This is a genomic window from Bradyrhizobium sp. USDA 4486 (assembly GCF_054057995.1).
In genome coordinates this window covers 3888749-4112488 of the sequence record NZ_JBSRZV010000001.1, presented here as the reverse complement: position 1 = coordinate 4112488, position 223740 = coordinate 3888749, and the positions used below count along the sequence as shown (strand labels likewise).

General features: G+C 64.6%; 205 protein-coding genes, 1 tRNA gene, 15 pseudogenes and 1 riboswitch (1 of these 222 running past the window's edge). Of the genes and pseudogenes, 121 read left to right on the top strand and 100 right to left on the bottom strand.

Annotated elements, in window-relative coordinates; genetic code table 11:
- From fba to ACVWY3_RS20030, 9 genes are all read left to right on the top strand, one after another.
- Window positions 1-199: the 3' portion of a class II fructose-bisphosphate aldolase gene (gene fba / locus ACVWY3_RS20070; protein ID WP_456840023.1), read on the top strand. It extends 887 nt beyond the left edge of the window; the window shows 199 of its 1086 coding nt (coding positions 888-1086); the start codon falls outside the window, past its left edge; it ends in the stop codon at window positions 197-199.
- A 31-nt stretch (window positions 200-230) separates the two neighbouring features.
- Complete coding sequence (locus tag ACVWY3_RS20065; RefSeq protein WP_456840022.1) at window positions 231-1691, top strand: form I ribulose bisphosphate carboxylase large subunit; 1461 nt, start codon at window positions 231-233, stop codon at window positions 1689-1691.
- Between the two features lie 11 nt (window positions 1692-1702).
- Complete coding sequence (locus ACVWY3_RS20060; RefSeq protein ID WP_456840021.1) at window positions 1703-2110, top strand: ribulose bisphosphate carboxylase small subunit; 408 nt, start codon at window positions 1703-1705, stop codon at window positions 2108-2110.
- A 98-nt stretch (window positions 2111-2208) separates the two neighbouring features.
- The gene (cbbX, locus tag ACVWY3_RS20055) at window positions 2209-3147 is read left to right on the top strand and encodes a CbbX protein (protein ID WP_456840020.1); all 939 of its coding nucleotides are present in this window, start codon (window positions 2209-2211) and stop codon (window positions 3145-3147) included.
- A complete protein-coding gene (gene rpe, locus ACVWY3_RS20050) occupies window positions 3137-3874 on the top strand; it encodes a ribulose-phosphate 3-epimerase (protein ID WP_456840019.1) in 738 nt (245 codons plus the stop codon). The genes cbbX and rpe overlap by 11 nt, the downstream gene beginning before the upstream one ends.
- Window positions 3875-4439: 565 nt before the next feature.
- A complete protein-coding gene (locus ACVWY3_RS20045; protein WP_456840018.1) occupies window positions 4440-5984 on the top strand; it encodes a putative bifunctional diguanylate cyclase/phosphodiesterase in 1545 nt (514 codons plus the stop codon).
- A gap of 171 nt (window positions 5985-6155) precedes the next feature.
- Window positions 6156-6368, top strand: coding sequence for a hypothetical protein (locus ACVWY3_RS20040; RefSeq protein WP_456840017.1), 213 nt, complete (start codon window positions 6156-6158; stop codon window positions 6366-6368).
- A gap of 178 nt (window positions 6369-6546) precedes the next feature.
- The gene (locus tag ACVWY3_RS20035; RefSeq protein ID WP_456840016.1) at window positions 6547-8076 is read left to right on the top strand and encodes a Do family serine endopeptidase; all 1530 of its coding nucleotides are present in this window, start codon (window positions 6547-6549) and stop codon (window positions 8074-8076) included.
- Between the two features lie 275 nt (window positions 8077-8351).
- The gene (locus ACVWY3_RS20030; RefSeq protein ID WP_456840015.1) at window positions 8352-8714 is read left to right on the top strand and encodes a hypothetical protein; all 363 of its coding nucleotides are present in this window, start codon (window positions 8352-8354) and stop codon (window positions 8712-8714) included.
- 156 nt (window positions 8715-8870) lie between these two features.
- Here ACVWY3_RS20030 and ACVWY3_RS20025 read toward each other — a convergent pair whose 3' ends face one another.
- A complete protein-coding gene (locus tag ACVWY3_RS20025) occupies window positions 8871-9155 on the bottom strand; it encodes a DUF6496 domain-containing protein (RefSeq protein WP_456840014.1) in 285 nt (94 codons plus the stop codon).
- Window positions 9156-9240: 85 nt separating this feature from the next.
- Complete coding sequence (locus ACVWY3_RS20020) at window positions 9241-9435, bottom strand: DUF3072 domain-containing protein (RefSeq protein ID WP_456840013.1); 195 nt, start codon at window positions 9433-9435, stop codon at window positions 9241-9243.
- A gap of 115 nt (window positions 9436-9550) precedes the next feature.
- Here ACVWY3_RS20020 and ACVWY3_RS20015 point away from each other — a divergent pair.
- The 4 genes and pseudogenes from ACVWY3_RS20015 to ACVWY3_RS20000 all read left to right on the top strand — a co-directional run bounded on the left by ACVWY3_RS20015 (window position 9551) and on the right by ACVWY3_RS20000 (window position 10932).
- A pseudogene (locus tag ACVWY3_RS20015) lies at window positions 9551-9770 on the top strand (hypothetical protein).
- A 19-nt stretch (window positions 9771-9789) separates the two neighbouring features.
- Window positions 9790-9972: a hypothetical protein gene (locus ACVWY3_RS20010; RefSeq protein WP_456840012.1), complete on the top strand. Its 183-nt coding sequence runs from the start codon at window positions 9790-9792 to the stop codon at window positions 9970-9972.
- Window positions 9973-10032: 60 nt separating this feature from the next.
- Window positions 10033-10233: a hypothetical protein gene (locus ACVWY3_RS20005; protein WP_456840011.1), complete on the top strand. Its 201-nt coding sequence runs from the start codon at window positions 10033-10035 to the stop codon at window positions 10231-10233.
- 136 nt (window positions 10234-10369) lie between these two features.
- Window positions 10370-10932 (top strand): annotated as a pseudogene (locus tag ACVWY3_RS20000) (type 1 glutamine amidotransferase domain-containing protein).
- 81 nt (window positions 10933-11013) lie between these two features.
- Here ACVWY3_RS20000 and ACVWY3_RS19995 read toward each other — a convergent pair.
- Both ACVWY3_RS19995 and ACVWY3_RS19990 read right to left on the bottom strand, forming a co-directional pair.
- Entirely contained in the window at window positions 11014-11247 is a 234-nt protein-coding gene (locus ACVWY3_RS19995) for a hypothetical protein (RefSeq protein WP_456840010.1), read from the bottom strand.
- 94 nt (window positions 11248-11341) lie between these two features.
- On the bottom strand, window positions 11342-11599 hold the full coding sequence (locus ACVWY3_RS19990; protein WP_456840009.1) for a hypothetical protein: 258 nt from the start codon (window positions 11597-11599) through the stop codon (window positions 11342-11344).
- On the opposite strand from ACVWY3_RS19990, the gene ACVWY3_RS19985 reads away from it, so the two are divergent.
- A complete protein-coding gene (locus tag ACVWY3_RS19985) occupies window positions 11598-11963 on the top strand; it encodes a hypothetical protein (RefSeq protein ID WP_456843406.1) in 366 nt (121 codons plus the stop codon). The two genes, ACVWY3_RS19990 and ACVWY3_RS19985, sit on opposite strands and share 2 nt — an antisense overlap.
- On the opposite strand, the gene ACVWY3_RS19980 is transcribed toward ACVWY3_RS19985, so the two are convergent.
- Window positions 11960-13450: an HWE histidine kinase domain-containing protein gene (locus tag ACVWY3_RS19980; RefSeq protein WP_456840008.1), complete on the bottom strand. Its 1491-nt coding sequence runs from the start codon at window positions 13448-13450 to the stop codon at window positions 11960-11962. The genes ACVWY3_RS19985 and ACVWY3_RS19980 overlap by 4 nt on opposite strands.
- Before the next feature lie 13 nt (window positions 13451-13463).
- Entirely contained in the window at window positions 13464-19757 is a 6294-nt protein-coding gene (locus ACVWY3_RS19975) for a HAMP domain-containing protein (RefSeq protein ID WP_456840007.1), read from the bottom strand.
- A 267-nt stretch (window positions 19758-20024) separates the two neighbouring features.
- Here ACVWY3_RS19975 and ACVWY3_RS19970 point away from each other — a divergent pair, with 267 nt between their 5' ends.
- Window positions 20025-20318, top strand: a complete 294-nt coding sequence (locus tag ACVWY3_RS19970) for a hypothetical protein (protein ID WP_456840006.1) — start codon at window positions 20025-20027, stop codon at window positions 20316-20318.
- Window positions 20319-20323: 5 nt separating this feature from the next.
- Here ACVWY3_RS19970 and ACVWY3_RS19965 read toward each other — a convergent pair whose 3' ends face one another.
- Window positions 20324-20836, bottom strand: a complete 513-nt coding sequence (locus ACVWY3_RS19965) for a DUF4142 domain-containing protein (RefSeq protein ID WP_456840005.1) — start codon at window positions 20834-20836, stop codon at window positions 20324-20326.
- A gap of 97 nt (window positions 20837-20933) precedes the next feature.
- Between ACVWY3_RS19965 and ACVWY3_RS19960 the strand changes: the two genes are divergently transcribed.
- From ACVWY3_RS19960 to ACVWY3_RS19950, 3 genes are all read left to right on the top strand, one after another.
- A complete protein-coding gene (locus tag ACVWY3_RS19960; RefSeq protein ID WP_456843405.1) occupies window positions 20934-21128 on the top strand; it encodes a hypothetical protein in 195 nt (64 codons plus the stop codon).
- 121 nt (window positions 21129-21249) lie between these two features.
- Window positions 21250-21381 (top strand): hypothetical protein, encoded by a 132-nt coding sequence (locus ACVWY3_RS19955; protein ID WP_456840004.1) that lies wholly within the window; start codon window positions 21250-21252, stop codon window positions 21379-21381.
- 69 nt (window positions 21382-21450) lie between these two features.
- On the top strand, window positions 21451-21672 hold the full coding sequence (locus tag ACVWY3_RS19950; RefSeq protein ID WP_456840003.1) for a hypothetical protein: 222 nt from the start codon (window positions 21451-21453) through the stop codon (window positions 21670-21672).
- Between the two features lie 219 nt (window positions 21673-21891).
- On the opposite strand, the gene ACVWY3_RS19945 is transcribed toward ACVWY3_RS19950, so the two are convergent.
- Window positions 21892-22140: a hypothetical protein gene (locus ACVWY3_RS19945; RefSeq protein ID WP_456840002.1), complete on the bottom strand. Its 249-nt coding sequence runs from the start codon at window positions 22138-22140 to the stop codon at window positions 21892-21894.
- 192 nt (window positions 22141-22332) lie between these two features.
- Between ACVWY3_RS19945 and ACVWY3_RS19940 the strand changes: the two genes are divergently transcribed.
- Complete coding sequence (locus ACVWY3_RS19940) at window positions 22333-22494, top strand: hypothetical protein (protein ID WP_456840001.1); 162 nt, start codon at window positions 22333-22335, stop codon at window positions 22492-22494.
- Between the two features lie 4 nt (window positions 22495-22498).
- Here ACVWY3_RS19940 and ACVWY3_RS19935 read toward each other — a convergent pair whose 3' ends face one another.
- The 7 genes from ACVWY3_RS19935 to ACVWY3_RS19905 form a co-directional block, all read right to left on the bottom strand.
- Entirely contained in the window at window positions 22499-22978 is a 480-nt protein-coding gene (locus tag ACVWY3_RS19935) for a DUF3147 family protein (protein WP_456843404.1), read from the bottom strand.
- Window positions 22978-23325 carry a DUF3147 family protein gene (locus tag ACVWY3_RS19930; protein ID WP_456840000.1) on the bottom strand — a complete coding sequence of 116 codons (348 nt, stop codon included), beginning with the start codon at window positions 23323-23325 and terminating at the stop codon, window positions 22978-22980. Before ACVWY3_RS19930 ends, ACVWY3_RS19935 begins: the two co-directional genes overlap by 1 nt.
- The gene (locus ACVWY3_RS19925; RefSeq protein ID WP_456839999.1) at window positions 23322-23909 is read right to left on the bottom strand and encodes a phosphatase PAP2 family protein; all 588 of its coding nucleotides are present in this window, start codon (window positions 23907-23909) and stop codon (window positions 23322-23324) included. The genes ACVWY3_RS19930 and ACVWY3_RS19925 overlap by 4 nt, the downstream gene beginning before the upstream one ends.
- A 101-nt stretch (window positions 23910-24010) precedes the next feature.
- Window positions 24011-24901 carry an SDR family oxidoreductase gene (locus ACVWY3_RS19920; RefSeq protein WP_456843403.1) on the bottom strand — a complete coding sequence of 297 codons (891 nt, stop codon included), beginning with the start codon at window positions 24899-24901 and terminating at the stop codon, window positions 24011-24013.
- 204 nt (window positions 24902-25105) lie between these two features.
- Window positions 25106-25657, bottom strand: a complete 552-nt coding sequence (locus ACVWY3_RS19915; protein WP_456839998.1) for a DUF4142 domain-containing protein — start codon at window positions 25655-25657, stop codon at window positions 25106-25108.
- Window positions 25658-25743: 86 nt separating this feature from the next.
- The gene (locus ACVWY3_RS19910; RefSeq protein WP_456839997.1) at window positions 25744-25971 is read right to left on the bottom strand and encodes a hypothetical protein; all 228 of its coding nucleotides are present in this window, start codon (window positions 25969-25971) and stop codon (window positions 25744-25746) included.
- Window positions 25972-25974: 3 nt separating this feature from the next.
- Window positions 25975-27762 carry a thiamine pyrophosphate-requiring protein gene (locus ACVWY3_RS19905; protein ID WP_456839996.1) on the bottom strand — a complete coding sequence of 596 codons (1788 nt, stop codon included), beginning with the start codon at window positions 27760-27762 and terminating at the stop codon, window positions 25975-25977.
- Between the two features lie 139 nt (window positions 27763-27901).
- Between ACVWY3_RS19905 and ACVWY3_RS19900 the strand changes: the two genes are divergently transcribed.
- The 4 genes from ACVWY3_RS19900 to ACVWY3_RS19885 all read left to right on the top strand — a co-directional run bounded on the left by ACVWY3_RS19900 (window position 27902) and on the right by ACVWY3_RS19885 (window position 31407).
- Window positions 27902-28276, top strand: coding sequence for a PRC-barrel domain-containing protein (locus ACVWY3_RS19900; protein ID WP_456839995.1), 375 nt, complete (start codon window positions 27902-27904; stop codon window positions 28274-28276).
- 21 nt (window positions 28277-28297) lie between these two features.
- Complete coding sequence (locus ACVWY3_RS19895; RefSeq protein ID WP_456839994.1) at window positions 28298-28456, top strand: hypothetical protein; 159 nt, start codon at window positions 28298-28300, stop codon at window positions 28454-28456.
- A 195-nt stretch (window positions 28457-28651) separates the two neighbouring features.
- Window positions 28652-29797, top strand: a complete 1146-nt coding sequence (locus ACVWY3_RS19890; RefSeq protein WP_456839993.1) for an HlyD family secretion protein — start codon at window positions 28652-28654, stop codon at window positions 29795-29797.
- Window positions 29794-31407: a DHA2 family efflux MFS transporter permease subunit gene (locus tag ACVWY3_RS19885; protein ID WP_456839992.1), complete on the top strand. Its 1614-nt coding sequence runs from the start codon at window positions 29794-29796 to the stop codon at window positions 31405-31407. The genes ACVWY3_RS19890 and ACVWY3_RS19885 overlap by 4 nt, the downstream gene beginning before the upstream one ends.
- A gap of 68 nt (window positions 31408-31475) precedes the next feature.
- Here the strand turns inward: ACVWY3_RS19885 and ACVWY3_RS19880 are convergent, their stop codons facing one another.
- Window positions 31476-31940: a winged helix-turn-helix transcriptional regulator gene (locus ACVWY3_RS19880; RefSeq protein ID WP_456839991.1), complete on the bottom strand. Its 465-nt coding sequence runs from the start codon at window positions 31938-31940 to the stop codon at window positions 31476-31478.
- Window positions 31941-32103: 163 nt separating this feature from the next.
- Here ACVWY3_RS19880 and ACVWY3_RS19875 point away from each other — a divergent pair, with 163 nt between their 5' ends.
- The 5 genes and pseudogenes from ACVWY3_RS19875 to ACVWY3_RS19855 all read left to right on the top strand — a co-directional run bounded on the left by ACVWY3_RS19875 (window position 32104) and on the right by ACVWY3_RS19855 (window position 37183).
- Complete coding sequence (locus tag ACVWY3_RS19875; RefSeq protein WP_456843402.1) at window positions 32104-32841, top strand: SDR family oxidoreductase; 738 nt, start codon at window positions 32104-32106, stop codon at window positions 32839-32841.
- A gap of 63 nt (window positions 32842-32904) precedes the next feature.
- On the top strand, window positions 32905-33906 hold the full coding sequence (locus tag ACVWY3_RS19870) for an NAD(P)H-dependent flavin oxidoreductase (RefSeq protein WP_456839990.1): 1002 nt from the start codon (window positions 32905-32907) through the stop codon (window positions 33904-33906).
- A gap of 110 nt (window positions 33907-34016) precedes the next feature.
- Window positions 34017-34436: a hypothetical protein gene (locus ACVWY3_RS19865; protein WP_456839989.1), complete on the top strand. Its 420-nt coding sequence runs from the start codon at window positions 34017-34019 to the stop codon at window positions 34434-34436.
- A 118-nt stretch (window positions 34437-34554) separates the two neighbouring features.
- The gene (locus ACVWY3_RS19860; protein ID WP_456839988.1) at window positions 34555-36114 is read left to right on the top strand and encodes an alkaline phosphatase D family protein; all 1560 of its coding nucleotides are present in this window, start codon (window positions 34555-34557) and stop codon (window positions 36112-36114) included.
- A gap of 249 nt (window positions 36115-36363) precedes the next feature.
- Window positions 36364-37183: pseudogene (locus ACVWY3_RS19855) on the top strand (aldo/keto reductase).
- A gap of 69 nt (window positions 37184-37252) precedes the next feature.
- On the opposite strand, the gene ACVWY3_RS19850 reads toward ACVWY3_RS19855, so the two are convergent.
- A complete protein-coding gene (locus tag ACVWY3_RS19850) occupies window positions 37253-37477 on the bottom strand; it encodes a hypothetical protein (protein WP_456839987.1) in 225 nt (74 codons plus the stop codon).
- Window positions 37478-37609: 132 nt separating this feature from the next.
- Window positions 37610-38062 carry a hypothetical protein gene (locus ACVWY3_RS19845; RefSeq protein ID WP_456839986.1) on the bottom strand — a complete coding sequence of 151 codons (453 nt, stop codon included), beginning with the start codon at window positions 38060-38062 and terminating at the stop codon, window positions 37610-37612.
- A 258-nt stretch (window positions 38063-38320) separates the two neighbouring features.
- Here ACVWY3_RS19845 and ACVWY3_RS19840 point away from each other — a divergent pair, with 258 nt between their 5' ends.
- A complete protein-coding gene (locus ACVWY3_RS19840; RefSeq protein ID WP_456839985.1) occupies window positions 38321-38593 on the top strand; it encodes a helix-turn-helix domain-containing protein in 273 nt (90 codons plus the stop codon).
- 7 nt (window positions 38594-38600) lie between these two features.
- On the opposite strand, the gene ACVWY3_RS19835 is transcribed toward ACVWY3_RS19840, so the two are convergent.
- Both ACVWY3_RS19835 and ACVWY3_RS19830 read right to left on the bottom strand, forming a co-directional pair.
- A complete protein-coding gene (locus tag ACVWY3_RS19835) occupies window positions 38601-39833 on the bottom strand; it encodes an aminotransferase-like domain-containing protein (protein ID WP_456839984.1) in 1233 nt (410 codons plus the stop codon).
- Window positions 39834-39887: 54 nt separating this feature from the next.
- Window positions 39888-40406 carry a DUF3124 domain-containing protein gene (locus ACVWY3_RS19830; RefSeq protein ID WP_456839983.1) on the bottom strand — a complete coding sequence of 173 codons (519 nt, stop codon included), beginning with the start codon at window positions 40404-40406 and terminating at the stop codon, window positions 39888-39890.
- Between the two features lie 67 nt (window positions 40407-40473).
- Here ACVWY3_RS19830 and ACVWY3_RS19825 point away from each other — a divergent pair, with 67 nt between their 5' ends.
- The 4 genes and pseudogenes from ACVWY3_RS19825 to ACVWY3_RS19810 all read left to right on the top strand — a co-directional run bounded on the left by ACVWY3_RS19825 (window position 40474) and on the right by ACVWY3_RS19810 (window position 45871).
- On the top strand, window positions 40474-42204 hold the full coding sequence (locus ACVWY3_RS19825; protein WP_456839982.1) for a cation:proton antiporter domain-containing protein: 1731 nt from the start codon (window positions 40474-40476) through the stop codon (window positions 42202-42204).
- A 169-nt stretch (window positions 42205-42373) separates the two neighbouring features.
- Window positions 42374-43450 (top strand): 3,4-dihydroxy-2-butanone-4-phosphate synthase, encoded by a 1077-nt coding sequence (gene ribB / locus ACVWY3_RS19820; RefSeq protein ID WP_456839981.1) that lies wholly within the window; start codon window positions 42374-42376, stop codon window positions 43448-43450.
- A gap of 149 nt (window positions 43451-43599) precedes the next feature.
- Window positions 43600-44814, top strand: coding sequence for an acyl-CoA dehydrogenase (locus tag ACVWY3_RS19815; protein WP_456839980.1), 1215 nt, complete (start codon window positions 43600-43602; stop codon window positions 44812-44814).
- A gap of 132 nt (window positions 44815-44946) precedes the next feature.
- Window positions 44947-45871 (top strand): annotated as a pseudogene (locus ACVWY3_RS19810) (MBL fold metallo-hydrolase).
- A 76-nt stretch (window positions 45872-45947) separates the two neighbouring features.
- On the opposite strand, the gene ACVWY3_RS19805 reads toward ACVWY3_RS19810, so the two are convergent.
- Window positions 45948-46805 (bottom strand): DUF1499 domain-containing protein, encoded by an 858-nt coding sequence (locus tag ACVWY3_RS19805; RefSeq protein WP_456839979.1) that lies wholly within the window; start codon window positions 46803-46805, stop codon window positions 45948-45950.
- Between the two features lie 208 nt (window positions 46806-47013).
- The gene (locus ACVWY3_RS19800) at window positions 47014-48642 is read right to left on the bottom strand and encodes a fatty-acid--CoA ligase (RefSeq protein WP_456839978.1); all 1629 of its coding nucleotides are present in this window, start codon (window positions 48640-48642) and stop codon (window positions 47014-47016) included.
- Window positions 48643-48707: 65 nt separating this feature from the next.
- Here ACVWY3_RS19800 and ACVWY3_RS19795 point away from each other — a divergent pair, with 65 nt between their 5' ends.
- Window positions 48708-49784, top strand: a complete 1077-nt coding sequence (locus ACVWY3_RS19795) for an extensin family protein (protein ID WP_456839977.1) — start codon at window positions 48708-48710, stop codon at window positions 49782-49784.
- Between the two features lie 36 nt (window positions 49785-49820).
- Here ACVWY3_RS19795 and ACVWY3_RS19790 read toward each other — a convergent pair whose 3' ends face one another.
- Window positions 49821-50507: a L,D-transpeptidase gene (locus tag ACVWY3_RS19790; protein WP_456839976.1), complete on the bottom strand. Its 687-nt coding sequence runs from the start codon at window positions 50505-50507 to the stop codon at window positions 49821-49823.
- A gap of 338 nt (window positions 50508-50845) precedes the next feature.
- Here ACVWY3_RS19790 and ACVWY3_RS19785 point away from each other — a divergent pair, with 338 nt between their 5' ends.
- Window positions 50846-51823, top strand: coding sequence for a magnesium transporter CorA family protein (locus ACVWY3_RS19785; RefSeq protein ID WP_456839975.1), 978 nt, complete (start codon window positions 50846-50848; stop codon window positions 51821-51823).
- Between the two features lie 271 nt (window positions 51824-52094).
- A complete protein-coding gene (locus ACVWY3_RS19780; protein ID WP_283081168.1) occupies window positions 52095-52313 on the top strand; it encodes a hypothetical protein in 219 nt (72 codons plus the stop codon).
- A 306-nt stretch (window positions 52314-52619) separates the two neighbouring features.
- Here ACVWY3_RS19780 and ACVWY3_RS19775 read toward each other — a convergent pair whose 3' ends face one another.
- The 3 genes from ACVWY3_RS19775 to pdxH are packed head-to-tail and all read right to left on the bottom strand — an operon-like array spanning window position 52620 to window position 54234.
- The gene (locus ACVWY3_RS19775; protein ID WP_456839974.1) at window positions 52620-52757 is read right to left on the bottom strand and encodes a hypothetical protein; all 138 of its coding nucleotides are present in this window, start codon (window positions 52755-52757) and stop codon (window positions 52620-52622) included.
- Between the two features lie 57 nt (window positions 52758-52814).
- Entirely contained in the window at window positions 52815-53567 is a 753-nt protein-coding gene (locus ACVWY3_RS19770) for an SDR family NAD(P)-dependent oxidoreductase (RefSeq protein ID WP_456843401.1), read from the bottom strand.
- 25 nt (window positions 53568-53592) lie between these two features.
- Window positions 53593-54234 carry a pyridoxamine 5'-phosphate oxidase gene (pdxH, locus tag ACVWY3_RS19765; RefSeq protein ID WP_235539765.1) on the bottom strand — a complete coding sequence of 214 codons (642 nt, stop codon included), beginning with the start codon at window positions 54232-54234 and terminating at the stop codon, window positions 53593-53595.
- Here pdxH and ACVWY3_RS19760 point away from each other — a divergent pair.
- Both ACVWY3_RS19760 and ACVWY3_RS19755 read left to right on the top strand, forming a co-directional pair.
- Entirely contained in the window at window positions 54192-54749 is a 558-nt protein-coding gene (locus ACVWY3_RS19760) for an RT0821/Lpp0805 family surface protein (RefSeq protein ID WP_456839973.1), read from the top strand. The two genes, pdxH and ACVWY3_RS19760, sit on opposite strands and share 43 nt — an antisense overlap.
- A gap of 186 nt (window positions 54750-54935) precedes the next feature.
- Entirely contained in the window at window positions 54936-55898 is a 963-nt protein-coding gene (locus tag ACVWY3_RS19755; RefSeq protein ID WP_456839972.1) for a DnaJ C-terminal domain-containing protein, read from the top strand.
- 380 nt (window positions 55899-56278) lie between these two features.
- On the opposite strand, the gene ACVWY3_RS19750 is transcribed toward ACVWY3_RS19755, so the two are convergent.
- Window positions 56279-57049, bottom strand: a complete 771-nt coding sequence (locus tag ACVWY3_RS19750) for an anti-sigma factor family protein (protein ID WP_456839971.1) — start codon at window positions 57047-57049, stop codon at window positions 56279-56281.
- A 100-nt stretch (window positions 57050-57149) separates the two neighbouring features.
- Window positions 57150-57638, bottom strand: a complete 489-nt coding sequence (locus ACVWY3_RS19745) for a sigma-70 family RNA polymerase sigma factor (protein ID WP_456839970.1) — start codon at window positions 57636-57638, stop codon at window positions 57150-57152.
- A 171-nt stretch (window positions 57639-57809) separates the two neighbouring features.
- On the opposite strand from ACVWY3_RS19745, the gene fabI reads away from it, so the two are divergent.
- From fabI to aroC, 3 genes are all read left to right on the top strand, one after another.
- Complete coding sequence (gene fabI, locus ACVWY3_RS19740; RefSeq protein ID WP_456839969.1) at window positions 57810-58619, top strand: enoyl-ACP reductase FabI; 810 nt, start codon at window positions 57810-57812, stop codon at window positions 58617-58619.
- Window positions 58620-58727: 108 nt separating this feature from the next.
- Entirely contained in the window at window positions 58728-59327 is a 600-nt protein-coding gene (locus ACVWY3_RS19735) for a histidine phosphatase family protein (protein WP_456839968.1), read from the top strand.
- Between the two features lie 165 nt (window positions 59328-59492).
- Window positions 59493-60581, top strand: coding sequence for a chorismate synthase (gene aroC / locus ACVWY3_RS19730; RefSeq protein WP_456839967.1), 1089 nt, complete (start codon window positions 59493-59495; stop codon window positions 60579-60581).
- Here the strand turns inward: aroC and ACVWY3_RS19725 are convergent.
- The gene (locus ACVWY3_RS19725; RefSeq protein ID WP_456838572.1) at window positions 60578-61696 is read right to left on the bottom strand and encodes an IS630 family transposase; all 1119 of its coding nucleotides are present in this window, start codon (window positions 61694-61696) and stop codon (window positions 60578-60580) included. The genes aroC and ACVWY3_RS19725 overlap by 4 nt on opposite strands.
- 206 nt (window positions 61697-61902) lie before the next feature.
- Between ACVWY3_RS19725 and ACVWY3_RS19720 the strand changes: the two genes are divergently transcribed.
- From ACVWY3_RS19720 to ACVWY3_RS19710, 3 genes are all read left to right on the top strand, one after another.
- Window positions 61903-63093 carry an adenylate/guanylate cyclase domain-containing protein gene (locus ACVWY3_RS19720; protein WP_456839966.1) on the top strand — a complete coding sequence of 397 codons (1191 nt, stop codon included), beginning with the start codon at window positions 61903-61905 and terminating at the stop codon, window positions 63091-63093.
- Window positions 63094-63276: 183 nt separating this feature from the next.
- Window positions 63277-63555 (top strand): hypothetical protein, encoded by a 279-nt coding sequence (locus tag ACVWY3_RS19715; RefSeq protein ID WP_456839965.1) that lies wholly within the window; start codon window positions 63277-63279, stop codon window positions 63553-63555.
- A 31-nt stretch (window positions 63556-63586) separates the two neighbouring features.
- A complete protein-coding gene (locus ACVWY3_RS19710) occupies window positions 63587-64777 on the top strand; it encodes a radical SAM protein (protein ID WP_456839964.1) in 1191 nt (396 codons plus the stop codon).
- A 25-nt stretch (window positions 64778-64802) separates the two neighbouring features.
- On the opposite strand, the gene ACVWY3_RS19705 is transcribed toward ACVWY3_RS19710, so the two are convergent.
- From ACVWY3_RS19705 to leuC, 4 genes are read right to left on the bottom strand one after another with little or no spacing between them, the layout of a single operon-like run.
- Window positions 64803-65390 (bottom strand): 2-hydroxycarboxylate transporter family protein, encoded by a 588-nt coding sequence (locus ACVWY3_RS19705; protein ID WP_456839963.1) that lies wholly within the window; start codon window positions 65388-65390, stop codon window positions 64803-64805.
- Window positions 65365-66126, bottom strand: a complete 762-nt coding sequence (locus ACVWY3_RS19700) for a 2-hydroxycarboxylate transporter family protein (RefSeq protein ID WP_456839962.1) — start codon at window positions 66124-66126, stop codon at window positions 65365-65367. The genes ACVWY3_RS19705 and ACVWY3_RS19700 overlap by 26 nt, the downstream gene beginning before the upstream one ends.
- Window positions 66127-66171: 45 nt before the next feature.
- Window positions 66172-66774: a 3-isopropylmalate dehydratase small subunit gene (gene leuD / locus ACVWY3_RS19695; RefSeq protein ID WP_456839961.1), complete on the bottom strand. Its 603-nt coding sequence runs from the start codon at window positions 66772-66774 to the stop codon at window positions 66172-66174.
- Complete coding sequence (gene leuC / locus ACVWY3_RS19690) at window positions 66771-68195, bottom strand: 3-isopropylmalate dehydratase large subunit (protein ID WP_456839960.1); 1425 nt, start codon at window positions 68193-68195, stop codon at window positions 66771-66773. The genes leuD and leuC overlap by 4 nt, the downstream gene beginning before the upstream one ends.
- A gap of 113 nt (window positions 68196-68308) precedes the next feature.
- Between leuC and ACVWY3_RS19685 the strand changes: the two genes are divergently transcribed.
- The gene (locus tag ACVWY3_RS19685; RefSeq protein ID WP_456839959.1) at window positions 68309-69268 is read left to right on the top strand and encodes a LysR family transcriptional regulator; all 960 of its coding nucleotides are present in this window, start codon (window positions 68309-68311) and stop codon (window positions 69266-69268) included.
- Between the two features lie 108 nt (window positions 69269-69376).
- Here the strand turns inward: ACVWY3_RS19685 and clpS are convergent, their stop codons facing one another.
- The 5 genes and pseudogenes from clpS to ACVWY3_RS19660 all read right to left on the bottom strand — a co-directional run bounded on the left by clpS (window position 69377) and on the right by ACVWY3_RS19660 (window position 72154).
- On the bottom strand, window positions 69377-69694 hold the full coding sequence (gene clpS / locus ACVWY3_RS19680) for an ATP-dependent Clp protease adapter ClpS (RefSeq protein WP_456839958.1): 318 nt from the start codon (window positions 69692-69694) through the stop codon (window positions 69377-69379).
- Window positions 69695-69737: 43 nt separating this feature from the next.
- Window positions 69738-70079 carry a DUF190 domain-containing protein gene (locus ACVWY3_RS19675; protein WP_456839957.1) on the bottom strand — a complete coding sequence of 114 codons (342 nt, stop codon included), beginning with the start codon at window positions 70077-70079 and terminating at the stop codon, window positions 69738-69740.
- 2 nt (window positions 70080-70081) lie between these two features.
- Window positions 70082-70510: a fluoride efflux transporter CrcB gene (crcB, locus tag ACVWY3_RS19670; RefSeq protein WP_456839956.1), complete on the bottom strand. Its 429-nt coding sequence runs from the start codon at window positions 70508-70510 to the stop codon at window positions 70082-70084.
- 6 nt (window positions 70511-70516) lie between these two features.
- Window positions 70517-70906: a fluoride efflux transporter CrcB gene (gene crcB, locus ACVWY3_RS19665; RefSeq protein ID WP_456839955.1), complete on the bottom strand. Its 390-nt coding sequence runs from the start codon at window positions 70904-70906 to the stop codon at window positions 70517-70519.
- Window positions 70906-72154, bottom strand: a pseudogene (locus ACVWY3_RS19660) (MFS transporter). Before ACVWY3_RS19660 ends, crcB (ACVWY3_RS19665) begins: the two are co-directional and overlap by 1 nt.
- Before the next feature lie 52 nt (window positions 72155-72206).
- Window positions 72207-72293, bottom strand: a riboswitch (Fluoride riboswitch).
- 321 nt (window positions 72294-72614) lie between these two features.
- Here ACVWY3_RS19660 and ACVWY3_RS19655 point away from each other — a divergent pair.
- Together ACVWY3_RS19655 and ACVWY3_RS19650 are read left to right on the top strand one after the other, a co-directional pair.
- Window positions 72615-73487, top strand: a complete 873-nt coding sequence (locus tag ACVWY3_RS19655) for a DUF1194 domain-containing protein (RefSeq protein WP_456839954.1) — start codon at window positions 72615-72617, stop codon at window positions 73485-73487.
- Between the two features lie 184 nt (window positions 73488-73671).
- On the top strand, window positions 73672-74304 hold the full coding sequence (locus ACVWY3_RS19650) for a hypothetical protein (RefSeq protein ID WP_456839953.1): 633 nt from the start codon (window positions 73672-73674) through the stop codon (window positions 74302-74304).
- Window positions 74305-74610: 306 nt separating this feature from the next.
- On the opposite strand, the gene ACVWY3_RS19645 is transcribed toward ACVWY3_RS19650, so the two are convergent.
- Window positions 74611-75669, bottom strand: coding sequence for a class I SAM-dependent methyltransferase (locus ACVWY3_RS19645; RefSeq protein ID WP_456839952.1), 1059 nt, complete (start codon window positions 75667-75669; stop codon window positions 74611-74613).
- A 216-nt stretch (window positions 75670-75885) separates the two neighbouring features.
- On the opposite strand from ACVWY3_RS19645, the gene ACVWY3_RS19640 reads away from it, so the two are divergent.
- Window positions 75886-76488, top strand: a complete 603-nt coding sequence (locus ACVWY3_RS19640; protein WP_456839951.1) for an outer membrane protein — start codon at window positions 75886-75888, stop codon at window positions 76486-76488.
- A gap of 58 nt (window positions 76489-76546) precedes the next feature.
- Here the strand turns inward: ACVWY3_RS19640 and ACVWY3_RS19635 are convergent, their stop codons facing one another.
- The 8 genes from ACVWY3_RS19635 to ACVWY3_RS19600 all read right to left on the bottom strand — a co-directional run bounded on the left by ACVWY3_RS19635 (window position 76547) and on the right by ACVWY3_RS19600 (window position 85737).
- Window positions 76547-77794 (bottom strand): class I SAM-dependent RNA methyltransferase, encoded by a 1248-nt coding sequence (locus ACVWY3_RS19635; protein ID WP_456839950.1) that lies wholly within the window; start codon window positions 77792-77794, stop codon window positions 76547-76549.
- A complete protein-coding gene (locus ACVWY3_RS19630; RefSeq protein ID WP_456839949.1) occupies window positions 77787-78521 on the bottom strand; it encodes a TlyA family RNA methyltransferase in 735 nt (244 codons plus the stop codon). Before ACVWY3_RS19630 ends, ACVWY3_RS19635 begins: the two co-directional genes overlap by 8 nt.
- Before the next feature lie 27 nt (window positions 78522-78548).
- Window positions 78549-79103, bottom strand: a complete 555-nt coding sequence (locus ACVWY3_RS19625) for a nucleoside 2-deoxyribosyltransferase (RefSeq protein ID WP_456839948.1) — start codon at window positions 79101-79103, stop codon at window positions 78549-78551.
- An 87-nt stretch (window positions 79104-79190) separates the two neighbouring features.
- Window positions 79191-81119 carry a 1-deoxy-D-xylulose-5-phosphate synthase gene (gene dxs / locus ACVWY3_RS19620; protein WP_456839947.1) on the bottom strand — a complete coding sequence of 643 codons (1929 nt, stop codon included), beginning with the start codon at window positions 81117-81119 and terminating at the stop codon, window positions 79191-79193.
- Between the two features lie 545 nt (window positions 81120-81664).
- Window positions 81665-81916 carry an exodeoxyribonuclease VII small subunit gene (locus tag ACVWY3_RS19615; protein WP_008551229.1) on the bottom strand — a complete coding sequence of 84 codons (252 nt, stop codon included), beginning with the start codon at window positions 81914-81916 and terminating at the stop codon, window positions 81665-81667.
- A 73-nt stretch (window positions 81917-81989) separates the two neighbouring features.
- Window positions 81990-82919, bottom strand: coding sequence for a histone deacetylase family protein (locus ACVWY3_RS19610; RefSeq protein WP_456839946.1), 930 nt, complete (start codon window positions 82917-82919; stop codon window positions 81990-81992).
- A 127-nt stretch (window positions 82920-83046) separates the two neighbouring features.
- Window positions 83047-84702, bottom strand: a complete 1656-nt coding sequence (locus ACVWY3_RS19605) for a bifunctional metallophosphatase/5'-nucleotidase (RefSeq protein ID WP_456839945.1) — start codon at window positions 84700-84702, stop codon at window positions 83047-83049.
- Window positions 84703-84978: 276 nt separating this feature from the next.
- Window positions 84979-85737 (bottom strand): enoyl-CoA hydratase-related protein, encoded by a 759-nt coding sequence (locus tag ACVWY3_RS19600; protein ID WP_456839944.1) that lies wholly within the window; start codon window positions 85735-85737, stop codon window positions 84979-84981.
- Window positions 85738-85991: 254 nt separating this feature from the next.
- Between ACVWY3_RS19600 and ACVWY3_RS19595 the strand changes: the two genes are divergently transcribed.
- Window positions 85992-87230 carry an MFS transporter gene (locus ACVWY3_RS19595; protein WP_456839943.1) on the top strand — a complete coding sequence of 413 codons (1239 nt, stop codon included), beginning with the start codon at window positions 85992-85994 and terminating at the stop codon, window positions 87228-87230.
- 215 nt (window positions 87231-87445) lie between these two features.
- Here the strand turns inward: ACVWY3_RS19595 and ACVWY3_RS19590 are convergent, their stop codons facing one another.
- Complete coding sequence (locus ACVWY3_RS19590; RefSeq protein ID WP_456839942.1) at window positions 87446-89221, bottom strand: acyl-CoA dehydrogenase; 1776 nt, start codon at window positions 89219-89221, stop codon at window positions 87446-87448.
- A 258-nt stretch (window positions 89222-89479) separates the two neighbouring features.
- Between ACVWY3_RS19590 and ACVWY3_RS19585 the strand changes: the two genes are divergently transcribed.
- A tRNA-Gln gene (locus ACVWY3_RS19585) sits at window positions 89480-89554 on the top strand.
- 453 nt (window positions 89555-90007) lie between these two features.
- On the opposite strand, the gene ACVWY3_RS19580 is transcribed toward ACVWY3_RS19585, so the two are convergent.
- A complete protein-coding gene (locus tag ACVWY3_RS19580; RefSeq protein WP_456839941.1) occupies window positions 90008-90385 on the bottom strand; it encodes a hypothetical protein in 378 nt (125 codons plus the stop codon).
- A 152-nt stretch (window positions 90386-90537) separates the two neighbouring features.
- Window positions 90538-91425 (bottom strand): hypothetical protein, encoded by an 888-nt coding sequence (locus ACVWY3_RS19575; protein WP_456839940.1) that lies wholly within the window; start codon window positions 91423-91425, stop codon window positions 90538-90540.
- Window positions 91426-91595: 170 nt separating this feature from the next.
- On the opposite strand from ACVWY3_RS19575, the gene ACVWY3_RS19570 reads away from it, so the two are divergent.
- The 3 genes from ACVWY3_RS19570 (at window position 91596) to ACVWY3_RS19560 (ending at window position 93406) form a co-directional block, all read left to right on the top strand.
- Window positions 91596-92783, top strand: coding sequence for a CaiB/BaiF CoA transferase family protein (locus tag ACVWY3_RS19570; protein ID WP_456839939.1), 1188 nt, complete (start codon window positions 91596-91598; stop codon window positions 92781-92783).
- Between the two features lie 219 nt (window positions 92784-93002).
- Window positions 93003-93230, top strand: coding sequence for a hypothetical protein (locus ACVWY3_RS19565; RefSeq protein WP_456839938.1), 228 nt, complete (start codon window positions 93003-93005; stop codon window positions 93228-93230).
- Entirely contained in the window at window positions 93227-93406 is a 180-nt protein-coding gene (locus ACVWY3_RS19560; protein ID WP_456839937.1) for a hypothetical protein, read from the top strand. The genes ACVWY3_RS19565 and ACVWY3_RS19560 overlap by 4 nt, the downstream gene beginning before the upstream one ends.
- A gap of 15 nt (window positions 93407-93421) precedes the next feature.
- Here the strand turns inward: ACVWY3_RS19560 and ACVWY3_RS19555 are convergent, their stop codons facing one another.
- Window positions 93422-94144, bottom strand: a complete 723-nt coding sequence (locus ACVWY3_RS19555; protein ID WP_456839936.1) for a DUF72 domain-containing protein — start codon at window positions 94142-94144, stop codon at window positions 93422-93424.
- A gap of 120 nt (window positions 94145-94264) precedes the next feature.
- On the opposite strand from ACVWY3_RS19555, the gene ACVWY3_RS19550 reads away from it, so the two are divergent.
- A complete protein-coding gene (locus tag ACVWY3_RS19550) occupies window positions 94265-94486 on the top strand; it encodes a hypothetical protein (protein WP_456839935.1) in 222 nt (73 codons plus the stop codon).
- Between the two features lie 96 nt (window positions 94487-94582).
- Here ACVWY3_RS19550 and ACVWY3_RS19545 read toward each other — a convergent pair whose 3' ends face one another.
- From ACVWY3_RS19545 to ACVWY3_RS19530, 4 genes are all read right to left on the bottom strand, one after another.
- Window positions 94583-95731, bottom strand: coding sequence for an amidohydrolase (locus tag ACVWY3_RS19545; RefSeq protein ID WP_456839934.1), 1149 nt, complete (start codon window positions 95729-95731; stop codon window positions 94583-94585).
- Window positions 95732-95919: 188 nt separating this feature from the next.
- Window positions 95920-97008 (bottom strand): mandelate racemase/muconate lactonizing enzyme family protein, encoded by a 1089-nt coding sequence (locus ACVWY3_RS19540; RefSeq protein ID WP_456839933.1) that lies wholly within the window; start codon window positions 97006-97008, stop codon window positions 95920-95922.
- Between the two features lie 122 nt (window positions 97009-97130).
- Window positions 97131-98324 (bottom strand): M20/M25/M40 family metallo-hydrolase, encoded by a 1194-nt coding sequence (locus ACVWY3_RS19535; RefSeq protein ID WP_456839932.1) that lies wholly within the window; start codon window positions 98322-98324, stop codon window positions 97131-97133.
- A gap of 33 nt (window positions 98325-98357) precedes the next feature.
- The gene (locus ACVWY3_RS19530) at window positions 98358-99602 is read right to left on the bottom strand and encodes an MFS transporter (RefSeq protein ID WP_456839931.1); all 1245 of its coding nucleotides are present in this window, start codon (window positions 99600-99602) and stop codon (window positions 98358-98360) included.
- Between the two features lie 191 nt (window positions 99603-99793).
- On the opposite strand from ACVWY3_RS19530, the gene ACVWY3_RS19525 reads away from it, so the two are divergent.
- Window positions 99794-100051, top strand: a complete 258-nt coding sequence (locus ACVWY3_RS19525; protein WP_456839930.1) for a hypothetical protein — start codon at window positions 99794-99796, stop codon at window positions 100049-100051.
- Between the two features lie 192 nt (window positions 100052-100243).
- Window positions 100244-101675 (top strand): annotated as a pseudogene (locus tag ACVWY3_RS19520) (TAXI family TRAP transporter solute-binding subunit).
- Between the two features lie 212 nt (window positions 101676-101887).
- Here the strand turns inward: ACVWY3_RS19520 and ACVWY3_RS19515 are convergent.
- The 4 genes from ACVWY3_RS19515 to ACVWY3_RS19500 form a co-directional block, all read right to left on the bottom strand.
- Window positions 101888-102271, bottom strand: a complete 384-nt coding sequence (locus ACVWY3_RS19515) for an avidin/streptavidin family protein (RefSeq protein ID WP_456839929.1) — start codon at window positions 102269-102271, stop codon at window positions 101888-101890.
- A gap of 13 nt (window positions 102272-102284) precedes the next feature.
- Window positions 102285-103799, bottom strand: a complete 1515-nt coding sequence (locus ACVWY3_RS19510) for a CYTH and CHAD domain-containing protein (protein WP_456839928.1) — start codon at window positions 103797-103799, stop codon at window positions 102285-102287.
- 385 nt (window positions 103800-104184) lie between these two features.
- Window positions 104185-104508: an HGGxSTG domain-containing protein gene (locus ACVWY3_RS19505; protein WP_456839927.1), complete on the bottom strand. Its 324-nt coding sequence runs from the start codon at window positions 104506-104508 to the stop codon at window positions 104185-104187.
- Between the two features lie 23 nt (window positions 104509-104531).
- Window positions 104532-105134 (bottom strand): hypothetical protein, encoded by a 603-nt coding sequence (locus ACVWY3_RS19500; protein WP_456839926.1) that lies wholly within the window; start codon window positions 105132-105134, stop codon window positions 104532-104534.
- A 430-nt stretch (window positions 105135-105564) separates the two neighbouring features.
- On the opposite strand from ACVWY3_RS19500, the gene ACVWY3_RS19495 reads away from it, so the two are divergent.
- Window positions 105565-106548: a Bug family tripartite tricarboxylate transporter substrate binding protein gene (locus ACVWY3_RS19495; RefSeq protein WP_456839925.1), complete on the top strand. Its 984-nt coding sequence runs from the start codon at window positions 105565-105567 to the stop codon at window positions 106546-106548.
- Here ACVWY3_RS19495 and ACVWY3_RS19490 read toward each other — a convergent pair.
- Window positions 106535-107008 (bottom strand): NUDIX domain-containing protein, encoded by a 474-nt coding sequence (locus ACVWY3_RS19490; protein ID WP_456839924.1) that lies wholly within the window; start codon window positions 107006-107008, stop codon window positions 106535-106537. The genes ACVWY3_RS19495 and ACVWY3_RS19490 overlap by 14 nt on opposite strands.
- A 98-nt stretch (window positions 107009-107106) precedes the next feature.
- On the opposite strand from ACVWY3_RS19490, the gene ACVWY3_RS19485 reads away from it, so the two are divergent.
- The gene (locus ACVWY3_RS19485) at window positions 107107-108222 is read left to right on the top strand and encodes a DUF1236 domain-containing protein (protein WP_456839923.1); all 1116 of its coding nucleotides are present in this window, start codon (window positions 107107-107109) and stop codon (window positions 108220-108222) included.
- A 49-nt stretch (window positions 108223-108271) separates the two neighbouring features.
- Here the strand turns inward: ACVWY3_RS19485 and ACVWY3_RS19480 are convergent, their stop codons facing one another.
- From ACVWY3_RS19480 to ACVWY3_RS19470, 3 genes are all read right to left on the bottom strand, one after another.
- Window positions 108272-109222, bottom strand: coding sequence for a lytic transglycosylase domain-containing protein (locus tag ACVWY3_RS19480; protein WP_456839922.1), 951 nt, complete (start codon window positions 109220-109222; stop codon window positions 108272-108274).
- Window positions 109223-109424: 202 nt separating this feature from the next.
- Window positions 109425-110285 carry a VOC family protein gene (locus ACVWY3_RS19475; RefSeq protein ID WP_456839921.1) on the bottom strand — a complete coding sequence of 287 codons (861 nt, stop codon included), beginning with the start codon at window positions 110283-110285 and terminating at the stop codon, window positions 109425-109427.
- A gap of 134 nt (window positions 110286-110419) precedes the next feature.
- Entirely contained in the window at window positions 110420-111610 is a 1191-nt protein-coding gene (locus ACVWY3_RS19470) for a urate hydroxylase PuuD (RefSeq protein WP_456839920.1), read from the bottom strand.
- Window positions 111611-111844: 234 nt separating this feature from the next.
- Between ACVWY3_RS19470 and ACVWY3_RS19465 the strand changes: the two genes are divergently transcribed.
- Window positions 111845-113173, top strand: a complete 1329-nt coding sequence (locus ACVWY3_RS19465; protein WP_456839919.1) for a PQQ-dependent sugar dehydrogenase — start codon at window positions 111845-111847, stop codon at window positions 113171-113173.
- A gap of 178 nt (window positions 113174-113351) precedes the next feature.
- Here the strand turns inward: ACVWY3_RS19465 and ACVWY3_RS19460 are convergent, their stop codons facing one another.
- Window positions 113352-114152, bottom strand: a complete 801-nt coding sequence (locus tag ACVWY3_RS19460; RefSeq protein WP_456839918.1) for an SDR family NAD(P)-dependent oxidoreductase — start codon at window positions 114150-114152, stop codon at window positions 113352-113354.
- A gap of 250 nt (window positions 114153-114402) precedes the next feature.
- Between ACVWY3_RS19460 and ACVWY3_RS19455 the strand changes: the two genes are divergently transcribed.
- The 4 genes from ACVWY3_RS19455 to cyoD are packed head-to-tail and all read left to right on the top strand — an operon-like array spanning window position 114403 to window position 118250.
- Window positions 114403-115236, top strand: a complete 834-nt coding sequence (locus ACVWY3_RS19455) for a cytochrome ubiquinol oxidase subunit II (RefSeq protein WP_456839917.1) — start codon at window positions 114403-114405, stop codon at window positions 115234-115236.
- The gene (cyoB, locus tag ACVWY3_RS19450; protein WP_456839916.1) at window positions 115226-117226 is read left to right on the top strand and encodes a cytochrome o ubiquinol oxidase subunit I; all 2001 of its coding nucleotides are present in this window, start codon (window positions 115226-115228) and stop codon (window positions 117224-117226) included. The genes ACVWY3_RS19455 and cyoB overlap by 11 nt, the downstream gene beginning before the upstream one ends.
- Window positions 117226-117867, top strand: coding sequence for a cytochrome (ubi)quinol oxidase subunit III (locus tag ACVWY3_RS19445; protein WP_456839915.1), 642 nt, complete (start codon window positions 117226-117228; stop codon window positions 117865-117867). The genes cyoB and ACVWY3_RS19445 overlap by 1 nt, the downstream gene beginning before the upstream one ends.
- Complete coding sequence (gene cyoD, locus ACVWY3_RS19440; protein WP_456839914.1) at window positions 117864-118250, top strand: cytochrome o ubiquinol oxidase subunit IV; 387 nt, start codon at window positions 117864-117866, stop codon at window positions 118248-118250. The genes ACVWY3_RS19445 and cyoD overlap by 4 nt, the downstream gene beginning before the upstream one ends.
- A 298-nt stretch (window positions 118251-118548) precedes the next feature.
- Here cyoD and ACVWY3_RS19435 read toward each other — a convergent pair whose 3' ends face one another.
- Window positions 118549-119337, bottom strand: coding sequence for a thermonuclease family protein (locus ACVWY3_RS19435; RefSeq protein ID WP_456839913.1), 789 nt, complete (start codon window positions 119335-119337; stop codon window positions 118549-118551).
- Window positions 119338-119537: 200 nt separating this feature from the next.
- On the opposite strand from ACVWY3_RS19435, the gene ACVWY3_RS19430 reads away from it, so the two are divergent.
- From ACVWY3_RS19430 to ACVWY3_RS19415, 4 genes and pseudogenes are all read left to right on the top strand, one after another.
- Window positions 119538-121136, top strand: a complete 1599-nt coding sequence (locus tag ACVWY3_RS19430; RefSeq protein WP_456839912.1) for a GMC family oxidoreductase — start codon at window positions 119538-119540, stop codon at window positions 121134-121136.
- Window positions 121137-121211: 75 nt separating this feature from the next.
- Window positions 121212-121661, top strand: coding sequence for a hypothetical protein (locus ACVWY3_RS19425; protein WP_456839911.1), 450 nt, complete (start codon window positions 121212-121214; stop codon window positions 121659-121661).
- 91 nt (window positions 121662-121752) lie between these two features.
- Entirely contained in the window at window positions 121753-122772 is a 1020-nt protein-coding gene (locus tag ACVWY3_RS19420; protein ID WP_456839910.1) for a S1C family serine protease, read from the top strand.
- A gap of 56 nt (window positions 122773-122828) precedes the next feature.
- A pseudogene (locus ACVWY3_RS19415) lies at window positions 122829-124561 on the top strand (FAD-dependent oxidoreductase).
- Between the two features lie 146 nt (window positions 124562-124707).
- Here the strand turns inward: ACVWY3_RS19415 and ACVWY3_RS19410 are convergent.
- Complete coding sequence (locus ACVWY3_RS19410; RefSeq protein ID WP_456839909.1) at window positions 124708-128184, bottom strand: indolepyruvate ferredoxin oxidoreductase family protein; 3477 nt, start codon at window positions 128182-128184, stop codon at window positions 124708-124710.
- Window positions 128185-128344: 160 nt separating this feature from the next.
- On the opposite strand from ACVWY3_RS19410, the gene ACVWY3_RS19405 reads away from it, so the two are divergent.
- From ACVWY3_RS19405 to ACVWY3_RS19395, 3 genes are all read left to right on the top strand, one after another.
- Entirely contained in the window at window positions 128345-129298 is a 954-nt protein-coding gene (locus ACVWY3_RS19405; RefSeq protein ID WP_456839908.1) for a hypothetical protein, read from the top strand.
- 387 nt (window positions 129299-129685) lie between these two features.
- On the top strand, window positions 129686-130384 hold the full coding sequence (locus ACVWY3_RS19400) for a cysteine hydrolase family protein (RefSeq protein ID WP_456839907.1): 699 nt from the start codon (window positions 129686-129688) through the stop codon (window positions 130382-130384).
- Between the two features lie 10 nt (window positions 130385-130394).
- Window positions 130395-132047 carry a regulator gene (locus ACVWY3_RS19395; protein ID WP_456839906.1) on the top strand — a complete coding sequence of 551 codons (1653 nt, stop codon included), beginning with the start codon at window positions 130395-130397 and terminating at the stop codon, window positions 132045-132047.
- Window positions 132048-132096: 49 nt separating this feature from the next.
- Here the strand turns inward: ACVWY3_RS19395 and soxA are convergent.
- The 7 genes and pseudogenes from soxA to ACVWY3_RS19360 all read right to left on the bottom strand — a co-directional run bounded on the left by soxA (window position 132097) and on the right by ACVWY3_RS19360 (window position 138275).
- Window positions 132097-132878: pseudogene (gene soxA / locus ACVWY3_RS19390) on the bottom strand (sulfur oxidation c-type cytochrome SoxA).
- The gene (gene soxZ / locus ACVWY3_RS19385) at window positions 132875-133192 is read right to left on the bottom strand and encodes a thiosulfate oxidation carrier complex protein SoxZ (RefSeq protein ID WP_456839905.1); all 318 of its coding nucleotides are present in this window, start codon (window positions 133190-133192) and stop codon (window positions 132875-132877) included. The pseudogene soxA and the gene soxZ overlap by 4 nt, the downstream one beginning before the upstream one ends.
- Complete coding sequence (locus tag ACVWY3_RS19380; RefSeq protein ID WP_456839904.1) at window positions 133192-133659, bottom strand: SoxY-related AACIE arm protein; 468 nt, start codon at window positions 133657-133659, stop codon at window positions 133192-133194. Before ACVWY3_RS19380 ends, soxZ begins: the two co-directional genes overlap by 1 nt.
- Before the next feature lie 4 nt (window positions 133660-133663).
- Window positions 133664-134080: a sulfur oxidation c-type cytochrome SoxX gene (gene soxX, locus ACVWY3_RS19375; protein WP_456839903.1), complete on the bottom strand. Its 417-nt coding sequence runs from the start codon at window positions 134078-134080 to the stop codon at window positions 133664-133666.
- Window positions 134081-134294: 214 nt separating this feature from the next.
- Window positions 134295-135578 (bottom strand): FCSD flavin-binding domain-containing protein, encoded by a 1284-nt coding sequence (locus ACVWY3_RS19370; RefSeq protein WP_456839902.1) that lies wholly within the window; start codon window positions 135576-135578, stop codon window positions 134295-134297.
- A 48-nt stretch (window positions 135579-135626) separates the two neighbouring features.
- Window positions 135627-137813: a molybdopterin cofactor-binding domain-containing protein gene (locus ACVWY3_RS19365; protein WP_456839901.1), complete on the bottom strand. Its 2187-nt coding sequence runs from the start codon at window positions 137811-137813 to the stop codon at window positions 135627-135629.
- Window positions 137814-137825: 12 nt separating this feature from the next.
- Window positions 137826-138275 carry a (2Fe-2S)-binding protein gene (locus ACVWY3_RS19360; RefSeq protein ID WP_456839900.1) on the bottom strand — a complete coding sequence of 150 codons (450 nt, stop codon included), beginning with the start codon at window positions 138273-138275 and terminating at the stop codon, window positions 137826-137828.
- Between the two features lie 315 nt (window positions 138276-138590).
- Between ACVWY3_RS19360 and ACVWY3_RS19355 the strand changes: the two genes are divergently transcribed.
- Window positions 138591-140195, top strand: a complete 1605-nt coding sequence (locus ACVWY3_RS19355; RefSeq protein WP_456839899.1) for a B12-binding domain-containing radical SAM protein — start codon at window positions 138591-138593, stop codon at window positions 140193-140195.
- Window positions 140196-140199: 4 nt separating this feature from the next.
- On the opposite strand, the gene ACVWY3_RS19350 is transcribed toward ACVWY3_RS19355, so the two are convergent.
- Window positions 140200-141588, bottom strand: coding sequence for an MFS transporter (locus ACVWY3_RS19350; protein WP_456839898.1), 1389 nt, complete (start codon window positions 141586-141588; stop codon window positions 140200-140202).
- A gap of 171 nt (window positions 141589-141759) precedes the next feature.
- Here ACVWY3_RS19350 and ACVWY3_RS19345 point away from each other — a divergent pair, with 171 nt between their 5' ends.
- Together ACVWY3_RS19345 and ACVWY3_RS19340 are read left to right on the top strand one after the other, a co-directional pair.
- On the top strand, window positions 141760-142821 hold the full coding sequence (locus ACVWY3_RS19345; RefSeq protein ID WP_456839897.1) for an isocitrate/isopropylmalate dehydrogenase family protein: 1062 nt from the start codon (window positions 141760-141762) through the stop codon (window positions 142819-142821).
- Window positions 142822-143216: 395 nt separating this feature from the next.
- The gene (locus tag ACVWY3_RS19340; protein WP_456839896.1) at window positions 143217-143375 is read left to right on the top strand and encodes a hypothetical protein; all 159 of its coding nucleotides are present in this window, start codon (window positions 143217-143219) and stop codon (window positions 143373-143375) included.
- A gap of 45 nt (window positions 143376-143420) precedes the next feature.
- Here the strand turns inward: ACVWY3_RS19340 and ACVWY3_RS19335 are convergent, their stop codons facing one another.
- Window positions 143421-144479 (bottom strand): alpha/beta fold hydrolase, encoded by a 1059-nt coding sequence (locus tag ACVWY3_RS19335; RefSeq protein ID WP_456839895.1) that lies wholly within the window; start codon window positions 144477-144479, stop codon window positions 143421-143423.
- A 340-nt stretch (window positions 144480-144819) separates the two neighbouring features.
- Between ACVWY3_RS19335 and cax the strand changes: the two genes are divergently transcribed.
- Window positions 144820-145920, top strand: coding sequence for a calcium/proton exchanger (gene cax / locus ACVWY3_RS19330; RefSeq protein WP_456839894.1), 1101 nt, complete (start codon window positions 144820-144822; stop codon window positions 145918-145920).
- 96 nt (window positions 145921-146016) lie between these two features.
- Here cax and ACVWY3_RS19325 read toward each other — a convergent pair whose 3' ends face one another.
- Together ACVWY3_RS19325 and ACVWY3_RS19320 are read right to left on the bottom strand one after the other, a co-directional pair.
- The gene (locus ACVWY3_RS19325) at window positions 146017-146475 is read right to left on the bottom strand and encodes a hypothetical protein (RefSeq protein WP_456839893.1); all 459 of its coding nucleotides are present in this window, start codon (window positions 146473-146475) and stop codon (window positions 146017-146019) included.
- 130 nt (window positions 146476-146605) lie between these two features.
- On the bottom strand, window positions 146606-146794 hold the full coding sequence (locus ACVWY3_RS19320; protein ID WP_456839892.1) for a hypothetical protein: 189 nt from the start codon (window positions 146792-146794) through the stop codon (window positions 146606-146608).
- Between the two features lie 36 nt (window positions 146795-146830).
- Here ACVWY3_RS19320 and ACVWY3_RS19315 point away from each other — a divergent pair, with 36 nt between their 5' ends.
- The 3 genes from ACVWY3_RS19315 (at window position 146831) to ACVWY3_RS19305 (ending at window position 147583) form a co-directional block, all read left to right on the top strand.
- Entirely contained in the window at window positions 146831-147001 is a 171-nt protein-coding gene (locus ACVWY3_RS19315) for a hypothetical protein (protein WP_456839891.1), read from the top strand.
- A gap of 18 nt (window positions 147002-147019) precedes the next feature.
- Window positions 147020-147277 (top strand): hypothetical protein, encoded by a 258-nt coding sequence (locus ACVWY3_RS19310; protein WP_456839890.1) that lies wholly within the window; start codon window positions 147020-147022, stop codon window positions 147275-147277.
- 108 nt (window positions 147278-147385) lie between these two features.
- On the top strand, window positions 147386-147583 hold the full coding sequence (locus tag ACVWY3_RS19305; RefSeq protein ID WP_456839889.1) for a hypothetical protein: 198 nt from the start codon (window positions 147386-147388) through the stop codon (window positions 147581-147583).
- A 583-nt stretch (window positions 147584-148166) separates the two neighbouring features.
- On the opposite strand, the gene ACVWY3_RS19300 is transcribed toward ACVWY3_RS19305, so the two are convergent.
- Window positions 148167-148910: an SDR family NAD(P)-dependent oxidoreductase gene (locus tag ACVWY3_RS19300; protein ID WP_456839888.1), complete on the bottom strand. Its 744-nt coding sequence runs from the start codon at window positions 148908-148910 to the stop codon at window positions 148167-148169.
- 138 nt (window positions 148911-149048) lie between these two features.
- On the opposite strand from ACVWY3_RS19300, the gene ACVWY3_RS19295 reads away from it, so the two are divergent.
- The 5 genes and pseudogenes from ACVWY3_RS19295 (at window position 149049) to ACVWY3_RS19275 (ending at window position 155235) form a co-directional block, all read left to right on the top strand.
- Entirely contained in the window at window positions 149049-149819 is a 771-nt protein-coding gene (locus ACVWY3_RS19295) for a methyltransferase domain-containing protein (RefSeq protein ID WP_456839887.1), read from the top strand.
- 200 nt (window positions 149820-150019) lie between these two features.
- On the top strand, window positions 150020-151030 hold the full coding sequence (locus tag ACVWY3_RS19290; protein WP_456839886.1) for a DctP family TRAP transporter solute-binding subunit: 1011 nt from the start codon (window positions 150020-150022) through the stop codon (window positions 151028-151030).
- A gap of 235 nt (window positions 151031-151265) precedes the next feature.
- Window positions 151266-151634 (top strand): annotated as a pseudogene (locus tag ACVWY3_RS19285) (TRAP transporter small permease); the annotation flags it as partial.
- A 240-nt stretch (window positions 151635-151874) separates the two neighbouring features.
- Window positions 151875-153158: a TRAP transporter large permease gene (locus ACVWY3_RS19280; protein WP_456843400.1), complete on the top strand. Its 1284-nt coding sequence runs from the start codon at window positions 151875-151877 to the stop codon at window positions 153156-153158.
- Between the two features lie 145 nt (window positions 153159-153303).
- The gene (locus ACVWY3_RS19275; protein WP_456839885.1) at window positions 153304-155235 is read left to right on the top strand and encodes an alkyl/aryl-sulfatase; all 1932 of its coding nucleotides are present in this window, start codon (window positions 153304-153306) and stop codon (window positions 155233-155235) included.
- Window positions 155236-155504: 269 nt separating this feature from the next.
- On the opposite strand, the gene ACVWY3_RS19270 is transcribed toward ACVWY3_RS19275, so the two are convergent.
- Window positions 155505-156575 (bottom strand): glycosyltransferase family 4 protein, encoded by a 1071-nt coding sequence (locus tag ACVWY3_RS19270; RefSeq protein WP_456839884.1) that lies wholly within the window; start codon window positions 156573-156575, stop codon window positions 155505-155507.
- 282 nt (window positions 156576-156857) lie between these two features.
- Here ACVWY3_RS19270 and ACVWY3_RS19265 point away from each other — a divergent pair, with 282 nt between their 5' ends.
- The 4 genes from ACVWY3_RS19265 to ACVWY3_RS19250 are packed head-to-tail and all read left to right on the top strand — an operon-like array spanning window position 156858 to window position 162763.
- On the top strand, window positions 156858-158621 hold the full coding sequence (locus ACVWY3_RS19265) for an ABC transporter ATP-binding protein (RefSeq protein ID WP_456839883.1): 1764 nt from the start codon (window positions 156858-156860) through the stop codon (window positions 158619-158621).
- Between the two features lie 57 nt (window positions 158622-158678).
- Window positions 158679-160883 (top strand): amylo-alpha-1,6-glucosidase, encoded by a 2205-nt coding sequence (locus tag ACVWY3_RS19260; RefSeq protein ID WP_456839882.1) that lies wholly within the window; start codon window positions 158679-158681, stop codon window positions 160881-160883.
- 18 nt (window positions 160884-160901) lie between these two features.
- Window positions 160902-161435: a PRC-barrel domain-containing protein gene (locus ACVWY3_RS19255; protein ID WP_456839881.1), complete on the top strand. Its 534-nt coding sequence runs from the start codon at window positions 160902-160904 to the stop codon at window positions 161433-161435.
- Window positions 161436-161458: 23 nt separating this feature from the next.
- Window positions 161459-162763: an MFS transporter gene (locus ACVWY3_RS19250; protein WP_456839880.1), complete on the top strand. Its 1305-nt coding sequence runs from the start codon at window positions 161459-161461 to the stop codon at window positions 162761-162763.
- 32 nt (window positions 162764-162795) lie between these two features.
- Here the strand turns inward: ACVWY3_RS19250 and ACVWY3_RS19245 are convergent, their stop codons facing one another.
- The 4 genes from ACVWY3_RS19245 to fixL all read right to left on the bottom strand — a co-directional run bounded on the left by ACVWY3_RS19245 (window position 162796) and on the right by fixL (window position 166263).
- Window positions 162796-163494, bottom strand: a complete 699-nt coding sequence (locus tag ACVWY3_RS19245) for a helix-turn-helix domain-containing protein (RefSeq protein WP_456839879.1) — start codon at window positions 163492-163494, stop codon at window positions 162796-162798.
- 104 nt (window positions 163495-163598) lie between these two features.
- Window positions 163599-164021 carry a response regulator gene (locus ACVWY3_RS19240; RefSeq protein WP_456839878.1) on the bottom strand — a complete coding sequence of 141 codons (423 nt, stop codon included), beginning with the start codon at window positions 164019-164021 and terminating at the stop codon, window positions 163599-163601.
- Between the two features lie 103 nt (window positions 164022-164124).
- Window positions 164125-164742 (bottom strand): response regulator FixJ, encoded by a 618-nt coding sequence (gene fixJ / locus ACVWY3_RS19235; RefSeq protein WP_456839877.1) that lies wholly within the window; start codon window positions 164740-164742, stop codon window positions 164125-164127.
- 3 nt (window positions 164743-164745) lie between these two features.
- Entirely contained in the window at window positions 164746-166263 is a 1518-nt protein-coding gene (gene fixL / locus ACVWY3_RS19230; protein ID WP_456839876.1) for a sensor protein FixL, read from the bottom strand.
- A gap of 207 nt (window positions 166264-166470) precedes the next feature.
- Between fixL and ACVWY3_RS19225 the strand changes: the two genes are divergently transcribed.
- From ACVWY3_RS19225 to ccoS, 10 genes and pseudogenes are all read left to right on the top strand, one after another.
- Window positions 166471-167304, top strand: coding sequence for a universal stress protein (locus ACVWY3_RS19225; protein WP_456839875.1), 834 nt, complete (start codon window positions 166471-166473; stop codon window positions 167302-167304).
- A 25-nt stretch (window positions 167305-167329) separates the two neighbouring features.
- Window positions 167330-167755, top strand: a complete 426-nt coding sequence (locus ACVWY3_RS19220; protein WP_456839874.1) for a CBS domain-containing protein — start codon at window positions 167330-167332, stop codon at window positions 167753-167755.
- Window positions 167756-168069: 314 nt separating this feature from the next.
- Complete coding sequence (ccoN, locus tag ACVWY3_RS19215; protein ID WP_456839873.1) at window positions 168070-169719, top strand: cytochrome-c oxidase, cbb3-type subunit I; 1650 nt, start codon at window positions 168070-168072, stop codon at window positions 169717-169719.
- Between the two features lie 10 nt (window positions 169720-169729).
- Window positions 169730-170464, top strand: a complete 735-nt coding sequence (gene ccoO, locus ACVWY3_RS19210) for a cytochrome-c oxidase, cbb3-type subunit II (protein WP_456839872.1) — start codon at window positions 169730-169732, stop codon at window positions 170462-170464.
- A gap of 13 nt (window positions 170465-170477) precedes the next feature.
- Complete coding sequence (locus ACVWY3_RS19205) at window positions 170478-170642, top strand: CcoQ/FixQ family Cbb3-type cytochrome c oxidase assembly chaperone (RefSeq protein ID WP_027558455.1); 165 nt, start codon at window positions 170478-170480, stop codon at window positions 170640-170642.
- Between the two features lie 6 nt (window positions 170643-170648).
- Window positions 170649-171524 carry a cytochrome-c oxidase, cbb3-type subunit III gene (gene ccoP, locus ACVWY3_RS19200; RefSeq protein ID WP_456839871.1) on the top strand — a complete coding sequence of 292 codons (876 nt, stop codon included), beginning with the start codon at window positions 170649-170651 and terminating at the stop codon, window positions 171522-171524.
- A gap of 108 nt (window positions 171525-171632) precedes the next feature.
- Window positions 171633-173099: a cytochrome c oxidase accessory protein CcoG gene (gene ccoG / locus ACVWY3_RS19195; RefSeq protein WP_456839870.1), complete on the top strand. Its 1467-nt coding sequence runs from the start codon at window positions 171633-171635 to the stop codon at window positions 173097-173099.
- Window positions 173100-173114: 15 nt separating this feature from the next.
- Window positions 173115-173600 (top strand): FixH family protein, encoded by a 486-nt coding sequence (locus ACVWY3_RS19190; RefSeq protein WP_456839869.1) that lies wholly within the window; start codon window positions 173115-173117, stop codon window positions 173598-173600.
- An 11-nt stretch (window positions 173601-173611) separates the two neighbouring features.
- Window positions 173612-175805 (top strand): annotated as a pseudogene (locus ACVWY3_RS19185) (cation-translocating P-type ATPase).
- On the top strand, window positions 175805-175972 hold the full coding sequence (gene ccoS, locus ACVWY3_RS19180; RefSeq protein WP_100236671.1) for a cbb3-type cytochrome oxidase assembly protein CcoS: 168 nt from the start codon (window positions 175805-175807) through the stop codon (window positions 175970-175972). The pseudogene ACVWY3_RS19185 and the gene ccoS overlap by 1 nt, the downstream one beginning before the upstream one ends.
- Here the strand turns inward: ccoS and ACVWY3_RS19175 are convergent.
- Window positions 175969-177171: an MFS transporter gene (locus ACVWY3_RS19175; RefSeq protein WP_456839868.1), complete on the bottom strand. Its 1203-nt coding sequence runs from the start codon at window positions 177169-177171 to the stop codon at window positions 175969-175971. The two genes, ccoS and ACVWY3_RS19175, sit on opposite strands and share 4 nt — an antisense overlap.
- Before the next feature lie 134 nt (window positions 177172-177305).
- Entirely contained in the window at window positions 177306-177785 is a 480-nt protein-coding gene (locus ACVWY3_RS19170; protein ID WP_456839867.1) for a cupin domain-containing protein, read from the bottom strand.
- Window positions 177786-178022: 237 nt separating this feature from the next.
- On the opposite strand from ACVWY3_RS19170, the gene ACVWY3_RS19165 reads away from it, so the two are divergent.
- Complete coding sequence (locus ACVWY3_RS19165; protein WP_456839866.1) at window positions 178023-178307, top strand: hypothetical protein; 285 nt, start codon at window positions 178023-178025, stop codon at window positions 178305-178307.
- Between the two features lie 83 nt (window positions 178308-178390).
- Window positions 178391-179107: a peroxiredoxin-like family protein gene (locus ACVWY3_RS19160; protein ID WP_456839865.1), complete on the top strand. Its 717-nt coding sequence runs from the start codon at window positions 178391-178393 to the stop codon at window positions 179105-179107.
- Between the two features lie 89 nt (window positions 179108-179196).
- On the opposite strand, the gene ACVWY3_RS19155 is transcribed toward ACVWY3_RS19160, so the two are convergent.
- Window positions 179197-180078, bottom strand: coding sequence for a LysR family transcriptional regulator (locus tag ACVWY3_RS19155; RefSeq protein ID WP_456839864.1), 882 nt, complete (start codon window positions 180076-180078; stop codon window positions 179197-179199).
- A 198-nt stretch (window positions 180079-180276) separates the two neighbouring features.
- Here ACVWY3_RS19155 and ACVWY3_RS19150 point away from each other — a divergent pair, with 198 nt between their 5' ends.
- Both ACVWY3_RS19150 and ACVWY3_RS19145 read left to right on the top strand, forming a co-directional pair.
- A complete protein-coding gene (locus ACVWY3_RS19150; protein ID WP_456839863.1) occupies window positions 180277-181425 on the top strand; it encodes a DUF3734 domain-containing protein in 1149 nt (382 codons plus the stop codon).
- Between the two features lie 83 nt (window positions 181426-181508).
- Complete coding sequence (locus ACVWY3_RS19145) at window positions 181509-182459, top strand: oxygenase MpaB family protein (RefSeq protein WP_456839862.1); 951 nt, start codon at window positions 181509-181511, stop codon at window positions 182457-182459.
- A gap of 269 nt (window positions 182460-182728) precedes the next feature.
- Here ACVWY3_RS19145 and glgA read toward each other — a convergent pair whose 3' ends face one another.
- On the bottom strand, window positions 182729-184144 hold the full coding sequence (gene glgA / locus ACVWY3_RS19140; protein WP_456839861.1) for a glycogen synthase GlgA: 1416 nt from the start codon (window positions 184142-184144) through the stop codon (window positions 182729-182731).
- Window positions 184145-184348: 204 nt separating this feature from the next.
- Here glgA and ACVWY3_RS19135 point away from each other — a divergent pair, with 204 nt between their 5' ends.
- The 3 genes from ACVWY3_RS19135 (at window position 184349) to ACVWY3_RS19125 (ending at window position 187971) form a co-directional block, all read left to right on the top strand.
- On the top strand, window positions 184349-185512 hold the full coding sequence (locus ACVWY3_RS19135; protein WP_456839860.1) for a CaiB/BaiF CoA transferase family protein: 1164 nt from the start codon (window positions 184349-184351) through the stop codon (window positions 185510-185512).
- Window positions 185513-185693: 181 nt separating this feature from the next.
- Complete coding sequence (locus tag ACVWY3_RS19130; RefSeq protein WP_456839859.1) at window positions 185694-186761, top strand: alcohol dehydrogenase; 1068 nt, start codon at window positions 185694-185696, stop codon at window positions 186759-186761.
- Between the two features lie 130 nt (window positions 186762-186891).
- The gene (locus ACVWY3_RS19125) at window positions 186892-187971 is read left to right on the top strand and encodes an isocitrate/isopropylmalate dehydrogenase family protein (RefSeq protein ID WP_456839858.1); all 1080 of its coding nucleotides are present in this window, start codon (window positions 186892-186894) and stop codon (window positions 187969-187971) included.
- A 58-nt stretch (window positions 187972-188029) separates the two neighbouring features.
- Here the strand turns inward: ACVWY3_RS19125 and ACVWY3_RS19120 are convergent, their stop codons facing one another.
- The 5 genes from ACVWY3_RS19120 to ACVWY3_RS19100 all read right to left on the bottom strand — a co-directional run bounded on the left by ACVWY3_RS19120 (window position 188030) and on the right by ACVWY3_RS19100 (window position 192533).
- Entirely contained in the window at window positions 188030-188308 is a 279-nt protein-coding gene (locus ACVWY3_RS19120) for a hypothetical protein (RefSeq protein ID WP_456839857.1), read from the bottom strand.
- Between the two features lie 103 nt (window positions 188309-188411).
- Complete coding sequence (locus tag ACVWY3_RS19115) at window positions 188412-189233, bottom strand: enoyl-CoA hydratase (protein ID WP_456839856.1); 822 nt, start codon at window positions 189231-189233, stop codon at window positions 188412-188414.
- 120 nt (window positions 189234-189353) lie between these two features.
- Window positions 189354-190706, bottom strand: a complete 1353-nt coding sequence (locus ACVWY3_RS19110; RefSeq protein WP_456839855.1) for a L,D-transpeptidase family protein — start codon at window positions 190704-190706, stop codon at window positions 189354-189356.
- Window positions 190707-191082: 376 nt separating this feature from the next.
- The gene (locus ACVWY3_RS19105; protein ID WP_027558475.1) at window positions 191083-191454 is read right to left on the bottom strand and encodes a helix-turn-helix domain-containing protein; all 372 of its coding nucleotides are present in this window, start codon (window positions 191452-191454) and stop codon (window positions 191083-191085) included.
- Window positions 191455-191483: 29 nt separating this feature from the next.
- Window positions 191484-192533, bottom strand: coding sequence for a LysR family transcriptional regulator (locus ACVWY3_RS19100; RefSeq protein ID WP_456839854.1), 1050 nt, complete (start codon window positions 192531-192533; stop codon window positions 191484-191486).
- A 494-nt stretch (window positions 192534-193027) separates the two neighbouring features.
- Here ACVWY3_RS19100 and ACVWY3_RS19095 point away from each other — a divergent pair, with 494 nt between their 5' ends.
- Both ACVWY3_RS19095 and ACVWY3_RS19090 read left to right on the top strand, forming a co-directional pair.
- A complete protein-coding gene (locus ACVWY3_RS19095; protein ID WP_456839853.1) occupies window positions 193028-193294 on the top strand; it encodes a hypothetical protein in 267 nt (88 codons plus the stop codon).
- A 206-nt stretch (window positions 193295-193500) separates the two neighbouring features.
- Complete coding sequence (locus ACVWY3_RS19090) at window positions 193501-194232, top strand: cytochrome c biogenesis CcdA family protein (RefSeq protein WP_456839852.1); 732 nt, start codon at window positions 193501-193503, stop codon at window positions 194230-194232.
- A 64-nt stretch (window positions 194233-194296) separates the two neighbouring features.
- On the opposite strand, the pseudogene ACVWY3_RS19085 reads toward ACVWY3_RS19090, so the two are convergent.
- A pseudogene (locus tag ACVWY3_RS19085) lies at window positions 194297-194650 on the bottom strand (sensor histidine kinase); the annotation flags it as partial.
- Between the two features lie 238 nt (window positions 194651-194888).
- Window positions 194889-195233 (bottom strand): DUF1236 domain-containing protein, encoded by a 345-nt coding sequence (locus ACVWY3_RS19080; RefSeq protein ID WP_456839851.1) that lies wholly within the window; start codon window positions 195231-195233, stop codon window positions 194889-194891.
- A gap of 138 nt (window positions 195234-195371) precedes the next feature.
- On the opposite strand from ACVWY3_RS19080, the gene ACVWY3_RS19075 reads away from it, so the two are divergent.
- On the top strand, window positions 195372-195605 hold the full coding sequence (locus ACVWY3_RS19075) for a hypothetical protein (protein WP_456839850.1): 234 nt from the start codon (window positions 195372-195374) through the stop codon (window positions 195603-195605).
- A 235-nt stretch (window positions 195606-195840) separates the two neighbouring features.
- On the opposite strand, the gene ACVWY3_RS19070 is transcribed toward ACVWY3_RS19075, so the two are convergent.
- Window positions 195841-197115, bottom strand: coding sequence for a serine hydrolase domain-containing protein (locus ACVWY3_RS19070; protein ID WP_456839849.1), 1275 nt, complete (start codon window positions 197113-197115; stop codon window positions 195841-195843).
- 173 nt (window positions 197116-197288) lie between these two features.
- Between ACVWY3_RS19070 and ACVWY3_RS19065 the strand changes: the two are divergent.
- Window positions 197289-198207, top strand: a pseudogene (locus tag ACVWY3_RS19065) (intradiol ring-cleavage dioxygenase).
- Between the two features lie 81 nt (window positions 198208-198288).
- Here the strand turns inward: ACVWY3_RS19065 and ACVWY3_RS19060 are convergent.
- The 3 genes and pseudogenes from ACVWY3_RS19060 to ACVWY3_RS19050 all read right to left on the bottom strand — a co-directional run bounded on the left by ACVWY3_RS19060 (window position 198289) and on the right by ACVWY3_RS19050 (window position 201375).
- On the bottom strand, window positions 198289-198600 hold the full coding sequence (locus ACVWY3_RS19060) for a hypothetical protein (protein WP_456839848.1): 312 nt from the start codon (window positions 198598-198600) through the stop codon (window positions 198289-198291).
- Window positions 198601-198736: 136 nt separating this feature from the next.
- A pseudogene (locus ACVWY3_RS19055) lies at window positions 198737-200474 on the bottom strand (protein kinase domain-containing protein).
- A 61-nt stretch (window positions 200475-200535) separates the two neighbouring features.
- Window positions 200536-201375: a formate/nitrite transporter family protein gene (locus ACVWY3_RS19050; protein ID WP_456839847.1), complete on the bottom strand. Its 840-nt coding sequence runs from the start codon at window positions 201373-201375 to the stop codon at window positions 200536-200538.
- A 674-nt stretch (window positions 201376-202049) separates the two neighbouring features.
- Between ACVWY3_RS19050 and ACVWY3_RS19045 the strand changes: the two genes are divergently transcribed.
- The 11 genes and pseudogenes from ACVWY3_RS19045 (at window position 202050) to ACVWY3_RS18995 (ending at window position 215904) form a co-directional block, all read left to right on the top strand.
- Window positions 202050-203366: a CmpA/NrtA family ABC transporter substrate-binding protein gene (locus ACVWY3_RS19045; protein WP_456839846.1), complete on the top strand. Its 1317-nt coding sequence runs from the start codon at window positions 202050-202052 to the stop codon at window positions 203364-203366.
- A gap of 62 nt (window positions 203367-203428) precedes the next feature.
- Entirely contained in the window at window positions 203429-204325 is an 897-nt protein-coding gene (gene ntrB, locus ACVWY3_RS19040; RefSeq protein WP_456839845.1) for a nitrate ABC transporter permease, read from the top strand.
- A gap of 13 nt (window positions 204326-204338) precedes the next feature.
- The gene (locus tag ACVWY3_RS19035) at window positions 204339-205133 is read left to right on the top strand and encodes an ABC transporter ATP-binding protein (RefSeq protein WP_456839844.1); all 795 of its coding nucleotides are present in this window, start codon (window positions 204339-204341) and stop codon (window positions 205131-205133) included.
- Between the two features lie 339 nt (window positions 205134-205472).
- Window positions 205473-206852, top strand: a complete 1380-nt coding sequence (locus ACVWY3_RS19030) for an MFS transporter (protein ID WP_456839843.1) — start codon at window positions 205473-205475, stop codon at window positions 206850-206852.
- Between the two features lie 122 nt (window positions 206853-206974).
- Entirely contained in the window at window positions 206975-207403 is a 429-nt protein-coding gene (locus ACVWY3_RS19025; RefSeq protein WP_456839842.1) for a globin family protein, read from the top strand.
- 10 nt (window positions 207404-207413) lie between these two features.
- On the top strand, window positions 207414-208631 hold the full coding sequence (locus ACVWY3_RS19020) for an NAD(P)/FAD-dependent oxidoreductase (RefSeq protein ID WP_456839841.1): 1218 nt from the start codon (window positions 207414-207416) through the stop codon (window positions 208629-208631).
- Between the two features lies 1 nt (window position 208632).
- A pseudogene (locus ACVWY3_RS19015) lies at window positions 208633-211337 on the top strand (nitrate reductase).
- 363 nt (window positions 211338-211700) lie between these two features.
- Window positions 211701-212597: an SMP-30/gluconolactonase/LRE family protein gene (locus tag ACVWY3_RS19010; RefSeq protein ID WP_456843399.1), complete on the top strand. Its 897-nt coding sequence runs from the start codon at window positions 211701-211703 to the stop codon at window positions 212595-212597.
- Between the two features lie 197 nt (window positions 212598-212794).
- The gene (locus ACVWY3_RS19005) at window positions 212795-213634 is read left to right on the top strand and encodes an aldo/keto reductase (RefSeq protein ID WP_456839840.1); all 840 of its coding nucleotides are present in this window, start codon (window positions 212795-212797) and stop codon (window positions 213632-213634) included.
- Window positions 213635-213822: 188 nt separating this feature from the next.
- Window positions 213823-214764 (top strand): DMT family transporter, encoded by a 942-nt coding sequence (locus ACVWY3_RS19000; protein WP_456843398.1) that lies wholly within the window; start codon window positions 213823-213825, stop codon window positions 214762-214764.
- A 60-nt stretch (window positions 214765-214824) separates the two neighbouring features.
- Complete coding sequence (locus ACVWY3_RS18995; protein ID WP_456839839.1) at window positions 214825-215904, top strand: zinc-binding dehydrogenase; 1080 nt, start codon at window positions 214825-214827, stop codon at window positions 215902-215904.
- 156 nt (window positions 215905-216060) lie between these two features.
- On the opposite strand, the pseudogene ppk2 reads toward ACVWY3_RS18995, so the two are convergent.
- Window positions 216061-216971 (bottom strand): annotated as a pseudogene (ppk2, locus tag ACVWY3_RS18990) (polyphosphate kinase 2).
- 79 nt (window positions 216972-217050) lie between these two features.
- Window positions 217051-217512, bottom strand: a complete 462-nt coding sequence (locus tag ACVWY3_RS18985; RefSeq protein ID WP_027558508.1) for an Lrp/AsnC family transcriptional regulator — start codon at window positions 217510-217512, stop codon at window positions 217051-217053.
- Between the two features lie 134 nt (window positions 217513-217646).
- On the opposite strand from ACVWY3_RS18985, the gene ACVWY3_RS18980 reads away from it, so the two are divergent.
- From ACVWY3_RS18980 to ltrA, 3 genes are all read left to right on the top strand, one after another.
- Window positions 217647-220010, top strand: a complete 2364-nt coding sequence (locus ACVWY3_RS18980; RefSeq protein ID WP_456839838.1) for a transketolase — start codon at window positions 217647-217649, stop codon at window positions 220008-220010.
- Window positions 220011-220281: 271 nt separating this feature from the next.
- A complete protein-coding gene (locus tag ACVWY3_RS18975; RefSeq protein ID WP_456839837.1) occupies window positions 220282-221712 on the top strand; it encodes an aldehyde dehydrogenase family protein in 1431 nt (476 codons plus the stop codon).
- A gap of 475 nt (window positions 221713-222187) precedes the next feature.
- Entirely contained in the window at window positions 222188-223567 is a 1380-nt protein-coding gene (gene ltrA, locus ACVWY3_RS18970; protein WP_456837647.1) for a group II intron reverse transcriptase/maturase, read from the top strand.
- The last annotated feature ends 173 nt before the right edge of the window (window positions 223568-223740 follow it).

Genomic DNA, 223740 nt, shown 5'->3' with positions numbered 1-223740 from the left:
CTCCGAGTTCGATCCGCGCAAGTTCCTCAAGCCCGCGACGGACGCGATGCGCGAGCTCTGCCGCGATCGCTTCGAGCAGTTCGGAACCGCTGGCCATGCCGGCAGGATCAAGGTCATTCCCTTGAGCGAGATGGCGCGGCGTTACCGCGCCGGCGAGCTCGATCCGCGCATCGGCGCCCGCGAGCCGGTCGCAGCTTAATCATTCAGAGAGAGAAGAGCAGGAGAGAGCCATGAATGCACACGCAGGAACTGTACGCGGCAAGGAGAGATATCGCTCGGGCGTGATGGAATACAAGCGCATGGGCTATTGGGAGCCCGACTATATGCCGCGCGAGACTGACGTCATCGCGCTGTTCCGCGTGACACCGCAAGAGGGCGTCGATCCGATCGAGGCGTCCGCCGCGGTCGCGGGCGAATCCTCAACCGCGACCTGGACGGTCGTGTGGACCGACCGCCTGACCGCCGCGGAAAAGTATCGCGCAAAATGCTACCGCGTCGATCCGGTGCCGGGCTCGCCGGGGTCGTACTTCGCCTACATCGCCTATGACCTCGACCTGTTCGAGCCCGGTTCGATCGCCAATCTCTCGGCCTCGATCATCGGCAACGTGTTCGGCTTCAAGCCGCTCAAGGCGCTGCGCCTGGAGGACATTCGCTTCCCGGTCGCCTATGTGAAGACGTTCCAGGGGCCCGCGACCGGCATCGTGGTCGAGCGCGAGCGGCTCGACAAGTTCGGCCGGCCGCTTCTGGGCGCGACGGTGAAGCCGAAGCTCGGGCTTTCGGGGCGCAACTACGGCCGCGTCGTCTACGAGGCGCTGAAAGGCGGGCTCGACTTCACCAAGGACGACGAGAACATCAACTCGCAGCCGTTCATGCACTGGCGCGACCGCTTCCTCTATTGCATGGAGGCAGTGAACCGTGCGCAGGCAGCCACGGGCGAGGTTAAGGGCACTTATCTCAACGTCACCGCGGCGACCATGGAGGACATGTACGAGCGCGCGGAATTCGCCAAGGAGCTCGGCTCGGTGATCGTCATGATCGACCTCGTGATCGGCTACACCGCGATCCAGTCCATGGCGAAATGGGCGCGCCGCAACGATATGATCCTGCACCTGCATCGCGCCGGTCACTCGACCTATACGCGGCAGAAGAGCCATGGCGTGTCGTTCCGGGTCATCGCCAAATGGATGCGGCTCGCCGGCGTTGATCACATCCATGCCGGCACCGTGGTCGGCAAGCTCGAAGGCGACCCCAACACCACGCGCGGCTATTACGACGTGTGCCGCGAGGACTTCAACCCGATGAAGCTCGAGCACGGCCTGTTCTTCGACCAGTCGTGGGCGAGCCTGAACAAGATGATGCCGGTGGCTTCAGGCGGCATCCATGCCGGCCAGATGCATCAGCTGCTCGATCTCCTCGGCGAGGACGTCGTGCTGCAGTTCGGCGGCGGCACCATCGGCCATCCCATGGGCATCGCCGCCGGCGCGATCGCCAACCGCGTGGCGCTGGAGGCGATGATCCTCGCCCGCAACGAGGGCCGCGACTACGTCCATGAAGGTCCGGAGATCCTGGCCAAGGCGGCGCAAACCTGCACGCCGCTGAAGTCCGCGCTCGAGGTCTGGAAGGACGTCACCTTCAACTATCAATCCACCGACACGCCGGACTTCGTGCCGACGGCGCTGGAAACCGTCTGAGGAGAGTTGAAATGAAACTGACCCAGGGCTGCTTCTCGTTCCTGCCCGATCTCAGCGACGACCAGATCTATAAGCAGGTGCAGTATTGCCTCACGAACGGCTGGGCGGTGAACATCGAGTTCACCGACGATCCGCATCCTCGCAGCACCTATTGGGAGATGTGGGGCCTGCCGATGTTCGATCTCCAGGACGCCGCCGGCGTGATGATGGAGCTCGCTGAATGCCGCAGAGTGTATGGCGACCGTTACATCCGCATCAGCGGCTTCGATTCCAGCCATGGCTGGGAATCGGTGCGAATCTCGTTCATCGTCAACAGGCCGCCGAAAGAGGCGGAATTCGAGCTGGTGCGGCAGGAGGTGGGCGGACGCGCCATCCGCTACACCACCGTGCGAAAGCTCGCCGCACGCGCCGCTCAATAGCCATTCTCCCTCCGCGCGGAGCACTCCCTGCTCAGTTTCCTTGGCGGACCACTGCTTCGCCGCACCCCCGCGGCGAAGCTCTTTTCTTCGAGGTGCCCATGCTGGATGTCCCCCACGCGACCACTGCTGAAAACGGCGAGACCAGTTTCGATCTGCGCAAGGAAGCCGAAGCCGCCGGAATCACCGATACGCTGCAACAGCTCGAGCGGGAGTTGATCGGGCTCAAGCCGGTGAAAAACAGCGTGCGCCAGATCGCCTCATTGCTGCTGATCGAGCGCATCCGCCAGCGCGCGGGTCTCGCGGCCGCGCCGCCGACCCTGCACATGTCGTTCACCGGCAATCCCGGCACCGGCAAGACCACCGTGGCGCTGCGCATGGCGAAGATTCTGCACGGGCTCGGCTTCGTGCGGCGCGGGCAGGTGATCTCCGTGACGCGCGACGATCTCGTCGGCCAATATATCGGCCACACCGCGCCGAAGACCAAGGAGATCCTGAAGAAGGCGATGGGCGGCGTGCTCTTCATAGATGAGGCCTATTATCTGCACCGGCCAGACAATGAGCGCGACTATGGCCAGGAGGCGATCGAGATATTGCTCCAGGTGATGGAGAACCAGCGCGAGGATCTCGTCGTGATCCTCGCAGGCTATGGCGAGCGGATGACGACCTTCTTCGCCTCCAATCCAGGGTTCCGCTCGCGCATCGCCCACCATATCGAATTTCCTGACTATGCCGAATCAGAGCTGCTCGTCATCGCCGAGGTGATGCTGAAGGAGCGCGGTTATCGGTTCTCGGCAGCGGCACGGGAAGCATTCGAGAAGTACATCGCGCTGCGCCGGACCCAGCCGTTCTTCTCCAATGCGCGCTCGATCCGCAACGCTGTGGACCGCATCCGCCTGCGGCAGGCCGATCGCCTGGTGTCCGATCTCGATCGCATGCTCGATGTCGCAGATCTCGAAACCGTCGATGCCGCCGATGTGCTGGCGAGCCGCGTCTTCAGCGGCGGGGCCGACGCACGGAGTGCAAAGCATGACCAATGAGATCATCATCGCTCCCTCGATCCTGGCGGCGGATTTCGCCCGCCTCGGCGAGGAGATCGCAGCGATCGACGCAGCCGGTGCCGACTGGATCCATTGCGATGTGATGGACGGACATTTCGTGCCGAACATCAGTTTTGGCGCGGACGTCATCAAGGCGATCCGGCCGGTGACATCGAAGATCTTCGACGTGCACCTGATGATCGCGCCTGTTGATCCGTACCTCGAGGCGTTCGCCAAGGCTGGTGCCGATATCATCACGGTTCATGCCGAAGCAGGTCCGCATCTCGACCGCTCGCTCCAGGCAATCCGCGCGCTTGGCAAGAAAGCCGGCGTCAGCCTGTGCCCGGCGACGCCGGAGAGCGCGATCGAATACGTGCTCGATCGTCTCGACCTCGTGCTGGTGATGACGGTCAATCCGGGCTTCGGCGGCCAGTCCTTCCTCGACTCCCAGATCGAGAAGATCAGGCGTGTTCGCAACATGATTGGCGACCGGCCGATCCGGCTCGAGGTCGATGGCGGCGTCACGCGCGACAATGCTGCTGCGGTTGCCGCTGCCGGCGCCGACACGCTCGTCGCGGGTTCGGCGGTGTTCCGCGGCAAAAGCTGCGCCGAATATTCCGCCAACATTTCGGCCATTCGCGCTGCAGCGGAAGCCGGCGGAGTTCCCAAGTTGCAGGAGATTTCTGCCCAGCCGATGCGGGCCGGAGAGGGCGCGCTCATCCGGTAGGATGAGACGCGCGGCGATGTTATTGCGGTTCCCCCTGTGCCCGGGCGCGTCATCATTCTCCGGAGTTCTACGGAGGATGCCGCGCAAACTGACGGTTCTTTTCAGGTCAGAGTAACCAACACGGCCGAGACGCGAGTTCGATTAACGCCCGCGCAATGTTGAGCGCCTCAATCTGCGGTTTAGGAAGCTAAGAGAGCCGGGGATGCGGAACGCAGATATTTGCAGGCATGAGGCCTGCACGCGGCTCGGAGCGATGGCGTGATGCACCGCCTGTTCGCCGAGCAGCTCCGCTGCGCCACCGATGCCACCGGAGAGGTCGATCTCGTCAAGCTGGGCGAGCTCGTTAGCGCGGCCTATGAGGTCAGCGAGCGGGACCGTCAGAGAATGACGGACGCGCGCGGGCACACGCATGACAAGGTCGAACAGGATCTTCTGCGGACCCAGGAATTCCTCGACACCATCGTCGAGAACATCCCGATCGCCGTGTTCGCGACGTGCGCGAAGGATTCGCTACATTCTGCTCAATCGCGCCGGCGAGGACTATTACGGCGTGCCACGCGAGCAGATGCTGGGCAGGACTCCCGAGGAGATTTTCCCGGCCGACGTCGCCCGCATGGTCAACGAGCAGGACCGCCGGGTCGTCGCCAGCGGCATGCCGATGTTCCTGGAGGAGCATCTGCTCGAAGTCGGCGTCAGGGGCCACGACCGGGTCGTCAATTCGCGCAAGATGCTGATCACGGACGGCGCGGGCGAGCCCCAATATCTGGTCGGTGTGATCGAGGACGTTACCGAGCGCGTCAACACGCAGCAACGCATCAGCCATCTCGCACGTCACGACGTGCTGACCGATCTGCCCAATCGCAGCGCATTCAACATCGCGCTGGCGGAGCGGCTGCAGCGGGCGCAGGAGGCCTCGACCAGCTTTGCAGTGCTGAGCCTCGATCTCGACCGCTTCAAGGAGGTCAACGACGTGTTCGGCCATCCCGTCGGCGACATGCTGATGCGGGCAGCGGCGGACCGTCTTGCAGCGGAGGCCGACGGGGCCTTCATTGCCCGCATCGGTGGCGACGAGTTCATGATTCTGATGCCGGATGATGTCTGCCGCGACGCGGTGCTGGCGCTAGGCGAACGCCTGGTCCAGGCGATCGGCACCGAGCTCGAGGTCGACGATTATCTCTCCCATGTCGGCCTCAGCGTCGGCATCGCGGTGTACCCCGATGACGGCGTGGACGCGGCGACGCTGCTCGCCAATGCCGATTCCGCGCTCTATCGCGCCAAGCGCGAGGGCCGGCGCCGGGTCCGCTTCTTCGAATCCGGGATGGACCAGGAGCTGCGCGACTGCAGGCTGTTGCAGCACGATCTGCGCCAGGCGCCGGAGCAGAACCAGCTCCTCGTCTACTTCCAGCCTCAGGCCCGGATGGACGGCGAGGTCGTCGGCTTCGAGGCTCTGCTGCGCTGGAACCACCCGACGCGCGGCTTCGTGCCGCCGGACCAGTTCATTCCGCTCGCCGAGGAGAACGGGTTGATCATCCAGATCGGTGAATGGGTCCTGCGCGAAGCCTGCCGCGAGGCGGCGTCCTGGCCGCGGCCGCTACCGGTCGCCGTCAATCTGTCGCCGGTCCAATTCCAGGCCGGCGACCTCGAACGATCGATCCACCAGATCCTGCTGGAGACAGGGCTCGCGCCAACCCGGCTCGAGGTCGAGATCACCGAGGGCGTGCTGATCGGCGATTTCACCCGCGCGCTGAATCTGCTGCGGCGGCTGAAGGCGCTCGGCATCCGCATCGCCATGGACGATTTCGGCACCGGCTACTCATCCTTGTCCTATCTCCAGTCGTTCCCGTTCGACAAGATCAAGATCGACCGCAGCTTCATCTCGAACCTTGAGGCGAGCGCGCAATCGGCCGAGATCGTTCGCGCCGTGCTCAGCCTCGCGCGCGCCCTGAACATTCCTGTCGTCGCCGAAGGGGTGGAGACGGAAGCCCAGCGTGCCTTCCTGGCGCGGGAAACCTGCGACGCGATACAGGGCTATCTGATCGGCCGGCCCGAACCGATCGAACGGTATCTTGATGCGATCGGCATCACCATCGAGCGCCGCCGCTACGCCTGATACCTTGCGAGTTCCGCGCCCGGTTCTGCGCGAGGAACCAATGTTCGCTTGCGTGTTTCTTGAAAGTTAACCTCGATCAGGCCCGCGCTGCGCGCAGCAAAACTGTTGCAGGGCTGCCATCGGCCTGACGCAAATCAGGGCAATAAGCCAGTGAATGCGAGGGAGGGTCTCATGGAGAACGTACGTCGCTACCGGGCGCTGGCGTCCCTCTGTCGTCAGCAGGCGGCCTATCGGCCGCTCCAGAACTGGGAACTCCTCGGCCAGGCCGAGCATTTCGAACATCTTGCCGAGACCGAGCTGAAGGCGCATTTCGAGGCCTGCAATGCACAACGGGACGAGGATGCCGCTGCGGCTGCAGCGTGGGAGGCTCACGTCGCCGCGTGAAGAGTTGGTTGGCTCCGCGTCGCTAGAACGGCGAGGCAGTCGGTCGAGCGGCTCGGACGTCCGTCGTCCATTCGGCTAGGCTGTTATTTTCCAAGATTTAATCGGACGGACGGGACGTCGTAAGGTGGCGATGTCCATGTTGGGTGCAAGGCGACTTACCCAACATGGACATTTCGACATGAATGATCGCGTCAATTCCACCTCCCGCACGATTTTGAAGCCGCGCCGGCTCGCGCTGCTCGGCACCGTGGCCGCGCTCGGCGTGGCCGTGCTCGCTGCCTCTCCCGTCTCCTCGCAATTCGGCATCACCTCCCTCGTTGCGCCGGCCCAGGCCGCGGAAGCCGCCGCGACGCCGCAGGGCTTCGGTGATCTCGTTGCCAAGGTCAAACCTGCCGTCATCTCGGTGCGGGTCAAGATCGACCAGGACAACGACAAGAGCGCGATGATGCAGCAGAACCGGATGGATTCGGACGAGGATTCGCCGTTCGATCAGTTCTCGCGGCAGTTCGGCTTCCGCGGACCCGGCATGAACGGCATGCCGCGCCAACGCCACCAGGTCATCACCGGCGAAGGCTCCGGCTTCTTCATCTCCGCCGACGGCTATGCCGTGACCAACAACCACGTCGTCGACCATGCCGAGTCCGTGCAGGTGACCATGGATGACGGCACGATCTACACCGCGAAGGTGGTCGGCACCGATCCGAAGACCGATCTCGCGCTGATCAAGGTCGACGGCAAGAAAGACTTCCCGTTTGTGAAGTTCTCCGACCAGAAGCCGCGCATCGGCGACTGGGTGGTCGCGGTCGGCAATCCCTTCGGCCTCGGCGGCACTGTCACGGCCGGCATCGTCTCGGCCAGCGGCCGCGACATCGGCAACGGCCCCTATGACGATTTCATCCAGATCGACGCGCCCATCAACAAGGGCAATTCTGGCGGCCCGGCCTTCGACATGAGCGGCAACGTGATCGGTGTGAACACCGCGATCTTCTCGCCCTCCGGCGGCTCGGTCGGCATCGGCTTCGACATTCCGGCCTCGACCGCGAAGCTCGTCGTCGCGCAGCTCAAGGACAAGGGTGCGGTGACGCGCGGCTGGCTCGGCGTGCAGGTGCAGCCGGTGACGTCGGAGATCGCAGACAGCCTCGGCCTCAAGGAAGCGCGCGGCGCGATCGTCGACAATCCGCAGGACGGCAGCCCGGCGGCGAAGGCGGGCATCGAGGCCGGCGACGTCATCACTGCCGTCAACGGCACCGCGATCAAGGACTCCCGCGATCTCGCCCGCACCATAGCCACCCTGGCGCCAGGCACCTCCGTCAAGCTCGACGTCTTCCACAAGGGTGCAGCCAAGACGGTGACGCTCGCGCTCGGCGAGTTGCCGAACGAGCGGCAGGCCCAAGCCAAGACCGGCGAGGGCAGGATGCAGCCGGACGCCGGCACGCCGCGCCTTGGGCTGAGCCTGGCTCCGGCCGGTGAGGTGCAGGGCGCCGGCCAGAAGGGGGTCGTCGTCACCGAGGTCGATCCGCAAGGGCCTGCGGCGCAGCGCGGCATTCAGACCGGCGACGTCATCCTCAATGTCGGCGGCAAGGCCGTCGCCAATGTCGGCGACGTCCGCTCCGAGCTGGCGCAGGCGAAGTCGTCCGGCAAGCGCAGCGTGCTGTTGCAGGTCAAGAGCGCGGAGGCGACCCGGTTCGTCGCCGTGCCGCTCGCCTGACCCGAATTTCGACCGGTGCGAATGCAAAAGGCGGCCCTTGTGGCCGCCTTTTCTGTTCGCCTTCAGAAGTACCGCGGGATATCCGATAACATTCTCGTTAACGGCAGGGACGATGACCCGGTTCGTCCGAAAAAGCCGTGTTCGCTGATCACTGTTCCGAGTCGTATATCTACCTGGCGGCAACGGAGCCGCCGAGACGGTTGCAAGCGTGGAATTCGAGCTGCCCGCCGCTCCCGTGGAACCGGCCGGTGGCTCGCATTTGATCGGTGCCGAACATGGATCGATTGAAGCTTTCGCTAAAGCGTGCGTTGCTTGTGGCGCCATTGGTGGTGTGGAGCGCAAACGCCGTTGGACGCGATGACGGCCGTTACGCCGACTCGCCCCTCAAGCCGTGGTTCGATAGCCTGCGCAGCCATCTTGGTCCGTGCTGTTCGGATGCGGATGGTTTTGCCGTTGCCGATCCCGACTGGGAGTCGCACAACGGGCATTATCGCGTGCGTCTCGACGGGCAATGGGTTGAGGTGCCCGACGAAGCCGTCATCACCGAGCCGAACCGGGCGGGCCGCACCATGGTGTGGCCGGTGAAGACCGCGTTCGGGATTTCGATCCGCTGCTTCATGCCGGGCAGCATGATCTGACACGGATCGGCGCGAGCGCGAACTGCTAACTGAAGCATGATCCGGAAAAGCGTGAAGCGGTTTTCCTTCGCGACAAACGCGGAACTCGTTTGCGCGGAGATCAGGCCCAGCAACAAGCTAAGGCGCCACGACGATTCATCCCAATCTGATCGCCCTTTAGGAGGATCTGCGCTTCGAGGATTTCTTGGACGATTTCTTGGACGACTTTTTGGACGTCTTTTTCTTGGACGTCTTGCGCTTCGATGCCTTCTTCGGGACCTTCTTGCCTTTCTTGCGCGCCTTCGACAGTCCGATCGCGATCGCCTGCTTGCGGCTCTTCACGCGTCCGCCACGACCGCCACGTCCGCTCTTCGCGGTGCCCTTCTTGTAACGCCGCATTTCGCTTTCGACATCGCTGCCGGAGCTGCGCGAGTAGCGGCGTTTCTTTGCCTTGCGTGCCATGAATGTCCTCCCTTGGCTGGGAGAAAACCTTCGGACACAAGCATGGTTCCAGAAGCGTGCGGAACGTTCCGCCTGGGATGCAGCGTTAGAACGAATTCGCCAGCTCGATCTCCGCCTCCAGCGCGCGGATGCGGCGCGCAGCTTCCGCGAACGACAGATCCCGATCGTATTGTGCCGGCTGGTAGGCCTCCTCGCTGAGCCGCTTCAGCCTCAGCCCCTGCGCGCGGGTCATCTGCTCCATAAGAATAGCCTTGGCGTCGTATTTACCTTGAACCTGCATGTCGCTGCTCCGTCCTGAAATTGCGGCTTGACTATATGTTCTTATTTTGTTCTAACAAGCCATGGACAACAGAATTAATGAAATTCGACGTAAAATCAGCGCCTTGAGGCTGGAGATGGCCGACATCGAGGCGTCCGTGCGCGACCTCGTCAATCGCGATCGCGACTGCACGGAAAAGGTCCTGGCGCAGATGGATCTGCGCGGGAAGATCAATCTGCTGATCGGCGAATGGAGGGCGGCCGGCGGTGGCGACGTCCTGCCTGACGTCCGCGACCGTGCGCCTTCGCCCGGTGAAGACAGCCGCCAGTCCGGTGCGCGCAATCGCGCGCCGCTGAGCGTTTCGGGAGGCGAGCGGTGGACGAAGACCCGGACACGTACCGGATTCTAACACTGCGCGCCGAAATCCTCGAACTCGGCTCCGCGATCCGGCAATTGCAGCGCGAGGGTCTCGATGACGCTGCAGCCCAGCTCTTGATTGCCCGCAAGCGCGCGCAACTCGAGCAGCTCGTGAAAGCCAACGCCGTGGGGCGCGTTTAACATCCCTGACATCCGACGCAGCTAAAGCGAGCGCGCTACGCGACACGCTGGAGCTCGCCGATGCTCGATGCCGAAATCGCCGCCTTGATACAGGCCGTGCTGGACGACGCCTGCGCCGGGCTTCGTCTCTCCGAACTGGCGACGCGCGAGCGTGTCGCCACGCGATTGCGTGAGGCCGCGCAAACAGATCGCCGCTCGATCGAGGATCTGAAACAGGCGGCGCGAGATGCTCTGGTCCGCGCACCGACGATGTGGCGCTAGCCCGGTGCGGCGATGATCGGACCGCCATCATGCCGCTGCGGCAAGCCGCACATCCCCGTGAGATGCCGCAAATTGGCCGGAACGGACGCCGGCTCGACCGATTGACCGAGCTCCTCTCATAGCGATGGAGCGTTCCATGGATATCAAGGGCAAGACGGTTGCCATCCTCGCTACACACGGTTTCGAGCAGTCGGAACTGGAAGTGCCGCGCGATCGCCTGAAGCAGGCCGGCGCGACGGTTCACGTCATCTCGCTCGCGGCGGGCGAGATCAAGGGCTGGGACAAGAAGGATTGGGGACGTCCAGTAAAGGTCGACAAGACGCTCGACCAGGTTTCCAGCAACGATTACGACGCGATCGTGCTGCCTGGTGGCCAGATCAATCCGGACCTCTTGCGCGTCGAGCCGAAGGCGCTGTCCTTCATCAAGGAGATCTTCAATGCCAAGAAGATCGTCGCCGCCGTCTGCCATGCGCCCTGGCTCCTGATCGAGACCGGCATCGCCAAGGGTCGCAAGATGACGTCATACAAGTCGATCAAGACCGACGTCATCAACGCCGGCGCGACATGGGAAGACTCACAAGTCGTCGTCGACCAGGGCGTCATCACCTCGCGCAACCCCGGCGACCTCGACGCCTTCACAGCGCCAAGATCATCGAAGAGGTGAAGGAAGGCCGTCACATCCAGCGTAGCGCTGCGTGACCTTTGCTGCTGCACCGTTTCGACGAAAAGCCCCGCGTTGCCGCGGGGCTCTGTTTGAGATGCGGCCGAAGCTACGTGAGCTTACTTGCTCATGCCACCCTTCGTCATCGTGCCGCCCTGATCGGAGCCCGGGCCAGAACCGCCCTGGCCGGAAGCGTCGGGGCCCCTGGAGGGCTTGGTGTTGGCGCCGGTGGTCTGCGACGATGACATCGAGGATCCATGCTTGGCCTTATGCGACTTGGCCTGCGCGGCGAACGGGGCGGCTGCAAGGCCGGTTGCCAGCATCACGGCGAGAACGAGCTTGGTTGTCTTCATGCGCGGGAACTCCCTGGGTTAAAATGACGCACTCTGCCAACCGCCATCCGTCGCAGGAGTTCCCAACAAAGATCTCCGTCGCTTCACGCAAGGTTCAAGGTTGCTTGTCCTCCGCGAGGATGAACACGACGCCGGTGAGCGTCGCACCGATCGCGAAGGTCGTCACGAGTGTGAGAGTGAAGACGAGAACGGCCTGACCTCCGCCGTCATTCAAGAGGTTGGCGACGGCTGGATTCATCAAAACGAGTGCGAGGCTGAAGGCGAGGCCGAGGGCTGCACCCATCATCGCATGCGTCATCAGCTTGATGATGCCAGTGGGAGAGATCAGATCCGACGACTTTTTCGTGCGCATGGAACTGCGTCCCGAATCCAGCAGGCAAACGCACGTGATGTTCTCCGGTTCCGTCCGGATCAGGGATTTTCATAGGCGCGCTTCATCGGACGTTCATGCCGGGCTTGCGAGGATGAGGGCCAGCAACACGGGAACATTCGATATGGGTAAGGTCGTTTTTCTCTACCGCTCGCTGGCCTATCGCAACGCGGCCGCAGACATCATCCGTAAGGCACGCAAGCTGCCGCATGGCGCCGAACGAAACGCCGCCCGCCGCTATGCGAAGGCGCTGCGCGATCTCGCCCGAACGGAAGCCTGGCTTGAGGGGCGCATCGCTCGCGAACCGCGGACGGCGCAGCGCAGGACGAGCGCGGCGTCCGGTTAACCCGATGCGCGCTGCAATTCGACGGAGCCGGCCGCCTCGAACTTGCCAGGTGCCGTCGTCGCTGCAGACTTGCGTTTCAGCGGCACGTCCAGGCGGCACAACAGGCCCTCGGTCCGCCAGTCGAATTGCGCTTGTCCGCCGAGCTGGGACTCGACGCTGGCAAGCAGGCTCCGCGTGCCGAAGCCGCGCGATTTCGGCGTCCTGACCAGCGGCCCGCCGGATTCCTCCCAGGTGAGCTTGAGAAGATCGTCATCGACCTGCCAGCCGATCACGAGCCGCCCCGACCGTGTCGAGAGCGCGCCATACTTTGCCGAATTGGTGAACAGCTCGTGCAGCGCCAGCGCCAGCGTCTGGGCGGTGGTCGGCAGCAACTGAACCTCGGGACCCGCGAGCTTGATCTGGCCGCCGAGCGAGTAGGGCGCAAGCTCTTCGTCGATCAGCCTGGAGAGCTCGGCGCCCTGCCAGCTCGACAGCGACAGGATCGTATGCACGCGTGCCAGCGCATTGATGCGGCCCTCGACGGCGTTGACATAGGCCTTGACCTCGTCGGCCCGGGTTAGGCGCACGATCGATTGCGCCAGCGCCAGCGCGTTCTTGGCACGATGATCGACCTCCCGCGCCAGCAGATTCTGCCTTTCCTCGGCTCGTTTGCGTTCGGTGATATCAACAGTGACACCGCTCACGCGCACGACGCGGCCGCTATTGTCCGCCGTCGCGGCGGCCGTGCCGACGCACCAGCGCACCTCGCCGTCGGGCCGCACGATCCGAAACTCCGTCTCGTAAGCGCGGGTGCCTTTGTTGAATTCGGCGATGGCATTGCGCAGCTGATCGACATCCTCGGGATGCAACAGGGCCTGGACGTTAGCGGGGTTGACCTCGAAACTCTCGGGGCTCACACCGAAGATGCGGTACTGGCCCTCGTCCCACATCCAATCGCCGGTGATCCAGTCCCAATCCCAGGAGCCCATCTTGCCGGCGGCAATCGCCATGCTGCGCCGTTCTTCGCTCTCGCGCAGCTTCGCAGTGGAGTTCTCCAGTTCCGCGGTACGGGCGCGGACGCGGTCCTCGAGGTCCTGGTTCAGCCGCTCGAGCTCCCGCGTCTTGCGATAGAGCTCTGCAAATACCTTGACCTTCGCGCGCAGCACCTCGGGCACGACAGGCACGGGGACGTAGTCGACCGCGCCCATCTCGTAGCCACGCAGGCGGTCGATGTCGCTGACCTGGATCGCCGAGATGAAGATCATCGCGGTCTTCTGGAAGCGCGGATGCTCGCGGATCATCGCGGCGAGCTCGAAGCCGTCGAGCTCGGGCATGCAGACGTCGACCAGGATCACCGCGACCTCGGTCTTGAGCAGCACCTCCAGCGCCTCGCGGCCGGACGAAGCGATCACGAGGTTCTCGCCGAGATCCTTCAGGATCACCTCGTAGGCGAGCAGCTTGGCCGGCTGGTCGTCGACGAGGAGGATATTGACCTTTTCGTGGTCCATTCGCGGATCCAGCTCAACGATGCAGCCACATGCGGATCGCAAGCAGCAATTGATCGGTGTTGACGGGTTTGGCGAGGTAGTCGGACGCGCCGGCTTCCAGGCATTTCTCGCGGTCGCCCTTCATCGCCTTAGCGGTCAGCGCGATGATCGGAAGCCGGGCGAACGCCGGGTTTTCGCGAATGACGCCGATGGTCTGATAGCCATCCATCTGCGGCATCATGATGTCCATCAGCACGATGGCGATTTCCGGGTTGGATTCGACCAGCGTGACCGCCTCGCTGCCGGTGGTGGCCGTCAGCACTTTCATGCCGCGCCGTTCCAGCACGCTCGACAGCGCGAAGATGTTGCGGGCGTCGTCGTCGACCAATAGGGCGGTCTTGCCGATCAGGTCCTCATCGGAACTGTTCAGCTTTTCCAGCATGCGCTGCTTCTCGACGGGCAGTTCCGTGATCACCCGGTGCAGGAACAAGGCGGTCTCGTCGAGCAGGCGCTCCGGCGATTCCACGCCCTTGACCACGATGCTGCGTGCCATGGTGTGGAGTTCCGCATCCTCCTCCGCCGAGAGCTCGCGGCCGGTGAAGACCACGACCGGAATGTTCGACAGCGCCTCGTCCTTGCGGATCTGGTCGAGCACCTCGAAGCCGCTCATGTCGGGCAGCCTGAGGTCGAGCACGACGCAGTCGCACGGCGCCTCGCGCAGCATCGAGAGCGCGCCGGCGCCGGTGTCGGTCGCCACGATCTCGATGTCGTCATGGTGCAGGAGCTCTCGGATCGAGAGCTGCTCGGCCTCGTTGTCCTCGACGATCAGCAGCCGCTTGCGCCGCGGCTGGGCATATTCCTTGATCTGCGTCAGCGCCGCCGCCACGCCTTCCGTCGTCGTAGGCTTGTTGACGAAGGAGAAGGCGCCGCGGGCAAGTGCGTGCTGGCGGTCCTCGTCGAGCGTGATGATCTGCACGGGGATGTGGCGGGTCAGCGGATTGTGCTTGAGCTGGCTCAGCACCGTCCAGCCGAGCATGTCGGGCAGGAACACGTCGAGCGAGACGGCTCGTGGCTGGTACTGCTTGGCAAGTTCCAGCGCCTCGGCGCCGCGCGCGGCGACCAGGACCTTGAAGCCCTTGTCGCGGGCGAGATCGACCAGCACGCGCGCGTAGTGCGGGTCGTCCTCGACGATGAGCAGGATGGTGTCGCCGGGTTCGAGGTTGAGACGGTCGTCGGGCAATTGCTCGATGACGCGCTGCTGCTCCGGTGCGGACGGCTGCAGTGCGGGCGGCTGGCTGTAAGACTGCGGAGCGGGCGCGCGCGGCGCCAGCGTCGGGCCGGAATATTTCAGCGGCAGATAAAGCGTGAAGGTCGAGCCCTTGCCGGGCGCGCTGCGCAGATGGATTTCGCCGCCGAGCAGGCTCGCGAGCTCGCGGCTGATGGCAAGACCAAGGCCGGTGCCGCCGTATTTGCGGCTGGTGCCGGCGTCCGCCTGCTGGAACGCCTCGAAGATCAGCTTCTGCTTCTCCAGGGGAATGCCGATGCCGGTGTCGGAGACTTCGAACGCGATCACGGCCGGCGCGGAGTTCAGCACCGGGTGATCCGTGCCCCAGCCGCCGACCGCGCCGGCGACCTTCAGGCGCACCTCGCCTTCGGCGGTGAACTTGAAGGCGTTGGAGAGCAGGTTCTTCAGAACCTGTTGCAGTCGCTTGGAGTCGGTGACGATGCTGCGCGCGAGATTCGGATCGACATCGATCTTGAACGACAGGTTGCGGTTCTCTGCCTCGTGGCGGAACGGCCGACCGACGGTCTCGAGCAGGTTCGCGGTCAAAATCTCCTCGGCATCGACCGTCACCGTGCCGGACTCGATCTTGGAGAGATCGAGAATGTCGCTGATGAGGTTCAAGAGGTCGGTGCCGGCGCCATGGATGGTGCGCGCGAATTCGACCTGCTTGGGAGTGAGGTTGCCGTCCGGGTTGTCGGTGAGCTGCTGCCCCAGAATCAGGATCGAGTTCAGCGGCGTGCGCAGCTCGTGGCTCATGTTCGCGAGGAATTCGGACTTGTACTTCGAGGTCAACGCGAGCTCCGTCGCCTTTTCCTCCAGCGCGCGGCGGGCCTGCTCGATCTCCTGGTTCTTGCGTTCGACCTCGACGTTGCGCTCGGCGAGCTGCTGCGCCTTCTGCTCGAGCTGGTCGTTGGTCTGCTGCAATTCGCGCTGCTGGGTCTGGAGCTCGCCGGCCAGCTGCTGCGACTGCTTGAGCAGGCCCTCGGTCTGCATTGTCGCTTCGATCGAGTTGAGCACGATGCCGATGGAATCGGTGAGTTGTTCCAGGAACGTCATCTGCGAGGTCGTGAACGAGACGAGCGAGGCGAGCTCGATCACCGCCTTGACCTGGCCCTCGAACAGCACCGGCAGCACGACGAGGTTCTTCGGTGCGACACGGAACAGTGCAGAGTTGATCGGCACGACATCGGACGGAATGTCGGCCACCACGCGCGGCCGCTTGTCGAGGGCGCACTGGCCGATCAGGCCTTCGCCGAACTGGAGCACGCGCTGATACGGATAGACGCCGTCGCTGGCATAGGAGGCGAGCAGCAGGAGCTGCGGATTGTCCTCGCTCTCGACCTGGTAGATCACGCCGGTATGGGCGTTCACCAGCGGGGACAGCTCGGTGAGCAGCAGCCGGCCGACGGTGGCCAGGTCGCGCTGGCCCTGGAGCATGTTGGTGAATTTCGCCAGATTGGTCTTCAGCCAATCCTGCTCGGTGTTCACGTCCGTCGTCAGACGGAGATTCGTGATCATCGTGTTGATGTTGTCTTTCAGCTCGGCCACCTCGCCGCGGGCGTCGACCTGGATCGACCGGGTCAGGTCGCCCTTGGTCACGGCGGTCGCCACCTCGGCGATCGCGCGCACCTGCGAGGTGAGGTTGGCCGCGAGCAGGTTGACGTTGCCGGTGAGGTCCTTCCAGGTGCCGGCGGCGCCCGGCACGTTGGCCTGGCCGCCGAGGCGGCCTTCGACGCCGACCTCGCGCGCCACCGAGGTGACCTGATCGGCGAAGGTCGCGAGCGTCTCGGTCATGTTGTTGATGGTGTCGGCGAGTGCCGCGACCTCGCCCTTCGATTTCACGGTGAGGTTCTGCTTGAGATCGCCGTTGGCGACCGCGGTCACGACCTTGACGATGCCGCGGACCTGCTCGGTCAGGTTCGCCGCCATGAAGTTCACGGTGTCGGTGAGATCCTTCCAGGTGCCGGCCACGCCAGGCACCTGGGCCTGACCGCCGAGCTTTCCTTCCGTGCCGACCTCGCGGGCGACGCGCGTGACTTCGCCGGCGAAGGCGTTGAGCTGGTCCACCATGGTGTTGATGGTGTTTTTCAGCTCGAGGATTTCGCCCTTCACGTCCACGGTGATCTTGCGGGACAAGTCGCCGCGCGCCACGGCAGTGGTCACTTCGGCGATGTTGCGGACTTGCGTCGTGAGGTTCGCGGCGAGCAGGTTGACGTTATCCGTGAGATCCTTCCAGGTGCCACCGACACCGGGCACGACGGCCTGACCGCCGAGCCGGCCTTCGGTGCCGACCTCGCGCGCCACGCGGGTCACTTCTGCGGCGAAGGAGCGCAGCTGCTCGACCATCGTGTTCAAGGTGTCCTTGAGCAGCAGGATCTCGCCGCGGACGTCCACGGTGATCTTCTTCGACAGGTCGCCGCCGGCGATCGCGGTCGCGACCTCGGCGATGTTGCGGACCTGGGCCGTCAGGTTCGAGGCCATGAAGTTGACGTTGTCGGTGAGGTCCTTCCAGGTGCCGGCGACGCCGGGCACCTCGGCCTGACCGCCGAGCTTGCCCTCGGTGCCGACCTCGCGGGCGACGCGCGTCACTTCGCCGGCAAAGCCGTTGAGCTGGTCCACCATGGTGTTGATGGTGTTTTTCAGCTCGAGGATTTCGCCCTTCACGTCCACGGTGATCTTGCGGGACAAGTCGCCGCGCGCCACGGCGGTGGTCACTTCGGCGATGTTGCGGACCTGGGCAGTCAGGTTGCCCGCCATGGAATTCACGGAGTCGGTCAGGTCCTTCCAGGTGCCGGCGACCCCGGGCACGTTGGCCTGGCCGCCGAGGCGGCCTTCGGTGCCGACCTCGCGCGCCACGCGCGTCACCTCGCCCGCGAAGCGGTTGAGCTGGTCGACCATCGTGTTCAGCGTGTCCTTGAGCTGAAGGATCTCGCCGCGCACGTCCACCGTGATCTTGCGCGACAGGTCGCCGCCGGCGATGGCGGTCGCGACCTCGGCGATGTTGCGGACCTGCGCGGTGAGGTTGCCCGCCATCGAGTTCACGGAGTCGGTCAGATCCTTCCAGGTGCCGGCGACGCCGGGCACGTCGGCCTGGCCGCCGAGCTTGCCGTCGGTGCCGACCTCGCGCGCCACGCGCGTCACTTCGCCGGCGAAGGCGTTGAGCTGGTCGACCATGGTGTTCAGCGTTTCCTTCAGCTGAAGGATTTCGCCCGACACGTTCACCGTGATCTTCTTCGACAAGTCGCCTTTCGCGACCGCGGTCGCGACTTCGGCGATGTTGCGGACCTGACCGGTCAGGTTCGAGGCCATCGAGTTGACCGAGTCGGTCAAATCCTTCCAAGTGCCGCCGACGCCGCGCACGACGGCCTGGCCGCCAAGCTTGCCTTCGGTGCCGACCTCGCGCGCGACGCGCGTGACTTCGCCGGCAAACGCGTTGAGCTGGTCCACCATGGTGTTGATGGTGTCTTTCAGCTCGAGGATCTCGCCGCGCACGTCCACGGTGATCTTCTTCGAGAGGTCGCCGCCGGCGACGGCGGTCGTCACCTCGGCGATGTTGCGGACCTGCGCGGTCAGGTTCGATGCCATCGAGTTGACGCTTTCCGTCAAATCCTTCCAGGTGCCGGCGACGCCGAGCACGTTCGCCTGGCCGCCGAGGCGGCCCTCGGTGCCGACCTCGCGCGCGACGCGCGTGACTTCGCCGGCGAACGCGTTGAGCTGGTCGACCATGGTGTTCAGCGTTTCCTTCAGCTGAAGGATCTCGCCCGAGACGTTCACCGTGATTTTCTTCGACAGGTCGCCGCTCGCGATCGCGGTCGCGACGTCGGCGATGTTGCGAACCTGCGCGGTCAGGTTCGACGCCATGAAGTTGACGTTGTCGGTCAGGTCCTTCCAGGTGCCGGCCACACCAGGCACCTGGGCCTGGCCGCCGAGCTTGCCTTCGGTGCCGACCTCGCGCGCCACGCGTGTCACTTCCGAGGCGAAGGAGTTGAGCTGGTCCACCATGGTGTTGATGGTGTCTTTCAGCTCGAGGATCTCGCCGCGCACGTCCACGGTGATCTTGCGGGAGAGGTCACCGCGCGCCACGGCTGTGGTGACGTTGGCGATGTTGCGGACCTGTGCGGTGAGGTTGCCGCACATTGCGTTGACGGAGTCCGTCAGGTCCTTCCAGGTCCCGGCGACGCCGGGCACGATGGCCTGGCCGCCGAGCTTGCCGTCGGTGCCGACCTCGCGCGCCACGCGCGTCACTTCGGAGGCGAAGGAGCGCAGCTGGTCCACCATCGTGTTGATGGCTTCCTTGAGCTGAAGAATCTCGCCGCGGACGTCGACGGTGATCTTCTTGGACAGGTCGCCGTTGGCCACCGCGATCGTCACCTCGGCAATGTTGCGGACCTGGTTGGTCAGGTTGTTCGCCATCGAGTTGACGCTCTCGGTGAGGTCCTTCCAGACGCCGGTCACCTCCGGCACCTGGGCCTGGCCGCCGAGCTTGCCTTCGGTGCCGACCTCACGCGCCACGCGCGTCACCTCGGAGGTGAACACGCCGAGCTGCTTGATCATGGTGTTGACGATGGTCGCCGACTGCAGGAATTCGCCGCGGAGCGGCCGGCCGTCGACGTCGAGCTTGACGGTCTGGAGCAGGTCGCCCTGGGCGACGGCGGCGACCGCGCGGGTCACCTCGCGCGTCGGCCAGAGCAAGTCGTCGATCAGCGTGTTGACCGAACCTTCCATGTCGGCCCAGGAGCCCGAGGCGAGGCCGAATTTCACGCGCTGGCGGGTCTTGCCTTCGCGGCCGACCACCTGGCCGACCAGCTCGAGCTGCTGCGCCATGCGCTGGTTGGCGGCGATGATTTCGTTAAAAGTATCGGCGATCTTGCCGTCGATGCCGAGATAGTCGCCGCTCATCCGCACCGAGAAATCGCCGCTGCGCATGGCCTGTAAGGCGAGGAGCAGTTCCGCCCGGGAATCCGGCTCTGGCATACCGTTGGTTTTTGGTTTTGGGACGCGACGACCGGAGCGTGATGCAGTTCCGGGATCGAGGTCGCTCATACTGATTCCCCCGCAGGCATCGGCCGAATCCTGACACGACGCAGTTTGTCAAAATAGAGCGTCAGCCAAATTCGAAATCAAGCGCCAAGGTTGCGACGCCAGGAATTGGAACCTGCTTTGCTCAGCCCGGCCGATACAACGGCGATCAATCGGATTGGTTCCATGTGGCTGCAGAAAATCGACGTCGGGAGGTACCCCGTCCACACTGGCGTGCCTCGGAACGGAGCGCCGGCCCTGCGGTTAGCCCGAAAGAAAGGGAGAGCGCATATGAGAGCAGGAATTGCCGCGATCATCGTCCTAATGCTTGCCGCCGGGTCGGCGTTCGCCCAGGGGACGCCCAGCGGCCGCGGGGCCACCACCGGCGATCCCGCCGCCAGCTCTGCCACCCCCCATGCCGATCCGTCGACAACGGGTGCGTCGACCAGGTCGAACCCGAGCGGCAGCGGCACCTCGACCTCGGGCGGCAAGGACGACAACGGCGATGCAGGCCGGGACAAGATGCCGGACAGCGACCGCACCGTGCGGCCGGAGAGCGATCAACATCATCCGAATGACAAGTAGAGCGGCTACTTGTCCGCCATGGTGCGCTCGGCATCCCTGGCCTGCGAGCGCAGCCTCGGAAGCTGCTCGCGAGCGAAGGCGGCCAGTGCCGCATTGTCGGGTGCCTTGAGATAGTGCTCGAGCAGGCTGATGGCGGATTCGTACTCGGGAATTTGCGCGGCATAGAAGCTTCTGACGTAGGTCGGCCCGTCCGAATTTTCGGGTTCGACGAGACCTGCGCTTACCGACGTCGTCTTGCCGGCGTGGGGCTCCGTGCCGATTGCCTCCTGGATCTGCTTTAGCGCCTTGTCGCGCTTGGCCGCCTCATCGGCGCGCAAGGCGGCGAGGTTCTTGACCTCCGCATTGCCCTTCAGATCGGTGCTCTCCAGAAGGCCCTGCTGGAAACGGCTAAAGCTGTAGAGGCCGCTGATCACATCGGTCGCGGTCGGCGTGCGGCCGCCCACGGTTCGCTCCCCTATGTTGTCGGCGAGCGCCGGGGTGCTGACAAAGGTCAGGACAATCGCGACAAGAATCCTCATGCAGGCCTCAATGAGCGGTGGCGTGCGAAGTTCCCCCCGAACCTTACGATCGGGTAAGACCGTTGCGACGCCGGAGTTCCATCCCCAAATGTTCTGCATGAAACAGTCTGACATTTTCAGGGACAACGCCGAAAACTGTCTTCAGCTCGCCGAGCGAGCGGAAGGACAACCTGCCCACAAGCGCTACTCGCGCATGGCGGACGCCTGGACGGCGCTCGCGCACGAGCAGGATTGGCTTGATGGAGAGATCCCGCCCGTTAAGATCCGGACCCCGCAAGCGCGGAATGCGTAAGCACTCTCCCGCTTCGTCAATCCACGTGTGAGACCGCTCACGGAATGCAAGCGACCAATTCAGGAACATCGAGCAACCGTCGATCGCGTTGATTTTTCCGATCCCAGAAGGAGGTTTTGCGATGGCTCCACGTCTGGCTCTGCTTTCCCTCATTCTCGCCTTCGGCGTCTCGGTCGCGTTCGCGACCGTGACGACCCTCCGGCAGGTGCATCTGGAGAAGGCATCAGTTGCGGTCCGCGCCGCGCATAGTTAGTGCCACGCCGGAACATTCGGCGCCGCGGTGCGTAAGCGCTTCGAGGCATCGGAGAAGCGAGAGTTCACCATGGCGCATTCCGACCACGGCATCGTTCGGGATAAGCGCGCTGAAGAGCAGCCCAGCGACAAGCAGCGCGCACAGACCGTGCACAAGACGGATCCTCAAAAAACAGGTCCGAAGGGCTCGCCGTCGCGGGAAGCGACGCGCGATCCTGAGCTCAACGACAACAGCAAGACACCAGGCTCGGGCATGACGCCGGATGATTCCGGCTCCGCGCCGAGCGGCTAAAGCATGATCCGGACCCGAAGGGCCGCGTTAGCGCAAAGCGTGAAGCGGTTGTCCGAAAGATCATGCCGCAAAAAATAGCGCGAGGAACCAATCTGCGCGCGGAGAGTCGACGGATTGCTTCCGGCTGTCATGCCCCCGGTGCGCCGGAAGCAATCTCCAAGGACGGCCCTGGCACTCCCGTGCCGGGGCCGTTTTGCTTGCGAGTTTCGGTAGGGCCGGTCAATCCGTGGCGTCGTGTTCATCATTGGCCTGCCTGTGCCCGTCCGGCCCGCGGCCAAACACTCCGTAGTCGCTGGACTTGATGCCGGCGCGGGCGTCGACGCCGGCCGTAGCGAGCCCAAGCTTGAGCAATTCGCGGACGGCTGCCGCGCGTGTCGGCATTCGATGCTTGAACCGGAAATCGTCGAGAGCCGCCAGCTCCTCTGGCGAGAGCATCACCTGAAGCCGCTCGGCGCGAAGATCGTTCATAGCAAGCCACACCAAATGAGCAGTTTGAGTAGCTTACTCAACAAGCCAACTGGGCAAGAGTTCCGCACGTGGCGGAACAGACGCCTAATGAGCAATAAAAAATAGTAAAATCAAGAAGATAAGCTATTGTGCGGTGACCGGAGGAGGCGCATTGTCGGCCAAAAGCGAGGAGAAGAAGACGGGAGAGATGTCATGACGGACGAAGTCCGACTGCCCCGCAAGGTTTCCGAAGAGGCCAATGCCAAGCCGGTGCGACCGAGCCACCAGAAGATCATCGAGCAAGTGGAGCGATGGGCCAATAGCGCCGGCCTTCAGCCGCCGACATCGCAGCCGTCGCGGTCGAAAGCGGGTTAGACCTTTACGAGGAAAGACCGTGGCTCTTTGCCGGATGCGCGGATCGCCGAGGATTGCGGGAGATGATGCGGACCTTGCGCCTGAGCCACCAGGCCACGACGGAGATCACGGCCCAAACCGTCAACGCCGCGATGAAAGCGACCGCAACGCTTGATTCGACCGCGAGATGGAACACGAGAGCGAACGCCGCAAGGCCGATACTGCCCAGCGCCGCGCCAGCCGCATCGAGCGCCGCCGCGTTCTGTCCGCGACGCCGCCCGCTCAGCCCGGCTTTCTCCTTGGCGTGACGTTCGTGGCTTTCGATCAGGGTCGCGCTGGCACAGAAGATGGCGGGAAGCGCGAGGAAGAGGCCGCCAACCGAGACGCCGAAGCGCGAGCCGATGAATCCCGCAAGCACCGTCGCAAGGCCGCCGAGCACGAAGCGAACGGCGTATTCGTACCAACGGGTCTGCTGCAGCGCCGAGGAGGACAGCTTGACCAGCATCACGCCGCCCCTCCGAAGCCCGCCAGCAGGCCGAAGGCGACCGCGAGCCATACCGCGAAGGCGGCAATGGTGGCCGGCAGCGCGGCGAGACGAAGCCTCATCAGCAAATGGCAGACCGCGAGGCTGTAGCAGGCGAGGGCGATCGCACCGTAGATCATGGTCCAGCTCTCGGCCGCGGCATATTGCGGGCCATGCTGGACCACGGCGATGCCAAGGGTCGCCAGCGCGACCGAGGGCGCTGCGCCGAGCAGCCCGGCAAAGCTCTTCGGCCGCAGTATGTCGCCGCAGATCGCGAACACCGAGACGATCAGACCGCCGGCGATGAAGCGCACGAGATATTCCGTCATGGCCGCACCCGCGAGGCTGAAGGCCGTACCTGGCGTGGCTTTCCGAGTGTGAACGGCCTGAGGAGCCGCTCGACGAGGACGCCGAGCGTGAAGCCAGCCACCACGTCGCTGATCCAATGCGCAAGCAGCGCCACGCGCGTCAACGACAGCACCACGGCGAGCGCGCGCGCGACCCGGCGCCGCGCCGGCGGCAGCAGGCCGGCCGCGGAGGCGAGTGCACCCATATGCACGGCGTGACCTGAGGGAAATGCATCCCGGGATCGTCCCGAGAAGGGAATGCCGCGCCAATGACCGCGCACTGTCAGCCGGTCCGGCCTTGTCTGATCGAACACCGATTTCAGCACGTGCGGCAGTACGGCTGTCGCCAGCGACACCATCAGGACGTGATCGGCAAGGCGGCGCTTCTGCGGTGACTGCAGTCTTGTGTAGAGCCATCCTGCAGCGGCGAGCGCGAGCACCACGTGCTCGTCTGCGCCCCACGTCAATGTCTCGGCAGCGTGCTCAAGTCCTGAGCTGGTATGGTCCGCGATCTCGTTCGCGATCGCTGTATCGATCCGGGTGGGTTTGACTGTTACGAGCGCCATCGGTCCCGCGGGCAGGTGGTTCCTTGTGTGACAGTTGTGTAAAGCCTGGAAGACAGCGATTGTTCCCGGACTTTACCTGTCATCGGCCCGCGCAGCCGCGACTATGGCTGCCCTGATCCGCCGGCGGATCCATACACCTGCCCGGTCGCATAGCTCGCATCCGCCGCGGCCAGTTGCACGTAAATGGACGCGAGCTCGGCGGGCTGACCGGGGCGACCGAGCGGCGTCATGCCGCCGAACTTCTCGAGCTTCTCCATCGTCGCGCCGCCGCAGACCTGGAGCGGCGTCCAGATCGGACCCGGTGCGACGCCGTTGACGCGGATGCCCTTTGAAGCGAGCTGCTTGGCCAGCGACTTCACGTAGTTCATCGTCGCCGCCTTGGTCTGCGCGTAATCATAGAGCTCCGGTGACGGGTCATAAGCCTGCTCGGAGGTCGTGCCGATGATGCAGGATCCGGGCTTCAGATGCGGCAGCGCCGCCTTGATGATCCAGAACGGGGCGTAGATGTTCGTCTTCATCGTCGCGTCGAAATCCTCGGACGAGACTTCGAGGATCGACTCCCGGCTCTGCTGGCGTGCGGCGTTGCAGACGACGATGTCGAGTCCGCCCAGTTGGCGCACGGCCTGCTCGACCAGCGTCTTGCAGAATGTCTCGTCGCGGAGATCGCCGGGGATGGCAACGCCGTTGCGGCGTTCCTGCTTGATTAGCGCGATCACGTCTTGTGCATCCGCCTCCTCAGTGGGGAAATAGTTGATGGCAATGTCGGCGCCTTCGCGCGCATAGGCGATTGCGGCGGCGCGGCCCATGCCGGAATCACCGCCGGTGATCAGCGCCTTGCGTCCGGCGAGGCGGCCGGAGCCCTTGTAGCTGGTCTCGCCATGGTCCGGGCGCGGCTCCATTTTGCCGGCGAGACCCGGCCAAGGCTGCGACTGCTTCTTGAAAGGCGGCTTCGGATAGCGGCCGACGGGGTCGATCAGTTTCTGCTCGGCCATGGACGTGTCTCCCTTCGCTGTCGAGGGCGCCAGCGAAGCCGCCGCGAGCGTCGCGCTCGCGGCGTGGACGACGTGCCGGCGGGTGAGTGAACTCTTGTCTTGCTGTGCCATGATGATCTTCGCGATTTGCGATCTCTATCCGCAGAGACGGGCATCGCTGCTAATTGGGAGGACGCCGCACTTGCCGGCGTCCTCGGAACATGGCTACTTCGACTGACCGACGCTCGGCGCCTTGCCGAGCTCCTTGGCCATGTCGAGATGGTGCTTGAGCGCCGGCAGCGTCTTGCCGGCCCAGTCCTTCAGCGCGGTATTGTCGCCGCCCTTGGCGTAACGTTCGAACAGCGACACGGCGTCCTCGTGGGCGCTGACCTGGTAGGAATTGTAGTCCGAGCTGAAATCCTTGCCCGTCGCGCCCTTGAGCTTGTCGAGCTTGCCCTGGTGCGAGCTGTCGAGCGCCGTCGGCAGGGTTGCCTGCACCTTGCCGTCGCTGACCAGCCCCTTCAGCTCGCCGCTGGTCTTGGTGTGGTCGGTCACCATCTGCTGGGCGAAGGTCTTCTCCTGCGCGTTGCCTTTCTGCTCGGCGAGCTTGCTCGATTCGATCTCGAACATGTCGCTGATCGCGACCTCCTTGACGAAGTCGGCGGTGGTGGGCGCGACGCCGAGTGCCGAATTGACGCCGGTCTTCTCGCCCAGCGACTGGGCGAGCGCGGGGCCTGCGAGCAGCACGCAGGCAATGGCGATGATGGTCCGTTTCATGGTCCGATCTCTCCGATGTGGGCGCAGCCTCTCGCCGCGCGACGTTGCGCCGACCAACACACCGCAGGGGCCGAGGTTCCTAACGGCTAGTCGGTGGGATTGCGGCCGGTGCGCGGATTGATGGGATCGGTCGGCTTGCGACGCAGCCGTTCGGGCAGAAACGGCTCGCCTGGCGAGGCCGAAGGCTCAGCACGTACGTCGGCATGGCGCTGTGCGCGTTCGTGTGGCGTCTTGTTGTCGTTGAAGTGCTGCTTCACGTCGACGCCGTCGACGGGGTCGTTGACGCCATGCTGGATATCGCGGAAATCGCTCATGGTTCACTCCTTTCCGGGCAGGATGGTTTCGAGCACCTGCCGTGCCGCGCCCTTGATGACGCTGCTCTCGTTCGGATCGCCCTTCATCAGCGCGAGCGAGAAGTTCTTGGCCTGCTGGAGCGTGATGTGCGGCGGCAGCGGCGGCACCTCGGGATCGGTCTTCACCTCCAGCACGACGGGCCTCTCGCTCGCGAGCGCCTGATCCCATGCCGAGCCGAGCAGCTGCGGACTGTTCACGAAGATGCCGGTGAGGCCGATCATCTCGGCAAAGCGGGAATAGGACACGTCGGGAATGCGCTGCGAGGCCTCGAATTTTGGATCGCCGTTGATGATGCGCTGCTCCCAGGTGACCTGGTTGAGATCCTCATTGTTGAAGACGCAGACGATAAAGCGCGGGTCGCGCCAGGACCGCCAGTATTTCGCGGCCGTGATCAGCTCGGCCATGTTGTTCATCTGCATCGCACCGTCGCCGACCAGCGCAATCACCGGTCGGTCCGGATGGGCATATTTTGCAGCAAGCGCATAAGGCACCGCGGCGCCCATCGACGCGAGGCCGCCGGAGAGCGAAGCGATCATGTCGCGGCGCATCTTCAAATCGCGCGCGAACCAGTTGGCGCAGGAGCCGGAATCGCTGGTGATGATGGCGCGGTCGGGCAGGCGAGGGGACAATTCCCAGGCGACCAGTTGCGGATTGACCGGCGCGGCCGGCTGATGCGCGCGATCGTCCAGGGTCTTCCACCATTTTGCGACGTCATCCTCGATGGCCTTGCGCCAGGCGCCATCGGCCTTGGGGGCAAGCCGCGGCAGCAGCGCGCGCAAGGTTTCGGCGGCATCGCCGACCAGGCCGACCTCCATGGGAAAGCGGATCGACATCATGCTGGCGTCGATATCGATCTGCACGCCGCGGCAGCTGCCTTCCTTGGGCAGGAATTCGGCATAGGGAAAGGCGGAGCCGACCATCAGCAGCGTGTCGCAGCCCATCATCATGTTGTAGCTGGGCTCGGTGCCGAGCAGGCCGATCGAGCCGGTCACCCAAGGCAGATCGTCCGGCAGCGCCGCCTTGCCGAGCAGCGCCTTGGCGCAGCCGGCCGACAAGCGGTCGGCGACCGCAATCACCTCGTCCGTCGCATGGAGCGTGCCGGCGCCGATCAGCATCGCGACCTTCTTGCCGGCGTTGAGCACCTCCGCAGCGCGGTCGAGATCGGCGTCGCGCGGCATGATGCTGGGCGAATTGTAACCGATGCCGGAATGCAGCGTGCCGTGTGCACGGGGTGGGCTTTCGTAGGCTTCTTCCTGCAGATCGTTGGGCAGGATGATCGCCGTGGGAGCTCGCCGGGCCAGCGCGGTTCGCACCGCGCGGTCGACCAGGTGCCGCACCTGCGCGGGCGAGGATGCCTGCACGACATAGGCGCCGGCGACATCCTTGAACATCGAGACGAGGTCGAGTTCCTGCTGGTAGTTCCCGCCCAGCGCATCGCGCGCCTGCTGGCCGACGATCGCCAGCACCGGCTGGTGATCGAGCAGGGCATCGTAGAGGCCGGTGATGAGATGTGAGGCGCCGGGGCCGGAGGTCGCGATGCAGACGCCGAGCTCGCCTGAAAACTTCGCGTAAGCGGTCGCCATGAACGCGGCCATCTCCTCGTGCCGCGCCTGCACGAAGCCGATCTTGCCGTCCGCCCGATTCAGCGCGCCGAAGACGCCGTTGATGCCGTCGCCGGGATAACCGAACATGTGCCGCACGCCCCATTGATGCAGGCGCTGGATGATGAAGTCGAAGACGGTCTGGGACATTGAGGCGGCTCCCGGTTTCCTTTCGGTGACGTTAGAACCGCGCGTTTCCGGCGATGTTCCTGATCTTGCGCAGGTTGCGTGCCGGAACGATCGCTCGCCCGCGCGGTTGATTCAAACATCGGCTGAGTGGAGAATTGACATGCTGAATCAAGGCGAACTGGACCGCAGCGAGATGGGCCGGTTGATCGGCAGTGACAAGGTCGAGGGAACATCGGTCTATGGCGCGGACCGCAACAGGATCGGTTCGATCGAGCGTGTGATGATCGACAAGGTCAGTGGCAAGGTGTCCTACGCCGTGCTCGGTTTCGGCGGCTTCCTGGGGCTCGGCAATGATCACTACCCCTTGCCCTGGCAGTCGCTCAAATACGACACGGAGCTCGGCGGCTATGTCACCGGCATCACCACCAAGGAGCTGGAAGGCGCGCCGAAATACGGCGATCGGAGCGACTGGAACTGGGGTGATGAGGCCGCAGTTCGCGGCATCAACTCCTATTACGGCGTTCCCTTCGCATAGCATCCAGCGAAGGAGCCTGCGATGAGCAAGGAACGCCCCAACGACGATCCCCGGCAGCAGAATGACTGGGGCTCGCACAGTCAGACGGACACGCCCTGGAAGGGCACTCCGGAGAAGGAGCAGGGGTCCGGCAAGGTGAAGCCCGATCTCGAGAGATGGCACGAGAGCAAGACGCACTAAGCAAGTGCTCCATACCGGCACTTCAGGCAAGCGCGGCGAGAGTGCCGCGCTTGTTTTTTGAGCGATGCAATCGCGAATGGCGGTGAGCTTCTTCAAAGCCGGAACCATGCCTCAGGGCTGCGGTTAGGCTCGCGGCGCGCGAGCTGTTCGTCTCCGCTCTCCCGCCGGTTTAGTCCGCAAGAAAGGTGTTCCACCGTGGATGCTCAGACACGGCAGCGTGATCCGTCCGCGGAGCAGCCGCAGCGGGCGAAGGAAGCTCCGAAGACCTCTCCCCGTGACGCCGACGGCCCGCAGCTGGCGAAGACACCATCGCTGCGCGACCGGATTCGTGAGCACTGGCTGCCGGCAACCGTCGGCGCCATCGTGGTGATCGCGGCACTCGTCGTTGGCCTGCTCTATTGGCTCGAGATCCGCCATTACGAGTCCACCGATGACGCTTTCGTCGCGGCGCGCAGCTTTTCCGTGGCCTCGAAGGTGGGCGGCTACGTGACCGACGTGCCGGTCACCGACAACCAGCATGTCGATGCCGGCGATCTGCTGGCGAAGATCGACGAGCGCGACTACCGGATCGCGGTCGACCAAGCCACTGCGCAAGTTGAAGTGTCCAAGGCCAACATCGCAAATGTCGAGGCGCAGATCGTCTCCCAGGAGGAGCAGATCAAGCAGGCCCAGGCCCAGCTCGAGCAGGCGCAGGCCCAGCTCCAGTTCGCGCAGGAGGAGTTCGACCGCGCGGAAAATCTGGTCGAGAAAGGGGCCGGCACCGTGCAGCGCCAGCAGCAGACCCGCTCAGACCTTCAGGCGCAGCGGGCCAACACCGAGCGTGCCAAGACCGCGGTCACGACCGCACAGGCCGGCATCAAGACGCTGCAGGCGCAGCTTCAAGGCGCCAAGGCACAGCTGGAGCAATCGCAGGCGCAGCTCGATCATGCCAAATTGAATCTGCAATACACCAGCGTCGTCGCCGCCCAGTCCGGCCGCGTGGTGCGGCTGTCCGGCGGCAAGGGCACCTTCGTCACCGCAGGCCAGAGCCTGATGATGTTCGTGCCGGACGAGGTCTGGATCGTCGCCAACTACAAGGAGACGCAGCTCAACGACATGCGTCCGGGCCAGCCGGTCGAGATCCGCATCGACGCCTATCCCGGGCGCAAGCTGACCGGCCATGTCGATTCCGTGCAGCCGGGCTCAGGCACCGCGTTCAGCCTGCTGCCGGCGGAGAACGCCACCGGCAATTACGTCAAGGTGGTGCAGCGCGTGCCGGTGAAGATCGTGGTCGACAGCTGGCCGGCCGATCTGCCCGTCGGCCCCGGCATGTCGGTCGTGCCCTGGACCAGGGTGCGATGACGGACGCCACGCAAGAGGGCGCCGGAGGCTGGTCGCCGGAGCGTTCGGCGGCCGGCGGGCACAATCCTTATCTCATCGCGTTCGTGGTCTCGATCGCGACCTTCATGGAGGTGCTCGACACCACCATCGCCAATGTCGCGCTGCGCCACATCGCCGGCGGGCTCGCGGTCGGCATCGACGAGAGCACCTATGTCATCACCAGCTATCTCGTCGCCAACGCCGTCGTGCTGTCGATCTCCGGCTGGCTCTCGACCGTGGTCGGACGCAAGCGCTTCTACATGATCTGCGTTGCGACCTTCTCGGTGGCATCGCTGCTGTGCGGCTTCGCCTGGAATCTGGAGGCGCTGGTGCTGTTCCGGATTCTCCAGGGCCTCGGCGGCGGCGGCATGGCGACCAGCGAGCAGGCGATCCTCGCCGACTCCTTCCCGCCGCATAAGCGCGGACAGGCCTTTGCGATCTACGGCGTTGCCGTGGTGGTCGCGCCGGTGATCGGCCCGACGCTCGGCGGCTGGATCACCGACACCTATTCGTGGCACTGGGTGTTCCTGATCAACGTGCCGATGGGACTGCTCTCGCTGTTTCTGGTCGGTACGCTGGTCAAGGAGCCCTCGGGTGCGGAGGAGGAGCGGCGGAAGCTGCTGAGCAAGGGGCTGCGGGTCGACTATGTCGGCTTCCTGCTGGTTGCGATCGGGCTCGGCTCGCTCGAATTCGTGCTCGACGAGGGCCAGCGCAACGACTGGTTCGGCTCGAACATGATCATCGTCTTCGCGGTGCTTGCGGCGGTGTCACTGCTCGCGCTGATCCCGTGGGAACTGACTCGAGAGGATCCCATCGTCGACCTCCGCCTGCTCGGCCGGCGCCAGTTCGGCGCCTGCTTCCTGGTCATGCTCGGCACCGGCGCGGTGCTGATCTCGACGACACAGCTTTTGCCGCAACTGCTCCAGACCGAGCTGAACTACACGGCCATGCTGGCCGGCCTCGCGCTGTCACCGGGCGGCCTCGCGACGCTGGTGCTGATGCCGGTGGTCGGACGCCTCGTCAGCATGGTGCAGCCGAAATATCTCATCATGCTCGGCGCTGCGGTCGTCGCGTTCTCGATGTGGCATCTCACCGGCCTCAACGGCGACATCACCTACGGTTATGCCGCCCTGTCACGCATCTTCCTCGCGCTGGGCCTGCCGTTCCTGTTCCTGCCGGTGACCACCGCGTCCTATGACGGCGTCCCGCCGGACAAGACCAACCAGGCGTCCGCCTTGATCAATGTCGCCCGCAACATCGGGGGATCCATGGGCGTCGCGCTGGCACAAACCATTTTGGCGCAGCGCCAGCAATTCCATCAGAGCCGCCTGATCGAGCACGCCTCGCCGTCCGACCTCGGCTATCAGCAGACCATCGACGCGATGACGCGCTATTTCCAGGCGCAGGGCTCGAATGCGAGCGATGCGGCGTCACAGGCGGTGGCCTGGGTCGGCCGCACCTTGCAGCAGCAGGTCGATTTCCTCGCCTATATCGACGTGTTCTGGACGCTTGCGATCGTCGCGGTGCTGATGATTCCCACCGCGGCCGTGCTGCGGCCGATCGATCTGCACGCGCCGGCGCGGGGGCATTGAGGCTGGACGTCGTTGTCGATCCGAGATGTTGCGCAGGAGCGCGGCTGCGCAAGTGGCGATAGCGTGTCTCACCCCACCGCCTCCTTCCGCCCAGGCCCGGCATGCACATGCACCTGCTTGGCGTGCAGCGGCTCGCCGCATTCCGAGCACACCATCACGGGATCGAACAGCTTGCCGCACGTCCTGTGCTCGTGCAGCAACGGGCGACCGCGCTCGTCGCCCATGTGGGTGTCGCCCCAATGCACCATCGCCATGATGATCGGATAGAGGTCGAGGCCCTTCTGCGTCAGGATGTATTCGTAGCGCTTCGGTGCGTCAGAGTAGGGGACGCGGCGCAGGATGCCGAAGCGGACCAGCTTCTTCAGCCGCTCCGACAGCAGATGCCGCGTGATCTGGAGCGAGGACTGGAATGCTTCGAACCGGCGCACGCGCAAGAAGCACTCGCGCAGGATCAGCAGCGTCCAGCGGTCGCCGACCACCGCGACGGTGCGGGAGAGCGAGCAGGGCTCTTCGTCCAGCGTATCCCATTTCATGATCCGGTCTCCGGCTCAGGCCTTGTCAGTCAGAAAAAGGAACTGACTTGAATGATCAACGCAATTTGGTCCGAAACCTAGCATTCGGCGCAGTCGTTTGACAGTTCTATTTTAGAACTATAGCTTTCCTCCCAATCCCGTCACCCAACCGGAGGAGGCGACCCTGCCCCAGCGACACGCGACAGCGGCCGTGATCGGCGCCGGCGATTTCATCGGCTCCGAGATCGCCAAGAAATTCGCCGCCGAAGGCTTTTCGATCTTCGCCGGCCGCCGCAACGGCGACAAGCTCGCGCCCCTGGTGAAAGATATCGAAGCTGCCGGCGGCGAGATCCACGCGCGTTCGCTCGATGCGCGCAAGGAAGAGGAGATCATCTCTTTCCTCGACGATGCCGACAAACACGCGCCGCTCGAAGTCTGCATCTTCAACGTCGGTGCCAACGTCAATTTCCCGATCCTCGACACCACCGAACGTGTCTTCCGCAAGGTCTGGGAGATGGCCTGCTATTCCGGCTTCCTCGCCGGGAGAGAAGCTGCTCGGCTGATGCTGCCGCGCGGCGGCGGCAACATCTTCTTCACAGGGGCGACCGCGAGCTTGCGCGGCGGCAGCGGCTTTGCCGCCTTCGCGAGCGCGAAATTTGGCCTTCGCGCGGTGGCGCAGGCGATGGCGCGCGAGCTCGGGCCGAAGAACATTCACGTCGCCCATCTCATCATCGATTCCGGCGTCGACACCGAATGGGTGCGGCAGCGCCGGCTCGAAGCGCTTGGCCCCAATGCGCTCGACAATCCTGACCTCTTGATGCCGCCGTCGGCTGTCGCCGACTCCTATTGGCAGATCTACCAGCAGCCGAAGAGTGCCTGGACCTTCGAGATGGAGATCCGCCCGTTCGGAGAGAAATGGTGACCGCGGCGCAAAAGTCCGGCTAGACTGAAATCAATCTGAGCAAATTCCGGGAGGAGGACTTACGTGAAGACGGCGATCACCGAACTGTTCGGCATCGAGCACCCGATCATCCAGGGCGGCATGCATTTCGTCGGCTTTGCCGAGCTGGCTGCTGCCGTGTCCAATGCCGGCGGGCTCGGCATCATCACCGGTCTCACGCAAAAGACGCCGGAATTGCTCGCGAAGGAAATCGCACGCTGTCGCGACATGACCGACAAGCCGTTCGGCGTGAACCTCACCTTCCTGCCGACCTTCTCGGCGCCGCCTTATCCGGAATACATCGCGGCCATCGTCGAAGGCGGCATCAAGGCGGTGGAGACTGCCGGGCGCAGTCCGGAGCAATACATGCCCGCGCTGAAAGCCGCCGGCATCAAGGTCATTCACAAATGCACCTCCGTGCGTCACTCGCTGAAGGCCGAGAAGATCGGCTGCGATGCCGTCAGCGTGGACGGCTTCGAGTGCGGCGGTCATCCCGGCGAGGACGACATTCCGAACATGATCCTGCTGCCGCGCGCGGCGGAGGAATTGAAGATCCCGTTCGTCGCCTCCGGCGGCATGGCGGACGGGCGCAGCCTCGTCGCGGCGCTCTCGCTGGGTGCTGCCGGCATGAACATGGGCACGCGCTTCATCGCCACCAAGGAAGCCCCAGTGCATCAGAACGTGAAGAACGCGCTGGTGGCCGCCACCGAGCTCGATACCCGCCTGATCATGCGCGCGCTGCGCAACACCGAGCGCGTCCTCAAGAACGCCAATGTCGATCGCCTGCTCGAGATCGAGCGCGAGAAGGGCGCCAAGCTCACCATCGACGACATCCACGACCAGGTCGCGGGCGTCTATCCCAGAATCATGCTGGACGGACAGATGGACGCGGGCGCCTGGAGCTGCGGCATGGTCGCAGGGCTCATCCACGACATCCCAACTTGCCAGGAGCTCGTCGATCGCATCATGAGCGAGGCGGAAACCATCATCCGCAGCCGCTTGCTGGGGTTCCTGGACGGGACGGGTGCGACGCGAAAGGTCGCCTGAGACCGCCAAACTTCTTAACCACGGCGGCAATTGGCCGCTGGAATTGCACGCGACGCCTCCTAAATAGGGGTAGCTTATGCCCTTTGATAATTCAATTTCAGGAGGAGTCCGTGGTCCTGAAAAGCGTGCCTTTTGCGGTTGCCATTGCCCTCGTGCTCGCATGGGGCGGTCTCGCACGCGCTGAGGACTACAAGCCCGACGAATATCTCGGTCTTGATCTCTCCAAGGCCGTGCTGTCGCCGAAGCGGCTCGGGCCCGAGACGCAGTTCGCGCCGGTGGCGCTCCAGGCCAAGGGCGGCAACGAGGCGCAGGCCCAGGTCGAGCCGATGGATGTGCCGAAGAAGGTCGCCGCCGAGCGCGTGCATGTGCCCGAGCCGAAAGTCGCGCATGCCAGGAGCGCCCAGCCGCGCGGTGCCGCGCGAACCAAGCTAGCACATCGCCGCGGCAATCCGCTCGACGCGCAGGCGATGGACACCCGCATCCAGACCTGGCCGTGCCGCTCCGGCGGTATCTGCAATTGGAAGCGGTAGTTAGTTCCGCGCGCGTCATCTCCGCGTCGCAAAACCGTAGGCGTGGAGTCAAGAAACCGTAAGCCCGAAGTCAAGGAGCGCAGGCACCTTCCGTCGCGATTCGACGAAGGTCTCCTGAATGGCATCGCTCCGCGCTTCGTGCGCATGGACCCGGCGGCAATTCCTGGTCCGCTCCGCCTCAAGTCTCGCCATCGCCTCGCTTGCGAAGCCTGCGATCAGCCGCGCCGCCGATCGCCCGCAGATCGCGGGCGGCATCCAGTCCGGTGATGTCTCCGATGGCTCCGCCGTGATCTGGGCGCGCGCGGACCGGCCCGCACGCATGCAGGTGGAGTGCTCCACCCTCGAGAGCTTCAAGACAATCATCGCATCCGCCTCGCGCCACGCGCTGCCTGATGCCGACTGCACCGCAAAGCTCCTGCTGAACGACTTGCCGCCCGGGCAGGACATCTTCTATCGCGTGCGCTTCGATGACATCGCGACCGGCATTGCCGGCGAAAGCCGCACCGGTCATTTCCGCACCACGCCGGCGGCCGGCCGATCGATCTCGTTCGTGTGGTCGGGCGATGTCGCGGGGCAGGGCTGGGGCATCGACGTCGCGCGTGGCGGCTATCGCAGCTATCGTACCATGCTCGACAACCGCCCGGACTTCTTCATCCATTCCGGCGATCACATCTACGCCGACTGCACGATCCCGTCCGAGCAGAAGCTGCCGAACGGGGAGATCTGGCGCAATGTGGTGACCGAGGAGAAAACCGAGGTCGCGCACACCCTGGCGCAGTTCCGCGGCAACTACAAATACAACCATCTCGACGAAAACTTCCACGCCTTCCACGCCGAAGTGCCGATGTTCGCACAGTGGGACGATCACGAAGTGACCAACGACTGGTCGCCCACCGGCAGCTACGATGACGCCGGCTTTGAAGACGACGGCACCCCGTGGCTCGTTGCGCGCGCCCGACGCGCCTTCTTCGACTTCATGCCGATCCGCGACATCGGCGCGCGCAAGGGCCGGGTCTATCGCAAGATTGCTTACGGGCCGCTGCTCGACGTGTTCATGATCGACATGCGCAGCTATCGCGATGAGACCTGGAACAAGGGCGACGATCATCGCGGCTGGATTCTAGGCGCCGAGCAGCTCGCTTGGCTGAAGCGGGAGCTCGCCGCCTCGTGCGCAACCTGGAAGGTGATTGCGGCCGACCTGCCGATCGGCCTCGTCAGCCTGGACGCCGTAGCGCTCGGCAATGGCGCGCCCGACCGGCGCGAGCACGAGATTGCCGATCTGCTCAGCGCGATCAAGCGCGCCGGCATCCGCAACATCGTCTGGCTCACCGCCGACATGCACTACACCGCCGCGCATTACTACGATCCGAACAAAGCCCAGTTCCAGGATTTCGAGCCGTTCTGGGAGTTCGTCTCGGGCCCGCTGCACGCCGGCACCTGGGGCCCGGGAGAGCTCGACAACACGTTTGGCCCGGTCGCGATGTACCAGAACGGCTGCAGCGAGACGCAGGGCGACAACCTCGCGCCGAGCTTCGGCCTCCAGTTCTTCGGCCGCGTCGACATCGACGGCCGTAGCGGCGTCATGACCGTGACCCTGAAGGACGTCGACAACCACGACCTCTGGTCGGTCGACATCGAGCCGCAGCCGCGCCCTGCCGAGGTGGCGCAGCATTCGTGAGCGGCGTGCAGTCTCTGCGTCGTCATCGCCGGGCTTGACCCGGCCATCCACGTCTTGCCTAGCACGAACAACGTGGATGCCCGGGACAGCCCCGGGCATGACGGCGGGGGCTTAACTCCATCTTGATTGGCCGCCTTGCGCCTCACGCGCTACACTGCCTCCTCCCGCCACCTCTTTTCCATCACCGAAGAGTCTGTCCCCGCGGTCCACCGCGTGTCTGGCGGCATGAATGACGTCAGGAGTTGACTTATGGATCATCTGGAGACACAGGGCATCGGCATGCCCAAGCTCGGCCTCGGCACCTTCCGCATGCAGGGCGATGCCTGCCGCGCCGCGGTCGAGAGCGCGCTTGCGATCGGCTACCGGCACATCGACACCGCCGAAATGTACGCCAACGAGGAAGCCATCGGCGCCGCGCTGGCCGCGGCCCGGCTGCCGCGTGGCGAGTTGCACGTCACGACCAAGGTCTGGCACGAGAACCTCAGCCCCGACGCCATCCGCCGCGCTTTCGACGCCAGCCTGAGCAAGCTTCGGCTCGACCATGCCGATCTCTATCTCGTGCACTGGCCGTCGAAGTCGGCCAATTGGGGTGCGGTGTTCGAGACCCTGATGAAGCTGAAGGAGGATGGGCGTACGCGGGCGATTGGCGTTGCCAATTTCACCACGGCGCTGCTCAAGATCGCCGTCGAGGACATCAGGGCGCCGATCGCCTGCAACCAGATCGAATATCACGCCATGCTCGATCAATCGAAGGTGCTGGCGTATCTCAACGCCAAATCGATCCCGCTGGTCGCCTATTGCCCCGCTCGCGCAGGGGCGCATCGCCTCCGATCCGGTGCTGGCCGAGATCGGCGCCAAGCACAATGCGACCGCAGCCCAGGTCGCGCTGAAATGGCTGCTCGACCAGAACGGCGTCGCCGCGATTCCAAAGGCTTCGCGCCGCGAGAGCCAGCAGGCCAATCTCGACGCGCTGAAGATCACGCTCGACGATGCCGACCGCAGGAAGATCGCCGCGCAGCCCAAGGACAAGCGCTGCGTCAGCCCGGTTTTTGCGCCGGCGTGGGATTAGTCCCCGCTGAAACTTCAAACACGCAAAGAAATGGCCCCGCGAGGGGCCATCTCCATGTTGCGTTGCGCATTAGTCCCAGTGGTGACGATGGCTGTGCTTGATCACGACGACCCGGTCGCGATGGTGCCAGCCGCGATGCCAGCCGTGGTCGCGATGCATGCCGTACTCGGCGTGGGCGGCGTACGGGCCGTGATGATGACCGCGCTTGATCACCACCGTCTCGGCGCTGGCCAGCGTCGGCGCCGCGATCACGAGCGCGCCCAGCGCCGCAACCACATAACCAAGCTTCTTCATGATGTCCTCCTCCAATCGAATGCAAATCTAAACCGCGCATTCGCATGAACGTTCCGGAGGAACGGGAGGAGATTTCTGAATGGATATTCAGGCAGAGCATGAGCCCGGAAAGACCGTGCTCAAACGCAATGGCTAATCGCAGCGCTGCTGCACCGGCGTCAGCTCGCCCGTGCCAACGTATTTGCCGTCCCTGATAGTGTAGATGCCGCGCTCGCTGCGATTGTAGATTGCGCGCAAGCCGCCGTCCTTCAACAGCAGCAGGCCGAATTCGCGCGTCTGCTGCATCGAAGGGAAGTAGACCATCACATTGAGCAGGCCCTCGGCGTTGACCGTCGCGGACACGACCTCGTTCTCGTCCTTGGCTTCGCCGAAATTGCGCCGGTACATCACCCGGCCGTCCTTCCGGATTTCGTAAGTGAGCCGCGCGCCCTTGTCGCGGTCGGGACTTGCTGCGCAATCGACCGCCCATGCGCCGAGCAGGCCCCATTGCTCGACCGTCACTGCCAGCGTCCCTGCGCCGGCCGTGGACGTCAACGCAATCGATAGCACCGCCGCCGTGGTCCAGCGGCTGAGACAACACGTCATATCCTGAAAAACCCCGCCTCGAACAATTCCAAATTCTAAAGCATGATCGGGGAAAGCGCGAAGCGGTTTTCCGACAAGATCATGCTCAAACACAACCTAAAGCGCGGTGACGATTCATCCCAACGTCATCGCGCGTTAGCATTCCGGGCGCGATCGTCCACGGCGGCTGCCGATCGCGCGCGAATTTGATCCGCGTCAATGAGGCCGATGGTATCAGGCGTAGGATGGCGCTCCCGAAGGCGATGCGTGGTGAGAGCGATGCTGGATCAAGTCATGGATTTCGCGGGCGAGGTGCTGCCGGGCAGCTGTGCCGTGCCGCCTTATTCCGAGGCCGCGTTTCTGGCCGAGCTCGGCGAACGCCTGAGAACCTCGCGCACGCGCTGCGAGCTGTCGCGCCGGGAGCTGGCCCGCCGCTCCGGAATCTCCGAGCGCTACATCGCCCAGATCGAGGCCGGCAAGGGCAACGTCTCCATCGTGCTGCTGCTGCGGCTGGCCGCTGCGATCCACGGCAGCCAGCCCCAGGCAGCCTAAGCGAGCCTCAGGCCCGTTTCTCCACATTGGCGCTGCGGGCCGGCAGTCCGAACTCCTTGCGGCAGACCTCAGCCAGCACGGCGACGCCTTCGCGGATCTGCTGATGCGAGGGGCTCGCAAAGCACAGCCGCAGCCGCGAGCCGGAATGGCTCTTATTGGTCGACCATTCCGGCCCCGGATTGATCGAGACGCCCGCCGCGAGCGCGGCCTGATACAGCCTTAGCGTATCGACCTGGTCGGGCAGCTTGACCCAGAGGAAGATGCCGCCCTTCGGCTCCTCGAACTCGGCTGCGGTGCCGAACTGCTCGTTCAGCGCCTCCATCAGCGTATCGAGCTTGGTGCGCAGCGCCTTCGTCAGCGCCGGCACGTGGCTCGCAAAATGCGGCTTGCAATAGGCCGCGAGCACCATCTGCTCCAGCGCGCCGGAGCCGGCGTCCGTCTTCAGCGCCAGCATCCGCGACATCACATCCCAGGGCGCGACGACGAAGCCGACGCGCAGCGCCGGCGCGATCGACTTCGAGAACGAGCCGATATGGATCACGCCACCATGCGGGCTCATCGCGTAGATTGCCGGCGGCCGCTGTCCCGACCAGACGAGGTCCGCATAGCAATCGTCCTCGAAGATCGGCACGCCGTATTGGGTCGCGAGCCGTATCAGCTCGGCGCGGCGGCTCTCCGGCATGATGGTGCCGGTCGGGTTCTGCACGGTAGGAATGGTATAGATGTATTTGGGACGGATGCCGCGGCGTTTCAGATCGGCCAATGCCGAGGCAAGTACCTCCATGCGCATGCCGTCCTTGTCGAGCGGGATGCCGACCACGTTAACGCCGAGCCGCGCGAGGCGGGTCAACGAGCCCTGGTAGCTCTCCTGCTCGAAGATCACGGTGTCGCCGCGCGTCAGCAGCGTGCTGTTGACGAGGTCGAGCGCCTGCAGCGAGCCAGACACGATCAGGAGATCGTCGACTGTGCAGTTGATGCCGGCATCGCGCTTGAGTTTCGTCACGAGGAACTCGCGCAGGGGCAAATAGCCTTGCGGACCATGCGCCAGCCCGTAGGTGGCGAGCGAGCGCCCCTCGCGTTGCAGGACCGAGTTGGTCGCCTCGATCAGGCCGTCGAGCGGCAGCTGCTCGGAGTCGTTGTTACCGCCGACAAAGCTGTATTTGGCAAGGCCCGTCCAGCGCGCAGAAGGGGCCGGCAGCCCTGCGGGAAACAGGGGCGCGAAATCGAAGCTGGACGTCATGGGAGCGTTCCTCATCTTGTTTTTGTTGAGCCGGCCGGCGTTGCGCCGACGGCCTCACTGCTTGCCGACCGTCCGCGTCGGACGGCCCACGCTGATGAAAGCGTAATGCGCATTGGCGACGCCGCCAACCATCAAGGCCTCGACCACCGGCTCGGCGATCTCGCCCGTCGCCGCCCAGTCGACCAGGAAATTGGCGCCGGTCCCGCCGCGCACGTCGTCGGTCGCGATAAAGAGCGAGACGGTGGCCAGCGGCTTCAAGGCGACAGGCGCCTTCAGATAGGTCTCGACCTGCTTGCCGGCCGTGTCGAAATAGGCGATGCGTTTGACCACCAGTGCTTGCGTCTCGGAGGCGTTGTGCACGCTTAGCGTGACCGAGAAGTCGACACGCAGCTTGCCCTGGCTCATCGCCACGCTGGAATAGGCCGGCACGTAGAACCCGCCGGAGACGGCCAGTTCCTCCTTCGGCACCGCGGTGAGCGAGTCGGCAAAGGTCTGCTCGATATTGACCTTGGGCTGAGCGATCGCAGGCGCGAACGAACCTAGCAGGGCTATCAGCCAGAGCACCATCCGCATGTGACGAATTGCTCGCTTGCCGCGCTGCACTCGGCCACTAGGGTGCGGCAAAACGGACCGATTTGGCATGCACGAACTCATTCGCGACATCACTCTTTGTATCCTGTTTGCCTGGATGCTGGGCCTTTTAGCCCATTTCTCGCGGCAACCGCTGATCCTGGCCTACCTTATCGCCGGCTTCTGCATAGGTCCATTCGGCGCCGGCTGGGTCAAGTCGCAGGAATCGATCAGCGTCATCTCCGAGCTCGGCCTGATCTTCATGCTGTTCATGATTGGCCTCGAGATCGACCTGAAGAAGATCGTACGGGCGGGCAAGGTGATCCTGTTCGCGGCGGGCGGCCAGCTGCTCGGCGGCTGCCTGCTCGGGGTGCTGTTCTTCGTCGGCATCGGCCTGTCGCTCGGCGGCGGCCATTTCGATGCGCTCTATCTCTGCGTCGCCTGCGCGCTGTCGAGCACGGTCGTCATCGTCAAGGTGCTCTACGAGAAGCGCGAGCTCGATACGCTGCCGGGCCGCATCACCCTCGGCGTCTTGGTGCTCCAGGATATCTTCGCCATCCTATTCCTGGCGGTGCAGCCGAGCCTCGCCAATCTGGAATTCACCGTCATCCTGCTCTCGATCGGCCGCGTCGCGGTGCTGGTCGCGGCTGCGCTGCTGGTCAGCCGCTATGTGCTGCCGCGCCTGTTTCACCAGATCGCCCGGCGGCCGGAGCTGATCCTGCTCGGCGCGCTGGCCTGGTGCTTTCTCGTCGCCGAGACCGCCGAGCGGCTGTCGCTGTCGCGCGAGATGGGCGCGCTGATTGCCGGCGTCTCGCTCTCGACCTTTCCCTATGCGCTCGACGTCACCGCCAAGGTCACGACGCTCCGCGACTTCTTCATCACGCTGTTCTTCGTCGCGCTCGGCATGACCATTCCCGTGCCGGGCCTTTCCGTGATCGGCTTGGCGCTTATGATCGCGGCGTTCACGGTGGTGAGCCGGCTCGTCACCACCTTCACCCCGCTCTACCTGATGAAGCAGGGCCTGCGCGCCAGCCTGCTGCCGGCGCTAAACCTAGCGCAAATCTCCGAGTTCTCGCTGGTGGTGATCCAGACCGGCATCACCGACCACCACATCGCAGCCGAGACGGCGAATGCGGCGTCCTTCGCCTTCGTGGTGCTGGCGGTGCTCTCGACCTTCGCGATGAGCCGCAGCGACGAGATCACCCGCTGGGCGATCGGCCCGTTGAAGCGCATCGGCCTGAAGGATCTCGACCACGGCCAGGCGCGCGGCGACGAGGGCCACGAGGCTGGCCACGGCGAGGCCCGCCGCATCGTCATCCTCGGCTTTTTCCGTGCGGCGAGCGCGCTGCTCGCCGAGATCGAACGGCAGGCGCCGGTGCTGCTCGAGCAGATCACCGTGGTCGACTTCAACCCCAATGTGTACCAGACGCTGCTGTCGCGCGGCCTGCACGTGATCTATGGCGACATCAGCAATGTCGACACGCTGCTCCATGCCGGCGTCGGCAAGTCCGAGATGATCATCCTCAGCGTGCCGGATTCGCTGCTCAAGGGCGCCACCAACGAGAAGCTGGTCCGCCACGTCCGCGCGCTGAACCCGACCGCCCTGATCGTGGCCACGGCCGACTTCCTGGCCGATGTCGGCGAGCTCTATGAGGCCGGCGCCAGCTACGTCACCGTGCCCCGGCTCAGCGATGCTCATGAGCTCTTTACCGTGATCGAAGCGGCCCAGGCCGGGCTTCTGGCCGACAAGCGCGCCGAGCTCGACCTGCGGCTCGGCGAGCGGCGCGAAGTGCTGCCCTGACGGCGGTCTTCCCCCTGGGGCATCCGCGCCTATATCGCTGATATCTGCGGTGCAAGCCTGAAAGCCGCGGGCAGGCCCGCGAGCCGGAATATGCGGTTGCGTCCAGGACACTAGCGCCCCGGCGAGAGTCCGGCTAAGCCTCCCGCTCGTAACCGATAGAGATTGGGACATGCCCGATAGCGTTCAGGAAGTCTTGCAGGCCTTTGCCCGGGGCGAGCTCGTGGTCGTCACCGACGACGAAGACCGTGAGGGCGAGGGCGATCTGATCGTCGCCGCTTCGCTCTGCACCGCCGAGAAGATGGCGTTCATCATCCGCCACACCTCCGGCATCGTCTGCGCGCCCGTGACCACCGAGGACGCGCGCCGCCTGCGGCTCGATCCGATGGTCGCCCACAACGATTCCGCGCACACCACCGCCTTCACGGTCTCGATCGACTACAAGCCCGACGGCGGCACCGGCATCTCGGCCGAGGAGCGCGCCTCGTGCTGCCGCGCGCTGTCCAATCCCAATGTCGGCGCCAACGACTTCGCCCGCCCGGGCCACATCTTTCCGCTGATCGCCAAGGATGGCGGCGTGCTCCTGCGCTCCGGCCATACCGAGGCCGCCGTCGATCTCTGCAAGCTCTCCGGCCTGCCGCCGGTCGGCGTCATCAGCGAGCTGATGAACGACGACGGCAGCGTGATGAAGGGCGAGCAGGTCGCGCAGTTCGCCGCCCGGCACAAGCTCAAGCACGTCACTATCGCCGACATGATCGCCTACCGTCAGGCGCGCGAGAAACTGATCGAGCGGGTCTCGACCTTCGTCACCGAAAGCCCGATCGGCCCTTTGCAGGGCTACGCCTACCGCTCGCCCTTCGACTCCATCGCCCACGTTGCCTTCGTCTATAACGGCGTCGGAGACGGCAAGAACGTGCTGACGCGCTTTCACAAGCCCAACATCGTCAAGGACACCTTCACCGGCCACAAGCGCATGGCGGCGGTGCTCGAGCATTTCAAGAAATCCGGCCGTGGCGTGCTGGTGTACTTGCGCGACGGTGCGGCCGGTGTTCCCGTGTCGCCGCTGTCGGACGAGACGGCGACCGAGGCCGATCGCAACCGCCAGTGGCGCGAGGTCGGCGTCGGCGCTCAGATTTTGCGCGATCTCGGCGTCACCTCGATCCGCCATCTCACCTCCTCGGTGCACGACTACAAGGGCCTGTCGGGCTTCGGCATCGAGATCGTTGCCAACGAGCAGCTCGAGAGCTGACACGCAGTGTCATCCCGGGATGGCGCTGAAAGCGCCATGCTTCGCATCACCCCGGAATGACCGAAACCAGGATGCATTGCACTTGTTGCCGCGGCGCTTTAATTTGTCGGGCAATTTATTTGACGGAACCAGACGCGAAAGGACGTTTCATGAGCGTGCGCCCTCAGATCAAGGACAAGCCGGCTGCGGCTTCCTTCCAGTGGGACGATCCGTTCCTGCTCGACGAGCAACTCACCGAAGACGAGCGCATGGTGCGCGACACCGCACGCGCCTATGCCCAGGACAAGCTGCTGCCGCGCGTCTCCAAGGCCTATCTCGAAGAGAAGACCGATCGCGAGATCTTCAACGAGATGGGCGAGCTCGGCCTCATCGGCATCACGCTGCCCGAGGAATATGGCTGCGCCAACGCGAGCTACGTCGCCTATGGCCTCGTCGCGCGCGAGATCGAGCGGGTCGACTCCGGCTATCGCTCGATGAACTCGGTGCAGTCCTCGCTGGTAATGTATCCGATCTACGCCTATGGCGACGAGAACCAGCGCAAGAAGTACCTGCCCAAGCTCGCCAGCGGCGAGTGGGTCGGCTGCTTCGGCCTGACCGAGCCCGATGCCGGCTCCGATCCGGCCGGCATGAAGACCCGCGCCGAGAAGGTGTCGGACGGCTATCGCCTGACCGGCAGCAAGATGTGGATCTCCAACGCGCCGATCGCCGACGTGTTCGTGGTCTGGGCTAAGTCGGCCGAGCACGACAACCAGATCCGCGGCTTCGTGCTGGAGAAGGGCATGAAGGGCCTGTCCGCGCCGAAGATCGGCGGCAAGCTGTCGCTCCGCGCCTCGATCACCGGCGAAGTCGTGATGGACGGCGTCGTGGTTCCCGAGGACGCGCTGCTGCCTAACGTATCCGGCCTCAAGGGCCCGTTCGGCTGCCTCAACCGCGCCCGCTACGGCATCTCCTGGGGCGCGATGGGCGCGGCCGAGGACTGCATGCATCGCGCCCGCCAGTACACGCTCGACCGCAAGCAGTTCGGCAAGCCGCTTGCCGCGACCCAGCTGGTGCAGAAGAAGCTCGCCGACATGGAGACCGAGATCGCGCTCGGCCTGCAAGGCTCGCTTCGCGTCGGCCGCCTGATGGACGAGGGGAAGTTCGCGCCCGAGATGATCTCGATCATGAAGCGCAACAATTGCGGCAAGGCCCTCGACATCGCCCGCGCCGCCCGCGACATGCATGGCGGCAACGGCATCTCGGCCGAATATCACGTGATGCGCCACGTCCATAACCTCGAGACGGTCAACACCTACGAGGGCACTCACGACGTCCACGCCCTGATCCTGGGCCGCGCGATTACGGGCATTCAGGCGTTTTTCTGATTACGTTCTCCGTCATTCCGAGGCGATGCCAAGCATCGAACCCGGAATGACGAGATTCTCAGGTGCGCAAGGGCGCACCGGAGTTCGCCCTTCGGGCGTCCCGGAATGACGTCAAAGAACAAAGAAGAAGCCATGTCCGACAACGAAGACGTCCCATTCAACCGCACCTTTCCGCTGAAGCCGGGAATCGTCGAGGAAGTCCGTCCCGGCGTGCGGCGCGTGCTCTGTAACAATCCGAGCCCGTTCACCTTCACCGGCACCGTCAGCTATATCGTCGGCAATGGCAACGTCGCGATCATCGATCCCGGTCCTGATGATGCGGCCCATGCGGCTGCACTGCTCGATGCCGTGCGCGGCGAGACGGTGAGCCACATCTTCGTCACCCACACCCATCGCGACCATTCGCCGAACACGACACGGATCAAGCAGGCGACCGGCGCGCCCGTCTATGCCGAAGGCCCGCACCGCGCCTCGCGCCCGCGCTTCGAGAGCGAGAAGCACAATCCGGAATCCGGTGCCGACCGCGATTTCGCGCCCGATATCAGGATCGCCCATGGCGACGTCGTCGAGGGCGACGGCTGGCGGCTCGAGGCCGTGGCGACCGCCCGGCCACACCGCCAATCATCTCGCGTTCGCCTGGCCCGAGCGGAAGTTCAATTTCGTCGGCGACCACGTGATGGGCTGGTCGACCTCGATCGTGGCGCCGCCCGACGGCTCGATGATCGATTACATGGAATCGCTCGATCGTCTCGCCGCACGCGATGAGGATCTGTATTTCTCGGGCCACGGTCCTGAAATCCCGGACGGCCAGCGCTTCGTGCGCTTTCTGATCCGTCACCGCAAGGCGCGCGAGGCCTCCATCCTGCATCGCCTCGCCAAGGGCGAGACCGACATCCCGACCATGGTGCGCGCGATCTATATCGGCATCGACCCGAGGCTGACGGCGGCCGCGGGCTATTCCGTGCTGGCGCATCTTGAGGATCTCGTCGCTCGCGGCGTGGTGGCGACTGATGGCGATCCCGTGATCACGGGATCGTACCGGATGGCGGGCGCCTAGCGTCCCGGAATCTAGAGATTGCGGCGCGAGATCCCGGGTTCGCCGCTTTGCGGCGCCCCGGGATGACGCTGTCGCGTCATTTCTTCACCGTCTTCGCCGGCGCCTTCGGCGGCGCCACCGGTGTCTTCTTCACCGGCTTCAGAGCATCGGCGTCCGCAGCGGTGTTGAGGTCCTCGATGAACTTGGTCACGCGCGCCGCGTTGCTGCCGAGGTCGCTCTCGAAATGGCGCGAGGCGGAGCGGATGTCGACGCGGGAATCGTCGCCATCGGGCACGACCCTGATGGAAATGTCCTCGCGCAGGCCCATGATCGGCGTGCGCGCCACCGCCTCGATGCGGCCGATGCGGCGCGGCGGCCTCGGCTCGCGTTCGTCGATGACAAGCCATTTGCGCTTGATGACGAGCTGGCGCGCGATCGCATAGGCGCGGTCGACGGGGATCTCGAGCTCGATCGGCTCGATATCGGGATAGAAATGGCGCTGCTGTTCGGCCGAGTAGAGACCGGCATAAACCGCAGTGTTGGCGCCTTCGACGGCGCGCAGGGGGGGGGCCAGCGCCTCGAACCGCGGCGGGTCGATCGGGTCGGTGGTGATGTCGTGGATCGCCGGCAGCTTGCGGTATTGCAGGCCGAGATAGGCGGGGTAGGCGAGGATCATCCCGTCGATCAGGAACGCGAGCAGGATGCGCGCCATGCCGCGCGAGCCGTTCTGCCAGATCGCGGCAAAGCCGGCGAGCCCGAACAGGATGGAGAGCCCGGCAATCGCGAGGCCCCCGAAGAAGGTCGCGAGCGCCGGCTTCGGTTCCAGAAAGCCGAAGCGGACGATGAGGATCGACACCAACACCGCCACCACCGCGAACACGGCCAGATTGCGCGCCCAGCTCGCGAGGCTGGACACGGGCTCCGTCTGATAGGGAGCGGAAAACCTGCGGGCCATCGGGTGAGCTCTGCCGGGGTTTTGGGCTGTGCCGGCCGGTCTGGCGCGACGATGAGCCGTTGAGACCACGGCGCGCGGGCAAATTCAAGGGTGACCGGGCTGTTACGGCCCCGTCATTCCGGGGCGCCCAAAGGGCGAGCCCGGAATCTGGAGATGCCGGGTCTGGTCCTTTCGGACCATCCCGGAATGGCGGTGTGCATCCACGGGCCTACGCCGCCGCGTTCGGGAAGCGGTAATCCTTAAACTGGTCGCGCAGCGCCGTCTTCAGGATTTTGCCCGTCGCCGTATGCGGGATTCCGTCGACGAAGACGACGTCATCGGGCATCCACCATTTGGCGATCTTGCCATCCATGTATTTCAGGATGTCCTCGCGCGTGACCTGCTGGCCCTGCTTGAGTTGAACGATGAGGAGCGGCCGTTCGTCCCATTTCGGATGGAACACACCGATCACGGCGGCCTCGGCCACGGCCGGATGGCCGACCGCGAGGTTTTCCAGGTCGATCGAGGAGATCCACTCGCCGCCGGACTTGATCACGTCCTTGGAGCGGTCGGTGATCCGCATGTAACCGTCCTCGTCGATGGTCGAGACGTCGCCAGTGTCGAAGAAGCCTTCCTCGTCGAGGATGTTGGCATCGACCCGGTAATACGCCTTGGCGACGGCAGGGCCGGAGACCTTGAGGCGGCCAAAGGTCTTGCCGTCCCAGGGCAGCTCCTTGCCGGCATCGTCGGTGATCTTCATCTGCACGCCGAAGGGCGCATAGCCCTGCATCTGGAGCACGTCGAGCTTGGCATCGCCCGTCGCGTTCTGGAACGGCGGCTTCAGCGCGGCGACGCTGCCGATCGGGCTCATCTCGGTCATGCCCCAGGCGTGGCGGACGTTCGAGCCCATGTCGAGGAAGGCCTTGATCATCGAGCGCGGCATCGCCGAGCCGCCGCAGATCACCATCTTGAGGTCCGGCAGCTTGAGGTTATTGGCGGCCATGTGCTGCAGCAGCATCAGCCATACCGTGGGCACGCCGGCGGTGTGCGTCACCTTCTCGGTCGAGAGCAGCTCGTAGACCGAGGCACCGTCGAGCTTGGCGCCGGGCATCACCAGCTTGGTGCCTTGCGAGGGCGCGGAGAAGGCGATGCCCCAGCTGTTGGCGTGGAACAGCGGCACCACCGGCAGCATCGTCTCGGAGGCGCTGGTGCCGAGCGCGTCGACATTGTTGGCCATCAGCGCGTGCAGCACGTTGGAGCGGTGCGAGTACAGCACGCCCTTCGGGTCGCCCGTGGTGCCCGAGGTGTAGCACATCGCGGCCGCCGTGTTCTCGTCAAACTCCTTCCATTTGAATTTGCCGTCGGCCTGCGCGATCCAGTCCTCGTAGGCCACCGCATTCTTCAGCGTGGTCTGCGGCATATGCTCCTTGTCGGTGAGCACGATGTAGCGCTCCACGCTTTCCAGCTTGTCGGCGATCTTCTCCAGGACCGGAACGAAGGTGATGTCGGTCATCACGATGCGGTCCTGCGCATGGTTGACGATCCAGGCGATCTGCTCGGGGAAAAGACGGGGATTGACGGTATGGCAGATGGCGCCGATCCCCATGATGCCGTACCAGACTTCGAGATGGCGCCAGGTGTTCCAGGCGATCGTTGCGACACGGTCGCCGAGCTTGATGCCGTCGCGCTCCAGCATCTGCGAGACCTTCAGCGCGCGCTTGTGGATCTCGGCATAGTTGGTGCGATGGATAGGTCCCTCGACCGATCGGGTAACCACCTCCTGCTTGCCATGAATCCTGGCGGCGTGTTCGATGATCCGGTGGCAGAGCAGGGGCCAATCTTGCATCAAACCGAGCATTCAAACGTTCCTCCGAGAATTCGCTGGGCGGGTTGTCGCTCTCAGCGCTGGGCCAAAGAATTGTCATGAGTTTTAGCGTGCCGGACTTTCGCCGCAAATGGTCTTGTCGCGGCTATATGTCTGCCCGCGTGGCAATGGTTACCGCTACGCTCGGGCTGTCGCTTGTGCTGGCGGAGCGGGCGGAGGCGCGAAAACATGCTACGCCGCTCGATATCTTTGGCCTTGGTACACCACGGCCTCGCGCGGCGGTCCATTCCGCCAGGATCCCGCTTCCGAGACCGCGGCCCGAGGAGGCCCCTAAGGCCTCCGACGAGGACCAGCCGGAGGCGGAGGGCAAGCCGTCACCGGACAAGCCGAATGCTCCCAAGCCGGCCGAGACCGCGCGGCCGTCCGAGAAGCAGCTCTCGGCCTGCCGCCTCGCGCTGACCGAGGACATCGCGATCGCGCCCTCCATCCCCGACATCCGCGGTCCCGGCGCCTGCGGCGGCGAGGATCTGGTGCGGCTCGAGGCCATCGTCCTGCCGGACAAGCGCAAGGTGATGGTCAAGCCAGCGGCGATTCTCCGCTGCACCATGGCCTCCGCCATTGCCGACTGGGTGCGCAAGGACATGGTGCCGCTGGCTGCGAGCCTCGGCACGACCATCAGCGATCTCGACAATTTCGACAGTTTTGAGTGCCGCGGTCGTAATCGCGTGGTCGGCGCAATGCTGTCCGAGCACGCCAAGGCCAACGCGCTTGACGTCCGTGCCATCAAGCTCGCCAACGGGCAGTCGATCGGCCTCACTGACCGCAGCGTGTCGCGCGAGGTGCGCGAGCGCGTGCTGCAGTCGGTCTGTTCGCGGTTCTCCACCGTGCTCGGCCCGGGCTCGGACTGGTACCACGAAGACCATATCCATCTCGACCTTGCGCAGCGGCGCAACGACTACCGGATCTGCCAGTGGAACGTCTGGGATCCCCTGCCGCAGGTCGCCCCGCTGCTGCCGGCGGAACGGCCCGAGGAAGCTCCCCCGCGCGAGGTCGCGGCCAAGCCTGAAGCAAAGGAAGGCGATGATGACCACGCGGCGGAGAAGTCCGCTCCGCACGAGGACAAGCCGGTGCCCGAGAAGAAAGCGTCCAAGGCCGCAACAAAAAAGCGCCGGTGAAACCGGCGCTTTTGAACGTCTGAGATCAGGAAGGGATCAGTAGCTGCCGGCTTGGCCGGTCTGGCTGCTGCCGAGCGCGAGGCGCGAATTGTAGGGCGAGTCGCCGTGCTTCGGCTCGAGCACCACGACGATGGTGCCGACCTTCACGCGGTTGTAGAGGTCGATCGCGTCCTCGTTGGTGAGGCGGATGCAGCCCGACGAGATCGAGGCGCCGATATATTCCGGCTGGTTGGTGCCGTGGATGCGGAACAGCGTGTCCTTGCCGCCCGAGTAGAGATACATCGCGCGGGAGCCCATCGGATTGTCCGGACCCGGCGCGACATAGGTCGGAACGCCAAGGCGCGAAATCTCACCCGGGGTCGGATGCCAGGCCGGCCATTCGGTCATGCTGCCGACCTTGGCGATGCCGGACCAGGCCATGGCCTCTTCGCCGACGGTGATGCCGTAGCGGATCGCCTTGCCGCCCTCGAGCACGTAGTAGAGGTAGTGATTGTCGGAATCGACCACGATCGAGCCCGGCGATTCCTTGCGGTGGTAGTCGACGATGGCGCGGCGGAACGGCTCAGCGACCGGGGTGTTCTCGTACCGGACCTTGGCGAGAAGTTCCTTGTCCTTCGGCTTGAAGGCCTTGGTGTCGGTCGCCTCAAAATGTGTGGCCTGCATGCAGCCCGACAGCATCAGGCCCGCAGCCAAAATACCCAGCGTAACTTTCAGCGACGACATGATTTGGTTCCAATCGACAACAGCAAGCCTTCGTGGGGCTTGAGCCAAGCTCAAGACCACGATTCCGTTGCGCCCATTATCGTAGAAATCTGCCACAATTCCAGCGTTTCGGCCGTTTTCCCGCGCTGCGAGACCCAAGCTGTGGCTTTTTTGCCGCAATTTTTGCGATCCTGGGCTCGTTTTGGGGCGGGAGACGCCGAACTGTCGATTCCGCGCCACGGGTGGGTCACGGCGCCGCCACAAATGCAAACGCTCCATTAATGTGCTTGTCATCATGAACTTGTCAGAATCGCGCTAAGGGCAGTCATTCTGTCGCAGGCCCCTGCTGGAGTTGGTGCATGTTTTCTGTTTTCGTTCCCTCCGAGGGTGCCCTGAAGAAGGCGGTCGTCGAGGATCTCTCGGCGCTGCCGGAGAGCGCGGTCTGGATCGACCTCGTCAATCCGACCGCGGCCGAGGACAAGGCGGTCGAGCGGCTCGCGGGCATCGCCATCCCGACCCGGGAAGACATGCAGGAGATCGAGATCTCCAGCCGCCTCTATATCGAGAACAGCGCGCGCTACATGACGGCGACGCTGATGTGCCACTCCGACACGGACATGCCCCGGACTACGGCCGTGACCTTCATCCTCGGCGACCACCGCCTGGTGACGGTGCGTTACGATCTGCCCAAGCCGTTCGCGCTGGTTGAGGCCAAGCTCGCCCGCTCCTGCACGCCTTCCATCACCGGCGAGATGGTGCTGATGGAGCTGCTGGACGCCGTGATCGACCGTTGCGCCGACATTTTGGAGCGCTGCGGTGCCGAGATCGACCAGGTCTCGCACGACATCTTCGAGCCCGAGAGCGAGCGCCACGGCCACGCCAAGCAATATTCCCAGATCCTGATCTCGATCGGCCGCAAGGGCGATCTGACCTCGAAGGTTCGCGAGAGCCTGGTCTCGATCGGCCGCGTCGTCACCTTCCTCTCCGCGGTGGTCGAGGGCGTGAAATGGTCCAAGGACATGCGCGAGCAGCTCAAGACCATGCAGCGCGACGTGGCGTCACTGACCGACCACGCCTCCTATCTCTCCAACAAGATCACGTTCGTGCTCGACGCCATGCTCGGCGTCGTCAATCTCGAGCAGAACAACATCATCAAGCTGTTTTCGGTCATGGCTGTTGTCCTGATGCCGCCGACGCTGATCGCCTCGATCTACGGCATGAACTTCAAGGTGATGCCGGAGCTCGAATGGGTCCACGGCTATCCGATGGCGCTCGTGATGATGCTGGTCGCCGCCATCGTCCCGTACTGGATCTTCAAGTTCAAGAAGTGGCTGTGAAGCACGATCCGGAACGCGCTTGCGCTGAGATCAGGCTCGAAACGTCAGCTTGACGTTCGTAGTGGTTCAGCGTCGTCAGGCAAAGATACCTACCGATATCTTACGCCGGTCGCTGAGACGCGGTGCATCGTGTCGCAGAATAGAGCGGGATTGCGGCCGCGCCGTGACGTGTGCGCTCCGCCCCAATTCCTCCGGTAAAATTTGAGCGGTGGGCTGAACGTTTGCGCGAAACTTGTCTGCGATAAGCAGTATATAGCCGCGAGGAACAGCCATGGTTGAAAAACACATAACGTCGCCCCGCAACGTCATCGATCTGGCGAACTATCGTCAGGCCGTGGCGAGCGGCAAGGCGTCGTCGATGTCGGCACGCATGTGCCGGCACTGTGGTGCTCCGCTGCTCGACGGCGAGAACGACGACGACTGCTCGACTGCGTTCAGCACGGCCGCTCCGCGGCCGCGCGAGAGGTCACGTCGGATTCGACTCGATTGAGGGACGGAAGGTAAGGGCGATCCAGGTCTTGCGGCGGCGTTGTCTGGATCGCCTGCTTCCGTCTTTCACCAAAAAGCGCGATGAGATCAGGATGAATCGTCATCGCGCTTTAGCTTGTTGTTTGCGCATGATCTTTTCGGAAAACCGCTGCGCACTTTTCCGGATCATGCTTTAGCGTATCACGATCTGCGCGGTCGAGACGATAGTCTCGGCGATGGCGCCGTCACGGTGGAACGAGACGAGATGGTTCTCGACATCGCGCAGCGCCGCCTCGACATGGTCGCCCAATGCTTCAGGCGAGGACGACTAGTAGGTGAGGATGCGCTTGAAGCCGAGCGCCAGCAGCCCGGGTCCGGTGCCGAGATCAATCAGGCTGCTCTCTTGGGTGAGGCCGAGCTTGTGCGCGACGCTGCGGAAGAATTCGGTCGGGTAAGGCGGCCGCAAATGTTCGTAGAGTGAACGCTCTGCTCGCGAACGGGACCATGCTTCCGCCGTCTTGGCCTAAACGTGCTGGCCGCCGTTGATGTGGATCTCGGCGCCGTTGACGTAGGACGAGGTGTCCGTGCACAGCACATAGATGATCTTGGCGACCTCGTCGGGCGTTCCGAGCCGGCGCATCGGGATCTGCTGGTCGACGATCTTTTCGGTCCCCGGCGACAGGATCGAGGTGTCGATCTCGCCCGGCGCGATGGCGTTAACGCGCACGCCGACGCGGCCGAAATCGGAGGCCATCTCGCGCGTCAGCGCGGCGAGCGCGGCCTTCGAGGTGGCGTAGGCAGCGCCCGCAAAGGGATGCACGCGCGAGCCCGCGATCGAGGTGACGTTCACCACCGAGCCCTTGGCCGCTTTCAACTCCGCGATGAGCCCGCGCGCCATCATGATCGGCGCGAAGAAGTTGACGTTGAAGACGTGGGTCCAGGTGTCGAGATCGGTGTCGACCGAGCCGAGCCGTGCGCCGCCGGCGCCCTTGGGCGAGATCGCGGCATTGTTGACCAGCGCATGCAGCGTGCCGCCCTCGAGACGATTGCGGATCTCGGTGATGGCGCGCGCGGTGTCTTCAGGATTGCCGAGGTCGACCTGGATGTGATCCTCGGGGCCCGCATCCCAGGGGCAGTCCTCGGGGAAAGGATGCCGCGAGCAGGTGATGACGCGCCAGCCCGCGGAGGAGAATCGGATCACGGTGGCATGGCCGATGCCGCGGCTCGCTCCGGTCAGGAGCAGCGTGCGGCGCGGCGCGTTGGACGAATGCGGCATGGACATCTTTCAGGTCGGCCCGAGCTCAGGGGTACATCCGCGTCTTGGACCATGGCTGGCCGGCCGCGTCACGGCGAAATTCGATGCGGTCGTGCAGGCGGAATGGGCGGTCGTGCCAGAACTCGATGCGCAGCGGCGTGATGCGCCAGCCGCTCCAGCCGGGCGGCCGCGGCACTTCGCCGATGACGTACCTGGCCGCAACTTTCGCGATCGCCTGTTCGAACGCGAAGCGGCTCTCCAGTGCCTCGGACTGCTTGCTGGCCCAGGCGCCGATCTGCGCCTGCTTCGGCCGGGTCGCGAAATAGGCGTCGGCTTCGGCGTCGGTCACCGGCGTCACGTTGCCGCGGATGCGGACCTGACGGCGCAGCGACTTCCAGTGAAAAAGTAAAGCGGCCTTAGGATTTGCGGCGAGTTCGCGGCCCTTCTGGCTTGCGATGTGGCTGTAGAAGACAAAACCCTCGGTATCGAAGCCCTTCATCAGCACCATGCGCACGTCGGGCAGTCCGTCGGGATCGACGGTCGCGAGCGCCATGGCGTTCGGATCGTTCGGCTCGCTCTTGATCGCCTCGTTGAGCCAGGCCTCGAACAGCGCAAAGGGTTCGTCTGCGGCGGTGAAATCACCGGATGTTAAGGGTGTCTGGTGTTTCATCGAGGTCGTGTCGGTCATGTCCGGAGTCCGAGTTGCGTCCCGCGGCCCAAAACGCGCTGTTGTCCGCTCCCACCCTATATAGGGCATGGGGACGCGTTGGCCTATCGGCGATCCGCCCGTCGGGCCTCGTCCTGACGATCGTCCTGATCGGGCTTGGCGCGGGCGGCTGCAGCTTCTCCCGCAATGACAAGACCGCGTATGCCAAAGCCGACGATAGCGACCTCACCGGTTCGATCGCGCGGAAGGATGTCCCGCCGACCGAGACCGATCTCGCTTTCGCGCGCAATGCCGCCTCCGATGTCCTCAGCAAGGGCGACAAGGATTCGAGCCAGCATTGGGAGAACCCGGAGACGGGGGCGCGCGGCTCGGTGACGCCGATCGCGCAGTCCTATGCCGCCGAGGACGGCCGCAAGTGCCGCGATTTCCTGGCAAGCTATGTCAACGGCAGCACCGAAAGCTGGCTCCAGGGCGCCGGCTGCCAAAGCAGCCATGGCCGTTGGGAGATTCATACGCTAAAGCCATGGCGGAGCTGAGCAGGATCCAGACCCGGAAGGGCGGTGCGCAAGGAGTGTGAACCGGTTTTCCGATAAGATCGTGCTCGAATCGAAGCGGTCCGCTTCACTCGACTAGTTGCAAAAATGCCACTCCGCCCCCACATGGATCGAGGTGGGGTGGGGAGCCCTTTGAACAAATTCGAATGCTTGAAGGAGACGTGACGGATGCGCGACCCCTATGAGGTCTTGGGGGTGCCGCGGAGCGCCAACGCTGCCGCGATCAAGAGCGCCTATCGCAAGCTTGCCAAGAAGCACCATCCCGACAACAACAAAGGCGATCCCAGGGCCGCCGAGCGCTTTGCCGAGATCAACTCGGCCAACGAGATCCTCGGCGATGAGGATAAGCGCAAACAGTTCGACCGCGGCGAGATCGACGCCGAGGGCAAGCCGCGCTTCCAGGGCTTTCCGGGCGGCGGCCCCCGCGGCCGCGCCGGCCCCGGCGGCTTCGAAAGCTATACGTTCCGAAGCGGCGGTGCGGGTGCCGGCCCGGGCGGCGGTGCGTTCGAGGACATCCTCAACAGCATGTTCGGCGGCGGGATGCGCGGCGCGCGGCCCGGAGCCGGCGGCGGCGCCCAGTTCGAGTTCGACACCGGCGGGATCGGGCTCGATCTCGACGTGAATGTCGCCATGTCCGTCTCGCTGGAAGAGGCGGTCAAGGGCGGCGAGAAGCGGGTCCGCCTGCCGAACGGCAAGGAGCTCAACGTCAAGATTCCCGCCGGCGTCACCGAGGGCCAGCAGATCCGGCTGCGCGGCCAGGGCGAGAGCGCCCAGGGCCATCCACCCGGCGACCTGCTGCTCACCATCAACATCGCGCCGCATCCGTACTTCAAGGTCGAGGGCGCGGACCTGCGGATCGACCTGCCGGTCACGCTCTATGAGGCGGTGCTTGGCGGCAAGGTCCGCGTACCCACCCTCGGCAATGCCGTGGAGCTGTCTGTCCCGAAAAACACCTCCAGCGGCCGGACCTTCCGCCTCAAGGGCAAGGGCCTGCCGAAGGCCGGCGGAACCGGGGACCTCTTTGTCACCGTCAGGATTATGCTACCGGACGGGAACGACGCCGAGCTTGAGGCATTGATGGAGAAGTGGCGGGACCAACATCGCTACAATCCGCGTAGCGGGCTCGGTTAGGGCATGATTCGGAAAAGTGCGTAGCGGTTCTCCGAAAGATCATGCCAAAAAGACACAGGGCGCTGTCCGAGACCGTGTCGACGATCGGAGCATTCTCTTCCCCACAGGATGATGCTCAACATACGCCTGAAGCGCGGGCCGCGCTTCGACGCTGACGTCTGAGACGTGTCGGCTGTCCGGCGGGGCGGCCGATAAAAAGGTGCGGCCTCGAGAGGGGGACCAGCGCGGTACCAAAAACCCCAATCGAGGCCGCCCGCGTCGATCGGCGGATCGAACGCCACTCATAATCGCGTGATCACCCGGTGCGATAATGAGACGCACACATGTCTTGATTCGAAATTTTCGATGACGGAATCTGGGCACTGCCCTCGTGCGGTTGTTCAGCCGCCGCTTTTCTCTGCCTGGTCGTAAACGGCTTGCGCCACCTTGGTCAGCCGGTCGCGGTCGGCGCCGCCGCTGACGACATAGCCAACACCGCGCTCGGCCCAGAACAGCGCCCCGTCCTTGTCCGTCTTGGCGTAGCGCATCTGCGTCGCACCATTTTCGGTCTTGGCGCTGTAGATCGTGTAGCGCTCGCCCGAGGCGCCCTCATACATCAGGAACGAGGCCGGACCGTTCGGCCCCGGCAGGAGCCGGCCACCCACGAGCTTCAGCCCGCTCGCCTCCAGGTTCGGCGCGAACACAGTCCAGCCGCAGCGCCTGGTCAGCCAGGCCTGAAGGTGGTCGCGCTCATTGCCGCCGACCTCGACCGGATGCCGGACCTCGACGACATAGAGGCGGTGGGCGCCGAGCGCATCCGCCGTGAAGCTCTGGAAGGCCGAGGGGGCGTTGGCGGCGCCGTGGGCGAGCCAGCCGGCGGAGCCGCCGGCGACGAAAGCGACCAGCACAGCCGCTGCGGCGCCATACAGCCATTGCCGCGGCCGGCGCTCCAGGCGCTCGAGCTCCAGCCGCGCCGGCACCGGCTCCAGGGCGACGGCGTCGTAGCGGGCGTGCAGCATCTCGGCCATGGCGCGCCAGGATTGCACGCGCTCGGCATCTTCAGGGTGGGCGGCGAGCCAGGCCTCGACATCGGCACGGCGCTCGGTCGGCAATTCGCCATCGACATAGGCGTGCAGTTCGTCCTCGGTCACTGGAATATTGCGGTCGTTCATATCGTTAGTCTCTGGCTCTGCGGCCCAAAATGTTCTTCGTGATTCGACGTTGCTCGCCTCATCGGCAGGCGGGACAAAACGCTATGCATCGATCCTGCCATCATTTCACCCGCCTGAGCGCCGGGCGCTCGCCGTCCAGTGAGGCTTTGACGTGGGCGCGGGCACGCGCCAGGCGCGACATCACGGTGCCGATCGGCACGCCCTGGATGTCGGCAACCTCGCGGTAGCTCATGCCCTCCAGCATCACCAGGAGCAGCACAGAGCGTTGCTCCTCGACCAGCGTCGCCAGCGCCTTCTCGATGTCGCGTCCTTCGGCTTCGGTCCCGCTGGCGTCGGGGTTGTTCTCCGTCAGTTGCATGAATTGCGGCCGCCTTGCCAGCGAGCGCCGCCGGTTCTTGTTCAGGTTGGTCAGGATCGTGTAGAGCCAGCTCCTGACATCGCCTCCGAGAAACAGGCGCTCCGAACGCAGCGCCCGCACCAAGGTGTCCTGCACCAGATCGTCGGCCGCATCCGCATCGCGCGTCAGCGCGCGAGCGTAGCGGCGCAACGCCGGGATCATGGCTTCCACACTCTGGCGAAACGCACTCATTGCCGTCTTGACGTTCCTAACGATCGGCGCGAACGCCTCGATCATCATAACACCCGAACGGAACGGCTATTCCGGCGCTCGAAACAGCGTTAACGCCGCGTATTAGGGCTGTACCGCAGGGGAGGGGTGGTGTACCTCCAGACGTCAACCCGCTCGATGGGACGTGAAGAAATGGCGCAGAATTCAGGTCTGATGCAAGGCAAGCGCGGAGTGATCCTCGGCGTCGCCAACAACCGCTCGATCGCCTGGGGCATTGCCAAGGCATGCCACGCCGCCGGCGCCGAGCTCGCCTTCACCTATCAGGGCGATGCGCTGAAGAAGCGTGTCGAGCCGCTCGCTGCCGAGATCGGCGGCCTCGTGCTCGGCCATTGCGACGTGACCGACGCTGCGACCATCGACGCGTCGTTTGCGGTGCTGAAGGAGAAGTGGGGCAAGATCGACTTCCTGGTGCACGCGATCGCCTATGGCGAGCAGCTCGACGGCCGCTATGTCGACACCACACAGGAGAATTTTTCGAAGTCGATGCTGATCTCCTGCTATTCGTTCACGGCGGTGGCGCAGCGCGCCGAGAAGCTGATGACCGACGGCGGCTCGCTGATCACGCTGTCTTATTACGGCGCCGAGAAGTGGATGCCGCATTACAACGTGATGGGCGTGGCCAAGGCCGCGCTGGAAGCCAGCGTGCGCTATCTCGCTGCCGATCTCGGCGAGAAGAACATCCGCGTCAACGCGATCTCGGCAGGTCCGATCAAGACGCTCGCCGCGTCCGGCATCGGCGACTTCCGCTATATCCTGAAGTGGAACGAGTACAACGCGCCGATGCGGCGCAACGTGTCGACCGAGGACGTCGGCGGCAGCGCGCTGTATTTCCTCTCCGATCTGTCGCGCGGCGTCACCGGCGAGGTGCATCACGTCGATTCCGGATATCACGTGCTCGGCATGAAGCGTCCGGACGCGCCGGACATTTCGCTGGGTGGCTAGAGCATGATCCGGACAAGTGGCAACCGGTTTTCCCTCGCGACAAACGCGGAACGCGTTTGCGCGGAGATCATGCTCAAACAAGAGAACTGATCTTCAGCTGCAATTGCAATGCCCGTGCCCACGATCTACTTCCTTCGCCACGGCGAGACCGAGTGGAATGCGCTCGGACGGCTCCAGGGCACCAGGGACGTCCCGCTGAACGCGCGCGGCCGCGGTCAGGCCGTGCACGCCGCCGGCGTGCTGGCGGATCTGTTCGAGCGTGACGGCCAGGACCGCGCGGCACTGCCCTACGTGTCGAGCCCGCTCGGCCGGGCTCGCCAGACCATGGAACTCGTGCGCGGCAAGCTCGAACTCCCGCCTGCCGACTATTCGCTCGACGATCGCCTGCGCGAGATCGGCTACGGCAGCTGGGAAGGGCTGACCCTCGTCGAGAGCGAAGCGGCCGACCCTGAGGTCTACGCAAGGCGCCTCGCCGACAAGTGGACGGTGGCCCCGAGCGGCGGCGAGACCTATGCGGCGGTGCAGCTGCGCATGCTCGACTGGTACGAGTCCATCCTGGTCGACACCGTCGCGGTTGCCCATGGCGGCACCTGCCGGGCCCTGATGGTGGCGTTGGGGCTGGAGACCCCAGCCAGCGCCGCCGACCTCTATATCGAACAGGGCGCCGTCTACGTGTTCCGCGAGGGGCGGCTGGAGAAGTTTAGTTAATCTCACCCAACTGTCATTCCGGGGCGGTGCGCAGCACCGAACCCTAAATCTCGAGATGGGTCTGGTCCTTCGGACCATCCCGCAATGACGGGAACAGCGTTTGACGGTTCCTGTCTTGCGCGCTACCACGCGATGTAAATTGTCAACATCAGGCGACAGCCAAGCATGTCCTTCAACACCTTCGGCCACATGTTCCGCGTCACCACCTTTGGCGAGAGCCATGGGGTGGCGATCGGCTGTGTGGTTGACGGCTGCCCGCCGATGATCCCGCTGACCGAGGCCGATATCCAAAAGGATCTCGACCGTCGCCGGCCCGGCCAGTCGCGCTTCACCACCCAGCGACAGGAGCCGGACCAGGTGAAAATCCTGTCCGGCGTGATGGCGCATCCGGAGACCGGCGTGCAGGTGACGACCGGCACCCCGATCGGGCTCCTGATCGAGAACACCGACCAGCGCTCGAAGGACTATTCCGAGATCAAGGACAAGTTTCGTCCTGGCCATGCCGACTTCACCTATGAGGCGAAATACGGCCTGCGCGACTACCGCGGCGGCGGCCGCTCCTCGGCGCGCGAGACCGCGATGCGGGTTGCCGCCGGCGCGATCGCGCGAAAGGTGCTCCCCGATGTGAAGGTGCGCGGCGCGCTGGTGCAGATCGGCCCGCACAAGATCGACCGCGACAAGTGGGACTGGGACGAGGTCGGCAGAAATCCGTTCTTCTGTCCGGACAAGGACAAGGCCGCGTTCTTCGAGACCTATCTCGACGGCATCCGCAAGAGCGGCTCCTCGATCGGCGCGGTGCTCGAGATCGTCGCCGAGGGCGTGCCGGCCGGCTTAGGTGCGCCGATCTACGCCAAGCTCGATTCCGATCTCGCCGGCGCGATGATGACCATCAACGCCGTCAAGGGTGTCGAGATCGGCGCCGGCTTTGGCGCGGCGGAGCTCACCGGTGAAGAAAACGCGGACGAGATGCGCACCGGCAATGACGGCACGCGCTTTCTCTCCAACCATGCCGGCGGCATTTTGGGCGGCATCTCGACGGGACAGCCGGTGGTGGTGCGCTTCGCCGTGAAGCCGACCTCGTCGATCCTCCAGCCGCGTCTCACCGTCGATCGTAAGGGCGCCGACACCGAGATTTTCACCAAGGGCCGTCACGACCCCTGCGTCGGCATCCGCGCGGTCCCCGTCGGCGAGGCCATGATGGCCTGCGTGCTGGCCGACCACTTTTTGCGCGACCGCGGGCAGGTCGGGCGCTAGTGTCCTGAACCAGAAGTTCGCAACATTGGTCCGTTTTGTGCCGGGGCATTGTATCGGCAGAAGCGCTCGATGGAAGCAAGGATGTCGTCAGCGGACTTGGTCCATCGGAATGGTTTCGGATCGGCATTGTGTCGTTCGATGAACGAGGTGATGTCCGCCCTGAGGGCAGCGACACTGCGATAGACGCCGCGCCTGATCTTCTTATCGGTAAGGAGCGCGAAGAAGCGCTCGACCTGATTGAGCCATGACGAACTGGTCGGAGTCAGGTGCACATGCCAACGCGGCCTTTTGGCTAGCCATTTCCGGATCAGCGGCGTCTTGTGCGTTGCATAGTTATCCATGACGAGATGGACGTCGAGTTCGCCCGGTACGGCGGCCTCGATCTCGTCGAGGAACTTGCGGAACTCGGCGGCTCGGTGGCGTCCGTAGCATTTGCCGATGACCCGTCCGGTCGCAATGTCGAGAGCGGCGAACAGCGATGTGGTGCCGTGCCTTTTGTAGTCATGGCTCCTTCGAGCCGGCTGACCGGGACGCATCGGCAGCATCGGCTGACTGCGGTCCAGCGCCTGGATTTGGGACTTTTCGTCTACACACAGAACGATGGCGTGTGCCGGCGGCGAGACGTAAAGGCCGACGACGTCGCGCACCTTGGCGACGAAGTTCGGATCGGTGGAGAGCTTGAATGTCTCTAGCCGGTGCGGCTGGAGCCCGAAGGCCCGCCAGATGCGTTGCACCGTTGACACCGACAGGCCGCTGGCCTTCGCCATGCCCCGAGAACTCCAATGAGTGGCGTTCTCGGGGCAGCTTTCCAGCGTCCGCACGATCACAGCTTCGATGCGGGCATCGTCAATGGTGCGCGGCGCCCCGGAACGCGGCTCGTCGTGCAGCCCGGCCACGCGCTGCTCTACAAAACGCTGCCGCCACTTGCCTACCGTTCCCCGCTCCAGGCCTAGCTTGGCCGCCACCTCCTTGTTCTGACCGCCTTCCGCGCAGGTCAGCACGATCCGGGCTCTCAGAGCCAGCGCCTGCGCCGTTTTCCGCCGCATCGTCAGCGACTGAAGTTCGGCAAGCTCATCATCGCTCAATATCAGGGGCGCAAGCCGCTGGGCCGACATCAGATCCTCCGTCGCTGTTACAGCCGCCATCTCTGGCACAGCGACGCGAATCTACTGCGAATCTACGATTGCGAACTTGTGACTCAGGACACTAGTTCTTCACCTTTCCCCGCTGGGAAGAGGTACGGTGCTTGAAGCTCCTCGTGTCGCGGCACCAGTTTACCGCGTAGCTTGACGTCCACACAACTTCATCCGCTAATGCGGTCATGCAAAGCTCCGAGCTCCAGCGCATCACCAACTGGCTGATCGACGGCGCGCGGTCGTCCGGGACTCCGGCCGAGATGATCACCGAGGTCTGCGAGCATCTGGTCGAGGCCGGCCTGCCGCTATGGCGCTTCGGCATCTTCATCCGCACGCTGCATCCGGAGATATTCGGCCGCAACTTCATCTGGCGGCAGGGCGAGGAGGTCGAGGTCGGCACCGTCGATTTCAAGATCCTGGAGACGCCCGAATTCGCCAGGAGCCCGCTCCGAATCGTGTTCGAGCAAGGCCTGGAGGTCCGCGGACGGATGGACGATCCGGACAGCAAGCGGTTTCCATTTCTCGACGACATTCGAGCCGAAGGGGCGACCGACTATATCGCGGTGCCGATGCCGTTTCTCGACGGCTCGGTACATGCGACGAGCTGGGTGACACGGCATCCCGGCGGCTTCAGCGAAGACCACATCGCGGCTATCCGTTCTATCGTGACGCCGCTCGCGCGCGTCGCCGAGATCATCAGCCTGCGCCGCACCGCCGAGATGCTGCTCGACACCTATGTCGGTAACCGCGCCGGCGCGCGCATCCTCGGCGGCCAAATCCGCCGCGGCCACAACGACACCATGCAGGCCGCGATCTGGCTCTCCGATCTGCGCGGCTTCACCGCGCTGTCGGACCGGCTGCCGGCCGAGACCGTAGTCGAGATCCTGAACCAGTATTTCGACTGCCAGGTCGCCGCGATTCGCGGCCATGGCGGCGAGGTGCTGAAGTTCATGGGCGACGGGCTGCTCGCGGTGTTCCCGATCGACGAATATGTCGGTGATGCCTCGCACGTCTGCTCCCGCGTGCTGGAGGCTGCGCGCGAATCCCGCGCCAGCGTCGAGGCGCTCGCCTTTCCTGTCGGCGACGTCGTTGAACGCTTCCGCTTCGGTGTCGCGCTCCACGTCGGCAACATCCTTTACGGCAATATCGGCGGCGGCAACCGCCTCGACTTCACCTGCATCGGCCCCGCCGTCAATCTCGCCGCGCGGCTGGAGAAGATCGCCGGCCGGCTCGGCCGCACCATCGTCGCCTCGGAAGGCTTTGCCAATGTCTGCCGTCACGACTGGCGCGCGCTCGGCGATTTTCCGATCGCGGGATTTTCGAAAGCCCAGCGCGTCTACGGGCTCGGCGAGGAGACGCCGGTGGTGATGGCGTAAGGCGGGCTCGGTCCAGGAGCAGTATCTGCTCTTTGAGCCGAGCAGACCGGGCGGAAGTCCGAACGGCCCCGAGACATTGCCGCTACAACAGAAAAGGTATAGTGTCTGTGATTGCTCAGCCGGCTCGACATGCCGGCCTTTCGTTCGATCCCTGCAGCGCGTCGCGAAAAGAGGAGCACAATCATGCCGATTACGACGCTGAAGGTCTTGGCGAGCCTCATTCAATTGCATGGGCCGGGCGCAACCATTCAGAGCGACCATCAGGGTATCGACGCATTGCTGAACGATCTGCGCGGACAGGGTGCGGAGCAAAGCGTTGTCGCCGACGAACCCGTGGCGACCCAGGCCGCTTTTAGACGGGGCGGTTTTGCCAAGGGAGCCAATGCAGGCGCGTTTCGCAGGGCGGCATACGCTCCTGGCGTCGGCGCGTTCCGCCGAGGAGGATTCGTTCGAGGGTACTAGATAGCTTCCTCCAGCCCGTCGCGGTATCGGCATGTCGGCTGACGGTCCAGATCGTGTCGCCTTCCAGGAACAGCCGATCACGCAGTTGCTGGTCAAGGTCGCGACCAGATGCAACATCGACTGCTCCTATTGTTACTGGTTCCGCGACGCGTCCGTTTATACCAAACCGAAGCTGATGAGCCCTGACGTGCGGCATCGATTGCTGCAGCGCATCGAGGAGCACCTCGTCAGATATTCCCTCGTCGATTTTCCCATCGTTCTGCACGGCGGCGAGCCGTTGCTGTGGGGCGTTGAGAACTTCCACCGTTTCGCCGAGGCCTGCGAGGCGATTTCATCACGGACGGGCTGCGACATACCCATCGCAGTCACGACGAACGGCATGTTGATCGATGACGAATGGCTTGCCTGCTTCGAGGCGCGCAACATTTCGGTCGCGATCAGCCTGGACGGGCCGGCCGATATTCACGACCTCCACCGCAAGACATTTCAGGGTACGGGCACCCATGCCGCCGTGGAACGTGCCGCCCGCATGCTGGTATCGCGCAACATTGGCGTCATTGCCCTGGCCGTCTGCAATCCCGCTTACGCGCCGCAGCAATACGCTGATTTTTTTGCCGCGTGTGGGATCTCCAATTACGACATCATGATCCCCGACGCGACGGTGGATGAGAAGCCGCCTTCCATTGCCGCCTTCTACAACGGACTGTTTGCCCTGTGGCTGGAGGCAAATCGCACGACGCCTGCGACCGACATCCGCATCATCTCCGACATGATCACCGCCCTGCTTGGCAACAATTCGCCGACCGAGGGCGTGGGTCACAAACCGGTCGAGCTTTGCACCGTGATGACCGATGGCACCGTGGAGGCCCACGATGTGCTGCGGATTGCGGGCGACGGGTTCACGAACACCAAGTTCAACATCTTCGATCATGCGATCGATGAGGTCCGCAATGAGCCGCGCTGGAAGGCCGCGCGCGATGCTTCAATCAATCTTTGCGAGAAGTGTCGCCAATGCAAGTTCATGAACGCCTGCGGGGGAGGCTATCTTCCGCACCGCTTCTCCAAGATAAACGGCTACGACAATCCTTCGGTCTATTGCGATGATCTCTATTCGATGTTCGAGAACATGCAATCAGTTCTGGAGAGCCATCTCTACGTCAGCAGGCCCGACGGGCGGCGCGTCAATGTGCGCGACACATTGGCAGGCAGCGGCTCGGTGTGATCACCGGCCGCCCCGCGACAGCCCGTCAATACGCGACCTTCATCGCCAGTGTCGCGATCACGATCATGACGGCGCCGCCGACGCGGGTGGCGATCTGGGCGAAGGCCATCAGGCCCATGCGGTCCGCGGCGCCGAGGATGGCGACGTCGCCGGTGCCGCCGAGCCCGGAATGACAGGCCGTCACGATCGCCGCCTCGACCGGATACATGTTCAGCCACTTGCCGACGAAGAAGCCGGAGGCGACCATCGCCAGCACCGTCGCGGTGCAGACCGCGATGTAGCCTGGATTGAAGGAGGCGACGAGCTGCTGCCACGACACCAGCAGCGTTCCCATCGCGACGAGGATCGCGAAGGTGAGGTTGGTCGACATGAATTTGTTGATCTGATATGCGCCAAGCTCCATCTCCGCCGGCAAAAGCTTCGTCAGCTTGAGTACGACCGCCGCGATGATCATCAGGATCGGACCGGGAATGCCGGTATAGGGCGCAAGCACCATGCCGAGCACGAACAGCACGCAGGACAGCACGATGCCGGCACCGAGCAGGCCGAGATCGATCGGACGATCGGATCGCGCAGGGCCCAGGATGTCATTGTCGCCGGTCTTGACCAGCATGCCCCGACCGTTGAGGTCGCGGCGTTTTTCCTCCGAGGCGAGCGAGAAGTCCGGCCGCGACGATGGCGACGACGTTGCCGAGCAGGGCTGCGGGCACCATCTGCGCCACGAGCTCGCCTTGCGGCCGGTGCAGCATCTCCGCATAGGCGATCGACAGCGGCAGCACGCCCTCAGCAAGCCCGCCGCCGATGATCGGGATGATCACGAAGAAGAATGTCTCCTTGGGGCTGTGACCGAACAGCAGCCCGACCGCCATGCCGATCGCGATCGCGCTCAGCGTGCCGACCAGCAGCGGCACGAACATCCGGATGAAGCCTTGCACCAGGACACGATGCGGCATGCCGAGGATCGAGCCTGCGACCAGGCAGGCGATGAAGAAGTACTGGAAATTGGCGGTGCGGAATGTCGTCGTGATCGCCTTGTGCGCCGCCTCGGGCATCAGGCCGTAGCTGACGAGCGCGGCCGGCACGAACAGGCACAGGATCGCCGTGCCGCCGATCCGCTTCAGTACCGGAATGGTCTGGCCGAGCTTGCCGAGCAGGAAGCCGAGCAGCATCAGCACGGAGAGGCCGCCGATCACGTCGTTGGGGAGTTTGCCGGTATAGATTGCAGCCGCACAGACCAGCGCAGCGGCAACATAGACCGTGATCGGCAGCGGGCCGATTCTGAGCGCCGCGAGTGCGGACGACGGGGCGGGCTGCGCCGCATCGTCAAGCTTCATGGTCGTGTCGGTCAAGATTGCCTCCCTGTGTTGTTTCGTTTTGATTTGCCCTGCGTTCGCTCAGAACCAGGGATGATCCGCTTTGTGCCGCCGCTCGAAGGCACGAATGTCGTCGGCAAAGACGAGCGTCGCGCTGATCGCATCGCGTCCTGAGAGGAACGCCTCCTTGCGTGCGGGCTCGATCGCGAAAGGGACGATCCCTCCGCCCTCGATCCGGATGACCTGCTGCTCGAGGTCGATCGCGAGGCGGTTGCTCGCAGGATTGGCGACGACGTCGGCGATCATGCTCACCGTGGCGGCGTCCAAGCTGATCGTCAGCAAGCCGTTATTGGTGCAATTGTCGTTGAAGATGCCGGCGAAGGTCGTGCCGATCAGGGCGCGGATGCCGAGCTGCTGGAGACCCCAGACCGCATGCTCGCGGCTGGAGCCGCAACCGAAATTCGGACCCACGACGAGAAAGCAGGCGTCGCGATAGCCGTCCTTGTTCAGCACGAAATCCGGATTGGGCTGACCGGCATTGAAGCGCAGCAGGTTGAAGGCGCCGTCGCCGAGACCGCTGCGATCGACGCCCTTCAAGAACATCTTCGGCATGATCACGTCGGTGTCGGTGTTCGGCGTCATCATCGGCGCAGCCGCGCCGGAGACACGATGGAACGGCGTCATGGCGCGTCTGCTCCGATCAGGCTGCGCACGTCGGTGATGCGGCCCGTGACCGCGGCGGCGGCGACCATCGCCGGGCTCATCAGATGCGTGCGCGCGCCGGGGCCCTGTCGCCCCTCGAAATTGCGGTTGGTCGAGGAAGCCGAACGCTGGCCAGGCGCGAGGATGTCGTCGTTCATCGCCAGGCACATCGAGCAACCGGACTGCCGCCACTCGACGCCCGCATCGATCAGGATTTGCGCGATCCCTTCCGCCTCGGCCTGCGCGCGGACCTGCGTCGATCCCGGCACGACGATGGCGCGGACGCCTGAGGCGACGTGGCGGCCTCTGAACACCCGCGCCGCATCGCGCAGATCCTCGATGCGGGAATTGGTGCAGGAGCCGATGAAGGCGAAATCGATCGGCACCGACTGGATTGGCGTTCCCGGCGTTAGGCCCATATAGGCGAGCGCGCGCATGGCAGCCGTCTTGCGATCCATGGCCACGTTGCTGTCGGGATCCGGAATACGATCGGTCACGGCGATCGCCTGGTCCGGACTGGTGCCCCAGGTCACCAGCGGCGCGACCTCGCCGGCATCGATCGTCATTTCGCGGTCGAAGCGGGCGTCCGGATCGGAGCGCAGCTGCAACCATGCCGCGGCGGCGCGGTCCCACATCTCCCCCTTCGGCGCGCGGGGCCGTCCCCTGAGATAATCAAGCACCTTCAGGTCGGGCGCGACGACGACGCCGCGCGCGCCCGCCTCGACGATCATGATCGATATCACGATCCGTCCCTCGACGCTCATCCCGGTCACGGCAGGACCGGCGAACTCGACCGCATAGCCTGTGGCGCCATCGGCGCCGATGCGCCGGATGATCTCCATGACGACGTCCTTCGGCGTCACGCCGAGCGGAGGAGATCCGGTCACATTGATCCGCATCGTCTTCAGGCGGCGGTAGCGCACCGTCGAGGTCGCCAGATAATGCTCGATGTCGGAGGTGCCGATACCGTAGCCGAGCGCGCCGAAGGCGCCGTAAGCCGTGGTGTGGCTGTCGCCGGCGGCGATCACCATGCCGGGCATCACCAGCCCCTGCTCGGGCGCGACGACGTGCTCGATGCCCTGGCGCGGATCGAGGATGTCGAAATACTCGATGCCGAAATCGCGCGCATTGTCGGCGAAGTAATCGACCTGCCGCGCCGCATCGGCGTCCGGCATCTGGCGCGTGCGGCGGGCCGCCGTCGGATTGACGTGGTCGACGACCATCAGCGCGGCGGAGGGGTTCCACACCTTGCGCCCGGCGGCGCGCAGGCCGGCAAAGGCCTGGGGGCTGGTATATTCGTTGAGGACGGTGCGATCGACATAGAGCAGCACCAGCCCGTCATCGTCGAGCTTCCGCACCACATGCGCGTCGATGAGCTTGTCGTAGAGCGTGCGCCCGGACATTCGGCCTCCCGAGGGAAATCTGCTTTCCCTGACGGTGCAGGCGGGCCTTCTGGAAATCCAATGTCACCTCATGATATGATTATGCGGAATTTGCATAAGCGGGACTAAGCGGCATGGAGATCAACTGGCTGCACGATTTCATCGCGGTGGCTTCGACGCGCAGCTTTTCGCGCGCCGCCGAACAACGTAACTCGTCGCAGCCGGCGCTCAGCCGCAGGATCAAGGCGCTGGAGCTGTGGGCTGGCGCTGCGCTGTTCGAGCGCACGACGCATGCGGTGAGTCTCACCGCCGCGGGCGAGGCGTTCCGCCTCACCGCGGAAGATATCCTCCGCCGCCTCTCGGCCGGCCGGCTCGAGGCCCAGGAGCTCGCCCGCGGCGCCTCCGACGTCTTGAAATTCGCATCGACCAACGCGCTGTCGCTGACCTTCTTTCCGGACTGGCTGCGCGGTATCGAGACCGTGCTGTCCTTCGTGCCGAACGTGCAGCTGGTCGCCAACCACATGGAGGCGTGCGAGCGCATGCTGCTTGCCGGCGAGGTGCATTTCCTGCTCTGCCACCACCATCCCGCAACCGTCACCGCGCTGACGACGTCCCAGTTTCGCTCCGTTCATGTCGGAGACGACTGCCTGATTCCGGCGTCGGTGCCCGCTTCGAGATCGGTCAAAACTCCACGCTTCAGGTTGCCGGGAACGGAGACCGCACCGGTGCAATTCCTCAGCTTCCGTCCCGAATCCGGAATGGGAAAGATCCTCGAAGCGGTCCGCTCGAGCTCGCCCTTGAAGGCGCACCTCAAGCCGGCATTCACCTCGCACCTTGCTAAACTGCTCGTCACGATGGTCCAGGCCGGCCGCGGTATGGCCTGGCTGCCACAAAGCCTGATCGCCGATCAGCTCGCATCGGGCGAGCTGGTGAGGGCGGGCGGGCGGGAATGGGAGGTCCCGATCGAGATCCACGTGTTTCGGCCGAAGTCGAGGCTGACGCCCGCGGCGGAAGCGTTCTGGAAACACGTTCAGGAGCATCCGCCCGCAAGCAGCGCGCGCAAGCCGGTGGGCGCACGCCGGAGGCGCGGCTAGAGCATGATCCGGAAAAGTGCGCAGCGGTTTTCCGAACAGATCATGCTCAAACAACAACCTAAAGCGCGATGACGATCCATCCTAATCTCATCGCGCTTTGGATTAGACCTATTCCTCGGGCTCGGTGGTGAACAGCAGCGGATAGCCCTTGGCGCGGCCGGCGTCGGTGGCGCGCGTCGCCTTGGTCTCGGCGACGTCCTTGGTGAACACGGCGACGACGCAGGCGCCCAGCTTGTGGGCAGTGATCATCACCTTGTAGGCCTGATCCTCAGTCATACGAAATTCGGCCTTCAAGATCATGGTCACGAATTCGCGCGGCGTGTAGTCGTCGTTGATCAGGATGACCTTGTGCAGCCGCGGCTGCTCGACCTTGGTCTTGGTCTCGGTCTTGGTTTTGGTTTTCGGCGTGGTGACAGTGTCGTTCATTCCGCCTCCCGGACAGGGCGGGCTCGGGTTCCAGCCGGAGCGATCAGCTCGCGGCCTTCGCACCATATTGCAGGACCTGCACCTTCTCCAAGGTGATCAGGCCGCTCGACATCATGCCATCCAGGATGGGCAGGAATGCATTGATGTTGTCCTCACTGTCGACGATCTCGATCAGCAGCGGCAGATCTTCCGACAGCCGCAGGATCTTCGAGGTGTGCAGCCGGCTCGATTTGCCGTACCCCATCGGGCCACGCAGCACGGTGGCGCCGGCAAGGTGCCGCTCGCGCGCCGTCGTCACGATCGCTTCATAAAGCGGCTTGCCGTCATAATGGTCGCTTTCGCCGATGAAGATCCGGAGCGAAACAGCCTGATTGGGAATTTGCATCGTCAGCTCCTTTTCAAGCGGTTGGTGCGGCTCGCCAGCATATGCCCGAGCCAGACCGACACCAGCCAGCAGACGACGGAGGCCGCCACATAGGCCAGCGCCGTATATTTCAGGCCGCCGTGGACCAGGCGGAAGGTCTCGAGGCTGAAGGTCGAGAAGGTGGTGTAGCCGCCGCAGAATCCGGTCATGACGAATTGCCGGTGCTCGGGCCGCGCCAGCACGCGGCCGTCCGGGCCAGTGAGCGCGGCGTAGAAGCCGATGATCAGCGAACCCGTTGCGTTGATGAACAGCGTCGCGACGGGGAAGCCGGGACCTGCGTCGAGTGCGAGCCCGACCAGGTATCGCGTCAGCCCGCCAATGATGCTGCCGGCAGCCACCCAGGCATAGAGCGTTGCAGTGCGCCAGCGCTCGGCGGAGGAGGGGGACTTCATCCGCGCCTAGCCTCCAAGATTGTCCGCAAGGAGGAAGCCGCAACTGACGGCGGCGAGGCATAGCCCGACCGAGAACACGACGTTGCCGAGCGCGTGTAGCGGCTCGCCGTTGCGCGCGAGCGTCAGCGTTTGCAGGCTGAACGAGGACACTGTGGTGTAGCAGCCGAGGAAGCCGGTCACCGCGAACAGCCAGGGATTGGGCGATGCGAACACCGATCCGGGATGGGTGGCGAGCGCGCCAAAAATGCCGATCAGGAAGGCGCCGGTGACGTTGATGGTCATTGTGCCCCACGGAAACGTCTCGCCCAGCCGCCGGGCGATCGCGCCGGAGACGAAATAGCGCGCGCAGCCGCCGAGCACGCTGCCGATCACGATCGCGGTCACTCCGCTCAGCATCACTTGTCCTCCGCGGCGAGGCCGTTGCCGACGGTGAGCAGCCCCACCAGCGCCATCAACGCGAAGCTGAGCCCGGCGAGGAATGTGCCCGCCGGACCATAGGTGTCCCACAGCGCACCGGCGATCACGCTTGCGGCCAGCAGGGCAAGCCCGGTGAACAGGTTGAAATAGCCAAAGGCGGTGCCGCGCAGGCTCGGCGGCGCAGCGTCGGCGACCTGGGCCGAGAGCAGGCCTTGCGTCAGTCCCATATGCAGCCCCCACAGCACGACGCCGAGCGCGAGGCCCCCAAGGCTCGGCAGCAGCGCGAGCGCGAGATCGGCGCCGGCGAGAAAGAGCAGGCCGAGCGCGAGCAGGGCGGTCCGGTTGATCCGGTCGGACAGCACGCCGGCCGGATAGGCCGACAGTGCGTAGGTGATGTTCATCAGCACCAGCACCGCCGGCACCCACATCGCATTGAGCCCGATGTTCTGCGCGCGCAGGATCAGGAAGGCCTCGCTGAAGCGCGCCAGCGTGAAACACCACGCCGACCGCGACGACGCGCCAGTACACCGATCCGAGTTGCCGCATTGCCGCAAGGTTCAGCGGATTCGTCGCGGGCTCTCGGCCTGGGTCCGGCTCCAGCTCGTGAACCGCGAACGCGATCAGGCCGAAGGACAGGAAGGCCGGCAGCACGGCCAGCCAGAACACGAGGGTAAAATTATCCGCCGTCCACCACATCAAGCCGATCGCCGCGAGCGGACCGACGAACGCGCCGATGGTGTCGAGCGACTGCCGCAGGCCGAAGCTAGCGCCGCGCAGGCCGAGAGGGGCGATATCGGCGATCAGCGCATCGCGCGGCGCACCGCGAATGCCCTTGCCGACCCGGTCGATGAAGCGCGCCGCGACCAGCCATCCAACGCTGGGGGCGAGCGGGAATAGCGGCTTCGTCATCGCGGCCAGCCCATAGCCGAGGGCCGCGAGCAGCTTGCGGCGGCCGAGCCAGTCCGACAATGCGCCCGAAAAGATCTTGGTGATCGAGGCGGTCGCCTCCGCGATGCCCTCGATGAAACCGACGGTGAGCGTGGAGGCGCCGAGCACGGTGACGAGATAGACCGGCAGCAGCGCGTGGATCATCTCGGAGGAGATGTCCATCAGCATCGAGACGAAGCCGAGCACCCAGATCCCCCTGGGCAACGCGCTGCGCGCAGCATTCAGTGTCGTCGTCACGCCTTCTCCTTTGCCCGGCTTAGGCAACAAAAAACCCGCCATCGGCGGGTTTGTCCATGCTTCCGCCAGAGGCGGAGGCTCAATGATTGCCCCACCTCAAGCAGGAGTCATCAGCCCAATACGGTCCAGGCAAATCTGAACCGCCGGGCGGTTGTCGGGGGACTCCATCCCCATCTGTGCGTCCAGCCTAGCATGGAAATCGCGCCGGACAAGTGGGCGGGGGAGTAGCTCCATATTCCGTCATTCCGGGGCTCGCGAAGCGAGAACTCTGGCGCGCCCTTGCGCGCCTGAGAATCTCGAGATTCCGGGTTCGGCTGTTCGAACCGCCCCGGAATGACGGAGTTCGTGGTCGCACGCGTTCCGATGACGCAAGCGCGGCAGCATCGCGGCAGCTTTGCGCAAGGCGCGAAATTCCTAACTCGAATGTGAAGCGCAAGCGATCTTCGCGCTTTGCGGCAAGGCGATTGCATGTCACCATCGCGTCATACGACGGGAGACTGCGATGCGATTGCTGTTCTCGATCGGGGCTGTGCTGATGGCCGGCATGTTTGCCGGAGGGGAGGTCGCGGGCATTGCGGCACCAGGACCCAAATTTGATTCGTCCAGACATCAGCCGCAGCGCCTGGCAGCCGCCGACAAGGATGCGCAGACGGTCGACGTCGAGCTGATCCTCGCGGTCGACGTCTCCTACTCCATGGACATGGACGAGCTCGCGGTGCAGCGCGAAGGTTACGCGCAGGCGCTCCAGTCGAAGGAATTCCTCCAGGCGCTGAAGCTCGGTCCGAACGGTCGGATCGCGGTGACCTATTTCGAATGGGCCGCCTCCAGCGACCAGAAGATCATCATCCCCTGGCGGCTGGTCGACGGACCGGAGACCGCGGATGCAGTCGCGGCCGAGATCATGAAGACGCCGATCCGGCGCGCCTCGCGCACCTCGATCTCCGGCGCGATCAATTTCGCGATGCCGCTGTTCGAGGAGGATCCCTATCGGGGCCTGCGCCGCGTGATCGACATCTCGGGCGACGGACCCAACAACAATGGCGGTCCCGTGACGGTGGCGCGCGACGCCGCACTCGAGAAAGGCATCGTCATCAACGGCCTGCCGATCATGGTCAAGGAGCCGTCCTACTCGACCATGGATATCGACAATCTCGACTATTATTACGAGGACTGCGTCATCGGCGGTCCCGGCGCCTTCGTGATCTCGATCAAGGATCGCGAGAAGTTCAAGGAAGCCATCCGCACGAAACTCCTGATGGAGGTGGCGGGCCGCACGCCGGAGCGGCCGGTGGTTGCCGTTGCCGACAAGGACAAGGAGCCGCGGGTCAATTGCATGATCGGCGAGAAGATCTGGTCGGACCGCTGGGGCCGCTGAGACGCGCGACCTTTTCGAACGGGACCGTTTGCCTCACCTCGCGCAGCGCTTGGATTTAACGGCTCGTTAACCAGCGCGTGGCCCTAATCGAATTGTTTCCAGCTGTTTCAGGATCATGTCCTGATACTGTGCGCCGACATGCGACCGAAAGCGTCTTCGTCAGGATCGTCCGCCGAGCAATCCGATGGCCGTCATCTCGCCCAGCACCAACCAGATCTCGCCCGCCAACGAGCGGATGTATCACCAGAGCAACCTGATCGGTGACTGGAAAGGCAATTGGGTGGGCAACAACCAGGAAGTCGGTTTCAAGGTCGTGAACATCCGGGGAGCCCGAGCCCAGATCGAGTATACCCATAATGGACATACCGAGCGCGGTTTCGGCGAGGTCAATGGTGCAACCATCACCTACGGCACCGTCACTGTCGGCACCAAGGATGGCAAGAATCTCGCGCTGCTGTTCTCCGCCGGCGGCGGCAAGGCGACCGCCACTCTCGCGAAGCAGGCGCCTCCCGGTTCCGACAACAATCTCATGGGAAGCTGGGGCGGCTATTCGGCCGAGAATGGCAAGAGCGCAAGCTTTCGCGTCCTCGCCATCAACGGCAAGGAAGCCACGGTCAGCGTCACCACCGACGGCATCACCCGCCAGGGCACGGGCTACCTCTACAAGAACGTCATCATGTTCGGCCAGTCGCAGATCGCGACCGACGACGGCAAGAACGGCAAGATCATCTACCAGGTCGGCAGCAAGTCCTTCGTGGTGCCGGTGACGAAATATCCGCCGGCGGACGGCTCGTCTTCGGTGGACAGGACGGCCTAAAAGCATGATCCGGAAAAGTGCGCAGCGGTTTTCCGAAAAGATCATGCGCAAACAACAAAGCTAGAGCGCGATGACAATTCATCCTGATCTCATCGCTCTTTAGCCGATTACGGCTGCCAGCCCGCGGATTGCGTTGGCTCCCTCACAACGACGACCCTGTCCAATTCGTCATCCTGAGGTGCGAGTGGCGCGATGCAAAGCATCGCGCCTGGAGCCTCGAAGGATGCACGGCCTCGCTGCTTCCGCGCGGCTAGCAGCCCGGCCGTCGCGCTTCGAGGGCCGCTGAAGAAACGGCCACTCGTTGGATCAGATCCGTGCCTCCAGGATCAGGTTGAACGGCGTCTCGGCCGCGCGGCGGAAGCGCGACAGGCCGCCTTCGCTCGCGACCTTGCGCAGCCTTGCCTCGCCGGCTTGGGCGCCGAGCGCCAGGCCCACCTCCTGATCGAGCGAGGCCGGCGTGCAGATCATGGTGGACGCCGCGTAGTAGACGCGCCCGACCGGGTTGAGATTGTCTTCGAGACGATCGCCAGCGAATGGCTCGACCAGCATGCAGGTGCCGTCCTTGGCCATGCTTTCGCGCACGTGGCGGATGGCGCCGACCGGATCGCCCATGTCGTGCAGGCAATCGAAGAAGCAAACGAGATCGTAGCCCTCGGCCGGATAGGACTTCGCCGAGTGCACCGCGAAGCTGACGCGATCGCCGAGCTTTGCTTCGGCTGCAGCCTTTCGCGCCGCCTCGATCGAGCCCTCGTGATAGTCGAAGCCATAGAAGCGCGAATTGGGGAAGGCTTCCGCCATCAGCCGCGTCGAGACGCCGTGACCGCAGCCAACATCGGCGACCTTGGCACCGCGCTTCAGCTTGTCCACGACTCCCTCGAGCGCAGGCAGCCATTCCTGCACCAGATGATGCATGTAGCCGGTGCGGAAGAAGCGGGCGGTGCCGCAGAACAGGCACTCGCTGCGCCGGTTCCAGCCGACGCCCTTGCCGGATTTGAACGCATCCGTGACCTTCGGCTCGTCGAGAAAGGCCGCGGCAATGACGTTGCCGACCGCGCCGAGGAACACGGGACTATCCGGATCGGCAAGCGCCATCGCCTGCTCCGGCAGCATCGAGAATTTTCCGGATGCGGAGTCATATTCGACGTAGCCGGACGCGGCCTGGCTCGAGAGCCATTCGCGGACATAACGCTCAGTCGTTCCGGTGGCGCTTGCGAGCTCGGCGGAGTTCATCGGTCCCTTGGCGGCCAGGGTGCGGTAAAGACCGAGCTTGTCGCCCAGCAGGAGCAGCGATGCGTTCATCGCCGCTCCGACCTCGGTGATCATCTTGCCCATAAAGGCATTCAACCTGTCGGTATCGACGTCCATGATAGCCTCCATGCGATGGCGGATATTGAGGGTCTGCGCCCCCATCGTCGGGAGCACGCTGCATGCCCTGTAAATGGGTCCGCCCGTCGGAAGCGAGGTTCAAGACGTCAGGAAAAGGTGAATGGCCAGGAACTGGATCGCGTGATCACGGGTACCATTCACTGGCATTTGCACGATCCTGGGCATATAATCTGCGAGGTTCTGACGGTTACCTGAATGTCCAGCTTCGCTCGTTCCTGCGGTCTTGCAACTCTCTTCGCGCTGCTCTGCCTCGGCGATGCGCCGGCCCATGCGCAGGCCGCCCCGCTGCAATATTGGATCCCGGGCGGGCCGTTCGGCTTCGGCGGCAGTGCTGTCCAGAGCGCCGATGCTTACGGCAATTTCCCAAGCTTCAATGCGGGCGATGCCAACGGGGGCTATGATTTTCGTCCCGGTTTCTTTGTCGGCAGCGCGCGCGGCAATCTCGGCTTGAGCGGCTTCAGCCAGTCCGTCCCGGCCGGCAATTTCAGCGCGCTGTCCTATGACAGCACGCAGTTCGGCTACAACACCAAGACCGCGGGCGGCATGCCGGTCACGTTCTTTGCCGGTTTCAATTCGCTGAAATACGGAGACGGCATCGGCAGCTCGCTGGCGCCGCTCACCTCCAGCGCCGCGCCCGGCTACAGCGCGTTCGCGGGTGTCGAGTTCAAGCCGACCTCCAACCTCAGCCTGTCCTTTGGCGCCGGCGTCGTCCAGCAGGACTCGGGCCGCATGGACAGCGATATCCGATCGAACATGCTGCCCGGCGAGTCTCCGGCGCTGAGCGGCTTGCGGCGCTAGACCATGACCCGCAAAGTGTGCAGCGGTTTCCCGAAACGGTCATGCTCAAACGAAAAGACTATCGCGTGAACTTCGCGACCAGCTCCACATGCGGCGTGTGGCGGAACTGGTCCACCGGCACCACCGAGTCGATCTTGTAGCCACCGTCGATCAGGAGCCGCGCATCGCGGGCGAAGGTCGCGGTGTTGCAGGACACCGCGATTACCACAGGCACCTTGCTCGCGGCGAGCTTTAGCGCCTGGGCCTGCGCGCCCTGGCGCGGCGGATCGAACACGACGGCGTCGAACTCGCGGAGCTCTTGCGGCACCAGCGGACGGCGGAACAGGTCGCGCGGCTCGCACCTGATGGGCTTCAGGCCCGGCGTGCGCGCGGCTTTCGCGAGGGCGGCGATCGCGCCGGCGTCGTTGTCATAGGCGGTGATCCGCGCCTTCTCGGCGAGCCTCAATGCAAACGGCCCGACGCCGCAGAAGAGGTCGAGAACCTCCTTGGCCTTGCCGGCGCGTTCGGCGACGAGCGCGGCCAGTGTCTCTTCGCCCGCAACCGTCGCTTGCAGGAACGAGCCGGGCGGCAACGTCACGTCAGCGCGACCCATTTTCACGATCGGCGGCAGACGTTGCAGCACCAGCTCGCCATGCCGCGTCAGCCGCACCAGGCGATGCTGTTCGGCGACGCGCGACAGCGCGCTGACGATCGGTGTCGGCAGCGGGCCGGAGCCGCGCACGTCGACATCGAGGCCGTTGGCGGTCGCAGTGGCCTGGATGTCGAGCGGCTTCGTCACCGGCATCTTCGACGTCAGCGGCTCGGCAAGCGCCCAGGCGGCGTCGAGTGCGCCTTCGAGGCCGGGATCGAGGATCGGGCAGCGATTGATCGGGATGACGTCGTGCGAGCTCGCCGCCGAGAAGCCGACCTTGAGCACGTCATGCGTGCCAAATCTTCCATGAAGCGTGACGCGCCGGCGGCCCGCGCCATGGGCATCGACCAGCGGCGCCACCTCGCAGGCGATGCCGGCCTGCGCCAGCGTCTCGACCACGATGCCGCGCTTCCAGGCGTGGTACGGCTCCGCGGCCCAATGCTGGATCGCACAGCCGCCGCAGACGCCGAAATGCGGACAGAACGGTTCGATGCGCTCGGGGCTGGCGACGTCCACCGCCAGCAGCTTGCGGCGATCAGGATGGTGGCCCGCGACGTGATCGACCTCGACGGTCTCGCCGCCAAGCGTGTAGGGCACGTAGATCGCATCGTCGGCGTCGAAGCAGACGCCATCGCCGCGATGCCCGACGTGATCGATCCTCACGCGCTCAACCACGGCGGGCGCCCAGGAAGAATTCGATATTGCCGTCGCCGCCCGCGATTGGGGAGGGGAACACTTCGATATCGGTGCAGCCGAGCGAAGCTGCGAACGCCACGATGTCGTCGCAGATCTCTTGATGCACGGCCGAGTCGCGGATGATGCCCTTCTTGTTGTGCTTCCGCTCGGCCTCGAATTGCGGCTTGATCAACGCCAGCAGGCTCATCGGCGCCGCCGCCAGCGACAGCGCCACGGGCAGCACGGTTTTCAGCGAGATGAAGCTGACGTCGATGACGACGACATCGGGCCGCGCCGGCAGCCGCTTGCCGTCATAGCTGCGAATATCCGTTTCCTCCATCGACACGATCTTGGGATGGCCGCGCAGCGAGGGATGCAGCTGGCTGGTGCCGACGTCGACGGCAAAGACGAGGCTCGCGCCGTTCGCCAGCAGCACTTCTGTAAACCCGCCGGTGGAGGCGCCGACGTCGAGGCAGACATGGTCCTCGATCTCGATCGGGTAGCGCTCCAGCGCGCCGGCGAGCTTGACACCGCCGCGCGAGACATAGGGATGCGCAGGCTCGGCCTGGATCACAGCATCCGCGGCGATCGTCTCCGACGGCTTCAAGACCTGCTTGTCATCGGCCGTGACGAGCCCGGCCTCGATGGCCGCGCGCGCCCGCGCCCGGCTCTCGAACAGGCCGCGCTCGACCAGCAGAACATCCGCGCGCTTGCGGGTAGGGGACAATCGACTCTCCAGGACCGGGCTTGTCGCTTATGTAGCGATCAATCGCGCGGCCGCCATCCGGACGCAAGTCTCGAACGCGGCGAGGTCATGCCAGGCGTCGATCGGCAGCTGCGCCGGCGTCACCAAGGGGCAGCCGTGCAGCTCCAGCGCATGGATCATCATGAGGTTGTCGGCGAGGCCAAAGTCCTCGACCGTCAGCCCCTCCGCGTCGACCAGACGTCCATCCGCGGAGGTGACATGGGCGAAGCGGCCGAGACGGTCGGCATAGGTGGCGGGATCGTTGGAATAGGCGAGACAGAACTTGCGCCGGCCGGCCATGTAGCCGAGCTCGTAGACCGTGCCGGGATCGGCCCCGGCGCCGCGGAACGGGGTGAGGTTGGCGATGATGGCATCGGCGCCGTCCATCATCGCTTCATTGCCGCAAAAAATCTGCCGCGAGGCGTCGGGCGCGGCGAGGTCGACGGCATTGTCGAGCGGATAGAGGCCGGTGATCCCGTGCGCCGCGCAGATCTCGACCTTGCGCCGGCCGATCTCGACCGCATCCGGCAGGAACACGTCGGGGCCTGCCAGGTAGATTTTCATGGGTGAGATCTGCCGATGCGAAGCGCGGTACAACACCTCTCCCATCGGGAGAGGTGGGGGTGGGGGTGCAGCGTCTGTCGCGATGGCTTAGGCCAGCTTGACCGTCTCGGTCTTCACGTCCTTGCCGAGCGCCTCGAACACCTTGGCGACGATGCCCTTCGCGTCGAGGCCGGCGCGGGCGTACATCGCCGCCGGCGTGTCGTGGTCCTGGAACACGTCGGGCAGCACCATCGAGCGGAACTTGACCATGCCGCTGTCGAGCACGCCCTGATCGGTCAGGAACTGTGCGACATGCGAGCCGAAGCCGCCGATCGAGCCTTCCTCGATCGTGATCAGGATCTCGTGGTCGCGAGCGAGCTTGAGCACCAGCTCGGTGTCGAGCGGCTTCATGAAGCGCGCGTCCGCAATCGAGGTGGACAAGCCAAGCGCAGCGAGCTCGTCGGCCGCCTTTTCGCATTCGGCGAGGCGCGTGCCGAAGGAGAGCAGGGCAATCTTGCTGCCCTGGCGGATCATGCGGCCCTTGCCGATCTCGAGCGGAATGCCGACCTCCGGCATCTCGACGCCGCGGCCTTCGCCGCGCGGATAACGCACCGAGCTCGGACGGTCGTCGATCGCGACCTGGGTCGCCACCATGTGCACGAGCTCGGCTTCGTCCGCCGCGGCCATAATCACCATGTTGGGCAGACAGCCGAGATAGGCGTTGTCGAACGAGCCGGCATGGGTCGCACCGTCGGCACCGACGAGGCCGGCGCGGTCGATGGCGAAGCGCACGGGCAGGTTCTGGATCGCGACGTCGTGCACGATCTGGTCGTAGCCGCGCTGCAGGAAGGTCGAGTAGATCGCGCAGAACGGCTTGTAGCCTTCGGTCGCAAGGCCGGCGGCGAAGGTCACGGCGTGCTGCTCGGCGATACCGACGTCGAAGGTGCGGTCGGGGAACGCCTTGTTGAAGATGTCGACGCCGGTGCCCGACGGCATCGCCGCGGTGATGGCGACGATCTTGTCGTCCTTCTGCGCTTCCTTGACGAGGCTCTGGCCGAACACGTTCTGGTAGGCCGGCGCGTTCGGCTTGGCCTTCGCTTGCGTGCCGGTCGCGACGTCGAACTTGACGACCGCGTGGTACTTGTCGGCGGAGGCCTCCGCCGGGCCGTAGCCCTTGCCCTTTTGCGTGACGACGTGAACCAGGATCGGGCCGGTCTCCATGTCGCGCACGTTCTTCAGCACGGGCAGGAGGTGATCGAGATTGTGACCGTCGATCGGGCCGACGTAATAGAAGCCAAGCTCCTCGAACAGCGTGCCGCCGTCCATCATGAAGCCGCGGGAATATTCTTCGACGCGGTTGGCGCGGTTGGCGAGGATTTTTGGCAGGCGCTTGTTGATCTGCTTGGCCGCATCGCGCAGCGTGCGATAGGTCTTGCCGGAGTAGAGGCGCGACAGATAGGCGCTCATGGCTCCAACCGGAGGCGCGATCGACATGTCGTTGTCGTTGAGGATCACGATCAGGCGCGAGTTCATGGCACCGGCATTATTCATGGCCTCATAGGCCATGCCCGCCGACATCGCGCCGTCACCGATCACTGCAATAACGTTGTTCTTGCCGCCGGAGAGGTCGCGCGCGACGGCCATGCCGAGACCGGCCGAGATCGAGGTCGAGGAATGTGCGGCGCCGAACGGATCGTAATCGCTCTCGCTGCGCTTGGTGAAGCCGGAGAGGCCGCCGCCGGTGCGCAGCGTGCGGATGCGGTCGCGGCGGCCGGTGAGGATCTTGTGCGGATAGGCCTGATGGCCGACGTCCCAGATCAGCCGGTCGCGCGGCGTGTCGAAGACGTAGTGGATCGCGGTGGTGAGCTCGACCACGCCGAGGCCCGCGCCGAAGTGACCGCCGGTCACAGAGACGGCATCGATGGTCTCCTGCCGCAGCTCGTCGGCGACCTGGCGAACCTGCTCGACCTTGAGCTTGCGCAGGTCGTCCGGGGTCCGGATGGTGTCGAGAAGCGGCGTCTTACTGTATGCGTTCACGGCGATTTCCAATTTGTCAGCGCCGGAAGGTCGTTCCGGTGCGCGATGGGTTTGCACAATATCGGCGCAGCGCGAATCCTAAAACCGTCGGAGCCACCTGCCTGGGGCACGGCCCCGTCTTCAAGCTTAGGTGAGCTTAGGTGCGCTCCGGTTCAGTCTCTGTGATCCCTGTCACTTAGATCGGCTTCGTCCGTCCCAGCCAATTCATCAGCAGTTTGAAGCGCTTGTCGTCGGCAATCAGTGCCCACGCAAGGCTTGCAAAAAGCCACACTCCGCGCAGCTTTACACCAAAGCTTGGGCCAAAGCCAACCCGCCCCGCCGATTGCGGCCATGCAGCAGCAACCCGCGGGCGAGATTTGGTTAACCTTGGGCAGGGACTGGCGGTTCCTCCCTGCCTGCTTCGTTGGCAGTGCTTTTCGGTGAAAATATGGGACTTTCGGCCTGTTCGGGCCCGGTTCCAGCCGTCAAGGCATTGGCCTCGGCGGGTTCCTGCTGCTGGAACGGCCGCGGAACCACCGTCAGAACTGAAATTGGGGGTGCCCGCCTTACTGCACGTCAAGGGGCGCAGTGCCGGTGGCCTGGCCGCTGGCATCAGTGGTGATCTTGTCGACGCGGGCTTCGGCCTGACGCAGCAGATCCTCGCAGCGGCGCTTCAGGGCTTCGCCGCGCTCGTAGATCGTCACGGATTCCTCGAGCGGCACCTTGCCGTCCTCGAGCCGCTTCACGATCGTTTCGAGTTCCTCGATCGCGCGCTCGAAGGTGAGCCTGGAGACGTCGATTTGGGTGTTTTCGGCCATATCCGTTTCCGATTGCCCGCTTGCCTTCCGTCAGAGAAAGCAAGGTTGTACGGGCCTAATGTGGCGATTGTCGTTAGGCGCCCATCAGGGCGCCGACATGCGCCGTAACAGATTCTTTCAATCCTTGCAGGTCATAGCCGCCCTCGAGCACGGAGACAATGCGCCCGCCGGCGGACTTGTCGGCAAGGTCCATCAGCTTGCGCGTGACCCAGGTGTAGTCCTCGGCGCGCAGGTTCAACGAAGCCAGCGGATCGCGGTAATGCGCGTCGAAGCCGGCGGAGATGATCAGCAGCTCTGGGCTGAATTTCTCCAGCCGCGGCAGGATCAGGCTCTCGAACGCGGAGCGGAATTCGGGACCGCCGTCCTCGGAAGCGAGCGGCGCGTTGACGATGGTGTCGTGATCGCCGCGCTCGCCCTTGGCGCCGGTACCCGGAAACAGCGGCATCTGGTGCGTCGAGCAGTACATCACGGTCGGGTCCGACCAGAAGATGTCCTGCGTGCCGTTGCCATGATGCACGTCGAAATCAACGATGGCCGCGCGCTTGATGCCGTATTTGCGCTGTGCATGGCGGGCGGCGATCGCGACATTGTCGAAGAAGCAGAAGCCCATCGGCTTGCCGATCTCGGCGTGGTGGCCGGGCGGCCGCACCGCGACGAAGGCGTTGCGGTGCTCGCCATTCATCACAGCTTCAGTCGCCGCCACCGCGCCGCCGACCCCGCGCATCACCGCTTCCCACGTGCCGGGCGACATCGAGGTGTCGCCGTCGATATAGACCTGGCCGCTGGTCGGCGCGACGTGGCGCAGCTCGGTGACGTAGTGCTCGTTGTGGCAGAGCGTGACGAGATCGAGATCGCCCTCCGGCGCCTGGTCGCGCACCAGGAACTGGAAGCGCTCATGCGACAGCGCTTCCTCCACCGCGCGCAGGCGATCGGGCCGTTCAGGATGTCCCGGCGGCGTGACGTGGTCGAGGCAGGCCTTATGGGAGAGGAGAAGCGTGCTCATCAGGTCGGCCTCATGGAATGCGGGCTCTCGACGTCGTTGGCGCATCCGGCGCCAAAACGCAATGCAAATCCCAATCTAGGTGTTCCCCGGGGAATGGCAAACTGTGGGCCAGTTCGTTTGATCCGGATCAATTCACCCGCAGGATGCGGGTCGGTGGCAGCGGGCCGATCGGCCCGTGCGCCCGGAAAAACGCGAACAGCGCGTCCGCATCATAGCCGCCATATTGCGGCGAGGTGCCCTGCTTGGCGACGGTAAAACCGTCGCCGCCGACCGCGAGGTAATCGTTGAGGGTGACGCGATAGCCGGTGCCGGCCTCGATCGGCCTGCCCTTGAGCGTCATCTTGTCCGCCATCACGCGCTCGCCAAACGGTTTGGCCGCATCCCACGTGTAGCTGAACCCGTTCGACACTTGCAGGATCCGCGGCCGCTTCGGATCGAGCCATTGCTGCTCCAGCATGTCCTTGAGCTGGCTGCCCGTCAGCGTCATGGTGACCAGGCGGTTGCGGAACGGCTGGCTGGAGAACACGTCGCCGAAGGTGATCGCGCCGTTCTCCTTCGGCACCAAGTCGGTGCGGATGCCGCCGGGATTGGTGAGCGCGATGACGGCGCTGCCGTCCTTGGCGTCCTTGGTTGCGGCGAGCTGCGCGTCGGCGATGACGTCGCCGAGCGCGCTCTCGCCGGCCTCGTTCGGCACGCGCGACAGCGTCTGCGTCACCGATCCCGCGGGCCGGTTGGCGATTGGAGCTGCGAGCTTGTCATAGGCCTCGATCAGCGCGGTCTGCTCGGGGTCTTTCGCCAGCGAGGCGTTGGCGACGATGACGTTCTCGGCCTTGGCGCTCACGATGTCGCGCGTTGCGGGATCTAGCTTGAGATCGATCGCGGTGACCAGCGTGCCGTATTTGTCGCCACTCGTGACGAGCCGTCCGTCGATGTCGCAGACATAGGCGCGGTGGGTGTGGCCACTGACGACGACGTCCACGGCGCGGTCGAATTTCTTGACGATGTCGACGATCGGCCCCGTGATCCCAGGGCATTCATTGTAGTCGCCCGAGGGCTCGCCGCCCTGGTGGATCAGCACCACGATGGCCTCGACGCCGCGCGCCTTGAGCTGCGGCACCAGCGCGTTCACCGTCTCGGCCTCGTCGCGGAATTCGAGCCCGGCAATGCCCGACGGCGAGACGATGCCCGCGGTCTCTTTCAACGTGAGGCCGATGAAGGCGACCGGGATGCCGTCGAACTCACGGATCTCGTAGGGCGGCAGCACGCTCTTGCCGGTCGCGGTCTCCACGGTGGAGGCGGCGAGATATTGGAATTTGGCGCCGGTGAACGGATGCGGCCCCTGGCAGCCGTCGAGCGGATGGCAGCCGCCGTTCTGCATCCGCAAGAGCTCGGTCTTGCCCTCGTCGAATTCGTGATTGCCGACCGATGTGATCGCGAGCCCCATCATCGAGAGTGCTTCGACCGTGGGCTCGTCGTGAAACATCGCCGACAGGAACGGGCTCGCTCCGATCAGATCGCCGGCGGCGACGAAGATCGTGTTCTTGTGCCCCTCGCGCAGCTGCTTGGCCAAGGTCGCCATGTACTCGGCGCCGCCGGCGGCGACCATGACCTTCTTGCCCTTGTCCTCGGGATCATTGATCCGGATGCCGCCCGGCGGCGGCCGCAGATTGCCGTGAAAATCGCTGATGGCGAGAATGCGCAGGTCGACCGGCGCTGCGGTTTGCGCAGAGGCGGGCAGGGCGAAGCTGAGCGCGAGCGCGGCAAGGATGGATCGGTTTCGCATGGGACAAGACTAGTTGGTACGCGCGAAGATTTCACGAAACCTTTTGTTGAAGCACCGCGCGCGCCGCACGCTCCCACCCGCCCCTTGAGGGGGCGGGTCGGTTCGCATGGAATGCGAGCCGGGGAGGGGTGACAGACTATCCTCCACGCGGTGCGCGGGAGAGGGTTGGGGAGAGGGTGCGCAAGCGGGAGAGGGAGCCCAGTACCGATGCCGCCGCATCGTGCAAGCCATGTGCGATTGCCCTGCCCCTCCACGGGAGGGTGACAGCGCTTGCCTCTACCGCTTCTTCCTGTTCGCGAACGCGTTGAACGCGGCGACGGCTTCGTCCGACTTCAGCCGCTCGCCGAACAGATGGGCTTCCTGGTCGATGCGGCGGGTGAGCTGTTCGGGCGCAGCGCGCAGCAATCGGCGCGAGGTCGCGACTGCCTCGGCCGGCAGCTTGCAGATCTCGCGCGCCACCTTGCGGGCTTCCACCTCGGTGTGTCCCGGCGAGACCACGGTATTGACGAAGCCGGCGGCGAGCGCTTCGGCGGCAGTGAACGTCCGCCCCATCACCAGCATCGCAAACGCGCGCTGATAACCCATCGTGTTCGGCATCAGCAGGCTGGAGGCGCCGACCGGCACGAGTCCGAGGTGGATATAGGGCGCGGAGAAGGTCGCAGCATTCGAGGCCAGCACATAGTCGCAGTGGAACAGCATCACCGTGCCCATGCCGATCGAGGCACCGTCGACCGCCGCGATGACCGGCTTGACGTTGAGGGCGAGCGAGTAGAGGAATTTGGCGCCGTCCGACAGCGTCTCGGGACGCGAGGTATCGGCGTGCATGAAATCGTCGATGTCGTCGCCGGCGGTGAACACGCCGGAGCCGCCGGTGATGATCATGCAGCGGATGTCGGGATTGTTCTGCGCGGTGTCGATCGCGCGGCTCATCTCCCGGTACATGTCCTGCGTGATCGCGTTCTTCTTGCCCGGGCGGCGCAGGGTGATCACGCGTGTTCCGCGCTCTTCGGTGACGACGATATTGCCATTCGCCATAACAACCCCCTGGACTCGCCGCGACGCTGCTGGTGAGTCTCGCAAGCCTCAGCCTACATGATCTTGCAGGCGTGCCAATGCGGCAGCTCGACCTTTTCGGGAACGACCCCGCGAGGTCGGCGCATGGCGCCCGCCGCAGCGTGTCGCATGAGCCGTTGCGCATTGCAACAATCGGGTACAATGTTTCATTTGAAAAACCGTTGGTTGTGGGGCAGGGTTGCGCATGCCGTTCATTCTGGCCGATCGCTCGACCGATGATTGCCGCAGCGCAGGCTGACGAATCCTCGCTGCGTTATCGCGGCTGGCGCGTAGTGCTGGCCTGCTTCCTGATGGCTTTCTTCATGTTCGGCTTCGGCCTCTACGGCCAGGGCGTCTATCTTGCCGAGCTGCAGCGCGCCCATGGCTGGCCGGGCACGCTGGTCTCCGCCGCCAGCACCTTCTCGTTCCTGCTGACCTCCGTCCTCGTCATCTTCACCGACGATCTGCTCGCCCGTATCGGGCTGCGCGCGCTGATCCTGTGCGGCCTGTCGGCGCTCGGCGCTTCGACCGCGCTGCTGGCGCTGATGCAGGCGCCGTGGCAGCTCTATCTCGCTTATGCGCTGATGGCGGTCGGCTGGACCGGCATGGGCACCGTGGTGATCGCGACGGTGCTGAACGCCTGGTTCGAGCGGCGCCGCGGGCTCGCGCTCAGCCTTGCCTTCAACGGCGCCACCTGCGGCGGCATCATCCTCGTGCCGCTGCTGCTGTCGCTGACGAGCAGCATCGGCTTCCGCTCGGCGATGCTGGCGGCGACGATCGTGATGGGGGGGCTGGTGCTGCCGGTGGTCTTGCTCTTCATCGGCTGGCCCGCAGGGATGTCGACGGCCTCCGGCCGGCGTGCGGCCGCTGCGGGTATGGCCGCGCCGGCGCATTCGCGCAGAACGCTGCTCGCCAACGCCGCGTTCTGGACCATGGTGCTGCCGATCGCGATCGCGCTGCTGGCGCAGATGGGATTCATCATCCACCAGGTGACGTTCCTCGAGCCGCTGATCGGCCGTCACGCCGCGGGCCTTGCGGTCACCATCATGGCCGCGATGGCGGTGGTCGGCCGCCTGTCGCTCGGTCTGTTCGTCGACCGGCTCGATCCCAGGCTCGCCTGCGCCGCGTCGATGACGAGCCAGGCGGCGGCGCTGTTCGTGTTGTTGCAGACCACCAGCCCGACGGTGCTGCTGGTGTGCTGCGCCGTCTACGGCTTCTCGATCGGCAACATGATCACCTTCCCGCCGCTGATCATCCAGCGCGAGATCGGCTCCACCGCCTTCGCCGCCGCGATGGGATTGGGCACCTCGATCAGCGGCATCGTCAGCGCCTTCGGCCCCGGCATCGTCGGTCTGGTGCACAGCTTTACGGGCAATTACACGACAGCGTTTTCGATGTGCGTGATGCTGGATCTGGTGGCCGCGGGCATCGTGCTGTGGCGGCCGGGGAAAAGAGCCGAGATCGCTGCTTCGTAGGCTGCGTGGAGCGAAGTGTAATCCGGGACCATTGCATGCTCGTGGTACACGCGTCCGCACATTCGATGTCATCGCCCGACTTTGATCGGGCGATCCAGTACTCCGAGACCTCGGTCGTTTGTCGAGAGGCCGCGGTGTACTGGATTCCCCGCCTTCGCGGGGAATGACAGCGAGGAGGAGATGCCTCCGCACATCGCGGTCGGAGCGGAACTCGCCTACAACAACACCGCATCGGCCGCGGCGACCGAGGCCGCGCTCTCCGTCACGGTGCGCTCGAGCGCGCCGGCCTGCACGGCAATGTTCTCGGCGAAGAAGCGCGCCAGCGAGACGTGGCGCGGCGCATCGCCAAGGCCCTCGGCCTCCGCGGCGAGCGCTTCTGAGGCCAGCATGCAGCCGCCGAGCGTCGAACCGAACTGTTGCAGGTAAGGCGTTGCGCCGGCGAGGGCCTCGTTCGGTGCGGAGGTCACGCGCTCCAGCAGCCATTTGCTGGTGCGCGTCAGCGCCTCCAGCGCCTCGCGCAATTTCACGCCGGTGGTGCCGAAGGCGGGATCGTTGGAGGCCTCGACCTGCTTGACGGTCGCCGCGAGCTCGTCGAGAAGCGCCCACACCGCAGCGCCGCCATTCGCCGCGAGCTTGCGCGTCACGAGATCGATCGCCTGGATGCCGTTGGTGCCCTCATAGATCGGGGTGATGCGCGCATCGCGATAGTGCTGCGCGGCGCCAGTCTCCTCGATAAAACCCATGCCGCCATGCACTTGCACGCCGAGATAGGCCACCTCGTTGCCGATGTCTGTGGAATAGCCCTTGGCCATGGGCGTCAGCAGCGCCGCGCGCGCGGCGGCGTTGGCACGGACCTTGGGGTCCTTGGCGCGGATGGAGACGTCCAGCGCGACGGCGGTGGCATAGCAGATGGTGCGCGCGGCCGCGGTCTGCGCCCGCATCCGCATCAGCATGCGCTTGACGTCGGGATGCACGATGATCGGGTCCGAGCCGTCGCCTGTCTTGCCGACGGCGCGGCCCTGCTTGCGCTCCTGGGCATAGGCGAGGGCCTGCTGATAGGCGCGGTCGGCAATGCCGACACCCTCGAGACCAACGCCGAGGCGGGCCTGGTTCATCATCGTGAACATGCAGCGCATGCCCTGGTTCTCTTCACCGATCAGGAAACCGATCGCGCCGCCATGATCGCCCATGGTCATGGTGCAGGTCGGCGAGGCATGCATGCCGAGCTTGTGCTCGACGCCGGAGGCGAAGATGTCGTTGCGCTGCCCCAGCGAGCCGTCGGAATTGACCATGAATTTCGGCACCAGGAACAGCGAGATGCCCTTGGTACCGGCGGGCGCATCGGGCAGGCGCGCCAGCACGAAATGCACGATGTTGTCGGTCATGTCGTGCTCGCCATAGGTGATGAAGATCTTCGTCCCCTTGATGCGATAGGTGCCGTCCGCCCGCTTCTCGGCGCGGGTGCGCAGCGCGCCGACGTCGGAGCCGGCCTGCGGCTCGGTGAGCTGCATCGTGCCGGTCCATTCGCCGGTGACGAGCTTCTCGAGATAGATTGTCTTCAGCTCGTCGCTGCCATGCGCTTCCAGCGCCTCGATGGCGGACGCCGTCAGCAGCGGGCAGAGGCCGAAGGCGACATTGGAGGCGCTCCAGATCTCGGTGCAGGCCGCGTTGATCGCGAGCGGCAGGCCTTGTCCGCCGAAATCCTCGGGCCCCGATACCGCGTTCCAGCCGCCGTCGGTCCAGCGCTTGTAGGCATCGGGCCAGCCCGGCGCGGTCGTGACCTTGCCGTCGCTAAGCTTGATGCCGTGCTCGTCGCCGATCTTGTTGAGCGGTGCCAGCACGTCGGTCGCGAACTTGCCGGCTTCCTCCAGCACGGCCGCGACGATGTCGGCGTCGAAATCGCCGTAATGGCCCGCTTCCACGGCGGCCTTCAGGCCGGCGCCATGGTTGAGCGACAGCAGCATGTCAGAAATCGGCGCGCGGTAGGTCATGGCTCACTCCCCGTGGACAGGTCTTCTCGATAGAACTTGGCGCCGTATTCCCATGAAACGGCTGAGGTCTCAATGGGCGGGAGTAGGGGGTCGGAACGGGGCGCCGCCCGGTCCTTTAATAGAGTGTGGCGCGGCCGCCCCGGGGGATGGTATTTTGCCCCTCCAGGCGGTTGAAATGCCGCGCCGCTCCCTATAGACCGGCTGCGACCGAACGGAATCTGCGGTAGCCCGTGCCTCCCGCCCGTCCCGGTCGCCAGTTGGGGCGTAGCCAAGCGGTAAGGCAGCGGATTTTGATTCCGCCATTCGGAGGTTCGATCCCTCCCGCCCCAGCCAGCATGATGCGCGAGAATAGCGCATTATGGCGCACAAATCGGACCTGTGCAGACCATCGGAGCGCAATTGGCGCTCAAACGATCGAGGCCTCCGTTCTGCCAGACGTTTGAGCAGGCCCAAGCCTGCCTCGGCTTTCCGAGGGTGACGCTTGTATAACAAGCCTAAGGCTGGCTTTTCGATACCGGAGATGGCGAGACAACTGGCCGACGTGCTTTCGGCAGTGGCGGAGAGTTTGCGTGGCCGGTAAGCCCCCGGGTGCCGCCAGATTTTTCGAGCGCGTTCGACAATGGCAGTTCGTTTGGCGCACGAGCCTTGCGGGTTACAAGCGGCTCACATGCGGACGCGAAGAACATCGTGCGCCTTCTCCGCGGCACGTCACGTCGCGGTAACGATTTTCCCCTTCCGGCCAAGCAGGGGGCCGGCTGCTCGGAATCCACTCGGCAGAGCCGATGATCAGTTTCGGTGAGCGGTCCAATATCCGGAGCAACGCGCGGTCCCGGAATAGCCGCTCCACCGTCCCTGGCCGGCGTTACCCGAAAGCCGGCCGCTGCCTGAGGCAAATTTGTCCTGAACCGCCACCGAGGCGCGGACCGCGCCGGATCTTGCGACGTAGCCTCTGAACCGGACCAGGTTCGGATGTGTCACGATCCCGTCGGTGATGTTGACGGAGAAACTGTAGCTCTGATCGCATGTACCGCGCTGCGTCACGAAGACGATATCCCAGGTGCCGTCGTAGGCTGAGCGCGCTTCAGCTGCGGAGCTGGAGGCGGCGAGACAGACCGCCGCAGCGGCCCAATAGACGCATTTCTTCATCGCGATCTCTCCGGCCATGGCTGTCCGGCACGGCGCGGCCACAAGCCTATGCTGCATTTGCATTGCGCAGATAGTAGCTCTTTCGATCGTTCAAAGAGGACGGCCCGCAAGCGTCGTGCATTTTTCCAAATGCGTCTCGAAATCATCGGATGCGCGAGCCGGCACGCGCTCTATCCCTCGTACTGATCCAATCCCAGCGCCCATGACGTCTGATCGTGGCCGTAGGCATAATTGCGGTTGTTCACCGCCGGGTTCCGGTTGACCATCGGGCGCATGAACATCGGATGGGTCGCCGAGCGCACCTCGTGCTCGACGGTGAAGAGGTGCTTGCCGCTGTCGAGATCGACGATGTCGCAGAACCGGTATTGGTACTGGTTGTCCTCGCGCGAGATCAGGTCGCGCGCCAGCAGCTTGCGGTAGGGGCCCGAGAAGTCCGTGATGTACATCTGCACATGATGGCCGTCATAGCCGCGCTGCGGCCGCTCGGTCTCGCGGAACAGCAGATATTGGTCGCGGCCGGTCTGCACAGCGGCGACCGTGCCGTCGCCATTCCGCATCTTCGCGGGCATGCCCATGATCTCGGGATAGAACGCGCAGATCGCCTTCGCGGTGCCCACGGGCACGTCGAACTCGACATAGGGAATGCCGAGCGCGATGCGGCCGAAGCGCGCCGCATCCGGCTCGTAGCAGCGCATCCGGTTGCCCCACGGACAGATCGCCTCGACATGGTCATTGTGCTCGGTGAACGCAAAGGCGGTGCCCTCGAGCTTCTTCGCAACCGATGCAAGGCGCGCGAGCAGCGCCTCGCGGCCCTCGATCACCAGCCCGGTGTGGCCGCGCAGCACCTGCGCCTTGCCGCTCGGCAGATGAAACTGGCTGCGTCCGGCGTTGATCCACATATTTGTGTCGGACACCATCAGATAGGGATCGCGGGTGAGCCCGAGCCCGGCGACGTAGAACAGCGTGGCCAGGCGCTGGTCGGGGACCTGGATGTTGACGTGCTCGAAATGGATCGCGTTGCCGAGATCTTCTGCGGATCGGTCGAATTGTTGCGGCATGGGGACGCTTCTCGCTGGGAGCATTGGGAGGCCCATACTAGAGCACAATTTCCGCCAGTCGAAACGGCCTGCCGATCACATCTTGAGAGCGGGCCGGCCTGTCAGCCGCCCGCCTTGCCGTCGGAGCCAGTCCCTGTAAGCTGGCGAGAACACAATAAGGGAAGGGATCGATGCAGGGAGTTCTGGAGGGCGTGCGTGTCCTCGATTTCGGGCGCTATATCGCAGGTCCCTACTGTGCGACCTTGCTGGCCGAATTCGGCGCCGAGGTCATTCGCGTGGAGAAGCGCGACGGCAGTGAGGACCGTTTCGTGGCACCGGTCGGCGCGAACGGCGAAGGCGCGTTGTTCCTCCAGGTCAACCGCAACAAGAAGTGCATCACGCTCGACCCGATGAGGGCTGAAGGCCAAGAGGTGATGCGCCGCCTGATCGCGACCGCCGACGTCGTCGTCGCCAATCTGCCGCCGCAGACGCTACGCGCGATGAAGCTCGACTACGACTCGCTCAAGGCGATCAAGCCCGACATCATCCTGACCACGGCGACGGCGTTCGGCGGGCCGGGCCCCTGGTCGGATCGCGTCGGCTTCGATGGCGTCGGCCAGGTCATGTCGGGCTCGGTCTACATGACCGGCGTAGGCGATCCGCCTTATCGCGCCGCGGTGAACTGGGTCGATTTCGGCACCGCGCTGCATTGCGCGTTCGGCACGCTCGCCGCGCTGATCGAGCGCGGCAAATCCGGGCGCGGGCAGGTCGTCGAGGGCGCGCTGCTCGCAACCGCGCTGTCCTTCACCAATGCGACGCTGATCGAGCAGGCCGTCATCAACATCAACCGCGTGCCGACGGGCAATCTCGGCCAGACTGCCGCGCCCGCCGACATTTACCGCACCAGGGACGGCTGGGTGCTGTGCCAGGTCACCGGCCAGCCGCTGTTCAGGCGCTGGGCGAGGCTGATGGGCGAGGAGGAGCTTTGGCTGAACGATCCGCGCTTTGCCGACGACATCAGCCGCGGCAAAAATGGTCCCGTCATCAGCGAGCGGATGGCGCGCTGGTGCGCGATGCGCACCACGCAGGAGGCTGTCGATGCGTTGGGCGAGGCGATGATCCCGACCGGTCCGGTGCTGAGCCCGCAACAGGCGCTCGATCATCCGCACATCCGCGCCGCCGGCTTCTTGCAGGACGTCGACTATCCGGGCCTGCCGAAACACGCTCCCGTCGCCCGCGCCGCTGTCCGCCTGTCGGAAACGCCGGGCCACATCGCGAGCCGCCCGCCGACGCTCAGCGAGCACACCGACGTCATTTTGGCCGAGCTCGGCTATGACAAGGCTGCCATCGCAGCGCTTCGGCAGGGCGGGATCATCTAGCCGAAATCGACCACGGATTTTGCTGGAGCGGAGGAAACTCGTTGCAAGAGGGTGGCGTAAAAGCTTTCTAGGCGCGGCCGGCCGATCGCTGCGCCGAGCCGGGAGCGGCAGGGGTGCATCTTGACAGCGTAAGAAGCTCGAATATTTTTTCCGCCGGAAGACTGCTCTTCCAGCACCTGAAAAAGCGAAAAGGATAGTGAAAGACCGTCAGGAGCGACGATGATGCTCGATGAAGATCTGGCCCGCATTCGCGCGCACCGAAATAACATTTTCCGCTATCGACGCCTTTTGAAGACGCGGCTGTCGGACCTCGAGCGCCAGTTCATCGAACGGCGCCTGTCGGAGGAGCGGGCGGCCCTCGCGGCGCTCGCCTCCAACACCTTCCCTGTCGAGTTCACCTGGCCGCAGGGCGCCGCCACGCCTGACAGCGCGAGGCTCGCGTCATGACCGACGTCCGAACCCTGCTGATCCGCGGTAGCGAGAAGATCATCGGGCATTATCGCCTGCTGCTGGCCGGCGCAAAAACCGAGACGGAGCGCGAGCTTTACCGGCGCCGGATCGAACGGGAGGAGAAGCTGATCAGCGAGCTCCACGGCGGCTGGCAGCAGGACGTTGCCGCCTGATCCGGCTTGCCGCGCTTAAAGCAGTTGCTTCAACGCCTTGGCATCGGCAGGCGCCGCGCTCTTCTGGTCGTTGTCGAAATAGACGTAGACGTCGCAGCCCTGCCGCTTCCATGACTTGATGCGGCGGCCCCATTGCGCCAGCGTGGCCTTGGTATAGTGCCCGTGATAGCGCCCGCCCGGCCCGTGTCCGCGCACATAGACGAAATCCGCCGTGCGCCTCCACGGCGCCGGCGCATCATGATGGTCGGACAGGCACAGCGAGATGTTCTCGTCGGCCAGCATCCGCAGGATGCGCGGCTGATACCAGCTCGGATGGCGGAATTCGAAGCTGTAGCGCCGCTTCCGCGACAGCAGCTTGAAGAAGGACGCCAGCCGGTCGGCATTCGCCTCGAATTGCGGCGGCAGCTGGAACAGGATCGGTCCGACCTTGCCGCCGAGCCGCGAGATACGGTCCTCCAGCAGCTCGAGGCTGTTCACCGAGCGATCGGACAGGCGCTTCCAGTGCGTGATGAATTTGGATGCCTTCCAGGCGAAGACGAAATCACGGCCGGTCTGCTCGCGCCAGGCCTCGACCGCTTCGGGCGTTGGCGTGCGGTAGAACACGCCGTTCAGCTCCGTGGTCTCGAATTGTCCGGCGTAGTAGCGAAGCTGATCCTTCAGCTTCACGCCTTCAGGGAAGAACCGGCCGCGCCAGGAGGCGTAATGCCAGCCGGAAGTTCCGATCAGAACGCGCGCCATTCACGTCATATCCCTTGCCGTCGCAGGCGCGCTCGAGGGCGGAAGTCGCGCCTGAAGGAGGGAACGTCCGTACGGTCGATACGTTTCTCGTGAGCTTGGTCAACGCGAGGACCGGAACCGATGTACGCGCTGTTCGAAGGCAACAAGCAGATCGGCGCTCCCTTTCCTTCCGAGAAGGAGGTGTGGGAAGCCGCCCTGATCGAGGGATTGGTAACCGACGTGCCGGTCGCGGACGAGGAAGGCGGCCGGCTTCTGCCCGGGGGATATCACGTCGCGCGGGTCGAGGAGAGCGAGGTCTGCGAGCCGCGGCCCGAGTGGAAGCTGCCGCGCGAGATCAGCTAAAGCATGATCCGGAAAAGTGCGCAGCGGTTTTCCGAAAAGATCATGCGCAAACAACAAGCTAAGCGCGATGACGATTGATCCTGATCTCATTGCGCTTTAGTTCGACGCCAGCGCCGTCTTGGCGACCTCGGCCATCCAGGTCGACGCCACCGGCAGGATCGCGTCGTTGAAATCGTAGCGCGGGCCGTGCAGCTCGGCGCCGTCGCGCAAGGGCCCGTTGCCGATCCACACGAACGCGCCCGGCCGCTTCTGCAGATAGAAGGCGAAATCCTCGCCGGCCATGCTGGGCGCGAGGTCGCGGCGCAGGGGCGCCTGTGCCGTCTCGGCGGCGATGCGGGCGAGGCCCGCTTCGGCCGGCGTGTTGATCACGACACCGACGCCCATGACGATCTCGGGCGTGACCTTGACGCCGAAGCTCGTGGCGATGCCGGCGCAGGTGCGCTCGATGCCCTCGAGGATGGTGTCCTTCACGTTATCGCGGTGATAGCGCAGGGTGCCGCGGATCGTCACCTTGCCCGCGATCTGGTTCGGCGCGGTGCCGCCTTCGATCGTGCAGAGCGAGAGCACGGCGGTGTCGAGCGGATCGACGCTGCGCGACACCACCGCCTGCAGCGCCACGATGAGATGCCCCGCCGCCATCACGGGATCGCGGGTCAGATGCGGCATGCCGGCGTGCCCGGCATGGCCCTCGATGGTGATGGTGATGCGCCCGCCGGAGGCCATGACGACGCCGTCATGCACCGCGATGGTGCCGGCCTCCAAGCCCGGCCAGTTGTGGAAGCCGAACACCCGGTCCATCGGAAAGCGCTCGAACAGCCCGGCCGCCACCATCGCGCGCGAGCCGCCAAAGCCTTCCTCCGCCGGCTGGAAGATGAAATCGACGGTGCCGCTCCAATCGGTATCGGCAGCGAGCAGCGCGGCGGCGCCGAGCAGCGAAGCGGTGTGTCCGTCATGGCCGCAGGCGTGCATCACGCCCGGCGTGGTCGAGGCGTAGGCAAGGCCGGTTTCCTCGGTGATCGGCAGCGCATCCATGTCGGCGCGCAGGCCGACTCGGCCCTGCGCAGACCCGCGCCTCAAGGTCGCGACGATGCCGTGGCCGCCGATGCCGGCTTTGAAGGGAATGCCGAGCTCGGTCAGCTTCTCCTGCACGAACGCGGCGGTCGCCTTCTCCTGGAGCGACAGCTCGGGATGCGCATGCAGATGCCGGCGCCATTCGGTCAGTTTCTTGTGGAGTTCGGGGGGCAAGGCGCGGCTCTCTCGGATGGTGACGGCTGCCACCACTCTAGCCGATTATCGGCGACGTGCACCCAGTGCCAGCGAATGCCTCGGGTGCAGCCGCATCGTCATGGCCGGGCTTGACCCGGCCATCCACGTCTTGCTTGCCTTGCGAAGAACGTGGATGCCCGGGACAAGCCCGGGCTGACGAGCAAACTCTACGCCGCCAGCTTCGCCAGCCCCGTCCAGTCGAAACTGATGCCATGGCCCGGCCGATCAGGCGCCAGCGCCAGCCCGTCCTTCAGCACCAGCGGGTGCTCGATATACTTGTCGAGGCCAAAACCGTGCGCCTCCAGATACGACCGGTTCGGGCAGGCCGCGAGCAGATGCACGGTGATGTCGTGCGCGCCGTGGCTGGTCACGGGCAGGTTGAACGCCTCGGCGAGCCGCGCGATCTTCATGAAGCTCGAGACGCCGCCGCAATTGGTGACGTCGGGTTCGGGATAGGACACCGCGCCCGCGACGATGTAGTTCTTGAATTCCCACAGCGAGCGCAGATTCTCGCCGGCCGCGATCGGCACGCCGCCGGCCTTTAGGATGCGGGCATGGCCCGCGACGTCGTCGGGAATGATCGGCTCTTCCAGCCAGGTCAGGTCGTAAGGCACGAACGCGCGGGCGGCGCGGATCGCTTCCTCCACCGTCCACTTCATGTTGGCGTCCGCCATCAGCGCAAAGCCGTCGCCGAGATGCTGTCGCATCGCGGCGACGCGCGCGACGTCGGATTTGAGATCGGGCCGGCCGACCTTCATCTTGATGGCGCGAAAGCCCTTTGCGAGGTTGCCATCGGTCTGCCTCAAGAGCGCCTCGACCGAGAGATCGAGGTCGATGCCGCCCGCATAGCACGGCACGTGCGCATCGAAACCGCCGAGCAATCGGTACAGCGGCAATTTCGCGCGCCGCGCCTTCAAGTCCCACAGGGCGATGTCGAGCGCGGACAGCGCCAGCACCGCCGGCCCGCCGCGCCCGCCATAGTGCAGGCCCCACCAGACATGATGCCAGATCGCCTCGGTATCGTCGGCTTCGCGGCCCTCGACCAGCAGCGGAATCTCGCGCTTGAGGATGTCGGCGACAGCCCCGCCATTGCGCCCCACGGTATACGTGTAGCCGACGCCCTCGGCGCCATCCGCATCGCGGATGCGGCAGGTGATCAGCTCGAACGCCGCCATCTCGCCGTGTGTGGAGTCCGAGAGCGTGACGGGCAGCGGGATCCGGTAGAGGGCGGATTCGATTGACGCGATGCTTGGCATGTGGCCTCCCATTTTTCTTTTGTTAGGGTCGGTTAGCCGAAGGCGTAACCCACCTCTTGGTGTCCGCGGGGGACAGACGTGGTGGGTCACGCTTCGCTAACCCACCCTTACAGGCTACGAACTCACCGCATGGTCGCGAGCTGCACGGCCAGCGCGCACGCCCTGTCGTATTCGTCGAGATTGATCCACTCGTCGATGGTGTGCGCCTCGTTCTGCCCTGCGCCAAACGTCACGGTCGGAACGCCGTGGCGGACCATCCAGTTGGCGTCTAAGCCGCCATTGGCGGCGCGGACGTTCGGCGTGCCGCCGACCGCGGACACCGCCTCGATCGCGCGCTTCACCACGGGCAGGCTCTCCTTCATGCGGAACGGATAATAGTCGGTCTCGGCCTTGAACTTGACCTTGCCGGACTTGCCTTGCGCGTTGGTCACCTTCTTGGCCGCCCTTTCGAACGCGGCCTTGTAGGCCTTCGTGATCTCCTTGAAGAACTTTCCATCATGGCTGCGGCTCTCGCCGCGCACATGGACGTAGTCGGTGACGACATTGGTGGCATCGCCCGCGGGGCGGCCCTCGCCGCCGGTGACTGGGCCGACATTGCTGGTGCCTTGCTTCTTGCCCTTCACCACCTTGCCGAACCAGCCGCCGGCCTTCACCTCGGCAAGCGCGAGCGCCAAGATCATGGTCGAGGAGATGCCGCGCTCGGGCGCGACGCCGGCATGCGAGGCGCGGCCGAAGATCTCCACGGTCCAGCGGTCGGCGCCGACCGCGCCGATCACGACATTGGAGGCCGCGCCGCCGTCATAGTTGAAGGCCATCGCGGGCTTGCCGAGCTCCTCCAGCTTGACGTGGCGCGCGCCATAGAGCCCGCTCTCCTCGCGCACGCAGAACAACAGCGTGATCGGCGGATGGTCGAGCTTCTGCTTGGCGAGCTCGGCGGCCAGCGTCACCAGCACGCCGCAGCCGCAGCGGTTGTCGCCGCCGAGCGCGGTCTTTGCTTCGTTGACGATCTTGCGGCCGGATTTCTTGGGCTTGGCACCGGCGCAGAGCGGCACGGTGTCCATATGAGTCATGAACATGATGCGCGGCTGGTTGTGCAGCGCGCCGCGGCCGGGCAGGTCGACGATGAGGTTGCCGGTCTCGGTCGGCACGGGAATGCGGGTGTTGGCATCGTCGAGTCGAATCGCCTTCGCAGGCACGCCAGCCTCCTTCAGCGCGGCCGTGAGCTCACGCCCGATCGCCGCCTCCTGTCCGGTCACGCCCTCGACGGCGAGGAAGCGCATGAGACGGTCGGTGGCGGCTTGGTGGTCGACGGGCATGATCGATTCCTTTGGCGAACGGTGCCGGCCATCCTATGGGCTCGGCGAGGTGTAAGCCAAGAAGATCAGCACGCCGAATGCCAGCATTGCAGCCATGAACAGCAGCACCGCCGGCAGGCCCAGTGCCGCGACGGCGCCGGTGATCGACTGCATCAGCGCTGCGCCGAGGAAGAAGGCGAGGTTCAGGGCCGCGAGCGCCTTGCCTGCGGTTTGCGCGTCGACCAGCTGCCTGGACATGCCGAACAGCAGCGGCTGCGCCGAGGTCGCAAGCCCGATCAGCACGAACAGCGCGAGGTCGTATTGCGGCGGCATCACCGGCAGGCCCAGCAGCGTGGAGACCGGATAATGCGGTGCGCCGAGCGCCATCAGTGCCAGCAGCAGCGCCCCGACCAGATGCGAGCCGGCCACCAGCGCGCGGCGGCGGCCGAGCCTGCGGTCGATCATGCCGATGCACAGCGGACCCGCGATCATCGCCAGCGTGAACGCGCCGAGCTGGTTGCCGGCCTCGACCCGCGTCAGCCCCTTGACCTCCATCAGCCACGGCCCGCCCCACAGGCCGCGCAGCACCAGCGAGGTCGCCAGCGACACCAGCGCCAGCGCGATCAGGCCGCGGAGGGGCCGCGAGAGGCCGAGCCTGAGCACCTCGATCATCTGCGACAGCGGCGAAGAATCGTCCTTGTGCTCGGCCGGCTGGCTCGGCACCAGCAGGAACACGGCGAGCGCGACCGCGACGCCGCCGAGCGCGGAGATCCAGAACCCGGCGCGCCAGCCGTAATTGTCGACCACGAAGGCGAGCGGGCTCGACGACAGCAGCATGCCGATATTGCCGATCGAGAGGATCGCGCCCGACCACAGCCCGAACCGTGCCGCCGACAATTGCTTGGCGGCGAGCGTCATCGGGCACATCAGCATGCCCGAGGTCGCAATGCCCAGCAGCACCTGCCCAAGGGCAAAGCTCGCAGGTCCCATCGCAAAGCCCGACGCGATCGCGCCGACCACGGTTCCCGCGAGCAGGCTCAGCGACACCGGCCGCACGCCGAACCGGTCCATCGCCGCGCCGACCGGGATTTGCGCAGCGGCAAAGGCGAAAGGATAGACCGAGGTGAGGCTCGCCAGCGCCTGCGGCTCGATATGAAAATCCGCCGCCATCAGATCGAGGCTGACCGCCGGGATGGTGCGCAGCAAGGTCGACAGCATGTGCCCGCAGGCGAGAGCGAGCAGCGCAAAGATCAGCGCGCGGATGCCATGTCCCGCTTCATCCGTCGCAACCGCACTCATAGCGTTCCCGTCCCGGCAAGGGTTTTGGCCGGGTTACATCATTGCGGCAGGCGTGCCAATGGCGGGAGTAGGCGGCTTATCGCATGGCCCGCCAGACGTAGCGGCACAACGCTGATGTTGGCTTCCAGCCCTTGCCGGAATGGTGGCTTGCTTGTGCCAGCCACGCGGCGATAGTTTTGCGGATGCGCCGATTGGACGCTCAGCTTGCGGGCGCTTCGAAGGGCACGAGCGTGGTGATCCTTCAACCCGGCGGAAATGACCGGAGAAAGCTGGCCGCCGACAACACGCCTGAAATCCAAAGCCGGTTAGGCGCGATGGGAATCAAGGTTGTCATGCTCCCGAACGGGATGCTGCACGGACTGCCGCATAAACCGACGGGCAGCATCTCACGGCGGAAGGCTATCACATGCTGGCAGAGCAATTGGTCGGCGACGTCGCCGCCGCTCTAGGTAAATAGCGCCATTGCCCCTTGTGGCTTCGCTAGAAGGGCCCGAGAGCATCACGACGGCCGACCGGCCGGGGATCCCGAGCTCCGCCCATTTCGAGCGTCAGGCCGATGAACCGGCGCGGCCGTCAGCACGTTGTTCCCGTGAAGAACGGGTGACACGGGAAGCTGCTCCTGATTGCGATTGGCAACGACGATGACCTTTTCGGAGAATACAGGCCAGGCGACAACTGACGCCGCCCGCCGCGAGCGGAGAAGAAGCAATGCCTTGTTGTTGGTTCTCGCGGTTGGATTTCTTGTCTTTGCCGCGGCCTCGGGCGCGCTCTACTATGCGTTGCGGCCGGCGACGCTTCGGATCGCCGTTGGACCATCGGGCAGCGACGATGACAAGGTCATTCAGGCGATGGCCGATGCCTTTGGTGCCGAGAGCCGAACCGTCAGGCTGTCGCCGATCAAGACCGAAGGGGCAGCGCAGTCGCTTGCGCTGCTTGGGGCCGGCAAGGCCGACCTGGCCGTTGGCCGCGGCGACCTGGAGATGCCTGCCGACGCGCAGGAAGTCGCGGTCGTGCGCAGGAACTTCGTCGTGCTGTGGTCGCCGTCCGGACTTGCAAGCAAGACCTCGAAACGAAAGCCGACGCCGAAAATCAAGGAGGTTGCCGATCTCGCCGGGCATCATGTCGGCATCATCGGAAAGACGCCGGCGAATGCCGCGTTGCTGCGGGTCATCCTGAGCGCCTCCGGCGTCGATGCGGACAAGGTCGCAGTGACGCACTTTGGCACGGACCAGATCGAGGCACTGGCGCGCGACCCTCGCCTCGATGCCTTCATGGCAGTCGGGCCGCTCGACAGCAAGATCACATCCGACGCCATCGCAGCCAACGGCGCGCCTGCGCGGCGAGCCGAAGTTTCTCGCCGTCGAGACCTCGGAAGCGATCGCCTTGAAGCATCCCCGCTATGAATCCGAGGAGATCCCGCCCAGCGTCTTCAATGCGGATCCGGCTTGGCCGGACGACAAGGTCGAGACAGTCAGCGTCAGCCACCTGATCGTGGCGAGAAAGGCCTTGTCCGAAACGACCGTGGCCGCATTCTTCCGCCAGCTCTTTGCCGTTCGTCAGGCGATCGCCAGGCAGGTCCCAGGTGCCGCCCACATCACCAAGCCGGACCTCGAGAAGGATACCGAGCTGCCGGTACATCGTGGAGCGTCGGCCGTGATCGACGGCAACGAGCGCAGCTTTCTCGACCGCTACGGCGATTATTTCTGGTTCGGGCTGCTGCTTCTCTCCGGCATCGGCTCGGCCGCCGCCTGGTTGCGCCGCTATTTGAATCGCGACGAAAGGGAGGAAAACACCAGCCATCGCAAGAGAATCCTGGCCATGGTGTCCAGCGCGCAGACCGCGGAGTCCAACCAGCAGCTCTTGGCGCTCCAGCGCGAAGCCGACGGCATCATACGCGAAACGCTCGCGTGCTACGACGACGGCGCAATTGAGGAAGAGGAGCTCGCGGCATTCCACCTGGTTCTCGATCTGTTGAGCAACGCCATCGCCGAGAGGCGGGCCACGTTGCAACGTGCCAATGTCGAAACGGTTCGAGGAGCGACAACAATGGCGCGAGGATCAGGCGGCACGTAGACCTGCCTTTCGGAACGCCCCGCCAAAACAAAAGGGCCTGCTCGATGCCGGGGTCTGGAGTTTCTATTTCGAAAAGTATCAATATTTCGCGGCGACAGGCCCGCCGAATTTGTAGCTCAAGCGCGTGGTGATGATGTCGATGTCCTGATGGATGTAGTCCGTCCGGTTAACAAGCGTGGAAGGAGTGCACCTCAATCGGAACTAGTCGAGCCTCATCCCATCACGCTCTGGACCCGCTCGAACGTGTCGACATTGGTTGTCACGGCGCGCCACCAGTTCAGCGGCTTGAGCTTGGCGGGATCGCCTTCGCTGGCCGCGCTCAGCGCCTGGTCGGCGACCACGAACCAGGCGGTCTCCATCTTTCCGTGGCGCAACAATCCCGTGTACGAAACGACGCGGTCGCCCGTCGCCGAGGAGCCGACGGCGACAAAGCCGATGCAATTGCCCCGATGCAACCCGGCGACCTGCACCGTCTGTCCATAGAAGCCGCTGTCTTCGAGCGCGGTCTCGAATGTGCCCTCGATGCGTCCCTCCGCGTCGCTGATGATGCGCAGGATGGAGCCGAACTGGTTTCGCCAACTGCCGACCCATGACATGCGGGTTCTCCGTTCAGTTGCCCGGCACGACGCGCAGCCGGTGCAGTCGATGCAGCTCTTTCGCGGCGTCCTTCATCAGGCCGTTTGCCACCTCGCGCTCCCGGCCGACGATGAATCCCGATGCGAAAGCCTGGGCGCGTCGGTTCGCCGGCGGCGCCGTCAACGCCGCCTCGGTCGCCAGCTCGCGATGCGCCATGAAGTCGTTGAGCGACCCGAGTGCAGATTGAATCTGCTTCAGCCGCTTGGAGAGGCTTGCGAGCTGCTTGCGGCCGCGATCGCTGTAGAGGCTGTCAAAGAACTCGACGGCATAGCGGATTTTTTTGACCTTGATCCGCAGCTTGTGGCGCTGCCGCGGATCGAGATCGTCCAGCTTCTTGCCTTGCTTGCGTACCTTCCTGATCCGGCGATCCAGCACCTCGGCGGCATAAGGGGCAATCGACCCGTCGTCGCCGGCGCGGGACTGTCCGGTCTCGATCCACTCGATCACGTCGATCAGCAGGCGGCGGTAGCGGGCCGACTCGACCGCCTCGCGGGCGCGTGCGAAGGCTTCGCTTCGTTCCGTGGAAAATCGCTTGGCGATCGCGCGAGCGCCGCGTTTCGGCACGCCTTGATCGGCGATCGGCTGAATGCTTTCCTTGAGGAAGACGTCGATCTCGCGCGCCGGCGCCAGTTCGCTCGTGAGCCATTTGAGCTCGGCCTTGATCCGCTCGGTGCTGGCGCGCGGCAGGACGTCCGAGAACAGCGAGATCGCGGCCCGCAAGCGCCGCAGGCCGACGCGCATCTGATGGACGCCTTCCGAATCCATGTCCCGCACCGGATCCGCATTCGCCGTGATCTGTCGCAGCGTCGAATGCGCGATCACGCCGAAGGCATTGCGCGGCGAGAGCTCGGCTTTCAGCGCGATCGGCTCGGCGTGCTGCGCGCCTGTGCCGTTGCCGGCGACCAGTTGAAAGCCTCGCTCGGCTTTCGAGCGCAGATCGAGCTCGGCGCCCGTCTTGCGTTCGAGATTGCGCGCCAGTCGGAACAGATCGGCGACCTGGCCGGACTTCAATTCCAGCTCGAGCTCGGCAATCGGCCGCGAGCGCCGCCCCGCGCCGACGCGGCCGCGGTCGACGGCGAGCTCGATCTGGCTCCGTCGCACCCGCCTTGCCTCGGTCGTGCGATGGACCTCGGTCTGGAACACCGGCCGCAGTTTGCGCGGAAGCTTCCTGGATGAGAGGTCGTCGAGGGGCGTGTTCTTGATTTTCTTGAAATCGGGCTTTGCGCCTGCGACCTCATGTTCCCATTCGCCGCGTGTGAGGGTTCCGGAGCCGCCCGCCTTGACGGTCTGCACATAGCGATCGCCGACCTTGCGGACGCGGAGCGTGAGACCATGTCGCCTGAGCTTCAGCTTGTTCGTGTCGTAATAGGTCGACACCAGCGCCTGCTCGGACCTGTCGCCTCGTCGTCCGTTCGAATTGGCGGCGCGCAAGACCGATGACAGCTTGCGCGGCGCAAGGCGGAATTTGAGTTCCGTTTCGGCATTCATCGGGCGTGCTTCCGTTGCCGATTCAAAGTGACGCCACCGCGAAGAAGTTCCGGCTGCAGACGGACATTTCGAATCCCGATGATCCCGCGACTGATCCCGCCGCAGGCGTCATCGAAAATTCACGGAACTCCACCTGAGAAGGCTCGATTGACGAACATCATCGGGTCTTGATCGCGTCTCTTGATCACGTCTCTTGGAGGAGGCGTCCGTGAGCACAAAGAACGTCATTGCCATCCTTATCATCGTGCTTGTCCTGCCGGCGGTGCGACCGCGCTCTATCATCTGGACAACGGCGAGGGAACGCGCACCAGCCACGATATCTCGGCGAGGACGGCGTCGGACTGACCAGGCGTTGTCCACCGAAAAGCTGCTACGCGCTCCGTCCTCATCCTGACCACGCCGAAGGCGCGTCTCGAAGATGCACCACGGGTCTGGTTTCATGTCTCAGGAGTTGCGGATGGCTTTGGTCTCCGTGCGCAGTTGGCGGAGCAGTCGCTCTGCTTCCCTCAGAACGGTGCGAAACAAGCTTTCGCTCCTCAATGGCTTCGCCGGTGAAAAAGCCGTGCTTGATGGCATTGCTGTTTGCAAAGGGCGCGCCGGATCCCGCCGCGCCGCCGTGCATGCGGCAGCGAGGCCGGCCGCGCAGCGCCGGTGCGCGGCAGGGGTCGCCATCGCGCGTTTGCGCCCCGCAACGCGGGCTCGTTCGCATTGGGGCTGTGTTGCGCGCGTGACTCATGCGCCGACGGCCGCCGCGTCCACCAGGCCCGGCTGCGCAGCGATCAAGTTCGCGTGTTGTGTGAGATTGCCGACAACAGCCCTGCCGCCATCCTGCACCGACAAATTCTGCACCGTGATCGCACACGCGCCGTTGCTGCGGTGACGGTTCAAGGCCTCCACCTGGGCTGCGAAGGTGCGCGCCAGCCGGGTCAGCGCGCGCGTGAGGCTCTCCTGCTGCGACACGTCGTCGGTGCAGGCGAGACGGCAGGCGCTACGCATCGACGCGACGTGGACGCTCACCATCTGCGCCGCCAGCATGGCTTCGAACGAGTCCTTTGCCGCAATGCTCTTGAGCATCGAGACCATGAAGGCGAGATTGCCCTGGCCCGGTTTGCGTGCAACCACGCTGGCTTTCGCCAGCTGGCTCAAGAGACCATGCAGCGCGTCGCGGTCGACGGCGCCGAGCGCCTCGGCCAGCATCCTTTCGCCGGCGCTCGGATCGGGATGGTCGATCACGATGCGCCTGCGGCGGAGTTTGACTTTCGGGCTTACAATGGTCGCGGCGCGGTCGTCCGCCGCGATGAGCATCGTCTGGGTGCTCGTCGGGGATGTCGTCATGCGAGGTATCCTTTGCCCGCCCAGGCGCGAGGGCTCGCGGAGCGCGAGGCCAGTGGCGCCTGTTGCGCGGCGGTTGAGATTTGAGATGTCGGTGAGGGGTTTACGCTAGCCAGGTCGAGCCGCCCAGGATCGGGCGTAGTGCCGGCACCGCGATTGTCGCGATGATGCCATTCTGCACCTGTTTTGCCCGACGTGTCAAACCCATTTTCGGGATACGCGAAATAGACCCGCGGGTCCTTGTTCGGACGGGCGCCGCCTACTGTGCATGGGGTTGTTTTCGCGGTTTTGTCTGGATCGGGGCTCTCGCCTGCCGCGCGGCGGAATGCCGCCGTGGAAAACGCGATTGCGGAAATCGGCGCGACGGCTATTCATGGTTGGCGACGCGCCGCATCAACAACAAGCAGAGGCGCCGAGGTTGGGGAGAGAACCAATGCAACGAACGGCCCGCCTGCTGGTGCTCGTCGCCGCGCTCTGCGCCTCTGTGCTGTCCACACACGCGTTTGCGCAGAAATATCCGGCGCGTCCGGCCAAGATCATGGTCGGCTTCAGCGCCGGCGGCCCGGTCGATGTCGTCGCGCGCATCGTCGCCGACCGCCTCGGCAACAAGCTCGGGCAGCCCTTCGTGGTCGAGAACCGCGCCGGCGCCAACGGCATGATCGCCGCCGAAGGCCTGGCGCGCGCCGATGCGGACGGCTACACCATCCTTGCCTGCAACTCCTCCACCATCACCCTCAACAAGACGCTGTTCAAGGACGCCCGCTACGATCCGATAGGCGACTTCGCGCCGCTCACCACGGTCGTCTCGGCGCCGCTGGTGCTGGTGGTCAATCCGGAGAATCCCAAGACCGCTGACATCAAGACGGTTGCCGATCTCGTCGCAGCGGCTAAGGCAAGGCCGGGCGAGCTAGCCTACGGCTCCGGCGGCAACGGCAATCTCGCTCATCTCGCCATGGAGCTGCTGAGCCAGAAGGCCGGCATCAAGCTGATCCACGTGCCCTATCGCGGTGGGGCTGCGTCCGAGGTCGGCATCCTCGCGCAGGAGGTGCTCGCCGTGTTCGATCCGCTCTCCGCGGTGCCGCTGGTGAAGGCCGGCAAGCTGCGCGCGCTCGCGGTGTCCTCCGCCGAGCGGCTGCCATCGCTGCCGGATGTGCCGACGGTCGCGGAAGCCGGCTACCCCGGCTTCGACATCTCGTTCTGGGTCGGCTTCTTCATGCCGAAGGCAACGCCCGCGCCGATCCTGGAGACGCTGCATCGTGAGATCGTCGCCGCGGCAAAGGACCCGGTGTTGCAGGAGCGGCTGCAGACGCAGGGCGTCATCAGCGTGCTGAGCCCGGCCGAGTATGCCGCCAAGATCGCGAAGGAGACCAAGGATCTCGCCGAGGTCGTCGCGGCCGCGAACATCAAGGCGGAGTAGGGCGCCGGTTAATCAGTCGCGCCAGCCGCTCGAGCAACGGGCGCTGGCCCTCGTTTATCTTCCTGGCCGCTTCGTCGACCGTAAAGAACGCGGCGCGGTCGATCTCAGGAAACGCCTGTCGCTTGCCGCTGCGCGGCGGCCATTCGATCTCGAACATGTTGCTGCGGACATTGAGCGTATCGACATCGAGCGCGATGGCGAAAGCGGTGACGATCTTGCCGCCGCGCTGCTTCACCTCGCCCAGCGCAGTGAGTGGCTCGGCCACCTCGACACCGAGCTCCTCGGCGAATTCGCGCCGCGCGGCTTCCTCGGCATCTTGCCCGTCTTCATATTCGCCCTTCGGGATCGACCAGGCGCCGAGATCCTTGTTGCGCCAGAACGGGCCGCCGGGATGGACCAGCAGAACCTCGATCTCAGATCGCATGCGATAGGCGACGATCCCGGCGCTTCTCGTTGGCATCGCTGGTTCCTCATCTGTCACCGGCCCGGGAAAAACTGGAACCGAGCCTCTTAACGCAGGTTGGTAGCCATACAGAACCGGACAAGAGGAGGAGAACCATGATCCGAATGTTAGCGACGACTGCATTAGGCCTCGTGCTGGCGAATGCCGCCCTGGCGCAATCACCGGGCACGAGCTCGAAGACTGAGCAGACCCCACCATCGCAGTCAAATACGACCTCGCAGCAGACCAGCCCGGCGCCGAGCACAACCAGCCCGCAGCAATCGACAGCGCCGTCCCAGTCATCGCCGGCAGCATCGACGCAGAACACGCAGGCCCCGCCGCCATCGTCCGGCTCCGCCAACAACAGCTCGGGCACGTCGAATACGTCCAACAGCGCAGATTCATCGCGATCGCAGAGTGGGACGACGAATTCCAACACCGCCGGCAATCCGCCCGCCTCGCAGCAGGGCGCCAACCCGCCGGCGACGAACACCAACCAGGCGCAGGACCGGACCAATCCGTCATCCAGCAATCCGTCATCCAACACCAATCAGGCGCAGCAGGCGCCCAGCGCGGGAACCAACCAGGCCCAGTCGCCAAATGCATCGGGCACGAGCCAGGCGCAAGGCGAACGATCCGGAACGAACACGGCTTCCCGCACCGACGTCAATCTCGATCGGCAGCAGGAGAGCAGGATCAGCGCGTCGATCTCGCGCCTGAACGTGCGACCGCTCACCAACGTCAATTTCTCGCTGAACGTCGGCACCGTGGTGCCGCGCGACGTGCAGCTGTCGACGCTGCCGCCCGACGTGGTCGAGATCGTGCCGCAGTACCGCGGCTACAGCTTTGCGCTGGTGAAGGATCAGATCGTCGTGGTCGATCCTGCGACCTACAAGATCGTGACGGTGCTGCCGTATTCAGGACAGTCCACCGCGACGACGACCACGCGCGAGCGCAGCGCCAGCAAATTCTCGGATCGCGATCGTGAGGTGATCCGCAAGCACGTGAAAACCCGTACGGAGGGCCGTAGCGAAGCGCGCACCACCGGCAGCACCGCGCGTACCGAGATACATGTCGGTGACCGCGTCCCCGAGACCGTCGAGGTCGAGGAATTCCCGAGCACGGTCTACCAGGATGCGCCCGACCTGCGGGAATACCGCTACATCCATCGCGACACGCGGACCTATGTCATCGAGCCGCGCGAACGTCGCGTGATCGAGGAGATCGACTAGATCGCAGCACTTCGGAAGCCGCTCCTGCGAGCGGCTTCCGGTCCGCGCGTCAGCCTGAGGACCGCTCGCGTGCGGCCAAGCGGATGGCGCGGGCCTTGGCGCTCTTGCCGGCCGCGCGCGCCGCGATCATGCTGCGCGCCTTGGTGGTCTTGCGGATCACCGAGGCAAGCCGCTTGCGGGCGCGGTTGGCGGTCAAACGCGCCGCCAGTTGCTCGGCCTTGCGCATGATGGTGGTGACCGAGGGCGTGAGGTTCACCGGAACCCAGGCGACGTCTCTGGTCTTGGAGAGACTGCCGATGCCTTCGCAAGGTGCTTCACGCGGCAGGTCGATCCGGATCGCCAGCGCGTCGGCGCGCGTGGTCCAGTCTTCGGCTCGGGTGCCGGTGATGATGCGGACATAGTCGCGCGTCTCGCGCGGCAGCTCGCTCTCTTTCGCCAGCCATCTCTGGATGCGGCCGGGGCCGGCATTGTAGGCGGCCGCGGCAAGACCGAGATTGCCGAAATCGTCGCGCAGCTTGCTCAGGAATTTCGCCGATGCCGGGAGCGCCTTCATCGGATCGAAGGGATCGTCGAGGCCGACCTCGGCGGCCGTCTCCGGCATGAATTGCGCAACGCCTTGCGCGCCGGCCTGGCTGACCTCGTTGGACCTGAAGCGGCTCTCCTGCCAGATCAGGCGCGCGAAGAACGGCACCGGAATGCCGCTGGCCTCCGCGGCCTCGCGCAGCGCGTGGCAGAATTGTTCAGTCGACGAAAGCGGGGCAGGCGCGACGGTTTCGACCGCTCGCGCCGGCTCGATCGTCTCCTCATATGCAGCGCGCGCGTTCGTCAGCTCAATGGCCTGCACGCTGGAAAGGAAGAGCTCGACGAGGGGAACCAGAGAGGGCGCGCGATCGGTTTTCAGAAGGGCGTTGTCGGTGTTTTCCGCTTGCCGGGACGTCGTCGAGCCGACGTCGCACATCACGATCAGCAACGCAGCGCAAGCCGCGACGAGAAATCGCATCTCGGTCAGAGTCCTCGAACTGTGGGGAACGACCGGCATGTGCGCCGGCAACGAGGACTTCATTAACCGTAATTGCGGCGAAGCTGCGATTCCGCGGGAGGGTCGGTGTTAGTACGGGTGTTCCCGCCGCAGAACCGGCGATGCCGGCTCCGCGGATCTACGGGAGCCGCGGACAGATGCAACGTGCAAGCGGCAAGTGCGGCTACGCTTTCGCAACGAACGCGAGCAGGGTGCCGTTGGCTTTGGCCGGTGGCACGCAGATCGCGGCCCCGCTGCGTACCGCGGCCGCGCCCAGCGCCTTTTCGGTCGCGGCGATATCGCCGCTGACGAGAACGAGCGCCGCACCGCCGCGCTCGTAGAGGCCTGCGAGCGGCACGCCGGGATAGCGTTGGCCGAGCTGCTCGCGCGTCAGATAGACGAAATCGGCACGGTCGCCGCCGGAGGGCACCGTCACGGCACCATCGACCGCGGCCTTCGGTTCGCGGTCGATCAGACGCGCAAGGTGTGCGGCCTCCTTCGCCGGCTCCGGCGTTGCGATCAGGATCTGCCTGATTCGCTTGGCCGCATTGGCGTGCTTCATCAGTTCGGGGATCCACACCGTCTCGCGGGTCTTGTGCTGGCAGGCGAAGATGCGCACGCCGCCCGGTGCTTCCGCGGTCGGCCACATGAAGGCGCGGAATTTCGCCGCCGAGACGGAGCCATCAGGCAGCGTCACCGGCCGCTCGAAATCGGTCGGTCCGATCGGCATGAGGCCGCGTGCGCGGATCTCCTCGGCGCCCGCAGCGGAATCGACCGCGGTGAAAGCGATGCGCTCGATGCCTTCGCCGTGCTTGTCCAGGAAAACGCGAGCCGGCGCGTTGTGCTCGGTCGCCACCAGCACGCCGAGCAGCTCCATGTAGTCGGGATCGAACATGATGGTGTAGTTGCCGGTCCCCATATGCGGGCTGTGGGTGCCGCGCGGCGAGACGGTGAAGCCGAGCTGCCGGTAGTTCTCGGCGGCCCTGTCGAGGTCCTTCACCATGACCACGGCGTGGTCGATACCGATGACGTTCTTGAGAGTCACTGTTCTTCCCCGCATGCAAACTGACTTCGGCCGCTGCAGCGGCCGCGGATCATGTCTACGCCGGATGTGCGGTCAAGTCATTTTCAAATCGGCGGAAGATGCGGAATTTCATTCCGCCAAAGGCTGGCCCGACGTCAGCGCGCCCGCTCGAGATAGGCGGCGAGGGTGGCGCGCTCCTCGCCGGTCATCTCGGTGATGTTGCCCGGCGGCATCGCGTTGGACCAGGCCGCGACGCGGCCGATCAGGCGGATGTTGCGATGGATGTGCTCGGGCGCGTCGAGCAAAATGCCCTTCGGCGCGGTCACGATGCCGGCCCAGACCGGCTCGGCCGCATGGCACATGCTGCAGCGGGACATCACGATCTCCTCGACATTGGCGAGCGTGGGTTGGACCTGCAGCGCGCTCGTCTTCGCCTCGCGCGGACCTGTCGCGGAGAGCAGGCAGATCGCGATCGCGCCCGCCGCCGCCACACCCCACACCCACCACGGCGATTTGCGCCCGGCATGGCGCTCGTTGAAGAAGTGGCGGATCACGGGGCCGAGCGCGAGCACGATCGCGACGATGATCCAGTTGAAGCGCGTGGCGTAGAGCAAGGGATAGTGGTTGCTAATCATCAGCACGACGACAGGAAGAGTCAGATAGTTGTTGTGGACCGAGCGCTCCTTGCTGGCCTTGCCGAGTTTCGGATCGGGCGCCTCACCTGCGATCAGTGCCGCCACGATCTTCTTCTGGTTCGGGATGATCAGCGTGAAGACATTGGCGACCATGATGGTGCCGATGATCGCGCCGATCTGGTTGAAGGCGCCGCGGCCACTCAGCACATGCGTGAAGGCGTAAGTCAACGCGACCAGAAAGAGATAGCCGCCGATGGCGAAGGGCAGCTCGCGTTGCGCGAGCCCGGTGCGGCAGGCGGCCTCATAGAGCAGCCACGCCAGGGCGAGGCTGCCGAAGCTGAACAGGCCGGCCTGGAATGGCGTGAGGTCGAGGATCGACTTGTCGACCAGGAACAAATCGGCATCGAGATAATAGACCACCACCATCAGCGCGAAACCTGAGAGCCAAGTGGTGTAGGCCTCCCATTTGAACCAGGTCAGCTCGTCCGGCATCTGGCTCGGCGCGACCAGATATTTCATGATCCGGTAGAAGCCGCCGCCATGGACCTGCCAGGCCTCGCCCTGCACGCCGCCGGGCAGGTCACCTCTCGGCCTGAGGCTGAGATCGAGGGCGATGAAATAGAAGGAGCTGCCGATCCAAGCGATCGCGGCGACCACATGCAGCCAGCGGAGCAGCAGGCTCGCCCATTCCGATATGATGGATCCCCACATGATCATCCCATCAATTGCGGCCCCGATGCCGCAGCCTTGATGGCCGCAACCGGCGGCCCAGCCCCTCCAATGTGTCGCATCGATCCGTGCTATTTTCCAGTATGATGGGCCGCAGCCGATGCACATCGTGCGGGCAGGCCGTGACGTGGGATTCGGCAGGTGTTTGACCTGCCGCAGAACGTTTGCGAGTTGAACGGCGTTGATGCCGGGACAAACTGGCCGGGAGGAAGAAAGGTGAGGAACAGGGTCTCCATCGCGATGACTGCGGTCGTGGTCGCGACCGCCGCGCAGGCCGAGCCAGTGCTGCAAGGCAAGGATGCTTACGGCGATTGGCGGGCCGATAAACCCGGCACGGTCAGGCTGATCCGGCCGGAGGATCTGGTGCGGCCCGGCGCCACACGATCGGTTGCGAGCTCCGCGCGCGTGGTGTCGCGTCGATCGGAAGCCGCGCCCCAGGTGCCGGCCGGCTTCCAGATAGAGCTGTTCGCGGAAGGCCTGCGCGCGCCGCGCATCATTAGGGTCGCGCCTAATGGCGACATTTTCGTCGCGGAGACGCGGATCGGCACCATTCGTGTGCTGCGCGCCGGAGAGGACGGCAAGCTCGCGACCAACGAGGTGTTTGTCAGCGGCCTGAGGCAGCCGTTCGGCATCGCCTTCTTTCCGAACGGCGACAATCCGCAATGGGTCTACGTCGCCAATACCGATAGTGTCATCCGCTTCCCCTATCAGGCCGGCGATCTCAAGGCGCGCGGCAAGGCCGAGACGATCGTGGCCAGCCTGCCACATGACGGCGGGCATTCCACGCGTGATGTCGTCTTCACGCCAGACAACAAGCGCATGTTCGTGTCGGTCGGCTCGCTTAGCAACGTCGCCGAAGGCATGGGCACGCCGCCCGGCGGGATGGAGGCATGGGCGAAGGCGCAGCCGCTTGGCGCAGCCTGGGCGAGCGAGCTCGAGCGCGCCGCGGTACTGGCCTTCAATCCCGATGGCAAGGATCGGAAGATCTATGCCACCGGCATCCGTAACTGCGTCGGCCTTGCGGTCCAGCCGGAGACCAGCTTGCCCTGGTGCTCGACCAACGAGCGCGACGGTCTCGGCGACGATCTCGTGCCTGATTACGTGACGAGCGTGAAGGAGGGCGCCTTCTACGGCTGGCCCTGGTTCTATATCGGCGGCAACGAGGACCCGCGCCATGTCGGAGCGCGGCCGGACCTCAACGACAAGGTGACGGTGCCTGATGTCTTGATCCAGCCGCACTCGGCCTCGCTCGGCATGACCTTCTACCAGGGCGCGCAGTTTCCGTCCGAGTATCAGGGCGACGCCTTCGCCGCCGAGCACGGTTCCTGGAACAGATCGAAGCGCACCGGCTACAAGGTGATCCGCATCAGGATGAAGGACGGCAAGCCGACGGGCGAGTACGAGGATTTCGTCACTGGGTTCGTGGTGAGTGACAGCGAGGTGTGGGGACGGCCGGTCGGAGTCGCCGTGGCGAAGGATGGATCGCTGCTGGTGTCGGAGGATGGCAACGGCACGATCTGGCGGGTGACGCGCGGGCCGCAGTGACGCTTCCCTCTCCCCTTGTGGGAGAGGGTGGCTCGCCGCATAGCGGCGAGACGGGTGAGGGGTGTCTCTCCACAAGCACCTCTCACAATCGAGTACGCGGATAGATACCCCTCATCCGGCGCTTCGCGCCACCTTCTCCCACAAGGGGAGAAGGCAAGAGCACCTCACTCGCATCGACCTACCCCCGTCTCACGCTCGCCCCGCCGTCTACCGGCAGCGTCACGCCCGTAATAAAATTGGCTTCGTCCGACGCCAAAAACAGCGCGGCGTTCGCGACGTCCCAGCCCGTGCCCATCTTCCTGCGCAGCGGCACCTTGCTGTCGCGTTCGGCTTCGACTTCGGCGCGGGTCTTGTGCCATCCGCGGGCGCGGGTGTCGACGGCCATCGGCGTGTTCATCAGGCCGGGCAGGATGACGTTGGCGCGGATGCCGTATTCGGCGTTCTGGTAGGCGAGCTGCTCGGTGAAGGCGATCATCGCCGATTTCGTCGCCTTGTAGGCGACGTAAGGGTAGGTCGTGATCGCCGCCATTGACGAGATGTTGATGATGGCGCCGCTCCTTTGCGCGCGCATGATCGGGATCACTTCCTTCGCCGCGAGAATGCAGCTCTTCAGATTGATGGCGACGACGCGGTCGAATGCCTCTTCGGTGATTTGAAGCAGCTCGGCGTCGCCGCCGGCAAGACTCACGCCAACATTGTTGTGCAGCACGTCGATGCGGCCCCAGCGCGATTGCGCGTCCGCCACCATCGCCTTGATGTCGGCAGCCTTGGTCACGTCGGCCCTGCAGGCCGCGGCGGCGCCCTGCTTCGCGGTGATCATTGCAACCGTTTCCTGCGCCGAGTCCAGATGGTGGTCGACGCATAAGACCTTCGCGCCTTCGCGCGCGAAGGTCAGCGCGGCGGCGCGACCATTGCCAATGCCTTCGCCGGGGCTCTGGCCGGCGCCGACGACGATCGCAACCTTGTCCTTCAAGCGCATGTCAGTTCACTCCCGGGATCGGTCCGTCTCATTATTTTCGTGCAGATTAGCAATCGACCCGACCTGCGAGAAGGGCGCGGCTCCTGCGTTCATGTCATTGACATCACTTGGAATTGCATGCTGCGGCCGGCTCATCGGGCATCGCTGCCGTTGCGGCTCAGGAACCGTTCCGAGGTCGCGGCGTTTGCTGCCGGAGCCTTTCCCGCGCTAGGCTCTGTCTCGGGGCTTCCCAACCGCCAGTGGCTTGCCGATGAATCTGCTTGATCCACAAGGGCCCGTAGCTGCGGCCAACAGCACCATTTTGGTCGATTCCGTCTTCATCATGCTCGTGATCGTGGTGCCGACCATTCTCGCGATCCTTGCGTTCGCGTTCTGGTTTCGCGCCTCCAATACCAAGGCGCGCTTCCGGCCGGACTTCGTCTATTCCGGTCGCGTCGAAATGGTGGTGTGGTCTATCCCGGCGCTCACCGTCATTCTGCTCGGTGGCGTCGCCTGGATCGGCTCGCATCAGCTCGATCCCGCCGCGCCTGTGCCGGGCACCGGAAGTCCGGTGCGGATCCAGGCCGTCTCGCTCGACTGGAAATGGCTCTTCATCTATCCCGACCAGCGCATCGCCATCGTCAACTCGCTGACGGTGCCGGCCGGCGCGGAGCTGAATTTCCAGCTGACCTCGTCGAGCGTCATGAACGTGTTCTTCATCCCGCAGCTCGGCAGCATGATCTACACCATGAACGGCATGGTGACGCGGCTGAACCTGCGCGCCGACAATGAGGGCAAGCTCCAGGGTCTGTCGGCGCATTTCTCCGGCGACGGCTTTCCCGACATGATGTTCGACGTCAACGTGATCTCGTCACTGGCCTTCCCTGATTGGGTGGCGACCACCGCGAAGACCGACGCCGTGCTGAACGAGGACAGCTACAAGAAGCTGATGCAGCAGGGCATCGAGAGGGGCCGGCCGGTCTATCGCCTCGATGATCCCCGCCTGTTCGACCTGATCGCGACCCAGCACATCCCGCCGGGGCCCGGGCCGGAGCTCGCATCCGAGGCTGGCCGGTCGCACATTGGAGGCCACGATGCTCGGTAAGCTCGATTGGTCAGCGATCCCGTTCGATCAACCCATTCCGCTCGTCGCAGGCGGAATCGTGCTGGTGGCGATCCTGGGCGTGCTGGTGTGGGTCGTGGTGAAGGGACATCTGCCCTATCTCTGGCACGAATGGATCACCAGCGTCGACCACAAGCGCATCGGTGTCATGTACATCCTGCTCGCCTCCGTGATGCTGCTGCGCGGCGGCAGCGACGCCATCATGATGCGGATCCAGCAGGCGATCGCCTACCAGTCGCAAGGCTATCTGCCGCCCGAGCACTACAACCAGATCTTTTCGGCTCACGGCACCATCATGATCTTCTTCGTGGCGATGCCGTTCGTGATCGGGCTGATGAACCTCGTCGTGCCGCTCCAGCTCGGCGTGCGCGACGTTGCTTTCCCGACGCTCAATTCGGTCGGCTTCTGGCTGACCGCGACCGGCGCGCTGCTGGTCAACCTCTCGCTCGTGATCGGCGAGTTCGCGCGCACCGGCTGGCTCGCCTTTCCGCCGCTGTCGGGACTGTCCTATTCGCCGGGCGTCGGCGTCGACTATTACGCCTGGTCGCTCCAGATCTCGGGCGTCGGCACGCTGGTCGCCGGCATCAATCTCGTCACGACGGTGTTGAAGCTGCGGACGAGGGGCATGAACTATCTGCGCATGCCGATGTTTTGTTGGACGACGCTCGCCTCGAACCTCCTGATCGTCGCGGCGTTCCCGATCCTCACCGCTACGCTGGCGATGCTGTTGCTCGACCGTTACCTCGGCTTCCACTTCTTCACCAATGAAGCCGGCGGCAATGTCATGATGTTCATGAATTTGATCTGGGCCTGGGGACATCCGGAGGTCTACATTCTGGTGCTGCCGGCCTTCGGCATCTTCTCCGAGGTGGTGTCCACCTTCTCCGGCAAGGCGCTGTTCGGCTATCGCTCGATGGTGCTTGCCACTATGGCGATTTGCGTCGTCTCCTTCATGGTGTGGCTGCACCATTTCTTCACGATGGGCGCCGGCCCCGACGTCAACGCCATTTTCGGCATCGCCAGTATGATCATCGCGATACCGACAGGCGTGAAGCTCTACAATTGGCTGTTCACGATGTATGGCGGCCGCATCCGTTTCGCGACACCGATGCTGTGGTCGGTCGGCTTCATGGTCACCTTCATCATCGGCGGCCTGACCGGCGTGCTGGTCGCGGTGCCGCCGGCGGATTTCATGCTCCACAACAGCATGTTCCTGGTGGCGCATTTCCACAACGTCATCATCGGCGGCGTGCTGTTCGGCGCCTTTGCCGGCTTCGAATACTGGTTCCCCAAGGCGTTCGGCTTTCGCCTCGACGAACGCTGGGGCAAGGTCGCATTCTGGTTCACCTTCATCGGATTCTACGTCACCTTCATGCCGCTTTACATCGCCGGCATGCTGGGCATGACGCGGCGCCTGCAGCATTATGATGTTGCCGTCTGGAGGCCGTGGATGATCATCGCGGCGTTCGGCATGCTGTTGCTGTCGATCGGAGTGATCAGCCAGATCATGCAGCTCGTGGTCAGCATCCGCAACCGCGAGGCGCTGCGTGACCGCACCGGCGATCCCTGGGACGGGCGCTCCCTGGAATGGGCGACCTCGTCGCCGCCGCCCGTGTTCAATTTCGCTTTCAATCCTGATGTGCGTGGCGAGGACGCCTATTGGGACATGAAGGCCCGCGCCCAGCAGCAATCGCTCGAACATGACGTGCCCGAGTATCAGGACATCGAGATGCCCCGGAACTCGCCGACCGGCTTCGTCTGCGCCTTCTTCGCCACCATCATGGGCTTTGCGCTGATCTGGCACATCTGGTGGATGGTCATTTTAGGCGGCGTCGGAGCGTTCGCGACTTTCGTCGTTTTCGCCTGGCGCGACCATGACGAATACGTCATTCCGGCCGCCGAGGTCGCCCGCATCGACCGCGTCAATCTCGAGGAGCGGCGCAGCCTCGTCAGCATGGCGGGAGCCATCTGATGTCGATGACCGCGACCGCCGGGCACGCCCACGCCGATCCGCATCACATCGGCATCGTCATCGAGCATCCCGGGCCCGCGTCGAAGCGGATCGTGACCGCGTACGGCTTCTGGGTCTTCCTGCTCTCCGATATCGTGATGTTCTCCTGCTTCTTCGCAGCCTATGCGGTGCTCGTCACCCAGACAGCGGATGGACCCAAGGGCTCCGAGATTTTCGATCAGCGGAACGTCGCGATCGAGACGGTCTGCCTGCTGCTGTCGAGCTTCACCTGCGGCATGGCCAGCATTGCCGCCGATGTGCGCAACCGGTTCTGGTTCTATCTCGGCATGGCCGTGACCTGCGTGCTCGGCCTGATCTTTCTCGTCATCGAATTCCGCGAATTCGCCGATCTCGTTGCGCGCGGCTACGGCCCGTCGCGGAGCGCCTTCCTGTCGTCGTTCTTCTCGCTGGTCGGTTGCCATGGCCTGCATGTCTCGGCCGGCGTCCTGTGGCTGCTCACCATGATGGCCCAGGTCTTCGCCAAAGGCTTTCGTGCCGACGTCCTGCGGCGGATGATGTGCTTTGCGTTGTTCTGGCACGCGCTCGACATCATCTGGGTCGGGGTCTTCTCGGTCGTCTACCTGCTTGGGAGTGGCGTATGAGCGATCAGACGCATATGCATGCCGAACATGACCTCGCACCGGGCGAGGAAGAGCATCACAGCGTCGGCGAGCGGATCCTCGGCTATGTCGTCGGCCTTGCTCTGGCGCTGGTGCTCACGGCGATGTCATTCTTCATCGCCGGAACTGACCTTGTCTGGCAGCCTTCGATTCCGGTCGCGCTGATCGTGCTCGCGATCGCGCAGATGGGTGTGCACCTCGTGTTCTTCCTCCACATCACCACGGGCCCGGACAACACCAACAACGTGCTGGCGCTGGCGTTCGGGCTGCTGGTCGTCTTCCTGGTGGTTGGCGGCACCGTCTGGATCATGTCGCATCTCAACCAGAACATGCCCCCGATGGATCAGATCATGATGCGTCAGTAGCTCGCATGGCAGCGGAGGAAGTCGTGAGCCTGATGCGTTGATCTTACCGCATCGTCATGGCCGGGCGGAGTTGGCGTCAACAGCTCCGCAAAAAGAAGAGCCGCTTGTTTGTGACAAGCGGCCCAAGTCTAGGGAGGAAACGCCCCAGCAAAGACAATCGGCCGAAGCCGGATTGCTGCCAAGGAAACGCTCGCGCAAAGCGCTCGCATACACATATAGGTGCAGCAACTCCCGCTGGAGTTCAATTCCGGATCAATACTGTCTCGGAGTACCACTCACGGCTGCGTGAACCAATTTTTCACTTTGGCCGGCGGCAGTTGTAGGCCTTGCGGAAGCCCGCCGCCTGGGCGTCGTCTTCCGAGCAGAACCAGCGATCCGGCTTGGTCGTCGCCGGGTAGCTCGGGCAGCCCCGCAAATGATAGATACCGATATTGCCGGTGACGCGGGCGCGCACCGCAAGCTTGCCCTTGATGCTGCAGCTCGGCGGCATCGTCAGATCCTCCGGAAACAGCACGGCGCGAATTTCCTTGTCGCGATCGGCGCGGCAGGCAGCGCCCAGCAGCGTCCCATCCTTCTTGCCGGTCCGGAAATCTTGCGGTGCAACAAAGCAGCCCTTCCAGATCCCGGCCGATGCGGTTTTGGCGTCGGTCGCCGCTGGCTTGACGTTCGCCTTGATCGGCTCGCGGGCGATGGCATAGCCGAGCTTGACCAGCTGCTCGTTCAAGCTCGCCTTGTCGCCTTCGGCGGTGCAGATCGCCCGGTGCCGCTTGCCAAAGCTCTTTTCTGGCCCGACATCATCGCAGCGCACCGAGCGTTTGTTGATCAATTTGTTCAGCTGCTCGCGGGCCTCGATGCCGCAGGTCCAGGGATCGGCGTGGTCGTCGATGCAGACCTGGTCCAGCTCAGGCGCATCGACGCCGTCGAGCCGATAGGTCACGTCGCCGAGCTGGATGGAATTGCCGTCCCGGACCGTCGCGGCTGCAGTCAGCGCGGCGGCCGGTTCTGGCGGCATCAGGATTCCTGACAGAGCGAAAAACGAAACGAGCGCAAAAGCGCGGGGGGCGGCAAAGAAATTTCGGAAGGACATACGGTCTCGCTATCGATTGCTCTTGCGCATCGTTCCTAGCATCCGGACGAGGCGATACCAATGGTCTGCGCCCTGCGAAGTGCGACATTCCGGCCTCGCGGCTTTACTCAGCCGTCGCTCTGCCCCTATCGTTTGCGCAGCCTTCCGGTCCGCGAAGGCCGAATCGCCCGGGAAGCGGCGAGGGGGAGGACAAGGTTGCGATGAAAGATCCCGTGGACGTCCTGATCATCGGTGCCGGCGCGTCGGGCGCAGCGGTGGCGTGGTCGTTGGCCGAGACCAAGATGCACATCCTCTGCCTGGAGCAGGGCGGCTGGATGAATCCGGCGGAATATCCCAGCACGGGGCGGGATTGGGAGGCCAAGTTCTACGGTGAGTGGTCGTCGAGCCCCAATGTCCGTGGACGGCCCGAGGATTACCCGATCAATGACGACAACTCGCCCATCAAGGTCGTCAACTACAACGCGGTCGGCGGCTCGACGGTGATGTACACCGCGCATTGGCCGCGGCTGCATCCCTCCGATTTCAAGGTGAAGACGCTCGACGGCGTCGCCGACGATTGGCCGATCGACTACGACGCGCTGACCCCGTTCTTCGAGGAGAACGACCGCATGATGGGCACATCGGGCCTGTCGGGCGATCCACTGTCGCCGTTGACGCATCCGCCGATGCCGCAGCAGCCGATGGGCTTGTCCGGCGCCATCATCGGCAAGGCCATGAACAAGCTCGGCTGGCACTGGTGGCCGTCGGACACGACGGTCGCAACCATGGACTATGAGGGCCGGGCGCGCTGCATCAATCTCGGCCATTGCACGCCTGCCTGCGCGCAAGGCGCAAAGTCCTCGACCGACATCACCTATTGGCCGCACGCCATCCGCGCCGGCGTCGAGCTGCGCACCCATTGCCGGGTGCGCGAGATCACCACCGATGAGAACGGCATGGCCTCGGGCGTGGTGTACTACGACAAGGACGGCGTCGAGCAGTTCCAGCCGGCGCATGTCGTCATCATCGCCTGCAACGGCGTCGGCACGCCGCGGCTGCTGCTGAACTCGGCATCCAGCCGCTTCCCGAACGGCCTCGCCAATTCGTCCGGCCTCGTCGGCAAGAATTTGATGTTCCATCCCTATGCGCAGATCTACGGCTACGTGACGGAGCCGACCGACTCCAACCGCGCGCCGCCGACCTGCCTGTGGAGCAAGGAGTGGTACGACACCGACCTATCGCGCGGCTTCGTGCGCGGCTATGGCGTGCAGTTCGTGCGCGGCGCAGGTCCGGTGTTCGAGGCCGTGGTCAGCGAGCAGAAGGGCATTCTGCCCTGGGGCGAAGATCATCACCGCGTCTTCCGCAAGCTCAACGGCCACCGGCTCGGCTTCTCCGCGATCTGCGAGGACCTGCCGGAGGAGCACAATCGCGTCACGCTCGATCCGGTGCTGAAGGACAGCCACGGCATTCCCGCGCCGAAGGTCGACTACACGATCAGCGAGAACAGCCGGAAGATGATGGAGCATGCGCTCGCCCGCGGCCGCGAGTTTCTGGAGACGGCAGGGGCGAGCGACATCTGCGTCAATTCGCCGATCCCCTGGGGCGGCTGGCATCTGCTCGGCACCGCGCGCATGGGCACCGACCCCGAGCGCTCCGTGGTCAACGAATGGGGCCGCACGCACGACGTGAAGAACCTCTTCATCGTCGACGGCAGCATCTTCGTCACCTCGGGCGGGGTGAATCCGACCTCCACCATCCAGGCCCTTGCGCTCTACATCGCCGACCAGATGAAGCAGCGCCTCGCCAATTTGTTCGATTGAGATGATCGCATTCAAACGCAGCCCCGCAGGGAGCACACCGTCACTGTGGCTGTAGAGTTTCGACGAAAGGACGCCATGACTGATCAGCCGACCCTCTCGCCGCGGCAGCGCGACGACCTCCGCACCATCGCCGCCATGATCATTCCACCGAGCGAGGAATATCGCGTCCCCGGCGCCGATGACGAGATCATCCAGGCCGACATCCTTGCAACACTCGGCCGCGATAGCAGACCTGTCGCGGCAGCGCTGGATCACCTGGCGCGGTTGGCCGGTATGCCGCTTGCTGATCTCGAACCCGCCGCGCGCGACGCGGCGGCGCAGGAGTTTCGCAAGCACGGCGGCGTGCCTGCCGCAACGCTCGTTCGCGTCGTGCTGCAATGCTACTACCGCGACGACCGCGTGCTGCGCTCGCTCGGGCTCGAGCTGCGCGCGCCATTCCCAAAAGGCCATGTCCTCCCGGATGGCGACTGGTCGTTGCTCGATCCGGTCAAGGCGAGGGCGGGCACGCTGCGGCGGGCGCCCTAGCCACCTGGGCAGTCCAGCCCTGCGCCCCCGGCGGGTCCCTTGCGTAGGAGGGAACAGGCCACCATCTGTGTGAGCTTCAAGGACTCTTGCCATGTTGGACTTTACCTCAGATATCGCCGATGACGCGCCGTCATCGCGGACGACGGCGGCTGCGCCAGTCGATGATCGGGCGCTGCTGGACGCCTATTCCAATGCCGTGATCGACGTCACCGACCGTGTCGGCCCAGCCGTCGTCCGCGTCGAGACCGGGCCAAAGGTCCCCAACGGCCGCGAGCGCGGCGGCCTCGGATCGGGCATCGTGATCTCGCCGGATGGACTCGTGCTCACCAACAGCCACGTGGTCGGCTCCTCCAGGGAGATCCGCCTGCGCGACGTCGAGGGTCACGTCGGCGACGCCCGGGTGCTGGGCGTCGACCCTGATACCGATCTTGCGCTGCTGCGCGCCAACGGCGTGCGCGATCTGCCCTATGCCGCGCTCGGCAATTCCAAGAGCCTCAAGCGCGGCCAGCTCGTGATCGCGATCGGCAATCCGCTCGGCTTCGAATCGACCGTGACGGCCGGCGTGGTCTCGGCGCTCGGACGCTCGATCCGGTCGGTGAGCGGGCGAACCATCGAGGACGTGATCCAGACCGATGCCGCGCTCAACCCCGGCAATTCCGGCGGGCCGCTGGTGTCGTCGAATGCCGAGGTGATCGGCATCAACACCGCCATCATCAACGGGGCGCAAGGCATCTGCTTTGCGGTCGCCAGCAACACCGCGCAATTCGTGCTGTCGGAGATCATCCGCCACGGCTATGTCCGCCGGGCCTATATCGGCGTTGCCGGACAGACCGCGCCGGTGCCGCGGCGGCACGCGGTCGTGGCCGGCGTCGAGAACAAGATGGGCGCGCTGTTGATGCAGATCGAGCCGGACGGGCCGGCGGCAAAGGCGGGCCTGCTGCCCGGCGACGTCGTGATCAGGCTCGACGGCGTCGAGATCAACGGCGTCGACGATCTGATCCGCGTGCTCGACCGCGACCGCATCGGTCGCCGGCTCGCCATGGACGTGCTGCGGCTCGGCCGCCTGCGGGCGATCGACATCGACCCGATCGAACGCAAGCCGCAACGCTAGCTGCGAGCCCGCGGGCGGGGTATGACGCTAGCATGCCTCGCGCCTCGGATCCTTGCATGATGCCGGCACAAGAGACCTACGACGTCATTGTCATCGGCGCCGGTGCCGGTGGCATGACGGCCGCGGCAGTGGCCGCCGCCGAAGGCCTGCGCGTGCTGGTGATCGAGAAAACCGCCTTCGTCGGCGGCACCACGGCCTGGTCCGACGGCATGGTCTGGATTCCCGCCAATGCCAAGATGAAGGAGGCGGGGCTGTCCGACAGCATCACGGATGCCGTCCGCTATCTGTGGAGCACTGTGCCCAGGCCAGCCAATGCCAGCTTGCGTGCTGCCTTCCTCGCGCGCGGGCCGGAGGCGATTGCATATCTCGAAGCCAACACGCAGGTTCGCCTTCAGTCGGTCAAAGCCTATCCCGATTATTATCCGGAGCGGCTCGGTGCGACGCCGGGCGGGCGCGTGCTGGAGCCGGTGGCGTTCGACGGCACAATGCTTGGCCGGGCTTTCGCGCGGCTGCGGCCGCCGCCGCCGGAGCTCACGCTGTTCGGCGGGATGATGGTCAACCCGCTCGAGATCCCGCAGCTGCGGCGTGTTGGAAAATCGCTGCGTTCGACCTTGCGTACGGCGCGGCTGGTGTCCGCATACGCATTGCAGCGGCTGCGCAGCCCGCGCGGCACGACGCTGCATCTCGGTAATGCGCTCGCCGCGCAGCTCTACGCCTCGCTGCTGGCGCGGCAGGTTGAAATCTTGTTCAGCGCGGATGTCCAGGATCTGTCGACGCAGGGTGATCGCGTCGTTGGCGTCGTCATCCGTCACGGCGCGCGTGATCGCCCGATCGTCGCGCGTCGCGGCGTAGTGCTGGCGACCGGCGGCTTCTCGCATGACGCGACTTTGCGCAAGCGCTTCTTCCCGCCTGCTGCCAGCGTCATCTCTGCGGCCAACACATCAAGCACAGGCGACGGGCTTCGGCTCTCGGCCACGGTCGCTGCCGCCCTCAATACGGATGCGACGAGCCCGGCCTGTTGGGTGCCGGCCTCGCTGTTCCGCCGCGCCGATGGCAGCCGCGGAGTCTTTCCGCACATGGTGACCGACCGCGCCAAGCCTGGCGTGATCGCCGTCAACGCCGCCGGCCGCCGCTTCGTCAACGAGGCGCTGTCCTATCACGAGTTCGTGCTAGCCATGCTGCGCGACGGCAATGGCGAGCCGGACCGGCCGTTCTATCTGATCTGCGACCGTCAGTTCCTTTGGGCTTACGGTCTCGGCCGCATCAAGCCATTCACGCGCAATGTGCGCCGTTATGTCGCCAGCGGCGAGCTGATCGAGGCTTCCGGCATCGCGCAGCTGGCAGCGAAGGTCGGCATCAGCCAACCACGCTCACGGCGACGGTTGAGAATTACAATGCGGATGCGAGAGAAGGCCGCGATCCCGAATTCGGCCGCGGCAGCACGGCCTATCAGCGCCATCTCGGGGACGCCGCCCACAAGCCCAACCCCTGCGTCGCGCCGATCCTCCGCGCGCCGTTCTTCGCGATGCGCATCTATCCGGCCGATCTCGGCACGGCGATCGGGATGAAGGTTGATGCACAGGCGCGCGCGCTGCGTGAGGACGGCACGCCGATTCCCGGCCTCTATGCCTGCGGCAACGACATGGGCTCGATCATGAACGGGAACTGTCCAGGGCCAGGCATTGCGCTCGGGCCGGCGCTGACGTTCGGCTACATCGCGGGACGGCATCTGGCGGAGGGTGGGGCGGCGGTGCGCGAGACGACTGCCGGCGTGTCAGCCTCGGTCTAGCCACCTCCAACACTGTCATGCCACGGCTTGACCGGGGCATCCAGTACGCCGCGGCTTCTCGATTCAATCACAACCGTCTCGGAGCACTGGATCGCCCGGTCGAGCCGGGCGATGACACCGAGTGAATGGCGAGCGCGTTCCACAATCTATTCCGCCGCCGCCGCAAAGCGGCTGTTCTCGAGCTCCGCCTCCAGCCGCGCTTTCTCGGCCGCCGCCAACTTGATATTGGCTTCCTTGACGTGGCCGAAGCCGCGGATCGTTTCGGGCACGCGCGCGAGCCGCGCCAGCAACGGGATCTGCTCCGCCCTCAGCCCGGGCATGCGCTGATCGATCATCGCAAAGTAATCCTCGACCAGCTTCCGCTCGGCCCGACGCTCCTCGGTGCGGCCGAACGGATCAAACGCGCCGCCGCGCAGGAATTTCAATTTTGCAAGAACGCGGAAGGCGTGGACCATCCAGCCGCCGAACTCCTGCTTCTGAAGTCGCCCAGTCACCTTGTCGCGCTTTGCGAAGATCGGCGGTGCGAGGTGGTATTTCAGCGTGAAGTCGCCATCGAACTTTTCCGACACCTTCTTCGCAAAACTGCCGTCGGTGTAGAGCCGCGCGACCTCGTACTCGTCCTTGTAGGACATCAGCTTGAACAGGTTCTTGGCGACGGCCTCGGTCAGCTCCATGGACGCGGGCGAGGCGGCGGCTTCCGCCTTGCGCACCTTGGCGATGGCCGCCAGATAGCGATCGGCATAGGCCTTGTCCTGATAGCCGGTCAAAAACTCCGCGCGTGTTGCGATGATGTCATCGAGCGATTTTGTCGGTGCGGACGCCCGGTTCTTGAACTGGAGCACGCTGCGCACCCGCGACATGTCGTGGGCGGCGAGGCGGCCCCAGGTGAAGGCGAGCTTGTTCATCTCGATCGCTGCGCCGTTGATCTCGATGGCGCGGAGCAGGGCCTCCAGCGACAGCGGGATCGCGCCCTTCTGGAAGGCGAAGCCGAGCATGAAGGGATTGGTCGCGATGCTGTCGCCCATCAGCGCCGCGGCAATGCCGGTGGCGTCGATGATGTCGAGGTTCTTGTCGCCGACGGCATCGCGCAGCACGGTCTGCATCGTGCCCATCTCGAAATCGAGATCGGGGTTTTGCACGAAGCTCGCGGTCGGCTGCAGGTCGGCGTTGATATAGGCCTTGGTCACGCCGCGCTCGGCGCGGCTCAGCGCAGTCGGGCCGGCTGAGACGATCATGTCGCAGCCGAGGATGACGTCGGCGCCGCCGGTGGTGATGCGGACGGCGGAAATATCTTCCGGCTTCGGCGCGATGCGCACATGGCTCATGACCGCGCCGTTCTTTTGCGACAGGCCGGTGAAGTCCAGCGCCGAGCAGCCGCGGCCGTCGACATGGGCGGCCATGCCGAGCAGCGCGCCGATGGTGATGACGCCGGTGCCGCCGATGCCGGTGACGAGGATGTTGTAGGGGCCGTCCAGCTCACGCGCGGGCGGCAGCGGGAGATCGGCGAACAATTGCCCGGAATCGACCGCCGAGGTCTTCATTCGCTTCAGCGTGCCGCCATGCACGGTGACAAAGCTCGGGCAAAATCCCTCGACGCAGGAAAAGTCCTTGTTGCAGTTGGACTGGTCGATCTGGCGCTTGCGGCCGAACTCGGTCTCCAGCGGTTGCACCGAGACGCAGTTGGAGGCCAGCGAGCAATCGCCGCAGCCTTCGCACACGAGCTCGTTGATGAAGGCGCGCTTGGCCGGATCGGGATAGAGCCCGCGCTTGCGGCGGCGGCGCTTCTCTGCCGCGCAGGTCTGGTCGTAGATGATGGCGGTGAGACCCTTGATGTCGCGCAGCTCGCGCTGCACGGCATCGAGCTCGCGGCGGTGATGGATGGTCGCCCCTTGCGGGAAGTAGTTGCCGTCGGGGTACTTGCTGGGATCGTCCGAGACGATCGCGAGCCGCTTGACGCCCTCGGCCCAGACCTGATGCGCGATCTGCGCGACATTGAAGGCGCCTTCGGCCGGCTGGCCGCCGGTCATCGCGACGGCGTCGTTGTAGAGGATCTTGTAGGTGATGTTGATGCCGGCGGCCGACGCGGCGCGAAGGGCAAGGAGTCCGGAATGCGTGTAGGTGCCGTCGCCGAGATTCTGGAAAATGTGCTTCTCGTTGGTGAAGGGCGACTGGCCGATCCAGTTCACGCCCTCGGCGCCCATATGCGAGATCAGGTCGGTGCGACGTGTCGGCATGCTCAGGGCCATGCCGTGGCAGCCGATGCCGGCCATGGCGCGGCTGCCCTCCGGCACGCGCGTCGAGGAATTGTGCGGGCAGCCCGAACAGAAGAATGGCGTACGCGCGAGCTTGATCTGCGAGCTTGATGTGACGGGATTGTCGAACGCCTCGAGCCGGGCGAGCCGCTGCTCCAGCACGGGGCTGTGATGGCCGAGCTTGCGCAAGCGGTTTACCAGCGCGCCCGCGACGATGGTGGGCGTCAGCTCGCCTTCGCTCGGCAGCAGCGGCGTGCCGTTTTCGTCGCGCTTTCCGGTGACGATGGGACGCTTCGATGCATCCACATTGTAGAGGATGCGCATCAGCTGGTCTTCGATGAAGCCGCGCTTCTCCTCGACCACCAGCACATCCTGAAGGCCTTCGGCGAAGCGCCTTGCCCCGCTTTCCTCCAGCGGCCAGGTCAGCGCGACCTTGTAGATGCGCAAGCCCAGATCCTGCGCGTCCTTGTCAGTAATGCCGAGGTCGGCGAGCGCCTGGCGCAGATCGAGATAGGCCTTGCCGGTTGCGACGATGCCGAGCCGGGCCGGCCTGGAATCGAGCACGATGCGGTCGAGCCGGTTGGCGCGGGCAAAGGCCTGCACCGCTGCCATCTTCGGGCCGAACAGGCGCTTCTCCGCCTCCAGCGGCGGATCGGGCCAGCGGATGTTGAGGCCGCCGGGCGGCATCTCGAAATCATCGGGAAGCACGATCTTGATGCGTTCAGGATCGCTGTAGATGGAGGCCGAGCTTTCGACCGTCTCGCTGATCGCCTTGAAGCCGACCCAGCAGCCGGAGAAGCGCGACAGTGCAAAGCCGTAGAGACCGAGATCGAGATAGTCCTGCAGCGTCGCGGGATTGATCACGGGGATCAGCGCCGCTGCGAACACCTGCTCGCTCTGATGCGCCAGCGTCGAGGACTGGCAGCCATGATCGTCGCCGGCGAGCGCGAGCACGCCGCCGTTGAGCGAGGTTCCGGCCGCGTTGGCATGCTTGAGCGCGTCGACCGAGCGGTCGACGCCGGGACCCTTGCCGTACCAGATGCCGAACACGCCATCGACCTTGGCGCCCGGAAACAGGCCGACCTGCTGGCTGCCCCAGACCGCGGTTGCAGCCAAATCCTCGTTCAGGCCGGGGACGAAGGCGATGTCGTGCTGCTGCAGGTGCGACTTCGCGCGCCACAGCGCGTGGTCGTACATGCCGAGCGGGGAACCGCGATAGCCCGAGATAAAGCCGCCCGTGTTGAGTCCCTGGAGCCGGTCGCGTTCGCGCTGCAACATGGGAAGGCGGACCAGGGCCTGCGTGCCGGACAGGAAGATCCGCTTCGATTCGAGCCGGTATTTGTCATCCAGCTCGACCTGCATCAGCGTCATTTCAGAAATCCTCGTGTCTCGTTCGGCGGGGGTTGCGCTGCGGGAGGGGTGCGGCTGCGCGACGCGAATTGTGACAGTCAAAAGCATGGGGCCGCGAAGTCAATATCGCTGGCCGCATCCGTGGCGCTCCTGCTAGTCATGGCTTGCAGTGGAGAGCACCATGGCTGCAAACGCATTCGACACCGAGATCACCGAGACGGCCGAGGCCCTGACCGGGCCGTGGCGTCAGCCGCGCCAGATGCTGCAGGCGCAAACCTACGACGCGCACGCCTCGATCCATGACGACACGACCGCGCAAAAGCTCGGCTTCAAGGGCGGCACCATCGAGGGCCCGACCCATTTCAGCCAGTTCGCTCCGCTCGGCGCGCGGCTGTGGGGACACGCCTGGTTCGAGACCGGCTGCCTCTCCGCGCATTACCGCAGCGTCTGCTACGAAGGCGAGGAGGTGCAGGCGATCCTGTCGAAGCCGTTGCCGGGGACGAGCCAGTGCCAGATCCAGATGGTGAAGCGCGATGGCACGGAGGTGCTGCGCGGCACGGCCTCGCTCGGTGAGCCGCACGCTCAGACTGCACTCGAAGCGCGTCTTACCGAGCTCAAGCCGTTGACCGATCCCGTGATCCTGCGCGACGTGAAGGTGGCGCAGACGAGCCAGCGGCAGGCGGTACGGATGGCGTTCGACCAGAATATGGGCGACCTCTATCCGTTTTCGCTGCGGCAGAAGCTCGCTGTCATCACCGAGAATTCGCCTTATTACTCGACCGCCGATAATCCGTGGCGCAGGCCCATCATTCCGATGGAGATGTTGAGCGTCCTGTTCCAGTACCGCTCCAAGGAGGATCCCCTGCCGGCGAAGGGCCCGGCGGTCGGCCTGTTCGCCGATCAGGAAATCAGGCTGGTGAAGGGCCCGCTCTTCGTCGACGAAGAGTACGAGGTCGAGCGCGAGGTGGTCGCGCTGTCCGGCAGCCGCCGAACCGAGAGCGCCTGGGTGAAGACGCGCGTGTTCGACAAGGCGGGCACGATGGTCGCGACCATGCTGCTCAACATGGCGACGCTGAAGGATTCGTATGCGCCATATGAGAATGAGTATCGGCAGCTGTATGGGGCTGGGCGGTAGTGTTCGCACTTCGCCTCTCCCTCGCGTGCCGGAGCGGCCGGCATTTGCGAGAGCAAATTCCGGGTGAGGGGAGTCTCCGCGAGTTCAACGCTCACCGATTTTGCGGAAGCAGCCCCTCACCCCAACCCTCTTCCCGTGAGAACGGGGAGAGGGAGACGAGAGAGCGTCGCCCAGGATTGACAGCGAAGGAGGGCGCCGCTTACCCGCTCATCCTTTAAGCAAATGCGCGTCGCAAAGCCGTCGCACAGGGAATAAGCAGACCTCGATCGCCGGCGTAACCTTCTGACTACGCAACGATTTCCTTTGCGACCTGCTCGTCTCCGCAATTGTACACAATGGCACGGCGCTTGCAGAACTCTCCGGAAAGAGAGTTCTCGCGGGGGCGTCATGTTGAACTCAAGCAAGTCGACAAAGGGCGTCATCATCGCCGAGCCCGAGCCGATCAAGCTCGACTGGGCGAGCACCGCGCTCCTCATCATCGACATGCAGCGCGACTTCATGGAGCCCGGCGGCTTCGGCGAGACGCTGGGGAACGACGTCAGCCAGCTCGCGCGTGCGGTAAAGCCGATCGGCGCGGTGCTGAAGGCGGCGCGCGAGAGCGGCATGCTGGTGATCCACACTCGCGAGGGCCATCTGCCTGATCTGTCCGATGCGCCGCCGGCAAAGGTCGAGCGCGGTGCACCGTCGTTACGCATCGGCGATCCCGGCCCGATGGGCCGCATCCTCATCCGCGGCGAGGCTGGCCACGACATCATCCCGCAGCTCTATCCGCTCGACAGCGAGGTCGTGATCGATAAGCCCGGCAAGGGCGCGTTCTACGCCACCGAGCTCAGCGAGGTGCTGGAGAAATACGGCATCGAGAATTTGCTGGTGTGCGGCGTCACCACCGAAGTGTGCGTCAACACCACCGTGCGCGAAGCCAATGACCGCGGCTATCGCTGCGTCGTCATCTCCGACGGCTGCGCGTCCTACTTCCCCGAGTTTCACGAGATGGGCCTGAAGATGATCAAGGCCCAGGGCGGCATCTTCGGCTGGGTCGCGGATTCAGCCGCAGTCCTGGAGGCAATGAAAATTTCGACCACATAGGGGTAGTATCATGAGCACATTGACGGGGACGGCCGGCAAGTCCAGCTTCAAGCCGGCACTATGGACATCGGGCGATTGGAACGCGTTTTTCGGCTTCGGCACCAACATCCTCGTCAACATGCTGGTGCTCACGGGCCTGCTCCGCTTCGTCTTGAAGATGCCCGATAGTCTCGTGTTCGGCCGCATCCTGCCCGCGCTCGGGCTGATGATGTGCCTGTCGACCTTCTATTACGCGTATCTCGCCTATCGCCTGGCGCAGAAGACCGGCCGCAGCGACGTCTGCGCGCTGCCCTCGGGCGTCAGCGTGCCGCACATGTTCATCGTCACCTTCGTGATCATGCTGCCGATCACGCTGAAGACCGGCGATCCGCTGAAGGGCTGGTCGGCCGGACTCGTTTGGGTGTTCTTCCAAAGTTTTATTCTTATGATCGGTGGCTTCATTGCCCCATTCATCCGAAAAATCACGCCGCGTGCGGCGCTGCTCGGCACGCTTGCCGGCGTATCGGTTACGTTCATCTCGATGCGGCCGGCGCTCGAAATGTACATGACGCCGCAGATCGGTCTGGTCTGCTTCGCCATCATCCTGGTGAGCTGGTTCGGTGGCGTGAAGTATTGGCGCGGCATTCCCGCGGGCCTCGTCGCTATCGCGGCCGGCATGATCATCGCCTGGGGCTCCAACCTGTTCGGGCTCGGCCTTGGCGGATTGAGCATCGCGGGTGTTGGAGCCGCTTTCGCGAACTTCGGCTTCTCGGTGCCGATCCCGGCCGTTGGCTACGTTTTCTCGGGCTTCGAATTCCTCGGCATCATCCTGGTCACCGCCATTCCGTTCGGCATCTACGATCTCGTCGAGGCCATGGACAATGTCGAGAGCGCGGAAGCGGCTGGCGACGAATATCCGACCACACGCGTGCTGACCGCCGACGGCGTCGTCAGCCTGATCGGCTGCCTGATGGGCAATCCTTTCATCAACGCAGTCTATATCGGCCATCCCGGCTGGAAGGCGATGGGCGGCCGCATCGGCTATTCGGCTGCGACCGGCATCATGGTCGTGGTGCTGGCCTGGTTCGGCATCATCTCGGTGCTGCTGGCGCTGGTGCCTGTCGTCGCGATCTCGCCGATCCTGCTCTATATCGGCATGCTCATCGGCGCGCAGGCGTTCCAGACCACGCCAGTCAAGCACGCGCCCGCGATCGTGCTGGCGCTGACGCCGCATCTTGCGGCCTGGGCCAAGCTCCAGATCGACACCATGCTCGGGTCAACCATGACGGCTGCGGCGACCGTCGGAGGAATGGCCGCCGACAAGGCCGACGCGGTCAAGGCTGCCGCGATCGCGGCGCTGCCGCAGCAGGGCGTGTTCTATCACGGCCTGGAGGTGATGGGCGGCGGCTCCATCCTCGGCGGCCTCATCCTGGGCGCGATCGGTGTCTTCATCATCGAGCGCGATTTCGAAAAGGCCTCCGCCTTCGCGCTGGCCGGTGCCATCATGACCTATTTCGGCTTCATGCACGGCGAAGCCGTCGGCATCGGCGGCGGGTTTGGCGTGACACCGGCGGTCGCGCTCGCCTATGCCGTGATGTCGGCCGGCCTGTTCGCGGCCAGCAAGCTCGGCACCGGCGAGCACTACGCCGCACATCCGGAGATGCACGCCGCGCCGGCGGAGTAGAGCGTCGCGATCGTTGCGGGCGGCCGGGCGATGCCCCGGCCGCTCTCGTTCAAGGCCGCACGGCCGGCGCCTCGATCGGCAGGCCGCCCGCCCGCGACATCAAATAGAGCTCGAGCGCGACCAGCTCGGGCGAGCCGTAATCATAGGCCTGGGCGCGGACGCCGGTCATGCAGCTGCGCAAGCGACGCTCCAGAGATCCGAGCGTCTGCCATTCCAGACGGTAGAGCGGATAGCCGGTCGGCTGTCCCTGTGTGATCGGTGAGCCAGCGAGACGCTTGTCGAAATTGTCGTCGTGGCAATTGGTGCAGGCGAGGTTGAGCTGACCCTCGCGCTGCATGAAGAGATCGCGGCCCTGCACAACGAAGGGCTTGAGTTGCGGATCGTCGCCCGCGGTGATCGCGATGCCGCGGGACTGGTGGGCGATGAAGGCGGACAGTGCCAGCAGGTCCCGGCTCTCGTAAGGCAGCACTGTTGCCTGCTGATGATTGGCGCGGCAGAGGTTGATGCGCTGGTCCAGCGTGACGGGACGGCCAAGCCTCTTGTCGAAGGCGGGATAGCGTGCCGCGACGCCTTTCATGCTGCTGCGCGCATTGCCATGGCAATCGGCGCAGGCCTTGTCGGCGCTGCCGGTCTTATTGCCCCCCACAGCGCCTCGCCGTCGAGCACGAACAGCATGCCGGGATTGGCGGTATCGTCATCTTGCATGGCGCGGGTATCAGGACCCATGAAGGTGTAGCCGGACCGGCGCGCATCGGGCGGGATCTCACCGGCGCGCAGGGCAGGGACCGTGACGAGCAGTATCGCCGCCGCTATCGCGCGCCAAAATCTCATTCGACGGTGATCGATGCCGATGCGGTGGACGAATAGCCGTTGTCGCCGATCCATTCGAACTCGAACTTGCCACTCTCCTTCACGACGGTGAAGAAGGACAGATACGGATTGGCGGCGATCGCCGGAAACAGGTCGGCGCGAAAGACTTCGGCGCCGTTGTAGCGGCACGTAAAACTCGTGATGATGTCGCGCGGCACCAGCGCGCCGTCGACGGTGTGGCGGAAGCCGGTTTCCATGATGTGCGAGGTCAGCGTGCGGATCTCGATGATGTCGCCGCGTTTGGCCCTTGCAGGAACGTTGATGAGCGCGGCCATCAGTTCAACTCCTCGGTGCAGGCAGCCAGCGTCACGACGACGTCCGCGGCAATCTGCCAGAACGTGTCGTCCGAGAAGCGCGCGATCGCGACCACCTTCTGGGTATCGGCGAGGCGGATCCTCGTCGAGACTTGGGCGCGGCCGGAGGAGGGGTTGAGATAGAAATTGCCGATGTTCGGCTGCGGGTTCTTCTCGTTGAAGACATGGATGCTCTTGACGTAGTCGGTCGCCGTCATCGGGCTTGCGACGCTCACCGTCATCGGCACGGTGTTGCCGTTCTCGACCAGCGGCGGAATGTCGAGCTTGACCTTGCCAGCGCGAATTGGTGCCTCGCCGACGACGTTGCGGATCGCGGCGCTGAGCATCGCTGGCGTTGCCTCGAGCGGTCGCAACGTGAGGATCGGGATCGTCCCGGCGACCGTGACGCTTCCGGCAAGGCTGAAAAATTGTCGTCGCGTGGTCGGCATGAAGCTAGTCCCGAAGCGTTGCAAGAAAGGCCACGATGTCCTCGATCTCCGCAGCCGACAAGATCGGCTTGCCGGCGAAATTGCGCCCGACTCGGACGAGGCCATCGTTGCGATAATAGGACGGCATGATGGTCTGCGGGTTGAAACGCGCGGCATCGACCAGTCGAAGCCGCAACTGGCTCGCCGTCCAGCGGTTCCCGGCGCCTGAGAGATCAGGCGCGAGGTCGCCCTGGAAGCGCGTTTCCGGGAACGGGCCGGAATGGCAGAGAATGCAGGTCGTCGTGCGCGCCAGCACCAGCGCGCGCCCGCGCGCGGCATCGCCGGGAGTGCCGGTGAGGGATTGTGGAATGCCGTCGCCGACGATCTGGTAGGAGGTGAGCTCTTCGGCTTGGGAAGGCACGGCCAGGCTCGTCACGACCATTGCTGAAATCGCAAGCGCTCGATGAAGGAACCAGGATCGTCGCGAACTCAGCTTACCTCTTCCGCTTGCGGGATAGGTCGCCGCGCAGCGGCGGGTGAGGGGTCTTTCCTCCTGGGGGTTCTCGCGGGCGGAGACACCTTCTCCCCAACTCGCCCCCGCAGGCGGGGGAGGGGGCACACTTTGTTCGTGGCGACAGGCTCGCTCTATCATTGCTCTAGCCAAAGGTGTCCGCCGTGATGGTTTGAAACCAGCGCTCGGCCTCCGCCGCTTCACGGCCGCGCAGCTCGCGCGGCGCAACGACCGGGCTCGTCGTGCCGCCTTCGACCTCGGCGAAGATGTCGCCCCTGGGCTGATAGTTGCCGGCGAGCGAGAAGCCGTAGCCAGGTGCGACGGTGTTGTAGCAGACGCCGGTCAGCCGCGGCGTCTCCGGCGCGTGACCTGCGAGCAGGGCCACGATCGCAGCGGCGCAGGCCTTGCCCTGCGCGCTCGCGGCCGATGCCGATTTGGGGATGCCGCCGCCGAGGCAGGCGTCGCCGATGACATGGATGTTCTTGACGAGCTTTGACTGGAAGGTGACAGGATCGATCGGGCACCAGCCGGTCGCATCTGTCGCGCCTGCGATCTCGGCAATGCGGCCGGCGCGCTGCGGCGGGATGACGTTGGCGACATCGGGCGTATAGTTGCCGAACTCGGTGACGATGGTTTTGGTTGCGGCATCGATCGAGGTCACCCGGCCGCCTTGCGACAGCGCGATGCGCTCGATCATGTCGCCGTAAAGCTCCTTCCACGCCTTCTCGAACAGGCGCTGCTGCGAGAAGTTGTCCTTGGCGTCGAGGACCAGCACTTTCGAGCGCGGCTTCTTCGTCTTCAGATAGTGCGCGATCAGGCTGGCGCGCTCGTAGGGCGCCGGCGGACACCGCGAGGGATTGGCGGGGACCGCGATGGCAACCGTGCCGCCGTCCTCCATCGCCTCGAGTTGGCGGCGCAGCAGCAGCGTCTGTGCGCCGGCTTTCCAGGCATGTGGCATCTTTTCCGATGTGGCCTCGTCGTAGCCGGGCAGGGCCTCGAAATGGAAGTCGATGCCGGGCGAGAGCACGAGGCGGTCGTAGGGCAGCGCGACGCCATCTGCCGTCATGACCCTGCGCTGCTGCGCTTCGATCGAGGTCACGGCCTGGCCGATCACGATGACGCCGTCGGCCGCGAGCTTATCGTAGCCGAACTGCTGCGCGTCGATCTCGCGCAGGCCCGCGATCACCTCGTTGCTGAGGGGGCAGGAGATGAAGACCGCATTGGGTTCGATCAGGATGATCTGCAAGTCTGCTTGCGCGCGCTTCAGCGCGCGGGCGCAGGCCGCACCGCCGAAACCGCCGCCGACCACGACGATGCGCGCCGTGGATTGCGCGCGCGAGATCGATGGCCGCGCCAGCGTCGCGGCCGCCATGGTGATGCCGAACACGGCATTGCGCCGTGTCACCGGGCGCGTGGTCATCAGGGGCATCTGCAAAAGGACTGCGGCGGCACTCTCGCGTCGCCGCAGCATGCTACTTTAAGCGAAGGTGATGTTCTGGTCGCGCAGCGGGAACGAGCGGACTCGCCTGCCCGTCGCGGCGAAATAGGCGTTGAGCACCGCCGGAGCCGCAACGCCGATAGTCGGCTCGCCGACGCCGCCCCAGAACCCGCCGCTCGGCACCATCACCGATTCCACCTTCGGCATCTCGTTGATACGCATCGAATTGTAGGTGTCGAAGTTGGTTTGCTCGATCTTGCCGTCCTTGACGGTGCAGCCGCCATAGAACAGGGCGGAGAGGCCGTAGACGAAGGAGCCCGCGATCTGCCGCTCGACCTGCGCCGGATTGACGATGTAGCCGGGGTCGGTGGAGGCGACGATGCGATGCACCTTGATCTTGCTGCCGTCGGTCACCGAGATCTCGGCTGCGCCGGCGACATAGCTGCCATAGCCCATCACCTGCGCGATGCCGCGATAGACGCCCTGCGGCGCTGGCGTGCTCCAGCCGATCTTCTCGGCGACCGCATTGAGCACCGCCAGATGCTTGGGGTGATTGCCCATCAGCTTGCGACGGAATTCGAGCGGGTCCTGGCCTGCGGCCTGGGCCAGCTCGTCCATGAAGCATTCCATGTAGATCGCGTTGTGATTGACGTTGACGCCGCGCCAGAAGCCGGGCGGAACGTGCGGATTGCGCATCGCATGCTCGATCAACAGGTTCGGCACCGAATAGCCGAACGCGGCCTCGCCGGATTGGGCGACCCCTTGGAACGCAACGGGGTCCATGCCGTTCTGCAGCGCCTCAGGACGCAGCGAGAACAGGATCGACTGGCCGGAGAGGCGGTAGTGCAGCGCGACCAGATTGTTGTTGGCGTCGAACGCGCCGGTCATCTTGCACTGGGTGATCGGGTGATACCGGCCGTGCGCCATGTCCTCTTCGCGCGACCAAAGCAGCTTGATCGGCGTGCCCGGCATCTGCTTGGCGACCAAGACCGCCTGACGGACATAGTCGGTCTGGCCGCGCCGGCCGAAGCCGCCGCCGGGCATCACCTTGTGCACGTCGCACTTCTCCGCCGGCAGGCCGGAGGCCTCCAGCACGGCTGCGAAGGCCGCTTCACCGTTCTGCGTGCCGCACCAGACCTCGCACTTGTCCGGCGTGTAGAGCGCGGTGGCGTTCATTGGCTCCATGGTGGCGTGGTTCTGGTAGGGATAGGAGTAGACGGCCTCGACCTTCTTGGCGGCGCCGGCGATCGCGGCCTTGGCGTCGCCGTTCTTGTTGCCGACATAGGCCGGCTGGTCGTCGTTCAGGCCTTCGGCCAGCCACTTCGCAATGGACTCGCTGGAGACCTTGGCGTTCTCGCCTTCGTCCCAGACGATCGGCAGCGCTTCCAGGGCGGTCTTGGCGTGCCACCAGGTGTCGGCCACGACCGCGACCGCGGTATCGCCGACCTTGACGACCTTCTTGACGCCTTTCATCCCGGTGATCTTGGCCTCGTCGTAGCTCTTCAGCTTGCCGCCGAACACCGGGCAGTCCTTGATGGCGGCATTGAGCATGCCCGGCAGCTTGACGTCGATGCCGTAGATCATGCTGCCGGTGGTCTTGTCGGCGGTGTCGAGCCGCTTCACGCCCTTGCCGACCAGCCTCCAGTCCTTGGGCTCCTTCAGCTTGACGTCGGCCGGCGGCGTCAGCCTGGCCGCAGCTTCGGCGACCTTGCCGTAGGTCGTGGTCCTGCCTGACGGCGTATGGGTGATCACGCCGTTGGCGACGGTGCATTCGGAGGCCGGCACTTTCCACGCATTGGCGGCGGCCTCGATCAGCATCACGCGCGCGGTGGCGCCGCCCTTGCGGACATAGTCCTGCGACGAGCGGATGCCGCGGCTGCCGCCGGTCGAGAAATCGCCCCAGACGCGCTTGCGGGCGACGCTCTGGCCCGGCGTCGGATATTCGGTGGTGACCTTGGTCCAGTCGCATTCGAGCTCCTCGGCGACGAGCTGGGCGAGGCCCGTCAGCGAGCCCTGGCCCATCTCGGAGCGGGCGATGCGAATCACGACGGTGTCGTCGGGCCGGACCACGACCCAGGCGTTGACCTCCGGCGAGCCGTCGGCCGCGCGCACCACGGCGGGGCCGCCGAACGGGAGATCGAGGCCGATTGCGAGGCCGGCGCCGACAGCGGCGGTGCCGATGACGAAGGCACGGCGGTTCATCTTGGGAGAGACGTGCTTGTTCATGGGGCGGCTCCTCTACGCGCTTGCGATCGTGTGGATCGCCTCGCGCACCTGCTGGAAGGTGCCGCAGCGGCAGATATTGGTAATGGCCTCGTCGATGTCGGCGTCGGTCGGCTTCGGCTTCTCGTTCAGCAGCGCGGCGACAGCCATGATCATGCCGCTCTGGCAATAGCCGCATTGCGGTACGTCCTGGGCGATCCAGGCTTCCTGCACCTTGTGCAGCGTGGCGCCGGAGGCGAGCCCTTCAATCGTGGTGATCTTCTTACCCTCGGCCTCGGCGACAGAGATCCCGCAGGAGCGCATCGTCACGCCGTCGAGGTGGACGGTGCAGGCGCCGCATTGCGCAATGCCGCAGCCGTATTTGGTGCCGGTCAGGCCGGCATTCTCGCGAATCGCCCAGAGCAGCGGCGTATCCGGCTCGACGTCGAGCGTGAAGGTTTTTCCGTTGATTGTTAGGTTTGCCATCGCAGTCCCCTGATTGGGTCCAATCCACCGATTGGGCTCAGGGGTTCAATTTGTCCGCCAAATTGGAACTCTTCAAATCAAGAGTCCGAGGGGCAGCTATCGAAGATTCTCGCGGCTGCGGGAAGATTGGGGCACCCGCGGTGTTTTGCCTCGCCCCGGCCGCGCGGGGCTGCGCGACCTTTCCCGGCGCGTCAGGCCCCGGCTTGAGGCGACGTCCGCGGGTTCCCGCGCATGGCGCAGGCCACACTTTGTCCCTTTTGCCGGGGTGCAAGTCGCCGGCGCTTTGGTACACTGCGCCGACGCAAAAGGAGTTCCATGAACGTGCCGAGTCCCTGCAACGTACTGATGCTCTACCCGCTGTTCTCGGCAGAGTCCTTCTGGACCTTCGGTGAATCCTGCAAAGTGATGGGCGTCAAGCGCCCGGCCGCCCCCTTGGGCCTGATCACCGTTGCCGCGATGCTGCCCGAGAGCTGGACGGTCCGGCTGATCGATTGCAACACGGCGCCCTTCGGGGAGGAGGATCTCGCCTGGGCCGACGTCGTGTTCACCGGCGGAATGTTGCCCCAGCAGGCCGACACGTTGCGCCTGATCGAGCTGTGCCGCGCGGCCGGCAAGCCGGTCGTGGTCGGCGGACCAGATCCCACCTCGAGCCCCCACATCTACGAGCGGGCCGATTTCCGGGTGCTCGGCGAGGCGGAGAGCGTCATGGACGAGTTCATCGCGGCCTGGGAGAGTGGCGCGCGGTCCGGCGTTTTCACCGCACCGAAGTTCCAGGCCGACGTCACCAAGACGCCGGTGCCGCGTTTCGACCTGCTCAAGTTCGAGGACTATCTTTATCTCGGTGTGCAATATTCGCGCGGTTGCCCCTTCACCTGCGAGTTCTGCGACATCATCGAGCTCTACGGACGCGTGCCGCGGACCAAGACGATCGAGCAGATGTTCGTCGAGCTCGAGACGCTCTACAACATGGGCTATCGGGGCCATCTGGATTTCGTCGACGACAATTTCATCGGCAACAAGAAGTCGCTGCGGCAGTTCCTGCCGAAGCTCGCCGAATGGCAGCGCACGCACGGCTATCCCTTCGAATTCTCCACGGAAGCCTCCGTCAACCTCGCCGACGATCCGGAGCTCTTGGAGCTGATGGGTGCGGCGAATTTCTTCGGCATCTTCGTCGGCATCGAAAGTCCGGACCCGGCGACGCTGGTCGCGATGCGCAAGAAGCAGAACACGCGGCGCAACATCGCCGAAAGCATCCACAAGATCTACGCCGCCGGGATGCTCGTCACCGCGGGCTTCATCGTCGGCTTCGACAACGAGAAGGTCTCGATGGCGGAGTCGATGATCGACTTCATCGAGGAGGCGGCGATTCCCGTGGCCATGGTCGGCCTGCTCTATGCCTTGCCCAACACGCAGCTCACGCGCCGGCTGGAGCGCGAAGGCCGGCTGCATTCGGGCCATGACGTGGCGCCGACAATCGGCGCCGATCAGTGTACGGCCGGCATCAACTTCGATCCGGTCCGCCCGCTGCGGGACATCCTGATGGACTACAAGCGGGTGCTGGAGCACATCTACAGCCCGGCCGCCTATGCAGCACGCGTCGACCGCCTGATGACGCTGCTCGACCGATCCAGGCAGCGTTCCGAGCTTGCCGAAGGTGATATCCGCTCCAAGCTCGGGGCCATGGAGACCGTGCACAAGGTGGTCTCCGTCCTTCCGGAGGCGCGGGGGCCGCTCTGGCAAACCTTCATGAACTGCGCCAAGCGCGACACGTCATCGGCGCGCATCGCCGTGCAGATGATCGCGGCCTATGCACATCTCGGACCGTACTCGCGCAAGGTCATCGCGGCCATCGACGAGCGCCTGGCTGCGCTGGACAACGAGACCGTCGCTCCGGTGGCCGTCGGCGTGACGGCGGCCTGACGGCTTACTTCACCGCGAGCCGCAAGAAGCTCATCACGCTGCCGAGCGCGGCAAAGCCCGCGCCGAGGGCCAGCGCCAGCGTCGCGCCGTTGTGGCCAGCAAGTGCGAAGCAGGCGGCGGCGAGCGCTGCGCCGGTCGTCTGTCCGGTCAGGCGCGCGGTCGCGACGATGCCGGAGGCGCTGCCGCTGCGGTGGGGCGGCGCGCTTCCCATCAGCGCCTTCATGTTCGGCGCCTGGAAGAAGCCAAAGCCCATGCCGCAGATCACGATGCGCCAGACGATGTCAGGGATGCTTGGGCTCGCCGGAAGCAGCGCGAGCAGCGCCATGCCGATGCCGAGCAGCACGAGGCCGATGCCGCCCAGCAGGCCCACCGGATGGCGGTCCGACAGGCGCCCCGCAATAGGCGCCATGATGCCGACCACCAGCGGCCAGGGCGTCATGAAGAAGCCGGTCTCGACCTGCGAACGTCCCAGCACGTCCTCGAAATAGAACGGCAGCGAGACGAAGGCGAGGCCCTGCACGGCGAAGGAGCAGACGGCCGTCGCCGCCGACAGCGCGAATATCGGCCGGCCGAACAGGTCGATCGGCAGCATCGGCGCCGGGTGATCGGCATGGCGGCGGGTCAGGATGAAGCCGAGCGCGAGGGCCGCGATCAGCTCGATGCCGACGACAACCGGCGACAGATTGTGTGCGGCGCTGCCGACGCCGGTGATGAACAGGCCGAGGCAGGCGGCGGCGAGGAGTGCGCCGAGGAAGTCGAAGCCGTGATCGGCCCGCGGCGTCTTCGGCAGCATCGCAAAGCCGATGCCGGTCGCAACCAGGCCGAACGGGATGTTGACGGCGAACAGCCACGGCCATGGGCCGACCGCGAGAATGGCGGAGGCGATCGACGGGCCGAAGGTGAAGGCGGTCGCGACCACCAGCGCGTTGTGGCCGAAGCCGCGGCCCTGCATCCGTGCGGGATAGACGAAGCGCACCAGCGCCGTGTTGACGCTCATGATGCCGCTGGCCCCGAGTCCCTGCAGCGCGCGCGCGACCAGAAGGCTGTCCAGCGACCACGCCACCGCGCAGAACAGCGAGGCGATGGTGAACAGGATCAGGCCGCCGAGATAGATGCGCTGGTGCCCGACGATCTCGCCGAGCGCCCCGAGCGGCAGCAGGGTTGCCACCAGCGCGATCTGGTAGACGTTAACGACCCAGACCGCCTGCTCCGGCGTGACGTGCAGATCGGCGGCAATAGCAGGCAGGGCGATGTTGGCGATCGCGGTGTCGAGCGAGGCCATCGCCAGCGCGGTGAAGATCGCGGCGATCGCCCAGCGCCGCTGCACGACTGGAAGTCCGTCGGCAATGGGATGGTCGGGCTCGCGCGCGACGGCGGGTAACGTGATTGTCATTGCGTTTCGCGCGTGGCTCCGACGGCGTGGCCATAGGGGACTTTGGCATGTACTACGCCGAAGGCCGCTTCCACAGGCATATGCTTGCATGCTGTGTATGCGCGAAGGTGAGGCGATGTCGCCTCGCGCCGGCGTATGATCGCGCCGTGACTGCAATGACAGGGAAACGTCATGCACATCGTCGTTCTGCCGGGTGACGGCATCGGACCTGAGATCACATCCGCGACTTCAGGCGTGCTGCGCGCGGCCTCCGAGCGCTTCCTTCTCGATCTGCGGCTCGAGGAGCACGCCGTCGGCCATGCCAGCCTGAAGCTGTCAGGCACGACCGTGCGCCCCGAGCTGCTCGACATCGTCCGCGCCGCCGATGGCCTGATCCTGGGGCCGACCGCGACTTTCGACTTCAAGGACGAGGCGCATGGCGAGATCAATCCGTCCCGGCATTTCCGCAAGAGCCTCGATCTCTACGCCAACGTCAGGCCGGCGCGCACCTATGCCGGGCGGCCCGGCCGCATCGGTGATTTCGACCTCGTCGTGGTGCGCGAGAACACCGAAGGGTTTTACGCCGACCGCAACATGGAGCAGGGCAATGGCGAGATGCTGGTCACGCCTGACGTCGCGATCTCACTGCGCCGGATCACGCGCCTCTGCTGCGAGCGCATCGCGCACGCCGCCTGCCGCCTCGCGATGAAGCGGCGCAAGCATCTCACCATCGTGCACAAGGCCAATGTGCTCAAGATCGGCGACGGCATGTTCCTCGACATCTGCCGCGCGGCGGCGAAGACCTATCCGGGCCTCGAAGTCGACGACATCCTGGTCGACGCCATGATGGCGCATGTGGTGCGGAGCCCCGATCGTTTCGACGTCATCGTCTCCAGCAACATGTTCGGCGACATCCTCTCCGATCTCACTGCGGAGCTCTCCGGCAGCCTCGGCCTCGGCGGCTCGCTCAACGTCGGCGACCGCTATGCCATGGCGCAGGCCGCGCACGGCTCGGCGCCCGATATCGCGGGGCAGGACGTCGCCAACCCGGTCTCGCTGATTCTGTCGACCGCGCTGCTGCTGGCCTGGCACGGCGAGAGGAGCGGTGCGGTCCGCTATGAGGAAGCGGCGCGCGCGATCGAGGCCGCGGTGGCCAAGGCGCTTCGCGAGGGCAGGGCGACGCGCGACGTCGGCGGCAGGCTCGGCACGATCGCGGCAGGCGCTGCGATCGCGGAGATCCTGCAGGCGGAGTGAGGGGCTTCTTCGCGTTTTTTATTGGGGCTCAAAAGAAAAAATCGAAAACAACCCCATGCACAGTAGACGGCGCCCTTGATCGCAAGAGATTTTTCGAGCCGCGCTGCGACGACGTGTGTGACCCCGATCACGTTGACACGTCGGGCAAAACACCGGCAGGATGTCATGCTGGCGACGGTGGTGTCAGCGGCCCAACAGGCGCGATGGATGAGCCGCGCTGCGGCCCTGCCGTAACGGGGAGAGGCCGTGCAGGCACCCGAGCGTCAGAGACGACATCGATCAGGATGTCCGGCGGAATTTGGCGGACCGCCTGTAATCTGCTTCACACGCAACCACGCCCCGACAGGTTAGACGAAGTCAGGCCTCGCCTTCGCGCGGCCTCCTCGGAGCTGGCGATGATGGCTGCACTGGCACAGGCAATATCCCGCGCCACGAGAGTGAAGGTCGACGTCGAGACTCTCAAGCTGCTCGTTATCTTCTCCGGAGCGGGCTTGCTGCTGTCAATCGTGGTCGCGATGATCTGCAGAAGGGCTCTGCTCGCGGCCTTGATCTGACCGGTGAGCATGTCGCCGTCCACCGTCTCGCCCGGCAGGCACCGCTCAGGTGAAGAAGTCGCGCAACTTGTCCACCACAAGCCCCGGCGCCTCCTCTGGCAGATAATGGCCGCAGGGGAGACTCTCACCGCGCACATCCACGGCCTTTTCACGCCATGTCTCGCGCACGTCGTAGGTTGATCCCACGACACCCTTTTCACGCCACAGCACGAGCAGGGGGCAACCGATCCGCTGCATCGAATCCGCCTCGTCGTGGACCAGATCGATGCCGGCGGCCGCCCGGTAGTCTTCACAGACGGCGTGCAGGGTCTCGCGGGTATAACACCGGCGGTATTCCTCGAAGGCGATCGGATCGATCGCTCCGGGCGTCTTGTTCTGCTTGTTAATGTGCGCCTGAAGATAGAATTCGAGATTGTTGCCGATGAGGGTTTCGGGAAGCGGTGCCGGTTGGCTCAGGAAGAACCACCACATGTAACGCATGGCGAATTCCTTGGTCACCTTTGCGTACATCGTCGCCGTCGGCGCAATATCGAGCACGGCAGCCTTGGTAGCGACCGCGGGATGATCGAGCAACAACCGATGCAGGACGCGGCCGCCGCGATCGTGGCCGGCAGCATGGAAGCGATCGAAGCCGAGCGAACGCATCACCTCGACCTGATCGCGCGCCATTTCGCGCTTGGAATAGTTGATGCTGTCCTTGCCGCCGTCGGGTTTGCTGGAATCGCCGTAGCCGCGCAGGTCGGTGAGGACGACCGTAAAGCGCTCGGCGAGCTTGGGAGCAACCTTGTGCCAGCAGACCGCCGTTTGAGGATGACCGTGGAGCAGCAAGAGTGGCGCTCCTTCGCCCTTCACCAGGGCATTGATCTCCGCGCCACTCGTCCTGATGCGGCTGCGGCGAAAGCCCGGCAGCAATTTCTCGATCTGATCGCCAGCCACTGCAGTCTTCTCCTCAGCGAGAGCAGGCGACGTCAGCATCGTCGAACCCACCGCGGTCGAAGTCGCGGCCGCAAGCGACACGAAACGGCGGCGGGTCAAGCCTGCATCGGATGCGTCGGATGGACGCCCTGCCTGATCTTTGTCGGACATCGAAATATTATCTGTCATTGAGCGCTTCCCCGGCATTTCGCCGTCCGAAACAATGCCGGCCGTGCTGCCGAAAATCCAATGTCAGGTCAAAATATGATTATGCAGGCTCTGCATAAGCGGTCGTGGACCGAGGCATGAAGCTCGACTTTCCAGACCCAGATTCCGGATCCGCAGGGGTGGTAGAGCGTAGCGAAACCCAACATGCGCCATGCCGGATGCCATCGATGAGTTTCGCTGTGCTCTACCCGTCCTATAGGCTGCACTCCGATGCTCCCCCGGCACCGTTGAGCCAGATCAACACTCCCTCCGTTCCCCCGCGGACCTTCCCTCAGCGCATCCATGGGAAAGGACGGCCGACATGCAGATTCTGCTTAGGGAGATCCGGGACACGCCTTTGCTCTGGATGCTGGCGTTCGTGCCCATCGTGCTGGTAGCCGAGGCGGTCGCCCCGCATTCCCACACGCTGCTGTTCGTGCTGGCGGTGCTTGCGATCGTGCCGCTGGCGGCGCTGCTCAGCCACGCTACGGAGGCGGTTGCCGCCAAGACCGGCGATGCCGTGGGCGGACTGCTCAATGCCACGCTCGGCAATCTGACCGAGCTGATCATCGCCATCGCGGCGCTGCGCGCAGGCCAGTACATGCTGGTGAAGGCCTCGATCGCGGGCGCGATCGTCACCAATGCGGTGTTCATGCTGGGAGCCTGCCTGCTGCTCGGCGGACTGCGCTACCGTGTGCAGGAGTACAACCGCGCCGGCGCGCGGCTCTCGTCCGGCCTGCTGCTGATGGCCACCGTCGCCCTGCTGGCGCCTTCGGCGGTCGCCGATATCGAGCATCTGCCGCAAGGCGGGGGCATCCTGAACAAGCTCAGCCTCGGCATATCGATCCTGCTCATTTTGGCTTACGGGCTCGGTCTGTTGTTCTCGCTCGGGACCCACAAAGAATTGTTCGCAAGCGCCGATCACGGCGATGACAATGAGGCGCACTGGCCGATCGGCGTAGCCGTCGGCACCTTGCTGGTCGTCACCGTGCTGGTCGCGCTGGTCAGTGAAATCTTCGTGGAATCGGTGCAGAAGGCGGCGGAAACTTTTGGGATGAGCCCGGCCTTCGTCGGCTTCATCGTCGTCTCGCTGGTCGGCGCCGCCGCGGAATTTGCGGTGGCCTTCGGCGCGGCGCGCAAGGACCGGCTCGACATGGCCGTCAGCATTGCGCTTGGCAGCGCCTCGCAGATCGCGCTGTTCGTTGGCCCCGCGCTGGTGCTGCTCAGTTACGTCGTGGGGCCGAAGCCGATGGACCTGCAGTTCTGGCCGGGCGCCGTCACCATGGTGATGATCGCAACTGTTACGTCCGCCTTCGTCACCGCGAGCGGCCGCTCGGCATGGTTCGTTGGCGCCCTGATGATGCTGATTTATGCGGTGTTCGCGCTGACGCTCTATGTCGTCCCGCCGGCGGGCCAGGGATGACGTGCGCAGGATGGGGAGAGCACTTGCGAAAACCCATCGCGTTTCAGGTTGGAAGGCGGTCGATGGGTTTCGCTGCGCGCGACCTGGTCGTACGGGTTAGTAGGCCCAGTAGCTGCCGGAGGGCGCGCAATAGTCGCCGCCATAGCCATAGTCACCGCCATAGCCGTAAAACGCTGCGGGTGGGTAGCTGTAGCCGTAGCTGTAGGCGGGATAGCCGCCATAGTAACCGCCATAGCCGCCGTAATAGGCGCTCCGCGCAATCGCGCCGCCGACAACGGCGCCGGCGACGCCGTAACCGAGGCCGCGATATCCGTAGCCGCGATAGCCCCAGCCTCCGCGATAACCCCAACCACCGCGGTAGCCCCAGCCGACCCCGCGATAGCCGTAGCCGCCGCGCCAGCCGCCGAGCCATCGCACTTCGGTCGTGGTCTGATCAACGATCGATTTCATCGCCGACAGATGTGTGGGCATCGGTCCGGCCTGGGCGGCCGTGCCGAGAAGCAGGGTGCTTGCCGCCGCGACCGTGAGGCGACACAGGGGTTTCGAGGAGGTCATGATCGATCATCTCCTTGGCTATGGGCGGCGCTTCTGCGCGGCCATCGACAGCTATTCCGGAATGGCATTGTCGTGGCAAGCTTGATCTGGATCAAGCATCCGGCGTCACGCGCCGGGTGTGCGGGCCGCCTCACGCCGGCGAGTCCAGCGCCTTCAGTTCGTCTGCCGCCGCGATGATCGCATTGCGGATCGTCAAGAAATACTCCGCATCGATCCGGGAGGCGAGCCAGTCCAACTGTCCCCTGTAGCCGTGCTCGTTCCGTCCGTCCTTAAGGTTGACTGGTGAGGTTAATATCGTCGTCCATTTGTCGATCCGCATTGGACTCGTTATCCCTGTCATCCATCAGGGACCAAAATGCTTAATCGAACCGCCACGCAAGAAGCGCCTGTCAGCGTTCAGCGCCGGCAGACCAGCGACTATCTGGTCGCGCTCGCATTCTTTGGCGCGCTCGCCAGCGCGATGATCGCCTGGATCGCCGCGATCGCCTGGATCAGCTGGCGTGTCCTCGCATGGATGTTGTCTTGACAAGAGCGTGGGATCACCATGGACGACTTTGAAGGCCTCTCCGACCATTTCATCTTGCGGATGTACGAGTTCATCCGCAACGAGCTGCAAGCCGATGCCTTGGCCGGCACCCGGCTCGTAGGCGTGCCTGCAAAGCAGCGCGCGGACCGCCTGTTTCGCGAGATCGGCCGCCGCGGCCTGTTCTGCCAGCCGATCGACTGGCCGGCCCATCTCGCCGCAGCGGACGACCTCCGCGATGCGCCCGCCGCGCAGTTGCGGAAGATCTCATCGGTCTGACCAGCGCGTTCCGCGGTGTAAGTCCCTCTTGTGGCCCTTGGCGGATTCTCGCACTCCCATCGCCAGGATCGCCGATATTGATCCTCAGTCATTCTTCGGAATTTCCAGATGAGCGCTCGCTATTTCGAGTTCACCACGAATGCCAGAGGCATGATCATCCTTGCCGGACTTTCCCCGGACGAGACCTTCGAGCTGGAGCAGCTGCTCCATCAGAATGACGATCTTCGCAGCGCCCCGGACCGGGCCAGGCTGGAGGCGCTCTACGAAAAGCACTGCCGCGCGGCTGAGGGCAGCGTTACCGGCTGATATGGCCGACGGGCACTGCGCGCCTGTGGGTAGAGCAAGACGGGATGGACGCACACTCCGCAGGTGCGTGCGCGGCGTTGCGCCTCCGTCCCGGAACCTTCTCGGCTCGGCCATTCGCTCGGTTCTTGGCTCTTACTTGTGACCAGCGCTCTGAAGCGGTGTCACGGTACGAGCCAATCTTACGGCCGGCCCCCATTCGGAGCTGACACAACTCGGATTGAACATTAGACTATGCCCCGCTTGATTGCGGATCCCAGCTCGAACCCATTGGGGAAAGTCATGAAATCAATTTTCAAAGTCGCGTTGGCGTTGGTTATTTTCGCTTCTTCGATGTCGGCATACGCACAAACACAGCCTCCTTCCAAATCATCAACTGCTCCAAAGGCCAAGCCAAAGATGCATGACGGTTGCCACAGCCGGGCAGCCCAGATGTCCGGAAAGCCGTGTCGCTAACAACATACCAGACGACTAGAGGCCGCCTCAGTTGGCGGCCTCTTCATTTTGCGAATTTCGCCTCGTCACCCCCGGCTCACACGACGGGGCGAACTGGCGCCGCCTCTCGCTCCATGTGAGCCTCGGTGCGTTAGAACTGATATCTCCGCAAGCCTCCATCCACCGGGATCACCGTGCCCGTGATGTAGCGCGCCACCGGTGAGGCCAGGAACACCGCGAGCGCGGCGAGATCTTCCGGCTCGCCCCAATAGCCGACCGGGATTTCCTCTTCGGCGAAGCGCTCGCGGTACTCCGGCGGATAGTTGCGGCGGATCTGCTCGCTCATGATGCGGCCGGGCGGGATGCAGTTGATGGTGATGCCGTGCTCGCCGATCTCGCGCGACAGGCCCTTGGCCCAGGCGTGCACGGCGGCCTTCGCGGCGAAGGCTGCGTTGAGGCCCTCCGGCTCGGACTTGCCGGTGATGTTGACGATGCGGCCCCATTTGCGCTCGATCATCTGCGGCAGCAGCGCATGGGCGATGCGGCGGTAGCTGGTGAAATTCAGTGCGATCGCCTCGTCCCATTTGCTGTCGGGCGCATCGACGGGGAGGGGACGGCTGCCGCCGGCATTGTTGACGAGGATGTCGACATGGCCGAGCTCCTTCAATGCGAAGGCCGCGATCTTCTCGGCCGCGTCCTTTTCCATCACGTCCTGCGCAAGCGGCGTGATCAGCCCGGAGCCGACTTCCTTCACCAGCTCGGCGAGCAGATCGCTGCGGCGCGCAACGCCGACGACGCGCACGCCTTCGGCAGCGAGGCCCTTGGCGATGGCGCGGCCGATGCCGATGCTCGCTCCCGTCACGACTGCGGTTTTCGATGTGAGCCCGAGGTCCATAACAACGCTCTCTTGTGTTCTGCGTGTTGCTGTTCGTTTCCTGCCCGTCCCGCCGGCCGTGCGAATTGCCTGATCAGGACGAGCAGTGGTAACCAAGAGCGGCAGCGAAGGAAACACGAAATACAAAGGGCGCAGGTCATGGTCTGGGATCCGCAGCAATATCTGAAATTCTCCGGCCACCGCTTGCGGCCCGCCGTCGACCTGTTGATGCGGATTCCGGATGTTGCTCCGCGCACGATCGCCGATCTCGGCGCCGGTGCGGGCAACGTGACCAAGCTGATCAAGGAGCGCTGGCCGGATGCGGCCGTGACCGGCGTCGAGGGCTCGGCCGAGATGGTCGCCGCGGGCCGCAAGGCAGCGCCTGACGTGGAATGGTCACATGAGGATCTCGGCCAGTGGCGTCCCGCGAAGCAGTATGACGTCGTCTATTCCAATGCCGCACTGCACTGGCTGCCCAATCATGCGGCACTCTTCCCATCGGTGATGGAGCAGGTGAAGCCCGGCGGCGTGCTTGCCGTGCAGATGCCGCGCAACTTTCTAGCGCCGTCCCATGTGCTGATCGGCGAGACCGCGCTCAACGGGTCCTGGCGGTCCAAGGTAGAGCATCTCATCACGCCGCCGCCGGTGGAGGGGCCGGCCTTCTATCACGATCTCCTTGCTCCGATGTCTGCCACTATCGACATCTGGGAGACCGAATATCTTCAGGTGCTCGATGGCGAGAACCCCGTGAAGGAATGGACCAAGGGGACCTGGCTGACGCGCTATCTCGACGTCCTGCAGGGCGAGGAGAAGGCGGCGTTCGAATCGGCCTATGGGGAGCGAGTGGCGAAGGCGTACCCGAAGAATGCCGCGGGCCAGACGCTGTTTCCGTTCCGTCGTCTGTTCATGGTCGCCCAGCGCAAGGACTGATGGCATCGCCGCAATGCGACATAAGCGCTCGCTCCATTGGCGTGGTGCGGGTGCCGGGTTGCGCATGCAGCGGTCGTCAAGATAGCTTGGCTGCGGCAAATTGGGCTTAGGTCTAGTTGGCAGGGTGGCGGATTGCTGCCACTACTGAGGACGCAAAACAAAAAAAGACCCGGTTTCTTGGGTTATTGGGGAGGTCCTTCATGCGCAAACTGCTTCCTGCGGTCGCAGCGGCGACGCTTGCTTTGGCCACGCTCCTCGTGGCCCCCGCCTTCGCCCAGAGCCCGATCATCATCAAGTTCAGCCACGTCGTCGCCAACGACACCCCGAAGGGGAAGGGCGCGCTGAAGTTCAAGGAGCTCGCCGAGAAGTACACGGACGGCAAGGTCAAGATCGAAGTCTATCCGAACTCCTCGCTCTACAAGGACAAGGAGGAGATCGAGGCGCTCCAGCTCGGCTCGGTGCAGATGCTGGCACCTTCGACCGCGAAATTCGCCCCGCTCGGCATCAAGGAGTTCGAGGCGCTCGACCTGCCCTGGCTGTTCAAGGATGACGCGACCTATTCCAACGCGATGAAGGGCACGCTCGGCAAATGGCTGTTCCAGAAGCTGGAAGCCAAGAGCATCACCGGGCTCGCTTATTGGGACAACGGCTTCCACATGGTGTCGTCGAATCGTCCGCTGATGAAGCCGGAGGATTTCAAGGGCCTGAAATTCCGCATCTCCGGCTCCAAGATCGCGGACCAGTATTTCCGCCTGCTCGGCTCGATCCCGCAGATCATGGCGTTCTCCGAAGTCTACCAGGCGCTGCAGACCGGCGTCGTCGACGGCTGCGAGAACACCGCGTCCAACTATCTGACGCAGAAATTCTACGAGGTGCAGAAGGACATCACCGTGTCCTATCACGCGCATCTGCAATATGCCGTCATCGTCAACTCGAAATTCTGGTCCGGCCTGCCGCCCGACATCCGCGCCCAGCTCGAGAAGGCGATGGTTGAGGCGTCCGACTACACCAATCTGATCGCGCATCAGGAGAACGAGGATGCGCTCGCCGAGATCAAGAAGACCGGCAAGACCACGCTGCATTATCTCAGCGACGCCGACCGCAAGGCTTGGCAGGAGGCGATGCAGCCGACTTATAAATGGGCCAAGGGCCGGGTCGGGCAGGAAGTGCTCGATCTCGTCGCCAAGGAACTCGACGTCAAGATGAACTGACGCGTTTCCTGGAGAACAATACCAACGGTCGGGAGTGCGAGCACTTCCGGCCGTTTCGTATCGATAGGGGGACCTCGATTTGCTTCGCGTGCTCAATTCGGCGCTCAACCATCTCGAAGAATGGTTGATCGCGACGCTCATTGCGGCTGCAACCGGCCTGATCTTCATTGCCGTGCTGCACCGGTACGGCGCCGGCGAATCGATCGCTCTCTCCAGATGGGCGGCCGCGCACGGGATGAGCTGGCTGGCGTCGCTGTCGATGGCGGTGTTCACCTTCCTGTCCGAGCTCGACCTGTCGTGGGCGCAGGAGCTCTGCATCTACATGTTCATCTGGATGGCGAAGTTCGGCGCGGCCTATGGCGTGCGCACCGGCATCCATGTCGGCGTCGACCTGCTCGTCAACCGCCTGCCGGAGCATTCGCGCAAGCAGGTGATCCTGTTCGCGATGCTCTGCGGCGCATTGTTCACCGGCATGATCGCCGCTTTCGGCGCCTCCTTCGTGCGCGAGATGTTCCACACCGGCCAGCAGTCCAACGATCTGGAGGCGCCGATGTGGTTCGTCTATCTCGCGATCCCGCTCGGCTCCGGCTTGATGTGCTTCCGCTTCCTCCAGGTCTCGTGGATCTACTACTGGACGGGCGAGTTGCCGCATCACGACGAGACGCATGTCGAGGGCGTCGAGACCGACATCTCGCCGGCGCTGCATCCGCAGCCCGCCGGCGCCGCGACCCGCGCTGCCGCGCGAAAAGTCTCGCCGCTCGGCATCATCCTGATCATGGCGCCGGTCCTGATCTTCATGATGTGCCTTGCCGAAAAGTTCGGCGTGGTGGTGCTGCCGCACTGGATGCGTGCCGCGACCGTGTTCGCGTTGTTGATCGCGCTGATGCTGACCGGCATCCCGGTCTCGATTGCGCTCGGCCTCACCGTGATGACGTTCCTGTTCACGCTGACCGCCGTGCCGATCGAGGCGGTCTCGATGAAGCTCTTCACGGGCATCGAGGGCTTCGAGATCATGGCGATCCCGTTCTTCATCCTCGCCGGTAATTTCCTCACCCATGGCGGCGTCGCGCGGCGCATGATCAATTTCGCGACCTCGCTGATCGGGCACTGGTATGGCGGCCTTGGCCTTGCCGGCATCGTCGCCTGCGCGATGTTCGCGCTGGTCTGCGGCTCGAGCGTCGCCACGGTGGCCGCGATCGGCGCCATCGTGCTGCCCGAGATGGTGCGCCATGGCTATCCGATGCGCTTCGGCGCCGGCATCATCACGGTCGCCGGCTCGCTCGGCATCTTGATGCTGCCGTCAATCCCGAAGATCGTGTACGCGGTCTCGACCAACACCTCGATCGGCGCGCTGTTCGTCGCAGGCCTGCTCCCCGGTATCCTGCTGACCACCATGCTCTGCATCGTCACCTGGTGGCTTGCCCGCAATCGCGACTATCCGCGGCTGCCGAAGGCGAGCTGGGGCGAGACCGTTCGCACCTTCCGCGAGAGCATCTGGGGACTGATGCTGGTCGTCATCATCATCGGCGGCATCTATAGCGGCCTGTTCACCGCGACCGAGGCCGCCGCGATGGCCGCGGTCTACTCCTTCATCATCGCGGTGTTCGTCTACAAGGCGATCAAGATGGCGGACGTGCCGCGGGTGCTGCTACGCGCCGCCAACACCAGCGCGATGCTTCTCTACATCGTCACCAACGCGGTGCTGTTCTCCTTCGTGCTCTCCAACGAGAACCTGCCGGCGACGCTCGCCGACTGGATCGCGGCGCAGAATCTCGGCTGGGTCGGCTTCCTCTTGGTGGTCAACATCCTGTTGCTGCTCGCCGGAAACTTCATGGAGCCGAACTCGATCATCCTGATCATGGCCCCGATCCTCGCGCCCGCGGCCAAGAAGCTCGGCATCGACCTCGTCCATTTCGGCATCGTCATGGACGTCAACATGGAGGTCGGCCTCTGCCATCCGCCTGTCGGCCTGAACCTCTACGTCGCATCCATGATCGCGCGAATGCGCATCACCGACCTTGCCGTGGCGGTGATGCCATGGCTGATCACCATGCTCGGCTTCCTCGTTATCGTGACGTATTGGCCGGACCTGACGCTGTGGCTGCCGCGGGTGCTGGGGATGCACTAGCCGCACAAGCGGTGCACGCCGCTTATCCTCCCTGGAGGAGGGTGAGGGCGGCCACGTCACGCAAGCTGCACGGCTCCCGTAATTGGCAATCCACTGTGAGATGCGCTTAGATGGTTCCAACCAGAGCAGCGGAGGAGCCCAGCCGATGACCGAGATCTCCAGCAACGAGCCCAAGGACGCAACGCCGTCCGTCATCGCCCAGCATGAGAGCATGCTCAACGCGCTGCCGTTTTCCGACACGCGGGATTTCGAGGATGCTGCGCGCGGCTTCCTCGGCAGGATCGACAACGCGAAGGTGACGAATCCGCAAGGGCGCACGGTCTGGAGCCTCGAGCCTTACGGCTTCCTCGCCCCCGAGGAGGCGCCGCCGACGGTCAATCCCAGCCTGTGGCGGCAGTCGCGGCTCAACATGCAGCACGGGCTGTTCGAGGTCGTGCCTGGCGTCTACCAGGTGCGCGGGCTCGACATCGCCAATATGACGCTGATCGAGGGCGACAGTGGCGTCATCGTGGTGGACACGCTGACCTCGATCGAAGGCGCGCGCGCCGCGCTGGATCTCTACTTCGCGCATCGCGGCACGAAGCCCGTTGCGGCCGTGATTTTCACCCACACCCATACCGACCATTGGGGCGGCGCGCGCGGCGTGCTGGAGGAGGATGCGCTCGCGACCGGCCGCGTGCCGATCATCGCGCCGAACCTCTTCATGGAGCACGCCGTCTCCGAGAACATCATCGCGGGTCCGGCGATGCTGCGCCGAGCGCAATATCAATTCGGGCCGTTCCTGGCCAAGGGAGCACGCGGCCAGGTCGATTGCGGCCTCGGCAAGTCGATGGCGGCAGGCTCGGTCGCGCTGCTGCGGCCGACCGATCTGATCATGGCGACCGGCGACAAGCGCGTGATCGACGGCGTCGCGTTCGAATTCCAGATGGCGCCGAACAGCGAGGCGCCGGCGGAGATGCATTTCTTCATCCCGCGCTACAAGCTGTTGAACCTCGCCGAGAACTGCACCCACAATTTCCATAATCTCTTGCCGTTCCGCGGCGCCGACGTGCGCGACGCGCTGGCCTGGTCGAAATACCTCAATGAGGCCTTGCAGCTGTGGGACGGCAAGGCGGAAGCGATGTGCGGCCAGCATCACTGGCCGGTGTGGGGAGCCGAGCGCATCGGCACAATGATCCGGCAGCAGCGCGATCTCTACAAGTTCGCGCACGACCAGACCATCCGCCTGATGAACCACGGCCTCACCGCGACAGAGATCGCCGAGACCATCCGGCTGCCGAAGAGTCTGGAGGGTGCCTGGCACGGCCGCGGCTATTACGGTCACATCAGGCACAATGTGAAGGCGATCTACCAGAAGTATCTCGGCTGGTACGACGCCAATCCGGTCAATCTCGATCCACTGCCGCCGGTCGCATCAGGCAAGAAATATGTCGAGTATATGGGCGGCGCCGATGCGATCCTGACACGGGCGCGCGTGGATTTCGACAAGGGTGAATTCCGCTTCGTCGCCCAGGCGCTCGGCCATCTCGTGTTCGCCGAGCCGGACAACCGGGCAGCGCGCGCGCTGCTGGCGGACACGCTGGAGCAGCTCGGCTATGCCGCCGAAAGCGCGACCTGGCGCAACGCCTATCTGTTCGGCGCCCAGGAATTGCGCCAGGGCATGCCGAAAACCCCGCCGCGTCCGCCGATGCCGCGCGAGACGTTGGCCGCGCTGCGCACCTCACAGCTCTGGGACGTGCTCGGCATCCGCCTCAACGGTCCGAAAGCGGAAGGAAAGCACATCGTGCTGAACTGGAGCTTTTCGGACACCGGCGAGACCTTCGCGCTCAATCTGGAGAATTGCGCGCTGACCTACACCGAGGGGCTGCAGGCCCAGGGCGCCGATGCCAGCTTCAGGCTGGCGCGATCGACTCTCGATGAGGTCATCGCGAAGCTGACGAGTTTTCCGGAGGCCGTGGCGGCCGGCAAGATCGAGCTGTCAGGCAACCCGATGAAGCTCGCCGAGCTGATGGACCTGATGGATGAGTTTCCGCGGATGTTCGAGATCGTGGAGCCGAAGCGGACAGTGGTGGTGTAGGGCGAACAGCCTCCACAAACTCGCCGTCATCGCCCGGCTCGACCGGGCGATCCAGTACTCCGCGGCCGGTGTTGTGTGAACAGCTACGGCCGAGGCGTACTGGATGTCCCGCCCCTGTGCGCAATTGCGCACCAAAGCGCGATGAGATCAGAATGAATCGTCATCGCGCTTTAGGTTGTTGTTTGCGCATGATCTTTTCGGAAAACCGCTTCGCACTTTTCCGGATCATGATTTAGGCGGGGCATGACAGCTCGTGTTGGAGCGAGCAACTACTCCGCGCTGCTCACCAGCTTGATCCGCGGCGCTTGCTCCTCGGTCAGGCTGCGATAGGCCGCGAGATAGTCGAGCGCCATCCGCCGCGCCGTGAAGCGCGTCTCGAACTGTTTGCGGATCGCGGAGCGGTCCAGGTTCGGAAGACGGTTGACCACGCCGGCTGCGCTGAGGATGTCCTCGACCACGAAGCCGGTGAGGCCCTCGTCGATGATCTCCGGCACCGAGCCACGGTTGAAGGCGACGACCGGCGTGCCGCAAGCCATGGCCTCGATCATCACGAGACCGAACGGCTCCGGCCAGTCGATCGGCAACAGCAGGCCCAGCGCGCCGCTGAGGAAGTCCGACTTCTCGTGGTCGCCGATCTCGCCGATGAAATCCACCAGCGGATTGTTCACGATCATCGGCTTGATCAGCTCGTCGTAATAGTCCTGGTCGGCGCGATCGACCTTGGCCGCGATCTTCAGCGGGATGCCGCAATGGGTCGCTATCTTGATGGCGCGGTCGACGCCCTTCTCCGGCGCGATGCGGCCGAGCACGGCGAGATATTCCTGTTTCACGGGCTTCGGCGTCAGCAGATTCTCGGGCAGGCCGTGATGGATCGTCGTCACCCAGTTCGCTTGCGGTACCGGCCGCCGCTGCGCATTGGAGATCGAGATCACCGGCATCTTGGAGAAGGTGTCGAACACCGGCTGATGCTCCGGCAGGTCGAGCCGGCCGTGCAGCGTGGTCAGGAACGGGGTCGGCTGCCGGTAGAACAGCGACCACGGATAATAGTCGAGATGGAAGTGGAGGAAGTCGAATTCCTCGTCGTCACATTTCTGCCGCACCCGCTCCAGGAGTACCATATGCAACGCGTTCGGATCGCGCACGGAACCGTCAAGGCGCAGCGCCCGCGGCCAAAGGGCATCCAGCTTCGCCGACGTCCGCGAGTCGCCGCTGGCGAAGAGTGTGACGTCGTGTCCAAGGGCAACCAGCTCTTCCGTCAACCAATGCACCACCCGCTCGGTGCCGCCATACAGCTTGGGTGGAACAGCCTCCGTCAACGGAGCTACCTGCGCGATGCGCATCTCACCTTCTCCTCTGCGATCATGAATGTTGAAAACCCCCAGCGCGTACGGCACCGGCAATGCCAGCAAAGGGAACGTTCCCGCAGTTGCGAAGTTCCTCTCAACAAACGTTACTTATTGGACACATCCGGCATCTGTCTCGATGCTGCCATCTCGTCTTCGCAGATCGTCCGTATCCGCATGTCGTGATGAGCTTGCCCGGGAACCGAGGCGAGCTGGTCGATGTTCAGTCGGTCAGTCACGAAACTAAAACTAAAGTCATCACACGGGGTCGAGTGCCATATGGATCAGCTTTCTGGATACGCACGCAGGCCATTTGCCTTTGTTCTGCGCTATCTTCGGCGTCGTCTCGCGTCGCATCTCGTGATCCTGGCCGCTGTGATCGCAGCCGTTGCCTGCTCCGTGGGCACCCAGTACGGCGTCAAATCCCTGGTCGATAGCCTCTCGGCAGGACCGTCGCATGGCGGTAGCGTATGGCTGGCATTCATTCTGCTCATGACGCTGATCGCGGCCGACAACTTCCTGTGGCGGATCGCGAGCTGGACGGCGAGCTTCACCTTCGTTCGTGTCACCGGCGATTTGCGCCGCGACATATTTCGTCACTTGACCGGGCATGCGCCGAGCTACTTCTCCGACCGCATGCCGGGCATGCTGACGAGCCGTATCACGGCAACCTCGAACGCGGTGTTCACCGTCGAGAACATGTTCGTCTGGAATGTCTTGCCGCCGTGCATTGCCACAATTGCGGCAATCCTGCTGATCGGAACCGTCAGTCCCTATATGGCACTCGGCCTGATCGTGATCGCCGGCGGCATGGTGATCGCGATGTTCCGCCTGGCCGCGGCCGGCAAGCCCCTGCATGACGATTTCGCCGACAAGGCGGCCGTGGTCGACGGCGAGATGATCGACGTCATCAGCAACATGCCGCTGGTCCGCGCCTTCTGCGGTATCAGCCATGAGCACGAGCGGTTCGACGCGACCGTCAATCGCGAGCTCACCGCGCGCGGCCGCAGCCTGCGCTATCTGGAGAAACTGCGGCTCATCCATGCCGGTGTGACAGTCGTACTGACCATTGCGCTGATGGCGTGGGCGATCACGCTCTGGCAGCAGGGCGAGGCGACCACCGGCGACGTCGTGCTGGTCTGCACCCTCGGCCTGTCCATCCTCAATGCGACGCGCGATCTTGCGGTGGCGCTGGTCGACGTCACCCAGCATGTCGCGCGGCTGACCGAGGCTATCGCGACGCTGCTCGTGCCGCACGAATTGCGCGATCACCCCGAGGCGGAGCCGCTGGTGAAGAGCGGCGCGGCGATCGCGTTCAACAACGTCACTTTCGGCTATCCCGGCGGCGAAAAGATCTTCGAACGGTTCAGCCTGCGGCTCCAGCCCGGCCAGCGCGTCGGCCTGGTCGGCCAGTCCGGCGGCGGCAAATCGACCCTGTTCACGCTGCTGCAGCGCTTCTACGACGTCGATGAGGGCAGCATCACCGTCGACGGCCAGGACATCTCGAGAGTGACGCAGCTCAGCCTCCGCGAGGCGATCTCGGTCGTGCCGCAGGATATCTCGCTGTTCCACCGCTCCATCCGCGAGAACATCCGTTACGGCCGCCCGAATGCGACCGACGACGAGGTGCTGCGCGCGGCCATTGCCGCCCGCTGCGATTTCGTGGAAAATCTGCCCGAGGGTCTCGACACCATGGTCGGCGACCGCGGTGTGAAGATGTCCGGCGGCCAGCGCCAGCGCATCGCGATCGCACGTGCCTTCCTGAAGGATGCGCCGATCCTGCTGCTGGACGAGGCGACGGCGGCGCTGGACAGCGAGTCTGAGGAAGCGATCCGCGAGGCGCTGGCGCGTCTGATGCGCGGCCGCACCGTGATCGCGATCGCGCATCGGCTCGCGACGCTGCGCAATTTCGACCGTGTGATCGTGCTCAAGAACGGCAAGATCATCGAGGACGGCGCGCCCGACCGCCTGATGCAGGGCCACGGTCCGTACCGCGAGCTGGTAACGCAGGAGATGAGCCGGCTCGCGAAGTTCGCCGCGTAAACCCAACAGTCGCGTCCGCGTTGGTTGCGTTTCGATACAGGCGCAGGGGAGCAGCTTATGTCAGCCGAAGTCGTCACCAAATTGGTCTCCGTGGCGCGGACCGTGGAGCAGGTCCCGGAGCAGCCCTTCTACATCCCGATGACGGGGCCGTCGGCGCGGCCGCGGCGCTCGCTCAAGCACGACGACACCTTCATCGTGCTCGACAGTCACGGCGACATCGGCGCTTCGGCCGGCGGGCCGGACGGCCTGTTCCACCATGACACGCGCTACCTCGCGCGGCTGGAGCTCGTGCTCAACGATCTCCAGCCGCTGCTGCTCGGCTCCAACTTACGCGACGACAATTCGGCGCTGACAGTCGATCTCACCAATCCCGACATCTACCGCGAGGGCGCCCTCGTGCTGCAGAAGGACCTGCTGCACATCGTGCGCACGATCTTCCTGTGGCGCGGCACGGCGTATCAGCGGATCGGGGTGCAGAACCATGGCGAGCAACGCGCCAGCTTCGAGCTGACGCTGCTGTTCGACAATGACTTTGCCGATCTGTTCGAGGTCCGCGGCGAGCGGCGGCCACGCCGCGGGACCGGCACGAGCAAACTGCTCGGGCCGACCGACGTGCTGTTCGATTATCGCGGCCTCGACGATGCCGAGCGCACCACCGGTCTGCATTTCGACCCGCGTCCGACACGGCTGTCGGTGAACGCCGCGACCTGGCAGATCGAGCTCGATCCCCATGAATCGACATCGCTGTTCGTCGCGGTGTCCTGCAACCGGCCGGTCACGGAGAAGCCGGCGCGTTTCTTCAGAGGCTTGCTCGCCCATCGCCGCGAGATGCGGCAGTCCACTATGGGCGCGGCCAGCATCGAAACCTCGAACAACATCTTCAACGAGGTGCTGTGCCAGGCCATGGCCGACCTCAACATGCTGATGACGGAGACGCCGCAGGGCCGTTATCCCTATGCCGGCATTCCCTGGTATTCGACGACCTTCGGCCGCGACGGCCTGATCACCGCGCTGCAGATGCTGTGGGTCGATCCGCGCGTCGCCAAGGGCGTGCTCAGGCGGCTCGCGCATTTCCAGGCCAAGGCCATCGATCCGCTCGCCGATGCGGCGCCGGGAAAGATCCTGCACGAGATGCGCGGCGGCGAGATGGCGGCGCTGCGCGAGGTGCCATTCTCGCAATATTACGGCAGCGTCGATTCGACCGCCTTGTTCATCCTGCTTGCCGGCAGCTATTTCGAGCGGACCGGCGACGCGGCGACGCTGATCGAGCTGTGGCCGGCGATCGAGGCGGGGCTGGCCTGGATTGATGGTCCGGGCGACCCTGACCAGGACGGCTTCGTCGAATACCAGCGTGCGACCGAAAAGGGGCTGGCCAATCAGGGCTGGAAGGATTCCTATGATGCGATCTTCCATGCCGACGGTCAGCTTGCGGAAGGCAATATCGCGCTCGCCGAAGTCCAGGGCTACGTCTACGCGGCCAAGCAGCTCGCCTCGCGTTGCGCGCTGCGGCTCGGCAAGCCGGACCGGGTGCGCAAGCTCGAGGCCGAAGCCAAGGCGCTGGCCGAGCGCTTCGAAAAGGCGTTCTGGTGCGAAGAGCTCGGCACTTATGCGCTCGCGCTCGACGGCGAGAAGCGGCCCTGCGAGGTGCGGACCTCGAATGCCGGACAGGTGCTGTTCAGCGGTATGATCCGCGAGGACCGCGCGCGTCTCGTCGCCGCCGATCTGATGCGGCCGCACTTCTTCTCCGGTTGGGGCATCCGTACCGTCGCGCAAGGCGAGGTGCGCTACAACCCGATGTCCTATCATGACGGCTCGGTCTGGCCGCACGACAACGCGCTGATCGCGCTCGGGCTCGCGCGCTACGGCCTCAAGCATTCGGTCGCGCATGTCTTCAAGGGCCTGTTCGACGCCGCGACCTACATGGATCTGCGCCGGCTGCCCGAGTTGTTCTGCGGCTTCCGGCGCGAGAAGCGGCGCGGCCCGACGCTCTATCCGGTCGCCTGTGCGCCGCAGGCCTGGGCCAGCGCGACGCCGTTCACGCTGCTCGAAGCGGCGCTCGGCATCGAGTTCGACGTCGCGCGCGGCGAGATCCGGCTGCGCAATCCGCATCTGCCGGCATTCCTGAACGAGGTGATCCTGCGCGATCTGTGCCTCGGCGAGTCCAGCGTCGATTTGCGCGTCAGCCGGCACGGCGACGACGTGGCGCTGGAGGTGTTGCGCACCCGCGGCCAGATCCAGGTCTCGATCGTGCTGGCGCGCTGAGGCGCGCGAGGAGGGTCCATGCGTGCTGTCCGATGGCTGGCCTTGAGCGTGGCGCTCGTCGCAGGAGTGACGGTCGCCGTGTCGCGTGACGCGGAGGAGCCGCCTGCGGCGGCCCCAAGCCCGCCAAATGAAGCGAATGCGCCGGCGGCCGCGCAGCCGCCGGCCTCGACCGTGCCCGTGACGCCGAAGGACGCGGCGCCGCCGCCCTCGGTGACCATCATCGGCGCGAGCGACGCCCATGGCGTGCTCGGCCGCGACGTACGCAGCGCCGCCGACGAGGATATGGGCCGCATCGTCGACATCATCGTCGACCGCACCGGCCACGTGCGGGCTGCCGTGATCGATTTCGGCGGCTTCCTCGGCGTCGGCAGCCGCAAGATCGTGGTGGACTGGAACGCGCTTCGCTTCGGCAAGATCACCAACAAGAAGGACAGCATCACGCTGGAGCTGACCAAGGCGCAGGTCGCCGCCGCGCCGGAGTACAAGGAAGACACGCCGATGGTCGTGCTCGGCGCGTCCGGCAGTCTTCAGCCGCTGCAAGCCATCCAGTGACGCGCGGGGAGGGCTGACCGCCTGTGCTGTTGTCGAGAAAGCCTGACCATGCGGATCGCGGCGGCCACGTTGAACAGAACAACGCCGTCGCGCTGCGGCTTGCGCCCATTCCGGCGCCGTCGCGCCAGAGCCTGCGCGGCCTCGACTGGTTCATCTTCTTCCTCGCCGACGTGCAGACCGGGTTCGGTCCCTTCATCGCGGTTTACCTCACGACACAGAAATGGACCCAGGTCGAGATCGGCCTCGTGCTGTCGATCGGCGGCATCATCGCCCTGATCGGGCAGATGCCGGGCGGCGCCATCATCGATGCCGCCAAATCCGAGCGGCTGGTCGCAGCGCTTGCGATCGTGACCATCGGCTGCTGCGCGCTCGCCTATGCCGCGATGCCGATCTTCCCCGTGGTGGTGACCGCGGCGACGCTGCATGCTGCGGCGAGCTGCGTGTTGGGACCTGCCATCGCGGCGATCAGCCTCGGCCTCGTCGGCCCGCTCGCGATCGGCGAGCGGCTCGGCCGCAATGCGCGCTTCGCCTCGCTCGGCAATGGCGTCGCGGCGGCCGTGATGGGCACGGCCGGTTATCTCCTGTCGAGTCGCTCGGTGTTCCTGGTCACCTTCCTGCTCGCGATCCCGACGCTGATCGCGCTGTCGCGGATCCGCGAGGAGGAGGTCGATATCGCGCGCTGCCACGGCGAGATGCCGCGGGAGGCGCCGGTGCCGGGCGACACCAATGTCTGGCATCTGATCCGGCAGCGGCCGCTCATCGTCTTCGCGCTGAGCGTATTGCTGCTGCAATTGGCGAACGCCGCGATGATGCCGCTGATGGCGAGCGCCGTGACGGCGCGCTCGAGCCAATGGGCGACGGTGCTCGTCGCCTTTTGTATCGTAGTGCCCCAGGCGATCGTGGCGTTGCTGTCGCCGACGGTCGGGCGCAAGGCGCAACTCTGGGGCCGCCGGCCGCTGCTGCTGATCGGCTTCGGCGCGCTGACGATCCGCGGCCTGTTGTTCGCGACGGTGCGCGATCCGTATCTGCTGGTGCTGGTGCAGGTGTTCGACGGTATCACTGCGGCCGTGTTCGCCGTGATGATCCCGCTGATCGTCGCCGACGTCGCCTTCGGCAGCGGGCACTTCAACCTGGCGCAAGGAATCGTCGGCACCGCGACCGGCCTCGGGGCGTCGCTGAGCACGGCGCTGGGCGGCTATGTCAGCGACAAGTTCGGCAATGCCAGCGCGTTCATCGGTCTGTCCGGTATCGCCGCGACCGGGCTGTTGCTGATCCTGCTGCTGATGCCGGAGACGCGGCGGCTCGCGATCAAAGAGGTGGCCGGCTGATCGCGTTCAGCCGGCCGTGTTGGGAGGAAAAGTCAGGCATCGAGATTGTGCAGGCGCGCCCGGTTGCGCAGCACGATCTGACGGGCGCCGGAGAAGCCGAGAATGCCCTGGGCGTGGAGCTGGGACAGCGCGCGCGACACGGTCTCCAGCGTCAGGCCGAGATAGTCGCCAATGTCGCGGCGGCACATCGGCAGCGCCATCATGCCGGCGACCGCGAGGCGGCGGTCCATTTCCAGCAGGAAGGTGGCCACACGCTCCATCGCGGTCTTGCGGCCGAGCAGCAGCATGTGGTCCTCGGCATGACGCAGCTCGCCGGCAGTCATGGCCCAGAGCTTGCGGGCGACCTGCACGTCGGTGCCGGCGGCCTTCTCCAGACTGGCGCGCTTCACGAGGCGCACATTGGTGTCGATGATGGCTTCGGCGGCGAGGCGGTGGGTCGGGCCGGATTCGAGGCCGAACACGTCGCCGGGAAGATGGAAGGCACCAATCTGGCGGCGGCCGTCGGAGAGAAGCTTGTAGCTGCGTACCGCGCCCGACACGACCTGATAGACATATTCGGCCGGCTCGTCCTCGCCGTAGATCTCCTCGTCCTTGCGGTAGGAGAACTCGGTGGCGACGAGGCCGACATGGCCCGTGATCGCGCCGAACTGATCGGAGACGGGATGGGCAGGGGCAATCCTGCCACGAAGTTGCGTGTTGATCGCCTGGGTATCGAGCGTCTGGGTCAGCATCTGCGCCATCTCCGTTGTGATGGAGCATTGCTAGCCGGGTTTGCGCAATCCGGAAATTTCGCGCGTTATCTTAAGGAGGTTTACCTACGTAGAATCCCGTAAGGTCAATTCCGGTGCCGTTCCTGGATTGCGCCACGGATGCTCTTGACCAGATTCTCGTCCAGAAGCGGCTTCAAGATCACGTCCTTGACCCCTGCGGCCGCGGCCCGAGCCGAGATATTCCCATCGGGATAGCCGGTGATCAGGATCACCGGCGTGCCCTCGTCGGACCGGCGCAGGCGGCCGGCGAGCTCGATTCCGTTGATGTCCGGCATCTTGTAGTCGATCACATAGCAGTCGGCACCGGGTTCGCTCGCCGCATTCAGCAGCGCCGTGGCATTCCTGAAGGTGCGCACGTTGAAGCCATCGGTCTCGAGCAGGAAGCGCAGCGATCCCAGCACGGCGGCATCGTCGTCGACAACGTAGACGACGGGCTTTGCCGAGGGCGCCATGGGAAGGCGCTGGGTGTGCGAGCCGATCTCGATCATCGCATCTGGCTAGCACAGCCGGAGCGGCCCGGATTGACTTGCCTCAAGCCGACTTGCCTCAAGCCGACTTGCCTCAAGCCAACTTGCCTCAATCCGGTTTGCCTCAGTCCTTCAGCATGCCGGCGCGCATCGCCAGGCGGACCAGTTCGGACAGGCTGCCCGCCTGCATCTTGGTCATCACATTGGCGCGGTAGACCTCGATGGTGCGCGGGCTGATGTCGTATTCCCTGGCGATCAGCTTGTTGGAGAGGCCTGCGATCAGCCCTTCCATGACCTGACGCTCGCGCGGGCTCAAGGAGGCGACCCGGGCGGCGATATCCTGCGCGATCGCCTCGTTCTTGGCGGCCGGCTCGGCCTGGCGGATCGCCGTCTCGATCATGGTGGTGAGACGATCGTCCTCGAACGGCTTCTCCAGGAAGTCGACGGCCCCGAGCTTCATCGCCTCGACCGCGAGCGGCACGTCGCCATGGCCGGTCATGATCAGGACGGGAAACGGGCTGGCTTGCGCCTTCATCCGCTTGAGCAGCTCGATGCCGTCGAGGCCCGGCATGCGTACGTCGGAGACGACACAGCCGAAGGCAAGGCCGGGCAGGGCGTCGAGGAAGCTCTGCGCGTTCTCGAACAGCGTGACGCCGAAGCCAGACGAATCCAGCAGGAAGTTCAGCGAGTCCCGCATCGCTGAATCGTCGTCGATGACGTAGACATGTCCCTTGGTCGCCATTGCTCAGCTCTCGTCGGCTGCCGGCAGAGTGAAGCGGAATGTCGCGCCGCCCGATGCATTGCTCTCGGCCCACATGCGCCCGCCGTGAGCCTCGATGATCGAGCGGCTGATGGACAGTCCGACGCCCATGCCGGTGTCTTTGGTGGTGAAGAAGGTCTGGAACAGGTTTGGAATGACGCCGTCCTGGAAGCCGGAGCCGGTGTCGGAGACCTCGACCTCGATCATGTCGTCGGCAACGCGCTTGTTGGCGACGACGAGATCGCGCCGCTCCGATTGCGCCATCGCCTCCAGCGCGTTGCGGAACAGATTGACCAGCACCTGCTGGATCTGCACGCGGTCGGCGAGGACGAGATCGGCATCGGGATCGAGGCTGAAGCGGAGCTGCACGTTCTGCTCGCGCGCGCCGGCAAGCCCGAGCGCGCCGGCTTCCTCGATCAGCTTGGACAGGCTCTCCACCCGCTTCTCGGATTCGCCGCGGGAGACGAAGTCACGCAGCCGCCGGATGATCTGGCCCGCGCGCAAGGCCTGCTCCGAGGCGCGGTCCAGCGCGCTCTCGATCTTCGGCGCGTTGGGATCAAGGCTGCCGGCGAGCAACCGCCGCGATCCCTTCATGTAATTGCTGATCGCCGCCAGCGGCTGGTTGATCTCGTGGGCGAGCGCGGAGGCCATCTCGCCCATCGCGGTCAGCCGCGAGACGTGGACGAGCTCGGACTGCAGCTCCTGGAGCCGCGCCTGGGTCTTCTGGTGCTCGGTCAGGTCGCGGACGAAGCCGGTGAAATAGGGCTCGCCGCCCGACCGCATCTCGCCGATCGACAGATGCATCGGAAAGGTGGTGCCGTCGCGGCGCTTGCCGGTGACGATGCGGCCGATGCCGATGATGTGCGGATCGCCGGTCGAGCGATAGCGCGCGATGTAGCTGTCGTGGCGGGTGCGGTCCGGCTCCGGCATCAGGATGCTGACGTTCTGGCCGATGGCCTCCCGCTCCGACCAGCCGAACAGGCGCTCCGCTGCGGTGCTGAACAACTGGATGATGCCGTGGCCGTCGATGACGATCATGGCGTCGGGAATGGTGTGAAGGATGGAGCGGAGGTGAGTCTCGCGCGTGCGCAAGGCTTCCTCGACCTGCTTCTCCTCGTCGATGTCGAGCAGGATGCCGCTGAGATGGCGCGCGAGGCCGGAACCGTCCCGGATCAGGCCGGCGCGGGCCCTGAGCCATTTGCCGCGGTCGGTATTGCCGGAAACCTTGAAGGACACGTCGAAGCCGCCGCCGTGCTCGGTGACCTGGCTGATCGCGTCCTCGACGCGGGCGCGGTCCTCCGGCGCGAGGCGCGAGAGGAAGAGGTCGTAGCTGGCCGGCTGGCCGCGCTCGATGCCGAGCAGCATCCGCGCGGTCTCCGACCAGTCCAGCTCCCGTGTCGTGAGATCGAGATCCCAGGTGCCGACGCCGAACCCCTCGATCCGGACCCGGAAATGCTCGCCGCGACCGTCATCAGGCGGATGCGTTACGCGGGTCGGCGACAATCGATGGCTCCCATTTTCCTGCTGCGGGTTTGGTGCGGCGAATGTGTCGGCAATTTCGCCCAAGGGCGGGCCGGTGGCAAGTTCGGATCGCTGATTCCATTGGCGGATTTCCCGCCCCAAGCGCGTCGGCGGTTTGATCTACCTCATCCTGCCTTGTCACGGCGAGGCTAGATTTCTCACTGGTTCATTGCCGTTCGGAGAATCGCCATGACATACGCGACCGTGATGGTCAGCCTCGCGCTCGACCAGCCCAACAATGCGCGTCTTCGGATCGCGGGCGAACTCGCCGAACGATTCGAGGCTGCCCTGGTCGGCGTCGCCGCGGCAAAGTTCGCGCCGCCGCTTTTTTTCAGCGATGGTGGCGAGGCCCAGCGCCTGATCGAACAGGAGGAGGATTCCGTCAAACGGTGTCTGGCCGATCTGGAGGCGGAATTCCGCGCCGCGACCAGGACCCGTGCTGGGAGCCTTGAATGGCGCAGCGCCATGGATTTTCCAGCACGATATGTCCTGGCGCAGGCGCGCTGCGCTGACATCGTCGTCAGCGGCGGGCAGAGTCCGGTCTTCTCCGATGCCTTTTCGCTGGTGAGCCCCAGGGATCTGGTGATGCAGGCCGGCCGGCCGCTGTTGTTCGTGCCCGACCGGGTCAACTGGCTCGATTTGCGTAGCGTGCTGGTGGCCTGGAAGGATACGCCCGAGGCCCGGCGAGCGGTAGCCGACGCCCTGCCTTTGCTGCGCAAGGCGAAGGACGTCGCCATTGTCGAGATTCCGGAAGAAGGCGAGGACCGCGCGGCGGTGGCGGCGCGCGTCAGCGACGTGGCCGCCTGGGTCGCCCGCCACGGCGTCACTGCGACGGCGCGCGTCCCTGAGGCCGTGAGGAACGAAACCGCCGCGGTGCAATTGGAGAGGGTCGCCGCTGAGTTCGGTGCCGGCCTGATCGTCGCCGGCGCCTACGGTCATTCACGTTTCCGCGAGCTGATCCTCGGCGGCGTCACGGAATCTCTGGTGACGCAAACCGCCCGCTGCGTGCTGCTGTCGCACTGATCGAGCTGTTCGGGGAGGACGCGCCGTGTACAAGTTTCTCGAAGAGACCGTCGATCGCTACATGACGCGCGAGGTCAAGTCGGTGCGGCGCGACCAGGACCTGCTCGCGCTCAGCGAGATGTTCGAGACCGACGACTTCAACTCCTATCCGGTCGAGGACGACGGGCAGGTGGTCGGCATCGTCACCAAGTTCGATATCCTGAAATGCTTCGCGTTCACGCCGACCCAGATGCTGCCGCGCTATCACGACCTGATGAGCCGCAGCATCGGCGACGTCATGACGCCGGAGTTCATCTATGTCAGCCCCGACACGCGGCTCACGCGCGTGCTCCAGATCATGGTCGAGCACCGCATCCGCAGCATCATCGTGCTCGATGGCGCGCAGAAGCTCGCCGGAATCATCGCCCGCGAGGATGTCATCGCCGCGCTCAAGGCGACGTCGCGGGAGTGATTCCCCCTCCCTCGCGGAATGTCGCAGGGGGCAAAGCGGCTTGTCCGCCGTAGCTCGAACAGCGAAGGCGGAAGCGTGCCCACCAAGTGAGTCTAGCCGCACCTTGCTTGCTGTCCTCTCCTGCATCCGCCTTCCAAGGCTTCGGCGGACATGAGGGAGACGCATTTCAAGAGCCGCGCCGTAAAAATACGGGCTATCCCCCAAAAGTCGCCTGCCACCTAAGACGAACTCAAGCGCCTCTCTTGATTTCAATCAATTCCCAGCGAGGCTGAATGTGGTTTCTGGCTCCGTGTTCTTTCGAAAGAGAATCCGCGATGAGCCAGTCCTCCATCTCCAAATCCATGACATCAGGTGAAAGCGGACTGGCTGCCGTGTTCGCAGTCACCGCGTTCCTCTGCGTGATCGCCTCGGCCAAGGCGCTCGATGCGCCGTTCGCGTTCCATGCCGGGCTGAGCGCGGCGGCGAGCCTCGCCGTGGTGTTCGTGATCATCAACCGCTACTTCGATCGCCCGGCGGAGCTGCCGCCGGCCGAGATCAACGGGCGGCCCAACTACAACATGGGGCCGATCAAGTTCACCGTCGTCATGGCGATGTTCTGGGGCATCGCGGGCTTCCTCGTCGGCCTCATCATCGCCTCGCAGCTGGCCTGGCCGGCGCTGAATTTCGACCTGCCCTGGACCAGCTTCGGCCGTCTGCGGCCGCTGCACACCTCGGCGGTGATCTTCGCCTTCGGCGGCAACGTGCTGATCGGCACGTCGTTCTATGTCGTGCAGAAGTCCTGCCGCGCGCGCCTTGCCGGCGATCTCGCGCCCTGGTTCGTCGTGCTCGGCTACAATTACTTCATCCTGGTCGCCGGCACCGGCTATCTGCTCGGCGTCACCCAGTCGAAGGAATATGCCGAGCCGGAATGGTACGCCGACCTTTGGCTGACCATCGTCTGGGTGGTCTACCTGCTGGTGTTCCTTGTCACCATCATCAAGCGCAAGGAGCCGCACATCTTCGTCGCGAACTGGTTCTATCTCGCCTTCATCGTGACGATCGCCGTGCTGCATCTCGGCAACAATCCGGCCCTTCCGGTTTCCGTGTTCGGCTCGAAATCCTACGTCGCCTGGGGCGGCATCCAGGATGCCATGTTCCAGTGGTGGTACGGCCATAACGCGGTCGGCTTCTTCCTGACCGCCGGCTTCCTCGCCATCATGTACTACTTCATTCCCAAGCGCGCCGAGCGGCCGGTCTATTCCTACCGGCTCTCGATCATCCATTTCTGGGCGCTGATCTTCCTCTACATCTGGGCCGGTCCCCACCATCTGCATTACACCGCGCTGCCGGACTGGACGCAGACGCTCGGCATGACTTTCTCGATCATGCTGTGGATGCCGTCCTGGGGCGGCATGATCAACGGGCTGATGACGCTGTCGGGCGCCTGGGACAAGCTGCGCACCGACCCCGTGCTGCGCATGCTGGTCGTCTCCGTCGCCTTCTACGGCATGTCGACCTTCGAGGGGCCGATGATGTCGATCAAGGTGGTGAACTCGCTCAGCCACTACACCGACTGGACCATCGGCCACGTGCATTCCGGCGCGCTCGGCTGGGTCGGCTTCGTCTCCTTCGGCGCGCTCTATTGCCTCGTGCCATGGGCGTGGAACCGCAAGGGCCTCTACAGCCTCAAGCTCGTCAACTGGCACTTCTGGGTCGCGACCCTCGGCATCGTGCTCTACATCTCGGCGATGTGGGTGTCCGGCATCCTCCAGGGCCTGATGTGGCGCGCCTACACCTCGCTCGGCTTCCTCGAATATTCCTTCATCGAGACCGTCGAGGCGATGCATCCCTTCTACATCATCCGCGCCGCCGGCGGCGGGCTGTTCCTGATCGGCGCGCTGATCATGGCCTACAATCTCTGGATGACCGTTCGCGCAGGCGAGCGGCAAGTCCAGATGCCCGTCGCTCTCCAGCCGGCGGAATGAGGAGTCTTCCATGTCGTTCTGGACACGCCACCAAATCTTCGAAAAGAACTCGATCGTCCTGATCGTCGGCATCCTCTTGGTGATCGCGATCGGCGGCCTGGTCGAGATCACCCCGCTGTTCTACCTCAAGAGCACGATCGAGGCGGTCGACGGCGTCCGGCCGTACACGCCGCTGGAGCTTGCGGGCCGCAACGTCTATGTCCGCGAAGGCTGCTATCTCTGCCATTCGCAGATGATCCGGCCCTTGCGCGACGAGGTCGAGCGCTACGGTCACTTCTCGCTGGCCGCCGAGAGCATGTACGACCACCCGTTCCAGTGGGGCTCGAAGCGCACCGGTCCCGATCTTGCCCGCGTCGGCGCAAAATATTCCGACGACTGGCACGTCACCCATCTGACCAATCCGCGCGCGATCGTGCCGCAGTCGGTGATGCCGGGCTATCCGTTCCTCGGTCAGACCGAGGTCGATCCGGATACGATCGCCGACCACATGAAGACGCTCAAGGCCGTCGGCACGCCCTACACCGACGAGCAGATCGCCAACGCAGGCGCCGACCTGAAGGCCCAGGCCGATCCAGACAATGCCGGCACCGACGCTTTCACCAAGCGCTACGCCAAGGCCGCCGTGCGCAATTTCGACGGCAAGGCGGGGACGCCGACCGAGATGGACGCGCTGATCGCGTATCTGCAGATGCTCGGCACGCTGGTCGACTTCAAGCTCTACAACGAGAAAGCCAATCTTCGCTGAGAAGGCATCACCGATGAAAGCCATCCTGACACTCGACAATCTCGCGTCTGGTCTCGTCACCACGATCTGGACGCCGGTGTTCGTCGCGATCTTTCTCGCGATCATCGCCTACGCATTCTGGCCCCGCAACAAGGCCGCGTTCGACGAAGCGGCGCGCCTGCCTTTGCGGGAGGAGTAAGAGATCATGACCGATCACCATGGCGACATCGATTCCGTCACCGGCAAGTCCACGACCGGACACGAGTGGGACGGCATCAAGGAGCTCAACACGCCGCTGCCGCGCTGGTGGGTGATCTCCTTCTATCTCACCATCATCTGGGCGATCGGCTACTGGATCGTCTATCCGGCCTGGCCGCTGATCTCCAGCAATACCACCGGGCTGCTCGGCTACTCGACGCGCGCCAGCCTCGCGGTGGAGCTCGCCAATCTCGAGACGCTGCGAGGCGAGAAGATGGCGGCGTTGGCGGCGGCGCCGCTCGCCGACATCGAGAAGGATCCGGCCCTGCTGGCGCTCGCCCGCGCCAAGGGCAGGACGGTGTTCGGCGACAATTGCGCGCCGTGCCACGGCTCGGGCGGCGCCGGCGCCAAGGGCTTTCCGAACCTGAACGACGACGACTGGCTGTGGGGCGGCACGCTCGAGCAGATCATGCAGACCATCCAGTTCGGCGCTCGCTCCGGCCATGCCAAGACGCATGAAGGGCAGATGCTCGCCTTCGGCAAGGATGGCGTGCTCAAGCCGGACGAGATCGTCACGGTCGCCAACTACGTCCGCTCGCTGTCGGGCCTGTCGACCCGTAAGGGTTTTGACGCCGTCAAGGGCGAGAAGATCTTTGCGGAGAATTGCGTCGCCTGCCACGGCGACGGCGGCAAGGGCAACCCCGAGATGGGCGCACCGAACCTGACCGACAAGATCTGGCTCTACGGCTCGGACGAGGCGACCCTGATCGAGACCATCAGCCAGGGGCGCGCCGGCGTCATGCCGGCCTGGGAAGGGCGACTGGATCCCGCCACCATCAAGGCGATGGCGGTCTACGTCCACTCGCTGGGAGGCGGCAAGTAGCAAAAAAAGAATAGGCGGGGGTGGACAAAATGCCCCCGCTTGAGCTGGATCAACTGACGCAGCGGCGTCGGGTCTAGGTTTGATCGCACCTCTCGAAAAGCTCAAGCGATGAACAAGACCGTGAACCCGAACGAGCTCACATCGGACGACGACTACGGGCCGCTCTATGCAGCCCGCAAGAAGGTCTATCCCCAGAGCGTCTCCGGCACCTTCCGCCGGATCAAATGGGGCCTGATGGCATTCTGCCTCGGCGTCTATTACTTCCTGCCCTTCGTGCGCTGGAATCGTGGCCTCGGCGCGCCAAGCCAGGCTGTGCTGATCGACCTGCCCAACAGCCGATTCTACTTCTTCTTCATCGAGCTGTGGCCGCAGGAGGTCTATTACTTCACCGGTCTTCTGATCGTCGCCGCGGTGGCACTGTTCCTGATGAACTCTGTCGGCGGCCGCATCTGGTGCGGCTATCTCTGCCCGCAGACGGTGTGGACCGATCTGTTCTACGCGGTCGAGCGCCTCGTCGAGGGCGACAGGCGCGAGCGAATGAGGAAGGACAAGTCGTCCGACCCGATGAAGCTCGAGCGCATCTCCGAGATCGTGCTCAAGCATTCGATCTGGCTGATGATCGCCTGGTGGACCGGCGGCGCCTGGGTGCTCTATTTCAATGACGCGCCGACACTGGTGAAGGAGCTCGTCACCTTCCAGGCGCCGATGATCGCCTATGTCTGGATCGCGATCCTGACCGCCACGACCTACGTGCTGGCCGGCTTCATGCGCGAGCAGGTCTGCACCTATATGTGCCCATGGCCGCGCATCCAGGCCGCGCTGACCGACGAATGGGCGCTCAACGTCACCTATCGCTACGACCGTGGCGAGAAGCGCACCTCGGTGAAGAAGGCGGCCGAGCTGCGCGCGCTGGGCGAGCATGTTGGCGACTGCGTCGACTGCTATCAATGCGTCGCGGTCTGCCCGACCGGCATCGACATCCGCAACGGGCCGCAGCTCGAGTGCATCCAGTGCGGGCTCTGCATCGACGCCTGCGACAATGTCATGACCAAGATCGGCCGGCCCAAGCGACTGATCGGCTACGACAACGACATCAACATCCAGCGCCGCCAGGAAGGCAAGGCGCCGGTCTATCGCATCGTTCGCCCGCGCACGATCGTCTACAGCGCGATCATCGCGGCGGTCGGCGGCATCATGATCTACACGCTCGCGACCCGTAGCCTGCTCGACATCAACGTGCTGCACGATCGAAATCCGGTCGCGGTCAAGCTCAGCGACGGCTCGATCCGCAATGCCTACACGGTGCGGCTGCTCAACAAGAGCGGGTACGACCGCGTGGTTGCGATCGACGCGGACGGCCCGGCCAATCTGGTCACACATGTCATCGGCATCGATTCCGTGACGCCTGATCGGCCGATGGTCGTGATCCCGCGCGACTCCACCAGCGAGCTGCGCCTGCTGGTCACCGCGCCGGCGGAGAGCAATCCGGATAAGTCGATGCCAGTGCGCTTCCACGTCACCGATATCGGCCTCGGTGAGGTCGCCACCACCACCGACAACTTTGTCGCGCCGTAAGACCAGGAGACTGCAATGGCAACCAAGCCGCTGACCGGAACCAAGGTGTTCCTGATGCTGGTCGCCTTCTTCGGCCTCGTGATCGGCGTCAATGTCACCATGATGAAGCTCGCGATCGCGACGCTGCCCGGCACCGACGTCGACAGCCCCTATGCTGCGGGCCTCACCTACGACCGCGAGGTCTCGGCGGCTCACGACCAGGCCGCGCGAAATTGGCAGGTCAGCGCCCACATCGAGCGCCGCGCCGATGGCGGTGCCACGCTTCAGGTCGATGCGCGTGATGCCAAGGGGCAGCCGGTGAGCGGCCTGAAGTTCGGCGGACGGCTGGAGCGGCCGATCGACAAGCGCGCCGATCTCCAGGTCGAGCTGTCGGAGGCTGGCTTCGGCATCTATCGCGGCCATGCCGCGGCCGTCGCGCCCGGCCAGTGGGATCTGGTGATCGAGGGCGAGGCGCGCGGCACGCGCGTGTTCATGTCACGCAACCGCGTGATCCTGAACTGAGGGACATGGTCATGCAGGTCACGCGGGATTTCTCGCACTATGTCCGGGCCGCCGGCGAGGGCATCAAGCATATCGATCTCGCGGTCGAGGGCGTTCACTGCGCCGGCTGCATGGCCAAGATCGAGCGCGGCCTCTCCGCCATTCCTGATGTCACGCTGGCGCGCGTGAACCTCACCGACCGGCGCGTCGCGCTGGAGTGGAAGCAGGGCACGCTCGACCCCGCGCGCTTCATCGACCGGCTCGAGGAGCTCGGCTACAAGGCCTATCCTTACGAGACCGAAAGCGCGGAAGAGGCCGAGGTCGCCGAATCCCGGTTCCTGCTGCGCTGTCTCGGCGTCGCCGCGTTCGCCACCATGAACGTGATGATGCTGTCGATCCCGGTGTGGTCGGGCAACGTCTCGGACATGCTGCCGGAGCAGCGCGACTTCTTCCACTGGCTGTCGGCGCTGATCGCGCTGCCGGCGGCAGCCTATGCCGGTCAACCCTTCTTTCGCTCGGCCTGGCGCGCGCTGTCGAACAAGGCCACCAACATGGACGTGCCGATCTCGATCGGCGTATGCCTTGCGCTGGGCATGTCCGTGGTCGAGACCATCCACCACGCCGAGCACGCCTATTTCGACGCGGCGATCATGCTGCTGACCTTCCTCTTGGTCGGCCGCTTCCTCGACCAGAACATGCGGCGTCGGACCCGTGCGGTCGCCGGCAATCTCGCCGCGCTGAAGGCCGAGACGGCGGCGAAGTTCGTCGGGCCCGATGAAATCTCGCAGGTGCCGGTCGCGGCGATTCATCCCGGCGACATCGTGCTGCTCCGGCCCGGCGAGCGCTGCGCGGTCGACGGGACCGTGATCGAGGGACGTTCGGAGATCGATCAGAGCCTGATCACCGGCGAGACGCTGTACGTCACCGCCGGGCAGGGCACACCGGTTTATGCCGGCTCGATGAACATCTCCGGCACGCTGCGGGTGCGGGTCTCGGCGGCCTCGGAAGCGACGCTGCTCGCCGAGATCACGCGGCTGCTCGACAATGCACTGGCCGCACGGTCGCGCTACATGCGGCTCGCTGACCGCGCCTCGCGGCTCTACGCGCCGGTGGTGCATGCGACCGCGCTGATCACGATCCTCGGCTGGGTCGTCGCCGGCGCGTCGTGGCACGATGCGATCGTGACTGGCGTCGCGGTTCTGATCATCACCTGCCCCTGCGCGCTGGGGCTCGCCATCCCCACCGTGCAGACCGTGGCCGCGGGCGCGATGTTCAAATCCGGCGTTCTGCTCAACGCCGGCGATGCGATCGAGCGCCTCGCCGAGGCCGACTACATCATCTTTGACAAGACCGGCACGCTGACGCTGCCTGATCTCGAAGTGACCAACGCAGCCGACATTCCCGCCGATATCTTCGAGCTTGCCGGCCGGCTCGCGCTGTCGAGCCATCATCCGGTGGCCGCCGCAGTCGCGCAGGCCGCCGTCGCAAAGTCGCCGATCGTCGGTGCCGTTGAAGAGACCGGCCAGGGCGTGCGCGCCACGCTGGACGGTATCGAGCTACGTCTCGGCCGTCCGTCGTTCTGCGGTGCCGAGGGCCTTGTCGGGTTGGCAGACGATCTCGATCCCGAGGCCTCCGTCGTCGCGTTCAGCAAGGGGAGCGAAAAATTCATCTTATCGGTGCGCCAGGGGCTGCGCCCGGACGCCCAGCCTGCGATCGCGGCGCTGAAGGCGCGCAACATCGGCATCGAGATCCTCTCCGGCGACCGTGAGCCGGCGGTGATCGCCGCGGCGCACGCGCTCGGGATTCCCCAGTGGCGCGCCGGCGTGACGCCGGCCGACAAGAATCGCGCGGATCGAGGAATTGAAGCGGCGCGGCGCAAAAGTGCTGATGGTCGGCGATGGCATGAACGACGCGCCGTCGCTCGCGGCGGCCCATGTCTCGATGTCGCCGATCTCGGCCGCACATCTGAGCCAGGCCACTGCTGATCTCGTCTTCCTCGGCCGGCCGCTCGCTCCCGTCGTCGCCGCCATCGATGCGTCGCGCAAGGCGCTGCATCTGATGCGGCAAAACCTTTGGCTCGCGATCGGCTACAATGTGCTGGCCGTGCCGGTCGCGATCAGCGGCGTGGTCACGCCCCTGATTGCGGCGGCGGCCATGAGCGGATCGTCGATTCTGGTGATGCTGAACTCGCTGCGCGCGCGCAGCGCTTCGCGGGAGACCCTGTGATGGAGATCCTGGTCATCCTGGTCCCGCTGGCGCTAATGCTCGGAGGCGCAGGTCTCGTCGCCTTCCTCTGGTCGCTGAAAAGCGGCCAGTATGACGATCTCGACGGCGCCGCCTGGCGCGCCATCGCCGACGACGAGCCGCCGCAGGAAGCGCCGGTCAAGCGTTAGCGCCTCAGGGCGAAGGTGAGCAGGGCGGCCAGCGCGAGTGCCGCGCCGACACCCGCGACGCAGGCGTGCCAGCCGAAACTGTCGAACAATCGCCCGAGCACGGCCGTACCGACCAGCCCGCCGCAGAAGTAACATGCAAGATAGGTCCCGCTGGCGATGCCGCGGTTGTCGGCTGCTGTCTGTCCGACGAAGCCGGTCGCGGCGGCCTGCGCGAAGAATGTGCCGACGCCGACCAGAACCATGCCGGCGAGCACTTCGCCGAGATGCGGCGTCAGCATCAGCGGCAGGCCGAGCCCGGCAACGGCGAGCGCGCCCCAGATCGTCGCCCGCGTTCCGAGCCGCGCGGCCACCTTGCCGGCGAGAAGCGTCGTGACGACCGACGGCAGGAAGACGAAATAGACGAGGCCGAGGTCCATCATACCCAGCGACAGCGGCGGCCGGACCAGCACGAAGTTCACGAACGTGAAGGTGCCGATGAAGGCAAACAGGATGCAGAAGCCGATGCCGAAGGCGGCGCGCAGCCGCCGATTGCGCCAATGCGCGATAGTGGCGGCGAGCGGCGAGGCCGCCGGCATCATCGCATGCATCGGCGGCACGCGTCCGATGGTGAAATAGACCAGCACGGCGCCGGCCAGATTGAGCGCTGCGAAGGCATAGAAATTACAGGCAAGGCCGAGGCCGTCGGCGATCGCCGCCGAGATCAGCCGGCCAAAGAGGTTGCTTCCGACATTGCCGGTGATGTAGGCGGCGAACGCGCCGCCGGCGTCCATGGCGCTGCATTGTTCGCCGAGATAGGCGAGGGTGAGGGCAAAGGCAGACGCCATGCACAGGCCCTGCGCGACGCGCAAGGTCGTGAAGACGGCAAGATTCGGTGCGGACGCCAGCAGGCTGGTGGGGATTGCCAGTAGCAGGAGGCTCACCAGGATTCCGGCCCGGCGGTTGATGCGCGGGCTGAAGAAGCCGACGACGAGGCTCGCAATGGCCATCCCGAAGGTGCTGGCATTGACGGCAAATCCCATCGCTGCCGGCGTAACGCCGTAGTGGCGCGTCAGCGAGGGCAGGATCGCCTGCGTCGCGAACAGGTCGACGACGGTCAGGAATGCGGTGAGGCCGATCACGAGCGAGCGCAGCGCGAGACCAGGCGAGTACGCCTCCATCGTCATGGCGGCTGGTTTGATCGACGCGGAAAGATCAGTCATGGCTGCTTCTCTTTGACTTGTCATTCCGGGCTGGTGCGGACGGGGCGTGCAAAGCGCGGCCCGGAGCACCAGACCCGTAATCTCGAGATTCCGGGTTCGCTTCGCGCCCCGGAATGACGGGACACCAAAGCTCGTTACATGTGATGGTCGTTGGGATCCTTGCGGACGTCAGCGACATAGAGAATGACCGTTTCCTTGCCGAGGTTCTTCCACCAATGCGAGGTGCCGTAGACTTCGGGACGGATGTCGCCGGCCTTGTGCACGATCGGATCGACGCAGTTGGAGGCGTGTTCGACGATTTCGCCCTGCTGCACGAAGATCAGGGCAGGGCGATCGTCATGGCTGTGCCAGGGCACGATGCCGCCGGGCTCGATGGTCAGCTTGCGAAAGCGCAGCTCGCGGCCCTCGATATGGGCCGGCTGCTTGCCGAGGTCGATTGCGCCGAGCGTGACGTCGGTGACGCCGACAGGCTTGGTATCGACCATCTGCTGCGCGTTCGGCTTGATCTTGTCGGCCGGGCATTCGCCGGCGAAGACCGGCGTCGCAAATGTGAGCGCCCCGAGAACGGCAAGGCCCGTCCAAACCGTGCGCGACAATACGTGATGCCTAGACATGGGAAGTCTCCTGTGCTGGCCGCAACCGTGATGGTCGCCGGCTATGGCAGGAGCTTGGTCGAAGCTGTCTCGATCCTGAAATGCCGGCTTGCTCTTGATCCGATAGCTGCGCGCTATCTTGATGCGCGGCGGCTATCGAACCGATTGGACATCGGCATTTCCGCTTCTGCTGTGTCTGGCGTCCGATGGCACTGCGCCCGATTGGCGGGCGTGCACGTCAATCCGGAGGAGCATTCCATGAGGAGATTGTCCAAGACCCTGATCTTCACCGCCGCCTTCGCGGTGATCGCCACGTCGGCCTTCTCGGAGGCGACCTGGGATTTCAAGGCCGGCATGGCCTATGTCTATGGCGGGCCCGGCAAGATGTCGGCGATGGCCATGGCCCCGGCCGAGAAGAACCACGAGGCCATGATGAAGAACGCGAAGAAGGTGCCGGAGAACACCGTCTTCTTCATGGATAACGGCACGCTGTACTCGACCTCGGGCCGGCTCGATCCGACCGGCAACTTCTACGTGAACTGAATCGGTCCCGGCATGGCGGCCGCCCCCTTGCGGGCGGCCGAACCAGGAAACTAATATTCACCTCACGAACGCCGGAGCGGAAGATGACGTCTCTCTCGCCAGCCGACGCCGAGCGGCTCAGATCTGCCTTCCTGCGTTGTCGTGACATGGACGGCACGCTGAACGAACAGCTCCGCGCCTATGCCGATGCCAGCCGCGAGGTTTTCCCGGCCTACGGCGAGGCGGTCGACCGCCTGGTGACCCGATTGGGCGGAAATGGCGGAGGCGAGACTGCGCCGCGCCCGGGCGATGCGATGCCGCCATTCATGCTGCCGGACGACAGCGGACGTCTCGTCACGCTGACTGCGCTGCTGGAGAGCGGCCCGGTCGCGGTGATGTTCTTCCGTGGCCATTGGTGCCCCTATTGCCGGCTCAACGTCCGCGCGGTCGTTCAGGCGCTGGACCGCATCGAGGCCATGGGCGCGCGCGTCGTCGCGATCATGCCGGAGACGCAGGAATATGCGCGGCAGCTCAAGGCCGAATCCGGCGCGCCATTTCCGGTCCTGACCGATCTCGACAACGGTTATGCGCTGTCGCTCAATCTCGCGATCTGGCTCGGCGCCGAAATCCAGAGCCTGTTGTCCTATCAGGACATGGCGAAATTCCACGGCAATGACGGCTGGATGCTGCCGATTCCGGCCGTGTTCGTCGTCGGTCGCGACGGAATTGTCAAAGCGCGTTTCGTCGATCCGGATTTCCGCAAGCGCATGGAGATCGACGATCTGCTCGCAGCGCTGGAAGATGCGAGCCGGGAGTGTTGAACCGCGCGCGCTTTCTTCCCTTCTCCCCTCATGTCCGCCGAAGCCTTGGCGAAGGCATGTGAGAGAGTGGAAGGGGCGACGACACAAGGTTACCCAGCAATCTGCCGCCAGTCCGCGCCGCGCAGCATCCGCATCACGGCGTTGGCCACCGCCGTGCGCTGACGGCCGGCCACTCCGTAGAGGCTGACGGTGCGGCGGGCGTCCAGCCCCGTGACCGCAGTGCGGGTCAGCTTCTCCGGCACGGCTGACGTGTGCGGCACCATGGCGACACCGACGTCGGCTTCGACCAGCTCGATCAGATCGCGCTCGCTCGAAATTTCGTGGCCATGCTCGATGCCGTGCTCGCGCAGGCTTGCTGAGATCCGGCTGGAATGCTCGCAGAACGTCCGGCCCAGCAACTGCTCCGCGCGCAGGTCGTCGAGTTCGATGCTGCTGCGGCCGGCAAGCCGGTGCCTGCTGCTGACCACGAGCTCGAAGCCTTCCGTGAACAGCGGCCAAACGTCGAGCCGTTCCCAGGACTCGTCGATCTCGGCGGCGATGCCAAGCTCGGCGTCGCCTTTCTTCAGGAACTCGGCGACGTCGCGGCTCGAGCCGCGCAGGAAGCGGAGTTCGAGCCGGTTGAACTGCCGCTTGATCTCGCTGAGATGTGGAATCAGAAGCGCTAGATTAATGGAATGGGTGAGCGCGATACGAAGCGCGCCGATCTCTCCGCTCTTGAACGAAGAGGCGAGCGAGCGTGCACCGGCCGCGGCGTCGTAGCACTGCTTCAGCAGCGGATGCATGCGCTGGCCGAGCTCGGTCAATTGAGCCGCGGGCCTTTCACGCCGGAACAGGTCGCCGCCGAGCTCGGCCTCGAGCTGCTTGATCGCGCGCGTCAGCGAGGGCTGCGTGACGTTGCACTCCTCGGCGGCGCGCGTGAAATTCAACAGCTGCGCGACCGCGAGGAAATAGCGGACCTGATGCATTTCCATGGATCGGCTCCCAGCTGGATCGGCCGGAAATCTAACCGATCGGGGCGGGAAATGATATGCTGGCAGCAATAGCACGCGCGTATGGTTTCGGAAGCCAGCCGGCATTTCCAAAAGACCGGACAATCGCCGACAACGGCAAGACGTAACAAAGGCCTTACGCCGGACGAATGATAACCATAGGCTCGACAGGAGCGAGACATGAACGGCATGCAGGACAACCCGCAACGAAGCAGTATGGACCTGCCGGGTCAGGTCGTTCTCGTGCTTCAAGGCGGCGGCGCGCTCGGCTCGTATCAGGCCGGGGTCTACCAGGCGCTGCACGAGGCGGGCATCGAGCCGGACTGGATCATCGGCACCTCGATCGGTGCCATCAACGCCAGCCTCATTGCGGGCAACGCGCCGCAGAACCGGCTCGCGCGATTGAAGGAGTTCTGGAAGCGGATGGAGCAGCAGCCGGTCTGGGACTGGCGCGCCGCCTTTCCCGGCTTCAACGAGAAGCTGGCCTATTGGTCGACCGTGACCCACGGCATTGCGGGTTTCTTCCGCCCCAATCCGCTGGCGCATGCGGGGGATTGCTATCCGCTGGGCGCTGACCACGCTGGCTATTATTCGACCGCGCCGCTGGAGAAGACGCTGACCGAGCTGGTCGATTTCGACCTCGCCAATCGCTGCGCGCCGCGCCTGACGGTCGGTGCGGCCCATGTCGGCACCAGCGAGATGCGCTATTTCGACAGCCGCGACGGGGAGCTGACCGTGAAGCACGTGATGGCCTCGGGCGCGCTGCCGCCGGCCTTCCCGGCGGTGCGCATCGAGGGCGAACTCTATTGGGACGGCGGCATCCTGTCGAACACGCCGACGGAAGCGGTGTTCGACGACAATCCGCGCAGGGATTCGCTGATCTTCTCCGTGCATCTGTGGAATCCCGTCGGCCCCGAGCCGACCACGATGGCGGAGGTGCTGAACCGGCACAAGGACGTGCAATATTCCAGCCGCATCGCGAGCCAGATCGTGCGCCAGCAACAGGCCCATCGGCTGCGCCACGTCATCAATCAGCTTGCCGCGCGGCTGCCCGAGAGCGAGCGCAATGATCCCGCGGTGAGGGAGCTGATGAGCTACGGTTGTCCGACCCGCATGCATGTGGTGCGGCTGCTGGCGCCGCAGCTCGAGCGCGAGACCCACACCAAGGACATCGACTTCAGCCCGTCCGGCATCACGCGGCGCTGGCACGCCGGCTATGCCCACACCAAGTCTGTGCTCGCGCGCAGGCCGTGGATCGGCGAATTCGATCCGCTCGCCGGCGTGGTGCTGCACGAGCACACGGACGAGATGCCGATGGCTGCGGAATAGGACTATGGGTGACCGCGCGCTTCATCGAATTGCCACAGGCCTTGCGGATCGTCGGCAGTCCGTCATAGCCGAAGGCCGTGTAAATGGTGTCCGGGAACGATCTTGAAGCCGCTCTTGATCAGGTCCGCGCTCATGCCGCGGGACCGGTCGCGGGCGTGTTCGGTCCCGACACGCTGACCTGGCGGATCGACCGCGAAGCCGCCGTCTTTCTCGGTGCCGGCCGCGCGCTGCTGCTTCAACTCGCGCATCCCTGGGTCGCTGCTGCCATCGCCGAGCACTCGACGACCTTTGCCGATCCGATCGGCCGCTTCCACCGCACCTTCGACGTCGTGTTCGCCATGGTGTTCGGCTCGCTCGACCGTGCCTTGCTGTCGGCCCGGCAACTGCACCGGCGCCACACCATGATCGTCGGCGAGATGCCCGAGACCGTCGGTCCGTTTGCGGCTGGCTCGCGCTACTGCGCCAACGACATTCCGTCGCTGCGCTGGGTTCATGCCACCTTGGTCGAGTCCGCGCTGATGGCGCATGATCTGGTTCTGCCGCCGCTCTCGGTCGAGGAGCGCGAGCGCTACTGGGCCGAGAGCCGGACCTTTGGCGCGCTGTTCGGACTGACGGGCGATGATCTGCCGGCGGACTGGGCTGGCTTTGCGGCGTACACCGCGGCAATGGCGCAGTCGGAGACGCTGACGGTCAGCCCGGCGGCGCGCGAGATCGCCGCGCAGATCCTTGGCGGCGCGCGTCCGTGGCTGCGCCCGCCGCGCTGGTATCGTGCGCTCACGGCCAGGATGCTGCCGGAGCGCCTGCGCGCCGGCTTCGACCTTGCGCTCGACGAACCGGACGTCAGGTCTGCCGACCGCGCGCTGCGGTGGATTCGGCGCGTCTATCCGAAACTGCCCGACAGGCTGCGCTATGCCAGCCCCTATCAGGAAGCGCAGGCACGGCTGCGGGGCGAGGCTCAGCCCGACTGGATGATCCGCTGCCTCAACCGTGCCTGGATCGGCCGGCGGCAGATGGATCAGCGCGGGAAGGGGTGAGGGCCAATCTCTCGTGTCCCGCACAAGCCGCAACGCGGAAGCGTTGCGGCGCAGAGTCGGGACCCAAGAGCCACGAACTCCGGTGCGAATGCGCTCCGGCTCAGCAGCGCACCACGTCGCGAAGGGCGACGCGCTGCGCTGCGTCCGGGCACGAGAGCAGAGTGAGGCCCAAATTCTATTGTGAGCGTAGGGAAGCGATCCAGGATCCTCTGCAGAAGCTTCGTCGCTACGCTCCTCGCAACGACGAAGGCTGTAGCCGGCCCTCGGCCTCACGCGGACGCCAGCTTCCTGTACAACGCACTGTAGCTCCCCGCCGAGATGCTCCAGGAGAACGAGCGGCCCATGGCGCTGCGGCGCATGGTGTCGAGCTGGTCATGGGCCATGAAGGCCTCGAAGGCGCGGCGGACGCCGCCGAGGAAGGATTCGTGCGAAGGTCTTGAGAACAGGAAGCCGGTCTCGCCGTCGGTGATGGTCTCGGCGAGGCCTCCGGTCTGGTGGCCGATCGGCAGCGAGCCGAAGCGCTGGGCGTACATCTGGCTGAGGCCGCAGGGCTCGAAGCGTGACGGCATCAAGGTGAAATCGCTGCCCGCAAAAATGCGGCGCGCCTGGGCGTCGTTGAAGCCGATGGTGACGCCGATGGCGTCGGGGCGGCGGCGATGCGCGTTGATCAAGGCCTGCTCGAGAGCCGGCTCGCCGGAGCCGGTGACCACGATCTGCCCGCCGGCATCGACGATCTCGTCGGCGGCCGAGAGCACGAGGTCGATGCCCTTCTGGTGCACGAGGCGCGCGACGATCGCGAACATCGGCCCGCGCGAGACTGCGAGGCCGAACTGCTTGCGCACGTAATCCGCATTGGCCTTCTTGCCGACCCAGTCGCCGGCGCCGAACTGCTGGGCGAGCTCGGCGCAATAGCGCGGGTCCCAGCTCTCGTCGATGCCGTTGAGAATGCCGGTGAGCTCGGCTGCGTCCGAGCGGACGCGGAGCAGGCCTTCGAGGCCGCAGCCGAATTCCTCCGTCGTGATCTCGCGCGCATAGGTGCCGCTGACGGTGGTGAGGTGCGAGGCGTAGACCAGGCCCGCTTTCAGGAAGGAGAGCTGGTCGTAGAACTCGACGCCATCGATGTGGAAGGAGCTCTCCGGTGCGCCGATCCGCCGCAGCGAGTCCTTCGGGAAGAGGCCCTGATAGGCGAGGTTGTGGATGGTCAGGATCGAGGGCAGCTTGGCGCCACGCCAGGCGAGATAGGCCGGCACCAGCGAAGCCTGCCAGTCATTGGCATGGATCAGGTCTGCTGCCCAATTGTTGTCCAGATTGCCCATGGCCAGCTCAGCAGCGGCCGAGGCAAAGCGCGCGAAACGGATGTCATTGTCGGGCCAGTCGCGCCCTGACTCGTCGCCATAGGGGTTCCCGGGCCGGTCGTAGAGCTGTGAGCACAACAGCACATAGACCGGCAGGCCGTCCTTGGTCGCGGCCCGGCCGAGCGAGCAGGCCGGCATCTCGGCAAAAGCCGGACAGCGGCCAACGACCTGAATATGCGTGAGTTGTTCGATGATGTCGCGGTAGCCTGGCAGCATCACCCGGATGTCGGCGACGGGTCGGAGCGCTCGGGGCAAGGCGGCAGAAACGGCTCCAAGCCCGCCGACGCGGACGAAGTCGTCCATCTCTGTCGTGACGAACAAGACCCTCAAGAACGATTGCCCTCTTCCGATCCCGTTTGCTGCTATGCAAGAACGGGTCCAGTTGCCCCTGGAATTCTCAAGCCCTCCGCGAGATGCGCCGGTTCGGTAAAGACTTTCCTACTCAGCCGCCGCCCTTTAGGGTCGACGCACCAACAACAGAGAACATTGATCGTTCCTAAGCAATTCAAGGACACAGGCGAGGACGCGGCAAGCATGCAGCTAGCAGATAAGCATGAGGCGACGACGACAAAGGCCTTCGCCGGCCTCAGGGTGCTGGATTTTTCGACCACCATCGCCGGTCCGCATTGCGCGCGGATGCTCGCCGACATGGGGGCGGAGGTCATCAAGATCGAGACCGACGGCGGCGAGACGATGCGGACCCGGCCGCCGCTGCGCAAGGGCTGCAGCACCGTGTTCGGCCAGCTCAATGTCGGCAAGAAGAGTGTCGTCCTCGACCTCAAGTCCGAGGAGGGCAGGGAGGCGGTCCGCCGGCTGGCCGCGACCGCGGACATCGTGGTCGAGAATTTCCGCCCCGGCGTGATGCGCCGGCTGCGGCTCGACTACGACAGCCTGCGTCCCGTCAACGAGCGGCTGATCTATTGCTCGATCTCCGGCTACGGCCAGACCGGGCCGTCAGCCGAGCTGCCGGCCTATGCACCGGTGATCCACGCAGCTTCCGGCTACGACATGGCGCATCTCGCCTACCAGCCCGGCCGCGTCAGGCCTGACTATTGCGGCATCTATCATGCCGACGTCGTCACCGGCACCTATGGCTTCGGCGCGATTGCCTCTGCGCTCTATCAGCGCACCGTGACGGGGCGGGGCCAGCACATCGACGTGTCGATGCTGGAGTCGATGCTGAGCCTGACCGTGATCGAATTGCAGAGCTCGCAATTTGCGGTCAAGCCGCCGCCGCGGCCGATGTTCGGGCCGACCGAGACCGCGAACGGCTATCTCATGATCACGATCGCCAGCGAGAAGACGTTCCAGTTGTTGATGGGGGTGATCGGCCGTCCCGAATGGATCATCGACGCACGCTTTGCCAGCTATGGCGCGCGCCGCGACAATTGGGCCGAGCTGATGGACGGCGTCGAAGCCTGGTCGCGGCGGCTGTCGACCGAGGCCTGTCTCGCTGCGCTTGCCGTGGCCGGCGTGCCGGCGTCGGCCTATCGCACCGTGGCCGAGGCGCTGGCCGATCCCCAGCTCGCCCATCGCCAGGCGCTCTCGCCCGTCGAGGACGAAGGCGGCTCGTTCCAGGTGCTCAATCTGCCGTTCCGGATGTCGGGCGCCGACACCGCGCCGGGCAGGACGATGGCCGTGCTCGGCGAGCACACGCGCGAATTGTGCCGCGAGGTCGGCCTTGCCGACGGCACGTGAATTCCGCCCGGCATGACCGCGGCGCGGGGCTGACGAACATCGTCCTGCGGCAAGCAATCCGGCCCTGCATGCGCTCGGCTTGCCACGGTCTACGCGCGTCAACTAGACAGATCCAGATTTGTCTCGCCCGGCCTGCCATGGCATGGTGGCACGACAACAAGAAGCATGCGGGAGGATGCCGATGAAGAGTTTCAAGGTCGCCGATTTCAAGGCGCCGCTGCAGGAGTTCGACGAAGCCACGCCGCAGCCGTCGGGCACGCAGGTGCTGATCAAGGTGAAGGCCGCGGGCGTCTGCCACAGCGACCTCCACATCTGGGAAGGCGGCTACGACCTCGGCCACGGCCGCAAGCCGCTGTCGCTGAAGGACCGCGGCATCAATCTGCCGCTGACCATGGGCCATGAGACCGTCGGCGAGGTGCTCGCCTTCGGTCCCGACGTCAAGCCGACCGACCAGGGCGACCTGAAGCTCGGCGATGTCGGCCTGGTCTATCCCTGGATCGGCTGCGGGAAATGCGCGACGTGCCTTGGCGGCGACGAGAACATGTGCCTGACGCCGCGCTCACTCGGCGTCTATTGCGACGGCGGCTATGCCGATCACATGCTGGTGCCGCATCCGCGCTATCTGCTCAACCTGAGAGGTCTCGATCCCGCGACGACTGCGCCTTACGCCTGCTCGGGCGTGACCACCTACAGCGCGCTGAAGAAGGTCGAGCAGCATTTCGACACGCCGATCGTGATGTTCGGTGCCGGCGGCCTCGGCCTGATGGCGCTGTCGCTGCTGAAAGCGATGGGCGGCAAGGGCGCGATCATGGTCGACATTGATGCCAGGAAGCGCGAGGCCGCCGAGAAAGCCGGCGCGCTCGCCACCATCGATCCCAAGGCGCCCGACGCGCTGGAGCAGCTTGCGAAGAAAGCAGGCGGCCCGATCCGCGCGGTGATCGATCTCGTCGGCAATGCCGCGACGACGCAGCTCGGCTTCGACTGCCTCACCAAAGGCGGCAAGCTCGTCATCGTCGGCCTGTTCGGCGGCGGTGCGACCTGGGCGCTGCCGCTGATCCCGATCAAGGCGGTGACGATCCAGGGCAGCTATGTCGGAAATTTGCGCGAAACGCAGGAGCTGCTCGACCTTGTGCGCACCAAGAAGGTGCCGCCGATCCCGGTGACGACGGCACCGCTCGTCAAGGCCAATGACGCGCTGCTGCAGTTGCAGCAGGGCGCCGTGGTCGGCCGCACGGTGCTGACGCCGTAGCAACTTCCGTCATTCCGGGGCGGTCCGAAGGACCGACCCCGGAATCTCGAGATCCTCAGGTGCGCAATTGCGCACCATCGTTCGGCTCTTCGAGGCGCCCCGGGATGACGCCACCTCCCCAGGAACTCCTATGTCCGCTAACAACGCCTTCCACATTGCCGTGCTCGCCGGTGACGGCATCGGTCCTGAAGTCATGGCGCCGGCCATCGAGGTGCTGCGCAAGATCGAACAGAAGTCCGGCTTGCGCTTCCGCTTCACCGAGGCGCCGGCCGGCGCCAACAATTACCTCGCGACCGGCAAGTCGATGCCTGATTCCACCATCAAGCTCTGTGAGGAGGCGGACGCGATCCTGCTGGGCGCCTGCGGCCTGCCGTCGGTGCGCTATCCTGATAACACCGAGATCGCGCCGCAAATCGAGCTGCGCTTCATCTTCGATCTCTATGCTGGCGTGCGACCGGCGCGGCTCATTCCGGGCGTGCCGAGTCCGATCGTCGGCGCTGACAACCGCGGCATCGATCTCGTCGTCATCCGCGAATCCACCGAAGGCCTGTTCGCCTCGATGGGCAAGGGCGTCGTCACCCACGACGACGCGCGCGAGACCATGGTGATCACGCGCAAGACCTCCGAGCGACTGTTCGAGTTCTCGTTCCGTCTGGCCGAACGGCGCAAGGCGCGCGGCAAGCCGGGGATGCTCACCTGCGTCGACAAGGCGAACGTGTTCAAGGCCTTTGCGTTCTTCCGCGGCATCTTCGACGAGGTCGAGAAGGGGCATCCCGATGTGAAGACCGATCGCCTCTATGTCGACGCATGTTCGGCGATGCTGGTGAAGCGTCCTTGGGATTTCGACGTGATGGTGATGGAGAACATGTTCGGCGACATCGTCTCCGACATCACCGCGAGCCTGATTGGCGGCCTCGGCATGGCGCCGTCCGCGGACATCGGCGACAAATACGCCGTGTTCCAGCCCTGCCACGGCACCGCGCCTGATATCATGGGGGAGGGCAAGGCCAATCCCACCGGCATGATCCTGTCGGCGGCGATGATGCTGGACTGGCTCGCCGACAAGCACGGCGTCGAGAGCGCAGCGGAAGCTGGCGAGACCATCGAGCGCGCGATCGACCAGGTCTATGCCGGCGGCATCAAGCCGATGGAGTTCGGCGGCAGCAACGGCACGGCGGATATCACGAAGGCGGTGCTAAGGGCGCTGTAATCAAACGCGTCAAAGAAAAGGGGCCTCTCGGCCCCTTCGTCGTTCACCGGCGTGTCGTTCACCAGCGGTGCCAGTGGCGGTAACCCCAGCCCCATGGACGCGGACCGTAGAAGCGCCGCGGGCCGTAATAGCCATAGGCGCCATAAAAGTTCGGGCGCCACCAGCAGCGGCCCCAGGGGTTACAGACCCAGCGCACCTGATCGACGTCGGCCGCCGGGCCCCTTGCGATCTGGTCCGCCTGCGGGATGCCGTTCGGCATCGCCGCGAGCGCCGAGCCCGAGGCGAGCGCGGCTCCGCCGAGAGCAGCCAGACCAAGAACAGCAAATTTGAGTTTCATCGCGATCTCCCTCGTTGGTGGCAGGAGAACTTGCGGCGGATCAAGTGGTTGCTATCGCGATGCGGGAAGTAGAGGAATTTAATCTTCGTGAATATCGGTTCAGCTACTTCCCCCGGAACTGCGGCTTGCGCTTCTCCATGAAGGCCTGACGCCCCTCGCGGAAATCGGCCGAGTCCATGCAGGCATTGCCGATCGCCTTGATCGTGTCCATGTCGCGCGCGCTCTCGTCTTTCAACACCTGCGCGATGGTGATCTTCGCGGCCCTGATCGCGAGTGGGGCGTTGTGCGCGATCGTTTCGGCCATCGCCATGGTCTCGCCCCAGAGCTGATCGTCGGGGAACACGCGCTCAACGAGGCCGATGCGCAGCGCCTCGGCGGAATCGATGCGCATGCCGGTGTACATCAAAAGCCGCGCCCAGGACGGGCCGACCAGCGACACCAGATGCTTCAAGCCGTCATAGCCATAGGCGATGCCGAGCTTTGCGGCAGGGATGCCGAACTGGCTGTCATGCGCGGCGATGCGGATGTCGGCGAGCATCGCGATCTGCATGCCGCCACCCAGGCAGAAGCCCTGGATGCAGGCGATGGTCGGCTTCGGGTAGTCGGCCAGCAGCGCGCGCTGGACGGCGCTGCGTTTGGAGTATTCCTCGGAGGCCGCCGCGTTGTGGCGCGTCTTCTCGAACTGGCTGATGTCGGCGCCCGAGACGAACGCCTTGCCGCCGGCGCCGCGCAGGATCACGACGCGGACTGCATCGTCGTTGCGCAAGGCCGTCAGCGCCTCGCCAAATCCCTCCCACATTTCTAGCGACATCGCGTTGCGCTTGTCGGGATTGTTGAAGATGATGACGCCAACGCCGTCGGTGACCTGCTTGAGGATCTTGCCGTCGGCGTAAGGTGTTTCGGTCGGGTTGGAAATGTCAGGCATCGCGCGCTCGCTGGTCATGGGCGAAGCGCAATGTGCAGCCCCGGCAGCGCTCGGGTCAACCGCGGCAAGGCATGCGGCCTTGCACCCGCCTGTGCCACGATTGCATGGCGCAAGTAGCGCCTATTGGGTCACATGCATGTGCGCAGTCAGCGGATGGCTGCCGGCGTTGCTGAAGAACGCTGCTTCTTCGGCAGTGGCCTCCAGGAGCTGCTCGTCCTGATTATAGACGTCGTTGCGGAACTGGACGGTCTGGTCCTTGGTCATCCATGCCGTCAGATAGATCCAGGCCACCGGCACCTTCTGCGCCATAGCGACCTCGAGATGCTGGCCCGTGGCGATCTCCGCATCGATCGCGGCGCGGCTCCATTTCGGCTGGTCCTTGAGCAGCCACGCCGCGAGGTCGCGCACATTGTCGACGCGCGAGCAGCCGTGGGAATCGAAGCGGTAGTCGTCGCTGAACAGATTGCGTAGGTTGGTGTCGTGCATGTAGACGGAATAGGAATTCGGCATGTCGATCTTCACCGCGCCGAGCGCGTTGAAGGTGCCGTTGTGCTGGCGCACGGTGAAGTTCGGCGTGCGCGTGCCCGACCAGTCGACCGAATGCGGATCGATCGGATTGTCGTGGGCGTCGAGCACCTCCATGTGCATGCGCGACAGATAGGTCGGGTCTTTGCGCATATGCGCGGAGATCTCGGTCTTGGCGATCGAGGCCGGCACCGTCCAGGTCGGATTGAGCACGACGCTGGTGATCTGCGCCGTCAGCGTCGGCGAGGGCTTTTCGGTCTTGCCGACGATGACGCGATAGCGCCGCACCACGACATCGTTCTCGACCGCCTCGGCGAAGGCCGCGGGGATGTTGACCACGACATAGCGCTGGCCGAAGCCGAAATTCATGTTCTCGAGCCGCTGCAGCGAAGCCTCCAATTGCCGGATCCGCTTCTGCACCGGCACGTTCATCGCCGCGATCGTGCGCGGCGTCATCATGCCGGTCGGGGCGAGGCCATGACGGGCCTGGAAACGCTTCACGGCGTCCACGAGATCCTGGTCGAAGGCTCCGGTCGCCTTCTCGGCTGAGAGATCGCCGGAGACGATCAGCCGGTTGCGCAGGAGCTCGTCATGGCCGCCCTGGACGCCGACAGCGAATTTGGCATCCGCCGGGATGCTCGGCCAGCCGCCGCGCACGGCAAGGTCCGAATAGCTCAGCGCCGCGTCCTTGATGCGCTGCGCGGAGCCCTCGTCGTAGGTTGGCTCATGCGTCATCGCGAGGGCTGCGGCCGAGCGGCTCTCCGGCGTCGAGGCGGGCGTGGACGTGGCCGCTTTCGGCGCGGCCGCATGGGCCGGGTTCGCTGCGGCTGGCACCGCGCCTGATGTCGCCGGCTTGGGACCGGCTTGTCCAATGGTCTCCGTCTGCGCCAGCGCGGAGACGCTCGTGAGCGCGCCGAGGGCAATGATCATCGCAAGGCGTTTCGACATGTGTCCCGACTTCCCCCTGAGAACGAGGCCCGCAACGGGCTCGCACCATCAATTTCCGGCCGCCGCGTCGCGTGCGCCGATTGGTCAAACCGGCGGGAAATTACGGCACCAGAGTTGAGGTCCCATTAAGCACGGCAGGCGAAGCCCCGCGCCCGATGCGGGACTTCTCGATTGGGTCGCGCCAGGGGCTGGATGGGTTCGCGATATCCGCGACGAAATGCGGCTCGATCGTCAAGAAAAAAGGGCGGCCAAGCCGCCCGAGAAAGGCTGCGCGCACGCGCGCGAGCCCACATCTGATCCCGTCGGTCTCGTTCAATCCAGCCACGCCCCCGCGACGCGGCGGATTGAACATCGGCCGTAGCAGCCAGACCCGATCTCAGCCTTCGTTCGCTGCAATCGATTCCATCAGCGAGACGAGCTGACGCTGCACCGTCTGGTCCTTGATCTTGCTGTAGGCGCGCAGCAGGCGGAGGCTGAAAGCCGAGTCCAGGAACAGGAGGCTTTCGACTTCGCGAGCCTTGTTGTCGCCGTCATAGAAGAAGGTCACGGGCACGTCGAGGGCGGAGGCGATCTGCTGAAGCCGAGCAGCGCCGACACGATTGACGCCCTTCTCGTATTTCTGGACCTGCTGGAAGCTGACGCCGAGCTTCTCGCCCAGCTCGGCCTGCGAGATCTTCATCTCGACACGCCGCAGACGGATCCGTTTGCCAAGCTCAATGTCCGGCTTGCCGGCACTGCGCTGCTTCATCCTTTTCGCCGCTGCTTTCATCTCTGTTTTCACCTTTGTTCTTCGGTAGAAAATCCCCCGAAGAGCTGGGTCAGGGGTTCGCCCATATACGAGTCCTTGAATTCGTGCGGATGCACGAACTCTTCCTTAAACCACGGGAAGCGAGCCGGATTGAAAGCCTCGATCAGCCAGTCAATCATGTGCCGCACGCGTGGAATCCGGCCGCTACCGGGATGGTAGGACAACCAGATATCCAGCGGTCGGTTCAATTCGACCTCCAGTGGAATCAACTTCCCGCCAAGCGCAATGGCGTAGCTCGGGAATACGCCGATTCCGGCACCATTCGCGACGGCCCAATAGTTGGCGCTCGAGACGTTGGTCTTCATGACCAGAAGGTCACGTTCCTGAACGCCCGGGAAGAAGCTCTCGAAAGTTTCCTTGGCAGCGAGCTGGTCGGCGAATTGCAGCACCAGGCGGTGCTTGATCAATTCCGCCGCCGAGCGCGGCGTGCCGTATTTCTCAACGTATTTTTCCGACGCCCAGAACATCAGGTGCATGCGGCCGAGCCGCACCAGCTTGATGTCGAGCGCCGAAGGACGCGACAGATGGATGGCGACGTCGGCCTCGTGGCGGGAGACGTCGGCCGAGCGCATCGCGCAATGCAGATCGACCAGGATCTTGGGATAGGCCTGCTGGAATTCGACAAGGCGCGGAGCAAGCCAAAATGTGCCGAGCCCTTCGGTGACGGCGACCCGCACCTCGCCGGTCAGGACGTTGGCCATCGAATCGCTGGCGCGCAGAACGTCGAAAGTGGCCGCCTCCATCCGCTCCACGGCGGACACTACGAGGGAGCCTTCGTCGGTCAGATGAGTGCCGTGGACGTCGCGGGTGAACAGCGTGGCGCCGGTCTGGCGTTCGAAATCATCGATCCGGCGGCGCACTGCGTTGATCGACAGAGACAAGCGTTCGGCCGCCGAACGGAAACTGCCGCAACGGACGACTTCAAGGAATATGCGGGCCGCATCCCAATCCGAGAGGCCGCTGAGATTTGCCTTCGGGCGTTCCTCCAGAGGAACGCCCCTTTCCGCCAAGGAGTGCATACAAGTCCCTTCGGTTCGTTAAACTGGCAGAATCTGGCGCGAACCACAACCACGACGGGTTGGGGAATGACGAGTTTTGAACGTCATCCTTACTACCTCTAGGGAGGTACTGGAGTGCTGCCAGGAGCTGGGACAATGGCTGGGAATCGGGCAGACCATCGCCCGGATGAGGGGTGTTGCGTGAGTTCCGTTGCGAGCCGTGACATGGCTGCGGGATTGTCGGCGCTGCCCACAATGGCGGTCCTTGCGCCGGGGGCGGCGCAGCTCTCCGGCATGGATCAATCAGGGCGTGCTGGGCGTTTGACAACGCCCCGCCTCGCCAACGTCCGGCAGCGCAGCCGGGCGATATGCGCCGCAACCGCGGTTTCAAGACGGAAACACACTGAAATCATGTTCGGGGGCGCTACGGCCTCATGCTATCTTGGGCGACCCACGGGGGCCGAAGGGGTGGTCGCAAACATGTCTCACCGGCCGAATTAACGGAAAGAACGCAAGTGTCGCATTCAGACGACCAGTTGCAGTCGGTGCTGGAAACCCTCGAGGGGTGCCGCAAGGTCCTCAACGAGATCAACAGCCGTGAGTCGGCCGAACTGCTGTCCATCGTCATCCTCGATGTGCGGATGAAGCTCAAAGGAATTGACAGTGCCGATCTCAAGGCGCTGTGCGACGAAATGCTGCGGAGCGCTGCCAGCGAACCGCCGTCCCCCTCAAAGCAGACGCAGGACCAGCCCCGGCGTCCGCTGCTCCGCGTGGTGAAGTAGCCGCGCCGCCGAATCTCGCTTTTTGGCGAGATTTGTGCGCGTCCCGGTGCCGCATCTGTGATCGCAGACGGCATCGGGAGGAGCCCTGGTTTGATCGCGCCTCTGTTGCGCATTCTCAGCCATCGGCTACACCAGAGCCGGTTTGGCTCCGGTGCGCGCGCAGTCCCCGCGCGCCGCATGGAGCCTGAAATGGCTCCGACTGCATCATGCAAAATGTTTCGATCCCGGCGGCGCTGATTGCCGGCCTCGTCAGCTTCCTCTCCCCTTGCGTCCTGCCCCTGGTTCCGCCCTACCTGATTTACCTGACGGGCGCCACGATCGAGCATGTCGAGAGCGAGGAGCCGGCCTCGGCCTCCAAGCGGGCGATCATGATGGCGGCGCTGCTGTTCGTGCTCGGCTTCTCCACCGTATTCGTGGCGCTCGGCGCCAGCGCCTCGCTGATCGGTTCCCTGATCCGCGCCTGGTCGGCCGAGCTGTCGATTCTTGCCGGCGTCGTCATCATCGTCATGGGCCTGCACTTCCTGGGGCTGACGCGCATCGGCCTGTTGATGCGCGAGGGGCGCCTGACCGTGCCCAAGCCCGTCGGTCTCTGGGGCGCCTATGTCATGGGGCTCGCCTTCGCGTTCGGCTGGACGCCCTGTATCGGCCCGATCCTCGCTGCGATCCTGTCGATTGCCGCGGCCGAAGCGACCGTGACGAAAGGCGCAGGGCTGCTCGCGGTCTATTCCGCGGGCCTCGGCATTCCCTTCCTGATCGCCGCGCTGATGATCGAGCAGTTCTCAAAACTGTTCGCGCGCATGAAGGGCCAGCTCGTCAATGTCGAGCGCGCCATGGGCGTGCTGATGGTGATCACCGGCATCGGCTTCCTCACCGGTGCGGTCTCGAATGTGAGCATCTGGCTGCTGGAGACGTTCCCGGCGCTGCAGACCATTGGGTAGGAAGTCGCAGCAAAGCGCGCCAGCGCCTCGCGGTCGACCTCGTGTGCCCAAACCTTCGTGATCTTCATCGCCGATGCTCCGGACACCGCATCTCGTCCAGCGCGCAGGCGATCGTGCAGACCACGCCGCGCGGCGGGAATTCGACGGTCGGCTCGCCGCCGAGCTGGTCGCGGGCGCTGCGCTCGATCAGGCGCGAGCCCAAGCCGCGCCGCACCGGCTCCGTCACCGGCGGCCCGCCGATCTCGGTCCAGATCAGCCGCAGCCGCGGTTTCGGTGTGTCGGCGATGACCTCCCAGTCCAGCGTCATCCGGCCGGTCTCGTTGCACAGCGCGTATTTCGCGGCGTTGGTGGCGATCTCGTGCACGATCATCGAGAGCACCACGGCGAGCCGTGGTGACAGCGGCACGGCCGGCCATGCGGATGGATTTGCGCGGCGCCACGATTTTTGCATGCCGCAAGCGGTCTTGGAGAGCGATTTTGTAGCGCGGTTGCGGGACGCCCTGCGCTTCAGGTCATGCTGATTGCGGTCAATAGTAGACACATGGCGTAGACAGCCGCCAGGCCGAGCCCGGCGATCCGCGCCTCTCGATGCGATCTCATGCAGTGAACTCCGGAAAGGGCGGCTGCCGTCAAGGCCGCCGCCCGTCCGTTACGCCTTAGTCGATTTCCTGAACGACGGTGCGCGAGCCGGGGTCGACCAGCATCACGCGATCGCCGGAATAGACGTAGCGATATTTCGTCAGCGACGGGCCCCAGTCGGCCGGAACGGCTTCGAGCTCGACGTCGCTCGGAACCTTCGCGCCGACGACGATCTTCTCCTTCGTCGTCACGGGGCGGATGCGATGCTCGGTGACGTAGGATTTGATCTTGGTGCGGTATTCCGGCTCGATCTGCACGGCGGCCGCGTGACCGGTTCCGGTGGTCGTCACCACGGTGGATTGCGCGAACGCGCCGGTCGAGATCATCATCGCCGCGGCGGATAACAGGAACAGCTTCTTCATCTTCTCCTCCTCATGGAATAAGTGCCGCAACAACATCCCACCGTGCATGGCGTTCCCACCTGCAGGAACAAACTACCGCTTTTTCCCGTTTGTGACTCGACCGGGCCCGACGGCTCGGAACTGGAGGAGGAGAGAAAGATGAAGCTGAAAATCGCAACTGCAGCGCTGATGGTTGCTGCAATGTCCTTGCCGGCATTCGCGGCCGACGAATTCTACGTCGTGCAGGACGTCAAGACCAAGAAGTGTACGGTCGTCGACAAGAAGCCGACGGACTCGTCAATGACCGTCGTCAGCCCCTCGGGCACGATCTACAAGTCGCGCACCGAGGCTGAAAGCAGCATGAAGACCGTCAAGGTCTGCACGTCGAACTGAGGAGGATGACACATGCCCGTCTTTATTCTGTGGGCCGTGCCGGCCGTGTTGGTGATCGGCGGCGGCATTTATCTGATTGGTCATTTCCACTGAGAACGACAGCGATGCGTCACGGCCGGGCTTGGCCCGGCCGTCCACGTCTTGGCCGACGGAATGAAGAACGTGGATGCCCGGGACAAGCCTGGACAAGCCCGGGCATGACGACTTCTCGCAGCGCTAACGGACCTTCGCGATCTCAGAGATTGCTCTCGGTGATCGCGGCATAGACCATGCTGCGCAGCTCGCGCCGGATCGGATAGGCGCTCGACGGCAGCACCTGAGTCATGAAGATCGTGATGAGCTCCTCGGCCGGGTCGATCCAGAACGAGGTGGTGGCCGCGCCGCCCCAATTGTATTCGCCCGGGCTGCCGGCGATCAGCGTCTCGGCCGGGCGCATGGTGACGGCAAAGCCGAGGCCGAAGCCGATGCCGTTATAGGTGGCCTCCGAGAACAGCGAGCGCGAGACCTCCGGCAGCGCGCGGCCGCCCGGAATGTGGTTGGTCGTCATCAGCGCCAGCGTCTTCGGTCCGATCAGCCTGATACCGCCGAGCTCGCCACCATTGAGCAGCGCGCGGCAGAAGGTGAGATAGTCGGCAACCGTCGAGCACAGTCCGCCGCCACCGGAGATGAAGGACGGCGGGGTGAGGAACGAGCTCGTCGCCGGGTCGTCCTGGAGCGTCAGCCCTTCGCGGCGCTGGCCGGCATGGAAGGTCATGCCGCCGCCCGGGTCGGCCGAGTAGCAGGCCGCAAAGCGATGCGCCTTCGAGGCCGGCACGTGGAAGTCGGTGTCGGTCATCCCAAGCGGATCGAGAATGCGTTGCTTCAGGAACTGCTCGAAGGGAATCCCCGAGATCTTGCCGATGAGGTAGCCGATCACGTCGGTTGCGACCGAGTAATTCCAGGACTCGCCCGGCGAGAACTCCAGCGGGATTTTTGCGAGGCCTTCGATCATGGTCTGGAGCGTGCCTGATTTCTCGACCTCGCCGATCTTCTCGGCGCGATAGGCGGCATCGACATTGGAGCGCTGCTGGAAGCCGTAGGTGAGGCCGGCGGTGTGGCGCAACAGGTCCACGATCAGCATCGGCCGGGACGGCGGCCGGGTCAGGAACGCCGGCGCCGTGCCGGCGACGAACACGCCGAGATCTTTCCATTCCGGAATGTACTTTGCGACGGGCTCGTCGATCGCGACGAGGCCTTGCTCGACCAGCATCATGAAGGCAATGCTGGTGAGCGGCTTGGTCATGGAATAAATGCGGTAGATGGTGTCGTCCTTGACCGGCACCTTGCGCTCGAGATCGGCAAAGCCTTGAACCGAGGAGTGCGCGACCTTGCCGCGGCGGTAGACCAAGAGATGCGTGCCCGGGAAGCGGCCGGCATCGATGTAGCGGCGCTTCAGATGCGCATCGACGCGGTCGAGCGCGGCCTTGGACATGCCGACGGATTCGGGCGAGGCGGGAGTAGGGGCGAGCATCAGTTCCTCCGGGCAGTTTCTCGAGGACGGTGATAGCCGAAATGGCCATGGCTTTCCAAGCCGGTTGCGCTTAACGCGAGCCTGCCGCCTGGTGTAGGCTGCACCTGGAACGCCTCCAGGGAAACCCAGGGCCCCCTGGATGGGCCAACGAGAAAACACAGGGCGGACGCACCATGACCCAGTTCAACGAGACCGAACTCACCGAAGCCGTCGTCAAGAGCTTCGACAACACACCCAATCCGCGCGCGAAATTCCTGCTCCAGGAATTGGTGAAGTCGCTGCACGATTACGTGAGCAAGACCGGTCCTCACCTTCGAGGAATGGGAATACGCCATCGATTTCCTCACCCGGACGGGGCAGAAATGCACCGACACTCGCCAGGAATTCATCCTGCTATCCGACGTGCTCGGCGTCTCCATGCTGGTCGATGCGGTCAATCACCGCGACCGCGACGGCGCCACCCAAACCACAGTGCTCGGGCCCTTCTATGTCGGCGAGCACAAGGTGACCGCGCACGGCACCGATATCTCGCCGAACAACCACACGGGCGAGCGCATGTTCGTGCAGAGCCGCGTCACGGATTTGAAAGGCAAGCCGCTCGCGGGCGTTCCCGTCGACGTTTGGCATGCCGACGATGACGGCTTCTACGATTCGCAGAAGGCGAACTACGACGAGGTCGGCGCGTCCGCCCGGGCGCGCTTCATCACCGATGACGACGGCCGCTTCTTCTTCCGCACCATTTTGCCGTGCAGCTACCCGATCCCGACCGATGGCCCGGTCGGCGAGATGATCGTGCAGACCAAGCGTCATCCGATGCGTCCCGCCCATGTGCACTTTCTAGTCAACGCCAAGGGCTACGAGCCGCTGATCACCCACGTCTTCATGGATGGCGACAAATATCTGGATTCCGACGTGGTGTTTGGGGTCAAGGACGACCTCGTCGCCAAGGTCGAGCCGCGCAACGACCCTGAGATGCCCGACGGCACCAAGGCGAACGGGCGGTGGCACCTGATGAGCTACGAATTCCACCTCAAGCCGGGCGGCGGCATGGCACCGAAGCCGCTGGGGGTGAAGGCAGCAGAGCCGGCGTGACACCCTGCGCTTAAGTCGACATCGGCCGCGTAGCGAGAGACCGCTCGAGGGCGGTCTCGCATTTGGGCGAGAAGGCGCCCGCTAAAGATCGACTTGGATGGCAACGTTCGAGCGTACCCAATCCGATTGCCCGGCCTTCAATCGCTTGGCTTGAAATTCAACGAAAGCGGGATCGGCACCCAGTGCCGACAAGGTGCGCCCATAAGCTTCTACACTATCGAAGCGAGCGACGAAGGCATAGTTTCCGATCTCGCCGCCGATCACCGACCAATAGCTGACATCGGCTCCGTGTTTCTTCCAAAGTGATGCGGCCTCCTTTGCCAACTGCAAGACAGTCGCGAGATCACTACCGGGTCTTGGATGCGAAACGAACTGCATGATGACTGCAGGCATTTTCCCCTCCAATGTGCAATGATGACGCCAAACAACCGGTTTGGTCACTTGGCCGGATGAGAATTCCAAAGAGTGCAGCCGCAAGCTTGATCTGGATCAATTCCAAGCTGAGTCTGGGCCACGGTGGACAGCGGCGTTACCGCGCGTGCAGCAGCGCCAACAGCACGACCACCGCGCAGGCAAGCACCGCCGAGGTCAGCTTCCAGAACATCAGCGGGCTGCGCTCCAGGAGCGGTGTGATCCGCGTGTCGAGATAGGCCGGATTGGGCGTGCGAAGCTCGAAGACGAATTCGGACAGGTCCTCGTGCCGCTTGTAGGGATCGGGATGCAGCGCGCGGCGCAGCGCGCCATCGATCCAGGCGGGCACGTTGCGGTCGTCCTCGGCCGGGCAATATTTGAGCCGCCGCACGTCTGCCTTGCGCCGGATCCTGGCGACCTGGGTGCCGTAGGGGAGCTTGCCCGTCAGCATCTGGTAGCAGATCACGGCCAGCGAGAACATGTCGGAACGCGGCGAGCCGCCTTGCCCGAGAAAATACTCCGGCGCGGTGTACTGGACCGTTCCCAAGATGTCGTCGGTCTCGTCCGACGGCGCGGCCTCCGCGACGCCCGCGACCCTGACCGAGCCGAAGTCGATGATCTTCGCGGTGCCGGTCTTGTCTATCAGGATATTGTCGGGCCTGAGGTCCTGATGCAGCATCTCCATGCGGTGGAAGGCGCGCAGGCCCGCGGCGATCTGCTCGACGAGGCCGCGGACGGTTTCGAGATCGGGACGCGGATTGTCGGTCATCCACTGCCGCAAGGTCTGGCCTTCGACGAATTCGGGTCGCGACATAGAGATAGCTGCGCCGCCGCGATTGTGAGAGCGGTTTGAGCACATGCGGACTGTCGATGCGCCGCGCGATCCACTCCTCCATCAGGAAGCGCTTCAAGTATGCGGCGTTGTCGCGCAGGTCGATCGACGGCAGCTTGAGCGCGACCGGCTGCTCGGTCTCGGTGTCGACGGCCAGATAAATGTGGCTGCGGCTGCTGCCATGAATCTCCCTGACAATCCTGTAACCGTCGATTATCGCACGTGGCTCCGGCAACGGCGGAAGCGGCAGCTCCGCGGTCTGATTGAAGATGCCTGAGGGCTCGCGCTGCGGCGCCGCGTCGATGCGCAGGATCTGCACGGTGATGTTGTCGTCGCTGCCGCGCCGGTAGGCTTCCTCGACGATCGCCTTCGCGGCGGTGTCGAGCTCGGCTGCATGCTCGTTGATCGCGCTCGTGACGAAGCGCGGATCGACGAATTCATAGGCGCCATCGGTCGCGAGCAGGAAGGTGTCGCCGGCCTCGATCTCGAGCGCGTGGTAGTCGATTTCGAGCTGCGGATTGATGCCGAGCGCGCGGCCGAGATAGGTCTGCTCGGAGGAGACGATGATGCGGTGATCGTCGGTCAGCTGCTCCAGCGCCTTGCCGGCCACGCGGTAGATGCGGCAGTCGCCGACATGGAAGATGTGCGCGGTGGTCGCCTTAATGACCATGGCGCTCAGGGTGCAGACATAGCCCTTGTCGCGGTCATAGGCATATTGACTCTTGCGCGTCTGCGCGTGCAGCCAGGAATTGGTGGCTTCCAGCACGCGGCGGGCGGAGGTCTTCACCGTCCAGGATTCCGACGTGCAGTAATAATCCATCAGGAAACTCTTGACCGCCGACTCGCTGGCGATCTGACTCACCGTGCTGCTGGAAATGCCGTCGGCGAGGACGGCTGAAATGCCCTTCAGGCTGAGCAGCGGCTCGTCCGGAATGAGGACGCCGTGGAAATCCTGGTTGACGGGCTTGCGACCTTTGTCGGAGTGCTGGCCGATCGAGATCAGGAGTCCGCGGGTCATCGTCATCACCAAGGCGAAGAGAGCCTCACCCTAGCCGGGCGAGGCTCCCTTGTTGAGGTGCGTGTGATCAAGCTGCGACGCGGGGCTTCGCAGTCTTGTTGGCCTGGCGCTTCGGTAGGGTCATGACATGCGTGGCGTAAAGTGTCATGCCCGTGAAAGCGAGGCCGCCGACGAGGTTGCCGAGCACAGTCGGGATCTCGTTCCAGATCAGATAGTCCATGATCGAGAACTTCGCATGCAGCATCAGGCCCGACGGGAACAGGAACATGTTCACGACCGAATGCTCGAACACCATGTAGAAGAACACCAGGATCGGCATCCACATCGCGATGACCTTGCCTGAGACCGAAGTCGAGATCATAGCGCCGACGACGCCGGTCGAGACCATCCAGTTGCAGAGCATGCCACGCATGAACAGCGTCGCCATGCCAGCCGCACCATGCGCGGCGTAGCCGAGCGTACGGCCTTCACCGATATTGCCGATCGCGGTGCCGATCTTGTCGGGGTCCTGCGTGAAGCCGAAGGTCGTGACGAACGCCATCATGAAGGCCACGGTGAAGGCGCCGCCGAAATTGCCGAGGAAGACGAGACCCCAGTTGCGCAGCACGCCGCTGAGCGTGACGCCCGGGCGCTTGTCGATCAGGGCGAGCGGCGAGAGCACGAACACGCCGGTCAAGAGATCGAAGCCCAGCAGATAGAGCATGACGAAGCCGACCGGAAACAACAGCGCGCCGACCAGCGGCTGGCCGGTGTTCACGTTGATCGTGACGGCGAACCAGGCTGCGAGCGCCAGGATCGCGCCGGCCATGTAGGCGCGGATGACGGTATCCCGGGTGGACATGAAGATCTTGGACTCGCCCGCATCCACCATCTTGGTGACGAATTCCGAAGGCGCGAGATACGACATCAATGGTTCCTTTTGCTTCGTAAGTGAGATCGACGCCCTCGCAAGAGAGCGGCTGAACGTCATTGGTCGTGCGGGTGGCTGCCGCGCACGAAGGTTGGGAGAGGTTGGAAGCCCTGGGAATCGCGTCACGACGACGAGCCGAGAAAGGCCGCGAAGCGGTTGAGCTTCCTCTTGCGGCCGCCAGAGGCCGCAGCGATGCGGCAAGCCGCAGTCTTCGTTGACATCCAGAGAGGAAGCAAGTTGCGTGCCGAGCGAACGAAAACTGAAAGCTGAGTGATATCAGTGCGATGGACCTGCGCCGAATCCGCTCGTCCGGCGCGGGGCGGCCTCTTGCATGAGCGCCTGCACAACACTTGTGCGTCGCACAAAAATTGTGCAGGACGCAAATTCGGCGAGCGCTTGGCGCCTGCGGCAGTCTGGCGCAACGTCTCTAACCCATTCAACAGGTTTGGCTTTTTGCTATCGCGGGCTTGGCATGAAGCTTGAATAGTTCCACGTCGACGCCATTGAAGCCGTCCCGCGAGACTTCTCATCCGATTTGCTGACGCCACCAGACGGAGGACTCCCCCGCCATGCGTCTGCATGCGCCAAAGCCGGCGCCATCAGGACCGGACGGGCTGCTCGCGTGCACTGACGCCAACAATTCTGCAACGATGCAAAGGACGACACTGCCTATGACCAAGCGCATTCGCCGGCCCTCGGATTCCGGTCTGACCCGCCGTCAATTGTTGAAGGCCACCGGCGCGACCGCCGCCCTTCTCGCCGCCGCCAAGCTCAATTTCCCCGCCGGCGCCTTTGCGCAGGACTCGGGCCCTGAGGTCAAAGGCGCCAAGCTCGGCTTCATCGCGCTCTCCGATGCCGGCCCGCTGTTCGTCGCCAAGGACAAGGGGCTGTTTGCCAAATACGGCGTGCCCGACGTCGATGTGCAGAAGCAGGCCTCGTGGGGCACCACGCGCGACAACCTCGTGCTCGGCTCCGAAGGCAACGGCATCGATGGCGCACATATCCTTACCCCGATGCCGTATCTGATCTCGGCCGGCAAGGTGACGCAGAACAACCAGCCGACGCCGATGTACATCCTGGCGCGGCTCAATCTCGATGCGCAGTGCATCTCGGTCGCCAAGGAATATGCCGATCTCAAGCTCGGTACCGACGCGGCGCCGTTCAAGGTGGCGCTGGAGAAGAAGAAGGCCGCCGGTAAGCCGGTGAAGGCCGCGATGACCTTCCCCGGCGGCACGCACGACCTCTGGATCCGCTATTGGCTTGCTGCTGGCGGCATCGATCCCGACAAGGATATCGAGACCATCGTGGTGCCGCCGCCGCAGATGGTGGCCAACATGAAGGTCGGCACCATGGACTGCTTCTGCGTCGGCGAGCCCTGGAATCTCCAGCTCGTGCACCAGGAGATCGGCTACACCGCGGTCAACACCGGCGAGATCTGGAACAAGCATCCGGAGAAGTCGTTCGGCATGCGCGCGGCCTTCGTCGACAAATATCCGAAGGCCACGAAGGCGATCCTGATGGCCGTGCTCGAAGCCCAGCAATGGTCCGACAAGGCCGAGAACAAGCAGGAGCTCGCCACCATCATGGCGAAGCGGCAGTGGATCAACTGCCCGGTCGAGGACGTCTACGACCGCACTGCCGGCAAGTTCGACTACGGCAACGGCAAGGTGGTGGAGAACTCGCCCCACATCATGAAGTACTGGCGCGATTTCGCCTCCTATCCGTTCCAGAGCCATGATCTCTGGTTCCTCACCGAGGACATCCGCTGGGGCAAGTACGAGGCGAATTTCGACACAAAGGCGCTGATCGCCAAGGTCAACCGCGAGGACATGTGGCGCGATGCGGCCAAGACTCTCGGCGTCTCGGGCGCGGAGATTCCGAACTCCACTTCGCGCGGCAAGGAGACCTTCTTCGACGGCAAGGTGTTCGATCCCGAAAATCCGGCTGCCTATCTGAAATCGCTCGCGATCAAGCGCGTCGAAGTCTGATGGAGCCTCGCGGCCGCCTTCGGGCGGCCGCTTCGTTGTTGAGAAGCCGGAGAGGGATTTCCATGAACATGCCTGCCACGAAGATTGAGGTTGAGACAGCGGCGCCCACGTCTGTTGCCGCCCCGGTTGTCGCGATGACGCCGAAGCGTCCGCCCCGCGCGGAGAGTTATGCGCGGATTGCGCGGGAGCTCGCCGTGCGCGTGATTCCGCCGCTGGTCGTGATCGTGCTGCTGACGCTGGTGTGGGAGCTGGTCTGCCGCCGCGCAGGCTCCGCACTGCCGCCGCCGTCAAAGGTGTTCAAGGATACCAAGGAGCTGATCTTCGATCCGTTCTTCGATCACGGCGGTATCGACAAGGGCCTGTTCTGGCACCTGTCCGCCAGCCTCCAGCGCGTCGCGCTCGGCTATTCTCTCTCGGCGATCGCCGGCATCGCGCTCGGCGTGCTGGTCGGGCAGTCGGTCTGGGCGATGCGCGGGCTCGATCCGCTGTTCCAGGTGCTGCGCACCATTCCGCCGCTGGCCTGGCTGCCGCTGTCGCTGGCGGCCTTCCGCGACGGCCAGCCCTCGGCAATCTTCGTCATCTTCATCACCTCGATCTGGCCGATTATCATCAACACCGCGGTCGGCATCCGCAACATTCCCCAGGACTATCGCAACGTCGCCGCGGTGGTGCAGCTCAATCCGCTCGAGTTCTTCGGCAAGATCATGATCCCGGCGGCGGCGCCCTACATCTTCACGGGCCTTCGCATCGGCATCGGCCTCTCCTGGCTCGCCATCATCGCGGCTGAAATGCTGATCGGCGGCGTCGGCATCGGCTTCTTCATCTGGGACGCCTGGAACTCCTCGCATATCAGCGAGATCATCCTGGCGCTGTTCTATGTCGGCATCGTCGGGTTCGTGCTCGACCGCCTGATTGCGGGCCTCGGCAAGGTCGTCACCCGCGGCACCGCGCAGAACTGAGGGAGAAGCGCCCATGACCGCCTATCTGAAGCTCGACCATATCGACAAGATCTTCACCCGCGGCGCCGCGACGACCGAGGTGCTGAAGGACATCAATTTGACGATCGAGAAGGGCGAATATGTCTCGATCATCGGCCATTCCGGCTGCGGCAAGTCGACCCTGCTCAACATCATTGCAGGACTGACCAATGCCTCCACAGGCGGCGTGCTGCTGGAGAACCGCGAGGTCAATTCGCCGGGGCCCGATCGCGCCGTGGTGTTCCAGAATCACAGCCTGCTGCCGTGGCTCACGGTCTACGAGAACGTCAAGCTCGGCGTCGACAAGGTCTTCGCCAGAACCAAGACCAAGGCCGAACGCGACGCCTGGGTGATGCACAATCTCAACCTGGTGCAGATGGCCCATGCCAGGGACAAGCGGCCTTCCGAAATCTCCGGCGGCATGAAGCAGCGCGTCGGCATCGCCCGGGCGCTCGCGATGGAGCCGAAGGTGCTGCTGCTGGACGAGCCGTTCGGCGCGCTCGACGCGCTGACGCGGGCGCATTTGCAGGACTCGGTGATGGCGCTGCATCAGAAGCTCGGCAACACCATCCTGATGATCACCCACGACGTCGACGAGGCTGTGCTGCTCTCCGACCGCATCGTGATGATGACGAATGGCCCGAGCGCGCGCATCGGCGAGGTGCTGGAGGTGTCGCTGGCGCGGCCGCGCAAGCGGCTCGAGCTTGCGACCAACGCGACGTATTTGAAGTGCCGCCAGCGCGTGCTCGAATTCCTCTACGAACGTCATCGCTTCGTAGAAGCCGCGTAAACCAGAGGTAAGTGCGCGAGACGAGTGCGCCTAAATATTTGACATCAAGCTCAATCCTTGTGCGTCGCACAAGGATTGAGCGAATCGCAAATTTAGCGTGCGAAAAGGCCCTGCGAAGATTTCGGGCAATACGAATAACGTCCTGAAATCCCTGCATTTCCGGCGTGTGCGCAATTGGCACGGAAATTGAAATACCTTTTCCGACGCCAACGACGACGTCCCTCAACATCATCAATCAGCATCGTGAACTCGCCACCGGGGGAGAAGCCCCGGAGCGTGCCTCCGTGACCGGAGGCTGAGCCTGCAACGACGCAGCGGTGAGCCTGGAAGGGATACTCAATGACGAAGAATCCTACTTGGATTTCAGACTGGCGCCCCGAAGACGAGGCGTTCTGGAATGCGACTGGCAAGACTATCGCAAGGCGCAACCTGATCTGGTCGATCGTGGCCGAGCATATCGGCTTCTCGGTCTGGCTGATCTGGAGCATCGTGACCACCAAGCTGCCGCAGGCGGGCTTCCACTACACCACCGACCAGCTGTTCCAGCTCGTCGCGGTGCCGGGCCTGATCGGCGCCTTGATGCGCTTTCCCTACACTTTCGCAGTGACGACCTTCGGCGGGCGCAACTGGACCATCTTCAGTGCGGCGATCCTGTTCATCCCGACCTTGTCGCTCGCCTATTTCGTCAGCCATCCCGACACGCCGTTCTGGCTGATGCTGCTGGTCGCCTCGACCGCTGGCCTCGGCGGCGGCAACTTCGCCTCCAGCATGACCAACATCTCCTTCTTCTTCCCTGACCGGATGAAGGGATGGGCGCTCGGCCTCAATGCTGCCGGTGGCAATATCGGCGTCTCCAGCGTGCAGCTCCTGACCCCGATCCTGATGACGCTCGCCGTCATCAACCTGTTCCAGGCATCTCCCGTCGATGGCATCTTCCTGCAGAACGCCGGCCTGATGTGGGTGCTGCCGATTGCGATCGCGGTGTTCGGCGCGGTGTTCTTCATGAACAACCTCACCTCGGCGAAATCGTCGATCAAGAACCAGCTTGCGGTGGTCAAGCGCAAGCACACCTGGATCATGGCGTATCTCTATATCGGCACGTTCGGATCCTTCATCGGCTACTCCGCGGCATTCCCGCTGCTGCTCAAGACGCAGTTTCCGACGATGACGATCTCGATCGCCTTCCTCGGTCCGCTGGTCGGCTCGCTATCGCGTCCGCTCGGCGGCTGGCTTGCCGACAGGATCGGCGGCTCCATCATCACGTTCTGGAATTTCATCGTGATGGCGGGCGCCACGGTAGGCGTGCTCTATTTCGTCGGACAGAAGGATTTCATCGGTTTCCTTTCGATGTTCCTGATCCTGTTCGTGACCACGGGCATCGGCAATGGCTCGACCTACCGCATGATTCCCTCGATCTTCCGCGAGCAGAACCTGTTCAGGGCGCGCGGCCAGGGCGAGGCGGCGCGCGCCGCTGCCTTGAAGACCGCGAGCATCGAGAGCGGCGCGGCGGTCGGCTTCATCGGCGCGGTCGGCGCGGTCGGCGGCTATCTGATCCCGAGCGGCTTCGGCAAGTCGATCGCCATGACCGGCGGGCCGCAGCTCGCGCTCGCGATCTATCTCGGCTTCTACGCCTCGTGCCTGGCTCTGACCTGGTGGTTCTACCTGCGTCGCAGCCCGCAAGCCGAAGGCGCGCCGAGCCTTGCGGAAGCGCGCGTCTGATACCTGGTATGAAAATCGCTTCTCCCCGTACGCGGGGAGAAGCCGCTCTGATGACGTTTGATCCATGAACCTTGTTCGCAACGGCGCGGACAAAGGCAGACCGAAACAGACAGGAGAGCATCATGACGCCCGAACAAGTGACCCTCATTCAGCAGAGCTTCGCCAAGGTCGCTCCGATCTCCGAGCAGGCTGCGGTGCTGTTCTACGATCGCCTGTTCGAGCTGGCGCCACCGGTGCGCGCGATGTTTCCTGAAGACATGACCGAGCAGCGCAAGAAGCTGATGGGCATGCTCGCGGCCGTCGTCAGCGGCCTGTCGAATCTCGAGACGATTCTTCCCGCGGCCTCCGCGCTCGCCAAGCGCCACGTCGCCTACGGCGCCAAGGCCGAGCACTATCCCGTGGTCGGCGCGACCTTGCTCTGGACCCTCGAGAAGGGTCTTGGCAAGGCCTGGACGCCCGAGCTCGCCGCCGCCTGGACCGACGCCTTCGGCGTCTTGTCCGGCTACATGATTTCCGAGGCCTATGGCCCCCAGGCGCAGGCCGCCGAATAGGAGATGCCTTGTGAGTGAACCGCTGGTCATCGTCGGTAACGGTATGGCTGCTGCTCGTCTGGTCGACGAGCTCGCCAAGACCGCGCTCGGCCGCTACGCGGTCGCTGTGATCGGCGAGGAGCCGCGGCTCGCTTACAACCGCGTGCTGCTCTCATCCGTGCTGGCTGGCGAGACCGGCTCGCACGAGATCGAGCTGAGGCCGGCGGACTGGTGGCGCCATCGCGGCGTCACCGTGCGCTACGGCTATCGCGTGACCGAGATCGACACCGGCCGCCGCGAGCTCAAGATCGCCGGCGAAGAGAGCATGGAATATTCCAAGCTCGTGCTCGCCACCGGATCGACGCCGCTGCGGCTGAACGTGCCGGGCGCCGATCTTGCCGGCGTGCACACCTTTCGCGACACCCGCGATGTCGACCTGCTGTTGACGCTCGCGGCGGCGAGGAAGCGCGTCGTCGTGGTCGGCGGCGGCCTGCTCGGGCTCGAAGCAGCCTACGGCCTCGCCAAGGCCGGCGCGCCGGTGACGCTGCTGCATCTGATGGACCGGCTGATGGAGCGCCAGCTCGATGGGCCGGCCGCGGATCTCCTCAAGACGCTGGTCGAGCGCAAGGGCATCCGCATCCTGCTCAACGCCTCCACGGCGCGCATCCATGGCGAGGCCCATGTCGAAGCCGTCGAGCTCGCCGACGGCAGCCGCATCGAGGCCGATGCCGTGATCTTCGCGGCGGGCATCAAGCCGAACATCGCGCTGGCCAGGGAGGCCGGCATCGCCGTCAACCGCGGCATCGTCGTCAACGACGAGATGCAGACGGCTTCGCCCGGCATCTACGCACTCGGCGAATGCGCCGAGCACCGCGGCACCTGCTATGGCCTGGTCGAGCCCGCCTACGAGCAGGCCCGGGTGCTGGCGCGGCATCTCGCCGGCAAGCCCGCCGCCTATCAGGGCAGTGTGGTCTCGACCAATCTGAAGGTGTCCGGCGTCAGCGTGTTCTCCGCCGGCGATTTCATGGGCGGGGAGGGCAGCGAAAGCCTCGTGCTGACCGACCGCAGGCGCGGCACCTACAAGAAGCTCGTCATCGCCGAGGGCCGGCTGACCGGCGCGGTGCTGATCGGCGATACCGTCGATGCGCTCTGGTATCTCGAGCTGATCCGCAATCGCGACAAGGTCGCGGCGATCCGCACCGACATGATGTTCGGCCGCACGCTTGCGCTTCCGTCCAAGGCTGCTTGACATGACGGCGATCGACCCAAATCTCCGCGCGACCCGAACGACCTGTCCCTATTGCGGCGTCGGCTGCGGCGTGCTGGCAACGCCGGACGGCAAGGGCGGAGCTGCGATTGCCGGCGATCCTGATCATCCCGCCAATTTCGGCCGGCTCTGCTCGAAGGGCTCGGCGCTCGGCGAGACCGTGGGGCTGGAAAGCCGGCTGCTCTATCCGATGATCCGCTGCAAGGGCGTGCTGGAGCGCGTCGCCTGGAGCGATGCGCTCGACCATGTTGCCCACCGCATGCAGCACATCGTGGCGCGCGATGGTGCGGACGCGGTTGCGTTCTATCTCTCCGGCCAGCTGCTGACCGAGGATTATTACGTCGCCAACAAGCTGATGAAGGGCTTCGTCGGCACCGCCAATGTCGACACCAATTCGCGGCTCTGCATGTCGTCCTCGGTCGCCGGCCATCGCCGCGCCTTCGGCGCCGACACCGTGCCTGGCTGCTACGAGGATCTCGACCAGGCCGATCTGCTCGTCTTCGTCGGCTCGAACGCAGCCTGGTGTCACCCCGTGCTGTTCCAGCGCATGTTGAAGAACAGGCAGGAGCGCGGCGCGCGGATGATCGTGATCGATCCGCGCCGCACCGACACCGCAAGCGACGTTGACCTGTTCCTCGGCCTCAAGCCCGGCACCGACACGGCGTTGTTCTCCGGCCTGTTCGTTCATCTCGCCGACAACGGCGCGCTCGACAAGGACTACATCGCGCAGAACACCAGCGGTTTCGACGATGCGCTGGCGCGCGCGCGCAACATCGCCGGCAGCGTCGCCGCGACCGCGCTGGCGACCGGTCTCAACGAGCTGGACGTCGCGACCTTCTTCAAGATGTTCCGTGACACCGAGAAGGTCGTCACGCTCTATTCGCAGGGCGTCAACCAGTCGGCGCAGGGCACCGACAAGGTCAACGCGATCCTGAATTGCCATCTCGCCACGGGCCGTATCGGCAAGCCAGGCGCCTCGCCGTTCTCGCTCACCGGCCAGCCCAACGCGATGGGCGGCCGCGAGGTCGGCGGTCTCGCCAATATGCTCGCTGCACATATGGGCTTCACGCCGCCGGACATTGATCGGGTCAGGCGGTTCTGGAACGCGCCGCGTATCGCCACCCATGAGGGGCTGAAAGCGGTGCAGCTGTTCGAGGCGATCAACCGCGGCGAGGTCAAGGCGCTGTGGGTGATGGGCACCAATCCCGCTGTCTCGCTGCCCGATGCGGATTTCGTCCGCGACGCGCTGAAGAAGCTCGAGTTGTTCGTCGTCTCCGAGAACGTGCTCTCCAACGACACGGTCGAGGCCGGTCCGCATGTGCTGCTGCCCGCGCTCGCCTGGGGCGAGAAGTCGGGCACGGTGACCAATTCAGAACGGCGTATTTCGCGTCAGCGCTCGTTCCTGCCGGCGCCGGGCGAAGCGCGGCCGGATTGGTGGATCCTGAGCGAGATCGCAAGACGTCTCGGCTTCGGCGACAGCTTCAATTACAAATCCGCCGCCGATATTTTCCGCGAGCACGCCGCGCTCTCGGCGTTCGAGAACAATGGCAGCCGCGATTTCGACATCGGCGCGCTGACGTCGCTCTCCGACGAAGGCTTCGATGCATTGAAGCCGGTGCAGTGGCCGGTGCGCGAAGGCGGGATGCCTGGCGAGCGCTTCTTCGCGCAAGGCGGCTTCTTCACCAATGACGGGAAGGGCCGCTTCGTCGCGCCGGAGGTGCCGTCGCTGCGTGGCGAGACCGGCCCGTCGCGCCCCTTACGGCTCAACACCGGGCGCATCCGTGACCAGTGGCACACCATGACGCGCACCGGCCTCAGCCAGCGGCTCGGCGCACATCTGCCGGAGCCCTTCGTCGAAATCCATCCTGACGACGCCGGCAAATACGGCATCGTCCATGACGGCTATGCTCGCATCACCACCGATTACGGCCAATGCACCCTTAAAGTGGTCGTCAGCGAGCGCCAGCAGCGCGGCACGCTGTTCGCGCCGATCCACTGGAGCGCGATGAACGCCTCGCACGGCCGCGTCGGGGCATTGGTAGCACCGTTCACCGATCCGTTCTCGGGCCAGCCGGAATCCAAGGCGACGCCCGCTGCGATCGCGCCGTATGAATACGTCTTCCGCGGCTTCGCGCTCTCGCGCAAGCAACTCGATCTGCCGCAGAACCTGTTGTGGACCCGCGTCACGGTCTCAGGCGGGTTCGGCTATCTCTTCGCCGACAATTCGGACCTCGCGCGCTGGCCGGCCTGGCTCGAGAGCATCGCCGGCGAGGAGACGTCGCCGAGTATCGCGACTTCGGCGGCGGCGTTTATCGCGCCGCCTCGTTCGCGGGCGACCGCATCGAGACCTGCCTGTTCGTCGGACCCGCGCACGACGCCGGCGACTGGGAGGTGGTGAAGAGCCTGTTCGTCGCCGATCACGTCACCGACGAGCAGCGCCGCATGCTGCTGTCGGGCAAGTCCAGCGAGGGCGCTGCCTCGACCGGCCCGATCGTCTGCGCCTGCTTCGGCGTCGGCCGCGGCACCATCTGTGATGCCATCTCATCCGGCGCACGAACGGCGGCCGAGATCGGCGCAAAGCTCAAGGCCGGCACCAATTGCGGCTCCTGCATCCCCGAGCTGAAGCGCCTGATTGCGACGACGGAGACACCGCCGAAGCAGGCCAAGCTGGCGGGGGCGGCGGGGTAACCCGGCCGTCCGCCGGCCGCCATGCTCGACGAGAACAAACGCCTCTGCAGCGAGGTCGAGCAGTTCCTGGCCACCGTCCGCGCGGCTTGAGCGGGCTGCGCTACAGCACGGTCTCGCGCCCCGGACGCTGCGCAGCACGGAGTGGTGCGCTGCAGAGCGGGGGCTCATCTAACGGCAGAGCGTTGGCCCTTATGGTCCCGGCTCCGCGCAGCAACGCTGATGCGTTGCTGCACATCGGGACACGGGAGTTGCGCGGGTCGGTATCGCTTCCCAACGCAGCCATGTCCATCGCCCCAATCGACGCGCCCGCGATTGTGCCCTATGTTGCCGCGCGCTCCCTCTCAACAATCACAAACAATCATGATGTACCTGGAAACGCCGCCGCGGCTGATCGAAGCAAAACTGTTCTCCGCCATGCCCGACACATTCCGCCGCAAGGGCGTGCGGACCGATTGGGCCGATGCCAACCGGCCGGGTGTGCCGACCGACAGCTTCATCGAAGGGCCGTCGTTCGATCAGGACGGCAATCTCTACATCGTCGATATTCCGTTCGGCCGCATCTTCCGGATCGCGCCCAGCGGCGAGTGGTCGCTCGTGATCGAGTATGAAGGCTGGCCGAACGGATTGAAGATCGCCGCCGACGGCCGCATCCTGGTCACCGATTACATGCACGGCATCATGGAGCTCGACGCCAAGGACGGCCGCATCACGCCGGTGCTGACCGCGCGCAACTCAGAGTCCTTCCGCGGCTGCAATGATCTGCATCTCGCGTCCAACGGCGATATCTTCTTCACCGATCAAGGCCAGACCGGCCTGCATGATCCGAGTGGCCGCGTCTACCGGCTGGCACCGAACGGGCGACTCGACTGCCTGATCGACACCGGCATCAGCCCGAATGGGCTCGTGCTCGATCCCAACGAGACCGTGCTGTTCGTCGCGATGACGCGCGACAATGCGGTGTGGCGGCTGCCGTTCATGAAGGACGGCAGTGTGTCCAAGGTCGGTCGCTTCTGCTCGCTGTTCGGCACCAGCGGCCCTGATGGCTTGACGATGGACGCCAAGGGCCGCCTGTTCGTCGGCCACGCCTCGCTCGGCCACGTCTTCGTGTTCGCGCCGAACGGCGAATTGATCGCGCGGATCAAATCCTGCACGGGCCCGAACTGCACCAATGTCGCCATCGGTGGCGCGAACAAGGATCGGCTCTATATCACGGAATCTGCGACCGGCAGCGTGCTGGTGGCGGATATAAGTGAACTGTAACACGCGACAAATGTTGAGCTGGGCGGTGCCTCTTCTCGCCTCTCCCGCGTGCGGGGAGAGGCCGCAGTGGCGCGATGCGCAAAATGCATGTGAGGGGCTCTCCACGAGTCCAACTGCTACCTTGATTGCGGAGGCGGCCCCTCATCCCGACCCTCTCCCCGTAGGAACGAGAGGGCGAAGAGAGATCGGAGACAGACATGAACACAAAACCCTTCGGCAAGACTGGCGCCAGCGTCTCCGTGATCGGGCAGGGCACCTGGTATCTCGACCACGGCGATCGCAAGCGCGCGATCGCGGCGCTTCAGCGCGGGCTCGATCTCGGCATGACGCATATCGACACCGCCGAGATGTATGGCGATGCCGAGCTCGTGATTGCGGACGCGATCGTGGGCCGCCGCGACGAGGTGTTCCTCGTCTCGAAGGTGCTGCCGAGCAATGCCTCGCGCCGCGGCACCATCACCGCCTGCGAGCGCTCGCTGAAGCGGCTGAAGACTGATCATCTCGATTGCTATCTCCTGCATTGGCGCGGTTCCTATCCGCTGGAAGACACCGTCGCCGCGTTCGAGGAGCTGGTGAAATCAGGCAAGATCAAATCATGGGGTGTCTCCAATTTCGATGCCGACGATCTCGACGACATTCTCGACGTCTCCGGCGCGGGTCGCATCGCCTGCAATCAGGTGCTCTATCATCTCAAGGAGCGCGCGATCGAGCATGCGGTGATCCCGTGGTGCGAGCGGCACGGCGTTGCCGTGGTCGCCTATTCGCCGTTTGGGCACGATGACTTCCCCGATGAACGCAGCAAGGGCGGAGCGGTGCTCGCGCGCATCGCGGAGGCACGTCGTGCAACACCGCGTCAGGTCGCGCTGAGTTTTCTCACCCGTGCGACTACGGTGTTCGCGATCCCGAAGGCGTCATCCGCGGAACATGCCGGCGAGAATGCGGCTGCCGGCGATCTCGTGCTGACGAAGGAGGAGTTTTCGGCGCTCGATGCGGCGTTTCCGCGCGGTCCGAAGCCGCGCAGCCTGCCCATGCTGTAGTGCACAAACCTCCATTATTAATGGAGTATTGACGCGCGCGGACGTGAGCGCATATCGGCATCCTGTTTTCGGAAGTTGTGAAAGCGGCGCTTTTGTCGTTTTTTACGATCGTTCCCGAATCGTCGTTGTCCCAGGTTCCAGCCGTGACCCCGCCGCCCGCCGCAGCCGCAAGGCTCGACAGTATTTCCGTGCCCATGCCCGAGAAGAAGCATGTTCGCCGCCGCGCTCCCGCGCGCGTCGATCATCCCTTCAAGGGCATCGCACTGATCCTGCTCTCGACGGTGTTCCTCGGCTGCTCCGACGTCACCGCGAAATATCTCTCGACCAGCCTGCCGTCGATCGAGATCACCTGGATCCGCTTCCTCACCTTCGCGCTGATCTTTACGCCCGTGATGCTGCGGTCCTCGCCGTACTATGCGATGCGCACCGAGCGTCTCGGACTGCACGTGATGCGCGGCGCGGTGCTGCTCGGTTCTTCATTGTTCTTCATCACGGGCCTCGGCTTCCTCCCGATCGCGGAGGCGTCTGCCACCGGTTTCGTGGCGCCGCTGTTCGTCACGGCGCTCTCGATCGTTTTCCTCGGCGAGAAGGTCGGCATGCGCCGCTGGTTCGCCACCGCCCTCGGCCTCGTCGGCGTGCTGATCATCCTGCGCCCGGGCACCAGCGCGTTTCATCCGGCGGCGTTCTTCCCGGTCGTCTCGGCGGCCTGCTGGGCCGGCACGCTGATCCTGACGCGCATGATGAGCGGACGGGAAGCCGTCGTCACCACCATGGCCTATTCCTCGCTGACCGGCCTTGTGATCCTCACCGCCATCGTTCCGTTCGTCTGGGTGACGCCGTCCTGGACGGCGATCGCACTCGGCATCTTCATCGGCGTCGCATCGACCGCCGGGCAGTGGATCGTCGTGCTGGCCTATCGCTACGGCGATGCTTCGGTGTTGGCGCCGTTCTCCTACTCGCAATTGTTGTGGGTCAGCATTCTTGGCTTCTTCATCTTCGGCGAGGTGCCGAGCATCTGGACGGTCATCGGTGCGGCCTTCATCGTCGCCAGCGGTCTCTATATCGCCCATCGCGAGCGCGTCCGCCGCGCCCAGCTGCTGGTGCTGGAAGAGCGTTCCCCGAACCCCTGACGCAAGTCGGCGCTCTCTGATACGTGCTATCAATGGCTCCGACGCCAGAGGAGGAGCCGGGTGCGCGCTGCGATTTTCAGGAACGGGGAGATTGTCGTTGGCCAGATGGCGGAGCCGACGCCGGGCCCCGGCCAGGTGCTGGTCAGGACGCTCGCCTGCGGCATCTGTGGTTCCGACCTGCATGCGCGTCAGCACGCGCCTCGCATGGTGGAGATGGCGAAGAAGACCGGACGCACGCCGATGGATCTGTCGCGCGATGTCGTCTTCGGCCACGAGTTCTGTTGCGAGATCGTCGACTACGGCCCCGGCACTGTGCGCAAGCTCAAGCCGGGCACGCATGTCTGCTCGCTGCCCGCGCTACTGACGCCGGAGGGCATCAAGGGGATCGGCTATTCCAACGACTTCGTCGGCGGCTATGCGGAGAGAATGATCTTGAGCGAGCCGCTCCTGCTCGAAGTGCCCAATGGTCTTGCGCCCGAACATGCCGCGCTGACCGAGCCGCTCGCGGTCGGCGTTCACGCCGTGGCGAAGGCAAATATCGGGGGCGGCGAGGTGCCGCTCGTGATCGGTTGCGGCCCGGTCGGGCTCGCGGTCATCGCGGCGCTGAGGATCAAGGGCCTGCATCCGATCATCGCCTCCGACTATTCGCCCGCGCGGCGGGCGCTCGCCGCAAAACTCGGCGCGGACGTCGTGGTCGATCCCGGCGTGTCGCAGCCCTATACGACGTGGGCCGAGCACGCGCAGATGTCGGAGGCGGAGAAAGCCGCGCGGCCGCCATTCCAGGCCATGCTGCCGGCGCTCAAGCCCGCGATCATCTTCGAATGTGTCGGCGTGCCCGGCCTGTTGCAGCAGGTGTTCGAGGGTGCGCCGCGCGATGCGAAGGTTGTCGTTGTCGGCGTCTGCATGGAGAGCGACAGAAACGAGCCCATGCTTGGCATCATGAAGGAGCTGAACGTCCAGTATGTGCTCGGCTACACGCCGGACGAATTTGCAGCGTCACTGCGCCTGATCGCGGAAGGGCAGGTGGATGCCGCGGCGATGGTAACCGCCGAGGTCGGCATCGACGGCGTCGCCAAGGCGTTTGCCGATCTCGCCAATCCCGAGGTGCACACCAAGATCCTCGTGCAGCCGTGGCGGTAGCAGTTTCGTAGGATGGGTTAGCCCTGCGGCTGCGCGAAGCGCAGTCCGCACGGCGCAACCCACCAATTCTCTTGTCGTGGCGACAGAAGAGGTGGGTTACGCCGAGACGCTGCGCTTTGCGCACCTGCTCGCCTAACCCACCCTACGAGATCTCTGTCAGTATTTCGCCGGCACGTACATCTCCGGCGGAATCGGGCCGCGGTGATAGTCGGGATTGCGCACCCGCGCCGGCAGCACCACCGGCGCGCGCGCCACTTCCTGGTATGGGATCTGGCTGAGCAGATGCGCGATGCAGTTGAGCCGGGCGCGCTTCTTGTCGACGGCATCGACGATCCACCACGGGCTATCCGGCAGGTGCGTGTGCTCCAGCATGGTCTCCTTGGGGTGTAGGCTTCCCAGCGGCTGCGAGCCTCGACGTCCATCGGGCTCAGCTTCCACTGCTTGAGCGGATCCTTGATGCGCATGGTGAATCGGAACTGCTGCTCGTCGTCGGTGATCGAGAACCAGTACTTGAGCAGGATGATGCCGGAGCGGATCAGCATCCGCTCGAACTCCGGCACGGTCTTGAAGAACTCCTGGTACTGCTCCTCGGTGCAGAAGCCCATCACGCGCTCGACGCCGGCGCGGTTGTACCAGCTGCGGTCGAACAGCACCATCTCGCCGCCGGCCGGCAAATGCGCGACGTAGCGCTGGAAGTACCATTGCGTGCGCTCGCGCTCGCTCGGAGCCGGAAGCGCCGCGACGCGGCAGATGCGCGGATTGAGACGTTGGGTGATGCGCTTGATGACGCCGCCCTTGCCGGCGGAATCGCGGCCCTCGAACAGCACCACGACCTTCTTCTTCTCGGCTTGCACCCAGTCCTGCAGCTTGACCAACTCGCCCTGGAGGCGGAGCAGCTCCCGGAAATAGAGCTTGCGGTCCAGCGTCGGGTTGAGCACGTCGGTCTCGTCCAGAAGTTCATCGAGACGGGTGTCATCCAGCTCCATCTCAAGCTCCTCGTCGAGATCGTCGGCCATCTCCTCAATGATGCGCTCGCGCTTGGCGGTCTGAGAGGTGCGGTCGGTCATGGGTCATTCTCACGGCAGAAATGTCTGTCGCTCAGGACCATCGGCGGGGTTTGTTGCGCGCATATGACAGGGTGGGTGGTCACACCGGCAGCGCGATCGAATATTTGACCTGGCTGAGCGCAAAGCTGGATTCGATCGAGGCGATGCCGTCGAGCCGTGTCAGCTTTGTCTTCAGGAATGTCTCGTAGGAGGCGAGGTCGGCCGCCACCACCCGCAGCAGGTAGTCACGGTTGCCGGTCATCAAATAGCATTCCAGCACCTCGTCCCATTTCGAGATGGCGCGGGCGAAGCGGTTGAGGTCCTCCTCCTTCTGACGCGCCAGCTTGATCGAGATGAACACGCTGACATGCAGCCCCAGCGCCTTCTGGTCGACCGTCGCGATATAGCGCGAGATGACGCCGCGCTCCTCCAAGAGCTTGACCCGGCGGTGGCAGGGCGACACCGAAAGCCCGACCTTGTCGGCGAGCTCCTGCATGGTCAGCCGGCTGTCGGTCTGGAGCAGCGCGAGGATCTTGCGGTCGATGGCATCGAGGTCGGGCATTGGGATGGAACCTGCATTTGGAGGCAATCGATTGGTAAACTATCCTAATCTCGGCGGGTCTGGCGCGAAAAATTGAGAAGTTTGGCGCTGCCCGCAGGCGTATCATCGCCAGAATTGTTTTCGGGAGCATTGCCATGCCCGTTGATTCCGCCCGTCTCGACATATTGACCGCCCTGAGCCGCAAGGCGCTGTGGCTGTCGTCGTGGACCATCCACCACGCCAACCACATCCGCCCGAATGCGGACGGCCTCAAGGTCGGCGGCCATCAGGCTTCGTCCGCCTCGCTCGCCACCATCATGTCGGCGCTTTACTTCCACGTGCTGCGCCCCGAGGATCGCGTCGCGGTGAAGCCGCATGCGAGCCCGGTGTTCCACGCCATTCAGTATCTGTTCGGCCGCCAGAGCCGTGAAAAGCTGGAGAACTTCCGCGGGTTCAAGGGCGCGCAGTCCTATCCCTCGCGCACCAAGGATGTCGACGACGTCGATTTCTCCACAGGCTCGGTCGGCCTCGGCGTCGCACAGACGCTGTTCTCTTCGCTGGTGCAGGACTACGTCAAGGCGCATGGCTGGATGAAGGACCGCCGCGAAGGGCGGATGATTGCCCTCGTCGGCGACGCCGAGATGGATGAGGGCAACATCTTCGAAGCCCTCGCCGAGGGCTGGAAGCACGGCCTGCGCAACACCTGGTGGGTGGTGGATTATAATCGCCAGTCGCTCGACGCGGTCGTGCGCGAGGGGCTCTGGGAAAAGTTCGAGACCATGTTCCGCAATTTCGGCTGGGACGTCGTCATCGTGAAATACGGCCGCCTGATGCGCGAAGCTTTTGCGGAGCCCGGCGGCGAGGCCTTGAAGCGCTGGATCGACAATTGCCCGAACGCGCTCTATGCGGCGCTGTGCTTCCAGGGCGGCGCTGCCTTCCGCAAGCATCTGCATGACGAGATCGGCGATCAGGGGCCGATCACGAAGCTGATCGACAAGCGCAGCGACGAGCAGCTGCTGGCGCTAATGTCGAATCTCGGCGGCCACGACATGCCGAGCATGCTGGAAGCGTTCGAGTCTATCGACCACGACCGGCCGGTCTGCTTCATCGCCTATACCATCAAGGGGGTCGGCCTGCCCTTCCAAGGCCACAAGGACAACCATGCCGGCCTGATGACGGTGGCGCAGATGGAGAAATATCGCGAGAGCCAGAACATCCGTCCCGGCCACGAATGGGACAAGTATGAGGGCCTCGCCCAGGATGCGGCCGAGCTGGAAGCCTTCCTCGCACGCGTGCCGTTCAACCAGGACGGACGCCGGCTGACGGCGCCTGTGGTCGAGGTGCCCGCGCAGCTGAGCTTCAAGCCATCGCCGCAGATGTCGACCCAGCAGGGCTTTGGCCTCGTGCTGAACGAGATCGCGCGCAGCGACAGCGAGTTGGCAAAGCGCATCGTCACGACCTCGCCCGACGTCACCGTCTCGACCAATCTCGGTCCGTGGGTGAACCGGCGCGGCCTGTTCGCGCGCGCCGAGAAGGCCGACTTATTCCGCAGCGAGAAAATTCCCTCCACCTACAACTGGGACGCCTCGCCCAGGGGCCAGCATCTCGAGCTCGGCATCGCCGAGATGAACCTGTTCATCATGCTCTCGGCGCTCGGCCTGTCGCACCAGATCAACGGCGCGCGGCTGTTGCCGGTCGGCACGCTCTACGATCCCTTCATCGAGCGCGGCCTCGATGCGCTGAACTATGCCTGTTACCAGGATGCGCGCTTCATGGTGGCGGCGACGCCATCGGGCATCACACTCGCGCCGGAAGGCGGCGCGCACCAGTCAATCGCAACGCCCTTGATCGGCATGGCGCAGGGCGGGCTCGCCTCGTTCGAACCTGCTTTCGTCGACGAGCTCGCGGTGATCATGGGTTGGGGCTTCCAGCACATGCAGCGCGAGGCGGGCGAGGGCGGCTCGGTCTATTTGCGGCTCTCGACGCGCAGCATCGAGCAGGCGCAACGCATCATGACGGCGGAGCTTCAACAAGGCATCACCGACGGCGCCTATTGGCTGCGCAAGCCGGGCCCCAATGCCGAGGTCGTGATCGCCTATACCGGCGCGGTGGCTCCCGAAGCGATCGAGGCGACCGGTTTCATCGGCGAGAGCCGCCGCGACATCGGATTGCTCGCGATCACCTCGGCCGACCGTCTCCATGCGGGCTGGACGGCCGCGCGAAAATTGCGGCGCGACCGGCGCGGCGTGCAGCATCTCAGCCACATCGAAAAGCTGCTGGCGCCGCTGCCGCGCGACTGCGGCATCGTGACCGTGATCGACGGCCATCCATCCGCACTCGGCTGGCTCGGCAGCGTCCGCGGCCATCGCGTCGAGGCGCTCGGCGTCGAGCAGTTCGGCCAGACCGGCAGCATCGCCGACCTCTACCGCCACTATGGCATCGATGCGAATGCGATCATCGATGCGGCCGAAAGCCTCACCACCGGCGCGCCGGTGCTGCATCGGAAGATGGCGGTGTAGTCGGGGTAACCTAGATGTCATTCCGGGGCGGCTCGAAGAGCCGAAGCCGGAATCTCGAGATTCTCAGGTGCGCAATTGCGCACCATAGTTCGATGCTTCACATCGCCCCGGAATGACGATCGAGAGAATCTTGCCAAGTTCCCGCCATCGGCTCATATAGGCTCCCTCCGCCGCAACGCTGGCCCCGCATATGGCGGGTTCAACTGCTGGCGCTTTCGTGCAAGGATGCCTGCCGAAACGCCCCCTCCAAGCTCCCAAGAAGAGGTCAAAGATGGTCAATCGCATGCAATTCTACATCGACGGCGCCTGGGTCGATCCCGCCGTCAAGAAGTCCACCGCCGTGGTCAATCCCGCGACGGAAGAGGCGATGTACGAGGTTGCGCTGGGCTCCAAGGCTGACGTGGACAAGGCGGTTGCCGCCGCCAAGCGTGCCTTTGCAACCTTCTCCCAGACCAGCCGCGAGGAGCGCGTTGCGCTGCTCAGCAAGATCATCGAGATCTACAAGGGCCGCCTCAAGGAGATCGGCGCCGCCGTCTCCGACGAGATGGGTGCGCCGCTGCCGATGGCCGAGAAGCTGCAGGCCGGCGCTGGCCTCGGCCATCTCATGACGACGCTCGACGTGCTCAAGAACTATCATTTCGAGGAACCGGTCGGCACCGCGATGGTGCTGCGCGAGCCGATCGGCGTGGTTGGCATGATCACGCCCTGGAACTGGCCGCTCAACCAGATCGCCTGCAAGGTCGCGCCCGCGCTCGCCGCCGGCTGCACCATGATCCTGAAGCCCAGCGAGTTCACCCCGACCTCGGCGCTGATCTTCGCGGAAATCCTCCATGAAGCCGGCGTGCCGAAGGGCGTGTTCAACCTCATCAACGGGCTCGGCCCCGAGGTCGGCGCCGCCATGAGCGAGCACCCTGATATCGACATGATCTCCTTCACCGGCTCGACCCGCGCCGGAATCGATGTGGCCAAGCGCGCCGCGCCGACCGTGAAGCGCGTCAGCCAGGAGCTCGGCGGCAAATCGCCGAACGTCATCCTCGAAGGCGCCGACCTCACAAAGGCGGTGACCGGCGGCGTGATGCACATGTTCAACAACTCCGGCCAGTCCTGCAACGCGCCATCGCGCATGATCGTGCCGCTGTCCAAGATGAAGGAAGTCGCGGCGATCGCAAAAGCCGTCGCTGACAAGACCAAGGCGGGCGATCCGCGCGCCGAAGGCACCACGATCGGCCCGGTCGTCAATCGCGGTCAGTGGGACAAGATCCAGGCGCTGATCAAGAAGGGCATCGACGAGGGCGCAACGCTCGTCGCCGGTGGCCCGGGCCTGCCCGAAGGCGTCAACAAGGGCTTCTATGTCCGTCCGACCATCTTCGCCGACGTGACGCCCGAGATGACGATCGCGCGCGAAGAGATTTTTGGGCCGGTGCTGACCATCCTCGGTGCCAAGGACGAAGCCGACGCCGTCAAGATCGCCAACGACACGCCCTATGGCCTCGCCGGCTATGTCTACGGTCCTTCGGTCGAGGATGCCAAGCGCGTCGGTCGCCAGATCCGCGCCGGTAACGTCAACCTCCAGGGCGTGCCCAACGACCGCACGGCGCCGTTCGGCGGCTACAAGCAGTCCGGCAACGGCCGCGAATGGGGCAAGTTCGGCCTCGAGGATTTCCTCGAGGTGAAGGCGGTCGCCGGCTTCAATGCGGCGTAAGATTGAGCGGTTGAAAAAAATGACGCCGGAGCGAGTGATCGCTCCGGCGTTTTTGTTGTGTGCCGAGTATGAACGACAGCTTGGAGGTGGAAGTCCTCTATCCAGCCTGATGGCGGCGAAGGATTAGCGAAGCGCAAGGGCGTCACCGCGAGGTGGGGTCTGAAGAAAGCGTGGAGCAAAGCCGCGGCCCGATGGACAAACACCGGATAACGAGGCCTACCCGGCCGGACGAGCGAGCAACTGATCGCGAAGTCCAGGGTCATCAAGGGTCGGGGTGGTAAATTCGGCGGGCGCGCGGTGAAGGCGGTCGGTCTTACCTCGGGAGGTCTGCGTTGTGTCCCGGCAACGGGACTGAGGTCGTCGTAAGGCGGCCCGACCGCAGCGCAGAAGTCAGCTGAGGGCATAGTAGGTGGCGTGTGCCGCCGAAGGCCCGAACGGTGGAAGTGGTTAGTAGAGCAACGATCTCGCGCGAGCCATGCGGCAGAAGAATCAGGTCGAACTGAACTTGGGCACCGGAGCAGGCGGTGAAGCCGCAAGCTCCGCCGCCGGAGAGACCGAAGCAAGCGCGGTGAGAGCCAGCCTCGAACGCCCGGCGGTCGCAGGACCGTCGATGGAAGTAGTCGTCGAGCGTGAGAATCTGCAAGCAGCATTGGCGCAAGTGAAGCGCAACAAGGGTGCGGCAGGCGTCGATGGGATGACCGTCGGCGAGCTATCGGCCTATCTGAAGGAGCACTGGCTCACGATCCGCGCCCAGTTGCTTGACGGCACCTATAAGCCACAGCCGGTGCGGCGGGTGGAGATACCGAAGGCGTCGGGCGGCCTGCGGCCGCTCGGCATCCCGACGGTGCTCGACCGCTTCATCCAGCAGGCGGTGATGCAGGTGTTGCAGGCAGATTGGGACGGAACGTTCTCCGAGGCGAGCTTCGGCTTCCGGCCGACCCGCTCGGCGCATCAGGCGGTGGAACGGGCGCAGACCTACATCGCATCCGGTTACGCCGTCGTCGTCGACATCGATCTGGAAAAGTTCTTCGACCGGGTCAACCACGACATCCTGATGGGGCTCATTGCCAAACGGGTCGCTGACAAGCGCCTCCTCAAGCTCATCCGTGGCTTCTTGACTGCGGGTGTGATGGAGGCAGGGCTGGTCAGCCCGACGGAGGAGGGTACGCCGCAAGGCGGACCGCTCTCGCCGCTGTTGTCGAACCTGATGCTGGATGTGCTGGACAAGGAACTGGAGAAACGCGGCCATCGCTTCGTGCGCTACGCCGACGACTGCAATATCTATGTACGCAGTCAGAAGGCGGGCGAGCGGGTGTTGGCCGGCCTCGAACGGTTCCTCGAAAAGCACCTCAAGCTCAAGATCAACAAGGCCAAGAGTGCGGTCGCCAAACCGAGCGTTCGCAAGTTCCTGGGCTTCAGCTTTACCGGCGGAAGTGAACCACCGCGACGGCGCATCGCGCCGCAGGCGCTCGCCCGCTTCAAGGTAAAAGTTCTGGAGCTGACGCGACGCACGTGCGGTCGAAGCCTCGTGCAGATTACCAAGGAGCTGTCAGCCTACCTGATCGGGTGGCGCGGCTACTTCGGCTTCTGCCAAACCCCGTCGGTGTTGCGCGTGCTTGACCGGTGGATCAGGCGGCGGCTGCGCGCCGTCGTCTGGAAGCAATGGAAGTATGGACCCGCTCGCTTCGCCGAGCTGCGACGCCGTGGCGTCGGCCGGGATCTGGCAGCGCAAACTGCCGGCGCCCCGCATGGCCCTTGGCGGCTCGCGAACAGCCCCGCGCTCGCCATTGCTCTGCCAAACAGCTTCTTCGCTTCGCTCGGCTTGGCTTCCGTCACGGGACAGTGGCCTGCATAATCCGCCGAACCGCCGTATACGGACCCGTATGTACGGTGGTGTGGGAGGGGAGGAGTCGCGAGACTCCCCCCTATCCCGATTCGTCATTGCGAGGAGCGCAGCGACGAAGCAATCCAGACTGTCCCCGCAGAAACAGTCTGGATTGCTTCGCTTCGCTCGCAATGACGCAGGAG

Bases quoted from the DNA above. Each gene is read 5' to 3' on its own strand.
- ACVWY3_RS19940 (WP_456840001.1), top strand. From the start codon at position 22,333: ATGACGGACGAAGTCCGACTGCCCCGCAAGGTTTCCGAAGAGGCCAAT.
- ACVWY3_RS19075 (WP_456839850.1), top strand. From the start codon at position 195,372: ATGAAGCTGAAAATCGCAACTGCAGCGCTGATGGTTGCTGCAATGTCC.
- ACVWY3_RS19725 (WP_456838572.1), bottom strand. From the start codon at position 61,696: ATGTCGGCCCAGCGGCTTGCGCCCCTGATATTGAGCGATGATGAGCTT.
- ACVWY3_RS19160 (WP_456839865.1), top strand. From the start codon at position 178,391: ATGACGTCTCTCTCGCCAGCCGACGCCGAGCGGCTCAGATCTGCCTTC.
- ACVWY3_RS19580 (WP_456839941.1), bottom strand. From the start codon at position 90,385: ATGGCCGGAGAGATCGCGATGAAGAAATGCGTCTATTGGGCCGCTGCG.
- fixJ (WP_456839877.1), bottom strand. From the start codon at position 164,742: ATGGCGACCAAGGGACATGTCTACGTCATCGACGACGATTCAGCGATG.
- ACVWY3_RS19080 (WP_456839851.1), bottom strand. From the start codon at position 195,233: ATGAAGAAGCTGTTCCTGTTATCCGCCGCGGCGATGATGATCTCGACC.
- ACVWY3_RS19310 (WP_456839890.1), top strand. From the start codon at position 147,020: ATGGACGACTTTGAAGGCCTCTCCGACCATTTCATCTTGCGGATGTAC.
- ACVWY3_RS19135 (WP_456839860.1), top strand. From the start codon at position 184,349: ATGCAGCTAGCAGATAAGCATGAGGCGACGACGACAAAGGCCTTCGCC.
- pdxH (WP_235539765.1), bottom strand. From the start codon at position 54,234: ATGACCGACACGACCTCGATGAAACACCAGACACCCTTAACATCCGGT.
- ACVWY3_RS19815 (WP_456839980.1), top strand. From the start codon at position 43,600: ATGAGCGTGCGCCCTCAGATCAAGGACAAGCCGGCTGCGGCTTCCTTC.
- ACVWY3_RS19360 (WP_456839900.1), bottom strand. From the start codon at position 138,275: ATGGCAAACCTAACAATCAACGGAAAAACCTTCACGCTCGACGTCGAG.
- ACVWY3_RS19445 (WP_456839915.1), top strand. From the start codon at position 117,226: ATGTCGATGACCGCGACCGCCGGGCACGCCCACGCCGATCCGCATCAC.
- ACVWY3_RS19880 (WP_456839991.1), bottom strand. From the start codon at position 31,940: ATGAAATGGGATACGCTGGACGAAGAGCCCTGCTCGCTCTCCCGCACC.
- ACVWY3_RS19955 (WP_456840004.1), top strand. From the start codon at position 21,250: ATGGCTCCACGTCTGGCTCTGCTTTCCCTCATTCTCGCCTTCGGCGTC.
- ACVWY3_RS19355 (WP_456839899.1), top strand. From the start codon at position 138,591: ATGAACGTGCCGAGTCCCTGCAACGTACTGATGCTCTACCCGCTGTTC.
- ACVWY3_RS19425 (WP_456839911.1), top strand. From the start codon at position 121,212: ATGACTGATCAGCCGACCCTCTCGCCGCGGCAGCGCGACGACCTCCGC.
- cyoB (WP_456839916.1), top strand. From the start codon at position 115,226: ATGCTCGGTAAGCTCGATTGGTCAGCGATCCCGTTCGATCAACCCATT.
- clpS (WP_456839958.1), bottom strand. From the start codon at position 69,694: ATGAACGACACTGTCACCACGCCGAAAACCAAAACCAAGACCGAGACC.
- ACVWY3_RS19650 (WP_456839953.1), top strand. From the start codon at position 73,672: ATGGCCGTCATCTCGCCCAGCACCAACCAGATCTCGCCCGCCAACGAG.
- ACVWY3_RS19675 (WP_456839957.1), bottom strand. From the start codon at position 70,079: ATGCAAATTCCCAATCAGGCTGTTTCGCTCCGGATCTTCATCGGCGAA.
- ACVWY3_RS19480 (WP_456839922.1), bottom strand. From the start codon at position 109,222: ATGCGATTTCTCGTCGCGGCTTGCGCTGCGTTGCTGATCGTGATGTGC.
- ACVWY3_RS19990 (WP_456840009.1), bottom strand. From the start codon at position 11,599: ATGCGCACGAAAAAGTCGTCGGATCTGATCTCTCCCACTGGCATCATC.
- aroC (WP_456839967.1), top strand. From the start codon at position 59,493: ATGTCCTTCAACACCTTCGGCCACATGTTCCGCGTCACCACCTTTGGC.
- ACVWY3_RS19295 (WP_456839887.1), top strand. From the start codon at position 149,049: ATGGTCTGGGATCCGCAGCAATATCTGAAATTCTCCGGCCACCGCTTG.
- ACVWY3_RS19615 (WP_008551229.1), bottom strand. From the start codon at position 81,916: ATGGCCGAAAACACCCAAATCGACGTCTCCAGGCTCACCTTCGAGCGC.
- ACVWY3_RS19845 (WP_456839986.1), bottom strand. From the start codon at position 38,062: ATGACGTGTTGTCTCAGCCGCTGGACCACGGCGGCGGTGCTATCGATT.
- ACVWY3_RS19600 (WP_456839944.1), bottom strand. From the start codon at position 85,737: ATGGCGAATGGCAATATCGTCGTCACCGAAGAGCGCGGAACACGCGTG.
- ACVWY3_RS19455 (WP_456839917.1), top strand. From the start codon at position 114,403: ATGAATCTGCTTGATCCACAAGGGCCCGTAGCTGCGGCCAACAGCACC.
- ACVWY3_RS19170 (WP_456839867.1), bottom strand. From the start codon at position 177,785: ATGTCTAGGCATCACGTATTGTCGCGCACGGTTTGGACGGGCCTTGCC.
- ntrB (WP_456839845.1), top strand. From the start codon at position 203,429: ATGAACATGCCTGCCACGAAGATTGAGGTTGAGACAGCGGCGCCCACG.
- leuD (WP_456839961.1), bottom strand. From the start codon at position 66,774: ATGACGCCGTTCCATCGTGTCTCCGGCGCGGCTGCGCCGATGATGACG.
- ACVWY3_RS19430 (WP_456839912.1), top strand. From the start codon at position 119,538: ATGAAAGATCCCGTGGACGTCCTGATCATCGGTGCCGGCGCGTCGGGC.
- ACVWY3_RS19150 (WP_456839863.1), top strand. From the start codon at position 180,277: ATGAACGGCATGCAGGACAACCCGCAACGAAGCAGTATGGACCTGCCG.
- ACVWY3_RS19205 (WP_027558455.1), top strand. From the start codon at position 170,478: ATGAAAGCCATCCTGACACTCGACAATCTCGCGTCTGGTCTCGTCACC.
- ACVWY3_RS19755 (WP_456839972.1), top strand. From the start codon at position 54,936: ATGCGCGACCCCTATGAGGTCTTGGGGGTGCCGCGGAGCGCCAACGCT.
- ACVWY3_RS19045 (WP_456839846.1), top strand. From the start codon at position 202,050: ATGACCAAGCGCATTCGCCGGCCCTCGGATTCCGGTCTGACCCGCCGT.
- ACVWY3_RS20025 (WP_456840014.1), bottom strand. From the start codon at position 9,155: ATGGCACGCAAGGCAAAGAAACGCCGCTACTCGCGCAGCTCCGGCAGC.
- ACVWY3_RS19090 (WP_456839852.1), top strand. From the start codon at position 193,501: ATGCAAAATGTTTCGATCCCGGCGGCGCTGATTGCCGGCCTCGTCAGC.
- ACVWY3_RS19590 (WP_456839942.1), bottom strand. From the start codon at position 89,221: ATGACCTACCGCGCGCCGATTTCTGACATGCTGCTGTCGCTCAACCAT.
- ACVWY3_RS19920 (WP_456843403.1), bottom strand. From the start codon at position 24,901: ATGGCCGAGCAGAAACTGATCGACCCCGTCGGCCGCTATCCGAAGCCG.
- ACVWY3_RS19950 (WP_456840003.1), top strand. From the start codon at position 21,451: ATGGCGCATTCCGACCACGGCATCGTTCGGGATAAGCGCGCTGAAGAG.
- ACVWY3_RS19240 (WP_456839878.1), bottom strand. From the start codon at position 164,021: ATGATCGAGATCGGCTCGCACACCCAGCGCCTTCCCATGGCGCCCTCG.
- ACVWY3_RS19320 (WP_456839892.1), bottom strand. From the start codon at position 146,794: ATGCGGATCGACAAATGGACGACGATATTAACCTCACCAGTCAACCTT.
- ACVWY3_RS19625 (WP_456839948.1), bottom strand. From the start codon at position 79,103: ATGAAAATCTACCTGGCAGGCCCCGACGTGTTCCTGCCGGATGCGGTC.
- ACVWY3_RS19370 (WP_456839902.1), bottom strand. From the start codon at position 135,578: ATGCCCCTGATGACCACGCGCCCGGTGACACGGCGCAATGCCGTGTTC.
- ACVWY3_RS19060 (WP_456839848.1), bottom strand. From the start codon at position 198,600: ATGCCTGCAGTCATCATGCAGTTCGTTTCGCATCCAAGACCCGGTAGT.
- ACVWY3_RS19120 (WP_456839857.1), bottom strand. From the start codon at position 188,308: ATGAAACTCAAATTTGCTGTTCTTGGTCTGGCTGCTCTCGGCGGAGCC.
- ACVWY3_RS19800 (WP_456839978.1), bottom strand. From the start codon at position 48,642: ATGCTCGGTTTGATGCAAGATTGGCCCCTGCTCTGCCACCGGATCATC.
- soxZ (WP_456839905.1), bottom strand. From the start codon at position 133,192: ATGGCCGCGCTCATCAACGTTCCTGCAAGGGCCAAACGCGGCGACATC.
- crcB (WP_456839956.1), bottom strand. From the start codon at position 70,510: ATGAAGTCCCCCTCCTCCGCCGAGCGCTGGCGCACTGCAACGCTCTAT.
- ACVWY3_RS20065 (WP_456840022.1), top strand. From the start codon at position 231: ATGAATGCACACGCAGGAACTGTACGCGGCAAGGAGAGATATCGCTCG.
- ccoP (WP_456839871.1), top strand. From the start codon at position 170,649: ATGACCGATCACCATGGCGACATCGATTCCGTCACCGGCAAGTCCACG.
- ACVWY3_RS19070 (WP_456839849.1), bottom strand. From the start codon at position 197,115: ATGCTCGCCCCTACTCCCGCCTCGCCCGAATCCGTCGGCATGTCCAAG.
- soxX (WP_456839903.1), bottom strand. From the start codon at position 134,080: ATGGTCGTGACGAGCCTGGCCGTGCCTTCCCAAGCCGAAGAGCTCACC.
- ACVWY3_RS19685 (WP_456839959.1), top strand. From the start codon at position 68,309: ATGGAGATCAACTGGCTGCACGATTTCATCGCGGTGGCTTCGACGCGC.
- ACVWY3_RS19540 (WP_456839933.1), bottom strand. From the start codon at position 97,008: ATGCCAAGCATCGCGTCAATCGAATCCGCCCTCTACCGGATCCCGCTG.
- ACVWY3_RS19770 (WP_456843401.1), bottom strand. From the start codon at position 53,567: ATGCCGCATTCGTCCAACGCGCCGCGCCGCACGCTGCTCCTGACCGGA.
- ACVWY3_RS19105 (WP_027558475.1), bottom strand. From the start codon at position 191,454: ATGAAGCAGCGCAGTGCCGGCAAGCCGGACATTGAGCTTGGCAAACGG.
- ACVWY3_RS19030 (WP_456839843.1), top strand. From the start codon at position 205,473: ATGACGAAGAATCCTACTTGGATTTCAGACTGGCGCCCCGAAGACGAG.
- ACVWY3_RS19495 (WP_456839925.1), top strand. From the start codon at position 105,565: ATGCAACGAACGGCCCGCCTGCTGGTGCTCGTCGCCGCGCTCTGCGCC.
- ACVWY3_RS19970 (WP_456840006.1), top strand. From the start codon at position 20,025: ATGAGAGCAGGAATTGCCGCGATCATCGTCCTAATGCTTGCCGCCGGG.
- ACVWY3_RS19570 (WP_456839939.1), top strand. From the start codon at position 91,596: ATGCAGGGAGTTCTGGAGGGCGTGCGTGTCCTCGATTTCGGGCGCTAT.
- ACVWY3_RS19265 (WP_456839883.1), top strand. From the start codon at position 156,858: ATGGATCAGCTTTCTGGATACGCACGCAGGCCATTTGCCTTTGTTCTG.
- ACVWY3_RS20040 (WP_456840017.1), top strand. From the start codon at position 6,156: ATGGAGAACGTACGTCGCTACCGGGCGCTGGCGTCCCTCTGTCGTCAG.
- crcB (WP_456839955.1), bottom strand. From the start codon at position 70,906: ATGCTGAGCGGAGTGACCGCGATCGTGATCGGCAGCGTGCTCGGCGGC.
- leuC (WP_456839960.1), bottom strand. From the start codon at position 68,195: ATGTCCGGGCGCACGCTCTACGACAAGCTCATCGACGCGCATGTGGTG.
- ACVWY3_RS19380 (WP_456839904.1), bottom strand. From the start codon at position 133,659: ATGCCGACCACGCGACGACAATTTTTCAGCCTTGCCGGAAGCGTCACG.
- ACVWY3_RS19005 (WP_456839840.1), top strand. From the start codon at position 212,795: ATGAACACAAAACCCTTCGGCAAGACTGGCGCCAGCGTCTCCGTGATC.
- ACVWY3_RS20020 (WP_456840013.1), bottom strand. From the start codon at position 9,435: ATGCAGGTTCAAGGTAAATACGACGCCAAGGCTATTCTTATGGAGCAG.
- ltrA (WP_456837647.1), top strand. From the start codon at position 222,188: ATGCGGCAGAAGAATCAGGTCGAACTGAACTTGGGCACCGGAGCAGGC.
- ACVWY3_RS20005 (WP_456840011.1), top strand. From the start codon at position 10,033: ATGCTCGATGCCGAAATCGCCGCCTTGATACAGGCCGTGCTGGACGAC.
- ACVWY3_RS19995 (WP_456840010.1), bottom strand. From the start codon at position 11,247: ATGAAGACAACCAAGCTCGTTCTCGCCGTGATGCTGGCAACCGGCCTT.
- ACVWY3_RS19640 (WP_456839951.1), top strand. From the start codon at position 75,886: ATGTCCAGCTTCGCTCGTTCCTGCGGTCTTGCAACTCTCTTCGCGCTG.
- ACVWY3_RS19305 (WP_456839889.1), top strand. From the start codon at position 147,386: ATGAGCGCTCGCTATTTCGAGTTCACCACGAATGCCAGAGGCATGATC.
- ACVWY3_RS19035 (WP_456839844.1), top strand. From the start codon at position 204,339: ATGACCGCCTATCTGAAGCTCGACCATATCGACAAGATCTTCACCCGC.
- ACVWY3_RS19715 (WP_456839965.1), top strand. From the start codon at position 63,277: ATGCCGATTACGACGCTGAAGGTCTTGGCGAGCCTCATTCAATTGCAT.
- ACVWY3_RS19930 (WP_456840000.1), bottom strand. From the start codon at position 23,325: ATGACGGAATATCTCGTGCGCTTCATCGCCGGCGGTCTGATCGTCTCG.
- ACVWY3_RS19705 (WP_456839963.1), bottom strand. From the start codon at position 65,390: ATGCTGGTCAAGACCGGCGACAATGACATCCTGGGCCCTGCGCGATCC.
- ACVWY3_RS19550 (WP_456839935.1), top strand. From the start codon at position 94,265: ATGTACGCGCTGTTCGAAGGCAACAAGCAGATCGGCGCTCCCTTTCCT.
- ACVWY3_RS19275 (WP_456839885.1), top strand. From the start codon at position 153,304: ATGACCGAGATCTCCAGCAACGAGCCCAAGGACGCAACGCCGTCCGTC.
- ACVWY3_RS19410 (WP_456839909.1), bottom strand. From the start codon at position 128,184: ATGACGCTGATGCAGGTCGAGCTGGATGACAAATACCGGCTCGAATCG.
- ACVWY3_RS19255 (WP_456839881.1), top strand. From the start codon at position 160,902: ATGCGTGCTGTCCGATGGCTGGCCTTGAGCGTGGCGCTCGTCGCAGGA.
- ACVWY3_RS19750 (WP_456839971.1), bottom strand. From the start codon at position 57,049: ATGAACGACCGCAATATTCCAGTGACCGAGGACGAACTGCACGCCTAT.
- ACVWY3_RS19965 (WP_456840005.1), bottom strand. From the start codon at position 20,836: ATGAGGATTCTTGTCGCGATTGTCCTGACCTTTGTCAGCACCCCGGCG.
- ACVWY3_RS19595 (WP_456839943.1), top strand. From the start codon at position 85,992: ATGATTGCCGCAGCGCAGGCTGACGAATCCTCGCTGCGTTATCGCGGC.
- ACVWY3_RS19485 (WP_456839923.1), top strand. From the start codon at position 107,107: ATGATCCGAATGTTAGCGACGACTGCATTAGGCCTCGTGCTGGCGAAT.
- ACVWY3_RS19110 (WP_456839855.1), bottom strand. From the start codon at position 190,706: ATGTCGAAACGCCTTGCGATGATCATTGCCCTCGGCGCGCTCACGAGC.
- ccoS (WP_100236671.1), top strand. From the start codon at position 175,805: ATGGAGATCCTGGTCATCCTGGTCCCGCTGGCGCTAATGCTCGGAGGC.
- ACVWY3_RS19345 (WP_456839897.1), top strand. From the start codon at position 141,760: ATGCACATCGTCGTTCTGCCGGGTGACGGCATCGGACCTGAGATCACA.
- ACVWY3_RS19575 (WP_456839940.1), bottom strand. From the start codon at position 91,425: ATGCCGCAACAATTCGACCGATCCGCAGAAGATCTCGGCAACGCGATC.
- ACVWY3_RS19555 (WP_456839936.1), bottom strand. From the start codon at position 94,144: ATGGCGCGCGTTCTGATCGGAACTTCCGGCTGGCATTACGCCTCCTGG.
- ACVWY3_RS19980 (WP_456840008.1), bottom strand. From the start codon at position 13,450: ATGGACCACGAAAAGGTCAATATCCTCCTCGTCGACGACCAGCCGGCC.
- ACVWY3_RS19225 (WP_456839875.1), top strand. From the start codon at position 166,471: ATGACATACGCGACCGTGATGGTCAGCCTCGCGCTCGACCAGCCCAAC.
- ACVWY3_RS19900 (WP_456839995.1), top strand. From the start codon at position 27,902: ATGCTGAATCAAGGCGAACTGGACCGCAGCGAGATGGGCCGGTTGATC.
- ACVWY3_RS20030 (WP_456840015.1), top strand. From the start codon at position 8,352: ATGGATCGATTGAAGCTTTCGCTAAAGCGTGCGTTGCTTGTGGCGCCA.
- fabI (WP_456839969.1), top strand. From the start codon at position 57,810: ATGGCGCAGAATTCAGGTCTGATGCAAGGCAAGCGCGGAGTGATCCTC.
- ACVWY3_RS19825 (WP_456839982.1), top strand. From the start codon at position 40,474: ATGCACGAACTCATTCGCGACATCACTCTTTGTATCCTGTTTGCCTGG.
- ACVWY3_RS19340 (WP_456839896.1), top strand. From the start codon at position 143,217: ATGATGGCTGCACTGGCACAGGCAATATCCCGCGCCACGAGAGTGAAG.
- ACVWY3_RS19300 (WP_456839888.1), bottom strand. From the start codon at position 148,910: ATGGACCTCGGGCTCACATCGAAAACCGCAGTCGTGACGGGAGCGAGC.
- ccoN (WP_456839873.1), top strand. From the start codon at position 168,070: ATGAGCCAGTCCTCCATCTCCAAATCCATGACATCAGGTGAAAGCGGA.
- ACVWY3_RS19115 (WP_456839856.1), bottom strand. From the start codon at position 189,233: ATGCCTGACATTTCCAACCCGACCGAAACACCTTACGCCGACGGCAAG.
- ACVWY3_RS19125 (WP_456839858.1), top strand. From the start codon at position 186,892: ATGTCCGCTAACAACGCCTTCCACATTGCCGTGCTCGCCGGTGACGGC.
- ccoO (WP_456839872.1), top strand. From the start codon at position 169,730: ATGTCGTTCTGGACACGCCACCAAATCTTCGAAAAGAACTCGATCGTC.
- ACVWY3_RS19315 (WP_456839891.1), top strand. From the start codon at position 146,831: ATGCTTAATCGAACCGCCACGCAAGAAGCGCCTGTCAGCGTTCAGCGC.
- ACVWY3_RS19505 (WP_456839927.1), bottom strand. From the start codon at position 104,508: ATGCGAACGAGCCCGCGTTGCGGGGCGCAAACGCGCGATGGCGACCCC.
- ACVWY3_RS19470 (WP_456839920.1), bottom strand. From the start codon at position 111,610: ATGTGGGGATCCATCATATCGGAATGGGCGAGCCTGCTGCTCCGCTGG.
- ACVWY3_RS19420 (WP_456839910.1), top strand. From the start codon at position 121,753: ATGTTGGACTTTACCTCAGATATCGCCGATGACGCGCCGTCATCGCGG.
- ACVWY3_RS19910 (WP_456839997.1), bottom strand. From the start codon at position 25,971: ATGAGCGATTTCCGCGATATCCAGCATGGCGTCAACGACCCCGTCGAC.
- ACVWY3_RS19350 (WP_456839898.1), bottom strand. From the start codon at position 141,588: ATGACAATCACGTTACCCGCCGTCGCGCGCGAGCCCGACCATCCCATT.
- ACVWY3_RS20035 (WP_456840016.1), top strand. From the start codon at position 6,547: ATGAATGATCGCGTCAATTCCACCTCCCGCACGATTTTGAAGCCGCGC.
- ACVWY3_RS19145 (WP_456839862.1), top strand. From the start codon at position 181,509: ATGGTGTCCGGGAACGATCTTGAAGCCGCTCTTGATCAGGTCCGCGCT.
- ACVWY3_RS19795 (WP_456839977.1), top strand. From the start codon at position 48,708: ATGAGTTTTAGCGTGCCGGACTTTCGCCGCAAATGGTCTTGTCGCGGC.
- ACVWY3_RS19190 (WP_456839869.1), top strand. From the start codon at position 173,115: ATGGCAACCAAGCCGCTGACCGGAACCAAGGTGTTCCTGATGCTGGTC.
- ACVWY3_RS19260 (WP_456839882.1), top strand. From the start codon at position 158,679: ATGTCAGCCGAAGTCGTCACCAAATTGGTCTCCGTGGCGCGGACCGTG.
- ACVWY3_RS19490 (WP_456839924.1), bottom strand. From the start codon at position 107,008: ATGCCAACGAGAAGCGCCGGGATCGTCGCCTATCGCATGCGATCTGAG.
- ACVWY3_RS19850 (WP_456839987.1), bottom strand. From the start codon at position 37,477: ATGAAGAAGCTTGGTTATGTGGTTGCGGCGCTGGGCGCGCTCGTGATC.
- ACVWY3_RS19805 (WP_456839979.1), bottom strand. From the start codon at position 46,805: ATGGCCCGCAGGTTTTCCGCTCCCTATCAGACGGAGCCCGTGTCCAGC.
- ACVWY3_RS19790 (WP_456839976.1), bottom strand. From the start codon at position 50,507: ATGTCGTCGCTGAAAGTTACGCTGGGTATTTTGGCTGCGGGCCTGATG.
- ACVWY3_RS19760 (WP_456839973.1), top strand. From the start codon at position 54,192: ATGTTAAGGGTGTCTGGTGTTTCATCGAGGTCGTGTCGGTCATGTCCG.
- ACVWY3_RS19915 (WP_456839998.1), bottom strand. From the start codon at position 25,657: ATGAAACGGACCATCATCGCCATTGCCTGCGTGCTGCTCGCAGGCCCC.
- ACVWY3_RS18975 (WP_456839837.1), top strand. From the start codon at position 220,282: ATGGTCAATCGCATGCAATTCTACATCGACGGCGCCTGGGTCGATCCC.
- ACVWY3_RS19860 (WP_456839988.1), top strand. From the start codon at position 34,555: ATGGCATCGCTCCGCGCTTCGTGCGCATGGACCCGGCGGCAATTCCTG.
- ACVWY3_RS19925 (WP_456839999.1), bottom strand. From the start codon at position 23,909: ATGGCGCTCGTAACAGTCAAACCCACCCGGATCGATACAGCGATCGCG.
- ACVWY3_RS19280 (WP_456843400.1), top strand. From the start codon at position 151,875: ATGCGTGCCGCGACCGTGTTCGCGTTGTTGATCGCGCTGATGCTGACC.
- ACVWY3_RS18980 (WP_456839838.1), top strand. From the start codon at position 217,647: ATGCCCGTTGATTCCGCCCGTCTCGACATATTGACCGCCCTGAGCCGC.
- ACVWY3_RS19405 (WP_456839908.1), top strand. From the start codon at position 128,345: ATGGCTGCAAACGCATTCGACACCGAGATCACCGAGACGGCCGAGGCC.
- ACVWY3_RS19395 (WP_456839906.1), top strand. From the start codon at position 130,395: ATGAGCACATTGACGGGGACGGCCGGCAAGTCCAGCTTCAAGCCGGCA.
- ACVWY3_RS19530 (WP_456839931.1), bottom strand. From the start codon at position 99,602: ATGAGTGCGGTTGCGACGGATGAAGCGGGACATGGCATCCGCGCGCTG.
- ACVWY3_RS19155 (WP_456839864.1), bottom strand. From the start codon at position 180,078: ATGGAAATGCATCAGGTCCGCTATTTCCTCGCGGTCGCGCAGCTGTTG.
- cbbX (WP_456840020.1), top strand. From the start codon at position 2,209: ATGCTGGATGTCCCCCACGCGACCACTGCTGAAAACGGCGAGACCAGT.
- ACVWY3_RS19510 (WP_456839928.1), bottom strand. From the start codon at position 103,799: ATGAATGCCGAAACGGAACTCAAATTCCGCCTTGCGCCGCGCAAGCTG.
- ACVWY3_RS19270 (WP_456839884.1), bottom strand. From the start codon at position 156,575: ATGCGCATCGCGCAGGTAGCTCCGTTGACGGAGGCTGTTCCACCCAAG.
- ACVWY3_RS19435 (WP_456839913.1), bottom strand. From the start codon at position 119,337: ATGTCCTTCCGAAATTTCTTTGCCGCCCCCCGCGCTTTTGCGCTCGTT.
- ACVWY3_RS19100 (WP_456839854.1), bottom strand. From the start codon at position 192,533: ATGCACTCCTTGGCGGAAAGGGGCGTTCCTCTGGAGGAACGCCCGAAG.
- ACVWY3_RS19975 (WP_456840007.1), bottom strand. From the start codon at position 19,757: ATGAGCGACCTCGATCCCGGAACTGCATCACGCTCCGGTCGTCGCGTC.
- ACVWY3_RS19010 (WP_456843399.1), top strand. From the start codon at position 211,701: ATGTACCTGGAAACGCCGCCGCGGCTGATCGAAGCAAAACTGTTCTCC.
- ACVWY3_RS19025 (WP_456839842.1), top strand. From the start codon at position 206,975: ATGACGCCCGAACAAGTGACCCTCATTCAGCAGAGCTTCGCCAAGGTC.
- ribB (WP_456839981.1), top strand. From the start codon at position 42,374: ATGCCCGATAGCGTTCAGGAAGTCTTGCAGGCCTTTGCCCGGGGCGAG.
- ACVWY3_RS19735 (WP_456839968.1), top strand. From the start codon at position 58,728: ATGCCCGTGCCCACGATCTACTTCCTTCGCCACGGCGAGACCGAGTGG.
- ccoG (WP_456839870.1), top strand. From the start codon at position 171,633: ATGAACAAGACCGTGAACCCGAACGAGCTCACATCGGACGACGACTAC.
- ACVWY3_RS19830 (WP_456839983.1), bottom strand. From the start codon at position 40,406: ATGCGGATGGTGCTCTGGCTGATAGCCCTGCTAGGTTCGTTCGCGCCT.
- ACVWY3_RS19365 (WP_456839901.1), bottom strand. From the start codon at position 137,813: ATGAACAAGCACGTCTCTCCCAAGATGAACCGCCGTGCCTTCGTCATC.
- ACVWY3_RS19885 (WP_456839992.1), top strand. From the start codon at position 29,794: ATGACGGACGCCACGCAAGAGGGCGCCGGAGGCTGGTCGCCGGAGCGT.
- ACVWY3_RS20060 (WP_456840021.1), top strand. From the start codon at position 1,703: ATGAAACTGACCCAGGGCTGCTTCTCGTTCCTGCCCGATCTCAGCGAC.
- ACVWY3_RS18985 (WP_027558508.1), bottom strand. From the start codon at position 217,512: ATGCCCGACCTCGATGCCATCGACCGCAAGATCCTCGCGCTGCTCCAG.
- ACVWY3_RS19710 (WP_456839964.1), top strand. From the start codon at position 63,587: ATGTCGGCTGACGGTCCAGATCGTGTCGCCTTCCAGGAACAGCCGATC.
- ACVWY3_RS19050 (WP_456839847.1), bottom strand. From the start codon at position 201,375: ATGTCGTATCTCGCGCCTTCGGAATTCGTCACCAAGATGGTGGATGCG.
- ACVWY3_RS19535 (WP_456839932.1), bottom strand. From the start codon at position 98,324: ATGCCCGTCGACCACCAAGCCGCCACCGACCGTCTCATGCGCTTCCTC.
- ACVWY3_RS19325 (WP_456839893.1), bottom strand. From the start codon at position 146,475: ATGACCTCCTCGAAACCCCTGTGTCGCCTCACGGTCGCGGCGGCAAGC.
- ACVWY3_RS19610 (WP_456839946.1), bottom strand. From the start codon at position 82,919: ATGAGCACGCTTCTCCTCTCCCATAAGGCCTGCCTCGACCACGTCACG.
- ACVWY3_RS19655 (WP_456839954.1), top strand. From the start codon at position 72,615: ATGCGATTGCTGTTCTCGATCGGGGCTGTGCTGATGGCCGGCATGTTT.
- ACVWY3_RS19960 (WP_456843405.1), top strand. From the start codon at position 20,934: ATGAAACAGTCTGACATTTTCAGGGACAACGCCGAAAACTGTCTTCAG.
- ACVWY3_RS19500 (WP_456839926.1), bottom strand. From the start codon at position 105,134: ATGACGACATCCCCGACGAGCACCCAGACGATGCTCATCGCGGCGGAC.
- ACVWY3_RS19780 (WP_283081168.1), top strand. From the start codon at position 52,095: ATGGTTGAAAAACACATAACGTCGCCCCGCAACGTCATCGATCTGGCG.
- ACVWY3_RS19935 (WP_456843404.1), bottom strand. From the start codon at position 22,978: ATGCTGGTCAAGCTGTCCTCCTCGGCGCTGCAGCAGACCCGTTGGTAC.
- ACVWY3_RS19720 (WP_456839966.1), top strand. From the start codon at position 61,903: ATGCAAAGCTCCGAGCTCCAGCGCATCACCAACTGGCTGATCGACGGC.
- ACVWY3_RS19785 (WP_456839975.1), top strand. From the start codon at position 50,846: ATGTTTTCTGTTTTCGTTCCCTCCGAGGGTGCCCTGAAGAAGGCGGTC.
- cyoD (WP_456839914.1), top strand. From the start codon at position 117,864: ATGAGCGATCAGACGCATATGCATGCCGAACATGACCTCGCACCGGGC.
- ACVWY3_RS19605 (WP_456839945.1), bottom strand. From the start codon at position 84,702: ATGCGAAACCGATCCATCCTTGCCGCGCTCGCGCTCAGCTTCGCCCTG.
- ACVWY3_RS19560 (WP_456839937.1), top strand. From the start codon at position 93,227: ATGACCGACGTCCGAACCCTGCTGATCCGCGGTAGCGAGAAGATCATC.
- ACVWY3_RS20045 (WP_456840018.1), top strand. From the start codon at position 4,440: ATGCTGGGCAGGACTCCCGAGGAGATTTTCCCGGCCGACGTCGCCCGC.
- ACVWY3_RS19400 (WP_456839907.1), top strand. From the start codon at position 129,686: ATGTTGAACTCAAGCAAGTCGACAAAGGGCGTCATCATCGCCGAGCCC.
- ACVWY3_RS19245 (WP_456839879.1), bottom strand. From the start codon at position 163,494: ATGCTGACCCAGACGCTCGATACCCAGGCGATCAACACGCAACTTCGT.
- ACVWY3_RS19835 (WP_456839984.1), bottom strand. From the start codon at position 39,833: ATGACGTCCAGCTTCGATTTCGCGCCCCTGTTTCCCGCAGGGCTGCCG.
- ACVWY3_RS19460 (WP_456839918.1), bottom strand. From the start codon at position 114,152: ATGCGCTTGAAGGACAAGGTTGCGATCGTCGTCGGCGCCGGCCAGAGC.
- cax (WP_456839894.1), top strand. From the start codon at position 144,820: ATGCAGATTCTGCTTAGGGAGATCCGGGACACGCCTTTGCTCTGGATG.
- ACVWY3_RS19290 (WP_456839886.1), top strand. From the start codon at position 150,020: ATGCGCAAACTGCTTCCTGCGGTCGCAGCGGCGACGCTTGCTTTGGCC.
- ACVWY3_RS19565 (WP_456839938.1), top strand. From the start codon at position 93,003: ATGATGCTCGATGAAGATCTGGCCCGCATTCGCGCGCACCGAAATAAC.
- ACVWY3_RS19945 (WP_456840002.1), bottom strand. From the start codon at position 22,140: ATGAACGATCTTCGCGCCGAGCGGCTTCAGGTGATGCTCTCGCCAGAG.
- ACVWY3_RS19175 (WP_456839868.1), bottom strand. From the start codon at position 177,171: ATGACTGATCTTTCCGCGTCGATCAAACCAGCCGCCATGACGATGGAG.
- ACVWY3_RS19165 (WP_456839866.1), top strand. From the start codon at position 178,023: ATGAGGAGATTGTCCAAGACCCTGATCTTCACCGCCGCCTTCGCGGTG.
- ACVWY3_RS19895 (WP_456839994.1), top strand. From the start codon at position 28,298: ATGAGCAAGGAACGCCCCAACGACGATCCCCGGCAGCAGAATGACTGG.
- rpe (WP_456840019.1), top strand. From the start codon at position 3,137: ATGACCAATGAGATCATCATCGCTCCCTCGATCCTGGCGGCGGATTTC.
- ACVWY3_RS19130 (WP_456839859.1), top strand. From the start codon at position 185,694: ATGAAGAGTTTCAAGGTCGCCGATTTCAAGGCGCCGCTGCAGGAGTTC.
- ACVWY3_RS19645 (WP_456839952.1), bottom strand. From the start codon at position 75,669: ATGGACGTCGATACCGACAGGTTGAATGCCTTTATGGGCAAGATGATC.
- ACVWY3_RS19515 (WP_456839929.1), bottom strand. From the start codon at position 102,271: ATGTCATGGGTCGGCAGTTGGCGAAACCAGTTCGGCTCCATCCTGCGC.
- ACVWY3_RS19905 (WP_456839996.1), bottom strand. From the start codon at position 27,762: ATGTCCCAGACCGTCTTCGACTTCATCATCCAGCGCCTGCATCAATGG.
- ACVWY3_RS19840 (WP_456839985.1), top strand. From the start codon at position 38,321: ATGCTGGATCAAGTCATGGATTTCGCGGGCGAGGTGCTGCCGGGCAGC.
- ACVWY3_RS19985 (WP_456843406.1), top strand. From the start codon at position 11,598: ATGGAACTGCGTCCCGAATCCAGCAGGCAAACGCACGTGATGTTCTCC.
- ACVWY3_RS19335 (WP_456839895.1), bottom strand. From the start codon at position 144,479: ATGACAGATAATATTTCGATGTCCGACAAAGATCAGGCAGGGCGTCCA.
- ACVWY3_RS19745 (WP_456839970.1), bottom strand. From the start codon at position 57,638: ATGAGTGCGTTTCGCCAGAGTGTGGAAGCCATGATCCCGGCGTTGCGC.